Source organism: Mesorhizobium sp. LNJC405B00 (assembly GCF_000502615.1).
In the GTDB taxonomy this organism is placed as follows: Bacteria; Pseudomonadota; Alphaproteobacteria; order Rhizobiales; family Rhizobiaceae; genus Mesorhizobium.
Genome location: NZ_AYWC01000001.1, coordinates 1 through 223,198, shown reverse-complemented (window position 1 = coordinate 223,198; position 223,198 = coordinate 1). Strand labels below are relative to the sequence as shown.

The 223,198-nt window shown below is 62.8% G+C and carries 225 protein-coding genes, 1 tRNA gene and 4 pseudogenes (1 of these 230 cut by a window edge); 104 read left to right on the top strand and 126 right to left on the bottom strand.

Annotation, left to right across the window (positions count from 1 at the left end; genetic code table 11):
* The 13 genes from X756_RS163960 to X756_RS164020 form a co-directional block, all read left to right on the top strand.
* A protein-coding gene (locus X756_RS163960; RefSeq protein WP_023728320.1) for a portal protein crosses the window boundary here: on the top strand, window positions 1-810 show its 3' end. Its footprint begins 828 nt before the window's first position; only the last 810 of its 1,638 coding nucleotides appear in the window; the start codon falls outside the window, past its left edge; its stop codon occupies window positions 808-810.
* A 41-nt stretch (window positions 811-851) separates the two neighbouring features.
* Complete coding sequence (locus tag X756_RS163965; protein ID WP_023728319.1) at window positions 852-1,118, top strand: hypothetical protein; 267 nt, start codon at window positions 852-854, stop codon at window positions 1,116-1,118.
* Window positions 1,108-2,094, top strand: coding sequence for a phosphate starvation-inducible protein PsiF (locus X756_RS163970; RefSeq protein WP_023728318.1), 987 nt, complete (start codon window positions 1,108-1,110; stop codon window positions 2,092-2,094). The genes X756_RS163965 and X756_RS163970 overlap by 11 nt, the downstream gene beginning before the upstream one ends.
* Window positions 2,095-2,279: 185 nt before the next feature.
* On the top strand, window positions 2,280-3,122 hold the full coding sequence (locus X756_RS163975) for a phage capsid protein (RefSeq protein ID WP_023728317.1): 843 nt from the start codon (window positions 2,280-2,282) through the stop codon (window positions 3,120-3,122).
* Window positions 3,123-3,136: 14 nt separating this feature from the next.
* On the top strand, window positions 3,137-3,412 hold the full coding sequence (locus X756_RS163980; protein WP_050589202.1) for a hypothetical protein: 276 nt from the start codon (window positions 3,137-3,139) through the stop codon (window positions 3,410-3,412).
* A 61-nt stretch (window positions 3,413-3,473) separates the two neighbouring features.
* A complete protein-coding gene (locus tag X756_RS163985; protein WP_023728315.1) occupies window positions 3,474-4,250 on the top strand; it encodes a hypothetical protein in 777 nt (258 codons plus the stop codon).
* A 19-nt stretch (window positions 4,251-4,269) separates the two neighbouring features.
* Complete coding sequence (locus X756_RS163990; protein WP_023728314.1) at window positions 4,270-4,698, top strand: hypothetical protein; 429 nt, start codon at window positions 4,270-4,272, stop codon at window positions 4,696-4,698.
* Window positions 4,699-4,701: 3 nt separating this feature from the next.
* Window positions 4,702-5,328 carry a hypothetical protein gene (locus X756_RS163995; protein WP_023728313.1) on the top strand — a complete coding sequence of 209 codons (627 nt, stop codon included), beginning with the start codon at window positions 4,702-4,704 and terminating at the stop codon, window positions 5,326-5,328.
* Window positions 5,328-8,048, top strand: coding sequence for a hypothetical protein (locus X756_RS164000; protein ID WP_023728312.1), 2,721 nt, complete (start codon window positions 5,328-5,330; stop codon window positions 8,046-8,048). The genes X756_RS163995 and X756_RS164000 overlap by 1 nt, the downstream gene beginning before the upstream one ends.
* On the top strand, window positions 8,048-8,407 hold the full coding sequence (locus X756_RS164005) for a hypothetical protein (protein WP_023728311.1): 360 nt from the start codon (window positions 8,048-8,050) through the stop codon (window positions 8,405-8,407). The genes X756_RS164000 and X756_RS164005 overlap by 1 nt, the downstream gene beginning before the upstream one ends.
* Window positions 8,383-8,889: a hypothetical protein gene (locus tag X756_RS164010; protein WP_156941315.1), complete on the top strand. Its 507-nt coding sequence runs from the start codon at window positions 8,383-8,385 to the stop codon at window positions 8,887-8,889. The genes X756_RS164005 and X756_RS164010 overlap by 25 nt, the downstream gene beginning before the upstream one ends.
* Window positions 8,889-12,299: a transglycosylase SLT domain-containing protein gene (locus X756_RS164015; RefSeq protein WP_023728309.1), complete on the top strand. Its 3,411-nt coding sequence runs from the start codon at window positions 8,889-8,891 to the stop codon at window positions 12,297-12,299. The genes X756_RS164010 and X756_RS164015 overlap by 1 nt, the downstream gene beginning before the upstream one ends.
* The gene (locus X756_RS164020) at window positions 12,299-16,510 is read left to right on the top strand and encodes a hypothetical protein (RefSeq protein ID WP_023728308.1); all 4,212 of its coding nucleotides are present in this window, start codon (window positions 12,299-12,301) and stop codon (window positions 16,508-16,510) included. The genes X756_RS164015 and X756_RS164020 overlap by 1 nt, the downstream gene beginning before the upstream one ends.
* Here X756_RS164020 and X756_RS164025 read toward each other — a convergent pair.
* The gene (locus X756_RS164025) at window positions 16,507-16,707 is read right to left on the bottom strand and encodes a hypothetical protein (RefSeq protein ID WP_023728307.1); all 201 of its coding nucleotides are present in this window, start codon (window positions 16,705-16,707) and stop codon (window positions 16,507-16,509) included. The genes X756_RS164020 and X756_RS164025 overlap by 4 nt on opposite strands.
* Window positions 16,708-16,711: 4 nt before the next feature.
* Between X756_RS164025 and X756_RS1000000166500 the strand changes: the two genes are divergently transcribed.
* Entirely contained in the window at window positions 16,712-18,961 is a 2,250-nt protein-coding gene (locus tag X756_RS1000000166500) for a glycosyl hydrolase family 28-related protein (protein ID WP_023728306.1), read from the top strand.
* Window positions 18,962-19,089: 128 nt separating this feature from the next.
* Here the strand turns inward: X756_RS1000000166500 and X756_RS27965 are convergent, their stop codons facing one another.
* On the bottom strand, window positions 19,090-19,314 hold the full coding sequence (locus X756_RS27965; RefSeq protein WP_032999231.1) for a hypothetical protein: 225 nt from the start codon (window positions 19,312-19,314) through the stop codon (window positions 19,090-19,092).
* 322 nt (window positions 19,315-19,636) lie between these two features.
* Here X756_RS27965 and X756_RS164030 point away from each other — a divergent pair, with 322 nt between their 5' ends.
* A complete protein-coding gene (locus tag X756_RS164030) occupies window positions 19,637-20,230 on the top strand; it encodes a hypothetical protein (protein WP_023728304.1) in 594 nt (197 codons plus the stop codon).
* 1 nt (window position 20,231) lies between these two features.
* Here X756_RS164030 and X756_RS164035 read toward each other — a convergent pair whose 3' ends face one another.
* Window positions 20,232-20,606, bottom strand: a complete 375-nt coding sequence (locus X756_RS164035; RefSeq protein WP_023728303.1) for a hypothetical protein — start codon at window positions 20,604-20,606, stop codon at window positions 20,232-20,234.
* Window positions 20,603-20,833 carry a helix-turn-helix transcriptional regulator gene (locus X756_RS164040; protein WP_032999214.1) on the bottom strand — a complete coding sequence of 77 codons (231 nt, stop codon included), beginning with the start codon at window positions 20,831-20,833 and terminating at the stop codon, window positions 20,603-20,605. Before X756_RS164040 ends, X756_RS164035 begins: the two co-directional genes overlap by 4 nt.
* Window positions 20,834-21,057: 224 nt before the next feature.
* Between X756_RS164040 and X756_RS164045 the strand changes: the two genes are divergently transcribed.
* The gene (locus tag X756_RS164045; protein WP_156941314.1) at window positions 21,058-21,444 is read left to right on the top strand and encodes a hypothetical protein; all 387 of its coding nucleotides are present in this window, start codon (window positions 21,058-21,060) and stop codon (window positions 21,442-21,444) included.
* 196 nt (window positions 21,445-21,640) lie between these two features.
* Here the strand turns inward: X756_RS164045 and X756_RS0133345 are convergent, their stop codons facing one another.
* Window positions 21,641-21,868 (bottom strand): hypothetical protein, encoded by a 228-nt coding sequence (locus X756_RS0133345; RefSeq protein WP_156941313.1) that lies wholly within the window; start codon window positions 21,866-21,868, stop codon window positions 21,641-21,643.
* 148 nt (window positions 21,869-22,016) lie between these two features.
* Window positions 22,017-22,093 (bottom strand) — tRNA-Met (locus tag X756_RS164050).
* A 235-nt stretch (window positions 22,094-22,328) separates the two neighbouring features.
* Between X756_RS164050 and X756_RS164055 the strand changes: the two genes are divergently transcribed.
* On the top strand, window positions 22,329-23,288 hold the full coding sequence (locus X756_RS164055) for a Gfo/Idh/MocA family oxidoreductase (protein ID WP_023699712.1): 960 nt from the start codon (window positions 22,329-22,331) through the stop codon (window positions 23,286-23,288).
* Window positions 23,289-23,353: 65 nt separating this feature from the next.
* Here X756_RS164055 and mnmA read toward each other — a convergent pair whose 3' ends face one another.
* Window positions 23,354-24,544, bottom strand: a complete 1,191-nt coding sequence (gene mnmA, locus X756_RS164060) for a tRNA 2-thiouridine(34) synthase MnmA (RefSeq protein WP_023728299.1) — start codon at window positions 24,542-24,544, stop codon at window positions 23,354-23,356.
* A 255-nt stretch (window positions 24,545-24,799) separates the two neighbouring features.
* Here mnmA and X756_RS164065 point away from each other — a divergent pair, with 255 nt between their 5' ends.
* Window positions 24,800-25,075 carry a DUF1153 domain-containing protein gene (locus X756_RS164065; protein WP_013529904.1) on the top strand — a complete coding sequence of 92 codons (276 nt, stop codon included), beginning with the start codon at window positions 24,800-24,802 and terminating at the stop codon, window positions 25,073-25,075.
* 64 nt (window positions 25,076-25,139) lie between these two features.
* Here the strand turns inward: X756_RS164065 and X756_RS164070 are convergent, their stop codons facing one another.
* Entirely contained in the window at window positions 25,140-26,069 is a 930-nt protein-coding gene (locus X756_RS164070; RefSeq protein ID WP_023728298.1) for an NADP-dependent oxidoreductase, read from the bottom strand.
* A gap of 91 nt (window positions 26,070-26,160) precedes the next feature.
* Between X756_RS164070 and X756_RS164075 the strand changes: the two genes are divergently transcribed.
* Window positions 26,161-26,562, top strand: coding sequence for a helix-turn-helix domain-containing protein (locus X756_RS164075; RefSeq protein WP_023728297.1), 402 nt, complete (start codon window positions 26,161-26,163; stop codon window positions 26,560-26,562).
* 109 nt (window positions 26,563-26,671) lie between these two features.
* On the opposite strand, the gene X756_RS164080 is transcribed toward X756_RS164075, so the two are convergent.
* Window positions 26,672-27,049, bottom strand: a complete 378-nt coding sequence (locus X756_RS164080) for a flagellar export protein FliJ (protein ID WP_023669945.1) — start codon at window positions 27,047-27,049, stop codon at window positions 26,672-26,674.
* Window positions 27,050-27,498: 449 nt separating this feature from the next.
* Here X756_RS164080 and ctrA point away from each other — a divergent pair, with 449 nt between their 5' ends.
* A complete protein-coding gene (ctrA, locus tag X756_RS164085; protein WP_006203583.1) occupies window positions 27,499-28,194 on the top strand; it encodes a cell cycle two-component system response regulator CtrA in 696 nt (231 codons plus the stop codon).
* An 85-nt stretch (window positions 28,195-28,279) separates the two neighbouring features.
* Here the strand turns inward: ctrA and X756_RS164090 are convergent, their stop codons facing one another.
* The gene (locus X756_RS164090) at window positions 28,280-28,648 is read right to left on the bottom strand and encodes a response regulator (RefSeq protein ID WP_023728296.1); all 369 of its coding nucleotides are present in this window, start codon (window positions 28,646-28,648) and stop codon (window positions 28,280-28,282) included.
* 244 nt (window positions 28,649-28,892) lie between these two features.
* Window positions 28,893-29,522, bottom strand: coding sequence for a histidine phosphotransferase family protein (locus X756_RS164095; RefSeq protein ID WP_023669947.1), 630 nt, complete (start codon window positions 29,520-29,522; stop codon window positions 28,893-28,895).
* A gap of 390 nt (window positions 29,523-29,912) precedes the next feature.
* Here X756_RS164095 and X756_RS164100 point away from each other — a divergent pair, with 390 nt between their 5' ends.
* Together X756_RS164100 and X756_RS164105 are read left to right on the top strand one after the other, a co-directional pair.
* Window positions 29,913-30,449 (top strand): EipA family protein, encoded by a 537-nt coding sequence (locus X756_RS164100; protein ID WP_245259859.1) that lies wholly within the window; start codon window positions 29,913-29,915, stop codon window positions 30,447-30,449.
* A 155-nt stretch (window positions 30,450-30,604) separates the two neighbouring features.
* Window positions 30,605-31,765, top strand: coding sequence for a hypothetical protein (locus X756_RS164105; RefSeq protein ID WP_023728295.1), 1,161 nt, complete (start codon window positions 30,605-30,607; stop codon window positions 31,763-31,765).
* A gap of 38 nt (window positions 31,766-31,803) precedes the next feature.
* Here X756_RS164105 and X756_RS164110 read toward each other — a convergent pair whose 3' ends face one another.
* The 6 genes from X756_RS164110 to X756_RS164135 form a co-directional block, all read right to left on the bottom strand.
* Entirely contained in the window at window positions 31,804-32,598 is a 795-nt protein-coding gene (locus X756_RS164110) for an RNA methyltransferase (protein WP_023728294.1), read from the bottom strand.
* Window positions 32,599-32,669: 71 nt separating this feature from the next.
* Window positions 32,670-33,008, bottom strand: coding sequence for a metalloregulator ArsR/SmtB family transcription factor (locus tag X756_RS164115; protein WP_023669951.1), 339 nt, complete (start codon window positions 33,006-33,008; stop codon window positions 32,670-32,672).
* A 153-nt stretch (window positions 33,009-33,161) separates the two neighbouring features.
* Entirely contained in the window at window positions 33,162-33,932 is a 771-nt protein-coding gene (locus tag X756_RS164120) for a HugZ family protein (RefSeq protein WP_023728293.1), read from the bottom strand.
* A gap of 35 nt (window positions 33,933-33,967) precedes the next feature.
* Complete coding sequence (locus X756_RS164125; protein ID WP_023711102.1) at window positions 33,968-35,134, bottom strand: CaiB/BaiF CoA-transferase family protein; 1,167 nt, start codon at window positions 35,132-35,134, stop codon at window positions 33,968-33,970.
* Window positions 35,135-35,140: 6 nt separating this feature from the next.
* Entirely contained in the window at window positions 35,141-35,902 is a 762-nt protein-coding gene (locus X756_RS164130; protein ID WP_023683632.1) for a 3-hydroxyacyl-CoA dehydrogenase, read from the bottom strand.
* A gap of 106 nt (window positions 35,903-36,008) precedes the next feature.
* Window positions 36,009-36,545, bottom strand: a complete 537-nt coding sequence (locus X756_RS164135) for an N-acetyltransferase (RefSeq protein WP_023686191.1) — start codon at window positions 36,543-36,545, stop codon at window positions 36,009-36,011.
* Between the two features lie 271 nt (window positions 36,546-36,816).
* On the opposite strand from X756_RS164135, the pseudogene X756_RS01000000165075 reads away from it, so the two are divergent.
* A pseudogene (locus X756_RS01000000165075) lies at window positions 36,817-37,804 on the top strand (glutathione S-transferase family protein).
* A 16-nt stretch (window positions 37,805-37,820) separates the two neighbouring features.
* Here X756_RS01000000165075 and X756_RS164140 read toward each other — a convergent pair.
* On the bottom strand, window positions 37,821-38,321 hold the full coding sequence (locus tag X756_RS164140; RefSeq protein WP_031237675.1) for an NUDIX domain-containing protein: 501 nt from the start codon (window positions 38,319-38,321) through the stop codon (window positions 37,821-37,823).
* Between the two features lie 71 nt (window positions 38,322-38,392).
* Here X756_RS164140 and X756_RS164145 point away from each other — a divergent pair, with 71 nt between their 5' ends.
* Window positions 38,393-39,319, top strand: a complete 927-nt coding sequence (locus tag X756_RS164145) for a metallophosphoesterase (protein ID WP_023683636.1) — start codon at window positions 38,393-38,395, stop codon at window positions 39,317-39,319.
* On the opposite strand, the gene X756_RS164150 is transcribed toward X756_RS164145, so the two are convergent.
* From X756_RS164150 to leuA, 4 genes are all read right to left on the bottom strand, one after another.
* Entirely contained in the window at window positions 39,320-39,937 is a 618-nt protein-coding gene (locus tag X756_RS164150) for a hypothetical protein (protein ID WP_023691635.1), read from the bottom strand.
* 84 nt (window positions 39,938-40,021) lie between these two features.
* Entirely contained in the window at window positions 40,022-40,825 is an 804-nt protein-coding gene (locus tag X756_RS164155) for an alpha/beta fold hydrolase (RefSeq protein ID WP_023711105.1), read from the bottom strand.
* A 103-nt stretch (window positions 40,826-40,928) separates the two neighbouring features.
* Complete coding sequence (locus tag X756_RS164160) at window positions 40,929-42,698, bottom strand: hypothetical protein (RefSeq protein ID WP_023728291.1); 1,770 nt, start codon at window positions 42,696-42,698, stop codon at window positions 40,929-40,931.
* A gap of 193 nt (window positions 42,699-42,891) precedes the next feature.
* Window positions 42,892-44,568 carry a 2-isopropylmalate synthase gene (leuA, locus tag X756_RS164165; RefSeq protein WP_023683640.1) on the bottom strand — a complete coding sequence of 559 codons (1,677 nt, stop codon included), beginning with the start codon at window positions 44,566-44,568 and terminating at the stop codon, window positions 42,892-42,894.
* A gap of 482 nt (window positions 44,569-45,050) precedes the next feature.
* Between leuA and X756_RS164170 the strand changes: the two genes are divergently transcribed.
* From X756_RS164170 to X756_RS164180, 3 genes are read left to right on the top strand one after another with little or no spacing between them, the layout of a single operon-like run.
* Entirely contained in the window at window positions 45,051-46,217 is a 1,167-nt protein-coding gene (locus X756_RS164170) for an ATP-grasp domain-containing protein (protein WP_023691631.1), read from the top strand.
* Between the two features lie 5 nt (window positions 46,218-46,222).
* Complete coding sequence (locus X756_RS164175) at window positions 46,223-46,999, top strand: alpha/beta hydrolase-fold protein (protein ID WP_023691630.1); 777 nt, start codon at window positions 46,223-46,225, stop codon at window positions 46,997-46,999.
* Complete coding sequence (locus X756_RS164180) at window positions 46,999-47,313, top strand: nuclear transport factor 2 family protein (protein WP_031192978.1); 315 nt, start codon at window positions 46,999-47,001, stop codon at window positions 47,311-47,313. Before X756_RS164175 ends, X756_RS164180 begins: the two co-directional genes overlap by 1 nt.
* A gap of 10 nt (window positions 47,314-47,323) precedes the next feature.
* Here the strand turns inward: X756_RS164180 and X756_RS164185 are convergent, their stop codons facing one another.
* A complete protein-coding gene (locus tag X756_RS164185) occupies window positions 47,324-48,859 on the bottom strand; it encodes an MFS transporter (protein ID WP_023691628.1) in 1,536 nt (511 codons plus the stop codon).
* A gap of 146 nt (window positions 48,860-49,005) precedes the next feature.
* Here X756_RS164185 and X756_RS164190 point away from each other — a divergent pair, with 146 nt between their 5' ends.
* Window positions 49,006-49,902, top strand: a complete 897-nt coding sequence (locus tag X756_RS164190) for a LysR family transcriptional regulator (protein ID WP_023669967.1) — start codon at window positions 49,006-49,008, stop codon at window positions 49,900-49,902.
* Between the two features lie 53 nt (window positions 49,903-49,955).
* Here X756_RS164190 and X756_RS164195 read toward each other — a convergent pair whose 3' ends face one another.
* The 5 genes from X756_RS164195 to X756_RS164215 form a co-directional block, all read right to left on the bottom strand.
* Window positions 49,956-50,708, bottom strand: coding sequence for an SDR family NAD(P)-dependent oxidoreductase (locus X756_RS164195; RefSeq protein ID WP_023728290.1), 753 nt, complete (start codon window positions 50,706-50,708; stop codon window positions 49,956-49,958).
* Window positions 50,709-50,753: 45 nt separating this feature from the next.
* Window positions 50,754-51,842, bottom strand: a complete 1,089-nt coding sequence (locus X756_RS164200; protein ID WP_023711109.1) for an AbrB family transcriptional regulator — start codon at window positions 51,840-51,842, stop codon at window positions 50,754-50,756.
* An 80-nt stretch (window positions 51,843-51,922) separates the two neighbouring features.
* Window positions 51,923-52,231 carry a putative quinol monooxygenase gene (locus X756_RS164205; protein ID WP_023728289.1) on the bottom strand — a complete coding sequence of 103 codons (309 nt, stop codon included), beginning with the start codon at window positions 52,229-52,231 and terminating at the stop codon, window positions 51,923-51,925.
* Window positions 52,232-52,310: 79 nt separating this feature from the next.
* Window positions 52,311-53,090: an SDR family oxidoreductase gene (locus tag X756_RS164210; RefSeq protein ID WP_023728288.1), complete on the bottom strand. Its 780-nt coding sequence runs from the start codon at window positions 53,088-53,090 to the stop codon at window positions 52,311-52,313.
* Window positions 53,091-53,163: 73 nt separating this feature from the next.
* Window positions 53,164-53,592: a DsrE family protein gene (locus X756_RS164215; protein ID WP_023669972.1), complete on the bottom strand. Its 429-nt coding sequence runs from the start codon at window positions 53,590-53,592 to the stop codon at window positions 53,164-53,166.
* A 98-nt stretch (window positions 53,593-53,690) separates the two neighbouring features.
* On the opposite strand from X756_RS164215, the gene X756_RS164220 reads away from it, so the two are divergent.
* Both X756_RS164220 and X756_RS164225 read left to right on the top strand, forming a co-directional pair.
* Complete coding sequence (locus X756_RS164220; protein WP_023728287.1) at window positions 53,691-54,785, top strand: hypothetical protein; 1,095 nt, start codon at window positions 53,691-53,693, stop codon at window positions 54,783-54,785.
* Between the two features lie 28 nt (window positions 54,786-54,813).
* Window positions 54,814-55,518, top strand: coding sequence for a DUF4272 domain-containing protein (locus X756_RS164225; RefSeq protein WP_023728286.1), 705 nt, complete (start codon window positions 54,814-54,816; stop codon window positions 55,516-55,518).
* Window positions 55,519-55,775: 257 nt separating this feature from the next.
* Here X756_RS164225 and X756_RS164230 read toward each other — a convergent pair whose 3' ends face one another.
* A complete protein-coding gene (locus X756_RS164230) occupies window positions 55,776-56,723 on the bottom strand; it encodes a cation diffusion facilitator family transporter (protein ID WP_023683651.1) in 948 nt (315 codons plus the stop codon).
* 5 nt (window positions 56,724-56,728) lie between these two features.
* On the bottom strand, window positions 56,729-58,918 hold the full coding sequence (locus tag X756_RS164235; protein WP_023728285.1) for an anthranilate synthase: 2,190 nt from the start codon (window positions 58,916-58,918) through the stop codon (window positions 56,729-56,731).
* A 321-nt stretch (window positions 58,919-59,239) separates the two neighbouring features.
* Between X756_RS164235 and X756_RS164240 the strand changes: the two genes are divergently transcribed.
* The gene (locus X756_RS164240) at window positions 59,240-60,010 is read left to right on the top strand and encodes an isocitrate lyase/phosphoenolpyruvate mutase family protein (protein ID WP_023728284.1); all 771 of its coding nucleotides are present in this window, start codon (window positions 59,240-59,242) and stop codon (window positions 60,008-60,010) included.
* Between the two features lies 1 nt (window position 60,011).
* Here X756_RS164240 and X756_RS164245 read toward each other — a convergent pair whose 3' ends face one another.
* From X756_RS164245 to X756_RS164260, 4 genes are all read right to left on the bottom strand, one after another.
* Window positions 60,012-61,067 (bottom strand): succinylglutamate desuccinylase/aspartoacylase family protein, encoded by a 1,056-nt coding sequence (locus X756_RS164245; RefSeq protein ID WP_023728283.1) that lies wholly within the window; start codon window positions 61,065-61,067, stop codon window positions 60,012-60,014.
* Between the two features lie 91 nt (window positions 61,068-61,158).
* On the bottom strand, window positions 61,159-62,337 hold the full coding sequence (locus X756_RS164250; RefSeq protein WP_023728282.1) for an MFS transporter: 1,179 nt from the start codon (window positions 62,335-62,337) through the stop codon (window positions 61,159-61,161).
* Between the two features lie 115 nt (window positions 62,338-62,452).
* Window positions 62,453-63,844, bottom strand: a complete 1,392-nt coding sequence (locus X756_RS164255) for an FAD-containing oxidoreductase (protein ID WP_023728281.1) — start codon at window positions 63,842-63,844, stop codon at window positions 62,453-62,455.
* Window positions 63,841-64,302 carry a membrane protein gene (locus tag X756_RS164260; RefSeq protein WP_023728280.1) on the bottom strand — a complete coding sequence of 154 codons (462 nt, stop codon included), beginning with the start codon at window positions 64,300-64,302 and terminating at the stop codon, window positions 63,841-63,843. Before X756_RS164260 ends, X756_RS164255 begins: the two co-directional genes overlap by 4 nt.
* A 154-nt stretch (window positions 64,303-64,456) precedes the next feature.
* Between X756_RS164260 and X756_RS164265 the strand changes: the two genes are divergently transcribed.
* Window positions 64,457-65,014, top strand: a complete 558-nt coding sequence (locus X756_RS164265) for a sugar O-acetyltransferase (protein ID WP_023728279.1) — start codon at window positions 64,457-64,459, stop codon at window positions 65,012-65,014.
* 15 nt (window positions 65,015-65,029) lie between these two features.
* Here X756_RS164265 and X756_RS164270 read toward each other — a convergent pair whose 3' ends face one another.
* The gene (locus tag X756_RS164270) at window positions 65,030-66,025 is read right to left on the bottom strand and encodes a helix-turn-helix domain-containing protein (RefSeq protein WP_023728278.1); all 996 of its coding nucleotides are present in this window, start codon (window positions 66,023-66,025) and stop codon (window positions 65,030-65,032) included.
* 128 nt (window positions 66,026-66,153) lie between these two features.
* On the opposite strand from X756_RS164270, the gene X756_RS164275 reads away from it, so the two are divergent.
* Entirely contained in the window at window positions 66,154-66,789 is a 636-nt protein-coding gene (locus tag X756_RS164275) for an isochorismatase family protein (protein WP_023728277.1), read from the top strand.
* Between the two features lie 74 nt (window positions 66,790-66,863).
* On the opposite strand, the gene X756_RS164280 is transcribed toward X756_RS164275, so the two are convergent.
* The 9 genes from X756_RS164280 to X756_RS164320 all read right to left on the bottom strand — a co-directional run bounded on the left by X756_RS164280 (window position 66,864) and on the right by X756_RS164320 (window position 78,427).
* On the bottom strand, window positions 66,864-68,543 hold the full coding sequence (locus tag X756_RS164280; RefSeq protein WP_023669985.1) for a formate--tetrahydrofolate ligase: 1,680 nt from the start codon (window positions 68,541-68,543) through the stop codon (window positions 66,864-66,866).
* 312 nt (window positions 68,544-68,855) lie between these two features.
* Window positions 68,856-69,980: a DUF2333 family protein gene (locus X756_RS164285; protein ID WP_023686165.1), complete on the bottom strand. Its 1,125-nt coding sequence runs from the start codon at window positions 69,978-69,980 to the stop codon at window positions 68,856-68,858.
* Window positions 69,981-69,996: 16 nt separating this feature from the next.
* Entirely contained in the window at window positions 69,997-71,301 is a 1,305-nt protein-coding gene (locus X756_RS164290; RefSeq protein ID WP_023728276.1) for a DUF6638 family protein, read from the bottom strand.
* Between the two features lie 332 nt (window positions 71,302-71,633).
* Window positions 71,634-73,544, bottom strand: a complete 1,911-nt coding sequence (locus X756_RS164295; RefSeq protein WP_023728275.1) for an ATP-binding protein — start codon at window positions 73,542-73,544, stop codon at window positions 71,634-71,636.
* 24 nt (window positions 73,545-73,568) lie between these two features.
* The gene (locus X756_RS164300) at window positions 73,569-74,714 is read right to left on the bottom strand and encodes a hypothetical protein (RefSeq protein ID WP_023683666.1); all 1,146 of its coding nucleotides are present in this window, start codon (window positions 74,712-74,714) and stop codon (window positions 73,569-73,571) included.
* 27 nt (window positions 74,715-74,741) lie between these two features.
* Window positions 74,742-75,830: a hypothetical protein gene (locus X756_RS164305; RefSeq protein WP_023669990.1), complete on the bottom strand. Its 1,089-nt coding sequence runs from the start codon at window positions 75,828-75,830 to the stop codon at window positions 74,742-74,744.
* A 321-nt stretch (window positions 75,831-76,151) separates the two neighbouring features.
* Window positions 76,152-76,535 (bottom strand): cytochrome c family protein, encoded by a 384-nt coding sequence (locus X756_RS164310; protein WP_023669991.1) that lies wholly within the window; start codon window positions 76,533-76,535, stop codon window positions 76,152-76,154.
* A gap of 84 nt (window positions 76,536-76,619) precedes the next feature.
* Complete coding sequence (locus tag X756_RS164315) at window positions 76,620-77,801, bottom strand: glycosyltransferase (RefSeq protein WP_023728274.1); 1,182 nt, start codon at window positions 77,799-77,801, stop codon at window positions 76,620-76,622.
* A gap of 14 nt (window positions 77,802-77,815) precedes the next feature.
* Window positions 77,816-78,427 carry a thymidine kinase gene (locus tag X756_RS164320; protein ID WP_023728273.1) on the bottom strand — a complete coding sequence of 204 codons (612 nt, stop codon included), beginning with the start codon at window positions 78,425-78,427 and terminating at the stop codon, window positions 77,816-77,818.
* A 237-nt stretch (window positions 78,428-78,664) separates the two neighbouring features.
* Between X756_RS164320 and X756_RS164325 the strand changes: the two genes are divergently transcribed.
* The 3 genes from X756_RS164325 to choV all read left to right on the top strand — a co-directional run bounded on the left by X756_RS164325 (window position 78,665) and on the right by choV (window position 81,769).
* A complete protein-coding gene (locus tag X756_RS164325) occupies window positions 78,665-79,600 on the top strand; it encodes a choline ABC transporter substrate-binding protein (RefSeq protein ID WP_023686157.1) in 936 nt (311 codons plus the stop codon).
* A gap of 136 nt (window positions 79,601-79,736) precedes the next feature.
* Entirely contained in the window at window positions 79,737-80,591 is an 855-nt protein-coding gene (gene choW / locus X756_RS164330; protein ID WP_023669995.1) for a choline ABC transporter permease subunit, read from the top strand.
* Window positions 80,588-81,769, top strand: coding sequence for a choline ABC transporter ATP-binding protein (gene choV / locus X756_RS164335; protein ID WP_023669996.1), 1,182 nt, complete (start codon window positions 80,588-80,590; stop codon window positions 81,767-81,769). The genes choW and choV overlap by 4 nt, the downstream gene beginning before the upstream one ends.
* A 25-nt stretch (window positions 81,770-81,794) precedes the next feature.
* On the opposite strand, the gene X756_RS164340 is transcribed toward choV, so the two are convergent.
* Window positions 81,795-83,822, bottom strand: a complete 2,028-nt coding sequence (locus X756_RS164340) for a transcriptional regulator (RefSeq protein WP_023728272.1) — start codon at window positions 83,820-83,822, stop codon at window positions 81,795-81,797.
* A 203-nt stretch (window positions 83,823-84,025) separates the two neighbouring features.
* Between X756_RS164340 and X756_RS164345 the strand changes: the two genes are divergently transcribed.
* The gene (locus X756_RS164345; RefSeq protein WP_023728271.1) at window positions 84,026-85,111 is read left to right on the top strand and encodes a pyridoxal-phosphate dependent enzyme; all 1,086 of its coding nucleotides are present in this window, start codon (window positions 84,026-84,028) and stop codon (window positions 85,109-85,111) included.
* 19 nt (window positions 85,112-85,130) lie between these two features.
* The gene (locus X756_RS164350) at window positions 85,131-86,606 is read left to right on the top strand and encodes an aspartate aminotransferase family protein (protein WP_023728270.1); all 1,476 of its coding nucleotides are present in this window, start codon (window positions 85,131-85,133) and stop codon (window positions 86,604-86,606) included.
* An 18-nt stretch (window positions 86,607-86,624) separates the two neighbouring features.
* Here X756_RS164350 and X756_RS164355 read toward each other — a convergent pair whose 3' ends face one another.
* From X756_RS164355 to X756_RS164365, 3 genes are all read right to left on the bottom strand, one after another.
* Window positions 86,625-87,029, bottom strand: a complete 405-nt coding sequence (locus X756_RS164355; RefSeq protein ID WP_023728269.1) for a YciI family protein — start codon at window positions 87,027-87,029, stop codon at window positions 86,625-86,627.
* Between the two features lie 93 nt (window positions 87,030-87,122).
* Complete coding sequence (locus X756_RS164360) at window positions 87,123-88,532, bottom strand: ATP-binding protein (protein ID WP_023670001.1); 1,410 nt, start codon at window positions 88,530-88,532, stop codon at window positions 87,123-87,125.
* Window positions 88,529-89,245: a response regulator transcription factor gene (locus X756_RS164365; RefSeq protein WP_023670002.1), complete on the bottom strand. Its 717-nt coding sequence runs from the start codon at window positions 89,243-89,245 to the stop codon at window positions 88,529-88,531. The genes X756_RS164360 and X756_RS164365 overlap by 4 nt, the downstream gene beginning before the upstream one ends.
* Before the next feature lie 258 nt (window positions 89,246-89,503).
* Between X756_RS164365 and X756_RS164370 the strand changes: the two genes are divergently transcribed.
* The 4 genes from X756_RS164370 to clpS all read left to right on the top strand — a co-directional run bounded on the left by X756_RS164370 (window position 89,504) and on the right by clpS (window position 91,017).
* The gene (locus X756_RS164370) at window positions 89,504-89,806 is read left to right on the top strand and encodes a hypothetical protein (protein WP_023683677.1); all 303 of its coding nucleotides are present in this window, start codon (window positions 89,504-89,506) and stop codon (window positions 89,804-89,806) included.
* 39 nt (window positions 89,807-89,845) lie between these two features.
* A complete protein-coding gene (locus X756_RS164375; RefSeq protein ID WP_023670004.1) occupies window positions 89,846-90,076 on the top strand; it encodes a hypothetical protein in 231 nt (76 codons plus the stop codon).
* A 154-nt stretch (window positions 90,077-90,230) separates the two neighbouring features.
* A complete protein-coding gene (locus X756_RS164380) occupies window positions 90,231-90,578 on the top strand; it encodes a hypothetical protein (RefSeq protein WP_023728268.1) in 348 nt (115 codons plus the stop codon).
* A 133-nt stretch (window positions 90,579-90,711) separates the two neighbouring features.
* Entirely contained in the window at window positions 90,712-91,017 is a 306-nt protein-coding gene (clpS, locus tag X756_RS164385) for an ATP-dependent Clp protease adapter ClpS (protein ID WP_023728267.1), read from the top strand.
* Between the two features lie 145 nt (window positions 91,018-91,162).
* Here the strand turns inward: clpS and X756_RS164390 are convergent, their stop codons facing one another.
* The 4 genes from X756_RS164390 to X756_RS164405 form a co-directional block, all read right to left on the bottom strand.
* Window positions 91,163-93,247 carry a membrane protein gene (locus X756_RS164390; RefSeq protein WP_023728265.1) on the bottom strand — a complete coding sequence of 695 codons (2,085 nt, stop codon included), beginning with the start codon at window positions 93,245-93,247 and terminating at the stop codon, window positions 91,163-91,165.
* Between the two features lie 207 nt (window positions 93,248-93,454).
* Window positions 93,455-96,280 (bottom strand): DUF4159 domain-containing protein, encoded by a 2,826-nt coding sequence (locus tag X756_RS164395; protein WP_023728264.1) that lies wholly within the window; start codon window positions 96,278-96,280, stop codon window positions 93,455-93,457.
* Window positions 96,277-97,191 carry a DUF58 domain-containing protein gene (locus tag X756_RS164400; RefSeq protein ID WP_023728263.1) on the bottom strand — a complete coding sequence of 305 codons (915 nt, stop codon included), beginning with the start codon at window positions 97,189-97,191 and terminating at the stop codon, window positions 96,277-96,279. The genes X756_RS164395 and X756_RS164400 overlap by 4 nt, the downstream gene beginning before the upstream one ends.
* Window positions 97,191-98,195, bottom strand: a complete 1,005-nt coding sequence (locus tag X756_RS164405; protein ID WP_023711133.1) for a MoxR family ATPase — start codon at window positions 98,193-98,195, stop codon at window positions 97,191-97,193. Before X756_RS164405 ends, X756_RS164400 begins: the two co-directional genes overlap by 1 nt.
* Window positions 98,196-98,339: 144 nt before the next feature.
* Between X756_RS164405 and X756_RS164410 the strand changes: the two genes are divergently transcribed.
* Genes X756_RS164410 through X756_RS164420 form a run of 3 tightly spaced genes read left to right on the top strand, consistent with a single transcriptional unit; the run spans window position 98,340 to window position 100,869 of the window.
* On the top strand, window positions 98,340-98,969 hold the full coding sequence (locus X756_RS164410; protein WP_023686147.1) for a DUF1285 domain-containing protein: 630 nt from the start codon (window positions 98,340-98,342) through the stop codon (window positions 98,967-98,969).
* Window positions 98,969-99,601, top strand: coding sequence for a CoA pyrophosphatase (locus tag X756_RS164415; RefSeq protein WP_023683684.1), 633 nt, complete (start codon window positions 98,969-98,971; stop codon window positions 99,599-99,601). The genes X756_RS164410 and X756_RS164415 overlap by 1 nt, the downstream gene beginning before the upstream one ends.
* Window positions 99,598-100,869, top strand: a complete 1,272-nt coding sequence (locus X756_RS164420) for a CCA tRNA nucleotidyltransferase (protein WP_031237663.1) — start codon at window positions 99,598-99,600, stop codon at window positions 100,867-100,869. Before X756_RS164415 ends, X756_RS164420 begins: the two co-directional genes overlap by 4 nt.
* A 6-nt stretch (window positions 100,870-100,875) precedes the next feature.
* Here X756_RS164420 and X756_RS164425 read toward each other — a convergent pair whose 3' ends face one another.
* From X756_RS164425 to hemF, 3 genes are all read right to left on the bottom strand, one after another.
* Complete coding sequence (locus X756_RS164425; RefSeq protein WP_023670013.1) at window positions 100,876-101,061, bottom strand: DUF1059 domain-containing protein; 186 nt, start codon at window positions 101,059-101,061, stop codon at window positions 100,876-100,878.
* A 230-nt stretch (window positions 101,062-101,291) separates the two neighbouring features.
* Complete coding sequence (locus X756_RS164430) at window positions 101,292-101,552, bottom strand: DUF1344 domain-containing protein (protein ID WP_023670014.1); 261 nt, start codon at window positions 101,550-101,552, stop codon at window positions 101,292-101,294.
* Between the two features lie 238 nt (window positions 101,553-101,790).
* The gene (hemF, locus tag X756_RS164435) at window positions 101,791-102,705 is read right to left on the bottom strand and encodes an oxygen-dependent coproporphyrinogen oxidase (RefSeq protein WP_023695814.1); all 915 of its coding nucleotides are present in this window, start codon (window positions 102,703-102,705) and stop codon (window positions 101,791-101,793) included.
* A 275-nt stretch (window positions 102,706-102,980) separates the two neighbouring features.
* Here hemF and X756_RS164440 point away from each other — a divergent pair, with 275 nt between their 5' ends.
* Window positions 102,981-103,238, top strand: coding sequence for a hypothetical protein (locus X756_RS164440; protein ID WP_023683688.1), 258 nt, complete (start codon window positions 102,981-102,983; stop codon window positions 103,236-103,238).
* Here X756_RS164440 and soxR read toward each other — a convergent pair.
* Window positions 103,235-103,681: a redox-sensitive transcriptional activator SoxR gene (gene soxR, locus X756_RS164445; RefSeq protein ID WP_023728261.1), complete on the bottom strand. Its 447-nt coding sequence runs from the start codon at window positions 103,679-103,681 to the stop codon at window positions 103,235-103,237. The two genes, X756_RS164440 and soxR, sit on opposite strands and share 4 nt — an antisense overlap.
* Before the next feature lie 146 nt (window positions 103,682-103,827).
* A complete protein-coding gene (locus X756_RS164450) occupies window positions 103,828-104,286 on the bottom strand; it encodes a tRNA (cytidine(34)-2'-O)-methyltransferase (protein WP_023670018.1) in 459 nt (152 codons plus the stop codon).
* 445 nt (window positions 104,287-104,731) lie between these two features.
* Between X756_RS164450 and X756_RS0133330 the strand changes: the two genes are divergently transcribed.
* From X756_RS0133330 to X756_RS164470, 5 genes are read left to right on the top strand one after another with little or no spacing between them, the layout of a single operon-like run.
* Entirely contained in the window at window positions 104,732-105,139 is a 408-nt protein-coding gene (locus tag X756_RS0133330) for a hypothetical protein (RefSeq protein ID WP_023728260.1), read from the top strand.
* Window positions 105,140-105,166: 27 nt separating this feature from the next.
* Window positions 105,167-107,062, top strand: a complete 1,896-nt coding sequence (locus X756_RS164455) for an ABC transporter ATP-binding protein (protein WP_023728259.1) — start codon at window positions 105,167-105,169, stop codon at window positions 107,060-107,062.
* Window positions 107,063-107,072: 10 nt separating this feature from the next.
* Window positions 107,073-108,956, top strand: coding sequence for an ABC transporter ATP-binding protein (locus tag X756_RS164460; protein ID WP_023728258.1), 1,884 nt, complete (start codon window positions 107,073-107,075; stop codon window positions 108,954-108,956).
* A 3-nt stretch (window positions 108,957-108,959) separates the two neighbouring features.
* Window positions 108,960-109,436: a GNAT family N-acetyltransferase gene (locus X756_RS164465; protein ID WP_023686138.1), complete on the top strand. Its 477-nt coding sequence runs from the start codon at window positions 108,960-108,962 to the stop codon at window positions 109,434-109,436.
* 1 nt (window position 109,437) lies between these two features.
* A complete protein-coding gene (locus tag X756_RS164470; RefSeq protein WP_023728257.1) occupies window positions 109,438-109,746 on the top strand; it encodes a DUF6665 family protein in 309 nt (102 codons plus the stop codon).
* A gap of 20 nt (window positions 109,747-109,766) precedes the next feature.
* Here the strand turns inward: X756_RS164470 and X756_RS164475 are convergent, their stop codons facing one another.
* Window positions 109,767-110,111 (bottom strand): cupin domain-containing protein, encoded by a 345-nt coding sequence (locus X756_RS164475; protein ID WP_023683696.1) that lies wholly within the window; start codon window positions 110,109-110,111, stop codon window positions 109,767-109,769.
* 314 nt (window positions 110,112-110,425) lie between these two features.
* Here X756_RS164475 and petA point away from each other — a divergent pair, with 314 nt between their 5' ends.
* The 5 genes from petA to X756_RS164500 all read left to right on the top strand — a co-directional run bounded on the left by petA (window position 110,426) and on the right by X756_RS164500 (window position 115,128).
* Window positions 110,426-110,986 (top strand): ubiquinol-cytochrome c reductase iron-sulfur subunit, encoded by a 561-nt coding sequence (gene petA, locus X756_RS164480; protein ID WP_023670027.1) that lies wholly within the window; start codon window positions 110,426-110,428, stop codon window positions 110,984-110,986.
* Between the two features lie 16 nt (window positions 110,987-111,002).
* Window positions 111,003-112,346: a cytochrome b N-terminal domain-containing protein gene (locus tag X756_RS164485; RefSeq protein WP_023728256.1), complete on the top strand. Its 1,344-nt coding sequence runs from the start codon at window positions 111,003-111,005 to the stop codon at window positions 112,344-112,346.
* Window positions 112,347-112,369: 23 nt separating this feature from the next.
* Complete coding sequence (locus tag X756_RS164490; protein WP_023728255.1) at window positions 112,370-113,242, top strand: cytochrome c1; 873 nt, start codon at window positions 112,370-112,372, stop codon at window positions 113,240-113,242.
* Between the two features lie 185 nt (window positions 113,243-113,427).
* Window positions 113,428-114,573: an alpha-hydroxy acid oxidase gene (locus tag X756_RS164495; protein WP_023728254.1), complete on the top strand. Its 1,146-nt coding sequence runs from the start codon at window positions 113,428-113,430 to the stop codon at window positions 114,571-114,573.
* 9 nt (window positions 114,574-114,582) lie between these two features.
* Complete coding sequence (locus X756_RS164500) at window positions 114,583-115,128, top strand: adenine phosphoribosyltransferase (RefSeq protein WP_013529989.1); 546 nt, start codon at window positions 114,583-114,585, stop codon at window positions 115,126-115,128.
* 123 nt (window positions 115,129-115,251) lie between these two features.
* Here the strand turns inward: X756_RS164500 and X756_RS164505 are convergent, their stop codons facing one another.
* The 7 genes from X756_RS164505 to X756_RS164535 form a co-directional block, all read right to left on the bottom strand.
* Complete coding sequence (locus X756_RS164505; RefSeq protein ID WP_023670032.1) at window positions 115,252-115,716, bottom strand: MaoC family dehydratase; 465 nt, start codon at window positions 115,714-115,716, stop codon at window positions 115,252-115,254.
* Window positions 115,713-116,174 carry a MaoC family dehydratase gene (locus X756_RS164510; protein WP_023728253.1) on the bottom strand — a complete coding sequence of 154 codons (462 nt, stop codon included), beginning with the start codon at window positions 116,172-116,174 and terminating at the stop codon, window positions 115,713-115,715. Before X756_RS164510 ends, X756_RS164505 begins: the two co-directional genes overlap by 4 nt.
* A gap of 181 nt (window positions 116,175-116,355) precedes the next feature.
* Window positions 116,356-117,330, bottom strand: coding sequence for a magnesium/cobalt transporter CorA (gene corA / locus X756_RS164515; RefSeq protein ID WP_023728252.1), 975 nt, complete (start codon window positions 117,328-117,330; stop codon window positions 116,356-116,358).
* 211 nt (window positions 117,331-117,541) lie between these two features.
* On the bottom strand, window positions 117,542-118,645 hold the full coding sequence (ychF, locus tag X756_RS164520; protein ID WP_023728251.1) for a redox-regulated ATPase YchF: 1,104 nt from the start codon (window positions 118,643-118,645) through the stop codon (window positions 117,542-117,544).
* A gap of 95 nt (window positions 118,646-118,740) precedes the next feature.
* Window positions 118,741-119,481 carry an aminoacyl-tRNA hydrolase gene (gene pth, locus X756_RS164525; protein ID WP_023728250.1) on the bottom strand — a complete coding sequence of 247 codons (741 nt, stop codon included), beginning with the start codon at window positions 119,479-119,481 and terminating at the stop codon, window positions 118,741-118,743.
* A gap of 21 nt (window positions 119,482-119,502) precedes the next feature.
* On the bottom strand, window positions 119,503-120,147 hold the full coding sequence (locus X756_RS164530) for a 50S ribosomal protein L25/general stress protein Ctc (RefSeq protein WP_023728249.1): 645 nt from the start codon (window positions 120,145-120,147) through the stop codon (window positions 119,503-119,505).
* A 265-nt stretch (window positions 120,148-120,412) separates the two neighbouring features.
* The gene (locus X756_RS164535) at window positions 120,413-121,645 is read right to left on the bottom strand and encodes an ROK family transcriptional regulator (RefSeq protein ID WP_245264430.1); all 1,233 of its coding nucleotides are present in this window, start codon (window positions 121,643-121,645) and stop codon (window positions 120,413-120,415) included.
* Between the two features lie 242 nt (window positions 121,646-121,887).
* Here X756_RS164535 and X756_RS1000000166965 point away from each other — a divergent pair, with 242 nt between their 5' ends.
* The 4 genes from X756_RS1000000166965 to X756_RS164550 all read left to right on the top strand — a co-directional run bounded on the left by X756_RS1000000166965 (window position 121,888) and on the right by X756_RS164550 (window position 127,315).
* Entirely contained in the window at window positions 121,888-124,440 is a 2,553-nt protein-coding gene (locus X756_RS1000000166965) for an ATP-binding cassette domain-containing protein (protein WP_023728247.1), read from the top strand.
* Complete coding sequence (locus X756_RS164540) at window positions 124,437-125,426, top strand: ABC transporter permease (protein ID WP_023728246.1); 990 nt, start codon at window positions 124,437-124,439, stop codon at window positions 125,424-125,426. The genes X756_RS1000000166965 and X756_RS164540 overlap by 4 nt, the downstream gene beginning before the upstream one ends.
* A gap of 46 nt (window positions 125,427-125,472) precedes the next feature.
* Complete coding sequence (locus X756_RS164545; protein ID WP_023701576.1) at window positions 125,473-126,474, top strand: rhamnose ABC transporter substrate-binding protein; 1,002 nt, start codon at window positions 125,473-125,475, stop codon at window positions 126,472-126,474.
* A gap of 79 nt (window positions 126,475-126,553) precedes the next feature.
* Window positions 126,554-127,315, top strand: coding sequence for a glutamine amidotransferase (locus tag X756_RS164550; RefSeq protein WP_023728245.1), 762 nt, complete (start codon window positions 126,554-126,556; stop codon window positions 127,313-127,315).
* A 22-nt stretch (window positions 127,316-127,337) separates the two neighbouring features.
* On the opposite strand, the gene X756_RS164555 is transcribed toward X756_RS164550, so the two are convergent.
* Complete coding sequence (locus X756_RS164555) at window positions 127,338-127,769, bottom strand: MarR family transcriptional regulator (RefSeq protein ID WP_023670043.1); 432 nt, start codon at window positions 127,767-127,769, stop codon at window positions 127,338-127,340.
* A gap of 150 nt (window positions 127,770-127,919) precedes the next feature.
* Here X756_RS164555 and X756_RS164560 point away from each other — a divergent pair, with 150 nt between their 5' ends.
* Window positions 127,920-128,762, top strand: a complete 843-nt coding sequence (locus tag X756_RS164560) for an alpha/beta hydrolase (protein ID WP_155921599.1) — start codon at window positions 127,920-127,922, stop codon at window positions 128,760-128,762.
* 79 nt (window positions 128,763-128,841) lie between these two features.
* On the opposite strand, the gene X756_RS164565 is transcribed toward X756_RS164560, so the two are convergent.
* Together X756_RS164565 and X756_RS164570 are read right to left on the bottom strand one after the other, a co-directional pair.
* Window positions 128,842-129,756: an alpha/beta hydrolase gene (locus tag X756_RS164565; protein WP_023728244.1), complete on the bottom strand. Its 915-nt coding sequence runs from the start codon at window positions 129,754-129,756 to the stop codon at window positions 128,842-128,844.
* A gap of 141 nt (window positions 129,757-129,897) precedes the next feature.
* A complete protein-coding gene (locus tag X756_RS164570) occupies window positions 129,898-131,142 on the bottom strand; it encodes an MFS transporter (protein WP_023670046.1) in 1,245 nt (414 codons plus the stop codon).
* A 203-nt stretch (window positions 131,143-131,345) separates the two neighbouring features.
* Here X756_RS164570 and X756_RS164575 point away from each other — a divergent pair, with 203 nt between their 5' ends.
* The gene (locus X756_RS164575) at window positions 131,346-132,218 is read left to right on the top strand and encodes a helix-turn-helix transcriptional regulator (RefSeq protein ID WP_023711149.1); all 873 of its coding nucleotides are present in this window, start codon (window positions 131,346-131,348) and stop codon (window positions 132,216-132,218) included.
* Between the two features lie 35 nt (window positions 132,219-132,253).
* On the opposite strand, the gene X756_RS164580 is transcribed toward X756_RS164575, so the two are convergent.
* The 10 genes from X756_RS164580 to X756_RS1000000169660 all read right to left on the bottom strand — a co-directional run bounded on the left by X756_RS164580 (window position 132,254) and on the right by X756_RS1000000169660 (window position 140,413).
* The gene (locus tag X756_RS164580; RefSeq protein ID WP_023728243.1) at window positions 132,254-133,225 is read right to left on the bottom strand and encodes a tripartite tricarboxylate transporter substrate binding protein; all 972 of its coding nucleotides are present in this window, start codon (window positions 133,223-133,225) and stop codon (window positions 132,254-132,256) included.
* Window positions 133,226-133,371: 146 nt separating this feature from the next.
* Window positions 133,372-133,887 carry a hypothetical protein gene (locus X756_RS164585; protein ID WP_023686120.1) on the bottom strand — a complete coding sequence of 172 codons (516 nt, stop codon included), beginning with the start codon at window positions 133,885-133,887 and terminating at the stop codon, window positions 133,372-133,374.
* Window positions 133,888-133,979: 92 nt separating this feature from the next.
* Window positions 133,980-134,915, bottom strand: a complete 936-nt coding sequence (locus X756_RS164590; protein ID WP_023686119.1) for a ribose-phosphate pyrophosphokinase — start codon at window positions 134,913-134,915, stop codon at window positions 133,980-133,982.
* 141 nt (window positions 134,916-135,056) lie between these two features.
* A complete protein-coding gene (locus X756_RS164595; protein ID WP_023728242.1) occupies window positions 135,057-135,653 on the bottom strand; it encodes a hypothetical protein in 597 nt (198 codons plus the stop codon).
* Window positions 135,654-135,708: 55 nt separating this feature from the next.
* Complete coding sequence (locus tag X756_RS164600) at window positions 135,709-136,860, bottom strand: Xaa-Pro peptidase family protein (protein WP_023728241.1); 1,152 nt, start codon at window positions 136,858-136,860, stop codon at window positions 135,709-135,711.
* Window positions 136,860-137,654, bottom strand: a complete 795-nt coding sequence (gene pgeF, locus X756_RS164605) for a peptidoglycan editing factor PgeF (RefSeq protein ID WP_023728240.1) — start codon at window positions 137,652-137,654, stop codon at window positions 136,860-136,862. The genes X756_RS164600 and pgeF overlap by 1 nt, the downstream gene beginning before the upstream one ends.
* A 151-nt stretch (window positions 137,655-137,805) precedes the next feature.
* Complete coding sequence (locus X756_RS0133320; protein WP_031237653.1) at window positions 137,806-138,870, bottom strand: class I SAM-dependent methyltransferase; 1,065 nt, start codon at window positions 138,868-138,870, stop codon at window positions 137,806-137,808.
* Entirely contained in the window at window positions 138,867-139,751 is an 885-nt protein-coding gene (lgt, locus tag X756_RS164610; RefSeq protein WP_023728239.1) for a prolipoprotein diacylglyceryl transferase, read from the bottom strand. The genes X756_RS0133320 and lgt overlap by 4 nt, the downstream gene beginning before the upstream one ends.
* A gap of 103 nt (window positions 139,752-139,854) precedes the next feature.
* The gene (locus X756_RS164615; RefSeq protein WP_023683720.1) at window positions 139,855-140,094 is read right to left on the bottom strand and encodes a BrnA antitoxin family protein; all 240 of its coding nucleotides are present in this window, start codon (window positions 140,092-140,094) and stop codon (window positions 139,855-139,857) included.
* Window positions 140,095-140,176: 82 nt separating this feature from the next.
* The gene (locus X756_RS1000000169660; protein WP_023672030.1) at window positions 140,177-140,413 is read right to left on the bottom strand and encodes a hypothetical protein; all 237 of its coding nucleotides are present in this window, start codon (window positions 140,411-140,413) and stop codon (window positions 140,177-140,179) included.
* Between the two features lie 77 nt (window positions 140,414-140,490).
* On the opposite strand from X756_RS1000000169660, the gene X756_RS164620 reads away from it, so the two are divergent.
* The 3 genes from X756_RS164620 to X756_RS164630 all read left to right on the top strand — a co-directional run bounded on the left by X756_RS164620 (window position 140,491) and on the right by X756_RS164630 (window position 141,975).
* Window positions 140,491-140,793 (top strand): accessory factor UbiK family protein, encoded by a 303-nt coding sequence (locus X756_RS164620; RefSeq protein ID WP_023711152.1) that lies wholly within the window; start codon window positions 140,491-140,493, stop codon window positions 140,791-140,793.
* Window positions 140,794-141,108: 315 nt separating this feature from the next.
* Window positions 141,109-141,609, top strand: coding sequence for a YbjN domain-containing protein (locus tag X756_RS164625; RefSeq protein WP_006202532.1), 501 nt, complete (start codon window positions 141,109-141,111; stop codon window positions 141,607-141,609).
* A gap of 6 nt (window positions 141,610-141,615) precedes the next feature.
* On the top strand, window positions 141,616-141,975 hold the full coding sequence (locus X756_RS164630) for a tRNA-binding protein (RefSeq protein WP_023672028.1): 360 nt from the start codon (window positions 141,616-141,618) through the stop codon (window positions 141,973-141,975).
* Between the two features lie 10 nt (window positions 141,976-141,985).
* Here X756_RS164630 and X756_RS164635 read toward each other — a convergent pair whose 3' ends face one another.
* The 4 genes from X756_RS164635 to X756_RS164650 all read right to left on the bottom strand — a co-directional run bounded on the left by X756_RS164635 (window position 141,986) and on the right by X756_RS164650 (window position 145,974).
* Window positions 141,986-143,008, bottom strand: a complete 1,023-nt coding sequence (locus X756_RS164635; protein ID WP_023728238.1) for a glycosyltransferase family 1 protein — start codon at window positions 143,006-143,008, stop codon at window positions 141,986-141,988.
* Between the two features lie 222 nt (window positions 143,009-143,230).
* Window positions 143,231-144,646, bottom strand: coding sequence for an ATP-binding protein (locus X756_RS164640; RefSeq protein WP_023672026.1), 1,416 nt, complete (start codon window positions 144,644-144,646; stop codon window positions 143,231-143,233).
* Window positions 144,647-144,734: 88 nt separating this feature from the next.
* A complete protein-coding gene (locus X756_RS164645; RefSeq protein ID WP_023672025.1) occupies window positions 144,735-145,454 on the bottom strand; it encodes a response regulator transcription factor in 720 nt (239 codons plus the stop codon).
* Window positions 145,441-145,974, bottom strand: a complete 534-nt coding sequence (locus X756_RS164650; protein WP_023683723.1) for a MarR family transcriptional regulator — start codon at window positions 145,972-145,974, stop codon at window positions 145,441-145,443. Before X756_RS164650 ends, X756_RS164645 begins: the two co-directional genes overlap by 14 nt.
* Window positions 145,975-146,218: 244 nt before the next feature.
* Here X756_RS164650 and X756_RS164655 point away from each other — a divergent pair, with 244 nt between their 5' ends.
* The 3 genes from X756_RS164655 to X756_RS164665 all read left to right on the top strand — a co-directional run bounded on the left by X756_RS164655 (window position 146,219) and on the right by X756_RS164665 (window position 148,442).
* Window positions 146,219-147,112 (top strand): branched-chain amino acid aminotransferase, encoded by an 894-nt coding sequence (locus X756_RS164655; protein WP_023728237.1) that lies wholly within the window; start codon window positions 146,219-146,221, stop codon window positions 147,110-147,112.
* A gap of 145 nt (window positions 147,113-147,257) precedes the next feature.
* Window positions 147,258-147,572, top strand: coding sequence for a hypothetical protein (locus X756_RS164660; protein ID WP_023686110.1), 315 nt, complete (start codon window positions 147,258-147,260; stop codon window positions 147,570-147,572).
* A gap of 231 nt (window positions 147,573-147,803) precedes the next feature.
* On the top strand, window positions 147,804-148,442 hold the full coding sequence (locus tag X756_RS164665; RefSeq protein ID WP_023728236.1) for an MBL fold metallo-hydrolase: 639 nt from the start codon (window positions 147,804-147,806) through the stop codon (window positions 148,440-148,442).
* 68 nt (window positions 148,443-148,510) lie between these two features.
* Here the strand turns inward: X756_RS164665 and X756_RS164670 are convergent, their stop codons facing one another.
* From X756_RS164670 to X756_RS164680, 3 genes are all read right to left on the bottom strand, one after another.
* Window positions 148,511-148,936 carry a BA14K family protein gene (locus tag X756_RS164670; protein WP_023728235.1) on the bottom strand — a complete coding sequence of 142 codons (426 nt, stop codon included), beginning with the start codon at window positions 148,934-148,936 and terminating at the stop codon, window positions 148,511-148,513.
* 193 nt (window positions 148,937-149,129) lie between these two features.
* Window positions 149,130-149,342 carry a cold-shock protein gene (locus X756_RS164675; protein WP_023672019.1) on the bottom strand — a complete coding sequence of 71 codons (213 nt, stop codon included), beginning with the start codon at window positions 149,340-149,342 and terminating at the stop codon, window positions 149,130-149,132.
* 352 nt (window positions 149,343-149,694) lie between these two features.
* Entirely contained in the window at window positions 149,695-149,907 is a 213-nt protein-coding gene (locus tag X756_RS164680; protein WP_006202520.1) for a cold-shock protein, read from the bottom strand.
* Between the two features lie 486 nt (window positions 149,908-150,393).
* On the opposite strand from X756_RS164680, the gene X756_RS164685 reads away from it, so the two are divergent.
* The 3 genes from X756_RS164685 (at window position 150,394) to X756_RS164695 (ending at window position 153,019) form a co-directional block, all read left to right on the top strand.
* Window positions 150,394-150,795: a Kazal-type serine protease inhibitor domain-containing protein gene (locus tag X756_RS164685; RefSeq protein WP_023728234.1), complete on the top strand. Its 402-nt coding sequence runs from the start codon at window positions 150,394-150,396 to the stop codon at window positions 150,793-150,795.
* Between the two features lie 284 nt (window positions 150,796-151,079).
* Window positions 151,080-152,432, top strand: coding sequence for an HD domain-containing protein (locus X756_RS164690; RefSeq protein WP_084569817.1), 1,353 nt, complete (start codon window positions 151,080-151,082; stop codon window positions 152,430-152,432).
* 53 nt (window positions 152,433-152,485) lie between these two features.
* On the top strand, window positions 152,486-153,019 hold the full coding sequence (locus tag X756_RS164695; protein ID WP_023728232.1) for a hypothetical protein: 534 nt from the start codon (window positions 152,486-152,488) through the stop codon (window positions 153,017-153,019).
* 125 nt (window positions 153,020-153,144) lie between these two features.
* Here X756_RS164695 and X756_RS164700 read toward each other — a convergent pair whose 3' ends face one another.
* The 4 genes from X756_RS164700 to X756_RS164710 all read right to left on the bottom strand — a co-directional run bounded on the left by X756_RS164700 (window position 153,145) and on the right by X756_RS164710 (window position 154,155).
* Complete coding sequence (locus X756_RS164700) at window positions 153,145-153,357, bottom strand: hypothetical protein (RefSeq protein WP_023728231.1); 213 nt, start codon at window positions 153,355-153,357, stop codon at window positions 153,145-153,147.
* A gap of 90 nt (window positions 153,358-153,447) precedes the next feature.
* Window positions 153,448-153,585 (bottom strand): hypothetical protein, encoded by a 138-nt coding sequence (locus tag X756_RS1000000169220; protein WP_023683725.1) that lies wholly within the window; start codon window positions 153,583-153,585, stop codon window positions 153,448-153,450.
* A gap of 37 nt (window positions 153,586-153,622) precedes the next feature.
* Window positions 153,623-153,889 (bottom strand): hypothetical protein, encoded by a 267-nt coding sequence (locus X756_RS164705; protein WP_023728230.1) that lies wholly within the window; start codon window positions 153,887-153,889, stop codon window positions 153,623-153,625.
* Window positions 153,886-154,155: a hypothetical protein gene (locus X756_RS164710; RefSeq protein WP_023728229.1), complete on the bottom strand. Its 270-nt coding sequence runs from the start codon at window positions 154,153-154,155 to the stop codon at window positions 153,886-153,888. The genes X756_RS164705 and X756_RS164710 overlap by 4 nt, the downstream gene beginning before the upstream one ends.
* A gap of 323 nt (window positions 154,156-154,478) precedes the next feature.
* Between X756_RS164710 and X756_RS164715 the strand changes: the two genes are divergently transcribed.
* Together X756_RS164715 and X756_RS164720 are read left to right on the top strand one after the other, a co-directional pair.
* Window positions 154,479-154,661 (top strand): hypothetical protein, encoded by a 183-nt coding sequence (locus tag X756_RS164715; protein WP_023728228.1) that lies wholly within the window; start codon window positions 154,479-154,481, stop codon window positions 154,659-154,661.
* A gap of 203 nt (window positions 154,662-154,864) precedes the next feature.
* Window positions 154,865-156,499, top strand: a complete 1,635-nt coding sequence (locus X756_RS164720) for a sulfotransferase (protein WP_023724948.1) — start codon at window positions 154,865-154,867, stop codon at window positions 156,497-156,499.
* Window positions 156,500-156,506: 7 nt separating this feature from the next.
* On the opposite strand, the gene X756_RS164725 is transcribed toward X756_RS164720, so the two are convergent.
* Window positions 156,507-156,860 carry a DUF1428 domain-containing protein gene (locus X756_RS164725; RefSeq protein WP_023683729.1) on the bottom strand — a complete coding sequence of 118 codons (354 nt, stop codon included), beginning with the start codon at window positions 156,858-156,860 and terminating at the stop codon, window positions 156,507-156,509.
* 71 nt (window positions 156,861-156,931) lie between these two features.
* Window positions 156,932-157,360 carry a glyoxalase/bleomycin resistance/extradiol dioxygenase family protein gene (locus tag X756_RS164730; RefSeq protein WP_023672011.1) on the bottom strand — a complete coding sequence of 143 codons (429 nt, stop codon included), beginning with the start codon at window positions 157,358-157,360 and terminating at the stop codon, window positions 156,932-156,934.
* A gap of 220 nt (window positions 157,361-157,580) precedes the next feature.
* On the opposite strand from X756_RS164730, the gene X756_RS164735 reads away from it, so the two are divergent.
* Complete coding sequence (locus X756_RS164735) at window positions 157,581-158,195, top strand: glutathione S-transferase family protein (protein ID WP_023728227.1); 615 nt, start codon at window positions 157,581-157,583, stop codon at window positions 158,193-158,195.
* Window positions 158,196-158,243: 48 nt separating this feature from the next.
* Here X756_RS164735 and X756_RS1000000169215 read toward each other — a convergent pair whose 3' ends face one another.
* The 5 genes and pseudogenes from X756_RS1000000169215 to X756_RS164755 form a co-directional block, all read right to left on the bottom strand.
* Window positions 158,244-158,417, bottom strand: coding sequence for a hypothetical protein (locus X756_RS1000000169215; protein ID WP_023672009.1), 174 nt, complete (start codon window positions 158,415-158,417; stop codon window positions 158,244-158,246).
* A 148-nt stretch (window positions 158,418-158,565) separates the two neighbouring features.
* Window positions 158,566-159,543, bottom strand: a pseudogene (locus X756_RS164740) (ATP-binding cassette domain-containing protein); the annotation flags it as partial.
* 41 nt (window positions 159,544-159,584) lie between these two features.
* Window positions 159,585-159,920, bottom strand: coding sequence for a hypothetical protein (locus tag X756_RS164745; protein WP_023728225.1), 336 nt, complete (start codon window positions 159,918-159,920; stop codon window positions 159,585-159,587).
* A 215-nt stretch (window positions 159,921-160,135) separates the two neighbouring features.
* Window positions 160,136-163,312, bottom strand: coding sequence for an excinuclease ABC subunit UvrB (uvrB, locus tag X756_RS164750; protein WP_023728224.1), 3,177 nt, complete (start codon window positions 163,310-163,312; stop codon window positions 160,136-160,138).
* Between the two features lie 122 nt (window positions 163,313-163,434).
* Window positions 163,435-164,700: a hypothetical protein gene (locus X756_RS164755; protein WP_023728223.1), complete on the bottom strand. Its 1,266-nt coding sequence runs from the start codon at window positions 164,698-164,700 to the stop codon at window positions 163,435-163,437.
* Between the two features lie 146 nt (window positions 164,701-164,846).
* On the opposite strand from X756_RS164755, the gene X756_RS164760 reads away from it, so the two are divergent.
* Both X756_RS164760 and X756_RS164765 read left to right on the top strand, forming a co-directional pair.
* The gene (locus tag X756_RS164760; protein WP_023728222.1) at window positions 164,847-165,893 is read left to right on the top strand and encodes a CapA family protein; all 1,047 of its coding nucleotides are present in this window, start codon (window positions 164,847-164,849) and stop codon (window positions 165,891-165,893) included.
* 46 nt (window positions 165,894-165,939) lie between these two features.
* Window positions 165,940-166,908, top strand: a complete 969-nt coding sequence (locus X756_RS164765) for a DUF3137 domain-containing protein (RefSeq protein WP_023728221.1) — start codon at window positions 165,940-165,942, stop codon at window positions 166,906-166,908.
* Between the two features lie 116 nt (window positions 166,909-167,024).
* Here the strand turns inward: X756_RS164765 and X756_RS164770 are convergent, their stop codons facing one another.
* Both X756_RS164770 and X756_RS164775 read right to left on the bottom strand, forming a co-directional pair.
* Window positions 167,025-167,519, bottom strand: coding sequence for a DUF2314 domain-containing protein (locus tag X756_RS164770; protein WP_023724939.1), 495 nt, complete (start codon window positions 167,517-167,519; stop codon window positions 167,025-167,027).
* A 101-nt stretch (window positions 167,520-167,620) separates the two neighbouring features.
* Window positions 167,621-168,136 (bottom strand): hypothetical protein, encoded by a 516-nt coding sequence (locus X756_RS164775; RefSeq protein ID WP_023728220.1) that lies wholly within the window; start codon window positions 168,134-168,136, stop codon window positions 167,621-167,623.
* Between the two features lie 284 nt (window positions 168,137-168,420).
* Here X756_RS164775 and X756_RS164780 point away from each other — a divergent pair, with 284 nt between their 5' ends.
* On the top strand, window positions 168,421-169,053 hold the full coding sequence (locus X756_RS164780) for a hypothetical protein (RefSeq protein ID WP_156941312.1): 633 nt from the start codon (window positions 168,421-168,423) through the stop codon (window positions 169,051-169,053).
* A 118-nt stretch (window positions 169,054-169,171) separates the two neighbouring features.
* Here X756_RS164780 and X756_RS164785 read toward each other — a convergent pair whose 3' ends face one another.
* Window positions 169,172-169,456, bottom strand: coding sequence for a hypothetical protein (locus tag X756_RS164785; RefSeq protein WP_023728218.1), 285 nt, complete (start codon window positions 169,454-169,456; stop codon window positions 169,172-169,174).
* 614 nt (window positions 169,457-170,070) lie between these two features.
* Here X756_RS164785 and X756_RS164790 point away from each other — a divergent pair.
* Complete coding sequence (locus X756_RS164790) at window positions 170,071-171,009, top strand: diacylglycerol kinase family protein (RefSeq protein WP_023728217.1); 939 nt, start codon at window positions 170,071-170,073, stop codon at window positions 171,007-171,009.
* Window positions 171,010-171,101: 92 nt separating this feature from the next.
* On the opposite strand, the gene X756_RS164795 is transcribed toward X756_RS164790, so the two are convergent.
* The 3 genes and pseudogenes from X756_RS164795 to X756_RS01000000165065 all read right to left on the bottom strand — a co-directional run bounded on the left by X756_RS164795 (window position 171,102) and on the right by X756_RS01000000165065 (window position 174,853).
* Window positions 171,102-172,019 (bottom strand): NAD(P)-dependent oxidoreductase, encoded by a 918-nt coding sequence (locus tag X756_RS164795; protein WP_023728216.1) that lies wholly within the window; start codon window positions 172,017-172,019, stop codon window positions 171,102-171,104.
* On the bottom strand, window positions 172,016-173,230 hold the full coding sequence (locus X756_RS164800) for a mandelate racemase/muconate lactonizing enzyme family protein (protein ID WP_023711165.1): 1,215 nt from the start codon (window positions 173,228-173,230) through the stop codon (window positions 172,016-172,018). The genes X756_RS164795 and X756_RS164800 overlap by 4 nt, the downstream gene beginning before the upstream one ends.
* A pseudogene (locus X756_RS01000000165065) lies at window positions 173,227-174,853 on the bottom strand (GMC family oxidoreductase N-terminal domain-containing protein). The gene X756_RS164800 and the pseudogene X756_RS01000000165065 overlap by 4 nt, the downstream one beginning before the upstream one ends.
* A gap of 223 nt (window positions 174,854-175,076) precedes the next feature.
* On the opposite strand from X756_RS01000000165065, the gene X756_RS164805 reads away from it, so the two are divergent.
* The gene (locus X756_RS164805; protein ID WP_023671995.1) at window positions 175,077-175,472 is read left to right on the top strand and encodes an acyl-CoA thioesterase; all 396 of its coding nucleotides are present in this window, start codon (window positions 175,077-175,079) and stop codon (window positions 175,470-175,472) included.
* Between the two features lie 498 nt (window positions 175,473-175,970).
* On the opposite strand, the gene X756_RS164815 is transcribed toward X756_RS164805, so the two are convergent.
* Window positions 175,971-176,339 (bottom strand): helix-turn-helix domain-containing protein, encoded by a 369-nt coding sequence (locus X756_RS164815; RefSeq protein ID WP_023683744.1) that lies wholly within the window; start codon window positions 176,337-176,339, stop codon window positions 175,971-175,973.
* A gap of 89 nt (window positions 176,340-176,428) precedes the next feature.
* Here X756_RS164815 and X756_RS164820 point away from each other — a divergent pair, with 89 nt between their 5' ends.
* A complete protein-coding gene (locus tag X756_RS164820) occupies window positions 176,429-177,034 on the top strand; it encodes an NADPH-dependent FMN reductase (protein ID WP_023671992.1) in 606 nt (201 codons plus the stop codon).
* Between the two features lie 165 nt (window positions 177,035-177,199).
* On the opposite strand, the gene X756_RS164825 is transcribed toward X756_RS164820, so the two are convergent.
* Window positions 177,200-178,495, bottom strand: a complete 1,296-nt coding sequence (locus X756_RS164825; RefSeq protein WP_023728215.1) for a glucoamylase family protein — start codon at window positions 178,493-178,495, stop codon at window positions 177,200-177,202.
* A gap of 258 nt (window positions 178,496-178,753) precedes the next feature.
* Here X756_RS164825 and X756_RS164830 point away from each other — a divergent pair, with 258 nt between their 5' ends.
* Entirely contained in the window at window positions 178,754-179,632 is an 879-nt protein-coding gene (locus X756_RS164830) for a DMT family transporter (protein ID WP_050588054.1), read from the top strand.
* 28 nt (window positions 179,633-179,660) lie between these two features.
* Here the strand turns inward: X756_RS164830 and X756_RS164835 are convergent, their stop codons facing one another.
* Together X756_RS164835 and X756_RS164840 are read right to left on the bottom strand one after the other, a co-directional pair.
* Window positions 179,661-180,971 (bottom strand): hemolysin family protein, encoded by a 1,311-nt coding sequence (locus X756_RS164835; RefSeq protein WP_023728213.1) that lies wholly within the window; start codon window positions 180,969-180,971, stop codon window positions 179,661-179,663.
* Window positions 180,972-181,041: 70 nt separating this feature from the next.
* Window positions 181,042-181,749 carry an LssY C-terminal domain-containing protein gene (locus X756_RS164840; RefSeq protein ID WP_023728212.1) on the bottom strand — a complete coding sequence of 236 codons (708 nt, stop codon included), beginning with the start codon at window positions 181,747-181,749 and terminating at the stop codon, window positions 181,042-181,044.
* 142 nt (window positions 181,750-181,891) lie between these two features.
* On the opposite strand from X756_RS164840, the gene X756_RS164845 reads away from it, so the two are divergent.
* Window positions 181,892-182,587, top strand: a complete 696-nt coding sequence (locus tag X756_RS164845; RefSeq protein WP_245264429.1) for a gamma-glutamylcyclotransferase — start codon at window positions 181,892-181,894, stop codon at window positions 182,585-182,587.
* A gap of 13 nt (window positions 182,588-182,600) precedes the next feature.
* Here the strand turns inward: X756_RS164845 and X756_RS164850 are convergent, their stop codons facing one another.
* From X756_RS164850 to X756_RS164860, 3 genes are all read right to left on the bottom strand, one after another.
* The gene (locus X756_RS164850) at window positions 182,601-183,392 is read right to left on the bottom strand and encodes an extensin family protein (RefSeq protein ID WP_023728210.1); all 792 of its coding nucleotides are present in this window, start codon (window positions 183,390-183,392) and stop codon (window positions 182,601-182,603) included.
* A 132-nt stretch (window positions 183,393-183,524) separates the two neighbouring features.
* Window positions 183,525-184,601, bottom strand: coding sequence for an extensin family protein (locus X756_RS164855; RefSeq protein ID WP_023728209.1), 1,077 nt, complete (start codon window positions 184,599-184,601; stop codon window positions 183,525-183,527).
* Between the two features lie 198 nt (window positions 184,602-184,799).
* Window positions 184,800-185,225, bottom strand: a complete 426-nt coding sequence (locus tag X756_RS164860; RefSeq protein ID WP_023683751.1) for a DUF3775 domain-containing protein — start codon at window positions 185,223-185,225, stop codon at window positions 184,800-184,802.
* A gap of 229 nt (window positions 185,226-185,454) precedes the next feature.
* Between X756_RS164860 and X756_RS164865 the strand changes: the two genes are divergently transcribed.
* Together X756_RS164865 and greA are read left to right on the top strand one after the other, a co-directional pair.
* Window positions 185,455-185,991, top strand: a complete 537-nt coding sequence (locus tag X756_RS164865; protein WP_023683752.1) for a tetratricopeptide repeat protein — start codon at window positions 185,455-185,457, stop codon at window positions 185,989-185,991.
* A 288-nt stretch (window positions 185,992-186,279) separates the two neighbouring features.
* Entirely contained in the window at window positions 186,280-186,753 is a 474-nt protein-coding gene (gene greA, locus X756_RS164870; protein WP_023671981.1) for a transcription elongation factor GreA, read from the top strand.
* 24 nt (window positions 186,754-186,777) lie between these two features.
* Here the strand turns inward: greA and waaC are convergent, their stop codons facing one another.
* The 3 genes from waaC to rfaD are packed head-to-tail and all read right to left on the bottom strand — an operon-like array spanning window position 186,778 to window position 189,679.
* Window positions 186,778-187,752 carry a lipopolysaccharide heptosyltransferase I gene (waaC, locus tag X756_RS164875; protein WP_023728208.1) on the bottom strand — a complete coding sequence of 325 codons (975 nt, stop codon included), beginning with the start codon at window positions 187,750-187,752 and terminating at the stop codon, window positions 186,778-186,780.
* Complete coding sequence (gene waaF, locus X756_RS164880) at window positions 187,749-188,756, bottom strand: lipopolysaccharide heptosyltransferase II (RefSeq protein ID WP_023728207.1); 1,008 nt, start codon at window positions 188,754-188,756, stop codon at window positions 187,749-187,751. Before waaF ends, waaC begins: the two co-directional genes overlap by 4 nt.
* Entirely contained in the window at window positions 188,729-189,679 is a 951-nt protein-coding gene (rfaD, locus tag X756_RS164885; RefSeq protein ID WP_023728206.1) for an ADP-glyceromanno-heptose 6-epimerase, read from the bottom strand. The genes waaF and rfaD overlap by 28 nt, the downstream gene beginning before the upstream one ends.
* A 134-nt stretch (window positions 189,680-189,813) precedes the next feature.
* On the opposite strand from rfaD, the gene X756_RS164890 reads away from it, so the two are divergent.
* The 5 genes from X756_RS164890 (at window position 189,814) to X756_RS164910 (ending at window position 194,476) form a co-directional block, all read left to right on the top strand.
* Window positions 189,814-190,446 (top strand): LysE family translocator, encoded by a 633-nt coding sequence (locus X756_RS164890; RefSeq protein WP_023728205.1) that lies wholly within the window; start codon window positions 189,814-189,816, stop codon window positions 190,444-190,446.
* A gap of 124 nt (window positions 190,447-190,570) precedes the next feature.
* Window positions 190,571-192,064 carry a D-glycero-beta-D-manno-heptose-7-phosphate kinase gene (gene rfaE1, locus X756_RS164895; protein ID WP_023728204.1) on the top strand — a complete coding sequence of 498 codons (1,494 nt, stop codon included), beginning with the start codon at window positions 190,571-190,573 and terminating at the stop codon, window positions 192,062-192,064.
* 8 nt (window positions 192,065-192,072) lie between these two features.
* The gene (locus X756_RS164900; protein WP_023728203.1) at window positions 192,073-192,645 is read left to right on the top strand and encodes an SIS domain-containing protein; all 573 of its coding nucleotides are present in this window, start codon (window positions 192,073-192,075) and stop codon (window positions 192,643-192,645) included.
* A complete protein-coding gene (locus X756_RS164905) occupies window positions 192,638-193,291 on the top strand; it encodes an HAD family hydrolase (protein ID WP_023728202.1) in 654 nt (217 codons plus the stop codon). The genes X756_RS164900 and X756_RS164905 overlap by 8 nt, the downstream gene beginning before the upstream one ends.
* A 204-nt stretch (window positions 193,292-193,495) precedes the next feature.
* Window positions 193,496-194,476 (top strand): phosphodiester glycosidase family protein, encoded by a 981-nt coding sequence (locus X756_RS164910; protein WP_245264428.1) that lies wholly within the window; start codon window positions 193,496-193,498, stop codon window positions 194,474-194,476.
* 423 nt (window positions 194,477-194,899) lie between these two features.
* Here the strand turns inward: X756_RS164910 and X756_RS164920 are convergent, their stop codons facing one another.
* Complete coding sequence (locus X756_RS164920) at window positions 194,900-195,376, bottom strand: Lrp/AsnC family transcriptional regulator (RefSeq protein WP_023689719.1); 477 nt, start codon at window positions 195,374-195,376, stop codon at window positions 194,900-194,902.
* A 256-nt stretch (window positions 195,377-195,632) separates the two neighbouring features.
* Here X756_RS164920 and trxB point away from each other — a divergent pair, with 256 nt between their 5' ends.
* Complete coding sequence (gene trxB, locus X756_RS164925; protein WP_023711176.1) at window positions 195,633-196,607, top strand: thioredoxin-disulfide reductase; 975 nt, start codon at window positions 195,633-195,635, stop codon at window positions 196,605-196,607.
* An 80-nt stretch (window positions 196,608-196,687) separates the two neighbouring features.
* Window positions 196,688-197,584: a LysR family transcriptional regulator gene (locus X756_RS164930; RefSeq protein ID WP_023671970.1), complete on the top strand. Its 897-nt coding sequence runs from the start codon at window positions 196,688-196,690 to the stop codon at window positions 197,582-197,584.
* Between the two features lie 21 nt (window positions 197,585-197,605).
* Here the strand turns inward: X756_RS164930 and X756_RS164935 are convergent, their stop codons facing one another.
* The 3 genes and pseudogenes from X756_RS164935 to X756_RS164940 all read right to left on the bottom strand — a co-directional run bounded on the left by X756_RS164935 (window position 197,606) and on the right by X756_RS164940 (window position 201,911).
* Window positions 197,606-198,103: an isoprenylcysteine carboxylmethyltransferase family protein gene (locus X756_RS164935; RefSeq protein WP_023689721.1), complete on the bottom strand. Its 498-nt coding sequence runs from the start codon at window positions 198,101-198,103 to the stop codon at window positions 197,606-197,608.
* A 725-nt stretch (window positions 198,104-198,828) separates the two neighbouring features.
* Window positions 198,829-200,810 (bottom strand): annotated as a pseudogene (locus X756_RS1000000170495) (elongation factor G).
* Window positions 200,811-201,053: 243 nt separating this feature from the next.
* On the bottom strand, window positions 201,054-201,911 hold the full coding sequence (locus X756_RS164940; protein ID WP_023728199.1) for an alpha/beta hydrolase: 858 nt from the start codon (window positions 201,909-201,911) through the stop codon (window positions 201,054-201,056).
* A 147-nt stretch (window positions 201,912-202,058) separates the two neighbouring features.
* Between X756_RS164940 and X756_RS164945 the strand changes: the two genes are divergently transcribed.
* A complete protein-coding gene (locus tag X756_RS164945; RefSeq protein ID WP_023728198.1) occupies window positions 202,059-202,610 on the top strand; it encodes an isoprenylcysteine carboxylmethyltransferase family protein in 552 nt (183 codons plus the stop codon).
* A 48-nt stretch (window positions 202,611-202,658) separates the two neighbouring features.
* On the top strand, window positions 202,659-203,054 hold the full coding sequence (locus X756_RS164950; RefSeq protein WP_023728197.1) for a cupin domain-containing protein: 396 nt from the start codon (window positions 202,659-202,661) through the stop codon (window positions 203,052-203,054).
* A gap of 63 nt (window positions 203,055-203,117) precedes the next feature.
* On the opposite strand, the gene X756_RS164955 is transcribed toward X756_RS164950, so the two are convergent.
* Window positions 203,118-204,320 (bottom strand): pyridoxal phosphate-dependent aminotransferase, encoded by a 1,203-nt coding sequence (locus X756_RS164955; RefSeq protein ID WP_023728196.1) that lies wholly within the window; start codon window positions 204,318-204,320, stop codon window positions 203,118-203,120.
* 276 nt (window positions 204,321-204,596) lie between these two features.
* Here X756_RS164955 and X756_RS164960 point away from each other — a divergent pair, with 276 nt between their 5' ends.
* Together X756_RS164960 and X756_RS164965 are read left to right on the top strand one after the other, a co-directional pair.
* Entirely contained in the window at window positions 204,597-205,496 is a 900-nt protein-coding gene (locus tag X756_RS164960) for an EAL domain-containing protein (protein ID WP_023728195.1), read from the top strand.
* The gene (locus tag X756_RS164965; protein WP_023728194.1) at window positions 205,493-206,353 is read left to right on the top strand and encodes an EAL domain-containing protein; all 861 of its coding nucleotides are present in this window, start codon (window positions 205,493-205,495) and stop codon (window positions 206,351-206,353) included. The genes X756_RS164960 and X756_RS164965 overlap by 4 nt, the downstream gene beginning before the upstream one ends.
* A 100-nt stretch (window positions 206,354-206,453) precedes the next feature.
* Here X756_RS164965 and X756_RS164970 read toward each other — a convergent pair whose 3' ends face one another.
* Window positions 206,454-206,654, bottom strand: a complete 201-nt coding sequence (locus X756_RS164970) for a hypothetical protein (protein ID WP_023671961.1) — start codon at window positions 206,652-206,654, stop codon at window positions 206,454-206,456.
* A gap of 234 nt (window positions 206,655-206,888) precedes the next feature.
* Window positions 206,889-207,101 carry a cold-shock protein gene (locus X756_RS164975; protein WP_015316174.1) on the bottom strand — a complete coding sequence of 71 codons (213 nt, stop codon included), beginning with the start codon at window positions 207,099-207,101 and terminating at the stop codon, window positions 206,889-206,891.
* Window positions 207,102-207,399: 298 nt separating this feature from the next.
* Between X756_RS164975 and X756_RS164980 the strand changes: the two genes are divergently transcribed.
* Window positions 207,400-207,726: a hypothetical protein gene (locus tag X756_RS164980; protein WP_023695754.1), complete on the top strand. Its 327-nt coding sequence runs from the start codon at window positions 207,400-207,402 to the stop codon at window positions 207,724-207,726.
* A gap of 162 nt (window positions 207,727-207,888) precedes the next feature.
* Here X756_RS164980 and X756_RS164985 read toward each other — a convergent pair whose 3' ends face one another.
* Entirely contained in the window at window positions 207,889-208,470 is a 582-nt protein-coding gene (locus X756_RS164985) for a methylated-DNA--[protein]-cysteine S-methyltransferase (protein ID WP_023695753.1), read from the bottom strand.
* A 258-nt stretch (window positions 208,471-208,728) separates the two neighbouring features.
* Between X756_RS164985 and X756_RS164990 the strand changes: the two genes are divergently transcribed.
* Entirely contained in the window at window positions 208,729-209,577 is an 849-nt protein-coding gene (locus X756_RS164990) for a lytic transglycosylase domain-containing protein (protein WP_245264425.1), read from the top strand.
* Between the two features lie 5 nt (window positions 209,578-209,582).
* Window positions 209,583-210,071, top strand: coding sequence for a GNAT family N-acetyltransferase (locus tag X756_RS164995; protein ID WP_023728192.1), 489 nt, complete (start codon window positions 209,583-209,585; stop codon window positions 210,069-210,071).
* A gap of 288 nt (window positions 210,072-210,359) precedes the next feature.
* On the opposite strand, the gene X756_RS165000 is transcribed toward X756_RS164995, so the two are convergent.
* Window positions 210,360-210,698, bottom strand: coding sequence for a hypothetical protein (locus tag X756_RS165000; RefSeq protein ID WP_023711188.1), 339 nt, complete (start codon window positions 210,696-210,698; stop codon window positions 210,360-210,362).
* Window positions 210,699-211,029: 331 nt separating this feature from the next.
* On the opposite strand from X756_RS165000, the gene X756_RS165005 reads away from it, so the two are divergent.
* From X756_RS165005 to X756_RS165015, 3 genes are all read left to right on the top strand, one after another.
* On the top strand, window positions 211,030-211,581 hold the full coding sequence (locus X756_RS165005; RefSeq protein ID WP_023672417.1) for a DUF4142 domain-containing protein: 552 nt from the start codon (window positions 211,030-211,032) through the stop codon (window positions 211,579-211,581).
* Between the two features lie 299 nt (window positions 211,582-211,880).
* Window positions 211,881-212,345, top strand: coding sequence for a cupin domain-containing protein (locus X756_RS165010; RefSeq protein WP_023728191.1), 465 nt, complete (start codon window positions 211,881-211,883; stop codon window positions 212,343-212,345).
* Between the two features lie 237 nt (window positions 212,346-212,582).
* Entirely contained in the window at window positions 212,583-212,975 is a 393-nt protein-coding gene (locus tag X756_RS165015; protein WP_023728190.1) for a RidA family protein, read from the top strand.
* A 333-nt stretch (window positions 212,976-213,308) separates the two neighbouring features.
* Here X756_RS165015 and carB read toward each other — a convergent pair whose 3' ends face one another.
* From carB to X756_RS165025, 3 genes are all read right to left on the bottom strand, one after another.
* On the bottom strand, window positions 213,309-216,812 hold the full coding sequence (carB, locus tag X756_RS165020) for a carbamoyl-phosphate synthase large subunit (RefSeq protein ID WP_023724915.1): 3,504 nt from the start codon (window positions 216,810-216,812) through the stop codon (window positions 213,309-213,311).
* 235 nt (window positions 216,813-217,047) lie between these two features.
* A complete protein-coding gene (locus X756_RS1000000170490; protein ID WP_348529813.1) occupies window positions 217,048-217,518 on the bottom strand; it encodes a hypothetical protein in 471 nt (156 codons plus the stop codon).
* A gap of 842 nt (window positions 217,519-218,360) precedes the next feature.
* Complete coding sequence (locus X756_RS165025) at window positions 218,361-219,137, bottom strand: metallophosphoesterase family protein (protein ID WP_023728187.1); 777 nt, start codon at window positions 219,135-219,137, stop codon at window positions 218,361-218,363.
* A gap of 179 nt (window positions 219,138-219,316) precedes the next feature.
* Between X756_RS165025 and X756_RS165030 the strand changes: the two genes are divergently transcribed.
* Complete coding sequence (locus X756_RS165030) at window positions 219,317-219,787, top strand: nucleoside deaminase (RefSeq protein ID WP_023672423.1); 471 nt, start codon at window positions 219,317-219,319, stop codon at window positions 219,785-219,787.
* A 23-nt stretch (window positions 219,788-219,810) separates the two neighbouring features.
* Here the strand turns inward: X756_RS165030 and X756_RS165035 are convergent, their stop codons facing one another.
* Entirely contained in the window at window positions 219,811-220,167 is a 357-nt protein-coding gene (locus X756_RS165035; RefSeq protein ID WP_023683780.1) for a helix-turn-helix transcriptional regulator, read from the bottom strand.
* Window positions 220,168-220,366: 199 nt separating this feature from the next.
* Between X756_RS165035 and X756_RS165040 the strand changes: the two genes are divergently transcribed.
* Window positions 220,367-221,545 carry an MFS transporter gene (locus tag X756_RS165040; protein WP_023728186.1) on the top strand — a complete coding sequence of 393 codons (1,179 nt, stop codon included), beginning with the start codon at window positions 220,367-220,369 and terminating at the stop codon, window positions 221,543-221,545.
* Between the two features lie 29 nt (window positions 221,546-221,574).
* Here X756_RS165040 and X756_RS165045 read toward each other — a convergent pair whose 3' ends face one another.
* Entirely contained in the window at window positions 221,575-222,039 is a 465-nt protein-coding gene (locus X756_RS165045) for a MarR family winged helix-turn-helix transcriptional regulator (protein ID WP_023728185.1), read from the bottom strand.
* 181 nt (window positions 222,040-222,220) lie between these two features.
* Between X756_RS165045 and X756_RS165050 the strand changes: the two genes are divergently transcribed.
* Window positions 222,221-223,015, top strand: coding sequence for an SDR family oxidoreductase (locus X756_RS165050; protein ID WP_023728184.1), 795 nt, complete (start codon window positions 222,221-222,223; stop codon window positions 223,013-223,015).
* Window positions 223,016-223,198 lie beyond the last annotated feature (183 nt).

Here is a 223,198-nt window from a genome sequence, read left to right as displayed (position 1 = left end):
ATCATCCTGCCCGATAGCCGAACACAACAGGCAATCGAACGCATCCTGCTCGAAGCCGGTGAAAAGGCGATCGACCCGCCGATGATTGCGGCCATGGATGTCATCCGCTCGGATATTGGCCTCGGTGCCGGCGGCATCACCTGGCTGGACAAAGAGTATGATGAGCGGCTGGGCGAAGCGCTGCGGCCTTTGCCTCTCGACTTCTCGGGCCTGCCTGCCGGGCGGAATATGTCTGATCGGCTCGACCAGACCATCCGCATGGGCTTCATGACCGACAAGGTGCAGATCCCCGACACCTCGGGCATGACTGCCTACCAAATCCGCAAGGTGGTCGAACAACAGATGCGGGCTCACATCCCGATGTTTGAGCCGGTGGAAATCGAATATTCCGAACCGCTCTGCTCGGAAACCTTCAAGGTGATGCGCTCGCTCGGCGCTTTCCCTGCCAATGAGATACCGGATTCGCTCAAGGGCTCTGGCGTCGAGTTCTCCTTCAAGAGCCCGATCAAGGATCTGGAAGACGAAGGCATGCAGCAAAAGCTGATTGAGGGCCTGGGCGTGGTCAAGGAAGCCGCTGCGCTCGACCCGATGGTTGCCAAGCTGCCGAACGCCATGGCGATTGCGAAAGACCTCTTGCGCCGCACGGGCTGGCCAGAAGAATGGCTCAACGACGACAAGATGATGAAGGCGGCGGCCGACCAGATGGCGGCTGCTGCTCAAGCGGCGAACGCGGAAGCGACTGTTGGCGGGGCTGCTGAAGCCGCTGGCAAGGCCGCTCCGATGGTCCGGGCTCTGCAGCAAGCCGCATGACGCAACATTCGCCCCGAAGCGGGTCGCCGCGGTTAAATCCGATGGCGCCGGCCGCATACGATGACCTCGATGTCGAAGCCATCAAGGCGGTCGCTGCCGGCAACGCCTCTGAAGGACAGCAGAAGCGGGCAATCGCCTGGATCGTCCACAAGGCGGCGATGACATACGACGAAGTTTTCGTCCCTGGGCAACCTGATGTTGGTCACCACCTGACCGGCCGGCGCAATGTCGGAAACCAGATCCTGAAGCTGGTCAACACGCCAATCCATTTGCTGACGAAACCGAAAGGAACACCTGATGTCCGATGACACTCTAGCAACGGGCGCGGCTTCGGCCGAAAACCCCGTTCCGGGTGCTGCTGAAGCGGCAACGACTACCGCCGCTGCTGTAACTGTCGAACCGGCGAAAGCCACTCCTGCTGCCGCTCCTGCGCCTGCTGCTGCCACGCCGGCCGCTGCGGCTCCTGACGCTGGCAAAGATACACCGGACGAGGAAGGCACGTTCGGCAAAGACTGGCGCGACAAGCTGGCGAAGGGCGATGAAAAGAAACTCGCCATGCTCAAGCGGTTCACGTCGCCTGAAGCTCTGTTGCAGGCGCAGGAAGAGGCGCAGCGCAAGATTTCCGAAGGGCTGAAGCCGAAGGGCAAGCCCGGCGACAAGGCGACCGATGACGACTGGAAGGCCTACCGCAAGGAACACAGCATTCCTGATGCCGTCGATGACTTCGTCAAGGCCATTGTCCTGCCTGACAAGCGGGTGATCGGCGACGATGACAAGCCGATGGTTGCGGCCTTCGCTGAACGCGCCATCAAGAAAGGCATTGCGCCGTCCGACATGGCCGAAATGGTCGATGAGTACTATGCGATTCAGGAAGAGGGGCAGTTTCAGCAAGCGACCGCTGACGCCACCTTCAAGAAGACGGCCGAAGCGGACCTGAAAAAGGAATGGGGCGGCGACTATGCCGGCAACTTCGCGGCGATGCGTCCCTATTTCGAGGGCGTCAATCCCGATCTGTTTGACAAGCTGATGGGCGGCCGGCTGGCTGACGGAACGAAGATAGGCAATCACCCTGACGTGTTGCGGTTCTTCGCTGCAAAGGCGGTTGCCGAAAACCCTATGGCTACGATTATCCCGGTCGGCGGTTCGTCCTCCGAAGGCCTGCTCGCTGAAATCGCCGGCATGGAAAAGCGGATGCGGGATGACCGCAACGCCTGGCACAAAGACGCGAAGGCGCAAGAGCGCTATCGCCAACTGATCACGGCCCGCGACAAGCTCAAGGCCTGATAATCCCGCTCGAAGACGGCCAACCCGCCACGCGGCTCCGTCGATAGCGGCTCTACCCAAACCCAGCACGAAGTCAGCGCCGAAGGGCGGTCTAGCGGCTCCGGTTAAACCCGGACAACCCGCGACCCTGGCCTGCGGACAACCTGCCTACGGCTCCCGATCCCTCAATAGAAGGAATCTGGACCATGGCCGACACGGCATTCCAGAAACAATATCGTCAAGAGTACATCGCCGGCTTTGAAGCCGGTGAAAGCCCGCTGCGCATGGCTGTCACGACCGAGTTCGTGCGCAAGGGCAATGAAGCCATCTTCCTCGTAGCCGACAGTGGCGGCGCGGAAGCTCGTACGCGCGGCGTCAACGGCCTGATCACGGCTCGCGGCGACAACCTGACCCAGAACACCGCAACGCTGGTGGAATGGCACGACCTGGTGCGCAAGACGGACTTCAACATCTTCGCCTCACAGGGCGACCAGAAGAAAATCATGCAGCAGACTTCGCTGAACGTGATGAACCGCAAGGTTGACGCGGACATCATCACTGAGCTGGCGAACGGCACCGTTGACACCGGCGCCGCTGTGACTGGTTCGCTTACCCTGGTCACCAAGGCAATCGGCATCCTGGGCCTGGCAGCAGTGCCAATTCAGGAGATCGAAAACATGTGGGGGCTGATCACTCCCGCGATGCTCACGTACTTCATGCGCGATGCGACCTTTACGTCTCGCGATTATGTCGACGTGCAGCCGCTTGCCGGTGGTCCGATCAAGCGCGTCATGCGCTGGGCCGGCGTCAACTGGCTGACGCATCCGACCCTTCCGGGCGTCGGCACGAGCGCTGAAAAGGCGTTCCTCTTCCACCGCTCGGCCATCGGCCACGCGGCGGATACCGAAAACCTCGAATCCCTTGTCGGCTACGACGAAGAGCAGGGTTATTCCTGGGCTCGCGCCTCCGCCTTCATGGGCTCCAAGCTGCTGCAGAACAGCGGCGTTGTCGTCATGAACCATGATGGCTCTGCCATCGTCGGCGTCTAAGGAGGGCTGAAACCATGGCTTACGCAACTACCAACCCTCCGGTCCTGATTTCTCAGGGCATCGCTGGCTTCCGTCTCTGGAAGTATGAATCGGTCGATGCGGCCTCGCTGGTCCGCGTCTCCGGCTACTTCACGAACGGCTGGCAGCTCGGCATGCGCGTCAATGACATCGTCTTCGTCACCGACACGGACAGCTCGAACGCCACGACCATTCACACGGTCAATCTGGCGTCCGCAACTGCCGTCGATCTGACTGACGGTCTCGCGGTCGGCACTACCGACACCGACTAAGGCGTCACAGGGCAGGGGCTTCGGCTCCTGCCTTTTCTCATTCATCGAAAGGAACCCGGCGATGGCCGAAGCTCTTCCCCTTGTGGTCGGCGATCCGAGTTCGACCAAAGTCAAGCCCGTCCTCCTTGTTGACGCTCTTGGCAACCCGATCGACGCGACGCATCCGCTGTTCATGACTGGTGGCGGCACAGCCGCCGCACCGTCCGCTGTGGTCGGCAATGTGGCGTCCGGTGTTGCTGACGCTGGCGCGCCGGTCAAAGTCGGCGGCATCTACAACACGACGCAGCCGACTATCGTTGCGGGCCAGCGAGCCGACGCACAGTCGGACGTCAACGGCAACCTGCGCACGTTCAACACCGCGCCAATCGTTGCCGGTGCCGATGCCGTGGTCAACGCCAACCTGACGTCCATGGGAAACCCTGGCGCCAGTGCTGTGTTGCTGCGACCCCTTGCAACGGCTGGGTATGCCTTCAACGGCACGACATGGGATCGGCAGCGCAAGCCAAATGCCGCCTCTCGCATCGTGTCGTCGGCCGCCACAACCAACGCCACGGTCGCGAAAGCTTCGGCGGGGGATTTGCTGAAGGTCGTCGGGCTGAAGGCCACGGCGGCGAACTGCTTCCTGAAAATCTACAACAAGGCCACGGCGCCGACCGTGGGCACTGACACGCCCGTCCTCACCATCCCGCTCTTTGCCTCTCAAGCTTTTAACTTCGACCTTGGCGGCATGTTCTTCGCCACTGGCATCTCCTACGCCATCACGGCTCTTGCGGCCGATGCGGACACAACCGCCATCGCTGCCGGCGACGTGCTCGGGTTGAATGTCATCTACGCGTAATCAACCGAAAGGAGCTACCATGCCTCTGAACGTCAACGGCCTCATGCTGGCCGAAAGCAAGCGCACGGTCTACCGCGTGTCGCTCTATGCGAACACCAAGCCGGAAGACCTTCTCGACCCGGCCTTCTGGGTCCATGTCGGTCCTCAACTGCGCGCCGACGACATCATTGAAGTTGTCGGCTTCGACAAGGCCTGGTTCGGCGAAGTGATGGTCCTCGAAGTGGGCAAGGGCGCTGCCGGCGGCGCGCGCGTGGCCTATACAAGTGGGCCGGTGCAGCTCACCAATGAGACCACCCTTGCCAAGCCTTCGGAACATGAAGTGCGCTGGGGCGGCCCGAATGGCGGCTGGCGCGTCATCCGCACGAAGGACAAGACGGTCCTGGCCGACATGCTAGAAACGAAAGAAGCCGGCGTCGCCTGGATCGCGGAAAACCTGAAGGCGGCCTAGTCGATGACTGACCAGCTTTCCCTGTACAACGGCGCGCTGATCAAGCTCGGTCAGCCGCGTCTTGGCGCCCTCACGGACGAGGGGAAGGCGCGCCGCGCGCTCGATGCCGAATATGCAAAGACCGTGAAGGGTTGTCTCGAAGCCGCGTTCTGGAATTTCGCCATGCGATTTGTCCAGCTCGAGGCCACGCCTTCGGTCGGCAGCAACTTCGGCTACCAGTATGTGTTCGACAAGCCGGATGACTGGCTGCGCACCGCTGGTGTGACCTCCGACGACTTCGGCCGGGTGCCGTTGCTGGACTATGACGACCGCACAAGCCGGATCCTGGCAAATATCTCGATAATCTACCTTCGCTATGTGTCGAACGATGAGGACTATGGCCTGGATCTCGGCCTTTGGCCTCAAAGCTTTGTCGACTACGTCGAGACGTGCCTTGCCTCGGCAACATGCGAGGAAGTGACCGGCTCGTCGGACCGGAAAGACAAGCTCGAAAAGGCGCGCGACAAGGCGAAATACAAGGCTTCGAACACCGATGCCATGAATGAGGCGGTAACCCGTTACCCACCTCCTGGCCGGCTGGTGCAAAGCCGTGGCTCTTCCTCTCGCGGTAGGCCTTTCGGGCTCCGCTGATGGCGAAAACAAATGCGCCTCTGCTGGCCTTCAACCGGGGGCTGGTTTCCACCTCTGCACTGACGCGGGTTGATGTCGATCGCATCCGCTTGTCTGCGGAAATCATGGAAAACTGGTTGCCGAAGACGGCTGGCTCGATGTTCCTTCGGCCTGGCTCCGGCTACCTCGGCGCCAGCCGCAACAACGCGTTCGCAATCGACATTCCCTTCGTCGCCGCGACCGATGACACTGCGCTGATCGAGATGGCAGACGGCAAGATGCGGGTTCGCATCAACGATGTGCTGATTTCCCGCGTGTCGGTCGCCACCACGATATCGAACAGCGCCTTCGCTACCTCGGCAAGTTGGTCGGACGGCTCGACCAGCGGCGGCACTCTTGCCTTTGGCGGCACCGGCCTGGTCCTGAATGCGGTCAACGTCGGCGGGCTGGCTCTCTGCCGACGCCAAATCACCGTGGCGGGTGGCGATGTGAATAAGGAACACGCCCTCAGCATCGCGGTCACGCGCGGACCTGTGACCTTCCGCTGCGGCTCGACATCGGGTGGTGACGAATATGTCGCCGAAACGACGATGCGGACTGGCGCACATAGCCTGGCCTTCACGCCTACCGGCGATTTTTGGATCCAGTTTCAGAGCGACCTCGACATCGACAAGATTGTTGCGTCCTGCCAAGTCGCGTCGACCGGCACGATGGAACTGGATATCCCTTACGCTGCGGCCGACCTGCCATTTGTTCGCTGGGATCAGTCGGCGGATGTGCTGTTCCTCGCCTGCGAAGGGTTCCAGCAGCGCCGCATCGAGCGCCGAGGCGCCGGGCGGAGCTGGTCGATCGTTCTTTACCGGCCGGAAAATGGTCCGTTCTTTGCTGCGCGATCCGCAAAGGTGAAGCTGAAGGTCGGGGCGACAAGCGGCAACACCACGCTGACTGCTGATCTTCCGTTCTTCAAGCCCGAACATGTCGGCGCGCTGTTCCGGAATTTCAACGAAGGCTTCACCGAGACGTTCAAGCTGGGCGCCGAGCTGGCCTATTCCGACCCGATGCGAGTCACAGGCCTCACAACCACCGTGACCGACAGGAACTGGTCATATTCTGTTTCTGGCACATGGGTTGGTACCCTTCGCTGGAAACGATCCTTCGACGGCGAAGACACCGGCTACAAAGATTTTCGCAAGGCGACAGGCTCAAGCGCAACCGATATCACAGCCCCTGTCGGCGTCACCGGCAATAATGACGACGACGACAACGCCATCATCTACTACAAACTCGGCTTCAACCCCGGCGACTATACGTCAGGGACGGCTGTCGTATCCATTGTCTACGACGGCGGTGGTGGCTACGGCGTTTGTCGCGTGATCGGCTACACCTCGGCAACACAAGTCGATATCGAGGTGTTGGACCATTTCAACAGCACCGGCTACACCGACAACTGGCAGGAAGGCATCTGGTCCGACAGGCAGGGATGGCCTAGCGCCGTGGCTTTCGACAAGGGCCGGCTGGGCTGGGCGGGCAAGTCCCGGTTCATTTTCTCGGTAGCCGACGATTACGAGAATTTCGACCCTGACTTTGAGGGCGATAGCGGGCCGATCAACCGCACATTGGGCTCTGGGCCTGTCGATACCATCAATTTCATGCTTTCGCTTAGCCGGCCGATTATCGGAACGCCTGGCGCTGAGTTCTCGATCAAGTCGACTTCATTCGATGAACCGCTGACGCCTCAAAATGCGCAAGCGGGAACGCCTTCAACGCAAGGGTCTCGGGCTGGCGTCGCCGCTGTGAAAATAGACAGTCGCGGCATATTTGCGCAGCGATCCGGCAAGCGCCTTTTCGAATTGATCCCGGACGGAACCACCTATGACTATCTTCCGCGCGACTTGACGCTGCTTTGCCCGGACCTGACCGGCAACGCCAATGTCGTCGGCATGGCAATTCAGCGCCAGCCTGACACGCGGGCGCACGTCTGGCTCGATGACGGTACTGTCGTGCTGCTCACCTATGAGCCGTCTGAAGACGTGACTTGCTGGTCAAGGTGGACGGCGGGCGGCTCTGGCTTCATCGAAGGCGTTTCGGTTTTGCCGGGCGAAGATGAGGATCAAGTCTTCTATCGGGTGCGCCGGACAGTCAGCGCCTCAACCGTCCGCTATCTCGACAAGGTTGCGCTGGAATCGGAATGCCTGGGCGGCACGATGAACAAGATGGCTGACAGCTTCGTGGTCATCGCTGCGGTGACCGGAACCTCTGTGACCGGCCTTTCGCATTTGGACGGCCTGAGCGTGGTCGCCTGGGCTGCTGGGAAGTATCTAGGCGCCTACACGGTGTCGGCTGGCGCAATCACGCTAAGCGCTCCGGTGACGGCTGCTGATGTCATGGTGGGCCTGCCCTATACCGCGCTCTACAAGTCGACCAAGCTGGCCTATGCCGCGTCGGCGGGTACGGCGCTCAGCCAGATCAAGCGCGTCAACTATGTCGGCCTGATCATGGGCCGGGTGCACAATGACGGCATCGAAGTCGGCCGCGATTTCACCAACATGGACAAGCTGCCGCGCCTGTACCAGGGCAGGCCGGTCACGGCCGATGAAATCTTCACCGAATACGAAGAGCCGGCAACGGCTTTCGGCGGCGAATGGAAGCCGGACAGCCGCCTTTGCATCCGTGCCACGGCGCCGAAGCCCTGCGTTCTCAATGCGGCGGTCGTCACTGTCGAGACCAACGATAAAGTCTGATGGCTCACGAAGTCGTGCCGCTCACGCGGGAACACCTCACCGGATGGTATGGCGACAAGGGCAGCGGTCCAACGGTGCGCGGTATCGCCGGCATTGTTGACGGCAAGCTGGCGGCGGTCGCCGGGTTCTGGTTCTCGCGGGGCAACGTGATTGCGTTCTGCTCGCTGAAGCCTGAGGCGCGGCCATACCGACACGCAATTCATCGGACGGCGTTGGGCCTCATGCAGGAAGCCAAGACGCGGCACAAGCGCATCATTGCGCTCTGCGACCGTGACGAAAAGACCTCGGCGAAATGGCTCTCGCGGCTTGGTTTCAAGCCTGACGAAGGGGACGTGTGGACATGGCAGACTTCGGAATAACTGAGGTTCTAGCGCTCGTCGGTGCCGGCGTGTCGGCGGCTGGCACGTTGGCGGCCGGCGCTGCGAAGAAGAGCGCGGCCGATTACCAGGCGGCGCAGCTCGATCAACAGGCGAAGGAAGAGACGGCAGCGGCCCAACGTGAGGCGGAACGCGCCAAGAAGGAGAAGAACTTCGTTCTGTCGCGTCAACAGGCTGTAGCCAGCGCCTCCGGCCTCGGTGCGCTCGATGAGACGGTGGTGGATCTGGCCGGCGACATTGCCACGCAAGGCGCGGTCAACGAAGGCATGATCCGCTATGGCGGTGAAGAACGCGCCAAGGGCAGGCGGGCTCAAGCTGTCGCCTCGCGCATGGAAGGCAAGGCCGCGCAAACCGGCTCCTACTTCGGCGCTGTCGGGACGCTGATGGACGGCGTGGGCTCATTCGCGAAGGACTGGAATCCGACGCCATATTCTGGCGCGCCCTCTTCGGGGATTTATTACTGATGCCGCTGAAACTGCCTGGCGCTGAAGACCTGAGCGCGCCTGTCAGCGGGCGTTCTGGTCGACCTATTGCGACCTATGACACCTCGGCCATCGGGCAGGGCGTGGCGCAACTCGGCGCCGGCCTGCAGTCGATGTCGAATAGCCTGAAGGTCAAAGAGACCAAAGCAAAAGAGACAGTCGACAAAACCCAGCTCTTCGACACTGAAAGCCGTTACCAGCAATTCAGGTCGGCACAGGCGCAAGCGCTGACCGCTGCCGGCGACAAGGCGGAACCGGGCGCGTTCGGCTTCAAAGAGCAATACCAGGGCGCCTATAAGGAAGCCGCCAAGCAATTCATGACCAGCGTGCCGGCAGAGCTTAAGCCGGTCTACGATGCGAAGCTTTTCAGCACGGAAGAAAGCCTCATCAACGGTGAGGGCGGCGCGGGCGATTTCGAACGAAAGCAGCGCAAAGCCTATTACAAAACGAATGTCGATGAAGGCCTGACGGCCATTGAAAGCCGGCTCTATAGCGACCCATCGAAATTTGATGATGCGGTCTTCGAAGGCAACAACTTCATCGATGCCATTCCCGACGAAGACGTCAACCCGATTGAGAAGGATGCGCTGCGCCGTGGCTGGAAGGCTAAGGCACAGATGGCGGCGCTCAACGGCATGAAGCCGGCCGATCGGCTCCGGGCTCTCGGGGAGGCTCCGGGCCAGGACGATATCATCAACGCCATGAAGGGCGTCGAAAGCGGTCATGATCCGAACGCCGTTTCTGGCGCAGGTGCCATCGGCGAAATGCAAGTCATGCCGGAAACCGGCGCGGAGATTGCGCAGGAAATCGAAGATCCGAATTACCCGAAAGACCCGGACGCGCAAGTCGAATATCTGAAAGACCCCACTGTCTCTGAGAAGTACGGGACATACTATTTCAACAAGATGCTGGCTCGCTACGATGGCGACACGGAAGCCGCGCTTATCGCCTACAATGGCGGCGCGGATCGGGCCGACAAGTGGCTTGCCAGCGGTCGCAACGATGCCGTCATCCCGCAGGAATCGGCCGACTATTACAAGAAGGTTCTCGCCAAGACCAAGGGCGGCGCCGTCGCCTCCGCACAGACTGCGCCTCGTGGGCTGAAAGAGCCCGGCAACATCGACCTGAACGCGCGGCCGGTGGTGAAGAATGCTGACGGCACGATTTCAACCGTGCGCTCGATCTCGTTCGAAGAGGACGGCAAGGAAGTTCTCATCCCGACCGTTTCGGACGATGGCAAAATCCTGAGCAACCAGGACGCCATCAAGCTTTATCGCCAGACCGGCAAGCACCTGGGCAAGTTCGACAATGCCGACGATGCCACCGCATACGCTCAAGACCTCCACAACGCGCAAGCGAAACAGTATGGCGGCGAAGACCAGCCGGTAATCATCGGCAACCAGGCGGGCCGCGTGGGGAGCCCTGACGTTGCCGGCGTCAACAGCGTGGTCTTGTCGCGCTTCAAGCAAGTGCAGAACGCCTTTGGGGCGTCCGTGCCTATCGTCTCGGGCTTCCGCGATCCTGAACGCAATGCGAGGGCTGGCGGGGCTCGCAAGTCCGAACACATGCACGGCAACGCGCTGGACCTCGATGTCAGCAAGCTTTCGCCCGATGAGCGCGTCCGGCTGATCCAGACCGCTTCCTCGATGGGCTTTACCGGCATCGGCGTCTACGCCAATTCCCTGCATCTCGATATCGGTTCGCGCCGCGCCTGGGGCGCCTCGCACCATTCGGACAGCGTACCGACCTGGGCGCGCGATGCCATCGCCGCGCATATGGCGGGCAAGTCCGTTCCACTCGGGCAGCGCGGCGGCGCAGGCTTCAAGGTCGATTCCCGCTTTGCCGATATGGATTACGTCTCGCGCGATACCATCGCCAAGGGCGCGCAGAAGGACATTCAGACCGAAGCGACCGCGACCCGCATTCAGCAGCAGGCGCAATACAAGGCCTATGACGATGCGATGGGGCTCAACATCGAAACGGGCAAGATTGTCAGTGAAGACCAGATCCTCAGCGACCCGATGCTGGACGATGGCGATATCACCAAGCAGTTGAAGGCGTTCCGCTCGAAGCAGAAGGAAGACGGCGGCGTCGGCGCGCTGGTGTCGGCTATCCTGGCCGGAAGCCCGGCGGCCTCGATCAACAGCTTTGATGGCGACCAGAAGTCGCTTGGCAACAAAGCCTATGATGCGATGATCAAGGTGACGCCAGAAGAGCAACAGCCGGTTGTCACGCAAGGCTTCGTCAAAGCGACCGGCTACATTCCCGACACGCTACAGGCTCAAGTGAGGCAGGGCGCCGCGTCGAAAGACCCGGCTGTCTTTGCCGCTGCCATGTCGCAAGCCGATGCCCTGCAGACCGTTGCGCCTGTCTCGTTCGGTGCTGTCGAGGGCGCGGCCGACATTCGCGACAAGCTCGCGGCCTTCCGCCATTTCGTCAATGATCGGGGCATGTCCGGCGAAGAGGCATCGCAGCGCATTCTTGCGATGGATGACCCGGCAAAGAAGGTGAACCGAGAGATTCTGAAGCCCGGTCTCGACAAGTTCACAAAGACCCTGACCGTGGCCGATGTCACCAGCGAATTTGATCCCGGCATCCTGTCACCGGAGCCTGGCGCCGGCATCATGCCTTTGCAGACAAGCGCGCTGATGGCCGAATACAAGGAAATAGCCGAAGAGAAATTCTACGATACCGGCGGCGACGAAGGCGCGGCGAAGGCGCAAGCCCTAGCCGAACTGAAAACACGCTGGAATGTCAGCAACATATCGGGCGCGCCTAACCTGATGCGCCTGCCGCCTGAGCTGCACTATCCGCCGATCGACGGCAAATATGACTACTTGCGCACCGACGCCATGAAGACGGCCGAAACCTACGTGGCCGGCCTGCATGATGGGCGCAAGGTCGAAAATGTCGCCATCATCCCTGACGCGACGACGCGGGCCGATATCGAGCGAAAACGCCCACCGCGCTACCGGCTTTTCTACCAGTACACCGAAGGCGGGCAGACCAAGTTTGATGAGGTGTTTGCGGGGCAGTGGGGCATCGATCCGAACACCTTGAAAGTGGGCGTAGCGAAGAGCGCGGAAGACGCAGACAAGCGCTACCATGCACTCCACAAGGTCAAGGACCAGGCCAACGATATCGACCGGGCAGCGGTCGCCAAGGCCAAAGCCATCAACGCCGACCCGAACACGCAAGACTTCATCCGGGCTCTCAATTCGGAAGCGACCATCGGCGCCGGCCGGGTTCAATCCGATCTGGTGCGCCGCAAGGGTGCCGAAGACGAAACACCGGCCGCGCCGGCCGAACCCGCGCCGCCACAAAATCCGCGTGGTGGCGGTGACCCCAATGCCGGCAAGGCGTTCCGTAGCGGATCGGGGGGCAATCTCTAATGCCGATTCTCGACTATCCCGAAGACCGGCCGGCGCTCGGCGCCTTTGGCTCCGTCGATTACAAGCCGGCGGAAACCGAAGTGGCGCCCGATACGGCAACGCTTCTCGGGGCTGCTTTCCGGCAAGGCAACACGATTGGCTCGATGGCCTCGAACAAGCTGGCCGGCGTCGACCTTGCCACGCGTGAAGACGGTTTCACTGGCGATGTCATATGGGACAAAATCGAGGGGACGCCATACGAAAGGCATTGGGAACGGTTCACCGATGTCTTCAACGCCGCCGGCTACGAAGCCATGAAGGCGCAAATCGACATGGAAACCGAAGACCGGCGCACCATCGACGCGGCCGGCTGGTGGGGGACCGGCGCTTCTGCCTTGGCCGGCGTGGTCGATCTGCCTACGCTCATTCCTGGCGGGGCTGTCGTCCGCGAAGCGACCATCGGCGCCACAGTTTTGAAAACTGCGCTGCGCACGGCCGGCGCTGGCGCCCTTGGGGCTGGGGTTTCTGAAATGGCCCTGCAGTCGACGCAACAGACGCGCCCGATTGCTGAAAGCGCGATGGCTGTCGGTGCGGGTGCTATCCTGGGCGGCCTGCTCGGCTCCGGTGTCGGTGCCCTGTTCTCCCATGCTGAGCGAAAGGCCGCGTTCGCTTCGGTCGAAAGGGCTCTGCAGGATCACGTTCCGACGCCTGAAGAAGTGGCTGCGCACGCTGAAGGCGTTGGCATGGGCGCTCAAGCGGTCGACAAGCCCGTCCTCGGGGACTACGGCATCGCCTCGGGCGCCAAGTCGGTCGGCGCTCTGCAGTCCGGGTTCAACCCGCTGCTGCGCGCTGCTCATAGCCCCTCGGCGCCGTCTCGCGAGATAATGGCGAACATGGCCGAAACCGGCTTCTATCTCGAAAAGAACGTGCGCGGCGAAGGCAACCTCGCTGTCGAAAGCGCGGTCAAGTATTGGGATCGGGGCGCGCTGACCAAAGCTCTGGAAGACATGCGCGGAACCTATGCCAAGGCGCGAAAAGAGCCTGGCTTCGACATGACAAAGGAAGAGTTTCGCACGGCTGTCAGCAAGGCGATGCGCCGTGGCGATGTCGGCGAAAACGATGCGGTTTCGGCGGCGGCTCAATCTTGGCGCAAGACCCTCTTCGACCCGCTGAAGGACGAAGCCATTGCCGCCGGCCTGCTGCCGGCCGATGTGAACGTCAAGACGGCAACGTCCTACCTGACCCGCCTCTGGAATTCGAACCGGCTGAATGCCGGGGAAGGGCGTTTCAAGGCCATCGTCAAGCCGTGGATCGATGACCAGCTTTCCCAGCTCGAATTCAAGGCCGATGAAATCAAGGTCGGCAACCGGATTGTCGACGCTGAAAAGCAGCGCGAAACCTTCGGCAAGGTCTCCGAACGTCTCGACAATATCGAAAGCCGCCTGACGGAACGCCAAGGCATCCGGGAACGGAAAGTGGCTTCGCTCGGTCAGTTGCAACAGACCAGGCAGGACGTGCTGAAGGAACGCGCGCCGGCCGATGTGGTGCGGATGCTGCGCGGTGCGGATGAAAATTCCGTCATGGTCGACACGGTGAAGCAGGCGAGGGCGGCCGAACGCTCGGCGAATCGAAAGCAGACCTTCGCCGAACGCTCGCCGATCCTGGCGCTGATCAAGGCGAAGGGCGGCATTCGTGTCGGCTCGAAACTGGACAATGAGCTGCGGGCAATGGGCGTCACGCCTAAGACGCATCCGGGCATGTTCATCAAGAAGGGCGGAATCGGCGATGTCGACAACTTCGTCCACGCCGAAGACGAAATGTTTGCGAACCTACCGCAAGACGGCAACGGCTATGTCGACCCGGTGGCGGTTATGGAATCGATCCGCTCGGAGCTGAGCGGCAATCCCCTGCGCACGCCAGAGGAAGAGGCTACAGCGGCGGCGATGGACAATCTGGACAAAGTGGCGGCCGAATGGCTGGACCGCGTTGGGCTGGCTCCTAACGCCTCGGTGAAGGACGTTCGCGACTTCATCGGCCGCGTGACCGGTGCCGAAAAGAACACTGCCGGCATCGATTCGCGCATCTCGCGTTTTGAGCAGGAGATTGAAGCCTTCGACCGGGCAAGCGACGCCATCGTCAATGAGAGCAAAATCACTGCCGCCGAAGCAAAGACAGTCGGCGAAGAGCTGGAAAAGCTGGAAACCGAACTCGATGCGGTGAAGGATCTCGCCAACTCGTCGCCGCGCGTGGCGCTGGTGGTCGATTACGGCACAACCCGCCGCGACCTTTTCAAATCGAAGCTGAAGGAACGCAACCTTTCCAAGCGCGTCGAAGCCCTGAAGCGGCTCGATGCCGAAGGCGGCGCGAATGATGAAATCCTGGCTGAGCTTGCCGCCAAATCGATCGAACTGGACCGGCTGCGCGCCAGCATCGAAGGGCTGAAGGCGAAGGCTGACAAGCTCGAACCGATGATGCCCAAGGTGAAACAGGAAATTCCCGAATTTGTCTCGCCGGCTGATCGTGCCGATTATGTCGGGGGCATCGTTGACGATATCTTTTCTCAGCTCACCGGCCGCGCAAACCAGGGCATGCCGTCCTACGATATGACGATGTCTTCGCGCGGGCCTCTGAAGGAACGCACGTTCAACATTCCCGATCACCTCATTGAAGATTTCCTTGAACACGACATTGAACTGATCGGGCGCCGCTATGCCCGCGTGATGGCGGCCGATGTCGAACTGACGAATATGGACAAGCGCCTGGGCGGCGCCGGCAAGCCGACGCTGGCAAGCCAGCTCGATCGGGTGAAAAACGAATACCTAAACCTACGCAACGCCATCGAAGACAATCCGGCCTTCACTGATCTCAAGGCGAAAGCCAGCGCATTGAAGGCGCTCGCCAAGAGCGAGAAGAGCGACGTTGAAGACATAGCCGGCGTCCGGGATCTGCTGCGCGGTCAATACAAGGTCGACACGCAACACACGAATTACGCTCGGGTGCTGCGCATGGCCGGCGTGTTCAACTTCATGCGCTCGCTCGGGGGTGTGGTCGTCTCGTCGCTGTCTGACGCTGCCCGGCCGCCGATGGTCCACGGCATGGGCCGCTACATGAGCGAGGGGATAGCGCCGCTCCTGACCAATCTCGATGCGGTCAAGCTGGCGGTTGAAGACGCGAAGCTCCTGGGCGCCGTGACGGAACGGTCTCTGCAGGGAAGGCTTGCGACCATGGCCGAACTTGCCGACCCTTATGCCAGCAACTCGCCCTTTGAACGATTCATCGACAACGCCGCGAACGTCTTTTCCAAGATGACGCTGCTGCCGTGGTGGAACGACATACACAAGTCCATTGCCTCGGTGCTGGTGCAAAACCGCCTGCTGAAAAACGCCGCGGTTGATTATGAAAGCCTGGCGCCGGCCGAACTGAAATACATGGGCTTCCTCGGCATCGATGCTCACATGGCCGAACGGATATCGAAGCAATTTGCAGAGTTCGGCGATGTCGACGGCAACGTCCACATTCCGGGAATTGCGGGCTGGACGGATGAGGGCGCTCGGCGCGCCTTCGCCGCTGCGGTCAATAAGGACGTTGACAGCATCATCGTCACCAAGTCCGTGGCTGATGTGCCGCTGTTCGCCCACACGCCGACCGGCCGCGCCCTGCTGCAATTCAAAAGCTTCGCCCTGGCGTCCAATCAAAGGGTGCTGATGCGCGGGCTGCAGGAAGGGCCGGGCTCGTTCATCACCGGCATGGTCGGCATGTCCACGCTCGGAATGCTGGCCTTCTATCTGAAGCAAGTCGAATCCAACCGGCCGCTGAACGACAACCCGGGCCGGTGGATGGCGGAAGGCCTGGACAAGTCCGGCATTTTCCAGCTCGCTTTTGAGGTGAACAACACCTGGGAGAAGTTGGGCGGCTCGGGCATCTACGCTCTGTCTGGTGCCGCTTTCCCTGACAAGACGCAACGGGCGCCGGCCTCGCGATATGCGAACCGTGACGCCTTCGGCGCCATCCTCGGCCCGACATTCCAGCTCGGCACCGACGCGGCGCAACTGCTCGGCATCGGCGCTCGGGCAACGCATGGCGACATCGACATCAAGGACGCCGACGTTAACCGCGCAATCGGCGTGACGCCCTTCGCTACGCTGCCCTACTGGCGGTGGATCATTGAAGGCGGGTTCGGTCTTGGCGATGCCGGCCTAAAGCCGCAATTGAAGCAAGCGCTCGCAAACTAGCAATCGGTGTCGTCGGATCGACCACCGTAATTCCAGCACTTATCGGAACTGCTGCCGCCGACAATGAAGCTCGTCACCGCGAAGGCGACGCCTGCCAAAAGCAACATGCCGACCAGAACGCCAAACCCGCTGAAACGCGGGTCGCGCCAGAACCCAGGCTGAGCCGGGACAATCTTCTTCTTAACTGCGGAGTCCATCAAAATGGCAACCACTTCGGTTGATCAAGTCACTGGCTATGGCGAAACCGTAGCATACAAGGCTCCGTGTCGACTAGCGACCACGGCGAACATCGCCCTGAGTGGTTTACAGACGATCGACGGTAGCGTCACGGCTGCCAATGACCGTGTGCTGGTGAAGGACCAGACGGACCCTCGGGAAAACGGCATCTATATCGCGTCGACGGGCCTCTGGGCTCGTGCTCGCGACATGGACAGCAACCGCGACCTGACCAAGGGGACGCGCGTTTCGGTCACCGACGGAACTGCCGGGGCATCTACAACATGGGTTGTCACCACGACCAACCCAATCTCGATCGGTACAAGCAGCATCGCGTTTGTGACGGTGACTTTCGGGCCGTTCGTCGTTCTCGATGAGGATGACATGGTGTCGAACAGTGCCAGTGCTGTTCCTACGCAGCAGAGCGTCAAGGCTTATGCTGACACCAAGATAGCCGCGAGCGTACTCACCACGCGCGGCGACATCATGTTCCGCAATGCGACGCTGCCGGCGCGCTTAGCGGCGTCCACGGCCGGCTATCTGTTGCAAACCGCCGGAGCCGGCGCCGACCCGGCATGGGCCGGGTTCCTGCAGTCCGGCACCAGCGCCGTAACGCGCACATGGCAGGATAAGGCCCGCGAGCGAGTGTCGGTAAAGGACTTCGGCGCGGTCGGTGATGGCGTCACAGTTGACACGACAGCCATCCAGGCGGCGGAAACGTATCGCGCGTCGGTCGGCGGTGAATTGGTGTTCCCGCCGGGCGATTATCTCATTGCTGGCGTCACGGTTGGCCGAGCAAATGGCGGTGGCTGGCGCGGATTGGGCAATGTACGTCTTCTCCCGACTGCCAACTCCGTTATCCTTATCGACGTTACTGGCGCAGTGATATCGAGCACTCTGTCCAAGGTGTTCTACGTCGACGGCATCGAATTCAACTTCAACAGCAAGACCAGCGTCACCGGCTATCGCGAATCTGCGCCGTATCTGACACGCATCTCAAGGTGCAAGTTCAACCGGCTCCAGTTCTCCACGCTCTTCACAAGCCCGAACTCGGCGACCCAGACCGGCTGGATTACGATTAGTGATGTCGACCAAATCGGCGACGGCTCGTGGCTCTTCCGTGGCTTCGATGACACCCGCTATATCTTCAACATCAACATCAACAACTTCAATCAGCAGGGCACCGGAGCCGCGCCTTGGACCGGCGTAAATGCGCTGTTCCACTTCCAGCGTGCCGTCTCGGTCTACCTGAACAACGTCAATGCCGCATCGCTCGATGGCGGCGCCAAAGGCGTTTATATGCAGGGCGATTGCCAGGGGGTGTTCCTCAACAACGTCATCATCGGCTGGCCGACCTACGGCGTCCATGCCGTCGCGTGGACCGACACGCTGATCCCATCCTACGTCTACATCAACAACTGCGGCATGGATCAACCGACCGTAAAGGGCTTCGACATCGCCGGTCGGACATGGCGGATCGCCAACACCAACTCGACCAATGGCTATTTGCGCGGCAGCACTGGTCCCGCGCTGGAACTGCAAGCCACTGCTACCGACATCACCGTGCGCAGCTTCCTTGCCGCCTACATGAATCACGATGGTATCAAGGTCAATGTCGGCGCGGCAAAGGTCGTCATCGCCAATGTCACATCGGAAAACAATAACCAGAATGCAGGCGGCAATTTCGACCTGAACCTGACGAGCTGTAGCTTTGTCGATGTCGTTATGGAAGGCCGCAGCTATATCGGCACGGCGGGCGTCAACGCCACCGGCCAGCGTGTCGTCAATGGCACCACATCGAAAGAGGTCAGCCGCAACACCGGGTCTGTGGCGACAACCGCCATAATCACCCAAGAAGACCTGATGACGTACACGATCCCGGCGAGCGTTCTCAAGGTCGGTCAAAAGGTGAGACTGACCGCGTGGGGAACGACAGCCGCCAACGCCAATGGCAAGACAATCCGCTTGTGGTTCGGCGGCAACTCGATCATCGATCACAACGGCGCATGGAATGCCACGCCGTGGCGGATGACTTCCGAATTGGTCATCACAGGCGCGAGCGCACAGGAGTATTTCGGTGTCGCTATCCCGACTGCCGTTGTCCCGACTGCACGGCAGGGCACCCTGACCGTGACGGACACCGCAACCATCATCGTGAAGGCGACAGGGCAGAACGCCGTTGCCACCGCCGCTGACATCACCTGTCAGGGGTTCACAGTTGAGATAATCGACTAGCGAGGTCAGCCTTCAGCGTCTCGCCGCCATAGCACGCTGCGTGGGCCGGCCTCAACCTTTGCCACACTCCAACAACCCAAGAGGCTGAAACATGGCCGTTTCACGCGAGAAGGAATCGCTTGCCCAACCTAACCTTTGATGCTCGGCTCGGGCGGCTTCTCCGCTGGTTCAAACGACAGGCGCTGCACCGTCGCGACAATCGCCGCCGACAGGGCTTCAGCCTCGCTGAGCAGCGAAGGGCCATACAGCCCATTTGCGGCTTCCTCGCTGGGTAATACGCCAGGAGGGCAATGGTTTTCGATCGTTTCTCTGATCAACCGCAATGCGGCGCGGCATTCGGGATCGTTCCTCATGATCGATTCGAACACAGCACGGCGGCAAAAGTAGCTCTACGTGAGGTCCATGGACCCCTATTGAAATCGATCGAGACAATCACCGGCAAGAGGGCGCCATTCATTGCATGGAACCTGACAGGTCCAGCGCAGTCGTCACCAAAATCCAGTTGATGGTGTGTGACCTGCTCCGCCTGCTCCCTCAACGTTATTGCCCGCTGGCTCCGGCCGGCGGGCTGCCGCCAAAAAGTTTTGCACAGCAATACGATTGCATAGCGGGATTAGCGGTGATTGTTCGGCAGCCGGTATAGCACTCCGCGGCTGAAGACCCGATCCTCGTAGAATGAGCCTTCGAATTGCCGCGCGATTTGCCCGCCTGGGGCAGGCGACACGCCAGTATATGCAGAAGACCGGTTTCACGATGCGTGGATTCGCGCTTTGGTGCAACAAGGACGACGACGCATGCCGCTCGCTATATCCGGATTACAAAGCGCTGTCGGCTGCATTGCCCCACAGGACGCGGAAGGCCCTGGAAAAGCGATGCTATCAGCTTGGAATCACGAGACGCATCAGGATTTTGACTGAAGAAGAAGAGAGGCGATTTCGCAAACTCTATCGCTCTGCCACGAAGAATGAATTGTACGAAGCTTTCCCCGATTTGACGGCCGCCCAGCTTCATAATTTCGGACGTCGGCGAGGCCTGAAGCGCCCTCGCATCCACCTCCGTTCAGGTGACAAGCTGCTCGATGGGCTCAGAGACGAGTGCTGGCGGCTTGGAATAACGATGGCCGACCTCGATTACTTCACGCGATTATCAAATCGCTATTTCGCGATGACCAGATGGCGCCGGTCGCCGATTAGATACGATTTCGTGCGCAAGGCGATCCGCGAAATGGGCGGAAAGGTAACATCTGGCGGGGTCAAATGGCCTGACTGAATCATGCGCTTCGATTGGTGTAGCGCTGCGCCTTCCAATCGAACGAAACGCCGGCCGGGACCTGAAACCCTCGCGCCGGCTTTTTTGTGCCTTCGTGCCGGGCCTGCTGGCGCTTTGCCTTCCTGATCCTCGGCAGGTCCTGCGTGTAGGTCTTGACTTCGCCACAACGGAAATGGGCCGGGCCGCAATTGGTGTTCACGTCTGGGCCTAGCAGGGCGAGGGCGCGCTTGTGTTCGATAATCCAGCGGTCTTCGTGCCGGTGGATCGCCTCGCCGCAGACGCAGCACGGCGCGACGTTGTGGCTGGTGCAGTTCTCCGAAAAGATATGCTGCCTCCGCCGCGGTGACATGCCGGCTCGCGGCGTGTTGGCTGTCATGGGTTCCGCATCCTCACTCCCACGCCACCGCCGTTCTGCGGGATGAACTCGACGCCGGCGACCTCGAGGGCGGTTTGTATTGCGGCCAAGTTGTTTTCTATCGGCACAGATCGACCGGCTTCAAAGTTGCGGACGGTCGAGAGACCAACCCTGGCATGATCGGCAAGCTGGGCTTGCGTCCAGTCGACCAAAGCACGAGCAGCACGGGATTGAGCGGGAGAAAGCAAAGGGTCACTCCATAATCATTTTGCGCCAGCATAACGATTTTCGTTTGACATGCAAGCCGGCAACACATATCGTTATGGGTAACGTTAATCGTTGCCACATTTCGAACCGGGAGAACACAATGCCGAACACTGGTGTTCGGGCAGCCGCCGAAGGCACGCCCACAATCAACACTGGCACGGTCATCGCTTTCCGGCCGAGGCCGGCAACAGTGGTCAGGGACCAGTTGGCCGAAATCACTACCTGGCTAAAGCCGGCGTCCAACTGGCGCATCGGCCGGATGCAGATCGAGTTGGCGCATCATCTTTACATGGTGGCCGACTATCGCCGGATACTCGTAGCGGACAACTGCGGCAGAGAAAGCCCCGAGCACATGGATGCGAGTAAGCTTTCCGACAAGGCGGAGCACGCATGGCGGATCGAGTGCTTGAAACAGATATTCGTTCCGGCCGAACACGTTCGGCACCTTCGGTGGAAGCAGGACTGGCTAAAGCAGCACGGCGGCGGCACGCCAGAGACGGCGCTTGCCATCGCGCGCGATGAAACTGCGCTAGCCGATCGCCTCTCAATCGTCGCTCGACAGCAGGCAGGACGCAGGAAGGCAAACCGGTGAGCGGTGCACACGGCGTGCTAGCGTCGCCGCTTGGTGGCGAAGTATCGATCCATCGCGGTATCCGGCGCGCAAGGCGCGCACACAGTCACGCCCGATGGCAGCTGTTTGCAATCATAGCGGTGCGGCCCGAACTGAAACCATTGTTGGCACGACGGGCAACGCCGGAAGACCTTGCCGTCTCTCATTTCCATGTCGGTCATGTTGTTGAAACCCACGACGCGGCATCGCGATCGTATTGCCAAGTTGACATCGGGCCGCCCCGACCTTCGGGATAGCCTTCAATGGAGACTATGGCATGGGCTTGCTTGGCCGCGGTTTGCTCCGCATGGTGCTTAGCGTCGGACAGATCGGAGAAGTAGCCGGATCCTGGATCCGGGCGGCTATCGATCAGTATCAGGTAGCGCAACTCCCCGCCCTTTTTCATGTCGCGACTCATGTCGCGTGGACTAGCCGAGTGTCGCAGGAAACCCTTGGAAATCAACGGTAGCCGCTCGCAACACGGCGTGACATGCAATCGGCCAGCCTTTGCGGGCTGTCCATTTATAACCGCTTGATATTGTTTAACAAAGTGATGGTAGCGGGAGAGGGACTTGAACCCCCGACCCCAGGATTATGATTCCCGTGCTCTAACCAACTGAGCTACCCCGCCAGGGCGGCGAAAGGCCCGAAATCCGCCTTAAATCGAAAGGCATTTCGAGGCGTTCGCCAAGGTCGCGCGGATATAAGGTTGGGAGGGCGAGCCTGTCAAGCATCGATGCGCGAGGGCGCCGGCATATTGTCGCCGGTAAAAGCTTTGCCGGGCTGGCATCTCCGGTAAGCCACCGGGGTTGAGTTCGACGGGGCACGCCGCTATGTCTCGGCCAAGAAATTAGAGTTTGAAGCTGATGAAGCCGCGCATTGCAGTCCTCGGTTGCGGATACTGGGGCAGCAACCACATCCGCACCCTCAAGGCGCTCGGCGCGCTACATGCGGTTTCCGATGCCAATCGGGCGCGGGCCGAAGGCTTTGCCAGCGAGCAGGACTGCCTGGCGATCGAGCCCGACCAGCTGTTCGTGCGTGATGATATCGACGCCATCGTCATGGCGCTGCCGCCGCAATTCCATGCCGATCTTGCCGTGCGCGCCGCTGAGGCCGGCAAGGACGTGCTGGTGGAAAAGCCGATTGCGTTGACCGTGCCCGACGCCGAGCGCGCCGTGCAGGCGGCCAGGGACAACGGCCGCGTGTTCATGGTCGGCCATGTCTTGCGATTCCATCCCGCCTTCGAGACGCTGAAGGCGCTGATCGACAATGGCGAGCTCGGCGAGGTTCGCTACATCCACTCGCACCGGCTCGGCCTCGGCAAATTCCACACCGAGAACGACGCACTGTGGGATCTGGCGCCGCACGATCTGTCGATGATCCTGGCCATCACCGGCACCGAGCCGATCGACGTCAGGGGCGAGGGGGCCGCACTCCTCGACAATCTCAGCGATTTCGCGCATCTGCACATGCGTTTTCCCAATGGCTTGCGCAGCCATCTCTTCACCTCGCGGCTCAATCCCTATCGCGAGCGGCGGCTGACCGTGGTCGGCACCAAGGCAATGGCGGTGTTCGACGATGTCGAGCCATGGGAGCGCAAGCTGGCCGTCTACCGCCACGCGGTGTGGCAGGACAGCGGCCAGTGGGCCTTCACCACCAACGAGCCGTCCTATGTCGCGGTCGGCCAGGGCATGCCGCTGACGCGCGAGCTCGAGCACTTCATCCAGTGTATCGAGACGCGGGCCGAGCCGCGCACCAGCGGCGAGGAAGCCATCAGGGTGCTCCGCATCCTGACGGCGGGTACAGTCACGCACACAAAGTCCTGAGACCGTTTCGAAACTCTGCCCTTAAGGCAGATCGAAACTAAAACTGTCTCCGAGAGGGGTAGTGTTTACTCTGCGGGAATCTGCGCCGGCCTGGCTGCGAGCCGGCTGAGCATGGCTTCGGCCTCGGCGCCGCGCTCGGAGCGCTCGATGAAGCCGCCGCCGAAGACGCGGGCTTCGTTGCCGTCGTCGGAATAGAGCACGCAGGCCTGTCCCGGTGCGATGCCGGACTCGCCGTCCACCAGTTCGACAAAGGTGCTGCCGGCGCGGTGATGCAGCACGGCCGGGCGCGGCGGCCGCGTCGAGCGCACCTTGGCGAACAGCTCCATGCCTGCGCCCGGAATGTCGGACAGCGCGCGATCGCCCAGCCAATTCATGTTGCGCAGATAGATCTTGTGCGTCTCCAGCGCCTCGCGCGGACCGACGATGACGCGGGCCCTGTCGGCGTCGAGATGGACGACGTAAAGCGGCTCGCCCGAAGCAATGCCGATGCCGCGGCGCTGGCCGATGGTATAACGCAGGATGCCGTCATGGCGACCGAGCACGCGACCGTCGATATGGACGATGTCGCCCGGGTTGGCGGCAGCCGGCTTTAGCTTGGCGATGATGTCGGAATACTTGCCCTGCGGCACGAAGCAAATGTCCTGACTGTCCTGCTTGGCGGCGACGGTCAGCCCCATTTCCTCGGCGATGGCACGCACGGCAGGCTTGGACAGCCCACCCAGCGGAAAACGCAGATAGTCGATCTGCGCCTGCGTGGTGGCGAACAGGAAATAGCTCTGGTCGCGGTCGGCATCGACGGGCCGGAACAGCGCGCGGTGGGCGCCATTGGCGCCGGAGCGGATATAGTGGCCGGTGGCGAGCGCATCGGCGCCAAGGTCCTTGGCGGTGGCCAAAAGGTCGGCGAACTTCACCGTCTGATTGCAAGAGACGCACGGAATGGGCGTTTCGCCGGCGACATAGCTCTCGGCGAACGGGTCGATGACCGCCTTGCGGAAGCGCTCCTCATAGTCGAGCACGTAATGCGGAATGCCCAGTGTCTCGGAAACGCGGCGGGCATCGTCAATGTCCTGGCCGGCGCAGCACGACCCGGCCCGGTGCGTTGCCGCGCCATGGTCGTAGAGCTGCAGCGTGACGCCGACGACATCATAGCCTTCGCGCTTCAAAAGGCCGGCAACGACAGACGAATCCACACCGCCCGACATGGCGACGATGACGCGGGTGTTTTGCGGGCTGGCGGGAAGGTCGAGGCTGTTCATGGTTCTTTCGTTCTGCGGCGCTTCAATGGCAGTGGCGCGAATATAGGTCAACCACACCAGCGGCGCCAGCTTTGCGGTGGTGCCGATTTTGCGGGAAAATCGCGCGCCTGCCCGCCGTTGCCTCAAATGCCGACGAAAAGACTAACGCGGCGTTCATGATCCTTACCTACTCATTAGGGTTCGCTTAGGCAATTTTTAAAGCTGTGGCGGTAATGTGGTGGGGATTGGGTCTTTGAGTTTTTAGTAGAGAGTACGATGACCGATCTTGTTAGACCGCGAGTCAAATATGTTATTGGGCCTGACGGCAGCCCTCTTACGATTGCCGATCTTCCGCCGACGAATACACGTCGCTGGGTTATCCGGCGCAAGGCGGAAGTGGTTGCTGCGGTGCGCGGCGGGCTTTTGAGCCTCGACGAGGCATGCCAGCGCTACAAGCTGACCACCGAGGAATTCCTGTCCTGGCAAGCGTCGATCGACGAATACGGCCTTGCCGGGCTGCGCACGACGCGCATCCAGCAATACCGGCACTAGAGCCAGGACCACAATAGAAAAGGGCGCGGTAACCGCGCCCTTTTGCCTGTCGGTAATGCCTGCTTCAGACCGTCAGCACCACCTTGCCGATCGGCCGGGTGGCGAGAAAAGCGTGCGCGGCGCCCGCCTGTTCGAGCGGAAAGCTCTTTGCCACATGGACCGCAAGCTTTCCCGCATCGACCAGTTTGCCAAGTTCGACGAGGCCTTCACGGTCGGGCACGACGGACATGCGCTCGACGCGGATCCCACGCGCAGCAGCCTTGGCTCGGGTGGTGTCGTGGACATTGAGCAGCGACACCAGGGCGCCACCGTCCTTCAGGACTGTCAGCGATTGGTCGGCATGGTCGCCGCCCATCGGCTCCAGCACCAGGTCGATGTCGCTGACCTCGGCGGCGAAATCTCCCTTGGTGTAGTCGATCACTTCATCGGCGCCGAGCGAGCGGACGAAATCGAGTTTCTTCGGGCTGGCGGTGGCGATGACATAAGCGCCGCGCGCCTTGGCGATCTGCACGGCCAGATGCCCGACGCCGCCGGCGGCGGCATGGATCAGCACGCGCTGGCCGCGCTTCAGGCCGCCATGGTGGACAAGGCCTTGCCAGGCAGTCAGGCCGGCCAGCGGCAGCGCGCCTGCATGAAAGTGATTGATGCCTTGCGGCTTCGGTGCGATTTCATCGGCCGGGGCGACAGCGAGTTCCGCATAGGCTGCGGCCTGCTTGGGAAAATGCGGCATGCCGAACACGGCGTCACCGACCTTGAGGCCGCCATCGACGCCTGGGCCCACCGCCTCGACCGTGCCTGAAATATCCCAGCCCAAAGTGAAGGGCGGTTCGCCCAGCAAAGGATAGTAACCGGCGCGCACCGAGCCATCGACCGGATTGATGCCGGCGGCATGCACGCGCACGAGCACTTCGCCTGACTTGGGCGAGGGCGCGGGGCGATCGGCGATGACGAGGACGTCGGGTCCGCCGACTGAATTCTGGACAACGGCACGCATGGGAGGCTCCTGCTGGGGTTTCTGTGCCACTATCATTTGGATAGTAACATTCCCTTGTCCAGTATGTACCTTTTCCATATATAGGCACCTCATGGATAGTGATAATGATTGCGGCTCCGGCTATGACGCCTTCCAGCGGACGTGTCCTTCGCACGCCGTGCTCGAGATGCTGGCCAGCAAATGGGTCTATCTGACGGTTTGTGCGCTGCGCCGTGGCCGGATGCGCAACGGCGAACTGGCGCGTAAGCTCGAAGGCATCACGCCTAAAATGCTGACGCAGACGCTGCGCGTCCTCGAGCGCGACGGGCTTGTGCGGCGCGAAATCTTTCCGGTGATCCCGCCGCGGGTCGAATATGAATTGACCGAACTTGGCCAGAACCTGGCGGGGCTGCTCACCCAGATACGCTCCTGGTCGGAAGAGCATGTGCCTGACATCAAGCAAGCGCGGGCGAGGGCGGCGGCGAACCTGGACAGGGATTTCGCACGGGCCTGAAGCTGCGGCCGCCTTACGGGCCGGATCAGCAGCGCCGGAGCCTTTTGGCGCGCTACACGCAAAGCAAAGCGCGGCGTCAGGCGGCGCCGGTCGGGTTAAAACTCTGCCGTCAGCCGATCATGGCGCTGCGACCGCCGAGTTCCGCGTCGCGGATCTTGGTGTCGCGCGATTCCAGCATCTCGGCCTTGGAAAGCTCCGCTTCAGCTTCGCCGAGTAATGATTCGGCAGCGCTTCGCTGCTGGGCGAGGTCGCTTTGAGAGTTTCTGAGGTTATCACGGCGCAGACGCGCCGCCTTGGCGAAGGTCGGATAGGCAAAATGATTGATGTCGGTGATGCCGGCCTTCTTCTCCTCGGCGGTGATCTGAAGCTCCAGTTCAACGGCCATGCGCTCGAACTCGGCGATCATCATGTCGAGCTGCAGCAGCTGCCGCCGCTTCTCATTCACCTGAAATTGCTTCAGCCGAACGAGGTTTTCACGTGACTTCATGATTCGGTACTCCCGGAAACGCACACCTGCACATATCGTCCAATCCGCCCGCCAGGGCCTGGCGCCGCCCGTATCCACCGGCATTCCCCGAACTATGGGAAACAAATCCCTAAAGTTTTTTGCCGGCGGTAACCATTCGTTTACGCGCATTGTTAATCATAAGGGCGAGGACTTAAGGCCGGGTAAAAATTCCGGCTCCCGATACGGAAGCCGGCCAGCGAGTCCCTTGAGTCACTTAGTCCGACTTATTAATGTGTTGCATTAGCGATTTGGTTCTGTGATTCATCATTAGATTCAAGAGGGTGTAGAAAGGGGTTAAAAAATCTGGTACCGTCCTTGGTGCGGAATTAGGTTTTGTTAACCATTCGATGGCAGCCTCTGTTCAGGCAATCACTGCTCCGGTCCCGGATGGGTCGTGACATGGTCCGGCGGCAGAAAAGGGGAATGAAATGCGCGTTCTGCTGATAGAAGACGACAGTGCAACCGCTCAGAGCATCGAGCTGATGCTCAAATCTGAAAGTTTTAATGTTTACACGACCGACCTCGGCGAAGAAGGTGTCGATCTCGGTAAACTTTATGATTACGATATCATTCTTCTCGACCTCAACCTTCCCGATATGTCCGGCTACGAAGTCTTGCGGACACTTCGCCTGTCCAAGGTGAAGACGCCGATCCTGATCCTGTCCGGCATGGCCGGCATAGAGGACAAGGTGCGCGGCCTGGGCTTCGGCGCCGACGACTATATGACCAAGCCGTTCCACAAGGACGAGCTGGTCGCCCGCATTCATGCCATCGTGCGCCGTTCCAAGGGCCATGCCCAGTCGGTCATCACCACCGGCGACCTGGTGGTCAATCTCGACGCCAAGACCGTCGAAGTCGGCGGCCAGCGCGTGCATCTGACCGGCAAGGAATACCAGATGCTGGAGTTGCTCTCGCTGCGCAAGGGCACCACGCTGACCAAGGAAATGTTCCTCAACCACCTTTATGGCGGCATGGACGAACCGGAACTGAAGATCATCGACGTCTTCATTTGCAAGCTGCGCAAGAAGCTCGACGCAGCATCCGGTGGCCAGAACTACATCGAGACGGTCTGGGGCCGCGGCTATGTGCTGCGCGAGCCGGAAGACATCCGCGTCAGCGCCTGAGCGAACACCATCCGATTGAACCAATGCAAAAAACCCGGCTCAGGCCGGGTTTTTTGCTGTCCTTCTTGGCCGAGGACGTGCCGAGTCAGGCGGCAACCTTCAAGGTACGAAAGCGTTCGAGCAGTTGCGGCCGGTTGAACGGCTTCAACAGATAACCCTGGGCGCCGGCGCGCTTTGCCTTCATGATCGAGGCAACATCGACCTCGACCAGCGAGATCAGAATCTGCGGTTTGATCGTGCTCTCCATGGCGCGAACTTGGCGAATGACGTCGACCGCTCGCATGTCCGGCAGGGCGCCGTCGACGACAATCACATCAGGCATCTCGGCAGCGCACATCTCGACAGCATCAAGTCCAGTTGCCGCTTCGATCACCACCATGTCGGAGCCGCCAAGAATCCGTTTTGCAACCTTTCTGATGACGCTCGAATCGTCGACAAACATGCAGCGCTTCATTTCCGGGTCCTCTTTGCCATGGGGCGAACCGGCGGCATCCGGGTATCGGGATGCACACTAGGCCGATCTGGTAAAGAAGCAGAAAAGCCGTTAGGTAAAGTTTTTACAAACATGTCGTCTGCAGCCCCATTCGGCAGGGGCATTGCCGGCAATGAAACTTTCCTGTTCTGAATTGCCGCAAATATCAGCGGGAAAAGATACTTGATTGTTCTTGATGCTCGGACGTCCTGCCGAACGGCTTCGCTCAAGCCGCGGACAGCACGATCTCTTCGGCGGTCGCATGAATCGAGATCGTCATGTTGGCCTCACGCGCCAGCAGCAGCGTGTAGTAGGGCTGGACGGTATGGGCGTCGATAGGCTCCTCGGGCTTGTTGCCGGAATGGAGTTCGAGGAATTTCGGCGGCACGCGCAGCATCGGGCCGCTTGCGGCAAGCGCAAAGCGCGGCTCGGTGTCGAGGTTTTCCAGCGTGACCACCAATCTGCCGCCGCGCGGGATGGCAGCATTGGCGACGAGCAGCAAATTGAGCAGCAACTTGACCTTGTTCTTGGGCAGCAGGGCGCGAACCCCGTTCCAGATCAATTCCGGCTTCTCGTTCTTCAGGAAGGCAATGGCGACGGACTCGGCATCGCCGGTGTCGATCATCATGCCCGCCGAACCGGCGGCACCGAAGGCGATGCGGGCGAATTGCAGGCGGGCCGAAGCGTTTCTGGCGCTCTGCCGGATCAGTTTCATGGCGTCTTCGTCGGCGCCGCCCTCGTCCAGGAGTTCAAGGCCGTTGTTGATGGCGCCGACCGGCGAAATGATGTCGTGGCAGACTCGGCTGCACAACAAGGCTGCGAGATCGGGTGCGGAGAGAGAGAAAAGCTCAGCCATCGGCGAAAAATCCCTGCTAAAATTCACATCCTGGTGGCCGCGCGACCGACTGCCACGCTCACCACCCGAATCACGCTCTCTCCCCAGGCATTCTGAATACACAGCGCCCGAGCGTGCAGCAACAATCCACAATTCTCGTGAGAAAAAACGGCATCTTTGCACAGGATGGGAGCCCGCGCAGACAGTCAGAAACAGCCTTCGAACCGCCATGTTCATGTGGGAGGTTAATGGTTGAAAAAGGATTACGGCATAGTTTGCCCGTAACAGTCATCCTTAACGGCCGCCTAAAGAGCCGGACGGGGTGCGAGGCGTCGGCGAAAGTGCTCCCTGACGGAGATTGGAAGCATGGTTTCCCGATTCTACGACCGGACGTTTGTCCGCGTCTTCTTCATGGCGATTGCCCTCATGGGCGCTCTCGCTTTCTCAACCTCTGCGTCGCGGGCACAGGAATACACCGCTCAGGAGATCGTCGATTCCGGTCACAAGTTCTTCGGCGCGACGTCGGGCGGTCTCGCCACCGTCGTCGAGAAGATTTTTGCCTCCTACGGCCTGCCCAATGGCTATCTGCTCGGCGAAGAGGGCTCCGGCGCGCTGATCGGCGGCCTGACCTATGGCGAAGGCACGCTCTACACCAAGAATGCCGGCGACCATAAGGTGTTCTGGCAAGGGCCTTCGCTCGGCTGGGATTTCGGCGGCGAGGGATCGCGGGTGATGATGCTCGTCTATAACCTCGACGACGTCAGCAATCTCTACAATCGGTTCGGCGGCGTTGCCGGTTCGGCCTATGTCGTGGCCGGCGTCGGCTTCAACGTGCTGCAGAACAACAGGGTGCTGCTGGTGCCGATCCGCACCGGCGTCGGCGCGCGACTTGGCGTCAATCTCGGCTATCTGAAGCTGACGCAGAGGCCGACCTGGAATCCTTTCTGAGCGATTCCGACCGCACTTCGACCCGATCAACAGATTCTGACCCGATGCAGCTGCGGCAAACCCTTGCCGCAGCGCTGGATTTGCGTCATGCGAACATGGCAAAGTCCAGACTTGGCGGTTGCCGGATAGCGGCCCGCCCGTAACGGGTAGTCACCTTGGTTCAGTCGATCCTGTTCTTCGCCCTCGGCTTTCTGTGCGCAGGCTTTCTGGCGCTGCTGGTCGCGCCGGCCATCTGGCGGCGGGCGGTCGCGCTGACACGCAAGCGTGTCGAGGCGTCGGTGCCGCGAACGCTGGCCGAGATCCAGGCCGACAAGGACAGCTTGCGGGCCGAGTTCGCCATGACGACGCGCCGGCTCGAAATCAGCATCAAGACGCTGCGTGAGCAGGCGAATGAGCAACTCGTCGAAATCAATCGCGGCCGCGAGGCGCTGAAGGGCCTGGCGGTCGAGCGCAAGGACAAGAAGCAGGCGCTTTCGGAGCTCGGGGAAAAAAACGAATTGCTCCTGCATCGTGAGCAGCAGATACGACAGCTGTCGGACAGGCTTGCACAAACAGAGCGCATGATGGAGAAGCGCGCGCTCGAGCTGGAAAAGCTCGAGCATATGTACGACGACGCGTCCTTCTCCTCCAGCAATCGTCAGATCGAACTGGTGGCTCGCGAATCCGAGCTGGAAAAACTTGCCAACGACATTTCAGTGCTGCGCGGCCAGCGCAAGGAGGCCGACAGGCGCCATCAGGAAGTCGTCACCGAGGCCAAGGCCACGCGCGATGCCTTGAAGGCCGAAAAGAAAAGAACCGCCGACCTCGACAGAAAGCTCGAGCGTCTGCTCGCCACGCTTGCCGATCGCGAGGACAAGCTCGATCGCCGCGAAAAGGAACTGGCCCGGCTTCGCGAACGGGTGAAGGGCGAGGCTGCGGGAGACGCCGCGGCTGCTGGCCTGGGTGGTGCGCAAGACAGTGCCCGCGCCAGGAACGAGGACATCGACAAGACGCTCGCCAAGCTCGAAGGCGACCGAGAGCGGCTCGAAGCCAGGCTGACGACGCTGGCCCGCGAAAACAAGCGGATGAAGGCGGAGCTTGGCGGTTCTGGATCCGCGAAGCCCGGGAATGGCCCCGGCAATGGCAATGATGCCGGTTCTGCCTTGCGCGAACAGATGAACAATCTGGCGGCTGAGGTCGTCCATTTGACGGCCAAGCTCGAAGGACCTGATTCACCGATCGCCAAGGCGCTGGCGGCGCCGCAGGAAACGCGGTCAGGAACCACCAGCCTGGCCGATCGCGTGCGGGCGTTGCAGAAGGCAGATTTGCCGAGCTGAGTTTCGAGCCCCGGCTTGGAATTGCCTGACTACGCCTATCAGGGCGAAAAATGGTGCAGCGCAATGGCTGACGCGGCAGCAACATTCAGGCTGTCGAACCCTCCCGACATCGCGATCCGCACCGTCCGCAGGCGGGCAAGCAGCCTCTCCGGGAGGCCCTCGCCTTCGGTGCCGAGATAGAGCGCCAGTCGTTTCGGTCGCGTGGCATCGCGAATGTCAGCCTCACCACGCGGCGACAAAGCGACCTGGCCGAAGCCCAACTCGCCTAGCTTCGCGATGAAAGCTTCAGTGTCGCCGAAGGACGCAAAGGGCACCTTCAACGCGGCGCCGACGGAGACGCGGATCGCCTTGCGATACAGTGGGTCGCAACAGGTGGCGTCGACGAAGACGGCATCGGCGCCGAAGGCGGCGGCATTGCGGAAGATCGATCCGATATTGTCATGGTTGGCGATGCCGATGAGAACGACGATCAACGCTTCGGCAGGCAAGGTGTCGAGCAAGGCCTCGGCGGGCTGTGGCGTGCCCTTGCTGCCGATCGCCAATATACCGCGATGCATGTGGAAGCCGGCGATCCTGTCCATGACGGCGCTTGCCGCAACGTAGACCGGCAGGTCGGCAGGGGCCTTGCGCAGGATGTCGTCGAGCCCGGCCAGCCGGTTTTCGAGGACCAGGACCGACTCCGCAGCAAAGCGTCCGGCTGACAGCAGGACGTCCAGCACCACCTTGCCTTCGGCAACGAACCGGCCATGGCGGCCGGTGAGATCGCGCTCGCGGATGTCGAGATAGGCGGCGACCCGCGGATCGCGCGCGTCGTCGATCTGGATCGGATCCATCAATACCTCGGCCGGCGAAAAATCGTCAGCGACGTAAGGAGCGATCGGAGCCGCCAGTCAAGCCCTGCAGGTCAAGTCCCGGCGCGGCGCAGACGCGTTGCCATTTGGGACAAGTCGCCTATCCCGAAAATGCCGTCCAGCATGCGCAACAGTTCGCGCACGGCTTCGGACTTGCAGGAATAGTAGATCATCTGCCGGTCGCGGCGGGTCTCGACAAGATCGAGCGCCCTGAGCTTGGCCAGATGTTGCGACAAAGCGGACTGGCTGAGCATCACCTTTTCGGCGATGGCGCCGACCGACATTTCACCGTCGGCCAGATAGCTCATGATCAAGAGCCGCTTTTCGTTGCCCATAAGGGTCAGAAATGTCGCCGCCGATTCGGCATTGGCGATTAGTTTGGTCGAGACCATCGATGCCCCATGTTTTCCTGCTCATCCAAACGCTATGGGGGCAAATAGCGTTGGCTGCTATAATTCAGCTATGGATCACGCTGCTGATTCAGCGTCGTCTGAATCGTAGATCATTTCGCCCAAATCTCAAGACGTGCTTTTGATTCATGACGATTATCCTTGCGTAGCTGGCGCACGACCGGCTTTGGCCATGTCGACCAGAACCGGCCGCAGGTCGCGCGCGGTCTTCAATGGCTGCGGAAAATAGACCCTGCAAACGGTGTCGCCCGATGCCAGGTCCATGCCCTCGGCATCGAAGCCGGTCATGGTCCAACCATCACCTTCAACCCTGGCGAAATGATGGGCATAGACGGCGATGGCGTCGAGATGGTCGGCATTCATGTGGTCGAGAGCGGATTGTTCGCTGGCGGCCAGCTCGTCGACGATCAACCCCTCGGTGATGAGATCGGCACGGTCGAGCAGGTAGGCCTTGCCGAAGCCGCCATTCAGGCTGGCGCGCTCCGGCTCGAGGCGAAAGATCGAGAAATCGCCGAGCCCGGCATAGAGCTTTGCCTTGGGATTGCGGTTGAGATAGCGCCGCTCGGCGCGGGCATGCGCGCTCGACCCGCGTTCCAGCGGCTGCGCCCGGCAGACCAGCGTTATCCTGGGATGCGCCAGCGGATCGCCCTTGCCGGGTTCGCCGACAAGCAGCGAGCAGCGCGGCTCGGCAAGGATGGCGCCGGTATGGGCTGACAGCGCCGAGACAAGGATCAGAGGCGTGCCATCGATGTCGGTGGCGACTCCGACCCTGGAGGCCAGCGGTGCGCCGGTCGACGGCTCGATCACCGCGAGGGCGCCGAAACGGGCGCTGCGGATCAGCGTTGCGGCCAGCCTGATCGCCTCGGCGTCCGTCGCGCGAATGACGTCCTTCTTCGGCTGGTCCAAAATGCCCACCAGGTAAGTTGATTTTCTAAATCCAGTTATTGGCCAATCATGCCGGCTTTGACAAGCGCTTTGATCTCGGCTGTCGAAAAGCCGAAGCGCGCCAGCACAGTCTGGGGCAGCTGATCGTCATCTTCAGACATGCCGGCAAGCGCCGGCTGCGAGGCCGAGAAGCGTGGCGCGGGCGCGGGGCGCTCGAGCGCACCGGCCTTCACAAATGCGTGACGCGCCCGGTTGTGCGGATGATCCCTGGCTTCGGCCAGCGACAGAACCGGCGCCACGCAGGCATCGCTTGCGGCAAACAGCGCGTCCCAGTCGTCGCGTGTCTTCTGCCGGAACCGGTCGGCAATGGCCGCGCGCATGTCCGGCCACAACGCCTTGTCGTATTGGCCGCGGACAAAATCCTCGCCGAGCGGCAGCAGCCTTGCGAATGCGGCGAAGAAGCACGGCTCAAGGCAGCCGACCGCAACGTGGCGTGCGTCCGCCGTCTCATAGGTGTCGTAGAAGGGCGCACCGGAATCGAGCAGGTTGGCGCCGCGCCGGTCGCTCCACAGACCTGCCGACATGAAGGCGTGTATGGGGGCCGCCAGCATCGAAGCGCCCTCGACCATCGCCGCGTCGATCACCTGGCCTTTGCCGGAGCGCGAGCGCTCGAACAGCGCTGCAAGCACCCCGGCGATCAGCATCATGGCGCCGCCGCCATTGTCGGCGATCAGATTCAGCGGCGGCACCGGCCGACCTTCCTCCCGGCCGATGGCATGCAACACACCCGAATAGGCGAGGTAGGTGATGTCGTGGCCGGCACGACCTGCGAGCGGCCCGTCCTGGCCGAAGCCGGTCATGCGGCCGTAAATCAGCGCCGGATTGCGCGCCAATGCAGCATCCGGGCCGAGACCAAGCCGCTCCATCACACCGGGGCGAAAGCCTTCGACAAACAGATCGGCCTTTTCGGCAAGGCGCAGCAGCAGTTCCGTTCCTTTGGCCTGCTTGAGGTCGACGCGCAGGATGGAGCGGCCGTGACGGTCGAGATTGTACGCATCGGAGAGCGGCAGCAGGGGTTGGTCCGAACCGGTGCGCTCGATGCGCAGCACCTCGGCGCCCATCTCCGACAGCATCAGCCCGGCCAGAGGCACCGGGCCGAGCCCAGCCATCTCGATGACTTTCAGGCCGGCCAGCGGACCGGTCTTCACTGCGCCGGCCGCCATGGCCGTCTATTTCGGCGCCATGCGGATTGCCCCATCGAGGCGGATGGTTTCGCCGTTCAGCATCTGGTTTTCGACGATATGCAGGGCGAGCGCGGCATATTCGGACGGCTCGCCGAGGCGGGACGGGAAGGGCACGGCCGCGCCGAGCGAATCCTGCACCTCCTGCGGCATGCCGGCCATCATTGGCGTCTTGAAGATGCCGGGCGCGATGGTGCAGACGCGAATGCCGGAGCGCGCCAGGTCGCGGGCAACCGGCAGCGTCATGCCGACGACGCCGCCCTTGGATGCGGCATAGGCGGCCTGGCCGATCTGGCCATCATAGGCGGCCACCGACGCGGTGTTGACGATGACGCCGCGCTCGCCGCCCTGCAGCGGTTCGAGTTTGGCGGCACGGTCGGCGACGAGGCGGATCATGTTGAAGGTGCCGATCAAATTGATCTCGATCACCTTGCGGTACTGGTCGAGCGGATGTGGACCATCCTTGCCGATCGTCTTCACGCCGATGGCAATGCCCGCGCAATTGACCAGGATGCGCGCTGGCCCAAGTCTCTTTTCCACCTCGGCGACCGCGGCCGCACCGCTGTCGGCGCTGCTCACATCGCACTGGATGGCGGCGCCGCCAATGTCGCCCGCCACCTTCGATGCCCGGTCGATGCCGATATCGAAAATGGCGACGCGCGCGCCCTTGTCGGCCAGCGCGCGGGCGGTTGCCTCGCCGAGGCCGGAGCCGCCGCCGGTTACGATCGCAATCTGGCCGTTCGGGTTCATGCTGCATGCTCCGTGCTGTTCCAGGTCATGCTACGGAGGTCGCCGCCATGGTGCAACCTGACCAATGGGGATCCATCGCGACCGGTGCCGCGACCGATCCTGGAGCTCAGGCCATCACTGGTGCCTGCTCCGCGATCCTGGCAAGGCTGGCATGGCCGACCTCGCCGGAGAGCCGCGCCACGGCACCGGGCACGATCTCGTGGGACAGCAGCCGGTCGAGGTCGACCGGGCGCGGCATGGAGATCTGGCCGCGGGGGATCTTTCTGAAGCCGAGCGGGCCGTAATAAGGCTCGTCGCCGACAAGGATCACCGCCGGCGCGCCGGCCTTGGCGGCCGCCTCCAGCGCGATCGCCACGAGCCGGCGGCCGATACCGAGATTCTTGAAGGCGGGCCGCACGGCGAGCGGCCCGAGCATCAGCGCGCGTCCGGCGCCGGCGGCGATGCGGGTCATGCGCACCGAAGCAACGACGATGTCGCCATCCATGGCGACAAAGGATAGCGAGCGCTCGTGGCCGCCGGTCTCGCGAATCTTGTAGGCGGCCAGCACGAAACGGCCGGGGCCAAAGGCTTCGTCGTTGATGGCTTCGATTTCGGGATCATGCGCCGGAGTTTCCGGCAGGTATTTCACGTCGGCAAGGCTCATGGTCTTCGCGGTCCGATAAAGAGGAAAGGTTGCTGCAAGCGGCAGCGTTCGCCAGTCAGCGCTTTCTAAGCGCGGGCGCCCTTTCGTCGTCGGTCAAACCGGATCAAGCCAAGATCGAACATGCGGAGTGTCCGCTAGCATCAATTTCCGGCGGCTGCAATCGGCTGTTTTCATCCGGCGTTTCATACGAGTGACGCTCTGTTCAGCAGATGACGGCTTCGGCATTGCCGCCTTGCGACTACATTGGCCAAGGCACGCAAGGAGATTTCGTATGGGATTGCTGGTCGAAGGCAAATGGCAGGACCGTCCGGCCAATGTCGATAGCAGCGGCACGTTCATCCGCGCCGAGACGCAGTGGCGTGACTGGATCACGCGCGACGGCGCGCCGGCGCAAGGTCGTACGCGCGGCTTCAAGGCCGAGCCCGGACGCTACCATCTTTATGTCTCGCTCGCCTGTCCGTGGGCGCACCGCACGCTGATCTTTCGCGCGCTGAAGAAGCTAGAAGACATCATCCCGGTTTCAGTCGTGCATCATTTCCTCGGTGCTGAGGGCTGGACGTTTTTGGCCGAGGATGGCGCCACCGGCGACACGCTCAACGGCCTCGAGTTCCTGCACCAAATCTACACCAAGGCCGATCCAGCCTATTCGGGCCGGGTTTCGGTGCCGGTGCTGTGGGACAAGAAGGAAGAGACCATCGTCTCCAACGGAATCCGCCGAAATCATCCGCATGCTCAATTCGGCCTTCGACGAGTGGGGCGATGCCGCTCTCGATTTCTATCCGCCAGGCCTGCGCGGCGAGATCGACAAGGTCAATGCGCTGGTCTTTCCCGCCGTCAACAACGGCGTCTACCGCGCTGGCTTTGCCACCACGCAAGCGGCCTATGAAGAGGCGTTCGGCGAGCTGTTCGCGGCGCTCGACACGCTGGAGGGCCGACTGTCAAAACAGCGCTATCTCACTGGCGAGCGTGTCACCGAGGCCGATTGGCGGCTGTTCACCACGCTGGTGCGTTTCGACCCGGTCTATGTCGGCCATTTCAAATGCAATCTGCGCCGCATCGCCGACTATCCGAACCTTTCGAACTATCTGCGCGACCTCTACCAGGTGCCCGGTATCGCCGGCACGGTGAACCTGCACCACATCAAAATGCACTATTACGGCAGCCACGAGAGCATCAACCCGACGCGCATCGTGCCGGTCGGGCCTGGGCTCGACTATGGCGCGCCGCACGACCGGGCGCGGTTCAGGCAGGCGGCGTGAGCATCGGATTGACAGCCTACCAGAACGGCGATACCGGCTCGCCTTCAAAAACCTCGGCAAGCCGCCGCAGCGTCGCCGGCGTCGTGCCATGCGGCAAGCGGTCGAGCGGAAAGAAGCCTGCTTCGGCGATCTCGTGGTCCGGCAGTTTCGGCGCGGTCTGGTTGAAGGTTTCGATGAGATAGAGGCCGACATGGTCGCGGCGGCTGGAGCGGCGGTTGAAATGCATCGATTTCAGCACCGGCTGGGCTGTCAGCGCGATGTTGCCTTCCTCGGCCAGTTCGCGCACCAGCGCCTCACCGAGCGTCTCGCCGACTTCGACGCCCCCGCCCGGCAATTGCCAGCCGGGAACATAGGTGTGGCGGATGAGGAAGACAGTGTTCGAGGCGCGATCGTGGATCAGGCCGCGCACGCCCAGCGTCATCGGCCGCCGCAGCAGGAAATAGAGATGGAACAGCCTTGCCCTGAGGCCTGCCCAGCCGGTCTGGCGAAACGCCTGCTCCGGGTCCGATATAGCCATGACTAGCGAAACCGTGGATGGGCAGGAAACAGTGAGTGGAAAGCGGGGAGCGCGTCGCCTATGAAGGAAGGATGTTCAGGCTCGCGCATATTTCCGATGTCCATCTGGGGCCGCTTCCCGGTGTAACCTACCGCGAACTCGCGTCCAAGCGCGTCGTCGGCTACGTCAACTGGCAGCGCAACCGCCGCCGCCATATGCACGATGCCGTCATCGACACCATCGTCGCCGACATGAAGGCGAGCACACCCGACCACCTCACCGTTACCGGCGATCTGGTCAATCTGGCGCTCGACGGCGAGATCGAGATGGCCAAGCACTGGCTTGAGACGCTGGGTTCGCCGGAGGATGTCTCGGTGGTGCCGGGCAACCACGACGCCTATGTGCCGGGCGCCTTCGACAAGGTCTGCCGCTCCTGGGCGGCGTGGATGAGCGGCGACGGCGTGACTGCGCCGATCGACCGCAACGCTTTTCCCTATCTGCGCGTACGCGGCAATGTCGCGCTGATCGGCGTTTCGACGGCGCGCGCCACGGCGCCGTTCATGGCCAACGGCTTCTTCCTCGAAGGTCAGGCGCAAAGGCTGGCGACAGTGCTCGACGCAACGAACAAACGCGGCCTGTTGCGGGTGATCATGATCCATCATCCGCCGGTGCGCGGCGCCGTCGCCCAGCAAAAGCGCCTGTTCGGCATCTCCCGCTTCCACAAGACCGTTCATAGGCATGGCGCCGAACTCGTGCTGCACGGCCATTCGCATCTGCCGTCGCTGTTCTTCATCGGCGGGCGCGGCGCCAGGATTCCGGTCGTCGGCGTCGCCGCCGCCGGGCAGTCGCCAGGCAGCAAGAACCCGGCGGCACAGTACAATCTGCTCGATATTGACGGGGAGAAGGGCAATTGGCTGATTCGCCTGACGCGGCGCGGCCTGACCGGGCCGGCCTTGCCGCCATCGGACCTGCAGGTCATTGAACTCGGCGCGCAGACACCGAGGCCTCCAGATCGTTGATCAGAAGCTGATCTTCATCGCCATCAGGCGATCCCAAAACAGCGCGGCCGCCACCGCCAGGCCAACAAGCGCGCCGGCGGCGACCAAGCCGAGACCGGAAAGGAACGTCGACCAGCTCTTGCCTGGCGCGGCTGCTTGCAAGGGCGGCTCCGCTTCCGGCACGGCGGCGCGTTTCAGGTCGGCGACGGCCGGCTCGACACCGCCCTCCATCATGCGCTGGCGCTCGACGATACGCTCCGCCACATAGCGCGTGACCTGATCGGCGACCGGTTTCATATCGGTCGATTCGGCGAGCACGACGCGGCCGATGCGGGTATCCCTGAGAAAGCGGTAGGTGCGGCGGTCGCGCCCCATGGCGACATGGCTGACGGCGTCGATCCACAGGCGGGGCTGCAGGCCGGAGGAGACGACGAAGTCGAAATTGTCCATGTCGGCGGGCACGTCGGCAAAGACCGGGGCGAGCTCGGCGGCGAGCAGATCAAGCCGCATCCGGTGCGCCTCGCGCATGTCGACCACGACATCGTCGCGATCGGCGAAGGCATTTTTCACATCGCGAACGGCGTCGGACAGTTTGCGGGAGGTGTCGATGGGGGTGATGTTTTCGCCAGTGTCCTTCATCGGCGTCGCCTCGCTGATATGGTTAATTGCGAGTTAACACAGGCGGCGGCAAAATGCACTGGCGAGATGCGGGGCGCAAGTAAGTTAGCTCGCCGCGGCCTCGAATGTCGGGCGCAGGCGCCTGCCGCGGCGTGCCATGTTTCGGCGCACGGCCTGGGCGACCACATCAGGCACTTCCTCGACCAGCATATGGCCGGCATCGAGCACGTGATGAATATGAAAATGCGCCGGCAGACAATCAGCCTGGGTAAAGGGCAGCACCGGATCGTCCGTTCCCCAAACCACCATCACCGGCATGTCGAGGGTGTCCAGCTGTTCGCGGGGTATGACCCCCTGCCGCTCGTTCCTGGTCATGACGGCCGATATCTCAATCAGCTTGCGCAACTGGCCGGGGCGACGGCGTAGGTCCGCCAGGACGCCAACGATGCGTTCGGGCGGCGGGCTTCGCGGTCCCGACATGGCGGCAAGGCAGGCGCGGATTTCCCGTCTGTCGGCGGCCGCGGCGTAGCGGCGCAACAGCGGTCCGTTGATCTCTGACCCAGCACCGCCCGGCGCCAGAAGCGTCAGCGAGCCTATCCTGTCAGGCTCGGCAAGCGCCATCAGGGAGGCGACCGCACCGCCCATCGAATGACCGGCGACATGCACCCTTGCTATCCCGCGTGCGGCGATATCCGCGAGAACCGCTCGCGCCGCTGTTTTGGCCGGGCCGCTGCCAGGGAATTCGAGAGACAGTCCGTGTCCCGGAAGATCGTAGGCCAAAGTCCTGATATCGGGCCCTAGCGACGCGGTCACCTCGCGCCAGATATCATGGCAACCACCGAAGCCATGCAGCAGGACGACCGTCTTCGGCCCGGCGCCCCGCTCGGCAACATAGAGGGATGAGACCATGAAAATGTGCGATTATTGCAAGACTGGAGAGGAAATTCGAATCGAGGCTGGATTGCTCCCAGTCCAGACCGATGGCCAGTAAAGTTTTCGCGATCCGGAAAGACTAGCTGGCGTTGCCTAGGCCCGCGGCGCGCAGCGCCTCAACCAGCCGGTCGGTCAGATCGGCGGGATATTTGCGCTCGGCGAAGGCCGCGCGCGGATCGGCGGCGAATTTCGGGAATTTGGTGGTCAGCTCATCCAGAAGCTTGGCTGCCAGCTGTTCGCGGCCGGCAGCCTTGGCGCCGATCAGCCGCGCCGCCAGATAATGCGATTTCATCGCCGTCGTGCGCAGCGACTCGCTGGCTATCGCGGCCTTGTTCATGTCGCCCAGCATGAACTGTCCGGCGAAAAGCCCAAAATCCCACCATGTCGGATGGCCGCTGAACGTCTCGACGGCATGGGTCAGGATCGGTGTTCCCTCGGCATATTTGCCGGCAAAGATCAGGCCATAGCCGTAAGCGGCAGCCATGCCGAGGTCGTAGGGGTTGAGCTCATAGGCCTTGCGCATCCAGCGGATCGATTCCTCGGTGTTGCCGAGGCGCGAGTTGAGGTAGCCATAGGCGCGGTGCGCATAAGGGCTGGTCGGTCCCATCTGGATGGCGCGATGGGCGAAAGACATTGCCTGATCGACCGTCGCGCCAGGCGGATAGGCGTAATGATCGGTGGCGGCCTCAAGGGTCAGGGAGGCCAGTTCCGAATAGACCAAGGACGATTTCGCACCCTGGCCGGCGAGGTTGTCCAGGCAGCGATAGGCAGCCTCGTGCGTCCTGGTGCTCTGGTCGAGATAGTATCTGTCGTTGAGGATCAGGCAGCTCGTCAGCCCGGTCTGAATGCCGTTCTGTTCGATGTAGCTGTAGAGGGGGCCGGAGGCGGGAATGGTCGAGCTGAGGATGGCGGCGATACGATCCTCGACGGTGCCAGGTGCGCTGTCGGCGACCGTCAGACTGCGGGACAAAAGCACGCGGCCGGTCGCCACGCTCTGCAGTTCGAGCGTCACGTCACCTGCCATTGGTCCCGGCAGGACATCGAAAACGAAGCTGGTCGGGTCGGTGCTCGGATCGCGCTTGCTGTCGGCGTCGCGGCCGATGAAGTCGATCGTGTCGAAACCGGCAAGGCCGGCGCGCAGCGAAGCGGCGACGCGGCCCGCCTCGGGTCCGGTGGCCTTCACCGCGATGAAGACGAGGGGCAGGGCCTCCATCGACGGCGATGCGATGCTGCTCGTTACGCCCGCGGTCTCGACCACCGCGGTAGGATCGCTGCTGGCAAGCAATGCGCCGCTGCCCTGGCGCAGGATGAGCACGCCCAGCATGAGAATGACCAGCGTCATGGCGACCCAGAAGAACTGGAGATGGCGCGCCAGCGAAGGCCCAGGTTCTGTAACCCCCGAAGCTGTCGCGGCAGCGGGAACGGCGTCAAGAGCCGCCTGGTCGGGCGATCCGGGCAAGGCGGCTACCGCCGCCGCAAGCGGCTCCTGCCCAACCGGCAGGCGTATGGCGTTGAGCTCATAGGACGGCACGTAGCCGCCGCGCGGAATGGCAATGCGAACCGGTTCGGCTATGCCTTCATTGGCGAAATAATGCTGGAGAAGTTCGCGCAGCCGGCCTGCCTGCACCCGGACAACGGCGTCGGTCGACGAATCGAAATCGCCGTCCTTGCCGAAGACGTCCATGGCGATGGAGAAACCCTTGAGCCTGTCGGCTTCGCCGGCCTGCTCGCGCTCAACAAGATAGCGCAGCAACTTGCGCGCGCGCTCGGAACGTCCGAACGTTTCGCTGGCGAGCAGTCGCTCCAGTGTCTCGCGCACTGCGGGGGCGGCAGGCGTGGCATGCTGCAAGTGTCGATCCTCTCGAAGTCGGCACAGGTTGAGGCGCAATCATATAGAGCCTGCACTTCCATACAAGCATGCTTATGTTATGCGATCGCGTAACACACCGGATAGTTGCCGGTGGTTGACACAAAAGACCGGAATTTCCCTCGGCAAATGGGGGATTTCCGGGCGCCGCGGACATTCGGCGCCCGGGAAAATATCAGCCGGCCTTGCGGCCGATTATCCGGTTGGCGGCCGAAACAACGGCTTCCAGCGAGGCGGCGACGATGTTGGTGTTGATGCCGGCGCCGAACAGCTTGCCGCCGGGATATTCCATCTCGACATAGGAAATCGCCGAGGCGTTCGAGCCGCGCTGGAGCGAATGTTCGGAATAATCAAGCACCGACATGTCGACGCCAACATGACGCGACAGCGCATCGACGAAGCCGTCGATCGGGCCGGTGCCGGAGCCGGCGATTGTCGTCTCCTTGCCGTTGTCGAGGATCACCGCCTCGACCACGCGCCGGCCCTTTTTCTCGGTATCGGGATAGGTGTGATGGTCGAGGAACTTCAGTCGTGCGCCGGGCTGGTCGACATAGGTTTCGATAAAGCGGTCATGGATGCGTTTTGCCGGCACTTCCTTGCCTTCGGCGTCGGTGATCGCCTGGATCTCCTGGCTGAACTCGATCTGCAGGTTGCGCGGCAGATTGAGGCCGTAATCGGCCTGCAGCACATAGGCGATGCCGCCTTTGCCCGACTGCGAGTTGATGCGGATGATCGCCTCGTAGCTGCGTCCGACATCGGCCGGATCGATCGGCAGATACGGCACTTCCCAGACCGGCGTGTTGGCCTTCTTCAAGGCCTTCATGCCCTTGTTGATGGCGTCCTGGTGCGAGCCGGAAAAGGCGGTGTAGACGAGTTCGCCGACATAGGGATGGCGCTCGGAGATCTTCAGCTGGTTGGAATATTCGTAGACGTCCTTCATCCGGTTGATGTCGGAGCAATCCAGATGGGGATCGACCCCTTGCGTGTACATGTTGAGCGCCAGCGTCACGATGTCGACATTGCCGGTGCGCTCGCCATTGCCGAACAGCGTGCCTTCGACGCGGTCCGCACCCGCCATCAGGCCGAGCTCGGTGGTGGCGATGCCGGTGCCGCGATCGTTGTGGGGGTGCAGCGAGATCAGCAGGTTCTCGCGGTCGTCCAGGTTGCGGCACATCCATTCGATCCGGTCGGCATAGATGTTGGGCGTCGACATCTCGACCGTCGACGGCAGGTTGATGATCAGTCTGTTGTCGGCTGTCGGCTTCACGATCTCGGTGACGGCGTTGCATATCTCCAGCGCGACTTCGAGCTCGGTGCCGGTAAAGCTTTCGGGCGAATATTCGAAGCGATAACCGCCGCCGGCTTTGGCCGCCATGTCGGTGATCATCTTGGCCGCGTCGGTGGCGATGCGCTTGATACCGCCGACATCCTTCTCGAAGACGACGCGACGCTGCAACTCGCTGGTCGAATTGTAGAAATGCACGATCGGGTTGGTGGCGCCCTTCAGAGATTCGAAGGTGCGGGTGATGAGTTCGGGACGGCACTGCACCAGCACCTGTAGCGAAACATCAGCCGGCACATTGCCTTCCTCGATGCACCAGCGGGCGAAATCGAAATCGGTCTGCGAGGCCGAGGGGAAACCGATCTCGATCTCCTTGAAACCCATGTCGAGCAGCAGGGCGAACATGCGCGCCTTGCGCTCATGACCCATCGGATCGATCAGCGCCTGGTTGCCGTCGCGCAAATCGACCGAGCACCAGACCGGTGCCTTGTCGATGACCTTGTTGGGCCAGGTGCGGTCGGTGAGACCGACCGTCGGGTAGGGCTGGTATTTTCGGGCCGCGCCCGGCATGTGGCCGGCCGCGCGTTTTACGCTTTCGGCTTCGCCGGCGCGGATGTCTTCTCGTGCGTTCATCGTCTTGTTCTCCCGGCGGCTCGCGGATCGGTCTTCGGACGGATTCCAGGGCGAGCAGCGCCTTATCAGATTTTCGTTCGCTTGATGTGAATTGCCAATTTCTGAACTGGCCAAGGAGCGTGCGCGTAAGCGGCGGTTCGACCGCCGGGCGCTCCTTCAGCGAACCCGGCGATCGCCGATAAGGCCGAGAAGAAGCAGGGTCGATGCCAGCGCGCGCACGGTCTCGCCGGCAAAGCCGGTCGGACGGGAAGCGACGGAGGAGACGCGCGTGTTCATGGCGGGGTTCATACAGGAGCCGCCATGGACAGGCAAGTGGGCTGCCATTCCACCACTCGCGAGCACTCTTCCCCATGCGCGGCAAATGCGCCAGACTTGCGTGTAGCCGAGCCCGCAATGCTTCGCCGTCGGAGGGATCATCCGTGAATTTTGTTTTCTTCTCGCCGCATTTTCCCGCCAACGGCGCCGATTTCTGCGACCGGCTGAAAAAGGCCGGCGCTACGGTGCTGGGCATTGGCGATGCGCCTTATGAGGCGCTGGACGGCAAGCTGAAGGTGGCCCTGTCGGAATATTACCGCATCGCCGACATGGAGGACTACGATCCGGTGTTCCGGGCCATGGGTCATTTCATCCACAAATGGGGCCGGATCGAGCGCTTCGAGTCACTCAACGAGCATTGGCTGGAGCTGGAGGCCAACATCCGCACCGACTTCAACATCTACGGAACCAAGCTCGATTTCGTGAAGAATTTGAAGCGCAAGAGCCGCATGCGTGCATTCTTTCGCAAGAGCGGCGTCGACACCATCGCCCAGCGCAAATGCTCCGACCGGGCCGGTGCCATGACCTTCATCCGCCGCGTCGGCTATCCCGTGGTGGTGAAGCCCGATTCCGGTTCCGGCGCCTCGAACACCTTCAAGATTTCCAACGCCAGGGAGCTTGACCAGTTCTTCAGAGACAAGCCCGAGGACGTGACCTTCGTCATGGAGCAGTTCATCGAGGGGCTGGTGGTGACCTTCGATGGGCTGGTCAACCGTGACGGCGAGGTGGTGCTGGCGGCCAGCCACCGCTACGACCAGAGCATCATGGAAGTGGTCAACAAGGACCGCCACATGAGCTACACCTGCTTTCCCAAGGTCCGACCGGCGATCGAAGAAGCCGGCCGCAAGATCCTCAAAGCGTTCGACGTGCGCGAGCGCTTCTTCCACATCGAGCTGTTCGAAACCAAGGACGACCGCGTCATCGCGCTTGAGGTCAACATGCGGCCGCCCGGCGCCTGGATGACCGATGCGATCAACTACACGTTCGACATCGACGTCTACGCGGCCTGGGCGGACATGGTGGTGAAGGATGCCGCCGGCGGGCCTTACGAGGGCAAATATTTCACCGCCTATGCCAGCCGCAAGCGGCGCCTCGACTATTTGCACAGCCATGAGGACGTAATAGCCGCGCATCGCGACAAGATCGTCCATCATCAGCCAATTGAAGAGGTTTTCAGCCGCGCCATGGGAAATTACGCCTACCAGATGCGCTCGAAAGAAGAAGCAGCACTGCGCGCGGCCGTCGCCTACATCCACGCGGAAAAGGCTTGAACGCGATGGACATCTCCTATCACAAGGGTTTCTCCGGCAATCTCGGCCGCGACATGGAATACAAGCGCTACGGCCATGCCGGCCGGCCGGTGGTGGTGTTCCCGACGTCGCAGGGGCGGTTCTACCAGTTCGAGGATTCCGGGGGAGTTGGAGCGCTGGCCGAATTCATCGATACCGGCCGCATCCAGCTGTTCGCGGTCGACGGCATCGATTCGGAATCGTTCTTCAACAAGCATGCCGGCGCCGCGCACCGCATCGGTCGCCATGAGGCTTATTTCCGATATGTGCGCGAGGAGGCGCTGACGGAGTTTCTGGCGACCGCTGAGCAAGCCAATGGCGGGCGCAAATTAAAGCCGCTGTTCACCGGCTGTTCGATGGGCGGTTATCATTCCACGAATTTCGTCTTTCGCTTTCCCGAACTCGCCAGCGGCGTCATCGCGCTGTCGGGCGTCTATTCGGCGGGCGACTTCTTCGGCAAGGCGCTGGAAGGCGATATCTTCTACAATTCGCCGCTCGACTATCTGCCCGGCATCGTAGACCCAAAACTGCTTGCCCGGCTGAAGGCGCTGAGGATGATCTTCTGCTGCGGGCAGGGCGCCTGGGAAGAGCGGATGCTGGTCGAGACCCGCAGGCTGGAACAGATCCTGCGCGACAAATCCATTCCCGCCTGGGTCGACTATTGGGGCGGCGATGTCAGTCATGACTGGCCATGGTGGCACAAACAGCTGGTCTATTTCTTCGGCCGCTGGCTGGATGATGATCTGATGCACCGGCTCGATTGATGACCACACCCGAACCTATCCGCCGCTTTATCGAGGCCACCAATGCGGGTGATAGCGAAGCCGTTCTCCACACGTTCACAGCCGACGCGTCCCTGACCGACTGGGGGCGGTCCTTCCAAGGCCGCCAGCAGATCGCGCGCTGGAACCAGTCGGATAATATCGGCGTGAAGTCCAATCTTCGCATTGTCCGCATCGCCGAGGTCGAGGGCAGCTACCGCGTCCGCATTGCCGTGAAAGGCAATGGCTTCAACGGTGAGGGTGACATGACCTTCGTGCTCGACGGCCACCGCATAGCGAGCCTCGTCATCTCCTGACGCGGCTCAGCTACCCTTCCTGGCAAACCGGCAGAGCAATGGTCTCGTGTTCCACCGCCGATCCACGGCGCAAGCCGAGAAAGACGACAAGGGCGGTGACGATGGTGATTGCCGCCAGCACGATCAGCAGCCTGTCGAACGCGATCTCATAGGCCTGGACCAGGACCGTGGCTCCGGCACCCGGCAAGCGGGCTGCCGCTTCGCCGATGTTGCCGGTCACCAGCAGCTGCGCGGCGGCGGTTGCATCCAGGGAAGACGCCGTTCCCTGAGCCGCCAGTTGGGCTGCCGTGAAACCCGACAGGACTGCCATGACGATCGCCAGCGCCACGCCTTCGCAAGCGACGCGGGTGGTGTTGAAGATGCCGACCGCCATGCCGGCACGCTCTTTCGGCACGACGCCGACGGCAAGTCCGTCCATCAGCCCCCAGGGCAAGGCGATGCCGACGCCGATGAGGATCAGCGGCGCCACCAGCGCTGCGACGACAGGCGGTGTCAGGCTCAGCCAGACAAGGCCGCCGGCGGCCACAAGCAGGCCGACACCGCAGATCGTTGCCGGAGCGATCCAGCGCGCTACCTGGCCGGCGAGCAGTGGCAGGATCAACAGCGGTCCCGACAGGCAGATCATCAACTGCCCCGCCTTGATCTCGCTCATCCCCTCGATGCCGATGAAGCGGATAGGCAACAGCACCAGCAGGACGACGAAGCCATAGGCGGGAGCGGCCGCCAGGAACTGGACGCCGACGAAGCGGGGAAAGCGGAACAGCGAGAGATCGAGCATCGGCCGGCGCACGCGCCGCTCGACGACGACGAAAGCGGCAAAGCAAAGGGCGGCCGCCACGAGAAGCGCGATCACCAGGGGATCGGTCCAGCCGCTCTGCGGCGCTTGCAGCATGCCGTAGGTCAGCGATGCCAGCGCGATCGTAAAGGTGCCGGCTCCCGCCCAGTCGAGGCCGGTCGCATCCGGATCGCGCGATTCCCTGATGGTGCGCAGGCCGAGCAAAGCGGCTGCAATCGCGAGCACTGCCACCAAGACGAAGATCGATCGCCAGCCGAAAGCATCTATGAGCAGGCCCGACGCTATCGGCCCAAAAGCGAGGCCGATGCCGAAACTGGTGCCGAGGAAGGAGAAGGCGCGCAGCCGCAATGGCCCATCGAATTCCTGGGCAAGAGCGGAGGCGCCGCCGGCAAAGGCGGCGGCACTGCCGAGCCCTTGCGCAGCCCTGAGCACATCGAACCAGACGATATCAGGGGCAAACATCGATCCCAGCGATGCCAGCACATAGGTGGCGAGGCCAACAAGGAAGAGCCGCTTGCGGCCATGATTGTCGGCCAGCGCGCCTGATGCCATCAAGGTGGCGGCGAAGGTCAGCATGAAGGCGTTGGTCACCCAGTTGAGCGCGATCGGGCTGCCGCCGAGGTCGGCCGCAATGCGGGAAAGCGCGACGGCCGGGCCGGTGAAGGTCAAGGGCATTGTCATGGCGGCAAGGCATACCGACAACAGGACAAGCCATGGCGCGACCGCGCCGTTTGTGGTCTTCGAGGTCATGGATTTCCTATCTGAACCAGGATCCGCCGGCCTGCCGCAAACTTGCTGCGCCGGTCGTAATGCGAAGATAGGCCCGCGACACTTCGAGAAAAATAGTGTTAAATCTCCAGATATATCGGACTGAAACGCTCGAATGGAGAGATCCGATGGAACGCCTCAATGGGCTCCTGGCCTTTGCCCGCACGGCTGAGTTCGGCAGCTTCATCGCTGCGGGCCGCACGCTCGGCATCTCGGCATCGGCCGTCGGCAAGAGCGTCGCCAGGCTCGAGCAGGATCTCGGCGTAAGGTTGCTTCAGCGCAGCACGCGCCGCATCGGCCTGACCGAAGAGGGCAAGCTGTTCAACGAGCGGGTGCGGCGCATCCTCGACGACATCGACGATGCCGAGGCGATGCTGTCGCGGAGCCGCGAAACACCGCATGGGCGGCTGCGCGTTTCGACGCCGATCGTGACCTATCATTTGCTGTTCCCGGTGCTGTCCGAGTTCATGGCGCGCTATCCCGAAATCGAACTCGACATCGACTTTAACGACCGCATCGTCGACCTCATCGACGAAGGCGTCGACATCGCGATCCGCAGCGGCGACCTGCCGGATTCGCGCCTGGTGGCGCGGCCGCTTGCACCCTTCCGGCTGCTGTTGTGTGCGGCACCCTCCTATATCGAGCAGCACGGCAACCCGAGCCGCCCGGACGATCTCGTGAACCATTACGGCATCCGCTTCCGCTTTCCCAACAGCGGCAAGCTGCAAGGCTGGCCGTTCATCGGCGGCAGCGCCGAGCCGCAGGTCCGCTCGATGCTGACCTGCAACAACACGGAGGCGCTGAAGGGCGCCACGATGGCCGGGCTCGGCATCAGCTCGATGCCCGATTTCCTGGTCCGCGAGGCGCTGCGTGACGGCCTGCTGCGCACGGTGCTGGACGACCATGTCGACGGCCGCGGCCAGTTCCGGTTGCTTTGGCCGTCCAATCGCCATTTGTCGCCAAAGGTTCGCGCCTTCGTCGACTTTCTTCCCGACCGGCTTGCCGCGACGCTGAGCGGCTCTTGAATTAGTCCTTCGCGGCCGACAGCGACGGCGACAGCAAGGAACAGCGGCGCTTCTCAGTAGGTGGCGCGGCCGCCGGAGAGATCGAACGTTGCGCCGGTGGTGAAGGAATTTTCGTCCGATAGCATGAAGGCGATCATCGCAGCCGCCTCTTCGACTTCGACGAACCGGCCTCGCGGCACCTTGCCCAGCATGTAGGCGACCTGGGCCTCAGTGAGCTGTTCGAGGATGCGGGTGCGGGCGGGCGATGGGGTCAGCGCATTGACGGCGATGTCGTGGCCAGCCAACTCCTTACCGAGCGATTTTGTCAGCGCGAGCACGCCGGCCTTGGCGGCGGAATAGGCGGCGGCATTCGGATTGCCTTCCTTGCCTGCGACCGAGGCGATGTTGACGATGCGGCCGTAGCTGCGCGCGATCATGCCGGGCACCAGGCGCTTGCAGCAGTAGAAGACGCCGTTGAGGTCGATGTCGATTATCTGGCGCCAGGCGGCAGGATCATAATCCGCCACCGTCGCTGCCGGTCCGGCGATGCCGGCATTGTTTACCAGCAGATCGACCGGACCAAGCGAGCGCTCGGTTTCGGTCGCGGCGCTGTCGACGGCCTCCATCAGCGATTGATCGCACAGCAAACCCTCGACCCGGCCGAGCGGGGTGAGTTCGGAAACGGCCTTCGCCATGGCGGTCTCGTCCACATCCCAGATGGCGACGCTGGCGCCCGATGACAGCAGTCGCCGGGCGACAGCAAGGCCGATGCCTTGCGCGCCGCCGGTCACCACGGCGACCCGGCCTGAGAGATCGACGGCATTCACACGACGTTTCATGGGCACTTTTCCTCTTCCCTGGATATTTGAATCTCAGTCCCTGACGGCTCTCGCCACCAGCCGCGCTATGCTCGGCCCGGCGATGAGCACGACCAGGAAGCGGGTCGACTGCAAGGCCATGACGAAGGATATGTCGACGTTCTGCGCGGCGGCGGCAATGATGGCGACGCTGTCCATGCCGCCGGGGCTGGTCGCGAGATAGGCGGTCAGCGGATCGATACCAAGGACGTGGCTGATCAGCCAGGCTAGCCCGCCGCAAAAGGCGATCAGCACGACGATAGAGCCGACGATCTGCGGCAGCGCCCGTGTCGCATGACGCAGGATCGCCCGGGTAAAATTCAGCCCTATCGACCAGCCGACCATCGCATAGGAGAGCGCCAGCAGCCATGGCGGCAATTGCATCGCCACGCCGAAGCCGAGATGGACGATGGTGCCGATGATGAAGGTGCCGAGGAAGAAGGGTGACGGCAGCCGGCACAACCGGCCGAGCAGGCCGCCGACCAGCGCCACGCCGAGCGTGGCGGCAAAGGCTGCCGGTTCGATCGGCGGGAACCAGACGATGGCTGGTACCTCGATGCCCGAAGTGTCGACCCACATCTTGGCGACGAGTGCTGCCGTCATCGAGACGAAGATGACGCGCAGATACTGCATGAAGGCGACGAGGCGCTGATCGGCGCCGAAGGCACCGGCCATCAGCACCATGGCAGTGGCAGCACCCGGCGACGAGCCCCAGACCGCGGTGGTGCCGGGCAGGATGCGCCAGCGGCTGATCAACCAGCCAAGCAGGCTGGACGCCGCAAGGGTCGCCAGCACCACGACAAGGACCAGCGGCCATTCCTTGTAGAACACCGAAAAAATGTCGGTGGAGATCGACGCCGCGACCAGACAGCCGACCAAGGCCTGGGCGGCGGCGAACAGCGGCCGCGGCACGCGCACCGTGGCGCCATTGGTGCCGGCAAGGATCGCCGCCAGCATCGGGCCGATCAGCAGCGCCGCCGGCAGTGCGGCGTATTCCAGCGCGCCGGCGAACAGCAGCGAGACGATCAGCAGCACCAGCCACTGCCGAACCGGACGCATGCGCGCCATGCGTTCGACGGCCGGTTGGTCTGGCGAAGAGTCCATGTTTGGGTCTTAGACCTGGAAGAGAAAAATGCGAACGCTGTCTCGGACGAAATTCACGACCCCGACCCCGCGTTGGGATGTCACTCGTTCTTGATGGCGGGCAGGCCGAAACCGCCGGCCGGATGGGTCTCGACCTGGAATTCGAAGCCGGCGATGATCGGCCGGGCCTTGGCGATCGCTGCCTGGGCCTCCGGCAGCTGCAGCGAAGCCTTGTGGCTTGCGGCGTCGGTCCACACTTCGGTCACCCAGATCGCGTCGGCATCGGCCGGGTCGCGGGCGATGACATAACTCAGGCAACCCGGCATGGCGCCGGTCGAGGCTAGCAGCACATCCATGATCGCGTCGCGCTGGCCGCGCGCCGCCCGCATCTTTCCGATCAATCCGTACATTGCCTCTCCCCTTTCTTCCAACCTCAGCAAACGTGCGCACGACATGCATGGTTGCGAGACGCAGTATGCAATTGCCGGCTCACGGCATCAACTGGCCACCGTTCACCTCGATCACCTGGCCGGTGATGTAACCACTCAGGAGATCGGAGGACAGGAAGAGATAGGCGCCGACGCAGTCTTCGGCCGTGCCGGCACGCCCTTGAGGAATGGTGGCGACCATGCCCTTCATCTGCTCGTCGGTGGAATAGCGCTCATGGAAGGGTGTCGCGATGGTGCCCGGCGCCACCGCGTTGACGCGGATGCCGAAGCCGATCAGTTCCTTGGCCATGCCGCGCGTCACATTGGAGACAAAGGCCTTGGCCGAACCGTACAGCCCGGCGCCGCCGCCAGCGCCATTGCGCGCCGCGATCGACGAGGTGTTGACGATGAAGCCGCCCTGCTTCTTCAGCCATGGCATCGCCTTGCGCGAGGCCGTCAGCACCGAGCGGGCATTGAGGTCCATCACCGCGTCGTAGTGCGCCTCGGTCTGCTCCGCATAGGGCACGCGGCCGAGCATGCCGCCGGCATTGTTGATCAGCCCGTCGAGCCGCCCGAATGTTTCGGCGCTCTCCTCGACGACACGCTCGACATCGGCTGCCTGTGAGAAGTCGCCCTGTGTCAGGAACACCTCACCGCCGCTGTCGCGGATGTTTTTGGCCAGCGTTTCTGCGGCCTCCCGGCTCGAATTGTAGTGCAGGGCGACCCGGCATTTCTGGCCGGCGTAGGCCAGTGCAAGGGCGGCACCGATGCCGGTCGAAGCGCCGGTGACCAGCACCGCCTTGCCGGCAAGATCGGGGATGACGAGGGTGGTCGCGGTCATGAGCACTTTCCTTCGGGATGTTTGGCCGCCCTTCGTAGGCTCTCATGGCCTTCACGTTCAAGCCCGCGGCGGCTCAGGGCCGGAGATAGGCGTAGCCCTGGCGCTGCAGTTCGGCGAGCTTGACGACACCGCCCTTGTCGGCGGCGTGGAAGCCCTCGAGCAGGTCGGCAAGCGTGATCTCCATGCCTTGCATGGTGTTGCCGCAGGCATGCGGCTCAAGGCCCTGCTGGACGAGGCCGGCAAAGCGTCCCGAGATCGCCGCCGATATGCCTTTCGACTTGAAGCCGGCAAGGGCCGGACCATGCACGACCAGCACGATGTCGACATTGCCGCCGGTGCCTTCATAGTGGTTGTTGATGTTGCCGAGCACGAAGTTGACCTTATCGAGGTCGCTGAGGTGATAGGCGACCTTCGGTCTGTCTTCAGCGGCGGCCGCCCGGCTCAGCCCGAACAGGCCGGCGGCGCCGGCAAGGCTGGCCCGGAACATGTCGCGTCGACGCATGGCATCCTCTCGGCTTGCGCTCACCGCAAATTGCATGGCTGCGGCCATGATACTAGCATAAATTGACGTTACGTCCTGTCGATGCGAGGAGGGGTCACATGGCGTTCAGGAAGTGGAAGGTTGTTGCCAGCGCTGGATTTGGCTGCGTGCTGCTCGGCGCGCTTGCAAGTTCGGCCCTTGCCGGCGATGCGCTTAAATTACCCGAACTCAGCCCGAATGGCGCCGATGCGTGTTTCGGCCGCGTCTATGATGCGGCGCACCTCAAGGCGCATCCAAAGCAGAAGGTGGCGCGGATCTTCTTCCTCTATGGCCATGATCCGGTGAGCCATCCGAACGAAGAGCCGATGGCAAACGCCGACACCTCCTACAACGGTTTTCTCACCACCACGGTGCGCGGCGCCAAGGCGCCGCAATGGGCCGGCGGCTGGTGCAATCACGAGTCCGAGGACGGCAAGTCAGGTCCGGTCCGCTGCGGCATGGACTGCGACCGCACCATGGCGTCGCTGAAGCTCGATGACAAAGGCCGCCTGATCCTTACCGATGTCTCGTCCGATCTCTATCTCGACGCCGGATCGGAAGACGAACTGGGCGAAGCCGAATATGACCGGCAGGCTCTGGGCTCGGAGGACAACAATTTCCGCCTCGACCCGATGCCGGCCGCAACCTGCCAGGCTGAATTCGCCAAGATCGACCCGATCGATCCGGCGCTTGGGGCTCCCTTGCGCGAGCGACTGAAGCCGGACCAGCCTTTCTGTTTCGGGCGAGACTACGATGCCGCGCATCTCTCCTCGCATCCCGACCAGGTGACGCAATCGATCCGGGTCTTCCGCGGGCCGGTCGAACTCGCCTCCTTTGCCTCAGGCGATGTCGCCAACTGGCCCGACGGCTCCGATGTCGCCGTTTCGGTGACCACCAGGAAGAACGGGACGAAGGTCACGCAGACCTATTCCTGCCAGGGTGAAGCGGATCAATGGCGCTGCGCGGCCAGTTCGAAGATGAGCAATTTTTCCTGCGATATCGCGCAAAAGGAAATCTTCCTCAAGCGCGGCGCCAACGGCACCATGATGCTCGCCAATCCCAACAGCAGCCTGGCGATCGTCGATTTGTGCTCGAAGACGGCGGATGGCAAGACGAAGTCGGACGACAAGGTTTACCGGTTGGAGGCCATGCCGCAGTCGGCGTGTGCGCCTTAGTCACTTTAGCAGCCATTTGGAAATGAATATGATGCGTCGCAGCTTTCTTGGTTTTCTGACTTCCTTGGCTTTCATCGGTTCCGCCAACGCTGAAGGCGAGGCTGAGGCTCGCAAGGCGGCCTCAACAGCACAGTTGAAGAAGGAGGGCGTGCCGTTCATCGACCATTTGCCGACGATCGAAACCGAAGCCGAAAGTCGGCGACGAACGAAGGACGAGGTGGTTAAACGCGCCATCGCACTGGTGATCGTGGCCGTCACAGCGGAGACCAATGATCGAAATCTTTTAAGCAACTTGATCAGCCAGTTTGGAGCCGAAGGGTTTTTTACGCCCAAAGAGCAAGCGTTTGTCGGTAACCCCGTTGCAACCGAGCAAGATCGCGCAAATTTTAGCTGGCGCTATGAAGGGGCTTTCGTGATGTTGTGGGCGTTGCAAGTCTTCAAAAACCTTGGGCGTCCAGACAAGCCTTGCGATGTGTCGCGTATGGTTTCGGTGTTGCGTGACCTCGACACGGAAGGGCTGCTCAAGCGGGCCAATTTGCGCCCGCAAAGCGAGCTTCTCGATGCTGCCGATCTGATCTATCGGTACAATTGGGCTGTGATGGATGCGCGGGTGAATGGGAAAGCCGTGCCGGCAGGATTGGAACGAGACGTGGTTGTCGAACGTCATTACGCGCTCAATTGGCTGATTGGGTATATGGGGCAGGAATGGGATGACATCTCGACCGACACATGATGAGCCGATCGCAAGCGGGTGCTACCTTGGATCGGACTTCGCTTGCCGAGTTGGATTGACGAACTTAGACGGTTCGCCTGACTACGCTTTTGCCGAGGCCGAGCTGGCGCGCCCTTGAGCAGCAGGCGCTGCCCGATTTGGAGGCAATCAACGCCTGGATGTAGCCATTGGCGGGCTACCCCACATGGCGGTAATGGCGCAATCGATCCGGCGAGGTCGGCAGATCCTCGCCCGAGGATGATGCCCTGAGTTTTTCCTCACGCGAACGGCACCGCCGTCGTGCCTTTCGGCAGCTTCGCCTCGTCGTCCGGCTCGACATGGATGGTGACGCGCACGGAGGGGATTTCAGCCTTCAGCGCGTCCTCGATGCGGTCGCAAATGACGTGGCTGGCGCCGACCGTCATGTCGGCGTCGACGACCAGGTGGAACTCGATGAAGGTGGCGCGGCCGGCGATTCGGGTCTTGAGGTCATGAACCTCCAGCGCGCCCTTGCAATTGGCCGAGATGATGTCGCGAATGTGCATGTGTTCGGTCGTGTCCACTGCGCGGTCCATCAGCCCGTTCATCGACGAGCCGATGACGTGCCAGCCCTGCCACAGGATGTTGAGCGCGACGATGACGGCAAGCGCCGGATCAAGGATCTGCCAACCGGTCAGGATAGCGCCGACGAGGCCGCCGAAGACGCCGACCGAGGTCACGACATCGGTCATGATGTGCCGGCCGTCGGCGACCAGCGCCGGTGATTTTGCGCTGCGCCCGGCGCGGATCAGCGTCCAGGCCCAGAAGGCGTTGATGACGGTGGCGACGCCGTTGATCGCCAAGCCCTCCCAGGGTTGTTCGAGCGGGGTCGGCGTCTGCCAGGAGCGCCAGACCTCGTTGAGGATCAAAAGCGCGGCGAGCACGATCAGCACGCCTTCCAGCACCGCCGAAAAATACTCGGCCTTGTGGTGGCCGAACGGATGGTCCTGGTCGGCCGGCTTGTAGCTGACCAGGACCGCCCAATAGGCGGCGGCCGAGGCTATGACGTTGACGATCGACTCCAGCGCATCCGAATAGAGCGCAACGGAGCCAGTGACGTACCAGGCGGCAAGCTTGAGCGCGAGCACCACGCAGGCGATGACAATCGACCAGAAGGCAAGGCTGGCGATCCTTTGCCTGGCCGCTGCCTTCGCTGCGATCGCCGCCATGTTGTCCGTTGCCGCCATCGTTTCTAAGCGGCCTTTTCCTTGGCCTTGCGCGGCAGATGCGCAACGATGTTTTCGATGATGCGCATGCCGGCATTGTGGCCGAGCGTCATGATCGATTCCGGATGGAACTGGACGGCGGCGATCGGCTCCTTGCGGTGTTCGAAGGCCATGATGATGCCATCCTCGGTCTCGGCGGTGACGATGAAATCGTCGGGCAGCCGCACCGGATCGGCAAAGATCGAGTGGTAGCGGCCGACGGTCACTTCCTTGGGCAGGCCGGAGAAGATGATTCCGGGCTTGGAGACGCGGATGCGCGACGGCTTGCCGTGCATCGGCACGTGCAACTGCCTGAGTTCGCCGCCATAGGCCTCGGCCAGCGCCTGCAGGCCAAGGCAGACACCGAAGATCGGCAGGTCGCGGGCGCGGGCGTTCTTGATGGTCGCGGCGCAGTCGAAATCCTTCGGCGTGCCCGGTCCGGGCGACAGCACGACGAGATCGGGCTTCAGCCGTTCGAAGACTTCTTCCGGCACCGGCGAACGCACGGTCGAGACATTGGCACCGGTCTGGCGGAAATAGTTGGCCAGTGTGTGGACAAAGGAGTCTTCGTGGTCGACGAGCAGGATGTTGACGCCGTCGCCGACGCGCGCGGTGGTGCGTTCGGCGCCTGCGGCATTGCCCAATTTGGCGTCGCGAATGGCGGAGAGCATGGCGGATGCCTTCAGTTCGGTTTCGGCTTCTTCTTCCTCGGGGATGCTGTCGAAGAGCAACGTGGCGCCTGCTCGCACCTCGGCAATGCCGTCCTTGATGCGGATGGTGCGGAGCGTCAGGCCGGTGTTCATGTCGCCGTTGAAATTGACCATGCCGATGGCGCCGCCATACCAGGCTCGCGGGCTCTTTTCGTTCTGCTCGATGAAGCGCATGGCCCACAGTTTCGGCGCGCCGGTGACGGTGACCGCCCAGGCATGCGACAGGAAGGCGTCGAAGGCATCCATGCCTTCGCGCAGGCGCCCTTCGATGTGATCGACGGTGTGGATCAGGCGTGAATACATCTCGATCTGGCGGCGGCCGATGACGCGCACCGAGCCCGGATCGCAGACCCTGGACTTGTCGTTGCGGTCGACGTCCGAGCACATGGTCAGCTCGGATTCATCCTTCTTGGAATTGAGCAGCTTCAGGATCTGCTCGCTGTCGGAAATGGCGTCGTCGCCGCGCTTGATGGTGCCGGAGATCGGGCAGGTCTCTACGCGGCGGCCGTTGACGCGCACGAACATTTCGGGCGAGGCGCCGATCAGATACTCGTTTTCGCCGAGATTGATGAAGAAGGAATAGGGCGACGGGTTGATCGACTTCAGCTTGCGCGAGATTTCGGAAGGCTGCGTCTCGCAGCGTTCGTAGAACATCTGCCCGGGCACGACCTCGAACAGGTCGCCGCGCTTGAAACTATCCATCGCCTTGCGCACCAGATTGGCGTATTCGCCAGGCTCATGGTCGCCGCGCGGCGGGATGCGGTCGGCGGTCTTGAACGGCTCGGCGATCTCGTCACGCGGCAGGCCTTCTGTCGAAAAACCGTCGCCGGAATAGTCGTAACGGTCGGTCCAGGCCTTGGTCGAATAGTGGTCGACGACCAGGATCTCGTCGGGCAGGAACAGGACCAGGTCGCGCTGGCTCTGTTTGCGCTCGAGCTTGTAATCGACCGGATCGAACTGGAAGGCGAGGTCATAGCCGAAAGCGCCGTAGAGGCCGAGATTGGCGTCTTCCTCGGTCTTGAACAGAGCGGTGATGGCGCGCAGCACAGTAAACACAGAGGGGACGCGGCTGCGCTCTTCCTCTGTGAAGACGCGGCCGGGCTTGGCGACATCGAGGCGGATCAGCTTTTTCGAGGTTTCAGCAATCGTCACCTCGGCAACGCCGGCCAGCGTCTTGCCGATCACCGGCAGCAGCACTTCGCCACGGCCATTCAGCGCCTCGATGCGCATGGCGCGGCCACGCGCGGAAATCACCAGCGGCGGATCGATGATGGCCGTATCCCAGCGTGTGTAGCGGCCCGGATATTCGTAATTCGAGGAAAACACCGCACCACGGCGCGAGTTCAAGCCATCGACATAGGCATCGATCGCACCGGCGTAAGGCTTGTCGTGGCGTTCGCGGGTGATGGTGACACCACCTGCGGTCACGAAGCTTTCCGCGCCGGTTTCCAGAGCCTTCATCGTCATTGCCGTCTCCATATGGCTTGTTGGGGCAACGGACCCGGGAATGGCTTTGAAAAAACAAATGGCCGCCCGGACATTCCGTTGCGGCCACCCTCTATTTTCACGCGCACGCGTTCGAACAGGCCGCTGTCAGCGAGCCCACCACCAAACGGTCTTGATCGAGCGCATGTTCATGGGCGAAATCCATAGCGGCGAAAAGCCGGATGCGCAACAGGTTTGAAAGGCCTGTTTGTGGCCGCCGCTTCCGCAGCCCATGGCACATCGCCAAGGCTTGGGGTCCTGCCTAGACTGTTCGTCCAACATCGGAAAGACGGGAAGACAGCAATGACCGAGCAGATCGAGCGCGCACGCAGGTTCCATGCGCTCCACGTCAGGGGCAACCCGATCGTTCTCTACAATGCCTGGGATCCGGGCTCGGCCAAGATCGTCGAGAAGGCGGACGCCAAGGCGATCGCCACCGGAAGCTGGCCGGTCGCGGCTGCTTTTGGTTATGCCGATGGCGAGAAAATTCCGCTGGAGCTGGCGCTGGACAACATCAAGCGCATCGTGGCGGCAGTCGACCTGCCGGTGACCATGGACCTCGAAGGCGGCTACGGCGTCGAGCCGGTGACTGTCGCCCAGACGGTGACACGTGCCCTGCAGGCCGGCGCCATCGGTTTCAATTTCGAGGACCAGATCGTCGGCGGCGCCGGTCTGCACGACATCGCCATACAGGTGAAGCGCATCGAGGCGGCAGCGGCGGCGGTGAAGGCTTCCGGCATTCCCGCCTTTATCAACGCCCGTACCGACATTTTCCTCAAGGCCAAGCCGGATGTGCATGACAGCGTGCTGCTCGACCAGGCCATCGAGCGGGCGCACGCTTATGAAAAGGCAGGAGCGAGCGGCTTCTTTGCGCCGGGGCTCGGCGACGAGGGTCTGATCGAGGCGCTGTGCAAGGCCACCGTGCTGCCGGTCAACGTCATCGCGCTGGCGCATGTGCCGCCGCGCCAGCGCCTGGCCGAGCTTGGTGTCGCCCGTGTCAGCCACGGCCCGGTGCCGTACCGGCAGATGGCCGAATGGCTCGAGGCCAAGGCGCGGCTGGCGATTTCGGGTTAGCTCAGTCCTCCAGCGTGCCTGACCTCGCGTCGGCGCTCTTCTTGTCGCCGACCAGCTTCAAGAGATCCTCGCCGGCGCGGATGATGCGGCGCGAGCGGCGGGTCAGGATGACGCCGTCCTGCGGCGCCAGCACTTCGGTGCGGCCGCCGGCCTCGCCCGGTGTGTGGACGATGGTGGCGAGGCGCGCGCCCTTGGCGACTCGGTCACCGGGCTTGACGTCGTAGAGGATGGCGCCGGCCCGGGGCGCCGGCATCATGTCGATGTTCTCCAGCGGCGCGACGAGGCCCTTGAACGCGCCGGGTGCGGGAAGGGCGGTATCGGCGATGACGCCGCGCGCCGCCAGCAGCCGGTAAAGGCCTTCGGCATCGGAACTTGCCAGCGCGCCGTCAACATCCAGCATGCCACGGTATTCTACCGTGGTGGCAACGCGGCGGTCGAGCTTCGCCACGTTGGCGGGGACGTTCTGGTAGGGCATGATCGTGGCGCCCTCGAAGGTGCCGTCCGTGTCCTCGCTCCACAACACCACGGCGTCGATACCCATGGCGGCGGCGCAATCGGCCATTGCCGGCCACAGGCTGGCGTGGACGTAGAGATAGGCAAGGCCCTCGTCGTCGCAATGCAGGTCGAGCACGATGTCGTGGCCGAGCGACAGCTGCACCAGACGGGTCTTCAATCGCTGGTCGGGGGTGCCAAGCGTGGTGTCGGGCAATAGCTTGGCGTCGGGCGCGGCGAGCAGTGGAAAGCCGCGGTTGAAATTGTTGCGGGTGCCGAGATGGAAGCGGCCCTGGTGCTCGCCGAAATGATATTGCGCGCGGCCGATCGGATTGGCCCAGGGCACGACCGTGATGTTGCCCTTGATGCGGCCTTCGGCTTCGGCTTTGTTCAGCGCCGGCATCAAGGCGTCGATGGCGACGACACCAGGCAATTCACCGGCGTGGAGTGCTGCCTGCAGATAGGCCGAAGGTGCTGCCGCGTCGGCGCCGGCGAAGCGGAACACCGGGAATTCGTAGGAAACGCCTTCGGTGTCGCCGGCGATGCGTTCGATCGATTTCTGCATGGGATGCCTCCAGGATAAGAGGCAGAACACATGCACGTTTGCCGAAGGGCTGTCGATTGGTACAGTTCGAGCCGCCATGGGCGCAATGGAATTATTCGGCGGCGGCCGGAACCGTCGCTATCGGCGCCGATCCTTCGAGCGCCTGCGAGACAACGGCTACGCTGACCGCCAGCAGGGCCAGCACCGCGCCGACCAGCGGCAAATGAGCATAGGAAACGCCGGCCGACAGAGCCACGCCGCCGATCCAGGCGCCGCTGGCATTGCCGATATTGAATGCGCCCTGGTTGAGCGTGGCGGCGAGGTTCGGCCCTTCCGAAGCCGCTTCGACGACGCGGATCTGCAGCGGCGGCACGACGACGAAGATCAGCAGTCCCCACAAGAAGACGACGCCGATGGCGACGCTGGCGATAGCGCCGAACTGCATGAAGCCGACAAACAGAACTGCCATCAAAAGCAGCGTGCCGATGACCGTCGGCATCAATTTCCAGTCGGCCAGCCGGCCGCCGATGATGTTGCCTATGGTCATGCCGGCGCCGAACAGCAGCAGGACCCAGGTGACCGCGGAGGTCGACAGGCCGGGAACATCGGTAAGGTAGGGCTTGATGTAGGTGAAGACGGCAAACAGGCTGGCCGAGGCCAGCGAGGCGATCAGCATGGCGAGCCAGACCTGCAGCTTGCCCAGCACGCGCAGTTCGCTGCGCAGGCCGCCGCCGCTCGGTTCGACGACATTGGATGGCACCAGCCAGGCGATGGCGGCAACAGAGATCAGGCCGATGCCGACGACGGCAAAGAAGGTGGAGCGCCAGCCGAAGGCTTCGCCAAGCGCGGTGCCGGCAGGAACGCCGAGAATGTTGGAGAGCGTCAATCCCGCGAACATCATCGCCATGGCGCTGGCGCGCTTGTTGCGCGGCACCAGGCTGGCGGCAACGACGGAACCAATGCCGAAAAAGGCGCCATGACCAAACGCGGTGAAGACGCGCGCGGCCATCAGAAGCCAGTAATTGGGCGCAATGGCGCAGAGCAGATTGCCGACGACGAACATCGCCGTCAGCGTGACCAGCACTGGCTTGCGAGGCAGATGCGCGGTGGCCATGGCGACGATGGGTGCGCCGAAGACGACGCCCAGCGCATAGCCGGTGACCAGCAGGCCGGCCGAGGGGATCGACACGCCGAGATCGGCCGCAACCTCCGGCAACAGGCCCATGATGACGAATTCGGTGGTGCCGATGCAGAAGGACGCAATGGCAAGCGCAAGGATCGGCAAAGGCATGGAAAATCCAGACTGAATCGGTTCAATTCAGACTGAACGAGAAGCCTTGCCGCGCGCAATGCACATTGCTGCAACGCACCAATGCAGAAAGCGCTGAGCTTGACGCGGAGTCATATCAGGCGAGCGGCTTCAGCTCCTGGGCGATGGTTGGCAACAGCTCCGAGACGTTGGGGTGGATATGCACGGCGCGCGCCAGCGTATCGACCGGCGCCTTGGCGTACATCAGGTCGAGCACGCAGTGCACCGCCTCGTCGCCGCCGGGGCCGAGCACGGAGCAGCCGAGGATTTGCCTGGTGTCGGCATCGACCAGGATCTTCATGAAACCTTGCGTCTCGCCCTTTTCGATGGCGCGGCCGACGCGGGTCATTGGCCGCTGGCCGACCAGCGCCTTGCGGCCGGATTTCTTCACCGCAGCCTCGGTCATGCCGCAGCGGCCGAGCGGCGGATCGATGTAGAGCGCATAGGCCTCGATGCGGTCGCTGACCTTGCGCGGATCGTCGTCGAGCAGATTGGCGGCGACGATCTCGTGATCGTTGTAGGAGGTGTGGGTGAAGGCGCCCTTGCCGTTGCAGTCGCCCATCGCCCAGACGCCGGGCACGCTGGTGCGCAACTGGTCGTCGACGGTGACGAAGCCGCGCAGGTCGACCGCGACACCGGCCTTGTCGAGACCGAGATCGTCGGTGTTGGGGGTGCGGCCGAGCGCCAGGAGCACGTGCGAGCCGACAGCCGGCGGCTTGCCGTACGAGAAGGTCACGGCGATGTCCTCGCCCTGTTGGGCAAAGCCGATGTTGTCGGCGCCGACATGGACCGCTACGCCTTCATTCTCGAGGACCGACAGGATGGCCGCTGAGACGTCGTCGTCCTCGCGGCCGGTCAGGCGCGGGCTCTTCTCGATGACGGTGACTTCCGAACCGAAGCGGCGGAACATCTGCGCGAATTCGAGCGAGATATAGCTGCCGCCGACGATGACGAGGTGGCGCGGCAGAATTTCGAGGTCCATCATTGAGGAGTTGGTGAGGTAGTCGACGTCGTTGACGCCGGGCAGGTCGGGCACCGAGGCGCGGCCGCCGGTGTTGAGGAAGATCTTTTCGGCAGTCAGAAGCTCGTCGCCGACGCGCACCGTGTTGGCGGATTCGAAGCGGGCATGGCCGCGATAGAGCGTGCAGCCCTTCATGCCGGCGATCCAGGTCTCCAGATTGGTGCGGGAGTCATTGGTGACCTTGTCCTTGCGCGCCTTGATCCTCTTGTAGTCCACGCCGACAGGGCCTGAGAACGTCACGCCATAGTCCGCGGCACGCCGCGCCAGATGCGCGGCATAGGCGCTGGCGACCATGGTCTTGGTCGGCATGCAGCCGGTGTTGACGCAGGTGCCGCCGACCAGCTTGCGCTCGATCAGCGCCACGCTCATGCCGGCTGACGTCAGCCGGCCGGCGAGAGGAGGGCCGGCCTGTCCGGCGCCGATGATGATGGCGTCGTATGTCTTGGCGTCTGAGGCTTGGGCAGTCATACCACCGCCGCCACGATCAGCAGGCCGCCGATGATCGCCACCGCGTCCTCGATGAGGGCGGCAGGCAAATCCTTGCCGAATGCGGCGGCCAACCGGCCGCGCGCTTCGGCGCCGCCATAGGTGCCGATGACGGCGCTGATGGCGCCGGCAATCAGGCCGGCAATGGTGGAACCGGCGGTGGCGCCGATCACCGCGCCGCTGAAGGCGCCAAGCAGGATGCGGGCGCCGAATTGCTGCGGCACCTTGCGGCTCGGCGTCGAGGGCAGCTGGTCGGTGACCAGTTCGACGATGGCGAGGATGGTGAAGATACCGACGGCGGCCCAATGGCCCATGAAACTTGCCCAGGTGCCGGCCACCGGCAGCCAGCCGAGATACGCGCCCCAGGCGATCGCGGCCGGCGCGGTCATGGCGCGAAGACCGGCAATGACGCCGATCAGAAGTGCAAGCAAATAGAGCATTTAGATCCCCTCGAAAGCAGGCCCGGGACTGGCCCCCGAGGGCAAGCTAGCATAGGTCCTGCGTTTGACGAGAGTAGGCGATGGTGCTTCTTCCATCAGTGAGCATTGTACTTTGGTAAACAGTCGAACACGACGAAGGGACGGAGTCGCTGTGATGGCCGGAAGCGAACGCACAAGGATGATTGCAGGCGAATGGTACACCTGCATCGACGACGAACTGGAGGCGCTCCGCGTGATCGCGCGCGATGCGGTGTTCGAGCACAACGCGCTGCCGCCCCAGCAACGCGGCAATATCGGCCCGACGCTATTGGCGCTGCTCGGCAGCGCGGGCGCAGGCTCCCGGATCGAGGCGCCTTTCCACTGCGCCTACGGTTTCAACATCCATCTCGGCGACGGCGCCTTCCTCAATGCCGGCTGCACCATCCTCGACCCCGCGCCGGTGCGTATCGGCAGGCGGACGCTTCTCGGCCCCAATGTGCAGATCTACTGCGCCGAGCACCACAAGGAGGCCGCGGGCCGTCAGTCGGGACTGGAGATTGCCCGGCCGGTCACCATCGGCAATGACGCCTGGATCGGCGGCAGCGCCATCATCCTCGGCGGCATCAGCATCGGCGATGGCGCCATAGTCGGCGCCGGCGCGGTGGTGACGCGCGACGTCCCTGACAACACCACGGTGGTCGGCAATCCGGCGCGGGCGGTCAAGCGGGGCTGAACTCGTCGTGGGCGGTCAGTATGAAGCCGTGCGTGCCATACGCTCGTCCGGACCGGCTCGCCGCGAGAATTCACGCCGGTATTGGGCCGGTGACGTCTTGAGCCGTGCGGCGAAATGCTGGCGCAGCGAGGTGGCGCTGCCGAAGCCGGCTTCGAAGGCCACCATGTCCATCGATTTTTCCGTCGCCTCCAGCAGCCGTTGCGCCAGTTCGATGCGTTGGCCGGCCAACCATTCGCCAAAGCTGGTGCCGATCGATTTCTGGAAACGGCGGGTGAAAGTGCGCCGGGTCAGGCCCGCGGCCTCCGCGACGCGGTCGAGGTTGTGCGTTTGTCCGAGCGTTGCCCGCACCGTGTCGAGCGCCAGGGTGAAGCGGTCGGTGGCCGGGGTTTTCGCCAGCGGGCGCTCGATGAACTGCGCTTGCCCACCCTGCCGGTGCGGCGACAGCACGATGTGCCTGGCCAGCCGCAGCGCTACCTCTGCGCCATAGCGGGCGCGCACAATGTGCAGGCAGCAATCGAGCCCGGCGGCGACGCCGGCCGAGGTGACGATGTCGCCGTCGTCGACATAGAGCACGTCGGCGTCGACTTCGATGTCCGGGTATAATGTTTGCAGCCGGTCGGTGGAGGCCCAATGTGTCGTCGCACGCCGGCCCGCAAGCAGCCCGGCGGCGGCAATGGCGAAGGTGCCGAGACAGAGGCCGACGATCAGCGCACCGCGCCGGTGCGCGTGGGTGAGCGCTGCCAGGAGCGGCGGCGGAAGTGGGGCCTCGAGATCCTTCCAGCTCGGAACGATGACGATGTCGGCATCGTCGAATGCGGAAAGGCCATACGGCACCGCGATGGTCAGCCCGGCATCGGTGTGGATCGCTCCATCGTCGAGCGCGCAGACGCGAAAGTCGAAACGCGGCAAGCCAAGCTTGGTGCGGTCGGTGCCGAACACCACGCACGGCACGGAGAGGTGGAACGGGCTGATGCCGTCAAAGGCGAGAACGGCAATGATCGGGTCGGCCATGCGTGTTTCCAGCAAGCGAAAAGCGAATTGTCCCAATTCTTTCGAATGATGTCAATCGGGCCACTTTTGGCAGTCGGGCGATCCGTCTATTTTCGACCTGGCCCATTCAAGCCTGAGAGGAAAACACCATGTCCGCCAACACCCCGCGCCGCGCGCTCATCGTCATCGATGTCCAGAACGACTATGACGGCGGCAACCTCGCCATCCAGTATCCGCCGTTCCGCGACAGCGTCGTCAATGTCGCGCGCGCCATGGATGCCGCCGCTGTGGCCGGCGTGAAGGTGGTGGTCGTCAAGCAGATGGCGCCCGAGACCTCGCCAGTCTTCGCCAAGGGCAGCCATGGCGGCGACCTGCATCCCGAGATCGCCCGGCGAAGCCGCGACCACTATGTCGAGAAGTCACTGCCTAGCGCCTTTGCCGGCACCGACCTCGAGGCGTGGCTGCGCGCCAATACCATCGATACGATAACGGTGATCGGCTACATGACGCATAATTGCGACCTGTCGACCATCATCCACGCCGCGCATGTCGGCTTTGCGGTCGAGTTCCTGTCCGACGCCACCGGTTCGCTGCCTTACGCCAACGGCGCCGGCTACGCCTCGGCCGAGGAGATCCACCGCGTGGTGTCCATCATCCTGCAGTCGCGCTTTGCGGCCGTGCTCAAGACCGCCGAATGGATCGATTGCCTGAAGACCGGTGCTTTGCCCGAACGCGACACGCCCTATGCGTCCAACCAGCGCGCGCTGGCGCGCAACGCTGCATAGGCAAATCTGTCCCCGAAAAGCAAAAGGACGGCCAGTGGCCGCCCTTCTTGGATCTCGCAACGATCTCGAAATTTTCAAAACAGGCCTTCGATCTGGCCGATCTCGTTGAGGAAGATTTTTTCCGAGGACGGCGCCTTGGGCAGGCCGGGCATGGTCATGACCTCACCGCAGATGACGACGACGAAGCCGGCGCCCGCCGAAAGCCTGACCTCGCGTACCGGCACGGTGTGCCCGGTCGGCGCGCCGCGCAGGTTCGGGTCGGTCGAGAAGGAATATTGGGTCTTGGCCATGCAGACCGGCAGGTGCCCGTAGCCGGCCTGCTCCCAGGCATGCAGCTGGTCGCGCACCGACTTGTCGGCGATCGCCTCGTCGCCGCGATAGATGCGCTGGACGATGGTGTTGATCTTCTCGAACAGCGGCATTGCGTCGGGATAGAGCGGCGCGAACTGCGAGGCGCCGGATTCGGCGATCTCGACGACCTTGCGCGCCAACTCCTCAATGCCGGCAGAGCCATTGGCCCAATGCTTGCACAGGATCGCCTCGGCGCCGAGCGAGGCGACGAAATCCTTCATCGCCTGGATTTCCACCTCGGTATCGGTGGTGAAATGATTGATCGCCACGATCGCAGGCACGCCGAACTGTTTCACATTCTCGATGTGGCGGCCCAGATTGAGGCAGCCCTTCTTGACTGCCTCGATGTTTTCCTTGCCGAGGTCTTCCTTCTTGACGCCGCCATTCATCTTCATGGCGCGCACGGTGGCGACGATGACGGCAGCCGCCGGCTTCAAACCCGCCTTGCGGCACTTGATGTCGAAGAATTTTTCGGCTCCGAGGTCGGCGCCGAAGCCGGCTTCGGTGACGACGTAGTCGGCGAGCTTCAGCGCCGTGGTGGTGGCGACCACCGAGTTGCAGCCATGCGCGATGTTGGCGAACGGGCCGCCATGCACGAAGGCAGGGTTGTTCTCCAGCGTCTGCACCAGGTTTGGCTGCATGGCGTCCTTCAGCAGCACCGCCATGGCGCCGTCGGCCTTCAAGTCGCGGGCATAGACCGGGCTCTTGTCGCGGCGGTAGGCGACGATGATGTCGCCGAGGCGCTTTTCCAGATCCTTGAGGTCGGTGGAAAGGCACAAGATCGCCATCACTTCAGAGGCGACGGTGATGTCAAAGCCTGCCTCGCGCGGATAACCGTTGGCGACGCCGCCGAGCGAGCAGATGATTTCGCGCAGCGCCCGGTCGTTCATGTCCATGACGCGGCGCCAGGCGACGCGGCGGGTGTCGATGCCGAGCTCATTGCCCCAGTAGATGTGGTTGTCGATCAGCGCCGACAAAAGATTGTGCGCCGTGGTGATGGCGTGGAAGTCGCCGGTGAAGTGGAGGTTCATGTCCTCCATCGGCACGACCTGCGCGTATCCGCCGCCGGCGGCACCGCCCTTGACGCCGAAATTCGGGCCGAGCGAAGCCTCGCGGATGCAGACGATCGCCTTCTTGCCGATGCGGTTCAGACCGTCACCAAGGCCGACGGTGGTGGTCGTCTTGCCTTCGCCGGCCGGCGTCGGGTTGATGGCGGTGACGAGGATCAGCTTGCCGTCCTTGTTGCCCTTCACCGATTTGATGAATTCGGCCGAAATCTTCGCCTTGTCGTGGCCGTAGGGCAAAAGGTGCTCGGTCGGGATGCCGATCTTGGCGCCGATCTCCTGGATTTGCTTTTTCTTGGCGCCGCGCGCGATCTCGATGTCGGACTTCACTTCGGCCATGACGGCTTTCCTTCGGATTGGACGGTGGAGGGGACGGGTTTGATCTCACTCGCAGGCATGTTGAACCCGGGCGCGGGCATGTTCTAACCCTGTCGCTCCCGCGGCGTCAACTTGCATGCAACTATGTTTCCTATGAAGAAAGTGTCTCCGCGGCCGGCCGACCTGTCGCCGGTTCTTCCTGGCTCCGTTGCCGCGCCGTATAGAAGCCAGAGGACGCGACGTTCCGCCGTCTCAAAACAGCCGCCCAATGCACGGAATGCGACAGAGGCGACGGCGCAAATTCGCCATCGCTCGCCGGGAAAGCAGTGAACGCTACTGAGTCAGGACGTTGCTGATCTCGACCATGTTGGAGCGCACGCGAAGCACGTAGAAACCCATCGTCGTCAGGTGCGTCGGCATGATCCAGCCATCCTCGCGGCCATTGGCGATGATGAAGGGCTGGATGCGCAGGGCCGAGACGAATTGCGCATCCATCGTGTCCCACAGATTGCCGAGATGCTTTTCCTTGATGACGTCCTCGAAGTCGGCCTGGGCGCCCTTCATCAGGCCGTAATAGGCATAGAGCTGGCCATAGGCGAACCAGAAGCGGTCGTCGGCGCGGAAGTCGAACCAGCCATTGTTATGGTTTTCGGCGCGCTCCTTGAGGATCGCCGATGTCGAACCGATGTCGGAAGAGATGCGGTCGATATACTGCTTCAGATTGTCGGCGCGGGCATCGAACGTCGCCTGGCAGCTGCCGAGGCGGGCGTTGAAGGAGCGCAGCTTGGTGACGGCATCGCGATAATAGCTCGGCGTCGGCGTCTTGGGGCCGAACGGGTTGAGGCCGAAATACCAGGTCTCCTCGTCGAACTGCAGATTGCCGCGCGCATCCTGCAGGTCGCCGTCGATCTGCGATGTGGTGCGGACACGGCCGAGATTGTCGGCAAGCTCGGTGGCGGTGCGCCGCACCGCCTGGTTGATGCCGCGCTGGAACGAGGCCTTGTTGTCCATGAACGGCGTGTTGTCCCAGTCGATGCCGAACAGGCCGAGTTTGTAGAGGATCATCGACGAGATCCAGGCATTCTGGTTGACGTTGAAGTCCGTCAGGTCGGCCGCCACCTGGGCGATGCCCGAATTGCCGCAGGTCTTGGCGGTGTCGGTGCCGGCGCCGGCCGCGACCTGTTCGCCGGCGGAAATGTTGCGGTTCTCGAAGGTGTATTTGTCGACGTAGTTGGGATCGAACTTGTTCCACCACTGGGTGGCGTAGAAGAAATTGGCGTAGAGGCCGATCAACACCAGAAGCGCGAGGCCGACCACAGCCTTCAGGATCCAGCCGCGCTGCGTATACCAGCGCCCAGCCCAGAGGAACGGCCACAGGATCGCGCCGATGACGAGGCCGATGCCGCGGCCTATCCATTGGAAGATGCGGGTGAAGAAATTCACGATCGGATCAAGCATGGCTCTCGTTCACCCCTCAGTCAGTCAGGCCGTAAAGGCGCGTGCGAAACGCCACTTTGTCTTTCAAATATGTGGTTTTCAGAACGTCCACAACATGCGACCGCCAGGCGTCGCTGTAGCCGTCATAGTCCTTGTAGAAGCCCGGCTTGTTGAAGACGTAACGCGAGACAAAGTCCTGCGGCACGAAATCCGAGATCAGCTGGTTGGTCAGCCAGGCGTCGGGATGGTCGGGCTTGCCACGCACGACCAGGAAGCGCTGTTGCGGAAACACATCCTCGATCTTGAGATGGCCGAGCTGGGCGATCTCACGCTTGGCGGCGTTGAGAAAGGGGAAATTGCCGTCCTTGGTGATCAGATCGGCATGGCCATGGATCCAGGTCTGCAGCCAGACCTTGTCGACCTCGGTCAAATTGCGGTTCGGCTCTGTGTCGCGGATGAGAGCGCGCACCACCATCTCGGCGCGATGCTCGAGATAGCCCGAGCTTTCGACCCATGACGCGCGCGGCAGTTCGATGCGGCCGGTGCTGGCCAGGAACTTGAACACCTTGTCGGCATCGTTGATCGAGAGATAGCTGACCTGCCAGGGCCGCGAACGGCGAAAGCCGGGGGCGGCCGGGTCGCCGATGACGGTGGTCATATCAGGATCGACGAAGACGTAGACGCCGCCGAAATGGCTGGTCCAGTAGGCGTTGTGGCGGAAGATCACCTGGTCGGGCACCAGCGCATTCTCACGGATATCGCCGCAGACCTTCGCCAGCTCCACCATACGGCTCAGCATGGTGTTGTCGCGCCAGGCATCGGGCTCCTGCTTCAGCCGGTCGACCAGCTTGCCGAGTTCGGCGGCCTTGCCCAGCACGTCCTCGGCCGAAAGCACCCTGAACTCGACCTGGCTGATCGACAGCAGATCCTCGATGTCGTTGACCAGGGGAACGGAATCCTCGATCTCCCCGTAGATGACATCCTTGATCGTCAGCGCATCGATGGCGCGCTGGTTCTTGGACATGAACTCGAACATCAGCTGCGAGGTGTTGGAAAAGGCGGTGTGCACCACCGGCAGATCGATCTGCGACGGCGTCAGGATGATGAAGCGGCGGTTGACCTCGTTGGGGTCGAGATAATCGTAATCGCCGCATTCCTCGGCCACTTCGGGCGAGAAGCCGGTGCGGTCGATCTGGAAGCTCGTCAGCTTGGTCGGTTTGAGGCCGAAGGCGACAAGCGCCTTGTTGTAACGCTGGATGAGGTGCGGCTCGTCGACGGTGAGCAAGCGGCCGTAGATCAGCTCATTGTCGCGGAGAAGGTCGGGCTTTTTGGCGTGGCTCATGCAGAACGTTCCGAGCGGCGTTGCCTGTTGTGGCGAAGCGCCAACGCTGACGCCTCCCTCTCCCCGTTCTTCACGGGGAGAGGGTAAGGGTGAGGGGCAGCGCTAGCATTCAAGGACATGTCTCCCCATGGCCATTGGCGGCAATAAATCGAAGATCATGGGTCCGGATGTGCCGATCGAGGCGCTGTTCGATAGCGCCAGTATGGTCGTAGCGATCTCTGGTCCACGCATGCGCCGCCCCTCACCCTTGCCCTCGCCCCGTGAAGGACGGGGAGAGGGGGGCGTCAGCGTTAGCGCCAAGCCTTTCAGCACCCGCGGGCAGCGAAGGAAGCTCACGCATTCCACAGCCCCTTCTTCTTCATCTCCTCCATCTCGCGCCCCGCCCGTTCGCGCAGGCGTGCGTCGCGCAGCAGCTTCTCCACCGCGGCGTCGTCGGATTTGTCGGAATAGCGGAACTCCGAGTCGGCGTAGCGGTTGATCTCCTGCATGACCATGTCCATCGAGAACGGCCCACGCAGTTCCTCGATCATGGCTTTCTTCTCGTCGTAGCCCTTGTGCATGAAGGCTTCCGGCTTCTCGAACCAGTCGTCGGGCAGCTCGATGTCCATGGCGCGCATCTTGATGGCGTCGGTGACGTTCTTGATGGCTCGGCCGGTGAAGCGCGGCTCGGCATCCTTGATCAGGTGCAGATAGGTGCCGATGTCGGCCATCGATTTCGGCGCGCCATTCTCCTTCATGTAGCGCTCATAGACCTTCATCAGCCCGTCTTCCTGAGGCTTCTCGTGCTCCGCATAGGCTTCGGTCACCGCGCGCTGGATCTCCTGCGCGGCGTAGAGCTTGTGGTCGCCGAGTGGGATCTTGTGGTTCTTGCCGGCAAGCAGGACGAAGATGTCGATATAGTCGTCGCGGCTCTGTGGGCCGTCGACCAGCCAGCGGGCCCCGGCGCGCTGGCGCAGCGCATCGTCGACATTTTCGGGATAGTTGGAAAACATGCCGAACGAGCAATTGCCGCGCACCACCGTGCCGGCGCCGGCAAAGGCGTCCATCAAGACGCCGGTGATTTCCTGTTGGCCGGCCGAGGCGCGGTCGTCGGAGCGGCGGGCCGCCACCTGGTCGATGTCGTCGACGGTGCCGAAACCGATGACACGTGGGTTCAAGACATTGTTGATGAACTGGCGGCAATTCTGGCCGGATTTGCCTTGGTAGGACGAGATCTGGTCGACGCCGAAATTCTCATAGGCGAAGGGATAGCCGGCAACCTGGCAATAATTGTTGACGAGGCCGGCGATCATCTGGATCAGCGTCGTCTTGCCGGTGCCCGGCGCGCCATCGCCGATGAAGGTGAAGAGGAAGCCGCCGAGCTCGACGAACGGGTTCAGCTCGCGCTCGAAATCATAGGCCATCAGCATCTTGGCGAGCTTGACCGACTGGTATTTGGCGATGTGGTTGCCGACGACCTCTTCGGGCTTCTTGAAGGTCATCACCAGCGGTTTCGAACGCTTGCCGGGCGCGACGTCGAAGCCGTCGAGGGTGAAATCGTCGGCGTCGATGCGGATATGGGCGTTCTCGAACGGACCGATGCCGTCGAAGCGGCCTTTGCGGGCCAGCAGCCCATCAATGGCGACCCGTGCAAAAGCTCGCGCGCGCGTCGTCAGGTCGCCATCGTCCTTGGAGCCTGCAATCGCCTTGTCCAACCCGGCGACGATCGACTTCACCGCGTCCTGCGGCGTGTCGAACAGGAAGTCCGGTTCGGGGATATCGTTGGGAGCCTCGCCGTCGCTGTCGATCAGCTGGAACAGGTAAGAGGCGAGGCTGAAGGCTGAAACGTAAGCCGAGGCTGACAGAAGCTTCTTGAAGGTCGCCGCCTCATCGCCCTCAAGAGGCGCGCGGGTGTTCTTGGCCTGGAGGCTTTCGAGGTCGGAGCCCTCGGCGAAGACGTCGGAGATGGCGAGCGCAATCGCCAGGCCGCGGCGGGCGCGGAACAGCAGCGTGTGCTGCGGGATGCTCATCAACTGGTCGTCGGGATGGATCGCGGCGACGGTCTTGGTAAGCTCGACCTCGCGGGTACGGCGCACCGAGCCGACCGAGACGGTGGAGACGAAGCGGCGGTTGGTGCCGGCAAGCGCGGTGCCGGATTCGCGTGAAGGATCCTCCAGCACGACGACGCGAGTGATGAAGCTTTGCGCGGTTGCGCGGTGCTTTTCGATAGCCGCTTCCGGAATGGTGGTCAGGCCGGTGTCCATGAAGGATGCTCCGCGATGTGACGGTCAGACATCTGAAATCACCTGCCCATTTGACAGGATGTGAACCTTGTAGCCGGAAAAGATCTTTTGAGCTTCGCCGGCGGCGTAGAGTGCTTGATAGGCTTCGTGCGGGATCAGGGCGTGGTTCTCGTAGCTCGACACACCCTGGCGCGCGGCTTCGAGATCGTCGGTGTTGATAAAGAATTCCTGCGTGGTCTTCTCGCTCGAAAACAGGCCCTTGCGGCCGGGTTTCTCGCCCTTGGAGTAGACCTCCTGGATGGTCCAGGTGAGCAGCCAGGCATTTTCCGGTTTGCGCACCTTGGCCAGCACCTCGGTCACGGTCGAATTGTTGTCCGTAATGCCTGCGGAATAAAAGGGGCCGAGCACGACGCGGCGCAGCTGCTTAGGGTGCAGCGGCTCGAAATCCTTGTCGAGATTGACCGCAATCGTTGCGGGCGAAAGCGTGTAGGCGGAATTCTTCTCGGTGAAATCGTCGAAGCGATGGGCGAGTTCGGGGTTGAGCAGGCCGTCCACCGGCAGCGGGATGTCGACCCGTTCATTGAGCTTGCCGTTGCTGTCAACGAGCTGCCGGATCATGCTTTCGGAAGAATCCTCCACCGTCACCATGTAGACGAGCGGCAGGTTGGCGCTGCCGTCGAAGCTCGCCCAGTGCACGAGGTAATAGGGACGCCCGGTCTTTGGATTGACCGAGACCTTGGCCGTCTGCGCCAGCGAGAACGGGCCAAAAGTCTGTTCGCTCTTGACGTCCTCGAGATAGAGCCGCTCGGCCATCGACTTCTGCAGCGCTTCGGGGAATTCCTTGTGGCGCAGGATGAAGTCGGCCATTTCCTCGCGCAATTCGCCGGCCAGCGGAATGTTGGCCAGCCGCGCCTCGGCCTGGCGGCGGTCATTTTCCAGTTCGAGCAGGTTCTGGAAGACGGGATAGCCGCTGTCGGCGCGCGAAATGCGGAACGTGTCCATGAAGCCGAGCCGGTTGCGCCAGCAGGAAAACGATTTGTCCAGCCGGGCAATGTATTCGGCGACGATCTTGGCAACGATGCCGTGCCGGTAAAGCGGCGAGCGGTCGTCGCGCATGAACACTTCAAGGCCGCTGAGTGCCGCCGTGATGGCGGAAAAATAGCGCGCCGCCGCTTCGTTTTCGGGAGTCATGCCGGTGTGCCCGCGTGCAGCCGCTCCTTACGACTGCACGTAGTTGGCCGAATTGTGCTTCTTCATCACGTCGTCGAAACGGCGGGCGAAGGCGTCGTCGGCGAGCTTCTTGCGGCGCTGGATGTCGGAGCTGGCGACCATGTTCTTCTCGTGCATTTCGAGAAGATCGCCGATGTGCTTTTGCGAGGCGGCGCCAATGCCGGCCATGGTCTCTTCGGCGGTGTTGTCGACCTGGCTGCCCAGCGTGTTGATCTTGTGGGCGACATCCTGCTGGGCGGCGGTCTTCAAGGAATCTTCCAGTGCCTTGTAGAGCACGATGCGCTGCTCGGTATCGATGGTCAGCTTGTTGATAAGCGTCGACTGCGCTGCGATCTGATTGTTGAGCGAATCGACGAAGGTCTGGAACATCGAGGTGTAGCGTTCCAGCGTCTGGCTTTCGGCCAGAAGCTCCTGCTCCTTGGCCTGCTTTTCATTGTATTCGGTCGCCAGTTTCGAGCGCTCGCCCTCAAGCTGCGTGCGCTCCTTCTGACTGGTAGAAGCGGCGATCTTGTTTTCGATGTCGAGCAGCAGCGGATTGACCTCCTCGATGCGCTTCTGCACTGCCTCGAGGTTGGTCATGGTGACCTTGCGGCGCTCGATCACCTGCGACAGGCTGTTTTCCGAGGTCTTGTAGCGCTGGTCGAGGACCTCTTTCTGCGCTTTCAGGATGCCGACGATGGTGTCGGACTTGACCAGAAGCTCCTGCAGATTGCCGGCCAGCGACATGTTGCGGACGCGGTCGGTGCGCATGCGCTGCTTGCGTTGCGCCGAGAAGACGCCGACGAAGCTTTCCCAGCCGGTGTAGTTCTTCATGCTCTCGAATTCGGTGCCGAAGACGTTGGTGGCGTCTTCCAGCCCGATGATCAGGTCGGCAATGTTGCCTTCCATCACCTTCTGCTGCTTCAGCACGTCCTCAATGCGGGCATTCTCGATGTCGAAATTGGCGTCGCCGATCTTCTTGTCGGCGGTGGCCAGCGTATCAAGCACCGTGCCCGACTGCTCGATCTTGGAGCGCATGTCCTGCACGACCTGCCTGGTCTTGGCAATTTCGGCATCGAAATTCTGCAATGTCGCCATAGGGGCCTCCCGCTTCGGCTTCCGGTCGCTGGCTGCGAACAGCGGCGAATATATGTGGGGTATCAGGGGATTGAAAGACGCAAGACAAGACCCGCCCCGAAAACAAAAAAATGCCTGGTCGTCTTGAAAGGCAATGAAGGCGGGGTCATGGCGTGATTAACCAGCCGGCCAAGTATTGTTCAGTTGTCATTGAACTTTGACGGCTGCGAAGAAGTCGATCTCGGACAGTGTGGGTGTGCTGAATTCGACAGAGGGCTCAATGAGTTGCAAGTGCGAGACAGCTGGCGGAAGCCGTCGCCATCACGCTACGCATCGCGCTGTTCAAGGCTTCGGATCGGCCTTCAGATAGGCGATGACGTTGGCGATGTCCTCGTCGCTGCTCAGGCCGGAGAAGCCCATCCTGTTGCCGGGTACTTTCAGCTTGGGAGCGCCGAGATAGGCTTTGAGGTTGGCTTCGTCCCAAACGAGGCCGGCCGCGCCGGCGTCCTTCATGGCCTGCGAATAGTTGAAGTTCTGGGCGGTGCCGGCGGTGCGGCCGACGATACCGAGGAGATGCGGGCCGACCTTGTCGCGGTCGCTTGCCGCCTCGTGACAGGCCATGCAGCGGTAGAACACTTTCTTGCCAAGTGCTGCATCGCCGTCGGCCAGCGCGGCGAGGATACCGGCCAAGTAAATGACAAGGCCTGATGAAATGGCTCGAAGCATGGCGGTTCCCGGCTGGCTCTGGCTGAGGGCAAAATAGGCTGCAGGCCTTAACAAACGCCGTATGCCGGTGGATAGCAGCCGGGCTCAATCCGTGCGCGGGATCGCCGCGACCGCCTGCTTGACCTGCTTTTCAATCGCCGCCGACGAATGATTGTCGCGCACGAAAGCGCGGCCGATCTCCGCCATCTCGGCGGCCGCTTGCGGGCGTGTCGCGAGATCGATGATTTTCAATGCCAACTTGCCGGCATCGTCGCTGGACAGGAAATGCCTGCCCGCCTGCAGGCCAAGCCCTTCGACGGCCTTTTCGGTGGCGGCGACGACAAGGCCCGCCGCCATCGCCTCCAGCACCTTGATGCGGGTTCCGCCGCCGAAGCGCAGCGGGATCGGCGCATAGCCGGCACGCCCAAGCAATTCCGGCAGATGCGGTGGGTTCTCGATCAACCGCAGACCATGCCTGGTGCATAGACCGCGCACGACATCGCGCGGGTTTCTGCCGGCGACGGTGATCGACCAGGGCCGGCCGGAGGCGGCGAGGCGCGGCGCCATCGCGCGGCCGATCTGCTTGACGGCGTCGATGTTTGGGAAGTAGCCGAGATGCCCGATGAAGCACAGGCTGAGCTCACTGAAGCGCTCGGCAGCAATCGGCAGGGAAAGCACGCTCTCGTCTGGAATGGGGTTGGCGACGAACCTGACGTCGTTGACGGGGCCGAGAGCGGACAGAAGCGCTTCGTCGGCCCGCGAACAAACCCAGACCTGGTCGGCCAGGGCAGCCGCACACCTGTCGGCTTCGCGCGCCTCTGCCTTCCTTCGCCTGTTTTGGCGCCAGTCTCGAATTTGCTGCCACAGCGTCAGGCCGGCGATCCGGTCGGACACCGTCCGGGAATCAATGTTGTGCTGGTCAAGGACGGTGCGCGCGCGATGCTTCGGCGCCAGCGTCAGCAGCTGCGAAAGCACGATCTCCTCGATCACCACGAGATCGGGCGCGAATTCCCTCCAGATGGCGTCGGCTTCGGCCAGCTCGTCGTCCGGCATCATATGCACGGTCGGGTGCGGGCTGCGCCTGCCCCAAGGCGCCCTGCCGCGCGCTGCCTCGATGATCCGGTGACGGATGTTCGGCGGTGTGGAGGGTGCCGGGGCGCCGCCAGTCAGGCTTACCGTCAGGACCTCGCCCATCGATGCCAGGGCGCGTGCATTGGCGGCGTTCCGGATCTCTCCGCCGGAGACCGGCGGAAACGGGCAATCGACTGTGAACTGCAGAATTTTCATGTTGTCCCGGCCGTTCAGCCTCTGGTGAAGCCAATGAAATCGTCGGGCGCGGCGCGGCCCATTTCCTCTTCCCAGTGGCGGCGGCAGAGCGAGATATAGACGTCCTTGCCGATCGCCACCTGTTCGCCTTGTCTGGCCACCTTGCCGTCAGCGCCGAGACGCACGACCATCGTCGCCTTGCGGCCGCAGCGGCAGATGGTGCGCACTTCGCGCAGATCGTCTGCGATGGCCAGAAGCGCTCGCGAACCGGAAAACAGATTGCCCCGGAAATCGGTGCGCAGGCCGTAGCACATCACCGGGATGTTCAGCCGGTCGGAGATACGGGCGAGCTGCCAGACCTGCTCTTCCTCGAGAAATTGCGCCTCGTCGACAAAGATGCAATGCACCGTCGTATGTTCGTGATGCTCGGCGACGCGAGCGTAGAGATCGTCGCCGTCGCGGAACATCTCGGCCTCCGTCTCCAGGCCGATGCGCGACGAGATCAGCCCGGTGTCGCCCTTTCTGTAGTGGCCGGCGACGAACAGCATCGTCGTCATACCGCGTTCGCGATAATTGTAGGACGCCTGCAGCAGCATTGTCGTTTTGCCGGCATTCATCGTCGCATAGTGGAAGTAGAGCTTGGCCATGCCGTCCTTTTAAGCCGAGTTGGCGCGGCGCGGGGAGAGGGCACCGCTGCATTTCATGGGAAAAGCCGTCTGCAATCGAAAAAGCGGCGGGCGTGTCGCTGTTTGGCCAGTCCGCGCCGTTGATCGTGATTGTCTTAGCGCTTGAAACCACACCAGAATGGTGTTTGGCTGACGAAACAAGGCGGGCAGAGAAACCGTAACTACGCTTCGCCAAAGAATCACAATGGGAGACTGCCAATGTCGCGTATGAACACCTTCGTCGCCGGCCTCGGCCTGGCGACTTTTCTGTCCACGAGCGCTGCACTTGCCGGCGATCCGGAGAGCTGCAAGGCGGTGCGCCTTTCCGATGTCGGCTGGACCGACATCCAGGCAACCACCGGCGTCGCTTCGGTGCTGCTCACCGCGCTCGGCTACGAGCCGCAGACGATCCAGCTATCGGTACCGGTGACCATGGCGTCGCTGAAAAACAAGGATCTCGACGTCTTCCTCGGCAACTGGATGCCGTCGATGACCAACGACATCAAGGACTACACCGCCGATGGTTCGGTCGAGACGATCGGCACCAACCTGACCGGCGCCGGCTACGGCATCGTCGTACCGACCTATGTCGCGGAGGCCGGCGTCAAGTCGCTGACCGACATCGGCAAGTTCAAGGACAAGTTCAACGGCAAGATTTACGGCATCGAGGCGGGCAATGACGGCAACCGCATCATCCTCGACATGATCAAGAACCCGAAGGACAATCTCGAAGGCTTCGAGCTGGTCGAGTCCTCGGAAGCCGGCATGCTGACGCAGGCCGAGCAGTCGATCAAGAACAATGAGTGGATCGCCTTCCTCGGCTGGACGCCGCATCCGGTGATGGGCGCCATGAAGCTCACCTATCTCGACGGCATGGGCGACAGCGGCTTCGGCGCCGCCACCGTCTACACCAATGTGCGCAAGGGCTACACCACCGAATGCCCGAATGCCGGCAAGTTCATCGCCAACCTGAAGTTCAACCTGGACATGGAAGGCGAGATGATGGACGCGATCCTGAAGGGCGGCGACGCCAACACGGTCGCAGCCGACTGGCTGAAGAAGCACCCTGACGCGGTTGCGCCGTGGATTGCCGGCGTCACCACCTTCGATGGCGGCGATGCGGCAGCGGCGGTCAAGACCGCGCTCGGAAGCTGAGCCGACTAATTCGGCAAAGCCGAACCAGGAAGGGCAGCCAATCTAGAAAAGGCTGCCCTTTTTCATATCCTGTGAGAAGATGACCTAATGAGAGCGGAGGCCGGAAGCAGGCGGTCTCTCGCATGAGAGGGGCGATATGGATCCGATTTCGAAATTCATGGTCGATCACAAGATACCGATCGGCGCCTGGGGAAAGGCGTTCTTCGGTTTCCTCACCGACAATTTCGACACCGTGTTCAGAGCCTTCTCGAATGGCCTCAATTTCCTGCTCGACGGGCTGGTTGGCATCCTTTTGATGGTGCCGCCGGTGCTGCTGGCGCTGATCATCGCCATCATCGCCTGGCTGCTGCAGCGCTCGCGCCCGCTGGCCATAGGCGTCTTTCTCGGCCTGATCTTCATCATCAACCAGAACCTCTGGAAGCAGACGGTGCAGACGCTGGTGCTGGTCGTGGCCGCCGCCGCCATGGCGATGGCCATCGGCGTGCCGCTCGGCATCTGGGCCGCGCACAAGCCGAAGGTCTACCGCATCATGCTGCCGGTGCTCGACCTGATGCAGACGCTGCCGACCTTCGTCTACCTGATCCCGGTCCTGACCCTGTTCGGTCTCGGCAACGCGCCCGGCCTCATCGTCACCATCATCTTTGTCATCCCGACCGCGGTCCGGCTCACCCATCTCGGCGTCGTCTCGGTGCCGAAGTCGATCATCGAGGCCGGCGAGGCGTTTGGCGCCACCAAGCAGCAGCTGCTGTGGAAGGTCGAATTGCCCTCAGCGCTGCCGACCATCATGGCCGGGCTGACGCAATCGATCATGCTGTCGCTGTCGATGGTGGTGTTTGCAGCACTCATCGGCGCCGGCGGCCTCGGCACTGAAATCAACCGCGCGCTCGGCTCGCGCCGCATCGATCTCGGGCTCGAGGCGGGCCTGGCGATTGTCGTACTCGCCATCGTGCTCGACCGGATGACGCGTATCGGCGTTGGAGGCAAGAAATGACCGTCGCCGTCGATTTCAAAAATGTCGATATCGTCTTCGGGTCCGACCAGGCCGGTTCGCTAGCGCTGATCGATGGCGGCGCCACGCGCGCCGAAATCCTTGAAAAGACCGGCAATGTGCTGGGTTGCGCCGGCGCCAGCCTGACCGTGCATGAGGGCGAAATCTCGGTGCTGATGGGCCTGTCCGGCTCGGGCAAGTCGACGCTGCTGCGGGCGGTCAACCGGCTCAACGTGGTGTCGCGCGGCCAGGTGCTGGTCAAGGACGGCGACAATATCGTCGATGTCGTGACCTGCGATCAGGCGACGCTGCGGCGGCTGCGCCAGAAGCAGGTGGCGATGGTGTTCCAGCAGTTCGGCCTGCTGCCTTGGCGTACGGTGGAGGAGAATGTCGGCCTCGGCCTCGAACTCGCCGGCGTGCCGGAGCAAGAGCGCAAGGAGCGCGTGCAACGCCAGCTGAAACTGGTCAATCTCGACCAGTGGTCGAAGAAATACGCGCATGAGCTGTCCGGCGGCATGCAGCAGCGCGTCGGCCTGGCCCGTGCCTTCGCCACCGAGGCGCCGATCCTGCTGATGGACGAGCCGTTCTCTGCGCTCGATCCGCTGATCCGCACCAAGCTGCAGGACGAATTGCTGCAGCTGCAGGCGGAGCTGAAGAAGACCATCATCTTCGTCAGCCATGATCTGGAAGAGGCGCTGAAGATCGGCACCCACATCACCATCATGGAGGGCGGTCGCATCGTGCAGACCGGGGCGCCGGAAGACATCGTGCTCAAGCCCGCCAATGACTATGTCCGCGACTTCATCGCCAATGTGAATCCGTTGTCGGTGCTGACCGCCTGGAACGTCATGCGCGACAGCCGCGACCTCGAGCACGGCGATAATGGCTGGGTGTGGCTCGACCGGCGCAAGACGACGCGCTTTAAGATCGACGAGCACGGGCTGGTGGCGGCGGCGGAACGCGACGGCAAACCGGCGGTATGGGTTTCATGCGCCGATGTCGAGGCGCAGCCGGAGGAGACGGCGCAAGTGTTCTGGGCCAACCCCGGCACGTCGCTGAAGACGGTGATGCTGGCCATGCACCGCTCGCAGACGGCACCGGTGGCGCTGTTCGACGACCAGTCCCGCTTTGTCGGCGCCATCGGCATACGCGATGTGCTGAGCGCAGTGTTGCGGCGCTAGGGTTCCTACCAGGCATCGGGCTGAATTAGCTCAGCCCGATGCGCTTGGCGCCGAGCTTGAACAGGGCTGTGGCATCCGGATCGAAGCGGAAGGCGTCGATGAAGTCGTCGGTGCGGTAGCCCGGAAGCGTCTTGCGGATGGCTGCAGCGAAGTTTTTCCCCTCGTCAAGCCGTCCGGCCAGCGCCAGGCAGTGGGCGGCGATCGACAAGATGATGACATGGGCGTTGGGGCGGGCGGCCGCCTTCAGTGCCCAATCGGCTGCCTCGTCGAACTGGCCGAGGCGGACATGGGCCATGGCGCGCGCGCCCAACATGCCGAACAGCATCGGATCGAACGGTGACAAATGGCGCGAATGATCCGACGATCCGATCGCCGCTTGCGGATCGCCCGACTGCGACTGCACGAAAGACAGCGCATAGTGGCCGAGGGCGAAGTTGGGGCTGAGGTCGACGGCTCTCTCCAGTTCGAGCAGGGATTGGTCGCCTTCGCCGCGCAGCCACAGCGCCCGGCCCATCGCCCAGTGCGCGGCCGGATTGTGGTCGTCGACCAGCAGGCTTTGGCCGGCCGCCTCAAAGGCGAGCGCGCTGTCCTGGTCGCGGTCGCCCCAGCGCTGGAAAGCACTTTGCCAATGGGTGAAGGACAGGCCGGCATAGGCGCGGGTGAAGGTCGGATCCTGCCTGACAGCAATGTCGAAGAAATGCCGTGCGAGGTCGTTCTCGCTGCGGGTGAAGCGATACATGTGCCAGAGGCCGCGATGGTAAGCCTCCCAGGCGTTGAGCGAATTGGGCGCCTTCAGCATGGCGCGGTTGCGCTCGACCATCTCTATCTCGGATGAGATAGAGGCCACGATGCTGTTGCCGATGTCGTCGAGGACAATGAAGATGTCCTCGGGCTTGCGCTCGAAGGTCTCGGCCCAGACGATCCTGGCCGTGCGAACCTCGACAAGCTCGACGGTGACGGTCAGCCGGCCCGCCAGACTGCGCACCGAGCCGGTGGCGACATAGTCGACATTCAGCCGGCGGCCGGCATCCTCCGGCGCGATGTTCTTTTCCGCCAGGGCAAAGACCGAGCCGCGGGCAATGACGAAAAAATCCCTGAGCTTGGCGAGGCGGGTAATGATGTCATGGGTCAAGCCGTCGGCCAGCCCACCACGAACGCCGCCGGCATCTTCGGCGAACGGCATGACGGCAAGCGAAGCCTTGTGCGGTGTCGCGGCTTCGGTGGGGGCACGCGCGATCGGGCTGTGGCCCGCCACCGGCGCCACCGCAGGCTGTGCCGGCAAAGTCGCGCAGTGACGTTCCGCGCGAATGGCAAGCCACGCCTGGCGCACAGGGCCGAAATCCAGCTCTTCCGATTGGAAGAGCGATGCTGCTGCGGCAAGATGGTCCTCGCAAGCACCGAACTGGCCGCGCCGCGCCAGCCTCGCCAGAAGGGCGATGTGGGCGCAGCTGTCGAACGGGGTCAGCTCCAGCCATTTTTCGAGATGGGCGGAGACGGCTTCGGAATCGGCCGGGAGCGTCTTGACCAGACATTCCAGTATAGCCGCGTGGCAGGAACCGAAACGGCGGCGCTGCGCGGTCAGCCAGCTGTTGAAGAGAGGGCAGCGGTCGATCTCCAGCCCTTCGAGGAAGTCGCCGACGAACAGGCCGGAGAGCAACTGCAGTCGCGTCGGCTCGAGCGTTTCGATGCCTGCGGCAGTTGCCGCGCCAACATCCAGCACGTCGACCGAGATACCGTCGAGATCAAGCACGATCGTATCATGCACGGTTACGATCCGGCCGCGGCCCGGTTCGTCGAGCGCGGCCCGCAGCTTGCTCAGGCACCAGCGAAGCTCACCCCTGGGATCATTTGGAACGTCCCACAGCAACTCGCAGAGCTTGCCACGTCCGACCGGATGGGGCGCCAGCGCCAGATAGGCCAGCAGCGCGCGCAGCTTGCGCGATGCCGGCAAGGCCACCGGAGCGGCGTCGCGCACAATCGCCAGCGGGCCGAAAAGCCGCAGAGACAGGCCTTTCCGGCTGCTTGCCTGGCTCGATTCCACGCCGGTTTCCACGCCTTTTCCCACGCTTGCCCACCGGACCTTGTTTTATCACCGAACGCGACAAAGTGCACACCCGGCTCGCAGATTGTGTGCCGAATGTGGTGCTTTCCACATTGTGGCACTTCAAAGACCTGTAGTGCGGCAAGGTGTCGAAACCTCGTCGCCCAAACCGCCGGTGTGTAACCGGCCCGTGAGCAAGAACCAGGAGTTTACCCATGTTGCATCAGCAGAAAATCAGAACCACGGCAGGCCGCGGCCGCCTTTTCGACAGCATTCTCGATACGGTCGGCGACACGCCGGTCATCCGCGTCAACAATCTCGGCCCGGCGCATGCGACCATCTACGTCAAGGCCGAGTTCTTCAATCCGGCTGCGTCGGTGAAGGACCGGCTGGCGCTCAACATCATCGAGGAAGGTGAACGCACCGGCGCGCTCAAGCCGGGACAGACCATCGTCGAGGCGACCAGCGGCAACACGGGCATCGGTCTTGCCATGGTCTGTGCGCAGAAGGGCTACAAGCTGGTGGTGACGATGGCCGACAGTTTCTCGGTCGAGCGCCGCAAGCTGATGCGGATGCTGGGCGCCAAGGTGGTGCTGACGCCGCGCGCCGAGAAAGGCTTCGGCATGTACAAGAAGGCGGTGGAACTGGCCGAAGCCAATGGCTGGTTCCTGGCCCGCCAGTTCGAGACCAAGGCCAACGCCGACATCCATGAAGCAACCACGGGACGCGAGATCGTCAACGATTTCGCCGGCTCGCGGCTCGACTATTTCGTCACCGGCTACGGCACCGGCGGCACCGTCGCCGGCGTGGCGCGGGTGCTGCGCCGCGAGCGGCCTGAGACTCGGATCGTGCTCACCGAACCGGTTAATGCGCAGCTTGTCGGCAGCGGCAAGCCGCAGATGCGTGGCGCCGGCGGAGCGCCGGCCGCCAGCCATCCGGCTTTCGAACCGCACCCGATCCAGGGTTGGACGCCGGATTTCATTCCCAGCGTCCTGCAGGAGGCCATCGATGGCAACTTCTATGACGAGGTGATGCCGATCGCCGGGCCGGAGGGCATGAAATGGGCCAAGGCGCTGGCGCAGCAGGAAGGCATCTTCACCGGCATCTCCGGCGGTTCGGCCTTTGCCGTTGCACGCCAGATCGCCGGCACGGCGCCGGCCGGATCGGTGGTCCTGTGCATGCTTCCCGATACCGGTGAACGCTACATGACCACGCCTTTGTTCGACGGCATCGAGGCCGAGATGAATGCGGAAGAGCTCGCTCTGTCGCGCTCCACGCCCTGCTGCCAGTTCCCGGCATGATGACGCGGGAGCAATCTGCATGGACGCGATGCCTGGACACTCGGCTACCAGTACCGAGGAAACGCTTGACCCCTCGGACTGGGCCGATGTGCAAAGCCTGTCGCATCGGATCGTTGACGATGCCGTCGCTTACCTGCGCGATGTCAGGCAACGGCCGGTGTGGCAGGAGATGCCTGGAGATGTGAGGCATTTCTTCACCGCCTCGCTGCCGCAATCGCCGACCCCGCTTGCCGACATCTATGGCGATGTCGTGGACAAGGTGATGCTCTATCCGATGGGCAACATCCATCCGCGCTTCTGGTCCTGGTATATGGGGTCGAGCAACTTCACCGGCGCGCTCGGCGATTTCCTGGCGGCAATCCAGGGCTCCAATCTCGGCGGCGGCAATCATGCCGCCGCCCTGATGGATGGCCAGGTGGTTGACTGGTGCAAGCAGATGACCGGCATGCCGGCTTCGGCCAGCGGCACGCTGGTTAGCGGGGGTTCGATGGCCAACATCATCGGGCTGACCGTGGCGCGCAACACCAAGGCCGGCATCGACGTGCGCGAGCACGGCGTTGGAGCAATCGAAAAGCCTTTGCGTTTCTATGGCTCGGACCAGGTCCATTCCTGTCACCGCAAGGGGATGGAAGCGCTCGGCGTCGGCAAAAAGGCGCTGCGCCGCATTGCCAGCGACGCCGGACTTCGCATCGACATCGAAGCTTTGCGGGCGGCGATATCGGAAGATCGCGCGGCCGGGTTCAAGCCGGCCTGCATCATCGGCAATGCCGGCACGGTCAACACCGGCGCCATCGACGATCTGCAGGCGCTGGCCAAGCTGGCGCATGAGGAGGACCTCTGGTTCCATGTCGACGGCTGCATCGGCGCGCTGATCGCGATCGCGCCTGAGAATGCCCATCGCGTCGCCGGCATCGAATGGGCCGATTCCGTCGCGCTCGATCCGCACAAATGGCTGCATGCGCCTTTCGAGGCAGGCTGCGCGCTGGTGCGGGATGCCTCGGCGCATCGCAAGACCTTCGCGGTGACGCCGGAATATCTGGAATCGACACCGCGCGGCCTCGCCTCCGGCCAATGGCTGCACGATTACGGCCTGCAGACGTCACGCGGCTTCAAGGCACTCAAAGTGTGGATGGCGTTGCGAGAACACGGCGTCGAAAAATTCGGCCGCCTAATCGACCAGAACATTGCGCAGGGGCAGTATCTCTCGGGCCTGATCGCGGCCGAGCCAGCGCTCGAACTGACGGCGCCGACCAGCATCAATATCGTCTGCTTCCGCTATCGAGCGGATGGTCTCGATAGCGAGCGCGCGAAGGCGCTCAACACCGAGATCATGCTGAGGCTGCAGGAAGAGGGCATCGCCGCCATTTCCGATACCACCGTGCACGGCCGGCATTGCCTCAGGGTGGCGATCAACAACCACCGGACCCGGCGCGAGGATCTCGACCTTCTGGTCGCCGAAACGGTTCGCCTGGGTAACGAGATCGCGGCTACCTGACCGGCCATGGGGTAGTTCTCAGCCGCTGGCGGCCTCCTTTAAATCGGCCTCCGTAGCGGGAAACGTCACGCCGGGAAGGTAAAATGTGATCGGCCGGATTTCGTAGACTGCCGAGGGATTCACACGGCGCAAGTCGCGCGCAGCCGCAATCGCCGCCTCCTGCGTGGCGCAGTCGAGGACATAAAGACCCAGCAATTGTTCCTTGGTCTCGGCAAACGGCCCGTCGATGACGACGCCGTCTCCCGGACCACGCAGCGTGACGGCGTCGGCGGTCGCGCCCAGTCTTGCCGCCGGCCCGAGCTTGCCTTCGCCGGTCAATCTGGCATTGACCTCGAGCAGGTCGTGCATCAGCGCCGCATCCTGCTGCGGCGTCAGGGACTGGATGGTCTGTTCGACGTGGTAGGCCAGGATGGCGTAAAACATGCGGCGATCTCCTCCTGTTCGAGCGGCCGCACTATTGCAAGGTTGGGTTGGTTGATCCACCCCCGGTGCCCATCGAGACGCTAGTCTGCTGCCTTATGCCGCCAGCGGCAGGCTGAGCTCCGTCAGCAGGCCGCCGCGAGGATGGTTGGACAGGTTGACATCGCCGCCGGCGGCACGCGCAATGTTGCGGGCAATGGTCAGGCCTAGCCCGAGCCCGCCGGTCTGGCGGTTGCGCGATTGCTCCAGCCGCACGAAGGAACCGAACACCTGGTCGAGCTGCGCCTGCGGTATGCCCGGCCCCTCGTCGCGGATAACCAGCGTGACCGTGCCGTCCGACTGCCGCAGGCTGACATGGGCTTTCTTGCCGTAGGTCACGGCATTCTGGACCAGATTGTTGACGCAGCGCTTGAGCGCCACCGGCCGCGCCATGCAGATCATGCCACGCGGCCTGGCGCCGTCATGGTCGAACGTGACGTCCTCGAAACTGTCGGCGATCGATTCCACAAGCGACCAGAAATCGATCCGCTCGCTCTTCTCCTCGGTGACTTCGAAGGTGGCGAAGTCGATGACGGAGCTGGCGATGCTCTCGATGTCGGCGAGGTCGTGGGCGAGCGCCTCGCGGGCCGTCGATCTGCGCAACAGTTCGAGGCGCAGCCGCATGCGGGTCAGCGGCGTGCGCAGATCGTGGGCGAGCGCGGCGGCCAGATGTTCGCGGTCCTCGACATAGTCGCGCAGCCGGACCTGCATGGCGTTCACGGCTTTGGCCGCGGCGCGGATTTCGCGGCTGCCGGTCTCGGCGATCGGCGGGCTCTTCAGGTCCGTGCCGATCCGGTTGACCGCCGTTTCCATCATCCGATAGGGCGCCGTCAGCCGGCGCAGCGACCAGATCGACATGATCACCACCAGGGCCGCGATCAGCGAATAGAGCGGCAGGCTGTCGAAGCTCAATATCGGTCCGACCGGCGTGTTGGGCTCGGTGAAATTCAGCCATTGGCCGTCGGCGAAGCGGACAGATGCCGTCAGCTTGTCGCTCTGGGCGAAGCTGGCCGCCAGCGATAACAGGTCACGCTCCACCGCGCCCACATCCTTGGTCACGGCCACACCGCCAGGCGCGTTGGCTGCCTGGGTTGCCGGATCGCGCCGGACGCGGGCGTCGGTGATGCCGAATTTCGACAGCCGCCCGACCAGGATGTCCTCAAGTTCGGCCAGTTCGTCGTCGCCGGCGATCGACGAGGTGACCGCGGGCGTGTCCGAAACGGTGAGCGCATAGGTGGCGTTGAACAGACCGGAGGCCGTCAGCTTGCGCTGCTCCGGCGTGTCGTCATGCATCAGCTGCACCAGCGAATAGGCGCGGTCGTTAAGCCGGTAGAGATCGACCTCGTCATTGGCGACGGCGCGATCGCGCGAGACGATATAGAGCGTGGCGACCTGGCTGATCAGCAGGCCGGCAATGACGATGAGCAAAACCCAGACCGGCAGGGTTTGCGGCAGGAACCGTCTCATTCGGAGGTGGTCTCGGGCAGGAACTGGTAGCCGCCGCTGCGCACGGTCAGGATCAGTTTCGGCGTCTTGGGGTCGTCTTCCATCTTGCGCCTGAGACGGCTGACCAGGATGTCGATACTGCGATCGAAGGAATAGTCGCTGTCGCCGCCGGAAAGCTCGATGAGCTGGTCGCGGGTGAGCACGCGCTGCGCGCTTTTGACGAAGGTCTGCAACAGGTTGAACTCCGCCATCGTCAGCTCGACCCTGACATCGCCCGGCGCCATCAGCCGCCGGCGCGAGCAGTCCATCGTCCAGCCGGCGAAATGATAGATCTGCTTGGTGGTGGCGCGCTTCGGCTCGGCAGCACCATTGCGCCTCAAAACGGCGCGGATGCGGGCCAGCAGCTCGCGCGGATCGAAGGGTTTGGGCACATAATCGTCGGCGCCCATTTCCAGGCCGACGACGCGGTCGGTGGTCTCGGTGACCGCCGTCAGCATGATGATCGGCGTCGAGTAGCTGGCGCGCAGGTCGCGGCAGAGCTCCAGCCCGCTCTTTCCTGGCAGCATCACATCAAGCACGATCAGGTCTACCTGCGTGCGGCGCAGTATGTCTTCCATCTCGACGCCGTCGGCGGCAACCGTGGTGCGCAGGCCGCGCTTCTGGAAGAATTCCTGAAGCAGGTCGCGAATGCCCTTGTCGTCGTCGACGATCAGTATGTGCGCATCGGATTTCACGGCGATCCTGTCATTGCTGGCGGCCGGTCGGCGGCTGCCTTCTGAGTCTGCTTCTGTGGCGTCACCCACACGATAGAATTCTGGCCACATGTTGGCCAGCGGCGATGATCGCCCGCAAAGCCGATTTGCCAGAAACAATTCAGAAACAAAATTCTATAGTCCGGAAAAACTCCCGAAAAGAATCAAGGGCATAAAGGGTGCCGTGGCGGTCAGGACATCGGCTGCGACGCGAAGTCTCCGGAGTAACGGACATCACCAATGCACAGGTTCACGATCAGCTTGATGGGTGCGCTGCTCAGCATTCCGCTCGTCACAGCCGCGGTCGGAGCCACAACCGCAAAGGTGACGCCGATCACAAGGAGCGAGCGCTGCATCGATCTCAATCGCCAGGTAGACGAAGCCCTCGAAACCCATGCCGCGGCAACGCAGGTCACCGCGGCGAAAGCACTGCAAAGAAAGGGAAACCGGTTCTGCGCCAACAAGAAACAGGCACAGGGTATCCGGATGCTCGCGAACGCTTTGAAGCTGCTTGGAGTGACACCGATCGACCCGGTTCAGTGACACTCGAAACTCGACCCGCACAAAGAAGGAAATGAAGCCATGAAAAAGTCCATCCTCTCCGCCACCGGTCTCGCCGTCGCTCTCGCTTTCGCAATGCCGGCTCTGGGCAATGCCGCTGCCACCACGACCGCTGCTCCGGCTGCTTCCACGACCACCGCTCCGGCGACCACGACCGCCAAGCCCCCGGTGAAGAAGGTCGTCGCCAAGAAGCCCGTCAAGAAGCACAAGAAGGCGAAGAAGGTCGTCAAGACGGACGCCCCGAAGGCCTGATCCAGACAGCCAACAGGCTTGTCTGTAACAAGGCCGCTCCAGCACCCCCCGGCTGGAGCGGCCTTGTCGTGTGAGAGCATGATTACCCGTTGATGGGTGCCGGCCACCCAGATCTTTAACCCGTTTGCAATGCCGGTCCGGTAGGACAGCCCGCATGAAGAAGCGGCTTTCATCCATTCTGCGCTCGATGGCCATCGGCGGCCTTGTCGCCTCGGCAATGGTCAGGGTGCTGGTCCAGTTTACCGCCAGCCCGGTGCCCGATCCGGTGAGCGGGCGCACGGAGCCGTCGCTGTTTGCACCGGCAATCTCCAGCAGCTGGCAATACATCACACCATGGCAAAGCCTGCTGCTTACCGTGATCACCGGCGCGGCGCTGGCCTGCTTCTTCGGCTGGCTCGCGGTCGCCTGGGTCGAATACAAGGCGGCCGGATCAAGGCCGGATGCGGCATCCAGCGCACGGCAATTCCAGGCTCGTCGCGTCGCCAATCGACAGGGCCGTTGAACCGCAGCATACACTTCCTAAATTTGTGAACGGCAGCACTTCCGGGAAGTCGGTTTGGCGCGCCGATCAAAATGGACGACGGCTTTCCCCCATGACAAAGTGAGAGCGACCCCTCGCGCGATACCGGTTCCCGATGCCTGAAATCAGTTCCAAACCCCGCACCAAGACCAAGCCGCGGACCGAGCGGCCGAAGCTCTACAAGGTCATCCTCATCAATGACGATTTTACGCCGCGCGAATTCGTGGTGACGGTGCTGAAGGGCGAGTTCAAGCTCAGCGAAGACCAGGCTAACCGGGTGATGATCACCGCGCACCGGCTCGGCGTTTGCGTCGTTGCCGTCTTCACCAGGGATGTCGCCGAGACCAAGGCGACACGGGCCATCGACGCGGCCAAGGCCAAGGGGTACCCGCTGCTGTTTACGACGGAGCCGGAGGAGTAGGTTGAGACAATGAGGGGCAGCGCCGAGGTCGATGACAGTTCGCTTGCGCGGGCCGAGGAGATTGCCAACAGCCTCAGGCTCGCGCTGCCCCTCATCCGCCCTTCGGGCACCTTCTCCCCGTGAACCGGGAGAAGGATAAGCGGTGCTACCGTCCCTCTCTGTACCACATCGCGCCCATGGCCAGCAGCAGCAGGCAAAGGCCGAGGAAGCCGCCGAACAGGGGTACGCGCGAGACGGCTTTGAGCACGCTGTCGTCGGTGCTGCGCAGGCCGATCCAGTCTGCGCCCGAGGCCGCACCGGAGGCGCGGACCGGGACGATGGAGGGCAGGGCGACGCTGCCGGTGAGCTGGCCAAGGGTGGAGGAGGCCGCCAGCCGGCGCACGCTGCCGCCGGTGGCCTCAGTCGGAGCCTTCAAGCGGTCCTCGGTAGAGACGACGTCGGAGAATTCCGGCGCGTTGACCGGGCCGACATGGGCGAGTGCGGTCAGGTCACCATTGCCGATCTGGTAGAGGCCGATCTCCTTGGTCTCGATGCTGCCCAGGAAAACGCCGGGTTCGGACTTCTCCAGCTTGACGATCAGCGCCTTGCCCGAAGGGGTGATCACCTGCGCCGGGCCGGGATCGTCGCTCATCGTCTGGCGGCGGATTTCCAGCATCATGCCGCGGCCGCCGGCGGTCAGCCGCTCTTCCTCAAGTTCAGGTTCCTTCATCAGCCAGTGGGCGATGCGGCGGTAAAGCTGGACATGCGGCCCGCCACCCTCGAAGCCGCGCGCCCATAGCCAGCCCTGATCGGACAGAAGCATGCCGACGCGGCCTTCGCCCTTATGATCGAGCAGAAGCAGCGGGCGGTTGTCGGCGCCCTTCATCACCACTTCGCCTTCGGGGTTCTGCACGCCGATGGTGCGGAACCAGCGGCTCCAGCGCGGCGGCTCGGTCGCCGAGCCGTCGAGGCCGCGCGTTACCGGATGGCGCTGGCCGAGATCGGTGAGGCGCGGATAGAAGGCCTTGTCGATGACTTCGCCGGTCGGCATTGCCGGCAGCGACGACATTAGCGGGGTGCGGGCAATCGAGGAGTCGCCGGCATATTCTGGCCCGGCGGCGATCAGCAGCGCGCCGCCCTTTTCGACGTATTCGGAGATGTAGTCGTAATAGAGGATCGGCAGCACGTCGCGGTGCTGGTAGCGGTCGAATATGATGAGATCGAAATCCTTGATCTTCTCGACGAACAACTCGCGGGTCGGGAAGGCGATCAGCGACAGTTCGTTGATCGGCGTGCCGTCCTGCTTTTCCGGCGGCCGCAGAATGGTGAAATGGACGAGATCGACCGAGGCGTCGGATTTCAGCAGATTGCGCCAGGTGCGCTCGCCGGCATGCGGTTCGCCGGAAACCAAAAGCACGCGCAAGTTCTCGCGGATGCCGTCGATCAGCGCGATGGCGCGGTTGTTGGCGTCGGTCAGTTCGCCCGGCTCGCGGTCAATGGAGAGTTCGACGATGTTGCGGCCGGCGCCGGGGATGGTCACCTGCAGCGGCATCGCCTGGCCGATGGTCGCCTCTTCGACCGCGACCTGCTCGCCATTGACCGAGACGCGGACATCGACCGGGCCGGTTTCGCCGTCGGTGGCGATGACGCGGTAGGTCATGTCGAGCGGCTTGCCGACGAGGCCGAAGCGCGGCGCGTTCTCGAAGCGGATGCGGCGGTCCTTCTCGTGCTCGTTGCCGGTGATCAGCGCGTGCAGCGGCGCATTGAAGTCGGGGGCGGCCGGCGCGTCATGCACCTCGCCATCGGTGATCATGATGGCGCCACCGATGCGCGAGGGCGGCACGTCGCGGAACGCGCCTTCAAGCGCTGCAAAAAGCTTGGTCTCGGTGCGCTCGTCGGCGGCTTCCGACTTGCCGGCCTCGACGACGCGGACGTCGAACTGCTTGAAGCGGCCAAGGCGCTGCTGCAAACCGGCAAGCGCTTCGTCGGTCTGTTTGGTCCGGTCGCCGATATCCTGGCTCTGGCTGCGGTCGACGATGACGGCAACGACGCTCTTCAGCGCCTCGCGCTCCTCATCGAGGAAGACCGGATTGAGGAGTGCTGCGCCCAGCGCAATCAGCGCCGCGAAGCGGAAGATCGCGCCGCGCTGGCGAAACCACAAGCCGACAGCCGCCAGCACCAGCAGCGGTGCGAGCACCAAAGCCAGCAAGGGCCAGGACAGCAGCGGTTCGAAGGAAATCGACCAGTTCATCGTTTACCCTCCCCCTTGTGGGGAGGGTCGATCCGCGTAGCGGAGCGGGGTGGGGGTAGGCGACAGAGCGCTGGCGCTGCACCCCCACCCCGGCTCACTGTCTTCGCTTCGCTGCGACAGCGAGCCGACCCTCCCCAAAAGGGGGAGGGTGAGGCTGCGCCGCCGGCTCGAGACAGGATCGAGACGAAATTAGCCAATACCGCCATTCTACTGCCCCAGCCGTTCGAGCAGGATCGGCACGTGCACCTGGTCGGATTTGTAGTTGCCGGTCAGCATGTACATCATGATGTTGACGCCGGCGCGCAGCGCATAGATGCGCTGCATCGGATCCGATGGCACGGTCGGCAAAAGCGGGTCACCATTCCCGTCGACGGCCCAGGCGCCGGCAAAATCATTGGCGGTGATCAGGATCGGCGAGACGCCGTCGCCGACGCGTACCGGCCGATTCTCGGCATTGCTGGCCTCGAGCGAGGCTTCCACCCAGAGCGGGCTGCCGGAGAAGCGGCCGGGAAATTCGGGCAGGATGAAGAAGGATTTGGTCAGCACATGGTCGGCGGGCACCGGCTCCAGCGGCGGCACGTTGAGATTGCCGAGAATGTCGCGCAACCGTTCCGTCGCCGGGCTCGCCGAATCCGCACCGATGCCGTTGGCGAACTGGTCGCGCGTGTCGAACAGCACCGTGCCGCCCTGCTGCATATAGGCGTCGATGCGGGCGATCGCGGCTTGGCTCGGCATCGGCGCGGAAGGATCGATCGGCCAGTAGATCAGCGGATAGAAGGAAAGCTCGTCCTTCGAGATATCGACGCCCGCCGGCGCGCCCGGCTCGAGCGCGGTCTTCTCGATCAGGAAGCGGGTCAGGCCTTCGAGCCCGGCGCGGCTGATCGAATCGTCACCGGGCACACCGGTCAGCACATAGGCGATGCGGGTCTTGGCAATATCCTCGATTGCCGCGGCATCGCCGGGCTTGGCGTCGTCGGCGCGGGCGAGGTCGGCATGGCCAAACAGCATGCCGAGGCCAAGCAGCAGCGCAGCCGTCGTTGCTGCGGCCGATCGGCCGCGGCGCGGTCGGCGCGACATCAGCCCGCCCATCCAGAACACCGCCAGCGTGTCGAGCAGCATAAGCACAAGTGCCGCTGTGACCAGCGATCCCTTGAGGTCGCGCGATTCATCGAAAGCGTACTGGATATTGGTCACCGGCACTGTGAATTGCGGGCGCACCAGCGGCGCGAAGGCGGTGGCCGGGTCGAGCAGATTGTGGGCGAAAACGCCGGTTTCCGAGCCGTAGAGGCCGGGCGGGTTCTCGAACGTCACCGGCAGCGTGCCGGCGCCGGGGACCAGCGGTCGCGCGTCCGGCGTCGGCGGCACCAAAGTGCCGTCGGCGGCTATCATGCGATAAGGCGCCAGCGACGTAGCAGCGGCTTCGGCGTTGGCAACCGCCGCACCCTGGTTGCGCGACAGCTGCACGATGCGCCGCAGCATCTCGACGAAGCTGCCGGAGATCGGCAGCGTCGACCATGTCGCTTCCGGGGTGATGTGGAACAGAACCAGCGTGCCCTTGCCCTTCTTCAACCCGGTCACCAGCGGGGTGCCATCGGCAAGGGTTGCCCAGGTGCGTTCGACGATGTCCGGCGTCGGTTCGGCCAACACCTGCCGGCTCACCGTGACCTCGGCCGGCGGTGCGAGGTCGGCGAACGGGCCGTTCTTCGGGAATTCGGTCACCGCTTGCGGCGTCGTCCATGACAGCGCGCCGCCAAGCGAGCGCTCGCCGGTGCGCAGCCTGACCGGCAACAGATCATCGTCATTGCCGGCGGCGGCCAGCCGCGAACCGGCAAAGCGCACCAGCGTGCCGCCATTGTCGACCCAGTCGACCAGCCGCTGATGGACCTGCGGCGGAATGGTACCGATATCGGCCATGACGATCATCGCCGGCTTCTGGTCGAGAAGCTGCGGGATGGCGTCGGCGAGATCGACGCTCGACGGTTCGACCAGATCGGCGAAAGGCTGCAGCGCGCGCCTGATGTAATAGAGCGGCGACAGAAGCGGCTGCGCCTGGTCGGCCTCGGCCTGCGATAAAAGTCCGACGCGGCGGCGCTTGGAGCTTTCGTCGAGCACGCGCACCGCACCTGCCTGGCGTTCGCCGTCGAGCGCGATCGAGGCGAAGTCGTTGCGCATTTCGAACGGCACCGCCATCGTGCCGGTGGCGGTAGTCTCACCCGGCGCGAAGGTCAGCGTCGCGTCGGCGATGCGGCGGCCCTTATCGTCGAAGGCGCCGGCGGTGACTTGTGCCGGCGCCGGATCGCCGGGCGCGCGGATGGCGGTCAGGGCGAAGCCGTCGACCTGATTTTCGGCGCCAGTGAGCCCAGTCAGCGCCAGCCGGTCGGAATTGGCCCAGACGACACGGGCGGCGTTTTTCGACAGCAGTGTGTTGAAGGCGGCCTCGTCGCCCTTTGCCGCAAGGCCGTCGGTGAGAACGGCAACGCTGGCGCCGGGCAAGGTTCCCAGCACGCCGGCGACGCGGGCATAGACAGCGGGTCGGTCGGTCGGGATCGGCCTCGGCTTGGCGGCGCGCAGCCGGTCGAGGGCAGCCGCCGCATCGAAGGGGCCGATCTCGGCGTTCGGCTTTTCGGCGGTGAAGGCGATGACGACCGGTACGCCGTTCGAACCGGCATCGGCGATCAGCCGCTGGGCGGTGGCGACGCGCTTGCCCCAGTCGGCGGCACTCGCCCAGTCATTGTCGATGACGAGCGCCAGGGCGGCGCCCTCGGCCGGCAATTTTTCGCGCGGATTGAAAACGGGTTCGGCTAATGCCGCGACGACAAGGGCTGCCATCAACAGCCGCAGCAGCGTCAGCCACCACGGGCTCTGCTGCGGCGTTTCCTCGCGCTTCAGCACGCGAGCGAGGATCTTCAGCGGCGGAAACATTTCGGACTGCGGCTTGGGCGGTGTGAGCCTGAGCAGCCACCAGATCACCGGCAGCGCCAGCAGGCCCCACAACACCATGGGAGCGCCAAAGGAGAGCGGCAGCCAGCTCATGCGCCGGCCCTTCCCACGAATGCGCCATCGGCGGTCATCGCCATGTGGATGCGCACCAGCGCCTCGGAAGCGAGGCGATCGGTGTGGTTGACGGTGTAGCTCCAGCCGAGGCGCTTGCACCAGCTGGCCATCTCCTGGCGGCGGGCGGTGTAGAGCAGGCGGTATTCGTCGCCGAGCATTTCGGCGCGGCCGGCGGTCAACTTGTCGCCGGTCTCGGGATCGGTGAATTCGGTGCGGCCGGCATAAGGAAAGGTCTCCTCCGCCGGATCGGCAACCTCGATCAGATGCGCACGCACGCCATGCCGCGCCAGCACATCGAGCCATTCCATGGTCTCCTCGACCGGGTCGAGGAAATCGCTCACGACGACGATGTCGCAGAAGCGGCGGATGGCGGACAGGTCAGGCTTTGCCGGCGGGTCGGCGGCGTGCATCAATTGCGCCGCGATGCGCTCGGCGCCGTTGCGGGCGGTGAACGGATCTGTCAGGCCGGGCCATGCGATGCGCTCGCCGCTGCGCGACAAAAGTTCGGCCATGGCCAGCGCCAGCACCAGCGCGCGCGATTCCTTGGAAACGCTGGCGCCAGTCGATTTGTAGAGCATGGAGGGCGAGGGGTCGGCCCAAAGCCACACCGTGTGGGCTGCTTCCCATTCGCGGTCGCGCACATAGGTGTGGTCGTCCCGGGCCGAACGGCGCCAGTCGATGCGCGAGGAATCGCCTTCGACATAGGGGCGGAACTGCCAGAAATTCTCGCCGATGCCGCGCTTGCGGCGGCCATGCCAGCCGGCAATTACCGTATTGACGATACGGCGCGCCTCGACCAGCAGGTCCGGCACCAGCGAAGCCCGCAACCGGCCCCTGGCGAGCGCGTCGCGCGTCGCTGCCGGTGCCTGGACTTCGCCGATACGCGCCATCAGATTCCTTTGGCCAGTTTCGCCACCACGTCGCGCACGGTCGTGCCCTCGGCGCGCGCGGCAAAGGTCAGCGCCATGCGGTGCTGCAGCACTGGTTCGGCCAGCGCGCGGATATCGTCGACCGACGGCGCCAGCCGCCCGTCATAAAGCGCGCGCGCACGGGCGCACAGCGTCAGCGCCTGGCTGGCGCGCGGGCCGGGACCCCAGGCGACATGCTTGTCGGTCTCGGCATTGCCCTGGCCGGGACGCGCCGAACGCACCAGTTTGAGGATGGCGTCGACGACGCTTTCGGGCACCGGCATACGGCGGATCAGCGTCTGGATTTCCCTCAGCCGCGCCGGCTGCAGCACGTTTTGCGCCTTGGCGTCCTCGATGCCGGTGGTCTCCAGCAGAATGCGCCGCTCGGCCTCGATTTCGGGATAAAGGATGTCGACCTGCATCAGGAAGCGGTCGAGCTGCGCTTCGGGCAGGGGATAGGTGCCTTCCTGCTCCAGCGGGTTTTGCGTCGCCAGCACATGGAAGGGCGCGGGCAGGTCGTGGCGAATGCCGGCGATGGTGACGTGATATTCCTGCATCGCCTGCAGCAGCGCCGACTGGGTGCGCGGCGAGGCGCGGTTGATCTCGTCGGCCATCAGCAATTGCGCGAAGATCGGGCCGGAGATGAAGCGGAAGGAGCGCTTTCCCGCCTCGTCCTGCTCCATCACTTCGGAGCCGAGAATGTCGGACGGCATCAGGTCGGGCGTGAACTGGATGCGGCGCGAATCGAGGCCGAGCACGACACCGAGCGTTTCGACCAGCTTGGTCTTGGCAAGGCCGGGCACGCCGACCAGCAGCGCATGGCCGCCGGCAAGCAGCGCCACCAGCGTGCGCTCGACCACCACTTCCTGGCCGAAAATGACGCGGCCGACGCCGTCGCGCACCCTGGAAATATCGGCCAGCGCCGTCTCGGCCTGGGCGATCATGTCCTTTTCGTTGATTGGGCTTTCCTTGACCATTACGCTCATGCCGCATCGATCCTTGTGCTGGAAGTACCGGCTTGCACTGTAGTGCCTTAGAATGCCGCGATTCGGCTTCGCCTGGCGCCTACGAATGAATTTAAATCACAGACTTAGGCTGACAAGCGGAACAACAGTGACTATTTCGTGACCATGACGGAACGCTCCGAACATCGCGAGCACAGCCTTACTGCCGCAACCGAGGCGCGCGGTCTCGAAGCGTTGATCTCGCGTGCGGCTCGCGCCGGCAAGGGCGCGGCGCCGGTGGAGCGCTGGAATCCCGACTTTTGCGGCGATCTAGACATGGAGATCAAACAAGACGGAACGTGGTTCTATCTCGGCACGCCGATCGGCCGCATGCCGCTGGTGCAGCTGTTTTCCAGCGTGCTGCGCAAGGACGAGGATGGCAGGACCTATCTGGTGACGCCGGTCGAACGGGTCGGCATCCGCGTCGTGGACGCGCCTTTCATCGCGGTTGAAATGGATGTTTCCGGCGCCGGCGCCGAGCAGACCATCACTTTCCGCACCAATGTCGGCGATGTCGTCGAGGCCGGACCTGGCCATCCGCTGCGCTTCGTCGACGAGAACGAGACCGGCGGGCTAAAACCCTATGTGCTGGTGCGCGGGCGGCTGGAAGCGCTGGTGGCGCGGCCGGTGATGTACGAACTGGTCGAGCATGGCGAGGAGATCGATATCGGCGGCAAGACGATGTTTGCCGTGCGCTCGAAAGGCGAAATCTATCCGATCATGCCGGCGGAAAAACTGAAGCGGCTGAGCGCATGATGGATCAGGTGAGGCCGCCGCCGTTTTCCACAGCGGATTTTCGCGCGCGGGTCGCGGCGCAAGCTGAAGCCCATGCCGGCGACGATTATGGCGATCATCGCTTCAACCCCGGCCATCCACGGTTGACGCAGCTCAAAGCGCTGCGCGACGCCGCGGTGCTGATCCCGGTCGTCGATCATGGACGCGATGCGACCGTGCTTTTGACCAAGCGGGCGGAAAAACTGCGCAGCCATTCCGGGCAGGTGGCTTTTCCTGGCGGCACCATTGATCCCACCGATGCGACCCCGGAAGCAGCGGCCTTGCGCGAGACCTTCGAGGAGATCGGCCTCGGCCATGACCGCATCGAGATCATCGGCCGCATGCCCGATTATGTCGCCGGCAGCGGCTATCGCATCGCGCCGGTGCTGGCGATCGTCGAGCCCGGTTTTACGCTGTCGCTCAATTCCGACGAGGTCGACGCCGCCTTCGAAGTACCGCTTTCGTTCCTGATGGATCCGGCCAACCACACCAGGGACAGCCGCATGTGGAACGACCTGGAATGGTTCTTCTACGATATGCCCTATGGCGGCCAGCGCATCTGGGGCGTCACCGCCGGCATCATCCGCACGCTCTATGAAAGGCTCTATGCTTGAGTGATCCGATATCGCTGGCGGGCAGAGCCGACTGGCTGGGTGAAAAGCATCTGCAGCGGCTGCTTGCCGTGCTGGCGCAAGGCGGCGAGGAAGCCCGCATCGCGGGCGGCGCGGTGCGCAATGCACTGATTGGGCAGCCGGTCGCCGATATCGACGTTGCTACCACTTGCCTGCCCGAGGAAACCGTTCGCCGCGCCGAGGCGGCGGGCTTCAAGGCGGTGCCGACCGGCATCGAGCACGGCACGATCACGGTGATTGCCGGCGGCGCGCCCTATGAGGTCACCACGCTGCGCGCCGACATCGAGACCGATGGCCGCCGCGCCAAAGTGTCGTTCGGCCGCGACTGGAAGGCCGACGCCGAACGGCGCGATTTCACCATCAACGCGCTCTATGCGGAGGCTGACGGGACGGTCGTCGACCTGGTCGGCGGCGTCGGCGATATCGAGGCACGAAGGCTGCGCTTCATTGGCGATGCCGAGCAGCGGATCCGCGAAGACTATCTGCGCATCCTGCGTTTCTTCCGCTTTTTCGCCTGGTACGGCGAGGGTCGGCCCGATGCCGAGGGATTGAAGGCCTGCGCCCGGCTCAAGGACGGTCTCGCCCATCTCTCGGCCGAACGCATCTGGTCCGAGCTGAAGAAGTTGTTATCGGCCCCAGATCCGTCGCGCGCCTTGCTGTGGATGCGCCAGGCCGGCGGGCTCACCAGCGCCCTGCCGGAAAGCGAGAAATGGGGCATCGATGCCATTCATGGGCTGATCAAGACAGAAAAGGATCTGGGCTGGGCGCCGGACCCGCTGCTCAGGCTGGAGGCGATCGTGCCGCCCGATGCGGAGAGGATGAAGACACTGGCCGAGCGGCTGAAACTTTCGACCACTGAGGCGGAGCGCCTGCGCCACTGGGCGCTGACGGCTGCCGTCGAGCCCAAGACAAGCGAAGCGGAACTGGCCAAGAAACTCTATTCCGGCGAGCGCCAGGGTTTTCTCGATCGCCTGCGGCTGTCGCTTGCGTCGGCGCGAGCGCGGGCTCTTGAGGACAATGACGCGCTGGTTCAGGCCGGCGGGTTTTCGCGCCTGCTCGCTTTTGCGCTGAAATGGGAAAAACCGGTGTTCCCAGTCAAGGGCGGCGATCTGACGGCGCTTGGCGCGTCGCCGGGGCCAATACTCGGTGCGATCCTGAAAAACCTGGAAAAGGAATGGATCGGGTCCGGCTTTGCGCTCGATCGCGACGCGCTGCTGGAGCGCGCCGCGGAAGCCTTGAAGGCCAGATAGGACTGCTCAGGCCGCGTCGCGAACTTTCTCGATGCGCGAGCGGATCGCCTCGATCATCGTCTCGCGAATGACCGTTTCGCCATGTGTCTCGCGCATATGGTCGACGGCGCGGCGCATGACCTCGGCTTCCTCACCGGCACGCGTGTGCCACTCACAGCCGGGAACGAGCGAGCCGCAATGGAATTCCTTCATGGGATTTTCTCCTTTCCTCCTTGGAGCCTGTGCCTCTCATGGGCACACGAAGCTCCGCCATCTCTGTTCCGCGCCCTGTCACAGCAGTCGGTTTCGGGGGCACGCACGGGGGAGCTAGCATAACACGGTTCGACCATTTTGGTTGCCGTGGTGCGAAAAAGGCGGAGCAGCGCTGCTCCGCCCCTCTTGTCAGGCTAAGCCAAAGGCGAGACCGTTCGGTCTTGTCCCGGTCACTTCACGATCTTGACGGACTCGGCAACCTTGTTCTTGCCGCTCATGTCCCAGGAAACGCGGACCTTTTCGCCGGCCTTCAGGCCAGGATCCTTGAAGGTCTTGGGCAGCGTAAAGGTCGATCCATCGTCCAGAACGAGGCTCATGGCCGTGCCATCATAGGTCTTGACCGTGCCCGTGGTGTGCTTGACCGCGGCAAAGGCAATCGAGCCGGAAGCGAGAAGGGCAGCGGCGGCTGCCGAAACAATGAGCTTTCGCATGTAATACTCCTGGAAATGCGGGCATCCGTTTGGAAAATGCTCCGCCTTGTTCAGGGCCGTCCGGTAGCGTCGTGTCGCGGTTCGGGACTGAACCGCCGGCGCTTCCCGGCCCGAAACGACAAATAGTCGTTTTATTTCAATCGCCTATTAGACGAAAAAGATAATGGCGATGCCACATTGGCTGCCCAGATTCGGCGAATGGGACGTCAATGCGGCTCACGTTTCGCTCACCGATTTTTTACGGCCACCTGACCTCCGGCGGCAGGCTGGACAGGATCGAAGCGACATTGCCGCCGGTCTTCAGGCCGAAGATGGTGCCGCGATCGTGAAGCAAGTTGAATTCGACGTAACGGCCGCGGCGAATGAGCTGCTCGTCGCGGTCGTCGTCGGTCCAGTTCTCGTTGAAATGGGCGCGAACCAGGTGTCCGTAGACGACAAGGAAAGAACGCCCGACATCCTGGACGAAGTTCAAATCGGCATTCCAGCCGCCTTTCTCCTCCCCCGAATGCAGCCAGTCGAAAAAGATGCCGCCGACGCCGCGCGGCTCGTGGCGGTGCGGCAGATAGAAATACTCGTCGCACCAGGCCTTGAATTTGGGGTGGTCGGCGATCGCAGCGTTCTTCTCGCAGGCGAACTGCATGGCTCGATGGAAGGCGACCGTGTCGGGGTGATCTTCCGTGCGGTTGCGGTCGAGCACCGGTGTCAGATCAGCGCCGCCGCCGAACCAGTGGCGCGACGTCACGACCATGCGGGTGTTCATGTGCACGGCCGGCACGTTGGGGTTCCAGGGATGCGCGATCAACGAAATGCCTGATGCCCAGAAGCTCGGGTCTTCCTCGGCGCCGGGCATCTGCTTCCTGAATTCGGGCGAGAATTCGCCATAGACGGTCGAAGTATGGACGCCGACCTTCTCGAAGACGCGGCCGCGCATCATCGCCATGGCGCCGCCGCCGCCCTTTCCATTGTCGCGTTCCCACGGCGTCTTCTCGAAGCTGCCGGGCGACCATTCGGCCAGTGGTCCCTGCAGTTCCTGTTCGATCTGCTCGAAGGTTGTGCAAATGCGCTCGCGCAGCGTCTCGAACCAGAGCCTAGCCTTCATTTTCTTCTGTTCGATGTCGGGTGGCAGGCCTGCCGGTATTTCTGGTCGTTCCAAAATGCTGTCTCCGGTCGCGGCCGACAAAGGACCTAGTGGAGTGAATTTGACATTTGCACACAGCGTGGCGCAGGGCACGATGCAAATGTCAAATTCGAAAACTCCACCAGAAACATAAACTTGCTAGCGGTCCTTGTGATTCCAACATTCGCAACGGCGCCTGGGGATTAGGGAGGCGAATGTTGGAATCGGACCCCTAGCCTTTTCCGGGCGCGATCCCTAATCTCTTAGGGGCAAGGGTCAAGTGTCATCTGGTTCGGCCCAGGAGTTCTTTCATGCGCACGCCGGCAAGACCGCCGCTGCATGGCCTGAAGAAAAGGCTCGATCGTTCACGCGCCGAGCGCGAGCGCATGCCGCGTGACGGGTTTTTGCGGGAGACCTTTGTCTTGCCGCGCCCCGATGCGCGGCTCAAAGCCAAGGAATGGTTCGAACGCTTTCCCAAGCAGGCCTACTGGACCGAGATCGAAAGCTGGTTCGAACGGCCGGGCGACGTCATAGAATTCACGATACGGCGGCTGCCGGCGGCGGATTAGGACCCCACCAGCAGTCGCCTTGCGCCCGGCCCTTGCGCACTCAAGCGATCTTCCCTGTTTCGCAGCGGGCATTTGTCGATCGACATGCAGCCGCAGCCGATGCAGTCGGTCAGGCCGTCGCGCAGCTTCTTTAGCTGAGTGATCTTGCGATCGAGGTCGTCGCGCCAGCCGGTCGACAACAGGTTCCAGTCCTCGCGCGTCGGGGTACGGCCTTCTGGGAGCGATTCAAGTGCGGCGCCGATCTCGGCCAGCGAGATGCCGACCTCCTGGGCGATCCGGATGATCGCCACCCGCCGCAGCACGTCGCGGCCATAGCGCCGCTGGTTGCCCGACGTGCGGTGGCTGCGGATCAGCCCGCGCGCCTCGTAGAAATGCAGCGCCGACACCGCCACGCCGCTGCGCATGGCCAACTGGCCGACCGTCAATTCCTTTACCGGAGCCATCTCGATTTTCCGCTTGACCTCAACTTAAGTTGAGCTTGTAGCCAGGAAATGTCGATAGGGCAATTGAGGAGAAGGCGATGTGCGCCTGGGTGAGAATGATGCAAGACGCAAGGGCCGTTGGCGATGACGACAACGCGTTGAAGGTTCTAGCCGAGTTGCCGGATGGCTTCACCGGCGACCATGGCGACGGACAGCGCGACGTTGATGCTGCGCGTGCCCGGCTGCATCGGGATCGTCAGCCGCGCATCCGCCGCCTGATGGACAGGATCCGGCACGCCGGCGGATTCGCGGCCGAACAGCAGGATGTCGCCTTGGGCGAAGCTGAAGCCCGTATAGGGGGTCGCAGCTTTGGTGGTGAGCAGCACCAGCCGGCAGGCTTGGCCCTTGCGCCAATCCTCGAAGGCGTTCCAGTCGACATGCCGGGTCAGGGCAGCCATTTCGAGGTAGTCCATCCCGGCGCGCTTGAGCGCTTTGTCGGAGAGCGGAAAGCCGGCTGGTTCGATGATGTCGACGCCAAGGCCGAGGCAGGCGGCGAAGCGCAGGATTGTTCCGGTGTTGCCGGCGATGTCAGGCTGGTAGAGGGCGATGCGGAGACGGTGGTTCATTTCCGCGTCTTTCTAATAAGTGGCAGATCGGCCACAGCGGGTGGCTGGTTTTGGAAATTGCTGGACCTGCGGGTGGCCATTTTCTGCGAAGTCGATTATACCGCACGCATTGTCAACCCGAACCGATGGAGGGGTATTTCATGATGACCATGCACATCCAGCGCCCCTCCCGTGGGCTTACCTGCCCGCCGGCGGTTTCGGTACGACGATTTACCTGATTTCTTAGATCTGATCGCACCGATTCCCGCCGAACCCAATTTTCGGCTCTCGAAGGAATCCTGCGATGTTTTTCAAACCGTTAAAGGGGCCAAGCGCCCCAGCTGAGCATGTCGCGACCGAGGCCTATCGTCGTGTCCCGACGGATGCAATCCGTGCCTCCGGCCGAAGGCCGGCGCACGACATTGCTTCGCCTTTTTATGTCTATTTTCACACGGAGGACGGACCGATGTTCGATCCCTATAAGATACCGGGTTCAAGAAGCCTGCACGAACGCAAGACGGCGACCTGGGCGTTGCTGGTCGGCGAGACGTATTCGTCGGCGGTTCACGCCCAGATGCGCCGGCGTCCGCATCGCGGCATGTTGCCGGATGTCGATTTCTCGCGTGCGGTTCCCGACCACAGCCGGCCGTCGCTGGTGCGCCGGATCATCCGGCTGATCCGGCCGGGCGCGAAAAACCGGACTGGCGGCGGCGTGCCGTCAGCTCAGTCGAAGGCTTCTGTCGGTGAAAAGCCCGCAAGTCCCTATATTGCGCGAAGCAGGACCGATGGCCCGGGTGATTCCGGGCCGTCGGTCCCCGCCGACGTACGGTCTGGGGACGCGGAGCGCCCCGGGGATTTTTCCCGCGCCGCATGAGCGGACAAAAGTTTTGTGAGCATCACTATGTTTAGCTGGTTTGAAAGAAGGCTCGATCCGTTCCCCGCAGCGGAACCGGTCGAGCCGCCGAAGACGCTGGTTGCCTTCTGCGTGCATTATACGCGCGGCGCCTGGCCATACATCATCCTGGACGCGGTGCTGGTGACGGCGATTGCCATCGCGGAAGTGTGGATGTTCGGCTTCATGGGCCACATCGTCGACTGGCTGTCCGGGCAGAACCGCGAAACCTTCCTGCAGACCGAGAGCTGGAAGCTCGCCGGCATGGCCTTCGTCGTGCTGTTCGCGCTGCCAGGTACAGTATGGCTGCATTCTTTGTTCAACCAGCAGACGCTGATGGGCAACTACCCCATGCGCATCCGATGGCAGGTGCATCGTTATCTCTTGAAGCAGTCGATGAGCTTCTACCAGGACGAATTCGCCGGCCGCATCGCCACCAAGCTGATGCAGACGGCACTCGCCGTGCGCGAATGCGTCATCAAGGTGATCGAGGTGCTCAATTACGTAATCGTCTATTTCCTCGGCATGCTGTTCATCGTCGGCTCGGCCGACTTGCGGCTGGCGGCACCTCTCGGCGTCTGGCTGCTCGGCTATATCGGGTTGTTGCGCTATATCATCCCGAAGCTGGGCAAGGTCGGGGAGGCGCAGGCCAATGCGCGCTCGACTATGACCGGCCGCGTCGTTGACAGCTACACCAACATCCAGACGGTCAAGTTGTTTTCCCATGCACGGCGCGAAGCAACGTTCGCGAGAGAAGGCATGGCAGGCTTCCTCGACACGGTCTACCGGTCGATGCGGCTGGTGACGGTGCTTTACGGCCTGCTCTATATCCTCAACGCGCTGCTCCTGTTTTCGGTGACGGCGACGGCGCTGTGGCTGTGGCTCGGCCAGGCGGTGACGATCGGCGCCGTCGCCGTGGTCATCGGCCTCGTGCTCCGTATGTGGGGCATGTCGCAGTGGATCATGTGGGAAATGTCGAGCCTGTTCGAGAACATCGGCACGGTGCAAGACGGTATCGCCTCGATCTCGCTGCCGCGCCTGGTCGAAGACCGGCCGGGGGCGAAGGACATTGCCGTCACCAAGGGCGAGATCCGCTTCGACGACATTCGTTTCCACTATGGCAAGCAGAAGGGCGTCATCGAGAACCTGTCGCTGACGGTGAAGCCCGGCGAGAAAGTCGGCATTGTCGGGCGCTCGGGCGCGGGCAAGTCGACGCTGGTCAATCTCCTGTTGCGGTTCTACGACCTCGAGAACGGCCGGATCCTGATCGACGGCCAGGAGATCGCTTCGGTGACGCAGGATTCGCTGCGCGCGCAGATCGGCATGGTGACGCAGGACACTTCGCTGCTGCATCGTTCTGTGCGCGACAATATCCTTTACGGGCGGCCCGATGCGACGGAGGAAATGGTTATCGAGGCAGCCGGGCGGGCCGAGGCGCTGGAGTTTATCGGCAGGCTTTCGGATCACACCGGACGTAAAGGGCTCGACGCTCATGTCGGCGACCGCGGCGTCAAATTGTCCGGCGGCCAGCGGCAACGCATCGCCATTGCTCGCGTTATGTTGAAGGACGCACCGATACTTATCCTTGACGAAGCGACGTCGGCGCTGGATTCCGAAGCCGAGGCCGCCATCCAGGAGAATCTCTACAAGCTCATGCAAGGCAAGACCGTCATCGCCATTGCGCACCGGCTGTCGACCATCGCGGCGATCGACAGGCTCGTCGTCCTCGACAAGGGCCGTGTCATCGAGGAGGGGTCGCACGAGGAACTCGTCGCCAGCGGCGGGCTCTACGCGCAGCTCTGGCAGCGCCAGTCGGGCGGGTTCCTGCTCGACGACGGTCCGGTCGATGCCGCCAATGACGCTGTTGCCAACGACATCGGCGTGAAGGGTGAAGCCGCAGAGTGATGACGTCAGCATGATGACAGCCGTCTATCGCTGGTTCGAGAACTGGGTCTATCCGTTCAGGGAGCCGGCGGACCTTCGGCCGCAGTCAAGCGTCGGCGGCTTCCTCTGGCACTATGTCGGCCAGGCGAAGTTCGCCTTCTTCGCCATGCTTGTCATCGGCGGCATCGCGCCGCTGATCGAGGCCGGGCTTTTCTACTTCGTCGGGCGGCTGGTCGATATTCTCGACCAGCTTCCTGGCGAGCGCAGCTGGCACGCGCTGTGGACCGCCGCCGGTCCTGAACTGGTGTTCATGATCGTCGTGGTGGCGGTCATCCGCACCGTCGTCGTCGGCCTGTCGGCGCTGGTCAACGAACAGACGATCACGCCGGGCTTCTACAATCTGGTGCGCTGGCAGGCGCACCGGCACGTATCGCGCCAGTCCTACACCTTCTTCCAGAACGATTTCGCCGGCCGTATCGCGACAAAAGTCTGGCAGGCGGGGCAGGCGACCGGCGACCTGATGGAGAGCTTCATCGAGGTCATCTGGTTCATGCTCATCTATACGGTGACGACCTTGGCGCTGGTCGCCGGGCTGGATCTGCGCCTGGCCGTGCTGGTGGTGATCTGGATCCTCGCGTTCGCCTGGCTGGCCAAGCTCTATCTGCCCTCGATCCGCAGGCATGCCGAGGCCACGGCTGAAGCTGGCTCGATGATCAATGGGCGCATCATCGATTCCTATTCCAACGTGCAGACGCTGAAGCTATTCTCGGCCGACGGCGACGACCGCTACATCAAGAACGGCTTCGACATCTATCTCGATGCACTACGGCCCTTCACCCGCCGGCTGACCGGCGTGCGCATGGCGCTGACGACGCTGTCGGGCATCATGATCACCGCGATTGGCTGCTTTGCCGTCTATCTCTGGGTCGAAGGGTCGATCACCGTCGGCGCCGTCGCGTTCACGCTGTCGCTGGTCTTGCGGCTCAACATGCTGCTCGGGCGCGTGATGATGCAGCTCAACGGCATATTGCGAAATCTCGGCGTCCTGGAAAACTCCAAGGCGCTGATCTCGCAGCCGCTTGGCCTTGTCGATGCGCCGGATGCGAAAGAGCTTGTCGTCGCCGGCGGCCGCATCGAGGTGAAGAATGTCGAGTTCCACTACGGCAAGGGTTTTGGCGTGCTGAATGGCATCGACCTTGTGGTCAAGCCTGGCGAGAAGGTCGGGCTGGTCGGGCCGTCGGGCGCGGGCAAGACGACGCTCGCCAACCTCATCCTGCGCCTCTACGACCTCGAGAGCGGCAAAATCCTGATCGACGGGCAAGACGTCGCCGAGGTGACGCAGAACTCACTGCGCGCCAATATCGGTGTGGTCAGCCAGGACACGGCGCTGTTCCACCGCTCGCTGCGCGACAACATCAAGCTCGGCATGCCGGACGCGACCGAGGCCGAGGTGATCGCGGCGGCGAAGAAGGCCGAGGCGCACGAGTTCATATTGGGCCTGCGCGACAACCGGGACCGTACCGGCTACGAGGCTTTTGTCGGCGAGCGCGGCGTGAAACTGTCGGGCGGCCAGCGCCAGCGCGTCGCGATCGCCCGCGTCTTCCTCAAGGATGCGCCGATCCTGATCCTCGACGAGGCGACCTCGGCGCTCGATTCCGACATCGAGGCGGCGATCCAGGAGAATCTGGCCAGGCTGATGGAGAACAAGACGGTCATCGCCATAGCGCACCGGCTGTCGACCATCGCCGCGCTCGACCGTCTTGTGGTGCTGGACGGAGGCCGCATCGTCGAACAGGGCACGCATGACGAGCTGGTGGCGCTCGACGGGCTCTATGCGCGGCTGTGGAAGCGGCAGTCCGGCGGCTTCCTCTACCACGAGGAAAGCGTGCTGGAAGAGACACGGCCGGCGGAGTAGGGCATGGCAGCGTCGCCTGATATCGGCTACGTCCTCAAGCGGCTGCGGCCAACCGCGCCGGCCTTCGATGCGCTGAAGGAGGAGAGCCGGCTGGAAGGCTACTGGATGCTGGTGCGGCTGGCGGATGGCTGGGCGGGCGGCCGCAACAAGTTCCTGAAACGAGGCGAGGCGCTGTTTGGTGCATGGCATGGCCGAGAACTCGCTGGTGTGTGCGGGTTGAACATCGATCCTTATTTCGAAGGCAGGGACCACGGCCGGGTCAGGCACCTGTTCGTCAGCGCGCGTCATCGCCGCAGCGGCATTGGCCGCATGCTGGTCGAGACCGTCATTGACAGGGCACGTCAGCATTTTGCCGTGCTGAACACCCGCGCGCCACAAGAAGCCTTTGGGTTCTATGAACGGCTTGGTTTCCAGCCGGTGGTGAGCGAAGAATTCGTCACGCACCGCATGATGCTCTCTCAAGACAGAAAAGGAGGCTGAGATGTCACTGCGTCCGCCATCCCTAGGCGCCTCGGCTGCCGAAGCCGCGTTCGACGCCCTCGGCCATGAGATACTGGCTGAAAAGGCCGCAGCGCTCGGCCGTGCCGGCCAACGGGTCGAGGATACGCTGGCCAAGCTCCGTCAGAACAACGGCGACGAGGAGCAGCGACCGCGGCTGCTCAAGGAGGCTGCCGCGGCGGTGCACGCCTATTTCATCCAGCGTGAACTCTGCGGCCTGCGCCGGCATGAGTCGGCCATCCGCGAATACGACATCCCAAGGGCCGTGCTGGTCAGGCTCGGTGCAAGCTAGAGGTCACCAGCCGGCAACAATCATTCCAGCCATTCGGTGATGAAGCTGCCGTTTTCGTGGATGTCGGTCGTTTCGAGCGGGCCTGGGCCAAGATTGGTGAATTTGTGCGGCGTATCGGGCGGCACGATCAGGATCTGGCCGGCCGTGGCCTCTATCTGCTGGTCGCCGATCGTGAACAGGCCGGTGCCTTGCCGGATGATGAAGATTTCACAATAGGGATGCGTGTGCAGGCGCGGGCCGCCGCCAATCTCTTCCTGATAGTTGAAAATCAGGCAGGAGTTGGAGTCGTAGGCGCCGCATTGCAGTTCGCCCTGCCAGCGGCCGGGCGTCCTGGTCCAGGTCTCGCGGTCGATAATATGTGCCATGCCGGCGAGACTAGATCACGGCAACCTGTCCTGTCGAGACAGGCGGGGAGCCTCGGATTTGCTGATATTTCCCTGTTGTTTAGCCGCCTTTGCCGACCTTTGGGCATCTGGCCAACTGACGCGCTGTTCTGTCCCCGCGACAATCTGCCCTTGTGGCTTCAGCCCGCTGGACAAAAACGGGCTTCACGCATAAACCGAAATCCAAATGCCGGAGGAATTCGCTAGCTTGTTCGCCATGCGCTGTCGGGCCGGCGCGATGGAGCGGGGACAAAGCTCGGCCGCCGGCTCGGAAGAGGCGAAAGGATCAGGCACCCGTGAGCGCAACCGACACCCAGGATCCCAACCGTCGTGATTTTCTCTACGTCGCCACCGGCATGGCCGCAGTGGTTGGCGCAGGCGCCGTCGCCTGGCCGTTCATCGACCAGATGCGCCCCGATGCCTCGACGCTGGCGCTGGCCTCGGTCGAGGTTGATGTCGCCTCGCTGACGCCTGGCATGTCGCTGATTGTCAAATGGCGCGGCAAGCCGGTCGTGGTGCGCAACCGCACCGAGCAGGAGATGAAGGACGGCGAAGCCGTGAACCTTGCCGACCTCAAGGATCCTATCGCCCGCAACGCCAATCTGCCAGCCGATGCGCCGGCGACCGACGCCAACCGCACCACGCCCGGCAAGGAAGCCTGGATGGTGATGGTGCAGGTTTGCACGCATCTGGGCTGCATTCCGCTTGGCCAGGAAGGCGATTTCGGCGGCTGGTTCTGCCCGTGCCACGGTTCGGTGTACGATACCGCCGGCCGCATCCGCAAAGGCCCGGCGCCGGAAAATATGGCCGTGCCGGTATTCAAGTTCATTTCCGATACCAAAATCCTTATCGGTTGAGGCAGGGGATAATTCGATGAGCGAGGGACACTCGACCTATACGCCCAAGACCGGTATCGAACGCTGGTTCGACGCCCGCATGCCGCTGCCGCGCATGGTCTATGACAGCTTCATCGCCTATCCGGTGCCGCGCAACGTTAACTATGCGTGGACCTTCGGCGGCATTCTCACGATCATGCTGGTGGCGCAGATCCTGACCGGTATCGTGCTGGCCATGCACTATACCGCCGACACCAACCTCGCCTTCAATTCGGTCGAGAAGATCATGCGCGACGTCAATTCGGGCTGGCTGTTGCGCTACATGCATTCCAACGGCGCCTCGTTCTTCTTCGTCGCCGTCTACATCCACATCTTCCGCGGGCTTTATTACGGCTCCTACAAGGCGCCGCGCGAGCTGCTGTGGATCCTCGGCTGCATCATCTATCTGCTGATGATGGCGACCGGCTTCATGGGCTATGTGCTGCCTTGGGGTCAGATGAGCTTCTGGGGCGCCACCGTCATCACCGGCTTCTTCAGCGCCATTCCGCTGGTCGGCAACTGGATCCAGGAACTGCTGCTCGGCGGTTTCGCCGTCGACAACCCGACGCTCAACCGCTTCTTTGCGCTGCACTATTTGCTGCCGTTCATGATCGCCGGCGTCGTCGTGCTGCACGTCTGGGCGCTGCATGTGGTCGGCCAGTCGAACCCGACCGGCATCGAGGTGAAATCGAAGACCGACACCGTTGCCTTTACGCCCTATGCGACCATCAAGGATGCATTCGGCATGATCGTGTTCCTGTTCTTCTTCGCCTATTTCGTCTTCTACCTGCCGAACTTTCTCGGTCATCCGGACAATTACACGATCGCCAACCCGCTGAAGACGCCGGCCCACATCGTGCCGGAATGGTACTTCCTGCCGTTCTACGCGATCCTGCGCGCCATCACCTTCAACATCGGGCCGATCAACTCCAAGCTCGGCGGCGTGCTGTGCATGTTCGGCGCCATCGTCATGCTGTTCCTGGTGCCTTGGCTCGACACCTCCAAGGTGCGCTCGGCGGTCTACCGCCCCTGGTACAAGCTGTTCTTCTGGCTGTTCGTCGCCGACGCTGTCCTGCTTGGCTGGCTTGGCTCGCAGCCGGCGGAAGGCGGCGGTCTGTTGACCCTCCTGATAGGTGAGGTCTCGGGCAACTACGTTGGCTACGCTCAAGCGGCGACACTGTTCTACTTCGCCTTCTTCCTCGTCATCCTGCCGGTGCTTGGCCTGATCGAGACGCCACGCAGACTGCCGAATTCGATCACCGAGGCGGTGCTGGAGAAGAACAAGGGTGCCGGAGGGGGACATCCGGCCGGTGCGACCGCGGCGCCGGAAACCAAAGGCTGAGTGAGAATCTAAGGGGATTTGGCATGAAAAAGATTCTCACCTCGCTCGCCCTGCTAGGCGTGTTTGCCGCTGGCATCGGAGCCGTCGGCAGTGTGGCGATCGCCGCTGAAGAGGCGCACAGCGCGGCGGCACCGACGCATTTCCCGATCCACGAGCCGAAGGAGATGGACTGGACTTTTGCCGGTCCGTTCGGCACCTACGACAAGGCGCAGCTGCAGCGTGGCTTGAAGGTCTACAAGGAAGTCTGCTCGGCCTGCCACTCGATGAATCTGGTGGCGTTCCGCACGCTGGAGGACCTCGGCTATTCGGAAGCGCAGATCAAGTCGCTGTCGGCCGAGTACACCATCCATGATGGACCCAACGATGCCGGCGACATGTTCGACCGGCCGGGCAAGCCGTCAGACCATTTCCCGGCGCCGTTCGCCAATGAGGAGGCGGCTGCCGCTTCCAACGGCGGCGCTGCCCCACCGGATATGTCGCTGCTGGCCAAGGCGCGCGGCGTCGAGCGCGGCTTCCCGCGGTTCGTCTTCGACATCTTCACGCAATATGCGCAGGGCGGCCCGGACTACATCCATTCGCTGCTGACAGGCTACGACGAGACGCCACCTGCCGGCATGGTGATCCCCGAAGGCACCCACTACAATCCATACTTCATGTCCGGCGTGTCGCTGAAGATGCCCAAGCCGCTGTCCGACGGCCAGGTCACCTACGATGACGGTTCGCCGCAGACGATCGACCAGTATTCGCGCGACGTCTCGGCGTTCCTGATGTGGGCGGCCGAGCCGCATATGGAAGACCGCAAGAAGACCGGCTTCCGCGTTCTGGTGTTTCTGCTTCTGTTCGGCGCGCTGATGTATCTGACCAAGCGCAAGGTGTGGGAAGGCGTGGCGCACTAAGCCGCATCTTATTCCTCGGAAATGGAAAGGGCGTCTTCGGACGCCCTTTTTGCTTGCCAAACCGGGCATGGTTCGCATCTTGGCGCAGCAGCCGTCCAGTAAGAAGTCCGTTGGCACGGCGCCATGCGATTGGTATTGCACGCGCGCCCGGCGGATCGCCGGCTAGAGGGGCATTTGGATCGATGATGCGGCTACGCGACTGTCACAACTTTTCCGATTTCCGGCGCATGGCCCAGCAGCGGTTGCCGGGGCCAATCTTCAACTACATCGATGGCGCGGCCGACGACGAGGTCACCTATCGCCGCAACACCGAGAGCTTCGAGCGCTGCGACCTCGTTCCCAACGTGCTGCGCGGGGTAAGCGAGATCGACATGTCGGTGACGGTGATGGGCCAGAAGCTGGCCATGCCCGTCTATTGCTCGCCGACCGCCTTGCAGCGGCTGTTCCATCATCAAGGCGAGCGCGCGGTGGCCAAGGCTTCGGCCAAATTCGGCACTATGTTTGGCGTGTCCTCGCTCGGCACCGTCAGTCTTGAGGAAGCGCGCAAGATCAGCAGCAGCCCGCAGGTCTACCAGTTCTATTTCCACCGGGATCGCGGCCTCAACCGGGCGATGATGCAGCGGGCGAAAGCGGTTGGAGTCGAAGTGATGATGCTGACCGTCGACAGCATCACCGGAGGCAACCGCGAGCGCGACAAGCGCACCGGCTTTGCCATCCCCTTCAAGCTCAACCTTGCCGGCATGCTGCAGTTCGCGCTGAAGCCGGGCTGGGCGATCAACTATTTCACCCATGAGGGGTTCAAGCTGCCGCAGCTCGACGAGCATGTCGACATGGGCGGCGGCACGATGTCGATCAGCCGCTACTTCACCGAGATGCTCGATCCGTCGATGACCTGGGGCGATGTTGCCGAGATGGTCAGACTGTGGGGAGGTCCGTTCTGCCTCAAGGGCGTCATGTCGGTGGAGGATGCCAAGCGCGCCGTCGAGATCGGCTGCAGCGGCATTGTGCTGTCCAACCATGGCGGCCGGCAGCTGGACGGCTCGCGGGCGGCGTTCGACCAGCTGGCCGAGATCGTCGATGCCGTCGGCGACAGAATAGACATCATCATGGATGGCGGCGTGCAGCGCGGCACCCATGTGCTGAAGGCGCTGTCGCTCGGCGCCAAGGCTGTTGGCGTCGGCCGCTATTATCTGTTCCCCCTGGCGGCGGCCGGACAGCCGGGCGTCGAGCGTGCGCTGGAGCAGATGCGGATCGAGATCGAGCGCGGCATGAAGCTGATGGGCTGCAGTTCGATCGAACAATTGTCGCGCAACAACCTCCGTTTCAGGTAATCTCGACCAATGAAATCCTCGCTCGAAGACACGCTGCTCGCCGCGATCCGCACCATTCCGGACTACCCCAAGCCCGGCATCCTGTTTCGCGACATCACCACTTTGCTCGGCAATGCGCGCGCCTTCCGCCGGGCCATCGACGAGCTGGTGCATCCCTATGCCGGGCAGAAGATCGACAAGATCGCCGGCATCGAGGCACGCGGCTTCATCCTCGGCGGTGCGGTCGCGCACCAGCTTTCGGCCGGTTTCGTGCCGATCCGCAAGAAGGGCAAGCTGCCTTACGAGACGGTACGCGTCGCCTACAGCCTGGAATACGGGCTGGACGAGATGGAGATGCACAAGGACGGCGTTGCGCCGGGCGAGAAGGTGATCCTGGTTGACGACCTGATCGCGACCGGCGGCACGGCGGAGGCGGCGGTCAAGCTGCTGAGGCAGATCGGCGCCGATATTCTTGCCGCGTGCTTCGTCATCGACCTGCCGGATCTCGGCGGACGGGCGAAGCTCGAAGCGCTGGGCGTGCCGGTGCGGACGTTGATCGGGTTTGAGGGGCATTAGGGAGTAGGGAGTAGGGAGTAGGGAGTAGGGAGTAGGGAGTAGGGAGTAGGGAGGGAAGCTCCGCATTCCGTGCAAGGAGCAGCACCCACTGCTGCCTAATCCCTACTGCCTAAAACCTACCCCCTACCCAGCCTTCACCAGCACTGCGCTGTCGAACTCCAGCACCTTGTCGCCCGTAGAATCGAATCCTTCCGAGCGCAGCGCGAGCAGCCGCCAGCCGGGGCGGGTGGCAAGCGGGCGGTGGGACAGGGCCGTGCGCATGAAGGTGACGGTTTCTCCGGCATAGACCGGCTTTGGCCATTTCAGGTTCCTGAAGCCGGGGGAGGGGCCGAATTCTGGTACCGGGCCGGGTCCGGTCCATTGAGAAGCGTCCATAGGATTTTTGAGATTGAGCTTCATCCAGGTGGCCGCGGTGTGCCAGCCTGAGGCGCAGAGGCGGCCGAACACGCTTTTCTTCGCCGCCTCCTCGTCGACATGAAAGACCTGTGGATCGTATTTGCAGGCGAACGCCTTGATCGCCTCGGTTTCGAATGTGTGCGAACCGAGGTTGATGGTTTCGCCGATGCGGAAGAACGCGTCGAGGCTCATGCGCCGGCCTCGTGGGTCAAGAACATGACAGTGTTCTCAAGTTCGAAGACGCTTTCACCGCGCTGGTTGAACAGTTCGCTGCGCAAGGTGACGAGGCCGAGCTGAGGCCTGGATTTCGACAGGCGCCTGGCAAGCACGCTGGTGCTGCCGGCCAGTGTGTCGCCGGCCAGCACCGGCTTCTTCCATTTGACCTGGTCGATGCCGGGCGCGCCTTGCGCGGTCGAGTCGAGCAGGAAGGCGTCGCACAGCATGCGCATGAAGATCGCGCAGGTGTGCCAGCCGGAGGCGGCCAAGCCGCCAAGGATGCTGGCCTTGCCGGCGGCTTCGTCGAGATGCATCGGCTGCGGGTCGAATTCGGTGGCGAATTCGATGATTTCGGCCGCACTCACCTGCTTGGCGCCGAGGTCGATCGATGCGCCCTCGGTGAAATCCTCGTAGGCCCAGCTTTTCGCGGTCATGATCCCAATCCGGTTGTACGATCACCGGGCATCCGGATGCCGTCCGGGCGGCGTTTGGTCAAGCGAATTCTATTGGGCCTAAAGCGCCTCGCGTTTGAACGGATTCAGGCGACGCGCTTTAGGTTTTTGTTTTTATGCATGTCGTTCTCTCAAAACCGGGGCCACTTTTGAGTGACATGCATTAGAGCCAGCCGCGGCGGCGGAAATACCAGAAGGGCAGGATTGCCGACAGGATCATCAGGCCGATGGCGAAGGGATAGCCGAGCTCCCATTTCAGCTCCGGGATGACGTCGAAATTCATGCCGTAGATCGAAGCCACCAGCGTCGGCGGCAGGAAGATGACGGCGGCGACCGAGAAGATCTTGATTATGGCGTTCTGCTCGATCGAGATCATGCCGAGCGTCGCGTCGAGCAGGAACGAGATCTTCTGCGACAGGAAGGTGGCGTGGTCGGCGAGCGACAGCACGTCGCGCGATACTGTCTTGATGCGGGCGCGGACGTCCTTGCTCATCTTGATCTGGGTCGCGACATGGGCAAGGAAGCCGGTGAGGCGCTGCAGCGAGATCAGGCTGTCGCGGATCGAGGAGGCAATGTCCTCCTTGCGGCCGATGGCCTTGAGCAGTTCCTGGAAGTCGCGATTGCGCTTGTTCACCTTGGTCGACCGCGCTTCGAAGATATCGCGCGAGATCGTCTCGATGTCACGGCCGGCGCGTTCGAGAATATCGGCTAGGCGATCGACGATCGCCTCCAGCAGGCCGATCAGGATGGTGTTGCCGGTGGTGCAGCCTGTCGCCACCTTCTCGGCGCGCAGGGGAAAGGTCTTGAACGCCTTCGGCTCATGATAGCGGATGGTGACCAGTCTCGGGCCGGCAAGCACAAAGGTAACCGGTGACATCAAGGGATCATCGATTTCGGTCTGCGCCGGCAAGGTGGCGGTCATGAAGTAGGCGCCGTCCTCGATGTAGAGGCGGCTCGAAATCTCGATCTCCTCCATCTCCTCGCGCGTCGGGATGGCAACGCCGAGCCAGGTCTCGATCGCTGTTTCTTCTTCCTTGGTCGGGTTGAGAAGGTCGGCCCAGACGACGTGATCGCCATTGGCCACGAGATCGTCGGCGGGGCGCAGGCGGTCATTGCCGACGACGAAGGCCTTGATCATCGCCGCTCTCCATTGGTTGAGCCCAAGAGGTTCCGTTCGATAGCGATGGGTCTTGCACGCGCGGCAGTTCCCACGGCCACGGCCAGTCGGATGCAGAGGGCCTTAGACCCGGTGCCAAGGGCAGTCAAGCGAAGCGGCAGGCTGGCTCGTCCACTTGACGCAGCTGTGATCGGCCGCGGTCAGCGCGCGAGCCGCGAGATGCCTCGGCGTCTCAGGTGTTGAACTTGAACAGCAGGACGTCGCCGTCCTGGACGACATATTCCTTGCCTTCGTCGCGCGCCTTGCCGGCTTCCTTGGCCGCTACTTCGCCGCCCAGTGTGATGTAGTCGTTGTAGGCGATGGTCTGGGCGCGGATGAAGCCGCGCTCGAAATCGGTGTGGATGACGCCGGCCGCCTGCGGGGCCTTGTCGCCCTTGTGGATCGTCCAGGCGCGCGTCTCCTTCGGCCCGGCGGTGAAATAGGTGATCAGATGCAACAGATCGTAGCCGGCGCGGATGACCTTGTTGAGGCCAGGCTCGTCGAGGCCGAGCGAGGACAGGAACTCCATCTCTTCCTCGTCGGAGAGCTGGGCGACTTCGGCCTCGATCGCGGCTGAGATCACCACGGTGCCGGCGCCCTGCGCGGCCGCCATCTTTTCCACGGCCCTGGTGTGCTCGTTGCCGGTGGCGGCGTCGGCTTCGGCGACGTTGCAGACATAGAGAACGGGGTGCGAGGTCAAGAGGTTCAACCCCTGCAGGATGCGCAGGTCCTCTGCTGAAATGCCCTTGAGCAGGATGCGGGTCGGTTTGCCGGCCTGCAGCAGCTCGAGTGCCGCCTCCATCATCGGCAAGACTGTGGTGGCTTCCTTGTCCTTGGTAGAGGCGCGCTTGCGGATCTGCACGATGCGGCGCTCGAGGCTGTCGAGGTCGGCAAGCATCAGCTCGGTCTCGACCGTCTCGGCGTCGGCGACGGGATCGATGCGGCCTTCGACATGGGTGATGTCATCATCTTCGAAACAGCGCAGCACATGCACGATGGCGTCGACCTCGCGGATGTTGGCGAGGAACTGGTTGCCCAGCCCTTCGCCCTTGGAGGCGCCACGCACCAGGCCGGCAATGTCGACGAAGGAGATGCGGGTCGGGATGATCTCTTTTGACTTGGCAACCGCGGCGATCTTCTGCAGCCGCGGATCGGGCACCGCCACCTCGCCGGTGTTCGGTTCGATGGTGCAGAAAGGATAGTTGGCGGCCTGCGCCGCCGCCGTTCTGGTCAACGCGTTGAAAAGCGTCGACTTGCCGACGTTGGGCAAGCCAACGATGCCGCATTTGAAACCCATGTGTCCGGTCCTATCGGGAAACTAGAAATTTGATGAGGGCTATGGGCGATAGGGGTGAGCAACGTCAAGCCCCGCAGTCCCGATCCTATCGACGCTCAGTCCTTCTTGCCGAACAGTTTCTTCAGCATGGCGGCCATAGGGCCGCTTTCCGGCAGCTTGGCCGGCGCCTGCTGTGGCCGTGCCTGGCGGATGTGGCTTTGAGCCTTTGGACCTTCAGCCTTCGGCGCCTTGGGCGGCGGCCGGTCGTCGTCGCTGGTCGGCACCAGCTTGTCACGCAGGGCCAGAGTAATGCGGTTCATGAAGGAACTGTCGTCGCCGTTGGCCAGCAGCCCGGCATCGTCGGCGATGGTGTCGAGCAGCACATCCAGCCACTCGCGATCGGCCTTGGCGAAGTCGCCGAGCACATGGCCATGCACCATTTCCCGGACGCCGGGATGGCCGACGCCGATGCGCACGCGGCGAAAGTTCTTGCCGACATGTTGGTCGAGCGAGCGGATGCCGTTGTGGCCGCCGGCGCCGCCGCCGACCTTGACCCGCAATTTGCCGGCCGGCAGGTCGATCTCGTCGTAGAAGACGGTCAGCGCCTCGGGGCCGAGCTTGTAGAAGCGCAAGGCTTCGCCGACCGGCTGTCCCGACAGGTTCATGAAGGTCTGCGGTTTGATCAGGAGAATCTTCTCGCCGGCAATCGTGCCTTCGGCGATCAGGCCCTGGAACTTCTTCGACCAGGGCGAAAAGGAATGGCGGCGGGCAATTGCGTCCGCCGCCATGAAGCCGACATTGTGCCGGTTATCAGCGTATTTCGCGCCCGGATTGCCGAGGCCTGCAAAGACAAGCATCGTGCGCTCCGGGCTCGAAAATTACTTCTCTTCGGCAGCAGGAGCCGCCGCTTCGGGGGCTGCCGCTTCCGCCGTCTCTTCCGTCTCCGGCTTCATCGCCGAGGAGCCGGCAATGGTCGCGATGGTGAAGTCGCGATCGGAGATCACCGGCTTGACGCCGGCCGGCAATGTAACCGCCGAGATGTGGATCGAATCGCCAATGTCGGCGCCGGTGAGATCGACGGTGATGAATTCCGGGATCGCATTGGCCGGGCAGTGGAACTCGACTTCGTGACGCACGATGTTGAGCACGCCGCCGCGTTTGATGCCGGGCGACTTGTCTTCATTGAGGAAGTGGACGGGCACGTCGACGTTGACCTCGGTGTCCTTGCCGATGCGCAGGAAGTCGACATGGACCGGGAAATCCTTGACCGGGTCGAGCTGGAAATCCTTGGGCAGAACCTGGATTTTCTTGCCCTCGACATCGATCGTGGCGATCGTGGTCAAAAACCCGCCGCCATGGATTTTGTAGAAGACGTCCTTGTAGTTCAGCGCAATCGCCAAGGGAGGCTGTCTGTCGCCGTAGATAACTGCAGGCACTTTACCGTTGCGGCGAACTGCACGGGCGGACCCCTTACCGACCTGTTCGCGCGCTTCGGCCTTGAGCTCGTAAGTATCGTGGCTCATGGCATTTCCTTTCGCGTTTTATGGAGCGTTTGCGGTGGCAGTGTGCCTGGACCGTAAACGTCGAAAGCCGCCAGGCCTGGATGTCCGAATGCCAGAAACCGCATACGCGGAGCTTTGTTCGGGATCACAAGGGAAGGCAGCCTTCCGCCGCGTTGCCTCCAAGGGTGTCTACGCGGGTGGCGGCTCTATAGCGGAAGGCGGGCAGGCGTGCAAGCCATGGCGGGCAAGGGCGGCCGATGCCTGCGTTGGGCGCGCCGCATTGCGCTCAGGCCGGCAGGTCGGTGGGCGGATTTGATCCGTTTCCCTTGGCGCCACCGAGCGTGGACAGAGCGCTCAGCAGTTTCGTCCGGTCCTTGCCGATCATGAGCACGCCGCTGTCGGGCGCCAGCAGCGCCGAGAACGGAAGCATGGCAGCGCCGATCGAGGAGGCCTCAGGGCCGAATTGCCCCGACACGATCTCCGGCGCCACGATGCCGATTGCGCTGGCCTGGTTGAACTGGGCCTGCACCCTTGCCAGCAGTTCGAGATGGATCGGCCTGGGCAGGATCGAGTCGAGAACGATGGCCTCGATGTCGATGATGGAGGTGATGGCGATGATCGCCTCGACCAGCGCGCTCGCACAATCGTCGATCCATTCGAACAGCGGCGCGCGCGCTTCGGCTGGCAACGGATCGAGTTCCCGCACACGATTGATCACCACGCCGCGCGACCTCAGGTGATTGACCAGCACATAGATCGAGGCGCGATGCAGCAGGCTCTGGTAGCGCGCAGGCTTCGCCGCCACCGAATCGAGGCTTGAGGGCGAGACCGGCAAGGGTCCGAGGGCAGCGCTGTTGCCATGCGGCCCGGTATGGACCCTGCCGCCTTGCACCAGGCCGCCGCCGACAAAAGTGTCGATCGAGATGTGCATGAAATCGCGAAAGCGGGCGCCGGCGCCCTGGACAAGTTCGGCCAGCGCCGCCGACGTGGCGTCGTTTTCCACGAACACCGGCGTCTTCGCCGGCGTGGCAAAGCATGTCGTCAGGTCGATCGCCTCCCAGCGGCTGCCGAGATCGTCGGGAAAGCCGAGTTCCTCGCTCCAGCCGCCGAGGAAATAGGGTGAGGCAATGCCGACGCCGACGATGCTGGCATCGCCAAGCCCATCCACCAGCTTTTCGAAGGTGGCCAGCGCCATGTTGCCGGCCTTCAGCACCAAATCAGGATCGGGGAAGCGGTATTCGTGCGACTCTCTTGCGCGGATTTCACCGGCGAAGTCGACCAGAACGGCTTCAAGCGCACGCCGGCCGATCCTGATGCCGACGCTGTAGATGCGCTCCGGCGTCAGCCGGTACAGCGTGGAGGGCGAACCGCGCTGCCCGAACCTTTTTCCCACTTGCTTTACGAATCCGGAAGATTCCAGGCCGTCGACGATGGCAGCGACGGCCGCCGGCGTCAGGCTTGCCGCGCGCGCCAGATCGGACTTGGAGGCTTCCTTGAGGCGACGGATGGCGTCGAGCACGAAACGCTCATTATAGTGCCGAACTTTGACAGAATTGCTGCCTTTCCCTGACAAAACCCGCACACTCCCCAAATGTCCCGTTCCCGGCGCGAAGCCCGCAAATCACCTGCGGCCGAGCGCACCCTGCGGTGCCTATGTTGGCGGCGACAGTGCGCGTCGGAACCATGGAAGTCAATTTTGCCATTGCGCCTTTGCGCTATTTAATATAGCAAATTGAAAAAATAACTAGTCAGGGAGGAGACGTGCTGCACTCGGGCACACAAAGCGAAGCCGACGCTGCGGTGGTGCGGGCTGTTCCTGTTGCCCTGGTTCAGGCGACGAAGGCTTTCGGCGGCACGATTGCGCTCAAGGACGCCTCCTTCGAATTGCGCTCCGGCGAGGTGCTGGCGCTGCTTGGCGAAAACGGCGCCGGCAAGAGCACCTGCGTGAAGCTTCTGGCCGGTGTGCATTCTCCCACCAGCGGTCATGTCGAGGTTGACGGCAAATCAGCCGTCTTCCATTCGCCGCATGACGCGCAGGCGGCCGGCATTGCGGTCATGCACCAGCATCCTGGCCTGTTTCCCGATCTGTCGGTGGCGGAGAACATCTATCTCGGCCACATGCCGCGCGACCGCTTTGGCGGCATCGACAATGCCGCCATGCTGGCCGGCGCCCGCAAGGTGCTGGCGACCGTCGGCCTCGACGTGCCGGCGGCAACGCGGCTGGGAACACTGCGCACCTCAGAACAGCAACTGGTCGAGATCGCCCGCGCGCTGTCGCTGGATGCCCGCGTGCTGGTCATGGACGAACCGACGGCGGCGCTGTCGCAACGCGAGGTCGAGCGGCTGTTTTCCGTCGTTGCCGATCTCAGGCTGCACGGCGTGGCGATGATGTTCGTCGGCCACCGCATGGATGAAATCTTCCGCATCGCCGACCGCATCGCGGTGCTGCGTGACGGGCGCCTGATCGGCGTCAAGCCGAAAGCCGAGCTTGGCCGCGCTGCCGCCATCAGCATGATGGTCGGCCGCGAAGTCACCGACCTCTATCCCGAACGGCGCCATGCCTCAGGCGCGCTGGTGCTGGAGGCGAAGGGACTTTCGCGCGCCGGCGGCTTTACCGGCATCGACCTCAAGCTTCACGCAGGTGAGGTGCTCGGCCTTGGCGGTCTGGTCGGCAGCGGACGCACCGAGATTGCGCGCGTGCTGTTCGGTATCGACCGGCCCGACGCCGGCGAAATCCTGATCGACGGCAAGCCCGTGCAGTTCGCCTCGGCGCGCGACGCCATGGATGCGCGCATCGCCTATGTGTCGGAAGATCGCATGGGCCAGAGCCTGGTGATGGATTTCTCCATCCTCGACAATGCGGTGCTACCTGTTCTCGACAAGGCCGCACAACGCGGTCTCTACGGCACCGACCGCGCCATCGGTCTGGTGGCGGACTGGCTGAAGCGCATGAAGCTGCGCTTTTCCGGCTACGGGCAGCCGGTGAAAGAGTTATCCGGCGGCAACCAGCAGAAGGTGGTGCTGGCCAAGTGGCTGCGCACCGAGCCGCGCGTGCTCATCCTCGACGAGCCGACGCAAGGCATCGATGTCGGCACCAAGGCGGAAGTGCATGCAATGATCGCGGACCTTGCCGCGCAAGGCATGGCGATCCTTTTGATCTCGTCAGAGATGCCCGAGCTGATCGGCATGTGCGACCGCATTGTCGTGCTGCGCGAAGGCCGCCAGACTGCCGAGTTTTCGCGCGGGCAAGCCACGCAGGAAAAAGTACTGGAAGCGGCGACCAGGACCGATGAACGCGCCGGCCAGGCAGCGCAGATAGAACGCGCCGCCCGGGAGGAAAAGGCAAAAGGACCGTTCGATTTTCTGAAGCGGCGGGAGTTCGGGCTGCTCGCCGCGATGCTCGCCGTCGCCATCCCGGTTACCATCATCAACCCGCGCATGGTGAGCGCGGCGAACCTCACCGCTGTGTCGATGGACGCGGCCTTGCTGATTGTCGCCGCACTGGCGCAGATGCTGGTGCTGATCACCCGCAACATCGACCTGTCGATCGCAGCTGTGATCGGCCTCTCCGCCTATATGGCGGCCAGCATGGTTCAGGCCTATCCCGGATTGGACATCGGCATCGGCCTGATCACCGCCTGCGCGGTCGGCGGCTTTGCCGGACTGCTCAACGGCCTTGTCGTTACCAGGGGAAAGATCCCGGCCATCGTCGTTACGCTGGCTTCGATGTCGATCTTCCGCGGTTTCAACTCGATCTGGGCGGCGGGCGACCAGGTCAGCGCCGACGAAGTCACGCAAGCCTGGCTCGACATGACCGGGCTGAAGATCGCAGGCGTGCCGCTGATCGTCATCATCGCTATTGTCATCCTGTGCGCCGGCTATGTGCTGCTCTATCGCACCGCAACCGGGCGCGAGCTGTTTGCCACCGGTTCCAACCCGGACGGCGCAAGGCTGATCGGCATTCCGGTCGACCGGCGCATCCTGCTGGCCTTCGGCATGGCCGGCCTGCTAGGCGGCCTGTGCGGCGCCCTGTGGGCTTCGCGCTACGCCACCATCGATGCCCGCGTCGCGCTCGGCTTCGAACTCACGGTGATCGCCTCCGCCGTGGTCGGCGGCGTCGCCATCCGCGGCGGCTCGGGCACGCTGCTCGGCATCATCCTTGGCGCGCTCACGCTCTTGGTCATCAAGAACGGGCTGACGCTGGTGCGCGTCGATCCGCTCTGGCTGCAGGGCGTCTATGGCCTGGTGATCCTGGTTGCCATCGGCATCGACACCTTCATCGTGCGGCGCGCCGAACAGGCGAGGGCGAGATGAGAAAGTTTGTCCGCTCGATCGACTTCTGGGATCTGCTGCTGGCGACCGCCTGCCTCGCCGTCTTCATCTATGCGGCGGTGTTCGTGCCGAATTTCGTCTCCGGCTTCAACCTCTCGCAATTGGCCGCAAGCGCCTCGGAAAAGGCGTTGCTGATCCTGCCGATGACGCTGCTCATCATCACCCGCGAGATCGACCTGTCGATCGCCTCGGTGCTGGCGCTGACATCCGTGGTGTTTGGCCTGCTCGTCCAGGGCGGCGTGCCGACGCTGGCGGCCATTCCGCTGACGCTGGTCTTCGGCGGCCTGCTCGGCGCCTTCAATGGCTATCTGGTTTCAGGGCTGGGGCTGCAGTCGCTGGTGGTGACGCTCGGCACCATGGCGCTCTATCGGGGCATTGGCTACATCCTGCTCGGCACCGGTTCGGTCAACATATTGCCGCCGGCGGTCGTCGATTTCGGCATCAGCAATCTGCCGGGCACACAAATCCCGTGGACCATCGTGCCGTTCCTGCTGCTGGCGCCGATCTTCGCGGTGGTGCTGCAGAAGACGCCGACCGGCAAGCGCATCTATGCGCTCGGCGGCAGCCCCGAAGTGGCGCGTTATTCCGGCATCGATACGCGCAAAATGGTGCTGAAGCTGTTCGTCGTTTCGGGCATGGTCGCAGCCATCGCCGGCATCGTCTATACCGCGCGCCTCTCCAACGCCCGCGCCAACAATGCGCTCGGCATGGAGCTCGATGTCATCACCATCGTGCTGCTCGGCGGCGTCAGCGTCTTCGGTGGTAAGGGGCGGCTCACGGGGGTCATGCTGGCGCTGCTGTTGATCGCCATCATCCGAAATGTGCTGGCGCTCAACCAGATCGGCGGCGACGCTCAAGGCATGATCATCGGCCTGCTTCTGATCGGCTCGCTGCTGGTCGGCAATTACTGGCGCTCCCTGGAGGAGCGGCTGTCAAGATCGCGCGTCCTGCGCGAAACCAAGGGGTGATCTCGGGCCCCTTTCTTCAAGCCCGAATTCTGACGGAGGAGACACAATGAAAGCGTTTAGAATAGCCCTGCTCGCATCCGCGGTTCTGCTTGCGCCGGCCTCGCTGGCATACAGCCAGGAATGCGCCAAGGAACCTGTAACGGTCGGCTTCCTGCCCAAGCTCGACACCGATCCCTACTTCAAGGTGGCTTTCGGCGGCGCCGAGGAGGCTGCGAAGGAAATTGGCGGCACCGCCACCCAGGTTGCCCCATCGCAGGCGACGGCCGAGGCACAGATCGAATTCATCAACAGCCTGGTGTCGCAGAAGGTCGGGGTCATCGCTATCGCCGGCAACGACGCCAATGCGGTTGCGCCTGCGCTGAAGCGCGCCGTTCAGCAAGGCGTCCGGGTGATCTCGTACGATTCCGACGTCGCGGCCGATGCGCGCGCGGTGTTCGTGAACCAGGTGAAGGGCGACAGTCTGGCCGAAATGATGCTGGAAAGCGCATTCAACCTCAGCGGCGGCGAAGGCGAGTTCGCCATCCTGTCGTCGACGCCGACGGCGACCAACCAGAACGCCTGGATCGACTTCATGAAGGCGAAGATGGCGGCAGAGCCGAAATACGCCAAGATGAAACTGGTGCAGGTCGCCTATGGCGAGGAGAGCGAGCAGGTCAACCAGCAGCAGGCCTTGGCGCTGGTGCAGGCGTTTCCGGATCTCAAGGTGATCATCGTGCCGGCAGGCATTGGCCTTCCGGCGGCCGCGCGCGCACTCGAGGAAGCCGGCATGATCGGCAAGGTCAAGCTGACCGGCCTTGCGCCGGCCACTTTGATTTCGAAATACATCAAGGATGGCGCTGCCCAGGATATCTGGTGGAATGTCACCGATCTCGGCTACCTGACCTATCAGGCGGCCCAGGCGCTGGCGCAGTGCAAGATCACCGGCAAGGAAGGTGAGAAGTTCACGGCAGGGAGGCTCGGCGAGTACACTATCGGGGCCAGCGGCGAACTGATCCTTGGCCCGGCCAAGATCGTGACGCCGGAAAACCTGGCCGAGTTTAAGTTCTAAGCCTCCCAAGGCCCGGCGGGCGCCGGTTCAAGCCGGCGCCCGCTCGTTCAATTGTCAGTCGAAAAGCGTGAGGGCGACGATGAAACTCTTGCTGGCAGGCGAGACCTTCGCGGCGACGACGTCGGTCGCTGCCGGCGGCGACGTTCTGACAAGTGCGACGTGGGTAAACGGCGCGACGGCCTTCAATGCCGCACTTGCCGCAGAGGGCATAGCGGTGACTCAGATCGGTGGCGATCGCTGCGCGGTCGAATTTCCCTATGACCTCGACGCGCTGGCCGAATACCAGGCGGTGGTGATCTCCGATGTCGGCGCGCTGACCTTGCTGGTCACGCCGGAGGCCCGCGCCGGGCGCATCGGCGTCAACCGCCTCGACGTCCTCAAGGCCTATGTCGAAGGCGGCGGCGGGCTGATGCTGGCCGGCGGCTATATGGGGTTCCAGGGCATGTTCGGCACGGCGCGTTTCCACGACACCCCGGTCGAGGACGTGCTGCCCGTGCGCTGCCTGCCATTCTCGGACGGGCTGGAAGTGCCGCAAGGCCTGCAGCCGTCGATCCTTCAGGCGTCGCATCCAATCCTTGCCGGTGTCGCGGGCCCGTTGCCGCCGATCCTCGGCATGAACAAACTCGATTTCAGGCGCGATGGCTCGTCCCAGCTTCTGGCGACCTGCCATTATCGTGGCACCGACTGGCCGCTGCTGGCGGTTCGTGAGCATGGCCGTGGCCGCACCGTCGCGTGGGCGACAGACATCGGCCCGCACTGGCTGTCGCAGGATTTTTTGGGATGGCCGCTCTACGGCATATTGATGGCCAACATCATGCGCTGGCTGGCCGGCAAGGATTAAGCCTGGCGTGTTTGTAGGGCAGCTAGTCCGGCTTGCTGCTCAACGCTTCGCGCAGCGCCTGGATCCGCCGATTCAAGGCATCGAGATCAGCCATCGTCATGCCCGAGCGTTCGATCAGGGTTTCGTTGAGGCAGTTGCACTGGACGAGCAGCGCGCGGCCGGCAGGCGTCAGGTCGACCTGCACTTGGCGCTCGTCCGTCTGGCTGCGCTGGCGGGTGACGAGACCGGCCTGTTCCATGCGCTTCACCAGCGGCGTGATGGTGCTCGATTCCAAAGCGAGCCTGTGCGCAATCGAGCCGACCGACATCCCGCCGGCTTCGGCAAGTGCGTTCAGCACGAGATATTGCGGATAGGTGATGCCCATCTCGTCCAGCATGGGCTTGTAGGTGCGATTGATTGCCATGCTGGTGGCGTAAAGCGTGAAGCAGAGCTGGTTGTCCAACGGGAGAGGCACGAGGCATTCCTTTGCCGACTGAGCACATCAATATGTACCACGAAAAATGATATCGCGATACATATTTTCTGTAGACAAGGATTTGGACCTGCGCTAGTCGTATGGTTATCGCGATATTGATTATCGCGGAAGCAATCAATGGAGAGCGAGATGACCAAGCCCGGCAGCAGCACGATCACCACCAAGGACGGCACCGAAATTTTCTACAAGGATTGGGGAACGGGACAACCCATCGTCTTCCATCACGGCTGGCCGCTGAGCAGCGACGACTGGGACGCCCAGATGCTGTTCTTCCTTTCCAAGGGCTACCGCGTCATTGCCCATGACCGGCGCGGCCATGGCCGCTCGACCCAGACCGATACCGGCAACGAGATGGATACGTATGCCGCCGATGTCGCGGAGCTTGCGGCGCATCTCGACCTCAAGGACGCGATCCATGTCGGCCATTCCACCGGTGGCGGCGAAGTGGCCCGCTATGTCGCGAAGTACGGTTCCGGTGGCCGTGTCGCCAAGGCCGCACTGCTCGGCGCGGTGCCGCCGATCATGCTGAAGACGGCGGCCAATCCGGGTGGCCTGCCGATCGAGGTGTTCGATGGTTTCCGCTCCGCCCAGGCAGCCAACCGCGCCCAGTTTTTCCACGATATTGCGGCCGGCCCGTTCTACGGCTTCAACCGCCCCGGCGCCCAGGTATCGCAGGCTGTCGTCGAGAATTGGTGGCGCCAGGGCATGATGGGCGGCACCAAGGCGCATTATGATTGCATCAAGGCGTTCTCGGAAACCGACTTCACCGACGATCTGAAGGCCATCGACGTGCCGGTGCTGGTCATGCATGGCGACGACGACCAGATCGTTCCCATCGCCGACTCTGCCCTGCTCTCGGTCAAGCTGCTCAAGAAGGGCGAGCTCAAGATCTACAAGGGCTTCCCGCATGGCATGGCGACCACCCATGCCGATGTCATCAACGCCGACCTGCTGGCCTTCTTCAAGGCCTAGAATCGTCCACCTGGATAGGCAAAGCACCCGCCGTCAGGCGGGTGCTTTTGGTTTCGTCGAAATGTCAGCGGGACAGTGCCTACTTATCGAGAAAACCAGTGATCAGCTTGACGGTGTCGTCGGGGTTTTCCTCCATGATCCAGTGTCCGGAAGCGGGCACGATGCCGCCCGTGACATCGGTCGCAACAAGCCGCAGGAGATCGGCCTGCGTAGTGCCAGCGGATTTTTCACCGCCGACAGCCAGTACCGGCATGGTCAGTTTGCCGCCGGCGGCGAGCATCGCCTGGTTGTCGATCGCATCCTGGTCGAAGGCTTTGAACTGCTCGAAAGCATCATGCATCGCATGCGGACGGGCATAGAGTTTGGCGTAGTGCTTGCGCGTGGCCTCGTCGATCTTCTTGGGGTCAGCCGACAGTTCGTTGTAGAAGCGATCGAGATAGATGCGCTCGCGCCCTGCGACCAGCCGCTCCATATCCGGGCCGCGGAAGTTGAAGTGCCAAAGCAGCGGGCTTTGCTTGATCTTTTCCCAATCGCCGATGCCGGGCAGCGGAGCATCGATGATGACCCATTTGGTGATGCGCTTGGGATATTGCGCGGCAAGCGCATAGCCGACCATGTTGCCGATGTCGTGGGTGACGAGATCTGCCTTGTCGATCTTCAGGGCATCCAACACGCCGGCGATGTCCACGGCCTGGTTCTTCTTGGCGTAGCCCGCTTCCGGGTGGGCCGACAGACCCATGCCGCGCAGGTCCGGCACGATGACGGTGTGGTCCTTTGCGAGGGCGATGGCCGCGGCGCCCCACATGTCTCCGGTATCGGCAAAGCCGTGCAGCAGCACGACGGCGGGACCCTTGCCGCCAACGCGCACATAGAGTTTGGTGCCGTTGGTTTCGACGGACTGCGTCTTGAAACTCGGCGGAAAGGGAACGATGCGTGCCGTCGCCGGCAAGGTAACAAGAAGCACACCCAATACGGCCAATACGATCTTGCGCATGTCATCCCCCAGAGACGTCGAAGGCCCCAAGCCTTCGTTGATGACTATCTCTAGCAGGCTTTTCAACCAGCGCATGGTGAAAGAATCACAGAGGGCGCAGCAATGCCGCGCCCTGCGTCAAATCCGCAAAATCGACCGGTTTTATCTGGCCGCCGCTTGCGCCTTCCTGGCTTCCTTCATGTTGGGCAGGAACACCGTCAGCAGGCCGAGCAGCGGCAGATACGAGCAGATCTGGAAGACGAAATCGATGCCCTTCATGTCGGCGACGACGCCGAGCACGGCGGCTGCAATGCCGCCCATGCCGAAGGCGAAGCCGAAGAAGATCCCGGCGATGGTGCCGACACGTCCCGGCACCAACTCCTGCGCAAACACGACGATGTTGGAGAAGGCCGAGGACAGGATCAGGCCGATCAGCACCGTCAGCACCATCGTCCATTCGAAATTGGCGTAGGGCAGCGCCAGCGTGAACGGCAGCACGCCGACGATCGAGAACCAGATCATCGCCTTCTGGCCGTAGCGGTCGCCGAACGGTCCGCCGAGCAGGATGCCCAGCGCCGAGGCGCCGAGGAACAGGAACAGCATGACCTGGCTCATCTGCACCGACACGCCGAACTTATGGATGGAATAAAAGGTGTAGTAGCTGGAGAGCGAGGCGATGTAGGCGTTCTTGGTCAGCACCAGCAGCGTCAGCACCGCCAGCGCTCCCATCACCTTCTTGCGCGGGAAGGGGGAGACGAAGCTTGCCGCCTTGCGATTGCCCTGCGCGGCGCGCATCCGGCTGTACCAGCCGCCGACCCGCGACAAAACGATGATGCCGATCAGAGACCCGACGGCGAACCATGAAATGCTGGTCTGGCCGAAGGGCACAACGATGAAGGCAGCGAGCAGCGGCCCCATCGACTGGCCGAAATTGCCGCCGACCTGGAACAAAGATTGCGCCAGGCCAAAGCGGCCGCCGGAGGCAAAGCGGGCAATGCGCGAGGATTCCGGATGGAAGATCGCCGAGCCGATTCCGATCAGCGAGGCGCCGACCAGAAGCAGCGCATAGTGGCCGGCATAGGCCAGAACGATCAGGCCAATCAGCGAGGACGCCATGCCGTAGGGCAGCGAATAGGGCATTGGCCGCTTGTCGGTGATCATGCCGATGACCGGCTGCAGCAGCGACGCCGTGACCTGGAAGGTGAAGGTCAGAAGACCGATCTGCCAGAAATCGAGACCGTAATTCTCTTTCAGCAGCGGATAGATCGCCGGCAGCAGCGATTGCATGATGTCGTTGATGCCGTGGCAAAAGCTCACCGCCAGAATGACGGTGAAGGCGGTCGCCTGGGCTGAAGGGAGGCTGGCGCTTGGCTGCGGTGCAATGCTGGTGGCTGTCGTATCGGTCAAGGCAGGCTCCGAGGTCTTTTTGGCGGGTGTTTGCCCGCGGGCAGGCTTGGCGGCCGCTCCCGCGGACCGCCTTAAGGACGCTCGTCTGAAGCGCTTGGGCGACGCCCCTGCGGAGCGCCTTGGGGATGGCTGCCTTATAAGCCGCTTGCGAGGCGACTTCTTTCGTGGTTTGGTCCAATAGTTTCGCAAGTGGGCCATAGCCGATGCCACATGGCAGGGACATCTTCCGCGCCGGCAATGCCGATCTCGGCCGATTGCACGAAAGCCGCTGGCAGTGGCTGGAGGAGGTTTCCGGGCCGGCGGTGGCTTTGCCGACCGAATATCCGGACGGTTACCTCGTGCCGCAACACCGCCACAGCCGCAGCCAACTGCTGCATGCGCTGGTCGGTGTCGTGCTGGTGACGACCAGGTACGGGCGCTGGATGGTGCCGCCCGACCACGCAATGTGGATACCGGCCGGCACCGAGCATTCTGTCGAAATGCTGGGCGACGTCTCGATGCGCTCGGTCTATGTCATGCCGGGCGCTATCCCCGGCCTGCCGGAAGGCTTGCGTGTCGTCGGCGTCACCGAGCTGATGCACAGCCTGATCGTAGAATCGGAAAAGCTGCCGCAAGGTGGCGAACTGGAAGGCCGCGGCGGGTTGATCATGAACCTCTTGCTGCACGAGATCCCGACCTTGCCGGAACGGCCGCTCGGCCTGCCGTTCCCGTCTGATCCCAGGCTGGCGGCGCTCTGCCGACGCTTCGTGGCGGCACCGTCGCCGCATGCCACGATCGACGAGTGGGCCGATGCCGCGGGGATGAGCCGGCGCTCCTTCACCCGCGCCTTCCAGCGCCAGACCGGACTGTCCTTGTCGACTTGGCGCCAGCAGGCCTGCCTGTTTGCGGCACTTCCCAGGCTCGCCGATGGCGAGCCGATCACCAGGGTGGCGCTCGACCTCGGTTATGACAGCGTGCCGGCATTCATAACCATGTTCAAGCGCATGCTCGGCGCCTCGCCGCGCGGCTATATGCGCGGCGCCCGCGACGAAGGCATGCGGCGGGCTCAGCCTCGACTTGAGGCCCCGGCGCCGTAGCGCCAGGAAAAGCCCGCAGTACTTTGCCGTAGGCCCTAGTCCAGCTGAACGCCGCTGGCCTTGACGATCGGTCCCCATTTGGCGAGTTCGGCCTTCACATGCACTCCAAGCTCTTCCGGGGTGGAGGCCACGATCGAGGCGCTGAACTGGGCCATGCGGGCGATCACATCAGGGTCTTTCAGGGCTTCAACTGCCGCCTTCTGAAGAACGGCGACGACCTCCGGCGGCGTGCCTGCGGGCGCGAACAGAGCGTTCCAGCTGTAGGTTTCATAGCCGGGAATGGTTTCGGCAATGGCCGGTATGTCGGGGAAGGAGGGAACGCGCTCCTTGGTGGTGACGCCAAGCGCTCTCAGCGTCCCGCTCTTGATATGGCCCGATGAAGAGGGGAGGTTGTCGAACATCATCGGCACCTGATTGCCGATAACGTCGTTCAAGGCCGGTCCGGCGCCCTTGTAGGGAATGTGCTGCATACTGACGCCGGCCATCGTCTTGAAAAGCTCGCCGGAGAGATGCAGCGGGGTGCCATTGCCTGATGAGGCGTAGGCATATTTGTCCGGGTCCTTCTTCAGCATCTCGATCAGTTCCTTGACGTCCTTGGCGGGCAATTCAGGGTTTACGACCAGGACGTTTGGCACCAGCACGAGCAACGATATCGGCGCAAAATCCTTCTCCGCGTCGTAGGGCTTTGTCTTCAGGATCAGCGGGTTGAGCGCGTGGGTTGCGACCGTGCCCATCAGGATCGTGTAGCCGTCCGGTTCGGCTCGGGCGACCTGGGCAGCGCCGATGCTGCCCCCGGCGCCGCCGACATTTTCGACGACAATCTGCTGGCCCAGCTTTTCGGACATCTTGTTGGCGACCAGGCGCGCGACCAGATCCGTCGAGCCACCGGCGGAAAAGGGGACAACCATGGTGATGGTCCGGTCCGGAAAATCGGCGGCCCAGGCCGCCGGTGCTGAAAGGGTGGCTGCGATGGAAACCGCGAGCCCGAGCAAAGTCCTACGCCGCATCTGCTACTCCTCCGTTGATTGGAGGGGCAGTATGGCCATGGTGAACTCCTCGCACAATGCAACCATGGACTGACTGCCCGCCTCAGGAGATCGGGCTTGACACCGATGCTTCGGTTGGCGTGCGCGAGAACGCCTCACCCCTCAGTTCAATCAGCCTTGGTCCAGCTGAAAACAAGCCATTTGTATCGTGACGTCTCTTCAGGCTCGGCCGTGTAGGTCATCTGCATGTCGCCGCCCTCGGCGTAGATGTCGAGCCTGGGCGCCGTGTCCAGTTCGAGCCACAGGGAATCGTTCTTGAACGACCATGTCCCGCACCAGACGCAAGGCCCCGATGCCGGGTCACCCGGTTGGTGAAAATTGTAGCGGCCGTCCGCCGTGATCTCCAGATAGTCGAAGGCGCCATAAAAGGCGGTCACAGTCTGCTGAAATTCGGTCGCAGACGCTTCCTGGTCGGGCTTCGCCGGCTCTTTCAGATCACGCGGTGGCCGGATTGCGGACCCTGCGATGCTCCATTTGCCGATGAAATCCTTTTCGGTGGGAAGATATTCCGTTTGCGCCTGCGCGGTCGAAACCGGAGCGATTGTCGGCGCATAGGCCGCGCTGGCGATGCCGATCGCGAGAAGCATTCCTGCGATGCCTGCAGCCTTGATTCGATTGCGCATCAGCTGGCTCCTTTCACGACGGTTTGGGGCAGATTCCAAAAAGGAGATTACCCCCGAGCCAGGCCCGTGGGCACGCTTTTGGGCAACATGGATTAATCGAACAGGCTCGACACGGACTCTTCGGTCGCTGTGCGCGAAATCGCCTCGCCCATCAGGTCGGCGATGGAGATGACGCGGATATTCGGGGCGTCGAGCACGCCTTGCGTCGGCTGGATGGAATCGGTGATCACCAGTTCCTGCAGCTTCGAGCCGCTGATCCGGGCGACCGCACCGCCCGACAGCACGCCGTGGGTGATATAGGCGGTGACGCTGGTAGCGCCGTTGGCGAGCAGCGCATCGGCGGCATTGCACAGCGTGCCGCCGGAATCGACGATGTCGTCGATCAGCAGGCAATCCTTGCCGGCGACCGCGCCGATGATGTTCATCACTTCGGATTCACCGGGACGTTCGCGGCGCTTGTCGACGATGGCCAGTTGTGCGTCGAAGCGTTTGGCGAGCGCGCGGGCGCGCACCACGCCGCCGATGTCGGGCGAGACGACGACGACATTGGCAAGCTGTTTGTATTTTGCCTTCACGTCGCGGGCCATCACCGGCACCGAGAACAGATTGTCGGTCGGAATGTCGAAAAAACCCTGGATCTGGCCGGCATGGAGGTCGAGCGTCAAGACGCGGTCCACGCCGGCGCGGGTGATCATGTTGGCGACCAGCTTCGCCGAGATCGGTGTGCGGCCCGAGGCCCGGCGATCCTGCCTGGCGTAACCGAAATAGGGGATGACCGCGGTGATGCGCTTGGCCGAGGAGCGCATGAAGGCATCGATCATGATGAGCAGTTCCATCAGATGATCGTTGGTCGGGAACGAGGTCGACTGCAGGATGAAGACATCCTCGCCGCGCACGTTTTCCTGGATTTCGACGAAGATTTCCTGATCGGCGAAGCGTCTGACGCTGGCCTTGCCCAGCGGGACATTGAGATAGCGGGCGACCGCTTCGGCCAGCACCCGGTTGGAATTGCCCGCGAAAAGCTTCATGCACCGTTCCTGGCGAAGGATGGGGAGGTCCTCTTAATCGGGCTTGTAGCGAGCCGTGCCGGTATTGCAAGCCTCGTTGACGGGAATCCGCCGGCTAATCTCAAAAACGTCAACAGTGAACGGAAGCCGGTAACAGGCGGATCAGCCGGCGCTGCCGCCGAGCCAGGCCGCGAACTGGTCGATCGTCTGGTCGGCGATCGCCTGCATGGTAGCGGGTGCAACCGCGGGCCAGCCTTCGGCGGCATTGACCGAGGGCGCCTTCTGCTGGCCATTGATGCGGTGTAGCCGGCTGCCAGCGGGGTCATAGACGTCCCAGACATAGATAACGGTGGTATCCTTGCCTTCCGTCATGGTCGAGAAGTAGCCCTTCAGCACATGGGTGGCGGCCTGGTCGGCGCTGCCGGCAAGGGTGATGCCGCGCTGCTTGGCGCGTGTCTGCAGTTCGGCCGTCAGCGGCGTTGCCGCTTCCACGGAGGCGCCGACGATCGGCGCGATCTGCAGCCGGGTCTTCGACAAAGCGGCGGCGCTCTGCGCGGGGTTGGCGGGTGTCGTGGCGCCGACGGCCGGCGCTGGTGTGGCGGCGGGCGCAATGCCCGGGGCAGCCAAGGGCTGAGCCGGTTGGGCCGAGGCTGCCGGCGGCGTGATGGCGGACGGCTCAAGGACGTCCTTGGCGTTGGTGCAAGCGGCCAGCACAAGCGCTGCGAGCAATGACACGGTCGTCACGTGCGATCGTCTCATCTGCCCGAAAACTCCTTAGTCGTGAACGCCCCCGCGTGGACCAACCATTATGGATTCACTGTACGATCAAGTCGAGATCATGGCGTGAAAGCGGCTTCGGCTGGGATTCGGTGGTCAGGTAGGTGCGGCCAAGCGTCATCGCCGTCCCAGTTTCGGAGTCCATGATGATCATGTGCGCGAACAATGTCATGTTGGGCGCGATCGGCTCGGGATTGCCCTGGTAGAACATCGGCATGTCCATCCAGGACGGGGTGAAGCGGGCGCCGACGGAATAGCCGCAGGCATTCAACCGATGCTTGGTCAGGCTGTGCGCCTCCAGCGTGCGGGCATGCGCGTCGAAGACGTCGCCGAAGGTGTTGCCGGGCGTCATCGCCTTCTCGACCGCCAGAAGAGCCGCGCGGGCGGCGTCGAACAGCTCCTGATGGCGCTTCGACGCCTTGCCGGTCAGCACGGTGCGCATCATCGGCGCGTGATAGTGATGGAACACGCCGGCCCATTCGAGCGTCAGCTGATCGTTCTTGGTCAGCTTGCGGCGCCCGGCCTTGTAGCGGCAGAGCAGCGCGTCGATGCCCGAGCCGATGATGAATTCATTGGCCGGATAGTCGCCGCCGCCGGCAAACACCGCGCCCTGCATGGCGGCAAGGATCAGCGCTTCGTCGCCGCCCTGCTTGATCAGCGGCAGGGCCGCTTCGAGCGCGTCATCGGAAAGGTTGGCGGCCTTTTCGGCCTTGGCGATTTCAGCCGGGCTCTTGAACAGGCGCAGACGGCCGACAATACCGGAGGCGTCGGCGATCTGGCCGAAGGTCTGCAGCTGCTCGTCGACGCGGCGGCCATTGAAGGCGGTCAGGCCATGGGTGTCGTATTCGACGCCGATGCGGGCGCCGAGGAGATTGAGGTCGTTGAGCAGGTTGCGCAGGTCGACCGCCGGGTTGGCGCCGTCGCGGTCGGTCCACAGCACGATGTTGTCGACGATCGATGTGTGGCGCGCCTGGCGCAAATCGGCCGAGCGGGTGAGCAGCACCATCGAGCCGTCAGCCTTCACAACCAGGCACTGGAAGAAACAGAAGCCGAACGTGTCGTAGCCGGTTAGCCAGTACATGCTCTCCTGGGCGAAAAGCAGTACAGCATCGAGCTTCTTTTCCGTCATCTCGATCATCAACCGGTCACGCCGGGCGTCAAATTCCGACCGTTCGAAATGCAGCGCCATTATCCGTTCTCCAAAACAATTGCCGAAACCTGCCGACCGTAGTCCGGTTCCTTGCGATGCGTCGCGCGCCGGTAGGAAAAGAAGAGATCCTCCTCGGCATAGGTGCAGCGGCCAAGCCCCTCGGCGGTCACGCCAGCCTTCTTCAGCCGGTCGACCGTATAGAGGTTGAGATCGAACATTGCATGCGCCGGATTGGCCGAAGGCGCGAAATAGCCGATGTTTTCGGCATCGGCTTCGACGAAACGGGCGACGAATTCCGGCCCGACCTCGTAATTGTCGGGGCCGATCGAAGGACCGAGAACCGCAATGATGCGCTCACGGCGGGCGCCGAGGCTTTCCATCGCGGCAATGGTGTTTTCAAGCACACCGGTGAAAGCACCCTTCCAGCCGGCGTGTGCAGCGCCAATGATGCGCGCTTGCGCATCGGCGAACAGCACCGGGCCGCAATCGGCCGTCGAGGCGCCGATGGCGATGCCCGGCCGGTCGGTGACGATGGCGTCGGCCTTGGGCCGCGGGCCGGGAAAGGGTTCCCTGGCAATAACGACATCGGGCGAGTGGACCTGATGCGCGGTCAGGAGATGGCTGGCCGGCACACCCATCCAGGCAGCGACGCGGCGGCGGTTCTCGGCGACCAGCATCTGATCGTCATCCAACCCGGTGCCGATGTTAAGTCCCTGATAGATGCCGCCGGAGACGCCGCCGATACGGGTGAAATAGCCATGGCGGATACCTCGTGGCTTGGCCGCTTCCAGCAGCGGCGAGCGAACAGGATCCGGTTTGGTCTGATTCAGCATGGATGGGTTTGTTGTCCGCGCCGGCGTTTTCGTCAAGGCGAAGTTCGGCCGAGTGATTGCGACAGTGCTGCCGCGTCGACTTTGCATTGGCCAAAAGCAGGCATGCGACCACAAGCGACATGGCGGGACGGCTTGTAACGATCTCTGAGGGTCAGACTGGCTGATGCGGCAGGATTTTCAGGATTTTGAACAGCGTGCCCATGCCGTCGGGTCCGGCCAGGCGCTCGACGGCATCGGCAATGGTTTGTCGTGCCTCTTGGCTTGCCTGGCTGCCCAACTGGCCAGCTCGCTCAAGCAATCCCATGCCAAGCAGAAAGTCGCCCTGCGTCGCCAATTCCACATCGAGGCCATGCGCCCGCACGACGGCGGCCAGTGCCGCGAAGTCGACATGGGCGGTGAGATCGGCTTCGCCGGGATTGGCCAGCACATCTTCGGGGGCGTGCCTGCGCACGGCCTGCAATGTGTCGCCGAAACCGGGCTGGAGATGGCCGTAATCGGGGAACAGCCCGGCGCCGCCGTGGTCGGCTATGCGTTCGGCAATGGTCGCCATCAGTGCCGCGCGGGCCGGTGCTATTTCGAAAATAGAGCCTTGTGGCGCCTCGGTGGCGTCTTCCGGCAGCAGCGTCGCCTCGACCGAGCCAGCGCCGGCGAAGAAGCTCAACTCGTCTGAGACATCGAGGCCGATCACCCGTTCGCGCCAGCCGGCGCCGGCGCGGATGAACTGGCGGATCGGCACGGCATCGAACAATTCGTTGCCGACGATCAGCAATGGCGCCTGCGGTAGCGTGGCGATGGTTTCGTGCCAGCCGAGCTCAACCGAACTTTCGGCAAGCGTCTGCTTCTGGATTTCGGTTAGCCGCGGGCTGGTCTCGACCAGAGCGAAGGACGCTCCGGCGGCGATAGCCGGATCGAGCCGCGTCAGGGTGCGAAGCATGTCCTTCATCAGCGTGCCGCGGCCAGGCCCGATCTCCGCGATGGTGACCGGCAGCGGTCGGCCGATCGCCAGCCAGGCCTGATAGAGCCAGACGGCGACGAGTTCGCCGAACATCTGGCTGATCTCGGGTGCGGTGACGAAGTCGCCGGCGGCGCCGAACGGCTCGCGCGTGGTGTAGTAGCCGTCGCTGGGATCGAAAAGGCAGAGCGCCATGTACTCGTTGACGGGGAGGGGCCCGAGCGCGCCGATCAGGTCGACGATGCGGGTCTTCAGCCGTGTCATGCCGGCTGTGGTTGCGGCGCCGGTTTGGCGGTGGCCATCGCCCAGATGCCGGCCAGCACCATCGGCAGCGACAGCACCATGCCCATGGTGAGCCAGCCGCCGAGGAGGTAGCCGAGCTGCTGGTCGGGCTCGCGGAAGAACTCGACGAAGATGCGTGACAGGCCGTAGCCGCAAATGAAGGCGCCGCCGACAAAGCGCGACGTCTTCAGCTTCAGCCGCGAATGGGTGAGGAAGCGCAGGACCAGGAACAGCACCGCGCCCTCGAGCAGCGCTTCGTAGAGCTGGCTCGGATGGCGAGGCTCCAGGCCCGCGACACAACCCGCCACGGTCTGCTGGAGACGCTCGTTGCAGAAGACGACGCCCCACGACACGTCGGTCACGCGACCCCAGAGTTCGGCATTGACGAAGTTCGCGATGCGGACGAGGCCGAGCCCGACCGGCACGCCGGCTGCCACCACGTCGAACAGCGTCCAGGTGCGGATGCCGCGCTTGAGGGAAAACAGCGTCATGGCGAGGATGACGCCAAGCAGGCCGCCATGGAACGACATGCCGCCCTGCCAGACGGCGAAGATGTCGAGCGGGTGGTCGATATAGCGCTTTAAATCGTAGAAAAGCACATAGCCGGTGCGTCCGCCGAGCACGACGCCGACGGCGGCCCAGACGATGAAATCGTCGAGGTCGATCGGCTTCATCGGCAAGACGCCATCAGGCCACAGCCTTGTGTTGGTGACGAGCCGCTTGGCGTACCACCAGGCGAACAGGATGCCGACGATATAGCCGATGCCGTACCAGTGCACAGCCAGCGGGCCGATCTGAACCAGGATCGGGTCGATGTTGGGTAAGGACAGCGACGCCATCGGCAGCGGGAAATAGTCGTTCAACAGGATCTCCTGGGAGGGCTCGCGTTAGGGCGCGGACCATGCGGCAGGGTTTTGGCTGGGTCAAGGCAAGGTGACGACAGCCTGATCGTCAGAGATAATGGGCTCAACCCTGCGGCTTGCCGGCGACCAATTGCCTGAGCGCATCGTTGATCCTGTCTTGCCAGCCGGGGCCATCTTCCTGGAAATGGTCGAGCACGGCGCGATCGATCCTGATCGAGACAAGCTCGCGAACGTTTGGTGCGGCGGAGGGTTCGCGAATGGGAGGCGCGGGTTTCTTGACCGGCTTGAAGGCCGCTTCAGCGGCTTCCATCGGATTGGTCGGTCGGCGCGGGGGCGTTGCCATTGGTTGATCCTGAATGAGAGTGACTCTTGCCTGAGCAAGTCGTGAGGAAAACTAGGCCGCTGGTCTGCGAAGACCAGTAACTTCACTTGGTTCTCTCTGCCATTGCCCTGTATTTGGCTTCAAGCCTGTCCAGCACCTCGTCGCCAGGCTTGACCCGGCCCGCATCGGCATCCGAAATGCCCTTTGCGAGTGCTGCATCGAGTGCTGCAAAGCGCTTCTCCAAGTCCGCACTGTCCGTCACGGCAACCGTCGTTCCAAGAATCCATTTGCGATAATAGCAATCTGTCGGCCGGACCGTGAGCCAAATCGCGTCCGACATGAAGCCGCACCAGCTTCAACGTTCTTGCATTCCGCAGGCAGTGCCACTACGTCAATTCGAGCAAGCGAGGATTTGCCATGTCAACCGGACCGAACCGCATTCTCGATGAATTCGCCAAGCTGATGACCGATGCTGCGGGTGCCGCACAAGGCGTGCGCCGCGAGGTGGAGACTGCCTTCAAGGGGCAGGCCGAGCGCATCCTCAACACCATGGATGTGGTGCAGCGCGAGGAGTTCGAGGCTGCCCGCGACATGGCTGCCAAGGCCCGCGAAGAAAACACCAGGCTGGCCGCCCGCATCGACGCGCTCGAGGCCAGGCTTGCCGAATTGACCGGACAGGCCGCACCTGCGGCTGCGGCAAAGCCCAAAGCAAAAAAATAAAATTTAAACTTTTCCACAAAGCACAATCCGAAAAAGTGCTTTGCCGTGAATCGTTTACCGGCAATGCATGAATCTTTGTGACAGCGCCTTTCCACATGCTGATGACGCAGTGCGAAAAATTAGGCTGTTCACGCGACTCCCGATCAATAGACTGAATTTGTTGCATGATTCGGAGCAGGGTCATGCGGCCGGGCGGTGGGGTCCGGTCCGGGGTCTTTGTGTCGTGAAGTCCTGGCCGTCCGAGTTCAAGACAAATTGTTCGTCGTGTGTGCCCCGCGGAGCGTGTGGCGCTCCCCTGAACACAGGAAGCATTCCATGGAACTTCTCGAACTCGAATTCTCCCGCGAAATCCATCCGGTGGATGTCATCGAGCAGGTCGCCCATAACAATGACTGGTCCTTCGAACGGGCCGGCGATGACGAAATCTCGATCTCGGTTGCCGGCAGCTGGACCGACTATCACGTCTCCTTCTCATGGATGGAGGATTTCGAGGCGCTGCATCTGGCCTGTGCTTTCGACATCAAGGTGCCGGAAGCCCGCGCGCTGGAAGTGATGCGGCTGTTGTCGCTGATCAACGAGCAGATGCTGTTTGGCCATTTCGATCTCTGGGAGCAGGAGGGCGCGATCATGTTTCGCCAGTCGCTGCTGCTTGCCGGCGGGGTCGAACCGTCGAGCCAGCAGGTCGAGGTGCTTTTGTCGTCGGCGCTTGAAGCCTGCGAATGCTATTTCCAGGCCTTCCAGTTCGTTGTCTGGTCGGGAACCTCGGCCAAGGATGCGCTGGCCGGTGTCCTGTTCGAGACCTATGGCAACGCTTGAGCTTCCATGAGTTCGAGCAGCGCGCGCAAGCCCGAGATCAGCTTTGCCGATTTTGATCGTGTCGACATCCGTGCCGGCACGATCGTCGAGGCCGAGCCTTTCCCCGAGGCGCGCAAACCCGCCTTCAAGCTGAAGATCGATTTCGGCCCTGAGATCGGCGTGAAGAAATCCTCGGCACAGATCACGAAATACTATGCGCCGGAAACGCTGGTGGGACGGCAGGTGTTTGCGGTGGTGAATTTCCCGCCGCGCCAGATCGGTCCGTTCATGTCCGAAGTGCTCACGCTCGGCTTCCCTGATGAGGAAGGCGCCGTGGTCCTTGGCGCCATCGAGCGCAAGGTGCCGGACGGCGGCAGGTTGTTTTAGGAAGATTGCGTCAGGCGGCCAGCTTGCGCCTTGTGCTCAGCGCCTCTTCGACCGTGTCCATGAACATTTCGGCGCAGGCTTTCCAACTGTAGCGCATGGCGCGTTCGCGCGCCTCGGCGCGGTCGACATTGAGCGCGGCGAGCGAGGCCTCGCGCAGATCGGTCGACACCGCGCCGCCGATGCCGTCGCCGACAATGTCGATCGGTCCGGTGACCGGATAGGCGGCCACCGGCGTGCCGCTGGCCAGCGCCTCGATGATGACGTTGCCGAACGTGTCGGTGCGGCTGGGGAAGACGAAAACATCAGCCGAGGCGTAGATCTCGGCCAGCTCATCGTTCGGGCGATGGCCGAGGAAATGCGCCTGCGGGTACTTCGCCCTGAGCCTGGCCAGTTCCGGTCCTTCGCCGACGATCACCTTGCTGCCGGGCAAGTCGAGATCGAGGAAGGCGCTCAGGTTCTTCTCGATGGCGACGCGGCCGACGCACAGGAATACCGGGCCAGGGAAGCCGAGGTCCTTCTTCTTGTCGGGGCGGAAGTAATCGGTGTCGACGCCCCGCGTCCACGGCCTGAGCTTGGTGAAGCCTCGCGACGCAAGGTCCTCCGCCAGCGACTGGGTGGCGACCAGCGTGCCTTGTCCGGAATTGTGGAAATCACGCAGCCAGCGATAGGCCCAGCTCTCCGGCACCGGCAGGCGGGCGCTGAGATATTCGGGAAAGCGGGTGTGATAGCTGGTGGTGAAGGGACGGCCGGCATTGCGGCAATAGCGCCGCGCCATGATGCCGAGCGGGCCTTCGGTGACGATATGGATATGGTCGGCCTTGCGAGCCTCGATCAGCCGCGCGACATGGCCGGGCGTGGTCAGCGCCAGCCTGATGTCGGGGTAGGTCGGCAACGGCAAGGTGCGAAAGATGTTCGGGGTCAGGAAGTCGACCGCAACGTCGAAGGTTTTCAGCGTTTCGGTGAGCCGCTCCAGCGTGTGGACGACGCCGTTGACTTGCGGCCGCCAGGCGTCGGTGACCATCAGGATGCGCATGGCGGTCCTTTGCTCGGGTCGACGGTTGCCTTGATGCGATAGCGGTACGGCCCGGCTGCCCTCGCTTCGCTCCACCGCACCCGGGCAGGCACGAGGTCGAAGTAAGGCGGCTGAGCCGAATCAACTGAGGTCGCGCGCTTCATGCGCGCTCTTGACCATGGTTTCATGACGCGCGGATGAAGGTGGTTTTTGGCCGAGCCCGACTTCCAGATCATGCTTTGGTCAGGCGGGCACTTTGATCACCGCCCGCAGGCCGCCGAGCGGGCTGTCTTCCAGCATGATGTCGCCGCCATGGCTGCGGGCAATATCGCGGGCGATAGAGAGACCAAGGCCGGTGCCGCTGGCGTCGAGGTTGCGCGCCTCGTCGAGCCGCACGAACGGTTTGAACACGTCCTCGCGCTTTTCCGGCGGGATGCCCGGACCGTCATCGTCGATGGTGACGACGAGTGAGCCGCGGCCGTGATCGGCGCTGATCTCCACCGTCTTGGCATAGCGCAAGGCATTGCCGGCGACATTGGACAACAGCCGGGCGAAAGCGTGCGGGCGCACATGCACGTCCGGATCACCGGCAAGCACGGTCGATAGCTTGCGCTTGTGCAGCGACGCCTCCTCGCCGAGCTTTTGGAAATAGGCCTCGAGATCGAAATGGCCGGCATCTTCCGACGCTTCGCCGCGGGCAAAAGCGATATAGCCTTCCAGCATCGACTGCATGTCGTCGATGTCCTGGTTGAGCGCGGCCTTGGTCTCGGGCTTGCCGCCGGCCAGCGCCAGCTGCAGCTTGAAGCGGGTGAGGATGGTTCTGAGATCGTGGCTGACGCCGGTCAGCATGGCGGTGCGCTGTTCCAGCTGGCGTTCGATGCGCTCGCGCATCTGGATGAAGGCAAAGCCGGCCCGGCGAACCTCCTCGGCGCCGCGTGGGCGGAAATCGCGCGGCATCGGCCGGCCCTTGCCGAAGCTTTCGGCGGCCTCGGCCAGAGACAGGATCGGCCGGATCTGGTTGCGAAGGAAGGGGATGGCAATCGTCAGCAGCACCAGTGACGTCCCGACCATCCAGATCAGGAAGATGTGGGTGTTGGAGGCATAGGCCTGGCTGCGGCGCACGAAGACGCGCAGCACCTTGCCCTCGAGCTGGATGCGGACCTCGACGATGTTGGAATTGCCGACCGTGTCGATCCAGAACGGGCGGTTGATCTGGCGGGTGATCTCGGTGGAAAGGACGTCGTCAAGGATCGAGAAGAAGGGCTTGGGTCCAGGCGCCGGCAACGGGTCGGGCGGCAAGAGGTCGACCTTCAACTGCATGCGGTCCTGGGCGATGCGGATGATGTTCGCGTAGTCGCCATCGTGCGGATAGGTCTCGATCATGTCGATGATCGCGGCGATGTCGCGCACGGTGGCCTGCGACAGGCGCTGCGTCACGGTTGCCCAGTGGCGTTCCATGAAGTCGAAGGCGACGACCGACTGCAGAAGGATCATCGGCGCGATGACGATGATCAGCGAGCGGGCATAAAGCCGCTTGGGCATATAGAACGCAACCAGCCGCCAGAACCGCTTCCAGGCACGCGGCATTGCTTTCAGCGCGCGTGATACGCGCGCGCCAAAGCCGCCCTGTTCCGGCCGTTCCAGTTGCGTGGTCGCCATTTGTCCTTTCGCTGGGTCAATGGCCGCTGGTCGATGCCGCTGGTCGATGGCCACACATCTATGGCCAAGGGCGGCCGTCAGCGGCATTCTATTCCACGCTGAGCCGATACCCAATACCGCGCACCGTCTGCAGCCAGACCGGATTGGACGGATCGCGCTCGATCTTGCGGCGCAGGCGGTTGATCTGGACGTCGATGGTGCGCTCGCCGACTTCCGAATCGTCGCCGACAAGCTCGTGACGCGGGATCGTTTCGCCGGCCCGCGCGGCAAAGATCGCCAGGATCTCCTGCTCGCGGTCGGTCAGCTTCAGCGCCTCGCCGCCCCGCTTCAGCTCGCGCCTGGCGATCTGGAAGGTGTAGGGGCCGAAGACCAGCTGCTCGACCTTGGGCGTCGTCGCCGGGCCGCCGCGGCGCAGAATGTTATTGATGCGCAGGATCAGTTCGCGCGGGTCGAAGGGCTTGGGCAGATAGTCGTCGGCGCCGGCCTCGAGCCCGGTGATGCGGCTGTCGGTTTCCGATAGCGCGGTGAGCATCAGGATCGGTACGTTCTTCTCCGCCCGCAGCGCCTTGGTGAGGTCGACGCCGGTCTCTCCGGGCATCATGACGTCGAGGACAAGGAGGTCGAAGTCGAGTCCGGCGAGCTTTCGCCTGGCCTCGCCGGCATTTCCGGCGACTGTGACGCGAAAACCGTTTTCGGTCAGATACTGCTTGAGCAAATTGCGAATGCGGGTGTCGTCGTCGACCACAAGCAGATGCGGCGCGTCATCGTCCGGCGCCGTCGGCTGGTCCACCCTCTCAATGGTCTCCATGGCTTTTCCCTGACATGTTTGCAGGCACAATGTCGATCTGCGCCCTTAGTTCCGGATTGACCATGGCTTCCAGGAATCGTTCGATCAAGGGACGCTCGCTGGCTCCGGAATCTTCCAATGCAGCACGGATGCGGCGTGACTGTGGCCGCGCCAGGGCCAGCGCCAGGGCGCGCCCCTTGGCTGTCGGATAGAGCTCCCGCTGGCGGCGGTCGCGCGGACCCTGCAATTGCACGATATGGTCGGTGTCGATCAACTGCTTGAGCACCCGCGCCAGGCTCTGCTTGGTGATCTTGAGCACGTCGAGCAGTTCAGCGACCGTCAGTCCCGGCCGGCGGTTGACGAAATGCAGCACCCGGTGATGGGCGCGGCCAAAGCCGTAATCGGCCAGGATCTGGTCGGGATCGGAAGTGAAATCGCGATAGGCAAAGAAGAACAGTTCGATGATGGCGAAGTCGATGCCGTCTTCGTCGGTGATAGGCGTCTTGATCGGTTTTCCGGCAGCTGGGCTTCGATCCGTCATCATTTCTCCGTCCATAGAGGGAAATTATGTCAGTACTATTGACGTAATTTCCCTGCAATGGTAATTTTTGGCAAGCTTTTGGGCGGATTGCGAACGAAAAGGCAAGGGAGTGCAGTTTTTCCGGAACTTCCTGAGTTTGCCAGAGTTCGATTCTCCGCTTACGCTTCAAGGGCCGCCCGACGCGGCTGTCGCGCACCAAAAACAACACCAATGATATGCGGGTCGCCGCCCGCGGGAGGTTTCCATGGCATCCGTTCCCTTCGACCAACTGGACGGCTTCATCTGGATCAACGGCGAGTTCGTCAAATGGGCCGACGCCAAGATCCACGTGCTGACCCACGGCCTCCACTATGCCAGCGCCGTCTTCGAGGGCGAGCGCGCCTATGGCGGTGCCATCTTCAAGCTCAATGAGCACAACGAGCGTCTGCATGAATCAGCGCGCCTGCTCGGCTTCAATATTCCCTATTCCGTGGCCGAGCTCAATGACGCCTCGACCACGCTTCTGAAGAAGCAGGGTTTCCAGGACGCCTATGTCAGGCCGATCGCCTGGCGCGGCAGCGAACAGATGGGGGTGTCGGCGCAGAACAGCCGCATCAACTGCGCCATCGCCATCTGGCAATGGCCGAGCTATTTCGACCCGGCGCAGAAGCTCAAGGGCATCCGTCTCGATCTGGCGGAATGGCGCCGGCCCGATCCGCGCACCGCGCCGTCGAAGTCGAAAGCCGCCGGCCTCTACATGATCTGCACCATGTCCAAGCATGCCGCCGAGGCCAAGGGCTATGCCGATGCCATGATGCTCGACTGGCGCGGCCAGGTCGCCGAAGCAACGGGCGCCAACATCTTCTTCGTCAAGGATGGCAAGATCCACACGCCGAAGCCCGATTGCTTCCTCGACGGCATCACCCGCCGCACCGTCATCGGCCTCGCCAAGGACCGCGGCCTTGAAGTCGTCGAGCGCGCCATCATGCCTGAGGAACTCGAAGGCTTCGAACAGTGCTTCCTCACCGGAACGGCAGCGGAAGTGACGCCGGTCTCCGAGATCGGTCCGTACCGATTCGAGGTCGGCGAGATCGCCAAGACTTTGATGAACGACTATTCTGCTGCGGTGCAACCTAAGCATGCGATAGCCGCAGAATAACGAAAGTCACAGCTTTTTTCGCAAGCAGGGGCGGTTTTGAGGCCCGCCCCTTTATTTCAGCATCTGTGCATTTGACTTTCGTATAATTCAGCGTCTCATGATGGTGTCGGCCCGGGAGGCTGGCAGCTATGGAGGGACTAGGTTCATGGATACGAATACGCTCATTGCGCTCGTTGTACAGGTAATTGCAGGTGTTGTCGGTGGTCAGGCGGTCGGCGTTGCGCTGAAGAATGCGGCGATGGGCCAGCTGACCAAAATCATCGGTGGCGCCGTTGGCGGCGTCGGCGGCGCGGCGATCCTCGGCAGCCTGCTCGGCGGCACGGCCGACCCGGCAGCGGCTGCCACGGCAGCGGGCGGATTGGGCGATACGCTGAACCTCAAAAACCTGCTCGGCGGCGCCGGCGGCGGCGCCATCCTGACCGGCATCATCGGTGCGGTCATGGGCGCGATGAAGAAGTAAGCCAACTAGATCATTCACCGTTTCACGGCGAATGATCTAGTTTGTTGTTTTACGCAATTCCGGACGGAAAACCGCTTTACACTTTTCCTGGAATTGCTTGAGACTGAGGCTTCGTCAAATGGGCGGCCGTTGGGCCGCCCATTTCTGTTTTAGGACGGACTGTTTGCCTTTCAGCAGTGGACGGCCTTCGCCCACGCCTCTACATCACGCTGGAACAGCGAAAGGACAATCATGGGTCAGCTCAATGCCGGCATCGTGCCGGTCACGCCTTTCCAGCAGAACTGCACCATCCTGTTCGACATGGATGACAAGCATGGCGTCGTCGTCGATCCGGGCGGCGACATCGACAAGGTGCTGGCGGTGCTGAAGGACAATGCGATCACCGCCGCTGCGATCTGGATCACCCATGGCCACATCGATCACGCCGGTGGCGCCGTGGAGCTGAAGGAAGCACTCGGCATCGAGATCGTCGGCCCGCACGAAGCCGACAAGCTATTGCTCGACAATCTCGAGAACCAGGGCCAGCGCTACGGCATTACCGGGGTGCGCAACTGCGTCCCCGACCGGTTCCTCAGCGAGGGCGAGACGGTTTCGTTCGGCTCACATATATTCGAGGTGCTGCATTGCCCCGGCCATGCGCCTGGCCATGTCGTATACTACAACCGCGCGGCGAAGTTCGCCCATGTCGGCGATGTGCTGTTTCGCGGCTCGGTCGGGCGCACCGACCTGCCGGGCGGCGACCATGCTGCGCTGATCGCCTCGATCAAGAACAAGCTTTTGCCGCTCGGTGACGAGATCGGTTTCATCTGCGGCCACGGCCCGGGTGGCCGCTTTGGCGAGGAAAGGCGGACCAATCCCTTCCTGACTTAGCGATGTCTTTCTGCCAACAAAAAAAGCGCTGGCCTTGCGGTCAGCGCTTTTTTTGGGGCAGGGAAGCGTCAATTCGCGACGCAGAAATGCTGCTCACCGTCATTGCCGGTGAACGTGCCGCTGCGGGCATTGAAGCTCCGGTAGCGGTCCGAGCAGTATTCGTACCAGTCGCGGGTCCACGGCTCGGCATAGCGGTCGGCATAGACGACCCGCGGTTCGGCATAGTAACGGCGCACCGGCGCCGGCCGCACTTCGCGATAGTCATAGTCGTCCTCATAGCTGCTGTAGCGCGGCTGCGGGTTGCTCAGCGCACCGGCGATCAGAGCGCCGGCCGCAAGGCCGACGACACCGGCCGCAAGCGCGTCGCCATTATGATGACGACCATGGCCATGATGCCAGCGGTTCCAGTCCTTGGCATTGGCGGCAGGCAAGGTGGCGAGGGTGGTCGCGGCGAGAGCGGCGCCCAGGATGGCGGTCTTGAAAATGCGATTCATTTTGGTCTCCTTCGTGCCGGCCCGGATAGTTTTCGGGGGATGCGGTCCAGCCTGGGGGACGATTAATAGAAGACCGTGGCTGAACGGGGGCTGAACGGAATTGGCTGATACGATCCAGTTCTTGCGGCAAAACCAAGCGCGTACGCAAGGCGCTCCGCCTCGTCAATCTCCGTCCGGACTGTCTTGAGCCGGCTTAGCCGACCGACAGGTTGACGGCCTTCGGACCCTTGCCGCGCTTGTCCGGCTCGGTGTCGAATGTCACTTTCTGTCCATCCTCCAGACCGGAAAGACCCGAAGCCTGCACGGCCGAAATATGAACGAAGACATCCTTCTGCCCGTCGTCGGGCGTAATGAAGCCGAAGCCTTTGGCATGATTGAAGAATTTGACAGTGCCGGTCTGCGGCATGGGAAGCTCCCTTTGATCCCATAAAGTCCAGTTTCGGGCCGGCAAATGCCCGAAGGGAAATTTGTCCTTTATTTTAGCGCTATCGGCAAGAGAAAGTTTTGGCCAGGGCGGCAACGCTGAAGGCTGGTCAAATAGATTGTTGCACCGAAGGCAATTCGCGCCAGACGATTGCTCCGGCGATCAGCCACGCCATGGACCGGTAGAGCGTCCTTTGCCTGCGGCGACGGCGGACATGAAAAAGGCGCGACCAGAAACGTCGCGCCTTCGAAACTCTGGACGGCTGACAAAGCCGGTTCAAACACGCTTGAGGTGCTTTTTCGAGCGCCCTGACGGGCGCGTGGGCACCGCCGGTTCAGGCCGCGCGGAGGTTGACCGCCTTCGGACCCTTGCCCATGCGGTCGGGTTCAACGTCGAAGGTGACCTTCTGGCCGTCGACGAGGGTACGCAGGCCCGAGGCCTCGATCGCGGAAATGTGGACGAACACATCCTTGGCGCCGCCGTCGGGCGTGATGAAGCCGAAGCCTTTGGTCGCGTTGAAGAATTTAACGGTGCCGGTCTGGGCCATTGGGGAAACTCCTTCACCCGTGTCAGTCTTGTGGTTTGCCCGCCGCCTGGCATCGTGGGCAAGTCCCGGTGGTTGCTTCGGCAGTCCTGCATTTGCGCATGGTAAAACCCCCCGCCGAAAACGGGGCCGTCAGAGATTCACAGTATCGGGGAAAGGTCGTCCAAAACGTTCCGCTCTCCGGGTCGCAAATGCCCGAACACAAAATTTATCGCACGGAAACGTGATCGTTGCAAGATAGCGCCGCGGGCCGCGTCCATCGACGCGTCCCGACGCAGGCGCTTCGATAAACCCGGCCTCTTGAGAGTTCACCAGCCAGAGCCCGGCCACGCATGGTCCAGCGGTCTGGTCCAGGGCCAGACCAATGCGGGGGCGAGGCATCGCATGGCTCCGCAGCGCCGCAAACGGGGGTTGCATTTGGCAAGGGAATGGCGAGGATCGACAGGCGCGTTTTGCGCCGGGACGGGGGGTCTCGAGGGAGGCATATTCATGAGATTTCTTGCGACGATCTTCTCGCGCCAGGGTTTTACCATTCTCTTCCTGTCGGGTCTTCTTGCGGCCTGCACCGTCGTCGTCGATGACGGGCCGGGACCCCGTCCGCCACGGCCTGAACCGCAATTCTGCAGCAAGCAATATGAGCCGGTCTGCGCGCGGCGCGGTGGCGACCGCCAGACCTTCGCCAATGCCTGCCTCGCGGAGCGCTCGGGCTACCGCATCGTGCGCGACGGCCCTTGCCGTGACGGCGGCGGCGGCGGCAGCGAAGAGCCGACGTTCTGCACCCGCGAATACGCGCCCGTCTGCGCCCGCCGGCATGGCGAACTGCGCACCTTCCCCAATGCTTGCGAGGCTCGTGCCGCCGACTATCGCGTCGTCGACAACGGTCCGTGCTAGGGGGCCTCTCGGACCCAACACGAGAAGGTCCGCTGGCAGGTGAGCAGGCACTTTCCTTACTTCCTCGGGAGAGGTGCAGAGTCTAGGCGGTCGGGGCATTTGAGGGAGCACACGTCGGGCCTCTCGTTTGCCAGAACGAGAGAGGGAAACGCAAACGCCTCGACGAGCGAGTGTCCGCTACTGAGGCATTGAGACTGGATTCAGTGCACTGATCGATTCGCAATATTTTGAAGGATTGCGAATCTTCGATTAGTATAGCTAACTAGTGTCGGGGGGCACTACCGATGTCGCGGCCAAAATTCTTCCGAGACCCTGTACACCTGCAAATTCGGTTCGACTCTGTAAATTTGGCTGCGCCTGCAAAGGGCTTGTCAAAAGCGGAGCAGATAAGTTGGGCATTGCAAAAGCTCATTGATACCGAGTGCTTTCAGCGCCTTCGACTTATTAGGCAGAACGGCTTAGCCAACTTCGTGTTTCACGGCGCTGAACACTCTCGCTTTTCTCATAGCATAGGTGTCCAGCACGTTGCCCGGTTGATGTTCGAGCGCATTTGCCGAAACCGTACAATGGAGGAAAACCTAGACGACAAAATGGAGGTTTTACTGGCCTCCTTGCTTCACGATGTGGGCCACGGAGCCTTTTCTCATACGTTAGAAGAAATATTAGAAGGAAATGGCATTGAGTTTCATCATGAAACTATGGCGAGGTCATTTATAAACTCTGATGGACCCATAAGAACTATTCTTGATCAAATTGACGACAAATTACGAGATAGAGTTTCTGCCTTTTTTGATTTCAAGCTGAGATCGGCGGATCACTGGAAATTCAAGATCGTGTCAAGCCAGATGGATGCCGACAGACTTGACTACACGCAGCGAGATGCCTTGTCTTGCGGAATAAAGGGGCATGGTTTTGATTTTGAACGGCTTATAGACCTACTCGATATTCATGACGGAAAAAGCATCGCAGTGGATAGAGGCGCGATTGAGGCAGTTGAGGCTTATTTGGTTACAATAGATCAACTGTATAGGGCTATCTATTATCACCAAGCGGTTCGAGCCGCAACGCAGATGCTTCTGTCGCTTTTCCGGCGGGCGTATGAGCTTTTTCAGAAGGGCGACAAATCTATATTCCCTGCCGTCGACGGGATCGCTCACCCACTTGTGGCCATTTTGGAGCAAGGTTCAAAAGTTAGTATCGTGGCCTATGGACGGGTCTCTGACGCGACTATTTGGACGCTAATCGAGCATTGGAGGCATTCAAAAGATTTCGTAAGGTCCGATCTAAGTTCAAGGATTATGACCCGGAGTCTACTTAAGTCTATTTCTATAGAGGACATAGGTTACGCAAAAATAACCGCAAAACGGGAAAAAGCGCTGGAGATAACGGCTGGAATTGTGGGTGAGGAGGCTGCCGGATTTTATGTCGCAGTCGATGATCCCTCTCGGACTAGTTACAAAGGCTATAATTTTACCCCGGAATCCTTCGATGAATCAATTTGGCTGACAGGAGCCGGAAAGAAGGACCAGCCGATTGAGGAGGATGCGGACAGTGCGATAGTCAAAGCTTTGAAAAATAAGCACTATTTTCCTCGTTTGATCGTGCTCGACCAAGTTCGGGATGTTTTGTTGAAGTAGTATGTTCATTGTTTGTTCCGCGTGCTATCATAGGGAGAAATGGGAGAGTGACGATGGGACGACCTAAGACCGTGCTGGGCATCCTCCGAATTGTGCACGCATCCGGCGATGCTCTTGATACCCGAATACGGCTGCAGAAAGAGACCTTCCTGCTTGCGGCCTTAGGGTTGGAAGATTTTGATATAACTGATTTTGAATATCACCACTATGGACCTTACAGCCGAACGGTGTCCGATGCCCTTCAATTTGCTGTTTCTTTTGGCCTCCTTGAAGAGTATGTGGAATATTTTGATGATAGCTCGAACGGAAACTCCAGATATTCGTATAAATTAACCGGTGATGGTGTTGAATTTATTCAGGAGAATGAAACTAGTCGACCTTTTGATAAGGCTGATCAGGTTCATCTAATGAATAAGAAGCACTGGCGCTGCTTGGAGCTAGCTGCTACGGCGAAATATCTCGAATTGAGGGAAGGCTTTGTTAGCGCAGACGAAGCATTTGTTGAAGCAGTTAGATTAAAGCCCGCTACGAAGGCTTACTACGATGAGGCAAAAGCTCTGCTTGAGAAGCTTGAACATGGTACATGATTTGTTCTTTGGTCGCTAAGACTTGGAATGTGACCGGCACTTCCCACAACGGATGGGATTGTTAGCATGAGTCGTGCTTCGAGGCTGCGAAAACAAGCTGCTATAGCGTTTGGTTGCCACTAGGCTCATCTCAAACCTACGCCGGGGCCGGCGTAGAGCTCGCTGCCGTCCTCGTCGCAGATGCGCACGCGGTCGGGGATCTGCGGCATGGCCAGCGTATGGAACAGCGCGGTGGCACCTTGCAGGGCGGCGCGCAGGTTGGGCGCTTCCAGCGACACTTTGTCGAGCGTGGCTTCGTCGGCGTCGCGCGAACGGTAGAACTCGATGAAGAAGTTCAAGCACGCCTCCGTTGCAGAGTTTTGCGCGAGATCGTCAGTCCGAGATCGTCAGTCCATTGCCGGCAGGTGCGCCAGGCGCGCCCTGCCTGGTCAGCCCTTCGACTTCGGCTTCAGGCTGCTCTCTGCCTGCTTGACCGAGGAACCGAACGGGGAGGCGGCCTTGGCCACCACCTTGTCTTTCTTGGGCTTGCGCGTTTCGCGATTGCTGCGCTGCTGACCCTTGGCCATCTGTCTGCTCCTTCGTACGTGCTGGGTGGGTGCGGTGTCAGACTGCCTGGCTGTCGGGGACAGCCGGGGCGTCCGCTACTTCGAGGTTGTCTTCCGTGGTGACCCGCTCATAGGTCTCCTCCTCGCTGCGGATGCGATATTGCGGCGAGCCATCCTTGACCGGCAATCTGCTCTTGATCTGAAACAGCTCGGCGGTCTGCTGGGCGAGCCCGCTGCGGCTCTTCATGCGCACGGTCTGGCCGATGGCGAAGAGGTGCGAGGGCGTATCGGTGCGCGGACGCGCATTCTGCTGGAAGCGGATCATGCTGCGTTCTCCTGGTCGCGCCTCAGCGCTGTTTCGAGTTCGAGGTAGTCGATGGCGACAAGCTGGCTGGTGGCCGGGTTCTTCACCGCCCTTGCCGGCAAATGGATGAAGGTGGCGACGCGACGCCAGGCAAGCCGCGACATGCCCTCGATCAGCTCTTCGTCGTGATCGATGTCATAGTCGCCGGCCGGCAGTTGCCCTTCCAGCACGCCAAGCACGAAGGGTGCCGCGAAATGGGCGATGGAACGGGTGGTGCGATCCGGCATTGGCTTGGCTCTGGTTCGTCGATGCTTTCCGGCATCAACCGGGAACTCAACCATCGGCGATTGGAATGAGTTTGGCGGGTCGAGTATCTCCGACGCCGCTATATGCCAAGCTTGACCCAAAAAACGATCTCAGATCAATAATCCGAAATTGTTGGTTATTCAAGCTGATTTCCGCCACGGCTCGACCGGTATAAAAAATTTCTCGTATAAACCCCTAATAAATCTGCTATCGTGGAACAATATCAGCCAATTTCTTATTTAGAGAGCATCGGAATAATTATTCCGGTGCCCCTAAGATTATTTTTCACGAAAGGCAAAAATATATGAGATTCATGAAAACGCCGGATCGTCCGACCGCAACAATCGAGCCAATCGTCCTCTTCCCCAAGGCAATATCAGTGCGCCTGACGATAAGAAGCGACGAAGCGGCACGGCGCAAGATTGCCGACACCGACGGCACGCTACGGCGGGAGCGCCGGCTCGCCGAGAGCCACCGGCTGATTTGAACGCTACATTTTCCTGGAATTCCTCTAGAGTTTCGAAGAGGTCCGCGCCCTTGGCGAGCCCACTCTTCCCTTGAACCTGCAGCGCCGATGGCCTAGATCGCGGCAAGCGGACAAAACACGGCAGGTTTCCCATCAACAGAGATCAGAGAAGAGCGGCGGGTGCTGGAGCTGGCGGACAGGCGCCGCTGGGCCTCGACCAATATGTGCAGCAGGCGCTGCAGCTGCATCAGGCCGGGCGCCGGCAGGAGGCCGAGACGCTGTACCGGCAGGTGCTGGCGCGCAAGGCCAATCACCCGGCAGCGGCGCATTTCCTGGGCCTGTTGCTGCACCAGACCGGGCGCAGCCCCGAAGGGCTGGAGCTGATCGAGCAGTCTGTGCGTCTGCAGCCGAAGAATCCCGATTTCCTCAACAATCTCGGCACGGTGATGCGCGATCTCGGCCGCGTTGCCGCGTCCGCCGATTTCTTCCGCGGCGCGGTCGATCTCAAGCCCGACCAGCTCGCGGCACGCGACAATCTGGGTTCGGCGTTGAAACAGCTCGGCCAGTTCGAGGCTGCGGAGGACATCTATCGCGGCACAATCGGGCGCAATCCCTTCCATGTCCGCGCCCGCATCGGGCTTGCCGAAACGTTGCAGGAAGCCGGTCGTCTGGATGAGGCGCTGGCGACCTTTCGCGAGGCGCTGACGATCCGGCCCAAGGATGCCGACCTGTTGCATGGGCTCGGCGTCGGGCTGATGGAAAAAGGCAAGCTCGATGAAGCGGCAGACCTGTTTCGGCAGGCGTTGGCGATCACGCCAGGCATGGCAAAGGCCTGGCTGATGCTGACGCAGGTCAAGCGCCAGAAGGAGCGCGACGCCGAACTCGCCGGCATGGAGGCCCAGCATGCCAAGGCGCCGGCCGACAGCCTGGCACGCATGCAGCTGTCCTTCGGTCTCGGCAAGGCCAATGACGATTTGAAGGACTATAACAGGGCCTTCGACTATTTCGCTGAAGGCAATGCGATCCGCCGCAAGGGCATCGATTATGATCCGGTCAGGACGCGGGCCGAATTCGAGGCGATGAAGACGGTGTTCAACGCCGGCTTTTTCGAAAAGCACAAGCCAAGTGCAATCTCCGACGACACGCCGATTTTCGTCGTCGGCATGCCGCGCTCCGGCACCACGCTGGTCGAACAGATCATCGCCAGCCATCCACAAGTCTATGGCGCGGGCGAGCTCAGCATGTTGAAAACCGCGGTCGGCAAGCAATTTCCGCTGACCATGCCGGGAGGTTTCCCCTGGGGACTGGTCGATGTATCCGACGCGGAGTTTGCGGAGGCGGGCCAAGCCTATCTCGACATGCTGCATGAGCGCTATCCCAACTTCAGGCATGTCACCGACAAGATGCCCGGCAACTTCCTGCTCATCGGCTTCATCCATATGATGCTGCCGAAAGCCAAGATCATCCATTGCGCGCGCGATGCGGCGGCGACCTGCCTTTCGATCTACAAAGTGCATTTCCGCGGCGACAACCACCGCTACGGCTATGATCTGGGCGAGCTCGCCGATTTCCACAACATCTACACCGACATCATGGCGCATTGGCACGATGTTCTGCCGGGCGTCGTCCATGACGTGCGTTACGAGGATTTCGTGGCCGACCAGGAGGGACAGACGCGGGCGCTGATCGGGCATCTCGGCCTGTCCTGGGACGACAAGGCGCTGTCGTTCCACGAGACCGACCGCCCGGTGCGCACGGCCTCGGCCGCGCAGGTGCGCCAGCCGATGTATCAGGGCTCGGTCGATCTCTGGAAGCGCTATGGCGACAGGTTGAAGCCGCTGCTGGACAAGCTGGACTGAGCAGCGGCTAAAGCTCGATGAAGGGCTGGAAGCCGCCGAAGATCATGCGCTTCATATCGAAGGGCATGGGCCCCAAATCGGGTGTCAAACGGGGATCGGCCATCACCTTGGCCATTACCGCGTCGCGGCTTTGCCTGGACGAATAGACGGCCCAAGCAAAGACGACGATCTCGTCGTCTTTTGCCTGAACGGCACGCGGAAACGAGGTCAACTCACCATAGGGCACGTCGTCGGCGATACATTCGACATAGGCGAGCGCTCCGTGTTCCTTCCATATCGGGCCTGCGAGGTTGGCCAGCTTCTTGTAGTCATCGATATTTGCCTTCGGCACGGCGAGCACGAAACCATCGACATAGGACATCAGGTTCTCCTTGGAGTATCTCACAAAGCTCCTTACCGGCGTCAGCCGGTGAGGAGCTTTGTCAGCGGTGGTCAGTCTTTCTTCGCCGGCGCGTTCATCGCCCATTCGACCCCGAAGGGATCGCGCATGTTGCCCCACTGGTCGCCCCAGAACATCAGCTGCAGCGGCACTGCGACTTCGCAGCCGGCATCGACCGCGCGCTTCCACCAGTCATCGATCTCGTCGGCGCCGAGATGGAGCTGCATGGTATAGCCCTGCGGCTTGACGGCAGGCATGCCGTTTTCGGGGTAGAAATCGGAAATCATCAGCGTCGAGCCGTTGATGTGGAGATGGATGTGCATGGTGCGGCCCTGCTCATCGGGCGGATAGAAGAACACCTGCTCGGCGCCGAAGGCCTTCTTGTAGAATTCGGCGGCCTTGAAGGCGCCGTCCAGCTGCAGATAGGGGGTCAATCCACCGAGAACTTTCGCGGCCGGCTGAATGGGGGTCTGGTCGGTCATGTCTTGTTCCTCTTTGGGTTTGGTCTGGGCGCTTGGTCTGGCCTTTGCGAACCTCAGGACGAACGAGGCGGCGGCAATCCTACATGTCTGATGCGATTTTTTGCGCCGATGCGATTTTTGGGGTGAAATGAACTTGCGTCGGCGGCGCCCAATCAGAGCGCAATCCTCGGTATGAGCAGGCTAGAAAAGGGGACTGCTTCTCCAACCCGCTGAGACGACAATGATCCTCTATTACCAGACCCATTCGCCCTTTGCGCGCAAGGCGCTCGTCTTCGCCCATGAGGTCGGGCTTGCCGACCGGCTCGAGGTCATTCATCACGAGACCAGCCCGACCTTGCGCAATGCCCGTGTCTACGCCGAAAACCCGCTCGGCAAGGTGCCGGTGCTGCTGCGGCCGGATGCGTCGCCGCTCTTCGATTCCGATGTCATCTGCGCCTATCTCGATACGCTGCATGATGGCCGCAAATTGCTGCCGCAGGACGGCGAAGCGCGCTGGCAGGCGTTGCGGCTGCAGGCGGTCGCCCAAGGCCTAGCGCAGACGGGCATAGGCCTGCGCTGGGAGACGGAAAGGCGGCCCGAACAGTTGCGCTATGCAGCGCTTGCCGAAGGCTACCGGGAAAAAATCGAGGCCAGCTATGACTGGATCGAAAGCGCGCTGGACGACGAGACATCGCTCCATGTCGGCCACATAGCGCTTGCCACCACGCTGTCCTGGATGACGTTCCGCCAGCTGCCGTCCTTTCGCGCGCGGGCGCGGCTGACGCGCTGGTTCGAGGCGTTCGAAAAGCGTCGATCGATGCAGGCGACGCCGCTGTCGGGCGATACGCATGACTGAGCAACGGTCGCCCCGCGGCGGCCTGCATCGATTTTCCCGACCGCATGGTCAGGGCGCCCTGCAGATCCGCGGGCCGTTTTGCGCGTCGATGAGGATTTCCGGCCAGCCGATATCCTTGCGCAGTTCGATCGGCAGGGCCAGAAGCTCGCGCTCGCTGCGATAGCGGGCGCGGTTCTGTGCGTAACGGGCGGCGACGCGGCCTATGGATGACAGGATGGACATGATGCGTTCTCCTCAGATGAAGCCGGCATCATCGTGTCGGCATCCCAAGGACGCAGCAGGTTCAGGCGATCCGACAGAGCGCTGAAAATATTTGCGGGAGATGCGAAAGCATGGGCCGCAACACGGTACGGCCCATGGTGGTAGTTCCTCAGCCCGCCGTTTCAGCCACCGAGCGGAAGAAATCCTCGGGGTCTTCGACTTCGGTCAGCTTCCGCTTGTCGATCAGCCAGAAGCGGTTGCCGATGGCGCGGATGAAGGAACGGTCATGCGAGGCGAGCAGGCAGCTCGCCTGATGTTCCAGCAGTTCCGCTTCCAGCGCTTCCTGGCCGTCTATGTCGAGATGGTTGGTCGGCTCGTCGAGCAGGTAGAAGTTAGGGTTGGCGAGCCTGAGCGCCAGCATCATCAGCCGCGCCTTCTGGCCACCGGACAGCACGCCGATCTTTTTCTCCTGCATCTCGATGACCACGCCGGCGCCGGCAAGCAGCGAGCGGGCGCGTTGCTCGCCGACATCGTAGCGGTGCGAGACCAGGGCCAGCGGCGTGTCGTCGCCACTGATGCCGGCCAGCGCCTGGTCGCTGTAGCCAAGCACCGTCGACGGCGTCACCTTGACGTTCGGCACCGTGTCCGGCTCGGCGATGGCGTTGCGGATCAGATCGACGAAACGCGACTTGCCGACGCCGTTGCGGCCGAGCAGCACGATGCGATCGCCCTGGCAGATGTGGCGCTTGCCGGTCTTGAACAGCAGCATGCCGTCCGGCGTTTCCACCGTGGCGTCGTCCAGCGTAATCAGCACCTTGGCATGGGTGCCGCGGTTGGCCAGCCGGATCGCGCCGGCTGATTTCTCGCGATGCGCCGATACCGCGGCGTCTTCCAGCTTCTCCGCCCGTTCCCTGAGTTGCTTGGTCTTCACCGTCAAAAGGTCGCTGCCGGAATTGATGCCGATGTTGTTGAGCTTGGCGGCCTGCTTGCGCAGCTGCTGCGCCACCTTCATGTCGCGCTCGAACCGGCGCGCCGTCGAAGCGTCCAGGTCGTCGAGCGCTTGCCTCGCCCTGGAATAGGGCAGTGCAAACACCGGCGAGTCCTCCGGGCGCAAGAACAGCGTGCGGTTGGTGACAGCGTCGAGAAAGGTGGCAAGTGGGCGGGTCGGTTGGCAATCGGCCGCTACTGTCACACGGGCCTCAGATGGCCTCCGCTCACTCCGTATTCCCTGTTTGGATCCAGCAGGAAATGTCCGAACACTGCGCTCCTGTGAAGATCAACAACGATCACAAGCAGGGCGTTGAACCTGCCGGTGCCAATCAGAACTTGATCGAACCGGTTTTGGGCATCCCGGTAGACATAGTGGACGTCGTTCAAATAGGGCAGGCCGATCTCATCGAGATCCAGCGCCTCGACATACGGCCATATGTCCACGGCAGCCTCTGCCTTGGCGGTGACGTTCGTCATGGGCTCGGCGAAGCAAGCCTTGAACTCGTCTTCCTGAAGTCTGCGCGTGACGATCATCACGCATTCTAGTGGCCGGCGTCGAAAATTCGCAACGGTGCAGCGGGTCGGTTCTTACCTTCTCCCCTTGTGGGAGAAGGTGGCCGAGCGAAGCTCGGTCGGACGAGGGGTGTTCCAGAAAACACCAACGTCTCACTCCGCTGGAACACCCCTCAACCGTCTCGGCGCTGCTCGCCGATCCACCTTCTCCCACAAGGGGAGAAGGGGAAGGGCGCTTACTTTCCTGGCCGTCCCGTCTTCCCCGGCCGCCGCTTATCACGACGCGCATCGCCTGGGTCCTCGTAGGAGCCGATGCCAGCACGCTGGCGAATGATTGGCTTGGGGGAATCGTCGCGATCCTTCGCGCCCCCCTCTGTCCTGCCGGACATCTCCCCCACTTGGGGGGAGATTGGGTTTGGCTTGGCCGGCACTTTTCCTTCGACCGGCTTTTCGGTCCGCCGCACGGTCATCTCGTCCAGCGAGTTTTTCTTGAACAGCGGCTTGGTGGCATCGCCCGGAATGCCGAAGTCGGAGCCGTGCGCTTCCTGCGCCGACTGTTTCTTGAACAGCGAGCGCGACACCGCGCCTGACGGTGTCGGCATGTCGGTACCAGGCCCCATATCGTCGATCGACGGCTTGGCAAACAGCGGTTTCTTCACCGGCACGGCGCCGTCGGCACCCATTTCGTCGAGCGCCGGCTTGCGGAAGAGGTTGGACCGGGCAGCCCTGGCCGCCTCTTCAGCCGCGCGTGCGTCGTCGAACTTGCGAAAACGCTCCTGTTCCTCAGCCGTACGGTGCTTGGCCACGCCCTTGTTGTGCTTGCCCTTCTCGCGGCCGGAGACCGGGCTTTCCATGTCGGCGTATTTGGCCAGAGGGTCTTCCGAGATGGACAGTTCCATCTCGCGCAGCCGCTTGATCTCGTCGCGGATGCGGGCGGCCTTCTCGAAGTCGAGATTGGCGGCGGCGTCGCGCATCTGCTTTTCCATGGCGTCGAGATGAGCCTTGAGATTGTTGCCCATCATCGCACCGGCGCCGTCGGTGAACTGCGAGATATCGGCGCGGACATGGTCCTTCTCGTAGACCGAGTCCAGAATGTCGGAGATGCGCGACTTCACCGATTCCGGGGTGATGCCGTTGGCCGCGTTCCATTCCATCTGCTTTTCGCGGCGGCGGTTGGTCTCGGCCATCGCCCGCTCCATCGAGCCGGTGACCTGGTCGGCATAGAGGATGACCTTGCCGTCGACGTTGCGGGCGGCGCGACCGATGGTCTGGATCAGCGACGTCTCGGAGCGCAGGAAGCCCTCCTTGTCGGCGTCGAGGATGGCGACGAAACCGCATTCGGGAATGTCGAGGCCTTCGCGCAGCAGGTTGATGCCGACCAGCACGTCGAAAGCGCCGAGGCGGAGATCGCGCAGAATCTCGATGCGCTCCAGCGTGTCGATGTCGGAGTGCATGTAGCGAACGCGCACGCCTTGCTCATGCAAATATTCGGTCAAGTCTTCGGCCATGCGCTTGGTCAAAACGGTGACCAGCGTGCGGTAGCCGGCGGCCGTGGTGTCGCGGATTTCGCCGACGACATCGTCGACCTGGCTTTTCGCCGGGCGGACTTCGACCGGTGGATCGATCAGGCCGGTCGGGCGGATGACCTGCTCGGCGAACACGCCGCCGGCCTGTTCCATCTCCCAGGCGCCGGGTGTCGCAGAAACCGCGACGGAGAGCGGTCGCATGGCGTCCCATTCCTCGAAGCGCAGCGGACGGTTGTCCATGCAGGAGGGCAGGCGAAAACCATACTCCGCCAGCGTCGCCTTGCGCCGAAAGTCGCCACGATACATGCCGCCGATCTGCGGCACGGTGACGTGGCTTTCGTCGATGAAGACCAGCGCATTGTCCGGGATATATTCGAACAATGTCGGCGGCGGATCGCCCGGCTGGCGTCCCGTGAGATAGCGCGAATAGTTCTCGATGCCGGCGCAGGAGCCGGTGGCTTCCAGCATCTCAAGATCGAAGCGGCAGCGCTGTTCGAGCCGCTGTGCCTCCAGCAGGCGGCCGGCGCGCTCGAGCTCGACCAGCCGGTGCTTGAGCTCCTCCTTGATCGACTTGATCGCCTGGTTGAGCGTTGGACGCGGCGTCACATAGTGCGAGTTGGCGTAGATCTTGACGCTCTTCAGCTCGCCGGTCTTCTGGCCGGTGAGCGGATCGAATTCGGTGATCGCCTCGATCTCGTCGCCGAACATCGAGATGCGCCAGGCGCGGTCCTCAAGGTGGGCCGGGAAGATTTCGATCGTGTCGCCGCGCACGCGGAACGAGCCGCGCACGAAATTGATGTCCTGGCGCTTGTACTGCTGGGCGACGAGATCCGCGAGCAGAGCCCGCTGGTCGAGCCGGTCGCCGATCTGCATCTGGAAGGTCATCGCCGTGTAGGTCTCGACCGAGCCGATACCGTAGATGCAGGACACCGAGGCGACGATGATGACGTCGTCGCGCTCGAGCAGCGAACGCGTGGCCGAATGGCGCATCCGGTCGATCTGCTCGTTGATCGAGGATTCCTTCTCGATGAAGGTGTCGGTGCGCGGAACGTAGGCTTCCGGCTGGTAGTAGTCGTAGTAGGAGACGAAATACTCGACCGCATTGTCGGGGAAGAATTTCTTGAACTCGGAATAGAGCTGCGCGGCCAGCGTTTTGTTGGGCGCCAGGATCAAAGCAGGGCGCTGCGTCTGCTCGATCACCTTGGCCATGGTGAAGGTTTTGCCGGAGCCGGTAACGCCGAGCAGCACCTGCGTGCGGTCATTGTTATCGACGCCCTCGACAAGATCCTTGATGGCGGTCGGCTGGTCGCCGGCCGGCTCGAAATCCGACACCATCTTGATGGCGATGCCGCCTTCGGATTTTTCCGGGCGGGCAGGGCGGTGCGGCGTCCACAGCACGCCGTCCTTGTGCAAGGGGTTGCCGGATTCGATCAGCGCCGACAGCGCCGCGACCGTGGCGGTGACGCTGCCCGAGGCCATGGTCTCGGCGTCTTCCAGCGAGATGTCGAGGCCGGCGACCGGATTGAGGCCGGCTGCGGTGCGTTCGCGGGCCGTGGCCGCGCCGCCCATCGAGGTGCCGCGCGAACTGCGGCCGGGCGCAGCGGACCGCTCCGGGATCTTCTTCGCGGACTTTGGCGATCCACCATCGCTCTTACCGGTGAGACGGCCTTCCTTCTCGGCCTCCTGCTCGATCTGCTCGGCCCAGTCGGCAATCGAGCCGCTCAGCGGCGCGCCGGTGAAGTCGGCCTGCGGCGCCTCGGCGAAGCCGCCTCTGTGCAGAGGCTCCGAGGCATCGAGGAAATCGGTCAGCGGGCTGCGCCGCTTCGGCGGCGAAGCGCCGTTGTCACCCGCCGGAGACGGTGTCTTTTTGTCAGGGAGTTTGGCCATGCCCCAAATATGGGCAGAGTCCGCCAAAATGGAAAGAGTGCAGTGGCGAAGGGCGCTAAGCGGGTCGAAGCTCCTGACACAAGGGTGTCAGGAGCTGTGTTACGCGAAGCCAGGCCGCCTGCTCAATTGAACCACAGCGCGAAGGTCAAAAACCCACCGCCACCGAACTGGCGCTGGATCTGGTCGAACTCGCCGCTGGTCACGATCTCACCGCTCTCGAGGTAGGGCGCGATGGCCGGGCCGGTAATCGACAGCACGAGGTCGAAAGGCTTCGGTTCTTCGAAGAAACGCTTCATGTTGATGCCCTGGCCGGTGCTGGCCGTGATGCGGAAATGCGGCAGCAGCTTGCGGCCTTCCAAAAGGTCTTCGGCCATGGTCAGAGTGGCGAGCCAGGCCTCGACCTGCTCCTCGCCGACTTCGAGCCCGGTGAGCGGGTTCTCGCCCTTCTGCTGCGGTCCCGGCAGCCATTCGCGGTCATTGTCGGTCTCGGCGCGGATCGCCTTCCAGTCCTCGCGCGACAGCCGGATGATTTCGAGCAGATGGCGGCGCGCCGCTTGACGGCGCTCGGGCTCGACCACCGGCCAGTTGACGAGGTGAACCATGGAGATGAAATCCGCGATGCGCCATTCCGATGAGAAGATGCTGCTGCCCATGTCGCCGGCGGGAGGCACGAGAATGTCCTGCAGCGGCAGTTTGGCGCGCGGAAACAGCATGTGGAACGAGCCGTCGAACATGGTCCTGAAATCATGCGCCAGCCAGAAATCGGCCTGCGCCATCAGGAATTCGGCATAGCCCTGCAGCCAGAAACCGTCGGCGCGGTCGAAGCGGAATGTGAGCGAGGAAGCGGCGCCGTCCGACGAGGTACCGCCGCGCGACAGCGAGGCCATGATGGCGGCCATGCTTTCATCCGGCGCGATGGCGCCGTCTTCGTTGAGATCGATGCCGGCATGGGTGAGGTCGACGACCATGCCGATATCGGCATCGGCGGGTACCGAGCCCAGAGTGGCCGCGGATGTCTCCAGCCGGTCGCGGAAGGCGACCAGAATGGCGCGGAACTGCTCATAGGTCAGCGGTTCGGGATCGGGATTGTCCGGAATCGGCAGCCGCATCAGCGGCAGCATGAAGGATTGCGGGCTTTCGAACCCGTGGCGGTGCAGACCGCCGGCGAGGATTTCCAGCGCGGTGAAGAATTCGCCGGCGCCGGCGGCATAGGCTGACGCCGGATCGCCTTTCGCTGCAGACTCAAGCGTTGTGAGCGCACGGTTGCGCTCGGTCACCGTTTTGGCCTCGAACAAAGCGGTTGCCGCTTCGGGCGCGGCGGCGCGGGCCGAAGATAGCGGCAGCAACAGGAGGAAGGCGGACGCCAGCAGGCCTGCAAAACGTGTCATCTCATCCCTCCACTATGCGATGCGCAGACATTACACGCATTTGGCGCCGTGTCTGCCGGCGGCAGTGTTTCAAGGACTGACGGTCGACACTTCCCGGGCAGACCGTCTACACAAGCTAACCGATTGGGCAAACGATTGGGCGTCGCGTGTCGAACTATCCGCTTTCCTACAAACTGTCATGGCTGCCGCGCTTCCTGAAGCCGTCGCTTGGCGGCGATGTCAGGGATTTTGCGCCCATCGCGGCGACGACACTCATCGATCCACCGCCAGGGCGGAAGGTGCGGCTGGCCTTTGTCGGCGATATTTCGGCGGTGGCCAACCGTAGTGCGCCGGAGTGCGATCCGGAAATCGCAAAACTCTTGGGCTCAGCCGATCTGGTGATCGGCAATTGCGAAAGTCCGGTCGTCGAGCGGCCGAGCGTGGCGTTTGGCACGCGGCTTGGCACGCACCATGCGATGAGCGAGCGGTTTCTGGCGGATGCGCTGGCGGCGCTGGGCGTTGCGCGTGAAAAGCTCGTGCTGTCGCTGGCCAACAACCATGTGCTCGACCAGGGCGTCGCCGGTTTCGACGAGACGGTTGCGGCGCTGAAGCGGCTTGGCATCCGCACCATCGGCACCGCGAAAAAAGGGCCGGTCGAGCAGGTCAAGGCCGGGCCGCTGACGATCGGCTTTGCCGCTTTCACACTGTGGCGCAATGCCGACGCCGCAGTTTTCAATGAGCGTGTGTCGATGCAAAGCTATCCGGCGGCATGGCCGAGAGGCGCGGCCGACAAGAACATCGACCTCACCTGTGCGGTGCCGCACTGGGACTGGGAGTTCCGGCATTTTCCGCAGCCGCAAACGCAAACGCTGGCGAGGTTGCTGGCCGGTCACGGCGTCGGGCTGATTGCCGGGCACCACGCCCATGTCGTGCAGCCGGTGCAATGGGTCGGCAAGACGCTCGTGGCGTACGGGCTTGGCGACTTCCTCGGCACGGCGCTGGAGCGACAGCCCTGGCCCGGCCGCATCGGCGGCATTTTCGTCGTCGATGTCAGCGCCGATCTCGGCAAGCGCGGCGCGATCGCCGGCTACCGGATGCATCCCTTCATGCGGCTGCGCTCAGGCGGGCATGAGCGGTTGGTTCCGGTCGAGGCGCTGACTGGCCGGATGAAGGGCAAGGTCGAGGCCAGGCTGAAGGCGATCTTTGGCGACTGACGACTTTCCCGCTATCATAGGCATAATATGACTTTGCGAGGGGGCGATGGAAGCAGCTGAGTTCATGCCTGATGAAGCGGTGGTCGCCGGCATCAGGAAGAATATCGAGATCTATGAGGCTGGACGGGCTTCGGCCTGCCGCCAGGTGCGCTGGCGGGTGCCGGTGTTTCTGGGGCTGCTGCTGGTTTTTGTCGTGCTGGTGGCCTGGCTGTTCAACAAGGTCGCCGACTTGAACGAGCAATGGTTCTCGACGCCGCATGTGTTCCTCTATGTCGGCGGTTTCTTCGCGGCGCTGCTGCTGTACTTCCTGGCGATCAGGCCGGCGACGCGGCTGCAGCAATCGTTCCGTGACACGCTGCTGCCGATCATCTTCGGCTTCATCAGGGATGTGCGCTATCAGCACAGCGTGACGCCGAATTCCTTCGACCGGCTGCCGCGCGCCGTGGTCGGCGCCTTCAACCGGCAGAGCTTCGACGACATCGTGTCAGGCCGCTACGAGGATTTTCCGTTCGAGCTCTACGAGGCGGAGTTGCGCCAAGGTTCGGGCAAAGGCTCGTCGACGGTCTTCAAGGGCGTCATCGTTGCGTTCGAGACGATCGCGCCGTTCCCCGGCATATTGGTTGCGACGCGCCGCAGCAACGCGGTGGTCGGTTTCTTCCGCGGCATCTTCGCCGGCAAGATGCAGGAACTGTCCAGCGGCGATCCGCTGCTCGACGGCGACTACGAATTTCGCACCGACAATGTCGCCGCCGCGCAGCCGCTGGTGAGCGGCCGGTTGGCGCAGGCGCTGAAATGGCTGCACGAGACATGGCGCGATGATCCGGCGCGGGTGGCACTTAATGGCAGCGATGGCTTCCTGCTCTTGCCGCAGCCGAAGAATTTCTTCGAACTGCCCGCCATTTCCGTGCCGCTCGATTACACCAAGCACATCGCGCCGATGATCGCCGATATGGGCGCGATCTTGGCGACGGCGGCGCTGGTGCGCAAGATCGGCGCGACGGATGGCGAGGCCTAAAGCGCCGCGCGTCGAAACGAATTCATGCGACGCGCTTCAGGTCTTGTTTTCATGCATATCGTTGCCCCAAAACGGCGGTCCTGTTTGGGCGCATGCATTAGCCAGGCTGCCGCGCGTCAGCAGGCGAAGCCGTAGTTCTGGCGATAATATTCGACGTCTTCTTGCGCCATCGTCTTGAACATCACGCAGACGGTGAAGCTGCCGACCTGGCGACCGTTTTTGGTGTAGCCCCAGTCGGAAATATCGTCCCGGTTGAATTCGAGTTCCTGGCCGGCCACGACATTGTGCACCGCTTGCGGCTCATTGGCCAATGTTCCTGCAAAGCCGGTCGCGGTCTTGTGGAAGGGGATGATCCAGAAATGCTCCGAGGCGTCTCCGTCCCTGACCTCGACTTTCAATTTGTAGCTGGTTGTCCCGGCTGGCGGCGCATCCGACAAGGACAGGAATTCATCGAGGCTGGCGCGCGCCTGCGCAATGGCCGCCGCCATGTCCGGATCGTCCCTGGCGACGCCTACAACCTTGTCGCCGCCCTGGCCGGAATCCTGCGCACCGGCCGGAATCGGCGCCAAGGCCAGCACCAGGGACAGCACGGTTCGAACTGCATGCTTCATGAAATGGCGCTCCTGCGTGTCGATGCCTGACACCATCATGCATCTATCTGGAGTTTTCAACGGCAGTGCGACAGCGTGGTATGGTCCGAACGGCAGGCCGCTCACAACCCGCTCGGCACCAGCCCTGCCAGCCAGTTCGCGGACCGCTTGGCAATGCCGACCGTTGCCGACGCGACGCGGCTGAGATCTGTCTTGACCACGGCGTAGCCGTTCCTGGTGCGGTAGAGCACGCCTGTTCCGCCATCGACCACTTGCTCGTAGGCGACGGGCCGTACCGCTGCTGCCTCCATGGCCGTCGTCGGGGAGCCGACGGGAACGCTCGGCCGATGGCTCAGTTCCGGCGGCAACGGGGTTTGGACATTCCGGCTGGCCGGCTTCAGTTCCGGGCGGGATGCGGCCGCCGCCAGTTGCGAAGAAGACGCCGACCCCTTGCTGCGGCATATGCCAGAGACCAGCGGATAGTCGAAGTTCTTCTGGTGCAGCATCTGGCTTTTCATCGCCGCTTCGCAGTCGGCGATGGTCGCCCACTTCGCTGGCGTCTCGCCGATATATTCGCAAAGCTTGGCGTCGCAGTCGCAGCCGACAATGGTCATGGCGACAAGGGCGGTCTTGATCACGGTCTTGTCCTTCGGATTGCCCCCCGGCAGCCAGTCCTTCCATCGCGCGCGAACAAGGCGGGATTTTGGCCGCGATCACGCGATGAGCCGGGGAATGCGTTTTCGGGTACGGCTCACTATAGGTGGATTTCGAGACACCCGGTAGCAGATAGGGCGGGAGCGTGATGCATTTGCAGGAAGAAGCCTGAATAAATCTTGTCGGCTATGGCCGCGACAACTGTATCTTGGCCCAGTTTTCTACTACGATACTCACGGGCGATACAACAATATAGGAGGGGTTAGTCATGGGAAGAATTGTCCGGTCCGCCGAGCCTGTGCCAAAAAGGGATTCAACGCTCGAGGGCATTCCAGGCGATGCTCCGCTCGGCGTCGACGATGACAACCAAGAAGATCAAGGATCGAAAGGCGGCGACGGCTATCTCGACCGGGTTGCGAAGTACGTGCCTGCCGAAGTCGTGGCATTTTTCATCTTCGTCAATTCCATCCTGGTCAATGCCACTGAGCAGCCGGTTGCCAAGGCGTTGACCGATGCGGTGGCGGAAGAGACCAAAGGCAATCCAGGGGACATTCCGGGTAAGGTGCAGGCAGCCATCTATAAGATTGAAATGGCCGGTATCAGCGTCTGGACCATTTCATGGATCATGTTGATCGTCGCGCTGGCGATGACGCCGGTGTATCTGAAATCGGTCAGCGATTCAGCCGACAATGCGGAGGCTCCGGGAGCCAACATCGTCATGTCGATGCTCGCCTTCCCATTCTGGGCCTATGCCGTCAACGCGCTGGCCCTCAGGCCATGGCATGACGGTGCGCTGGCCAGCATCATGCTCGCCACCTTCACGCTCATCAGCGGCGCCATACGGCCGGAATATATAAACGCTGGCCTCAATTTGATCCCGGGCATCGGCCCGAAGAAGTAGCTTGGCCCGCCGGGCAGGCCGCGGTGCAGGGCGCGGCTTCAGTTGTAGACGCGCTCCAGCCTCGCGCCTGCTTCGAACAGCGCCGGCAGCACGATGTGCAGCTTGCGCACGGCGACGATCAGCCCGGTGCGACGGGTGGCCGGATCGATCGGAACGGTTGGCTGAACAGCGCCCGGGCGCCTTCGGGCGGAGCGAAATCTGCCGCCGAAAGCACGGTGAGCATGATCGCGTCATTGCCACCGATCTCGACGAAGGACACGCCTCTGTCGATCAGGCGCGGGATCATGTCGGTGAATTGCTGATCGCGCCTGGTGATGAAGATGGTTCCGTCAGCGCCGAAATCGCGTTCCAGCGAAGTATCGGCTTCTTCACGCGTCGCTTCGCCGACCGGACCTTGGCCCAAAAGACAGTCGGCGCCGGGATTTCTCCCAGCGCCTCCCTGTCAGATCAGGACACGGTCGCGGCAGCAACTTCCGCAAAGTCGTCGCGCCATGCCGGCCTTGATTTTGACGGTCCTGCCAGTCACCGCCCGAGGGCAGTGCCCGTTCCAGACCACGCCGTTCTCCACCCTTGCGAGCTTCGTTCGGCGCGCCATCGAAGGTTTTCGCCGTCCTTCATGGCAGCATCGGTCCGCCGTTGGCGTTCGCACGCTTTCCGCGGCCCCGTAGGTCTCGGCATCCGTCCCTCGAACAAGCAAGCCTGCTCTCGCTTCGGGCCGTACGGGCCTCAGGAAATCCGCCTTTTCGCTTTGCCTTTCGGCGCGGCGATCGGTAGCCGCCTGAGATGGGTTAAACTTACGCCGGGTAACGGATTTGGGGAATGGGCGTGAGCCTGTGGATAACGGGATTATCGGGGATCGTTTTCCACGAACCTCGGAATCTTTGCGACTGCTGTTTTAGACAGCCTTCCCCGCTTTTCGACACTTGAACCGGCTGCGCCCCTTGCTCCGCCCGCTGGCTCGGGCTTCAATGCCGGCAAAGCATCGAGCCTATCAGCTCGGTGCGGGGAGGGTGCGTATTGAAAGTCGGGGTGGTGCTCAATCCGATTGCCGGCGGCGGCCGGCTGAAACGGCATTGGCCGGAGGTCGCTGCTTCGCTGAAAAAGCATTTCGGCGAATTCGAGCTGCGCGAGACGCAGGCCGAAGGCGACGCCGAACGGCTGGCGCTCGACCTCGCGGCAAGCGGCTTCGAGCTGGTGATCGCGGCCGGCGGCGACGGCACCGCCAGCGAAGTGGCCGACGGATTGCTGCAGGCATTCGATGAGAGCGGCCGGACAACCGAACTTGGCTTGCTGCCTTGCGGCACCGGCATCGATTTCGCGCGCGGGCTCGGGCTGCCGAAAGAGGTGGATGCGGCGTTGAAGCGGATCGCCGAAGCCAAGGCGCGCAAGGTCGATGCAGGGCGCATCTGCTACATCGACGACCATGGCGCGCTGGCCAGCCGGCACTTCATCAATATCGCCAGCCTCGGCCTATCCGGCGCCACGGACCGTGCGGTCAATGCCGACAAGCGCAAGGGCAGGATGTCGGCCAAGGCGCTGTTTTTCTGGCGCACCGTGGTCGAGTTCATCCGCTACCGCTTCCAGGATGTCCGGATCACCGTCGACGATGGCACCCCGGTCGAGGCGCGCATGGCGCTGGTGGCGGTTGCCAACGGAAAGTTCTTCGGCGGCGGCATGATGATCGCCCCGGACGCCGAACTCGCCGACGGCCAGTTCGACATCGTCATCCTGCGCGCGGCCGGCAAGCTGAAGCTGATCTGGGATATTCGGCTGCTCTATGGCGGCCGGCACCGCAACCATCCGGCCATCACCATATTGCGTGGCCGGAAAGTGGTGGTCGAACCTATCGGCGATGTCGAGAAGAACGGCGCGCTGGTCGACATAGATGGCGAGTCGCCGGGGCGTATACCCGCGACGTTTGAGATCCTGCCCGGAGCGCTGACGCTGAGATATTGAATCAAGGCGTTGAGGGATTGATTCAGGTGGTTTGAGCGGCGATTCCGGCGAACCGGCCAAGGGCCTGAAATCGCAGGACATATTTACCCGGCTTAGCTTTCCAGCTTGGCTGGGAAACCGGGCGCGCGCAGATCCATGTCGACGGCATCCTCGAGCAGTTTGACGATCTGGGTCGACCAGGCGCCGCCGCCATATTCCTGTTTGCCCATCAGGAAAATCTCACTCACAAGCGGCGCCAGTTGGAGTGGCAGTCTGAACTCCCTGCCCATCGCAAGCGCAAAGCCGAGGTCCTTCAGTGCCAGGTCCATGGTGAAGCCAATGTCGTAGGAGCCGTTGAGGATGAGCTGGCTTTCGGTCTCATGGACGAAGCTGTTGCCGGAGGAGGCGACGATGGCGTGGTAGGATTGCGCGAGGTCGAGGCCGCCTTGCTTGGCCAACATCAGCGCCTCGCCGGCGGCGACGAGATGGATGAAGGCCAGCATGTTGGTGATGACCTTGATCACCGCCGCCGAGCCGACCGGACCCATCAGGAACGACTTTGCGCACATCGCTTCGATGGCCGGACGATGGCGCTCGTAAAGCGCAGCATCGCCGCCGACAAGCGCGGTGATCTTTCCGACCGCGGCCAGATGCACGCCGCCGGTGACCGGGCACTCAAGCGTTTCGACGCCCTTGGCCGAGGCGAGGGCGGCGAGGCGCAGAATCTCGTCGCGGCCATTCGTCGACATCTCGATCCATGTGCCGCCCTTGGGCAATCCTTCCAGCAGTCCACCGGGACCAGCCAGCACCGCTTCACTGACCTTGGGCGAGGGCAGGCATGTGATGGCGTTGCCGGCTAGCGCTGCCGCTTCAGCCGGGCTGTTCGCTGCGATGGCGCCGAGCGCAACCAGGCGCTCGACGGCGGCGGGGTCGCGGTCGAAGACGATGACGACAAAACCGTTGCGCAACAGGCTGGCGGCGAGGTTGCCGCCGAGATGGCCAAGGCCGATGAAGGCGTAACGTTCGCTCACGGCATCAGCGGCATTTGCATCATCTGCAAATGCAGGTCCTTGCCGGTGTAGGGATGCGCCTCGCAGACCGCCTCGTTGAGCTCGACGCCGAGGCCGGGCTCCTTCGACGGAATGACATTGCCGTCCTGCCACTCGATCTTCTTCTTCAAGAGCGTGGCGTGGAAACCGTCCCACTGCTTCAGCGATTCCAGGATGAGGAAATTGGGCAGCGTCACCGCCAGCTGGATGTTGGCGGCGCCGACGATCGGCCCGCAATAGCAGTGCGGCGCGATCTGGATGTGGTATGCCTCGGCCATGGCGGCGATCTTCTTGGTTTCGAGAATGCCGCCGGAACGGCCAAGGTCCGGTTGCAGGATGGTGGCGGCGCGGTTCTCGATGATTCGGGCGAATTCGAACTTGGTCGTTAGCCGCTCGCCGGTGGCGATCGGGATCGACGTGCCTCGCGCCACCTGAGCCATCACTTCGGGCATGTCGGGCGGCACCGGCTCTTCGAACCACAAGGGATCGTAGGGCTCGATCGCGCGTGCCATCCGCAGCGCACCCGACGCGGTGAACTGGCCATGCGTGCCGAACAGAATATCGGCGCGGGTGCCGACGGCTTCGCGGATCGCCTTGACCATGCGGGTGGAGACATCGATGTCGATCAGGCGCGGCTGGTGGCCGTCGAAGGCGGTGTAAGGACCGGCCGGGTCAAGCTTGACGGCGTTGAACCCCTGCTCGACATATTCGAGCGCGCAGGCCGCCGCCAGTTCAGGGTCGTTATAGACGTTCCTGCCGTCCGGCGCGTCCTCCGAATGGACGCTGCCGGTGTGCGGGTAGAGATAGGTGTAGGAGCGCAGCGTCTCGTGCACCTGGCCGCCGAGCAGTTTGTAGACCGGCTTGTCGGCTTCCTTGCCGACAATGTCCCAGCAGGCCATTTCCAGCGCCGAGAAACAGCCCATGCCGGTAACGTCGGGGCGCTGGGTAAATCCTGAGGAATAGGCGCGGCGGAAGAAGGTCTCGATGTCATGCGGATCGTGGCCGATCAGGTAACGCTCGGCCATGTCCTCGACCAGCTTCGCTGTTATGTGAGCCGAGAAGGTGGCGTTGTAGGCCTCGCCGTAACCGACGACGCCGCCATCGGTGGTCAGCTTGACGAAGATGAAATACTTGCCGCCGATGCCGGGCGGCGGGTTGCCGACTACCCAGGTCTTGACGTCGGTGATCTTCATTTTTGGTCCTCCAGAACCAGTTCGGCGCCCTTCCATCCGGTCATGACCGAGGCGGCGTTGGTGTTGCCGGTGATGTTGGCGGGAAAGATCGAGGCGTCGATGACACGCAGACCTTCGAGCCCGTGCACTTTCAGGCGCGGGTCGACGACGGCGGCCCCGGCGTCCGGCCCCATGCGGCAGGTCGAGACCGGGTGATAGACGGTGCCTGAGCGCTTCCTGAAATCCTGGATCAGGTCGGCATCCGATTGGATCGATGGGCCTGGCAAAACCTCCTCAGTGATGATCTCGGCCATGGCGGGCATCGAGGCTATCTTGCGCACGAATTTCACCGCCGCCAGCATCTCGTCGACATCGGCGTTGGTGGAATAGGCGTTGGCGACGATCCTGGGATAGTCCAGCGGATTGCTGGAGCGGATCATGATCTCGCCGCGGCTGGACGGGCGGCAGTTGGAGAGGCCGATGGAAAAGCCCGGCCACGGATCTGGCGTCAGGATCGGCCGCTCGCCGCTCTTCGGAATGACGGTCGAGAAAGCCTGGAAATAAAGCTGCATGTTGGGGCGCGAAAACGCCGGGTCGGTTCGGAAGAAGCCGCCGCCATGGTTCATCGACAGCGACAGCGGGCCGGAGCGGGTGAGGATGTACTGCATGCCAACCAGCAGCTTGCCCCACCAGGGCCGCAAGATTTGGTTGAGCGTCGGCACGTTTCCCTTGAAGGTATAGTTGATGCCGACATGGTCCTGCAGATGCGCGCCGACATTTTCGTTGGCGTGGACGACCGGGATGCCAAGCCCCTTGAGCAGTGCGGAGGGACCGACGCCGGACAGTTGCAAGAGCTGCGGCGAGTTGATCGAGCCGGCGGACAGGATGACTTCGCGGCCGGCCCGCGCCGTCTTGGTCTCGCCATTCTGCAGATATTCGATGCCGACGGCGCGCTTGCCCTCGAACAGGATCCTGCTCGCCAGCGCATTCGTCTCGACGCGGACGTTTTTGCGCTTCATCGCCGGGCGCAGGAATGCGCGCGCGGCCGACATGCGGCGACCATTCCTGGTCGAGATCTGGNGAGATCTGGTAGGTGCCGACGCCTTCCTGGGCGGCGCCGTTGAAGTCGGGGTTGAGTGGCAGCCCTGCCTGCTGGCCGGCGGCGAGATAGCGCCTGGTCAGCGGATGGACGGCGTTCGTCGTGTCGGTGATATGCAGCGGCCCGCCGGTGCCGCGCCATTTGTCGGCGCCGGCCTCATTGTCCTCGAGCGCCTTGAAGCCCGGCAACAGATCGTCATAGCCCCAGCCGGGATTTCCGGCATCGCGCCAGTCGTCAAAGTCCTCGCGCGCGCCACGGATCCAGACCATGGCGTTGATCGAGCTGGAGCCGCCAAGCAGCTTGCCGCGCGGCCAATGGTCGACATTGCCGGCAAGGCCGGGGTCCGGCTCGGGCTTGTAGTTCCAGTTGACCGCCGGATCGAAGAAGGTCTTGCCGTAGCCGAGCGGCATCTGGACATAAAAGCGGCGGTCGCTGCCGCCGGCTTCCAGCACCAGCACGGAGAAGCGGCCCGAAATCGACAGCCTGTCGGCCAGAACCGAGCCGGCCGAGCCGGAGCCGACGATGATGAAGTCATAAGTCTGCATGATTGGTGTTGGCGGCTCCGCAAAACTGAGCGCAGCCTATCCGCGACGGCTTGGCCGCGCCCCTGCGGCTTCCGGCATGGCTTGTGAAAAAAGCGACCGTGAGACGCCTGGTCGGAAAAGCCACCATGGAACCGACATTGCGCCGGGAGCCTCGCCCGTCGCGTTGACCTCTTGGGTCCATGACGCTACGGGATCAAGGGCTATCGCTTCAGGGGAATCTCGGATGGTGCATTACGCGGACGGACGGCCGATCGGTGATCTGACCTTGCGTACGCTCGCCATGCCGGCCGATGCAAATGCGGCCGGCGACATCTTTGGCGGTTGGGTGATGGCGCAGATGGATCTTGCCTGCGGCATCCGTGCGGCCGAGCGGGCCAAGGGCCGCGTGGTGACGGCGGCTGTCAAGGAAATGTCCTTCGCCAAAGCGATGAAGATCGGCGACACGCTGTGCATCTACACCCATGTCGAGCGCGTCGGCCGCACCTCCATGACGCTCAAGGTCGAGGCGTGGGCGCAGCGCTACCTCTCCGACCTGATGGAGAAGGTCACCCACGCCGATTTCGTCATGGTGGCGCTGGATAGCGACGGCAAGCCGAAGCCGATTCCAACCGAAAGTTGACATCGTCGATTCTGCCAAGCTTGCGCTTATGTAACATCCCCCGCGCGGGCGATGCGCTGCGCGACATCCAATGGTTGCCTTCACATCCGATTCTGCGGGCGGCGGAGGGAAGACAATGCGTCAACACATGCTGAACGGCTGGCTCGTGGCGGCCCTCGTCGCGGTGATCTGCCTGCTTGGCACGACCGCTTATACCGAGATCAGGAAAGAGCTTCCAAGCGTTGCCTGCACGCAAGACCGGACCGTTGGCAACGAGCGGACTGCCCAGCGGTCTGCAAGGGTAGAGACGTGCGGCGCAGTGTGTTGCAGCAACCCTGCGTCAAAGGCCTGAGGGCCCGTCAGCGGAAGACCTCGTCAGCCTCAAAATGATGATGCGCCGGCGAACGAAACGCTGCAGCTATGTCGATGGCGTGACCAACGATGCAAGGGCGGATCCAGTTAAACCCGGGTACGGGTCGTCGACGGCAAAATCCGTAAACTATTGCTGGGCAACGGTTTTCAGGCGTGCACGCCATCGAATCTTTCACGCGCCGCCTGGACCCGCGAGGTGTTTTTCCGCGCCCATTCGCCGAGCGCGCCGACCGGCACCAGCAGCTCATGGCCGAGCTCCGTCAGCTCATAGTCGACGCGTGGCGGGATGGTCGGGAACACGGTTCGGGTGACGAAGCCGTCGCGCTCAAGACCGCGCAAGGTGGTGGTCAGCATCTTCTGCGAAATGCCGCCGACAGCGGCGCGCAACTCATTGAAACGCAGCGGTCCGCCGCCCAGCTTGCCGACGACCAGAACGGTCCATTTGTCGCCGACGCGCTGCAGGATTTCCGAGACGGCGCGGCAGTCTTCGGTGTTGTGCGGGTGCCTCAGTAACATAACGGTGCCTCCTTGCGCTGCCATTTGTCAGTATCTCATATAGCGCCGGTATCCAAACGATACCAGCTTTTGCATATATGGAGAGCCCCATGTCCAAGCCCAAAATCGCCATCGTCGTCGGTTCGACACGCGCCGCGCGTTTCGCCGATGTGCCCGCCCAGTGGATCGCCAAGATCGCGAAATCTCATGCCGACATCGACGTCGAGACCGTCGACCTGCGCGACTGGCCGCTGCCCTTTTTCGACGAGGTCGCCTCGTCCGCCTGGGCGCCGTCGCAGAACGAAGTTGCCCAGCGCTGGCAAAAGAAGGTCGCCGAATTCGACGGCTTCATCTTCACCGCCGCCGAATACAATCATGGCCCGACGGCCGTGCTGAAGAACGCCATCGATTACGCCGCCAATGAATGGAACAAGAAGCCGGCCGGTTTCGTCGGCTATGGCAGCGTCGGCGGCTCGCGCGCTGTCGAACATTTGCGTCTTGCCGCGGTCGAATTGCAGATGGCGCCGGTCAAATCCGCCGTTCACATTGCCTGGAGCGATTTCCTGGCGGTGCGCCAGGGCGAGAAGAAGCTCGAGGAGATCGAGCATCTGAACCAGGCTGCCACGGCGCTGGTCAACGATGTTGCCTGGTGGGCCCGCGTGCTCAAGGCAGCGCGTCAGGCCGACGCGATTGCCGGCGAAGCCCAGGCGGCCTGAGCCTTATCCTCCCAAGGATCGATGATTTTTCCAAAGGGCGGCGTTTGCGCCGCCCTTTTTCATTCACGTGAAGAGGCGCTCTCGGCTCCCTTGGCCGGATGGTGGAGTCGGACCGGCAAGGTCGCGCTGATGCCTTGACGATCCCGCGCGAAGGATCGCCGCCTGTCACAGCCAACCGCCGGAAAACCCGGCCCGGCGCAGTCCTGTGGTGATGGCCGGCACGCGGCGCATCAATCGCCACAGGAAGTCGGACCGGTAGTTCTCGATCATCAGGGCGATCGGCCCCTGGTTGATGCCGACATGGTCCGGCGATACCCAACCGCAGGCGCGGCCGTCGTCGGCAGCGATCGTCGGGTTGAAGCTCGCGGTGAAGCCGTAAGAGTTGCCGTCGCGCAGGTCCATCTCGTGGAAATGGCGCAGCGCCGGCAGCACGATTTCCGGCGCAAAAGGCAAGGAGGCGATTGCCGCCCATGGCGACAGCGTGCCGTCATCGGGGCCAAACGGTGCGCCGCGGGCGAGATAACCGAAGAAGCGGCGTCCATCGGCTCGCCGCGCGATCGGACCTGGGCCGTCGCTGGCGGTGACGCCCCAGCAATTCTCGCCATAGCCCGCGAACCCCCTCGGATTGCGGATTGCGTAATCGCGCTGCAGATACGTCGCCTGGCGGCTGTTTTCGAAATAGTCCAGGTCGTGATCGCGCATGAAGGCATCGCGGATGTCGCGAAAATCGATCCAGATATGCGAGAACTGGTGGATGAAAAGCGGGCCGGCATAGACCATCTCGCGGCCGTAGATGGTCTTCCATTTGTAAGTGGACAGCCAGGCCGCGTAGCTCTCGGGAGTTAGCGAGTGGGTCGGCGAACCGAGACCCAGGACGTACAGGATCAGCGCCTCGTCAAATCCTTCCCAGCGGTAGCGGAGAAAGCCTTTTCCAGGCCGCCAGCCATGGGTGACGGTGGCGCCGCCGTTCTGCGCCCAGCGCCAGTCGGCACGGCGGTAGAGCGCATCGGCAAGCTGGCGGATTTCCAGTTCGAGCTCATCGTCCTCGTCGAAATAAGCGCCGGCGGCCAGAACACCGGCAAGCAAAAGGGCGGTATCGATCGTGGACAGTTCGCAATTCCAGACGCGGCGGCCGGTCTTCATGTCGAGGAAATGATAGTAGAAACCCCTGTAGCCGGTGGCATCGGGCTCCGGCCCGTGCGGGGCGTTCCAGAAGAAGCGAAGCGTGGCGAGCGTCCGCTCGATTGCGGCATCGCGCGTCATGAAACCGCGCTCGACACCGACGGGATAGGACGACAAAGCGAGCCCGACGGCGGCTATGCTGGCAGGCGACGCCTGCGTGTTGCGGTCGGCGACCAGGCCGTTGGCAGGGTTGGCCTCGTTGAGAAAATACTCGAAGGACAGGCGCTGGATATCTTGGAGAAGCTCGTCGTTTAGCGCGTGTTCGTTCGATGCATCCATGACAATCGATATAGAGGCTTTGGCTGCTTTTGCCATTCTTCCAGCGGATCAATCATGGGTGAGGGCAGGCTGGGGCCGATAGCGAAAGGCGCTGCCGACGCACCGAATTCAAATCGAGGGGCTGCGAAGATCGGTTGGACCGCCATATGCACGGCCCTGCCATCTGGCCTGGCCGTCCTCCCCTGATATATCCGGCTGCGATCCATCACATGAGCATGCCCCGTGAAGTCACCCAGCCTGTCAGGCGTCGTTTCCCCCATGACCCCGGTGCTGGTCTGTGCACTTGCGATCTTCCTTCTGTCCGCCATGGATGCGGCGATGAAAATCCTGGTGATCGCCGTCGGTGTCTACAACACGGTGCTATGGCGAAGCATGCTTGCGAGCGTGGTCGCGGGCACGGCTTGGGCGGCGGGGCCGCGTTCCCTTCCCACGCCTTCCGTGCTGCGGCTACACGCGTTGCGCGCCGTGGTCGTGGGCATCGTTCTGCTGTCGTTCTTCTGGGGCCTTGCCAGATTGCCGCTGGCGGATGGGATCGGGCTTAGTTTCGTCGCGCCGCTGTTCGCTCTCCTGCTGGCGGCGCTGCTTTTGGGCGAACGCATACAGCGCCAGGCGATCTGGGCGTCGCTGGCGGGCATCGCCGGCGTCGTCATCATCATGGCCGGACAGTTCGGGCAAGGGAATTATACCGGGGATGCCCTGCTTGGAACGGTGGCGGTGCTCGCATCGACGGTGTTCTACGCCTACAATCTGATCCTCTCGCGGCGGCAGGCGCTGGTGGCCAAGCCAGTCGAGATCATGCTGTTCCAGAACCTGTGCGTTGCCGCCGTCCTTCTCCCCGCCGCTCCCTGGCTCGCGGTTGCCCTGCCGGGCAATCTCTGGCTTCCGCTGGCCGGGGTGACGGCGCTGTCGCTCTCCGGGCAGTTCCTGATGAGCTGGTCCTACGCGCGGGCCGAAGCGCAATATCTGATCCCGACGGAGTATTCTGCCTTCATCTGGGCGATCGTGTTTGGCTGGCTGTTCTTCGACGAGGCGGCGACCTGGACCACGCTGGCTGGAGCGGCCCTGATCGTGGCCAGTTGCCTGATCGCCTCGCGCTCCAATCCGAAGCTTGCCGAACCGATCGAAGCCGCGGTCTGAGGGCGCTATTCGCTTTGACGGCAGAGTGTCAACGCACCACTTCGCGATGGCCGCTGGGCAGCCGGGTGGCGATCAGCTTGTCGATACGGCGGCCATCGAGGTCGACGACCTCGAAACGCCAGCCTTGCGCGTCGACGCATTCGCCGGTCGCCGGCAGATGGTGCATGTGCGACAGCACATAACCGGCGACGGTCTCGTAGTCGCGGTTTTCCGGCAGGTCGATACCGAGAACGTCAGCCATCTCGTCGGCTTGCATGTATCCCGCGAGCAGCCATGAGCCGTCCTCGCGCTTGACGGCGTTTTCCTCGTCGCCGGCATCAAGGTCGGCGCGGAAGACGCCGGTGATGGCCTCGAGAATGTCGGCAGGCGTGACGATCCCTTCGAAATGGCCGTATTCGTCATGCACCAGCGCCATCGGCACGTCGGATTCCTTCAGCTTCTGCAGCACATCCAGCGCGTCGGCCTGATCGTAGACGATGGGGGCGGCGCGCACATGCTTGCTCGGATCGAGTGCGCGGCCGGCGAGCAGGGCGGCCAGCACGTCGCGCGTCTGAACAACGCCAACCATGACGTCGACGCCGCCGTCGCCGGCCGGCAGGCGCGAATGCTGGGTCTCCATCAAGAGCTTGCGGATGGCACCCTCATCGGACTGCAAATTGATCCAGTCGACCTCGGTGCGCGGCGTCATCACGGCGCGCACGGCGCGATCGCCGAGCCGCATGACGCCGGCGATCATGCGCCGCTCGTCAGATTCGATGGTGCCGTGGTGCTCGGCCTCGGCGACCAGCATCTTGATCTCTTCGTCGGTGACTTTTTCCTCGCTCTCGCCGCGCTGGCCGAGCAACCACAATATGGCGCGGCCGGAAATGTCGAGCAGGAACACCAGCGGCGCCGAGACGGTGGCGAGGATGGTCATCGCAGGCGCTGCGCGGGCCGCAACACGCTCGGGATCGCGCAGCGCGATCTGCTTGGGCACCAGTTCGCCGACGATCAGCGAGAAATAGGTGATGATCGCAACGACAATGCCGACGCCGAGCGGATCGGCAATGTTTTCGCGCATGCCGGTCGAGGCCAGGTACACCGACAGCCTGTCGCCCAGCGTGGCGCCGGAGAAGGCGCCCGACAGCACGCCGACCAGAGTGATGCCGATCTGCACTGACGACAGGAATTTGCCGGGATTGGAGCCGAGCGTCAGCGCACGCCCGGCGCCATTGACGCCGCGGTCGATCATCGCCTTGAGCCGCGCCGGGCGCGACGACACGATGGCGAGCTCGGACATCGACAGAAGGCCGTTCACACAGATGAGGACGACCACGGTGGCGATTTCGACGTATAGCATCAGGGCTCAATAGCATTGCGGCGGGCCGCAGGAAAATAGTCCGCGATGATTTTTGGAAAATGACAGTGGTTCAGGGGAATTGCCTGAGCACCCCGACAACAGCCTTGCCGTCGGTGAAATAGGGATCGCCGCCGCCGTTGCGTCCGGTCCTGGTGGCGCCGATGCCCGGGATGTCGCTCGCCGAGGTCACCATGCCGGCCGCCGACAGGTCGTGGATCACGAGATCGCGCTCGGCGTCGATGTCAGGGGCGATATGGTGGGTGATGGCGCCGGTATCGTGGCTGAGACCAACGCCGCGGTCGAAGCTGGCCGAGCCCATCCAGAGCGTTCGGCCGTCGTCGCCGGTCGCATCGCTGCGCCAGAAGCGGACATGATGGCGCCGGTCGGCGCTGCCGCCGACCGGCTTTTCGAAGGCGAGATCCTGGGCGCGGCCTTCGAACAGCAGCCGGCTGACCGGGGCGTCAGGATAGGGATGGTCGAACAGCACGCTCTCACCGATTTCGATCGCGGTCTTTAGCGTCACGCCATCGGCCGTATCCCATCCGGCCATGGCGAAGGCATGGACCATCTCTTTTTCGGTACCGACAAGGCCGATATTGATCGGGTCGCCCGGAATGCCTTGCGGCGTGTGTGTCACCATCTCGAAAGTCTGCGTGCGAAAGCCGCGGTCGCGAACCGTCCAGAATTCCGGCGCAGCGACATAGGCGAGGGCCAGCCAGACCGCCAGAAGAGCGGCGAGCCAGGTCAATGCGCGTCGTTGCAGGCTTCGTCGGCTCATGAAAGCGGCTCGATCCGTGCGGTATCTGTGCCTGACGGACCCTGGAAATCAATGGCCAGCGGCGAGCAGCCGTTCTATCGTCGGCCATCGTTTTTGCGGGGGGTGAGCAGCAATGGATAAGAAGCCGGTGGGTCGCAGCTCGATGGCATTGACCGCGGACCTTGTCGCAAGGGTCGAGCGTGTCGAACCGGATCCGGGTCCCGAGCCCGGAACAACCGAGCATACAGACGCGGAGTTCGATAGTCTTGTCGAGCAACTTCTGTCGGAGCATCGGCCTGAAGCGCTATGGGTCTTTGCCTACGGGTCGCTGATCTGGAACCCCGAATTTGCCCATGTCGAGCAGCGCCCGGCCACGGCGCCAGGATGGCACCGCTCGTTTTGCCTGACGCTGACCCGTTGGCGCGGAACCCGTGATTTGCCGGCGCTGATGCTGGCGCTCGATCGAGGCGGCAGCTGCAACGGCATCGTCTATCGGCTGCCCGCGGAAGACCATGTCGGGCAACTTGGCCAGTTGATGCGCCGCGAGATCGATGCCAATCCGCCGACTAACGTGCCATGCTGGATCAAGGTCAAGACCAAGGATGGGCCGTTGCGGGCCTTGGCTTTCGTCGCCGCGCCAGACGGCAGGGCCTATGCCGGCCGGCTGCCATTGGAGCAGGTTGCCGACACGCTGGCGCGGGCTGCCGGGCATTGGGGCTCGTCGGCTCAATACCTGTTCCGAACCGTCAGCAAGTTGGAAGAAAGCGGTATCCGCGACAGGAACCTTTGGCGCATCCAGGATCTGGTGGCCCAGCAAATCATCGCTTCCATAGGGAACGCCAATCCGACTGATTTCTGAACGGTGAAACGCCTTAGCGGCAGGCGCGGTAGCCGCTTTTGCGGTTCTTGATGTCGAAATGGAAATGGTTGCGGTGATCGTAATTGTAGCCGGGACCGAGCACGGTGGTGAAATACTGGCAGCCGTCGGCGCGCACATTGTTGAGGAAGCCGCGGGTGCGGAAGGCAAACAGGCCGGGCTTGCGCACGTCGATGTCGTCGCCGTTGTTGAGCTCGATGCTCATGACGTCGAGGGCGTTGCCCTTGCCGTGCTCGGACAGGACACCTTCGCCGGCGATGTTGCGGCAGGAATAGCTCGAGCCCTGGTGGATGGTCTTGACGCCCGAGAAATAGCGCCAGCGGGCGGAGGGAACCAGTTCGTTGCTGGTCCAGGCGGCGAAACTTGCGGCCATGTCGCAGGTCAATGTTGCGGCGGGCTTCATCTGGATGCCGCTGATGGCGGATACCTTGACCGGCCAGTCTATGCCGCACTGTCCCTCATGGATCGGCTGGACATCGGTGTAGACGACGCGAAGGCGCTTCAACTCGCCACGGCAATCGGTTTCGCTGGCCGGCATCTGCTGCGGCTCCGACTCCGACATCGGCTCGTCCATGCGCGGATAGGCGGCAGTCATATAGGGATTGGACGGGACGAGCTTCTGCATGCCTTCATATTGCGGCACGGCCGCGGTCTGCGAGCCGACATCGACGGCCGGCTGCAGCGACAGCACGCTGCCAGTGTTGCAAGCCGAAACGGCGGCCAGCGCAAGACCGGCGGCCAGTATCGCTGCGCTTTTTGCCTTCGCGGCGCGAAATATTGCGGCCATGGGCGGAATCCTGTCCTTGATCGGTGGGATTTTAACGATCAAGGGTAAAGGAAAACTCAGCGTCCCCGTTCATGCCTGCGGCCGAAATGCGGCAGCCAGACCATCACCGGCATGACGATCACTGGAGGGCCATCACTGGCAGAAAGTGCCACCATTCCGGCGCGGTTCGAGATCGAGATGGAAATGCAGGGAATGGTCCGGGTCCGCGCCCGGTCCAAGCACGGTCTTGAACGGTCCGCAGGCGGCCTTGCGCACCGCATTGAGGAATTTGCCGTCCTTCTCGGGCGGCGTTGGACCGACTTCGACCTTTCTGCCATCCGACAACGTGAAGCTGGCAATATCGAGCGCGTTGCCGAAGGCATGTTCCGACAGATGGCGCGTGCCGTTGCGCGGCCGGCAGACAAAGGCCGATGCCTGGTTGATCGATTTCAGGTCGGCTCCGAACTCGGCTTTCGCCGCCGGCTGTATGATTTCGGCGGCAAAGCGGGCTGCCGCTTCGGCCATCGGGCAGTTGAGTTCGGTCGCGGGGCCGATGGCGATGGATTTTCCGAGCGACTTCAGCACCAGGGGATAGGGGATCGAGCAGCCGATGTCGGGATTGCTTTCCGCCTTATGCTCCTCGAATTCGACACCAAGGGCCGTCAGCCGCTCGCGACAGGCGACTTCCGCCGCCGGCATTTTTGCATCGGGCACATCGGCCGAGCGCGCATCGGGCAGCATCTTCTTGTCGCCGGCATCGGGTTTTTCAGGTGGTTGCGGAGCAACGGCCAGCGGCTGAGCTTCAGGTTCCGAAGTGTCTGGCTTTTGTGTCGGAATCGGCACCGCGGCCGGCGGCTCGGGCTCGCTTTGCCTATCGGTCGACGGCTTCGGGGCTGACGGTCCGGGCCGCGCCTGCTTTTTAAAACGGGACTTTTCTTCATTGAATCGATCGTCATTGGACCGGTTGGGCGCGCCAAGGGGGTTCGGACCTTCGGCCTTTTGCTTTTCGATCGGTGCCGCGCCGGTCTTCGGCGCCTCTGAAGGACGCGCCTCGGGCAGCGGGACAACGCGCGAGGGCTGCACCGGAACATCGGCGGGCGAGGGCTCTTTATCCGGGGTCTTTTGTTCCACCTGCTTTGGCGTGATGTGCCGCTGTGGCCTGGGCTTCTGGCGGTGTTTGCTGCGCGGCTTAGGATGCGAGTCGACCCGCGGTGAAAACAGCTGCTCCAACCGCTGTGACAGCGGCGTGTAATGCTTTTTGCGCTGTTTGGCGTCAGCTTGCGTCAGCAGGGGCGCCAGCAGCAGAGCCGTGACGACCATGACCAGTGCAACCCTGCATGTTCGGGAAAGTACAACAGACCCCATCGTCCTCAACGGCGCGAACGCCTGGAGGTTGCCTGCGGCCCATCACGAACGGTAACGACGTCGTTACGCGCCAATCGCTTCCAGCCCTTCTTCCAGCCAGTCGGCCAAAAGCGGCATGCCGAGCAGGTATTTCGCCGTGCGCTTGTTGGCGCGGTCGCGCGCGGCGGCAACCGCATCGGACCATTCCGCTGCGTCATAGTCGCCGCGGCCGACCCAGGCCAGCGCGATCAACTCGGCCGCTTCGTCGACGTTGAGGTCGTTGATCAGCTCGCGCAGCTCTTCCTCGGTGAGGTCTTCCGCGCTTTCCTCCGCCAGACCGTCATGGTGGTGATTGGCATGTGATTCACCATCGAGCTCGACCTCATGCTCGGCACCGTCGGCATAGTCTTCGTTGACGGCAGCACTCAGTCCCTTTGCCTTGAGAATGAACAGGCGCACGGTGTCCGGGCCGATCGATAGCTCCCATTCCCGCTCACGGCGCTGTTGCACTCTCGGGCACCCCCGCTGATCATTTCCCGAATGATAGCGGATTTGCAGCGCGCGTCACGTCATGTTCTGATCCCTGGCTCCCGCCTTTGACCGAATTCAGGTTAGGCACGGCCGCACAAATAGTTTCGGCGGCTGCGGGTTTCCGGGATGAAAAGTCTGCATCCCGGCGTTAGCTTTTCATTATCGTCATTTTCCCTCAAGATCGTCATTATCCCTCAAGGAGGCTTCGATGCATAAAAGAGTGTTGATCCAGGCGGCTGCGGCGCTTGTGGCGCTGCAGTTCTTTGCGGTTCCGGTGTTTGCGGCCGGCGGCGGTGGCGGTGGTACCGAGACCACCACCCAGTGCAAGAAGGGGCAGGTCTGGGACAAGAAAAAGCAGAAATGCGTCGCGCCGAAGTACGGCATGCTGGACGACGACAACATCTACGATGCTGGTCACGACCTGGCCATGGCCGGGCGTTATGATGAGGCGATCGCCGTGCTCAGCCTTGCCGCCAACAAGCAGGATCCACGCATCCTCAACTACCTCGGCTATTCGCATCGCCATTCCGGCCGTGTAACCGTCGGCCTCGGCTATTACGAGGAAGCGCTCCGCATCAACCCGGACTACACGCTGGTGCGCGAATATCTCGGCGAGGCCCATCTGCAGATCGGCGATCTGGCCGGCGCTCAGGCGCAACTGGCCGAGATCGAGAAGCGGACGGGCAAGGATTCGCGCGAATACGGCATGCTGGCCGAACAGATCTACCATTTCATGAGAAGCTGACCCCACCCCAACGGCTTCTCTGGGCCGGCTGCGAGCAATCGCAGCCGGTTTTTGTTGTCGCAACTGCAACACGCTGCACATGCCGTGACGGCAATTGCGCAAGTCGGCTCATGATTTTTCAAAAAGCCTGCTTTTTGAGCGTGAAAAACGCGCGAGGATCGCTATATTGGGGAAAATTGCGGTGAAACGGTTCCGTTAGCCCGAGGCTGCCGGACCCGTTTTCTTTTTATACCCATCGACAAGGCTTTCCCCGAAATGCGGGGGTGGCGGCAGGAAAGGTCAGGCATCATGAACAAGGTCCCGATGACAGGCGAGGGGTTCGCGTCATTGAAGGAAGAGCTGCGTTGGCGCCAGCAGGAGGAGCGGCCGCGCATCATCGAGGCGATCTCCGAAGCGCGCTCGCATGGCGACCTGTCCGAAAATGCCGAATATCATGCCGCCAAAGAGGCGCAGAGCCTCAATGAGGGCCGTGTCAACGAACTGGAAGACTATATTGCTCGGGCCGAGGTGATCGACGTCACCAAGCTTAGCGGCGACAAGGTCAAGTTCGGCGCCACGGTGGTGCTGGTCGACGAGGACACCGAGGAAAAGAAGACCTACCAGATTGTCGGCGACCAGGAAGCGGATGTGAAATCGGGCCGTATTTCGATCTCCTCGCCGATCGCGCGCGCGCTGATCGGCAAGGAAGTCGGCGACGCCATCGAGGTCAACGCCCCTGGCGGCGCCAGGGGTTACGAGATCGTCCAGGTGCAGTTCATCTAGCACCTCAGATCCTTCTGAAAGGCTCTAGGCTGGTGCTCGTGATTTGAGCGCCAGCTGCTTCTCAGCTTCCGCCACCACCTTCGCCGGCGTTAGGTGCTCCCCCGATGCGGCCAGCAGCGTTGAGGCATACTGCCCGCGCGGGCCGGTCAAACCCGGCTCGGTCGCAAGGAACACCGCGACCGTCGGCAGGCCAAAGGCGCTGGCGAGGTGGGTCAGACCGGTGTCGGCGCCGATAACCAGCGTCGAGCGGCCAAGGATCGCGGCAATGTCTGCCAGCGGCGATCTCGGCACCACGATCGTTGACGGCACGGCTTTTGCGATCGCATTGGCCACCGCCTTCTCACGCTCGTTCGACCAGGTGGTGACCGGCGTCATTCCGGTACCAACCAGCAGGCGAGCGGTTTCGATCCAGTCTTCGGCGGGCCATTTCTTGTCTTCGCGGCTGGTGCCGTGCAGCAGGAAGGCCGTCTTGCCGTCGATGCCGGCCAGGCGGCCCGGAGGCGGCACAATCCCGGATGCCAGGGTCGAAAGGTCGGGCTCGTAGCCGAGCGCCAGCCCGAACAGCCGGCGCGTGCGTTCGATGGCGTGCAGGTTGCGCGGCACGGCGTATTTGCGCTGGTAAAACAACGTTGCCAAGGGCTCCCGCGCGCTCGCGCGGTCGAAACCTGCGATTGGTGCCGCTGCCTGTTTCGCCACCAGGGCCGATTTCAGCAGCCCCTGAGCATCGATGACGAGGTCGTACTCGCCTGCTTGCAGAGCGCGGCGCAAGCTTGTCGCCTCCCGCCATGTGCGGGCGTTGAACAGATGCTTGCGCCAGCGCCGGATGGCGACGGTATGGATCTTTGCTATCGCCGGATGCAGCGCGACGATGGCGGCAAAGGCTTCTTCGACGCACCAGTCGAAGGCGATATCGGGGCGCTTGCGGCGTGCATCTTCGACGGCGGGGAAGGTGTGGGTGACGTCGCCCATCGAGGAGGTCTTGACGATCAAAACCTTCATGCGGCGGCCGGGAGTTCCAGCAACCTGTCCGCCGCCGCTGCCACTTGGGCAACGTCCAGCGTCTTCAGGCAGTTGAGGTGGCCGAGCGGGCAGATCTTCCGGTGGCAGGGCGAACAGGACAGATGCAACCAGATCAGTTCGCGCTGTTCAGCCAACGGCGGCGTGTTTTCCGGCGAGGTCGAACCGTAGACGGCAACGACCGGTGTGCCGACGGCGGCCGCGACATGCATCAGCCCGCTGTCGTTGGACACCGCCAGCCTGGCCGCGGCGATCAGGTCGATGGCGTCCTCCAGCCGCGTCTTTCCTGCCAGATCGACGACACCGGGCGCGAGTGCTGCGATCTCGGCGGTGACGTCGCGATCGTTCTTCGAGCCGAACAACGCGACCTCGAATCCTTTCGCCATCATCTCTCCGGCGAGGCCGGCATAGCTTTCGCTAGGCCAGCGTTTGGCCGGACCGAATTCGGCGCCGGGCATCATGGCGACGAATTTTCCCGGCTGCAGGTCGAAGCGGGCGAGCAACTCTTTCTGATTGCCGCCATCGACGGTCAGGTGCGGCGCCCGGAAATGGCCACCCTGGGCAAGACCGAAATAGGCCTGCGCGGTGCGCCGTTTGACGGCATCGGGCAGCGGCACGATGTCGGTTAGCAGGCCGTAGCGCATTTCCCGGAGATTGCCGAAACGGCGCGGAATGCGGGCAAAGAACGGGATCAGCGCCGATTTCCAACTGCCCGGCAGGACGTAGGCCATGTCGTAGCGGCCGCGCAGCAGGCGGCCGAAGCGGCGGCGAATGATGAATTCGAGCGCGCCGGGTTGCAGCGGGAAATCGATCTGCTGGCGAATCTCGGGCATGCGCTTGACCAGCGGGGCCGCCCAGGCCGGGGCAAGCACGTCGATGGCGGCGTTGGGATGGAGCTCCTTCAACGCCGAGAACAGGCACTGAGCCATGACCATATCGCCCACCCAGCGTGGGCCGATCACGAGGATCGTTGGGCTTTCAGCCATTCGACATAGTCTCTGACGCCGGTTTCCACGTTGCGGAATTGCCCATTATAGCCGGCTGCGCGCAAGCGGGACATATCAGCCTGGGTAAAACTCTGGTAGCTGCCCTTGAGGTGATCGGGGAATTCGATGAACTCGATCTCGCCCTTGCCCAGCGTATCGATCACGGTCTCGGCAATGGCGCGGAACGGCTGGGCGCGGCCGGTGCCGCAGTTGAAGATGCCGCTCGAGCCGCGCTTCCACAGCCACAGATTGACGTCGGCGACATCGCCGACATGAATGAAGTCGCGGCTCTGTTCGCCAGGCCCGAAGCCGTCATGGGCGCCGAACAGCTTTGGGTTTTCGCCGCGCCCGACCTGGTTGAACAGATGGAAGGCGACCGAGGCCATGGCGCCCTTGTGCGCCTCGCGCGGGCCATAGACGTTGAAGTAGCGCAAGCCGGCGACCTGCGAATGATCGGTGTCGAACACAGTGCGCCTGACATAGTCGTCGAATAGTTTCTTCGAATAGGCGTAGACGTTGAGCGGCCGCTCAAGTGCGGGGTCCTCGCGAAACTCCGAACCGCCGCCGTAGACGGAAGCCGAGGAGGCATAGAGGAACGGTATGCGCAGCGAAAGACAGCCATGCAGCAAGCGCTTTGAGAAGGCGTAGTTCACGTCCATCATGAACTTGCCGTTCCATTCCGTGGTGGTCGAGCAGGCGCCCTGGTGGAAGACGGCCTCGACGCGGCCTAGGTCGCCAGCTTCCAAGGTGGCCAAGAATTCGTCCTTGTCGAGATAGTCGGCTATCTGCAAATCGGCCAGGTTGGCGATCTTGTGGCCGTCGGTGAGGTCGTCGACGACGAGGATGTCATCATGGCCTTCGGCATTGAGTGCGGCGACGATGTTGGAGCCGATCATGCCGGCCCCGCCCGTGACGATGATCATGAATGCCTCTGGTTGCTTGCGATTCCGGTCCTTATAAGGGAGGCCAAGCGTACTGTCGATGAAGCACCACGACGCCACAGTGAGACCGCGAAGCGGCCCGCTTTATTCGAGGCCCGCAAGCTAGGGGACAAAAAATGCCGTCGACCGAACTGCTCATTGCGTTTTTCGCCACCACGGCGATCTTTGCCTATATTCCAGGACCGGCGATGCTCTATGCCGCCGCGCAGACCATGGCGCGCGGGCGCTGGTCGGGGCTGACGGCGGCACTTGGCATCCATCTTGGCGGTTATTTCCATGTCTTTGCGGCTGCCGCCGGGCTGTCGGTGCTCTTCCATGCGGTGCCGCCGCTCTACCTGGCGGTCAAGCTCATCGGCGCGCTCTATCTGATCTGGCTTGGCGTGTCCTTGTTCCGCAAGCGCGGGGACGGTGACAGGGCGCTGCCGGCGATCGAGCGCAAATCGGCGCGCCGCGCATTTTTCGAGAGCATCACCGTCGAAGTGCTCAATCCGAAGACGGCGATCTTCTTCATGGCGTTCCTGCCACAGTTCATCGATGCCTCGGCGGGGTTCCCGGTGTGGCTGCAATTCGTCGTGCTGGGCACCATCGTCAATTTAATGTTCTCTTCGGCAGATATTGTCTGCGTGTTGCTGGCAGGCATGGTGATCGCCCGGCTGAAGCGCTCCAGCCGTGCGCAGCGGATCATGCAGCGGGCGGGCGGGGCGGTGCTGGTCGGACTGGGCGTCCACGTCGCGCTGCAGAAGAGCTGACGGCCGCCCTGACGTTGCGCTGCGCGGATTTGCGGTATATCGGCTTCGCCATGAACGATCCGGCCCGTAAATTGACAATTTTCAGCGTGATTGAGGTCGGCCTTTCCCTCGCATTGCCAGTGACATGATAAAGCACAATCCGCCTTCGCCCGAACCTTTGCACCGCGCCATTGCCCGCTTTGGCGACGTTGCCGTGCTGGTGGTCGGCGACTTCATCCTCGACCGTTTCGTCAACGGCGTCATCGAGCGCATCTCGCCGGAAGCGCCGATCCCGGTGCTGCACGGGCGCGGCGAGACCTCGACGATGGGCGGCGCAGGCAACGTTGTCGCCAACATCGTCTCGCTGGGTGCCAGCGCTATTCCCATATCGGTGATCGGCACCGACGTGGCCGGCGACAATCTGGTGCGCATGCTGCGCGAACTCGGCGCCGATACGGCTGATATGGCGCAGGAGCGCGGTCGCATGACGTCGTCGAAGAGCCGCTTCAGCGCGCTCAATCAGCAGGTGCTGCGCTTCGATGAGGAAGAGATCAAGCCGCTCGACGACAAGGAACGGGCGGACCTGGTCCGGCATTTTCGCGCCGCACTCACGCGCGCCGACATCGTCATTCTGTCCGACTATGGCAAGGGCATCTTGCTCGACAGCGTCGCCGCCGACCTGATCGCCATCTGCCGCGAGGCGCGAAAACCGGTGCTGGTCGATCCCAAGGGCCGCGACTATGCGCGCTATGCCGGCGCGACCGCCATCACGCCCAACCGCAAGGAACTTGGCGAAGCTGTCGGTCGCCCGGTTTTCGCCGACGACGAGATCGTCGCGGCGGCACGCCAGCTGATTTCGGCACATGGCTTCGACTTCGTCGTCGCCACCCGCAGCGAAAAGGGCATGAGCGTCGTCGGCGCGGATGAGGCGCGCCACATCGCCACCCAGGCACGCGAAGTGTTCGACGTTTCGGGCGCCGGCGATACGGTAATCGCGAGCTTCGCGCTGGCTCTGGCCGCGGGCGCCGATCGCGTCATGGCCGCCTCCATCGCCAATGCCGCCGGCGGTGTGGTGGTGGGCAAACGCGGCACCGCGCGGCTGACCGTGGAGGAACTCACCGGCGCGCTGTTCCGCTCGCACGGCCCCACCGCCCACAAGGACGCCATCCTCGATGCCGCATCGGCCGCGCGCATGGTGGCGGCGTGGAAGGACGAGGGCCTGAGCGTCGGCTTCACCAATGGCTGCTTCGATATATTGCATGCCGGCCATGTCAGTCTTCTCCACGCGGCGCGCAGCCAGTGCGACCGGCTGGTGCTCGGCCTCAACAGCGATGCCTCGGTGCGTCGGCTGAAAGGCGCCGGGCGCCCGGTCAACGATCAGCATGATCGTGCCTGCGTGCTCGCCGCCCTGGCCTCGGTCGATGCGGTCGTGGTGTTCGAAGAGGATACGCCGCTGGCGCTGATCGAGGCGCTTCTGCCCGACATTCTGGTCAAGGGCGCCGACTACACGGTCGAAACCGTTGTCGGCGCCGATGTGGTGCAGAAGGCGGGCGGGCGCGTCGTCCTGGTCGACCTTGTCGCCGGCAAGAGCACCACCGGCACGATCGGCAAATTGCGCGCCGGCGGCGGTACCAACTGAGGGATTTCATGTCCGGACTGAATGACTATCTGGTCCGCTCGGCAGCCGCGATCACCGCGACAGTCGAGCGTGACCTGACCGCCGAGATGGAACGTGCTGTGAGTGCGGTCATCGCCGCGCTTTCCTCGGGCAAGGCGCTGCTGGTCTGCGGCAATGGCGGCTCGGCCAGCGACGCCATCCACATTGCCACCGAACTGGTCGGCCGCTTCCTTAAGGAGCGCAAGGCCTACAATGTGATTGCGCTGCCGGCCAACGCGGGCATGCTGACCGCCTGGGGCAATGACTATGGCTTCGACACCGTGTTTTCGCGCCAGGTCGAGGCGCATGGCGCGCCCGGCGGCGTGCTGCTTGCCATCTCGACCAGCGGCAATTCGCCGAGCATTCTGGCTGCCGCCGAACAGGCTCGGATGATGGGCATGACGGTGGTCAGCCTCACCGGCGACAGCGGTGGCAAACTCAAGCCGCTCACCGACATACTGCTCAACGTGCCCTCGACCTCGACGCCGATCATCCAGCAGGGACATCTCTGCCTCTACCACTATCTCTGCGAGGTGGTGGAAGACCGTCTGTCGAATGGCTGACACCGGGGCCTACGGTCCATACCCGCTGGCTGAGCCCGGCCTGTGGGTTGAGCGGGTGGGTTCGCGGGTGTTTCCAGCCAACGCGCCGGCGCTGTTCCTCGACCGCGACGGCACCATCAATGTCGACACCGGCTATCCCGACGATCCAGCCAAAATGGCGCTGCGCGACAGCATCGTGCCGGTCATCGCCGCCGCCAACCGGGGCAACATCCCGGTGGTCATCGTCACCAACCAGTCAGGCGTCGCGCGCGGCTATTTCGGCTGGAAGGAATTTGCCGCGGTCAACGGCCGGGTTCTCAAGCTGCTTGCCGCCGGCGATGCCTTCGTCGACATGGTTCTGGCCTGCGCGTACCACGAGGCGGGCAGCGGTCCGCTGGCGGTCGCCGACCATCCGATGCGCAAGCCCAATCCGGGCATGCTGCTACAGTCCCGGCAGCGCCTCGGCCTCGATCTCAAACGCTCGCTGATCGTCGGCGACAATCCCGCGGATATGCAGGCCGGACAACGTGCCGGCCTGCCGCGCGGCTGGCTGGTGGATGGCGAGGGAAGTAATGAGCCGGGCTTCGAGGTTCTGCCGCTGCGCAACCCCGATGATCTGGAAGGGCTTTTGAGGGCTGTCGAGTCGCTCGGATCGAGACTGATTTAGCTTTCCGGATCTGTTGCGACGCAATCTCAATGGGTTAGCTTGAGCTTTCACCGTTTCGCAGAAACGGCGAGCCGATCCATTTCTTTGCTTTGACGTATTCCCCAGGAAAGCACCACGCTCTTTTGCGGAAAAACTGCAGAGATCAGACATCATTCAAGCAAGAAATTTGCAGATGTCATTCCATCGAAGAACGAGGGGAATTCATTGAAGAAAGCAATCTCTGTTGCCGTTGTCTTGTTGATATTGGCTGTGCTTTCAGCCGTGGGGTATGTCTGGCAAAAACACGGCGTGTATGGGCTCAATGCACTTCTTCGCCGCGGCGGAAGCTACTGGATCGCCGTTGCACCCGACTATGCGCGTCTCTCGCCTGCCATGCAGCTTGCGTTGAAATCGGAAATTCCTGATGTGACCGCTGGAGCCAGCTCATGGAATGAAACCGAGCCTGGATTTCAGGTCAGAGAAATCCCCGTCATGGCGGGCGACCGTGAAATTGACCGGCTCTATCTCAACCGTTTCGATCCAGCTAAATTCCGTTTCGTTGCCCGTAACGAGCCCAGTGGTGCCAAGGACATCGACCAGTGGGAAGCGGCACTCAATCCACAAGGCACAGGCGGCACCGTTCTGATCGTCAATGGCAGTTATTTCGGACTGAAGGGCGAAGCCGACACGCCCTTTGTCAGCATGGGTGCGAGGCTCGGGCCGGATGAATACGATGCGAAGGCCGGCGCCTGGTTCGTGAATGCCTCCGGCACGCATGTGGTCGATCTCAATTCACGTGACTGGCGCGCAGTCACGGAGAATGCCGAAAACGCTATGGTTTCCTATCCATTGCTTGTCGGTGAGGACGGCCGCAACAATGTACGCGCCAAGAGCAACTGGTTGGCCAACCGCACCTTTATCGCGGAAGATCGTCAGGGCTGGATCATCGTCGGTTCGACCAAGGACGCTTTCTTCTCGCTGGACCGGCTAGCAAACTTCCTGTTGCAGACCGACCTCGATCTCAAGACGGCGCTAAACCTCGATGGCGGGCCTGTTGCCTGCCTCAGCGTCCGCTCCGGGAACTACCGGTTGAAACACTATGCCAAGTGGGAAGCCCAGGTCGCGGATGGCGACGTCTCACTGCTTCAAGCACCGCTAGATGTGCCCTGGGGATTGCCTGTTGTTCTCACGGTGGAGCGCAGGTAGCAGATCCTGCCCTTGGCAGGGTGGGTCAAAGTACTCCCGATTCCGTAGCTGAAACCGGATGGCATATTCAACCTTGGCCGCTCATGTTCCCGCAATCTGACCCGGAATACCCTACGATTTCGGCGCCAGAATTCGCTTTTTGGCTCATATTCGTCGTCAACATAATTGTGATCGGCGCGGCGTTTCTCGCGTCAAAAAACATTTTCCGTCTCAAATGGTTGCCGCATATCATCACATTCGTCTGGCTTGCTTGCTCACCTATTTTGCTAGCCTTTTTAGCTTTGCCGGAGATGTCCCCTGGTGAGAGCCCCGGCCCTGGCGACGGCTTCATTCTTTTGCCAGTTGTCGGAGAGGTAGCAGTGTGTCTGTTGGGGTATGTCTTGGTCGGCGTCGCACATGCTTTTTCGAAGTTAATCTCGCTTATCAGGCGCTGAACGCCACCAGCCCTTCGTCCTTGACGCGGCGGATGGTCAGCGCGGTGCGCACCGTGTCGACATTGGGGGCCGAGGCCAGTTCTTCAATGACGAAGGTCTGGAATGTGCCGAGATCGCTCGCCACGCAATGCAGCAGGAAGTCGGATTCGCCCGAGACCATCCAGGCGTCGCGCACGATCGGCCAGCCGCGAGTGCGCTCGGCGAAAGCTTTGAGCTCCGCGTCGGCTTGGTGATGCAGGCCGATCAGGCAGAAGGCGACGACATCCATGCCGAGCGCCGGCGCGTTGAGCAAGGCGCGATAGCCTCTGATGATGCCGGTTTCCTCCAGCCGCCGGACACGGCGCAGGCAGGGCGGGGCGGAAATGCCGACACGGCTCGACAGTTCGACATTGGTCATGCGCCCGTCGGCCTGAAGCTCGCGCAGAATCTTCCAGTCGATGGCGTCGAGGTCGGCTTTCAGGGGCATGGCGGTCTCGGCTTAGCGCAAGAATCTTTCGCGCTCTCGTCCTTAAACGACTTTTGTGTCGATGCCAGCCCTTTGGTCGGGCGATTTCGCAACCGTAACGAAAGCGGCCATTGCGCGAATAAGGCTGTAGGCCGAAGCTTTCCGGGGACGACGGCCTGATCGTCTTGCTGGTGTGGTTGGCAACCCTTACATTGCCAGCAACATTTCACGTCGTTTTCCAAGGCACACTCGATTGTCTGCCCCGCAGAGGCTTTAGATGACCACCAAGCACGCGCCTGTCCTTATCATCGGTTCCGGCCCGGCCGGCTATACCGCCGCAGTCTACGCCGCGCGCGCCATGCTCAAGCCGATGCTCGTAGCAGGCTTGCAGCAGGGCGGGCAGCTGATGATCACCACCGATGTCGAAAACTATCCGGGCTTCGCCGATCCGATCCAGGGCCCGTGGCTGATGGAGCAGATGCTGAAGCAGGCCGAGCATGTCGGCACCGATATCATCAACGACATCATCACCGAGGTTGACCTCAATGTGCGGCCGTTCCGCGCCACGGGCGATTCCGGCACCACCTACACGGCCGACGCGCTGATCATTGCCACCGGCGCGCAGGCGAAATGGCTGGGCATCCCCACCGAACAGACCTTCATGGGCTTCGGCGTGTCGGCCTGCGCCACCTGCGATGGTTTTTTCTATCGCGGCAAGGATGTCGCTGTCATCGGCGGCGGCAATTCGGCGGTGGAGGAGGCGCTCTATCTCTCCAATCTGGCGAAGAGCGTGACCGTCATCCACCGGCGCAACGATTTCCGCGCCGAGCGCATCCTGCGTGAGCGGCTGTTGAAAAAGGACAATGTCCGAGTCATCTGGGACACGATCGTCGACGAGATCACCGGCCGGCCCGGCAAGACGCCGCTGCCGCCTTCGGTCGAAGGGCTGAAGCTCAGAAATGCGGTGACCGGCGAGGTCAGCCATCTCCAGGTGGACGGCGTGTTCGTGGCGATCGGCCATGCGCCGGCGGTGGAATTGTTTGTCGGCAAGCTGAAGCAGAAGCCGAACGGCTATCTGTGGACGGCGCCGAATTCGACCCGCACGGACGTTCCCGGCGTGTTCGCCGCCGGTGACGTGACCGACGATATCTACCGTCAGGCGGTGACCGCCGCCGGGCTCGGCTGCATGGCCGCGCTCGAGGCGGAAAAATACCTGGCCGGCATCGAGGTGCACCGCGAAGCGGCGGAATAAAATCTATCAAGACGGCGTCGCAAGCCGTTCAAAAGCCTGATTTTTCATTCAGACGCCAAAAACAGAACGAGGGGAACTCAATGGCGTTGGACTGGGACAAGCTTCGCGTGTTTCACGCAGCGGCGGAGGCTGGGTCGTTTACCCATGCCGCCGAGACTTTGCACCTGTCGCAATCGGCGATTTCACGCCAGGTCAGCGCGCTCGAACATGATGTCGGGGTGCCGCTGTTCAATCGCCATGCCCGCGGCCTGGTGCTGACCGAGCAGGGCGAAATGCTGTTCCGCACGGCGCATGACGTGCTGATGAAGCTCGAGACCATCAAGTCGAAGCTGACCGAGGCCAAGGACCGTCCCTCAGGCGTGCTGAGGGTAACGACCACGGTCGGGCTCGGCGCCGGCTGGCTGACCGAGCGGGTGCAGGAATTCATCGAGCTCTATCCGGAAATCAGCCTGCAGCTGATCCTGGCCAATGAGGAACTCGACCTCACCATGCGCCAGGCCGACTGCGCGATACGGCTGCGCCAGCCGCAGCAGCCCGACCTTATCCAGCGCCGCCTGTTCACCGTGCATTTCCACCTCTATGCCTCGCCGTCCTATGTCGGCAAGCACGGCAAGCCGACCTCGGTCGCCGATCTGAAGAACCATCGCATCGTCACTTTCGGTGTGCCGGTGCCGTCGCATCTGTCGGAGCTGAACTGGCTGGAAACGATCGGCGATTTCGACGGTGGGCAAAGGGTGCCGACGCTGCAGATCAACGACATCTTGTCGATCAAGCGCGCCGTGCAGGGCGGCGCCGGCATCGCCATGCTGCCCGACTACGTGATCTCCAAGGAATCGGATTTGGTGCAGCTTTTGCCGGAGACCGAGGTGCCGTCCTTCGACACCTATTTCGCCTATCCCGATGCAATGAAGAACCAGGCCAAGCTGCACGTCTTCCGCGACTTCATCATCGCCAAAGCGCGCAGCTGGTCATTTTAACATGGCCTTGGGAGGTGCTGGTCACCCCCGCCACGGCGTCAGCCGTGGCAGCCAGCCGGGAACATTGCGGCGGTAGGTCTCGTATTCGCCACCGTAGCGGCGGGCGAGAGTCGGCTCCTCATAGAACCTGACGAAAGAGCCCATGACGATCGCGCCGATGGCGGCATAGGCAGCGACGCTCCAGCTTGAAAACAGCAACGCCTGGCCCAGGATGATCGACAGTACTGCGACATACATCGGGTTGCGGACATGGCGGTACACGCCGCCGATCACCAGTCTCTCGGTGGGCGCGACAGGCGCCGGCGTGCCGAGGCCTTCGAGCGCGAAGCGGGCAAAGGAATGGACGAGCAGGGCGATGGCCGCGACAATCAGGATGGAGCCGGCCGGCACGAAGCCGGGCACCGTCGACAGCGGCAGACGGTAGCGGTCCGTGAGCAGCCAGGGCACCAGCCCGGCGACGACACAAGGTGCGGCGATGAAGAAGACCGCGCTGCCGGCGATCGCCTGGGGTGTCCGCATGTCAGGTCTCCCTTCTTCCGGCCGACCCTTCCCATCCCGCTGCCGCAAAAATAAACGCCTGCTGCCCGATTCAACGTCATTCGGCTTTTTGCCCGCGAGCGCGAGAATCAGCCCGACTTGCGGTTCTGCGAAGGCAACAGCACGGTCGCGCCATTCATTTGGCAACTTTTCGTGGTCCTATGGCCCCTAGACATGGGTTAGACCACAGCCTATACCTTTTTGCATGCGTGTGTTGCAAAATAGATGCTTGTTTCTTGGGCATGAACAGCACATATATAGATCATCTCCTGGGTGCGTTCTCCTCCCATTAGCGCCCTCGAGTGTTCCCCTCTGGAGGTTAGCCTTAACAGGCACTTCCAATCAAACTCAGCCGGATCTTCATTGATCCGGCTTTTTTGTTTCCGGGCCTGCCGTAGCCAGCGAAAAATCGAGCAAAATCGCCGCGTAACAGTGACATGTAACCTCAGGTAACATGCCGCAGGCGCGATTCATCGTTTAAGCAGATCATAGGACGCGGTGTGGTTCGACCGGGAGATGGGGGCATCACTCGGAAGATCCGGGCTCAGGCGGCTACCGCGTCCGAACCTATTCGTCTGCCAGTGCCGTATGGCGCGGCGGATACGTGCGGCGGACCTGCCGTTTTCCTCCCAAGAAGACGGTCCGCAATAAGAGCGGCGTCCGGGTCATCCGGGCGCCGTTTTTTGTGCGGATCATCCTTCGGCCTGTCAGGCAGCCTTGCCGTTGGCGTTCATCGCCTCGTCGGCCAACCGACCGGTCAGCTCGGCCATGTGATCGAAGGCGCAACGATAGCTGGCGACGCCGGAGGTCGCCGAGCGCAGTTCGATGATCAGGTCGCCGATCTCGGCCTGCGGCATGGTCGCCTCCACGACATCCCATCCCGGCCAGTCAGGCCGCGCGTCGTAGCCAAGGATCTGGCCGCGCCGTTGCGGGATCAGCGCGATGATCTTCGAAGTGGCTTCGGACGGCGTGACGATCTCGACCTTCATGACCGGCTCGAGCAGCACCGGCGAGCAGGCCGCCATGCCTTCCTTCATGGCCAGCTTGGCCGCCATCTGGAAAGCCATGTCGGAGGAATCGACGGCGTGGTAGGAGCCGTCGGAGAGGTTGACGGCGACATCGACGACAGGGAAGCCGAGCGGGCCGGATTTCAGATAATCGCGCACGCCGGTTTCGACCGACTGGATGTAGGTCTTGGGCACGACGCCACCGGTGATGGTGTCCGAGAACTGAAAGCCGGAGCCGCGCGGCAGCGGCTTGATCTCGATCACCACATCGCCGAACTGGCCATGGCCGCCGGACTGCTTCTTGTGGCGGCCGCGCTGCTGCACCGTCTTTCGGATCGTCTCGCGATAGGGGACGGCAGGCGCATGGCCTTCGACCGGAATCTGATTCTTGCCTTCCAGCCGCTCGCGCACGACCCGCAGATGCATCTCGCCATGGCCGGACAGCACGGTCTCGGCCGAGTCCTGATTGTGGCGCAAAGTGAGCGAGGGATCTTCCTCGGCCAGGCGCTGGATGGCCGCCGACATTTTGACCTCGTCCTTGCGCTCCTTCGGCCGTAGCGCAAAGGCAAAGACCGGCTGCGGCGGCGTAAGCGTGACCAGCGGCTGGATACCGCCCTTCGTGGAACTCAACGTCTGGCCGGTCTTGACCTCGTCCAGCTTGCCCAACGCCACCGTGTCGCCGGCCTTGGCAGCGGTGAGCTTGGACTGGTCCTTGCCGAGCATCTTGTAGATGCCGGAGNCAGACGTGTGCTCTTCCGATCTGCGGTGTGGATGGTCTTCATCACCTGGACCACGGTGTGATTGCCGTCGGGGACGCCGAGCCGTTTGCGCGTCGCCTCGACATCAGGTGCATCATGGCGGATCGCCTTCAAAAGGCGCAGCACGCCGTTGCCTTTTTCGGCGGTGCCGATCAGCACCGGCGTCATGGCGCCGGCGCGCAGGTCGGCGGACAGATCGTCGAAGACCGCGTCTTTCGACGGCTCGATCTCCTCCAGCAACTGCTCCATCAACTGGTCGTCATGGTCGGCAAGCGTCTCCAGCATGGAGAAGCGAGCCTCCAGTTCGCGCGCCTTGTCGTCAGTTGGAATTTCGGCAACCTGGCTTTCGGCATATTCGCGGTAGATGTAGGCGCGCTCCAGCGCCAGGTCGATCGAACCGATCACCACATTGTCCTTGCGCAGCGGAATCTGGCGAAGCAACAGCGGCGCCGCGCTCGTCGGCTGCAGCATCTTCAGCGTATCGCGTACGCCGGCGATTGCCTTGTCGACCTTGTTGAGGAACAGGATGCGCGGCACGCCGAGATCGTCGAGCTTGCGCATGATGAGCTGCAAGGCTGGGATCTTCTTCTCGTCGGCCTCGGCGACGACCACCGCGAGATCGCAGGCTGCCAGCACCGGCTCGGCCTCGAAGGAGAATTCGATCGATCCGGGACAGTCGACGAAGGTGATCTGCTCGCCCATGAATTCGGTGGTGGCAAAGGTCGCCTCGACGCTCATGGCGTGCGCCCGCGCCTCGGGCGAATGATCGGAAACGGTGCTTCCCGATGAAACGGGATTTTGGCGGGGGATTGCGCCCGTACGGGCGAGGATGGCTTCGAGAAGTGTCGTCTTACCGCTTGCAAAGGGACCGACTATGGCAATGCATTTCGGTCCCGTGCGTCGTCCTCCGGCGCGAGTACCCATGGCTGACCTCCACTCAGGCTTGGCCCTTGGAGTGCGATCAGCAAAAGTGGAAACGGTTTTGCGCCGATCGCACCCTGTCGTGAGCGGCGGCCGGCCTGTTCGACCGTCGCGGGCGGGTTGTTTTCATTTAGCCACCTGCCCAACCCATCGTCCCACGGGTTAGCCGGCAGGGCAAGGAAAATAGAAATCGCGCCGCCGCCAGACGGACGGAGCGAGAGCCGGGGTCAGAACCGCCGGTAGATTTCAGCGGGCCTGGGTGCGGCGCGCCGGCCTGGCTGCGCTTTGCTTCACCACCGTCTCGGCGTAGCGCGACAGCAACGGGTTGAACAGGTCCGGACGTTCCCAGAAGGGCGCATGGCCGGCGCCTGGTATGACATGGCACTGTTCCCACAGCGAGCTGTAGGCGACGGTCTCGAAATAGCTCAGCCGCACCAGCGGATCATGCTCGCCATTGATCACCGCGACGGGGAACGGAGCGTGCTCGACCACCTGTTTCTGGTCGGCGCCCTTGCCCGCAAACATGGAGCGCGCCACGCCGGCGCGAAGCCGGCCGTCGGTGCGCCTGATGGCTTCGCGGAAAGACGGACTGGCGGTGTCGCCGTAGCACAGAGCCTCAAAACGCTCGATGTCGCGTTCGGAGTAGACCTTCTTGGAGGCGAGCAGCATGTCCCAGTTGGCGTGAAAGCCGCGCAGCATGCCAAGCGGCCCCCGCGACACCGGCGGCGCTCCGGCCAGCACCAGGCCGCTGACCGCATGGTGAAAGCTGGCCAGTTCGACCGCCACATGGCCGCCGAGCGACCAGCCGAAGATGATGGCGTGGCCGATGCCCAAAGCGTCGAGAAGCCGGGCTGTGGTCTGGGCAAGGCCGGTAATCGTATAGGCGGTCGCCGGGTCGCGGGCATCGGAGGACTCGCCGTGGCCGGGAAGGTCGAAGGCGATCAGCCGATGGGCGTCGGCAAGCGGGCTGTCGAACTGACGGGCAAACACGGCGCGCGAACTGCCCGAGCCATGGATCATGACGATGGGCATGCCGGACCCAGACGACTGGCTGAGGCGCAAGTCGGCCTGCGGCGTGCGGATGGTGCGGTGAGTGATGCTCATGCTGGATTAGACCTTGAGATTTGCCTGACCGCCAACATCGCATCGCTGGCTCTATATGTTCTTTAAACATGTGGTTAAGAAAGGATTTCTAAAGAGATAGCCGGCACGATCGCTGGCTCCATGGCAATCACGCGCGGAATCCCGACAATGGAACCAGTCCTTGATCTTCTTGTCTCGATCTGCAGCATCGCGACGGTTGGCCAATATGTCTGGTCGATGCGGGCGCATTTCCAATCGCAGGCGATGTCTGCAGGCGCCATGGTGATTTCGGCGGCGGTCATCGCCACGGCGCTGTTCTTTCTCGCCATCCTTTGGATCCAATCGCAGCCGGGTTCGGCAAAGCTCACCGGACTTGCCGTCGAACTGGCGAGCTCTGCCCTGTTCTGGTGGGCGATCGTCACGTCGCGCAAGGTGCGGCTGCGCTTCGTCTTCGCACCCGACGATCCGCACAGCCTGCTGACCCACGGCCCCTACGGCCATGTCCGCCACCCCTTCTATACGTCCTACATCGTCTTCTGGATCGGCTGGGGGATCGCGACCTGGTCGGTCTGGGCGTTGGTGCCGGTCGCCGGGATCGCTATCCTCTATGTGTTTGCGGCGCTGGACGAAGAGAAGAAATTTTCGCGCACGCCGCTGGCCGGAGCCTACGCGGACTATCGCGTACGTGCCGGCCTGTTCTGGCCCCGGCTGGGGTGGTAGCCGGCACCGGGGCAGGGTAGGTTCTGCCAAACTTAGGGATCACCAGAGATGAAGATCATTGCCTGCGGCAGCGTGCCGACCATCATCGCGCCGGAGAAGTATTTCACCGGCCGCGTGCTGCAGACGCCCATCATCGAGAAGGAAGCGCCGGCCCGGCTCAGAGCCACGCTGGTCACCTTCGAGCCCGGTGCGCGTACCCACTGGCACACGCATCCGCTCGGCCAAACGCTCTATGTCACCTCGGGCGCCGGCCTTGCGCAGACATGGGGCGGGCCGATCCAGGAGATCAAGGCGGGCGACGTGATCTCGTTCGAGCCGGGCGAGAAGCACTGGCACGGCGCGGGTCCAAAGACGACAATGACCCACGTCGCCATGCAGGAAGCATTGGACGGCGTCCATGCCGATTGGATGGAAGCGGTAACCTCGGACCAATATGGCGGCTGAGCGCATGGCGCCAACAATAACCCGGCGGTGGCGCCGGGTTATTGTTTTTCAGGACGGACGCGATCAGGTCAGCGATGCGGTGAAGCGCTGGATGCGGGTGCAGGCTTCCTCCAGCAGCGTCTCCGAGGTGGCATAGGAGATGCGGAAGTTGGGGCCGAGGCCGAAGGCCGAGCCGAACACCACTGCGACACCCTCGCCTTCGAGCAATTCGGAGCAGAAAGTCTCGTCGGTGTCGATTATCTTGCCGGCTTTGGTCTTCTTGCCAATCAGCTGGGCGCAGGACGGATAGACATAGAAGGCGCCTTCCGGCGACGGGCAGGTTATGCCGCGCGCCTGGTTGAGCATCGACACGACGAGGTCGCGACGGCCCTGAAAGATCGCCTTGTTCCTGGCGACGAAATCCTGCGGGCCGTTGAGCGCCTCGACCGAGGCCCATTGCGCGATGGTGCAGGCGCCCGAGGTCTGCTGGCCCTGGATCATGTCCATCGCCTTGATCAGCTGCACCGGACCCGCTGCATAGCCGATGCGCCAGCCGGTCATGGCATAGGCTTTCGAGACGCCGTTCATGGTCAGCGTGCGCTCGTAGAGTTTCGGCTCGACCTCGGCGATCGTCCTGAAGACGAAGTCGCCATAGGTCAGGTGCTCGTACATGTCGTCGGTCAGTGTCCAGACATGCGGATGCTTCAAGAGCACGTCGGCCAGCGCGCGCAGCTCGGCTTCCGTGTATGCGGCGCCGGACGGGTTCGACGGCGAGTTCATCAACAGCCATTTGGTCTTCGGCGTGATCGCCTCTTCCAGCACGGCGGGAGTGAGCTTGAAACCATTGTCGATCGAAGTATCGGCGAACACCGAGGTGCCGCCGCAGATCGCCACCATTTCGGGATAGCTGACCCAATAGGGGCGGGGGATGATGACCTCGTCGCCTGGGTTCAGCGTCGCCATGAAGGCGTTGAACAGGATCTGCTTGCCGCCGGTGCCGACAATGGTCTGCTCGGGCTTGTAGTCGAGATTGTTCTCGCGCTTGAATTTTTTCGCGATCGCCTCGCGCAGCGGCGCGATGCCCGAAACCGGCGGGTATTTGGTCTCGCCGCGGCGGATCGCCTCGATCGCCGCATTCTTGATGTTGTCGGGCGTGTCGAAATCCGGTTCGCCGGCGCCGAGGCCGATAATGTCGCGGCCGGCATTTTTCAGCTCGCGGGCTTTCTGCGTCACCGCGATGGTGGCGGAAGGCTTTACGCGGGCAAGGGCGTCGGCAAGAAAGGCCATGGCCAGATATCTCCAGAGGGGTCGGCGCAACCGCAAACAGCTGCGGCGCCTCTCATGTCGCATCGACCCGGCAAGTGCAAGCATTGTCGGATGAGCCAGGGTCAAGGACCCGTGGAGATCGGCTTTTTGGAGCGCGTGCATGACGGTTTCACTCTGCGTTGCGGGCTCTGCAATCGATAGGCTTATCCCCGGCAAGAATAAATTCATCAACGGCCGCTAAAACCTTTGACGGCAGGATCGCCAGCCATTTCGCCTGTCTCGCGGAGCGAGGGACCCTTGTCGCGCAGCACCGGGCTTGCCCACATCATCCGTCACGATGACGGCACCGCTTCAGGTGTCTGGGGTCCCTACACGCTGCAGAGCGCCTTTCAGCCGATCTTCGCCTTCAAGGACGGCAAGCTCTCGATCGCAGCGTTCGAGGGGCTGATCCGGCCGTTTCGTGACGGCGAGCCGCAATCGCCGATGAACTTCTTCCGCACCTGTCCGGCCGGCGACCGCCTGCATATCGAGGCGCTGACGCGCACGCTGCATTTGCTCAATGCCGGCGCCTGCCTGCCGCAAGAGGCTTCGATCTTCGTCAATTTCGATCCGTCGGTGTTTACCGAGCGCTCCATCGCCGACAACGCGTTGCGCGACATGCGGCTGGTGCTGCACGAAGCCGGGATCGATCCGCGCCGCATCGTGTGCGAGGTGACCGAGCAGAAGTCGGCGTCGCAGGAAACGCTCTACAGCTTTGTCGAGGCGCTGCGGGCCAATGGCTTTCGCATTGCCGTCGACGATTACGGCGCCGATGAATCCGACATCAACCGCATCAAGGAGCTCAAGCCCGACATCGTCAAATTCGATGCGCACTGGATCACGCAGCTCATGGAATCCGGCGCCGGCTTTGCCCTCTTGACTGCCATGGTGACGAACTTCGAACTACAGGGCATCCGCACGGTGTTTGAAGGCATCGAGGAAGGCTGGCAGCTTGAATTGGCCGAGAAATCCGGCGCATCGATGGTGCAGGGCTTCGTGCTGGCGAAGCCGGAACTGGCGCCGACCAGCTTTCGCGCTTTCGGCAAGGATGGGCAGCCATCTGTCGCGGCGGCCGAGCCTGGCAAGACGCCTGCCGGCCCGACTGCAGCGCCTCCGGCGCGGCCGGGCAGGGTGTTCGGGCGCAGGACCGGGCCATGACCGGGCAGCGCGAGAGGCGTCGCGATATCGGCGAAGCGATCTTTGCCGACGAGGTCGGCATCGAATACGGCGTCTACGGCGCGTTCCGGCTGAAGAGCGCCTACCAGCCGATCTTTGCGCCACGCGGCGGCGCGTTGGCCGCGGTTGCCGTCGAGGCGCTGATCGAACTGCAGCGCGCTTCCATGCCGGTTGCACCGGCCATGTTCTTCGACAGTGTTGCGCCGGGCGACCGCCTGTTTGTCGAGACGATGTGCCGGATGCTGCATCTGAAAAACTTCCGCAACATCGGCGTCGACGGGCTCGACCTGTTCTTCAATTACAACCCGATGATCAACGATCATCTCGGGCGGGCGCTGGCCGAGATCCGGCTGATGACGCGGCATCTCGGCGATCTCGACCTGCATGCCGCCATGCTGGTCTGCGAGATCACCGAACAGGCGGCCGACGATAATGTGCTGGCCCCGCTGGTGCGCGAGATGCGGCGCCACGGCATCCGCATCGCCATCGACGATTTCGGCACCGGCCACTCGACCGCGGAGCGGATGAGCCTGCTTCAACCGGATATTGTGAAGATCGACGGCGGCTGGTTCGCCGAATTCTGCCGCCACGCTGCCGCCGAGCGCTTCTTCCGGCCGCTCGTCTCGTCGCTGCACGATCGCGGCGCCAAGGTGCTGGTGGAAGGCATCGAGCAATCCGTGCATCTGCGCGTCGCGCTGGATGGCGGCGTCGACCTGCTACAGGGGTTCCATCTCGGCCGCCCGGCGCTGGCCGGCACGATCTTCAACCGGGAGCCGCTGTCGATCGAGGCGCTGCTTGGCGCCGACAACAAGGTGGTGCCGCTGCATCTGCGGCGCTGATTTGTGCTCGCGCTTGCCGCCGCTTCGCGGCTCGTTCCGGACCGGACGCCAACGGGCGCGATGCCCGGTTGGGCTTGCGGCCTTCGGCCGTAGCGCGCATTCAAAGAGGGCGAACTCGGCCCGCGTGAAGTTCAGCCAAAGCCTGCTCGGCAAACTTATCCAGCCGGCCAGCCTTGGCGTCCGCCTCGATCTGCATATCCCACACCTCTGCCTGATACGCTGCGAACCATTTGGTAAAGGCCTTTAGTTCTTTGGTGTTCAGGGCTGCGATGGATCTTTCAATCTGTTCGAGCTTGGTCATGGGGCGAAACTAGCATGGCCATCGTCCAATTCCAGACAAACAAACAAAAAGGCGGGATAAATCCCGCCTTCCCATTTTCGGTAGCCTGATCGGAGCTTTAAGTCCGGGCCGGCAGCTATCTGCTGATCCAGCTTGTCGGGTCTTTCTGCTCCAGCGCGCTTCTCGCGCGACCGTCAGTACATCCGTGACTTGCCGCGCGCCCCGAACTCTCGTCCGGCGCGCGCTATCGCAAAATCAGGCTGCCTTGCTCAGAGAACCAGCGGACGACTTGCCTGTGCGGCGGTCCTGCTCGATCTCGAAGTTGATTTTCTGGCCTTCGACCAGGGTCGACAGTCCAGCGCGCTCGACAGCGGAGATGTGAACGAAAACGTCCGCACCGCCCGAATCAGGCTGAATGAAGCCGAAGCCCTTGGTGGCATTGAACCACTTGACCGTACCAGTTGCCATATGAATAGTCCTCGCATTTGCTTTGGTTTGACCGAACCGAGGTTCAGCCGGTTTGTATCGAGATTTTGGAGATAGACGTCAGCAAACGCGAAGATCGCGAGGCCCGGATCGATCGGCCGAAATATCAATGGAGCTGATATAGGCGGGTTTCGCACCAAAAACAAGATGGCTCGAAAAATGGCGTTGCGGTGGCGCCGCCCAAAGGCCGCCCCAATCGCATGAAAGCGTCGAGCAATCGGGAAGATCGGGACGCCCGACGGCGTTAGTCCGGTTTTGGGAGACTGTCATGAAAACGGTTGTGAAAACCATTCTGCTTGCCGCCTGCCTGACGCTGGCGGCCGCCGAGGCGCAGGCGATCTCGCGCTACGACCCCACTCGTATGAGCTGCGACAGGGTGCAAGGCACGATCGCCCGCCAGGGCGCGGTCATCCTGCGCTATCAGTCCAGGCGCGTGCCGGGGCTGCCGCTCTTCGACCGCTATGTGCAGAGCCAGCAATTCTGCAATGTCGGCGAGGTCAGAAAGCGCGCCTATGTGCCGAGCGCCGATACCGAATCCTGCCCGGTCTATCTCTGCAAGCGGGTCGAGAACGACCATTTTCACCGCCGCTTCCTGCGCCGTCATTAGGCATATTGATATTCAGGTGAGGCCGGCCTGCGAACGATGGTCTTCTGCGCGTCCGGTGCCCACGTACATTAAGTACGCTCCGCTCCGGTTCTCGAAGACCATAGTTCTCGGTGCGGCCTGACCTGAATCTCAACATACCCAGCCGGCATACCATTCAAGCTCTTAGAACCCGAACGAGACCTGCGCCGCCGGCGGCGGGCCGACGCGCACGCCTTCCATGGCCAGCATCTTTTCCTTGGTGGCCGAGCCGCCGGGCGCCGAGAAGCCGCCGATCTTGCCGCCCGCGGCTAGAATCCGATGGCAGGGGATGACCAGCGGCACCGGGTTGGCGCCCAGCGCTGCCCCGGTTTCGCGCGGCAGGCCGGCTTGGCCGGCGCGCTTGGCCAGTTCGCCATAGGTGGTGGTTTCGCCGTAATGCAGTTTCCGCGCCGCGTCGTAGATGGCGAGACGGAAGTCGTCGACGCCGTCGAGATCGACCGGCACGCCGGAGAAATCGACGTCCTCGCCTGTGGCATACGCCTTGATCGAGGCGATCAGCTCGACCACCCATTGCGGCTGCCCAGTGTTCGCAGTCGTATTGGCGGCAGCACCGGCATGCCGCATCAGCCGGCGTTCCACCGCTTCGCGGCTCCTTTCGGGCAGGCAGAGCCGGATCAGGCCCTTTTCGCTCCAGGCGATGCCCATGAAGCCGATCACTGTTTCTAACACTGCGTGGCCGGCTGTGATCGAAGATGCCGTTTCCATGATGCGCTCCTTTCCGCAAAGTGGCGAAAACCGGGATACCGACCAATACATATGCAGAACAATATGGCATCTGAGCCCGGCTCTCGCCACCCGAAAACCACCAGATGGTCCCGATTGCCCACCAGGAATCGCTGGTGTAAGGACTTCTTAACAACCGACAAATCGGACCCGCGCGGCTTGCCAGCAAAATTCAACCTTTTCGCGATCTCTGTGATCGTCGGCGCAGCTGCCCTCAGCGGCTGCCAATCGACCTCGCAGATGAAGGCTACGCCTGCGCTGACCGAAACCGCGACCGCCGCCGGCAGCGATGCCGGCTTCACCTTGCCGCTGCCCGATACGGTTTCGGTGCTACCGCAATCCTCGGGCATAACACCCGTTCAGTCGGCCGAAGCGACGCCGGCCACGCCAGCGCTCGATGCCGCTGCGCAGCCGGTTGCCGCGACGGCGGCCTTTGCCGGCGCGACGCCCACGGCCCCGGCCGTGCCTGCGGTGATGGCCGCCAATGCTTGGCAGGCGCCTGCGCCCGCCAACGCCGGACAGCCGGTCGCAGCGCAATATACGACCGCCGGCCTTGTCATGCCGGCGACCGCCAAGGGCGGCCAGAACGCCATGCCCGGCGTGCAGCAGGTAGCCTATGTCGTGCCGCAGAACCCGGCTTCCCTGGGCCAGTTCCCCGCCGCGCCGCTCGGTCTCCCGGAAGAAGAGCATGCGACCGGCATGCGCGGCGACGTCGACCGGCTGATCCAGAAATACGCTGCTCTCTACGAGGTGCCGGTCGATCTGGTGCGCCACGTCGTCAACCGCGAAAGCACCTACAATCCCAAGGCTTACAATAACGGCCATTGGGGGCTGATGCAGATCAAGCACGCGACGGCGCGCGGCATGGGCTATGACGGGCCGGCCAAGGGCCTGTTCGACGCCGAGACCAATCTGAAATACGCGGTCAAATATCTGCGTGGCGCCTGGCTGGTGGCGGGTGGCAACGCCAAGAAGGCCGATTGGCTCTACCAGACCGGCTATTATTTCGACGCCAAGCGCAAAGGCCTGCTCGAGGCCACCGGCCTCGGTGTCGACCGCAAGCGCCGCCGGCTGCAGCCCGACGCGTGAGCGCGATGCCTGAACCGCGCCCGCCGGCTCCAAACGACATCCGGCTGCGCAAAATCCTCGACGAGACGCTCGTTGCACCGCACTGGCCGGCCGGCTTTACCATGCGCTGCTTCGAACATGGTGACGCGCAGCCCTTGCATGCGCTTTTGACCGAGGTGTTCGACGACGGCGCTGACGGCCCGTTCGACGAATGGTGGCCGCGCATATCCAGCGATGCCGAATTCGACCCGGCGCTGTGTTTCCTGGTCATCGACGCCAAGGGACGGCTGGCGGCGGCAGCGCTGTGCTGGACCAGGGCCTTCGTCAAGGACCTCGCGGTCCATCCCGAAGCGCGCGGCAAAGGCATTGGCGAAGCGCTGATGTGGCAGGCTTTCAACGCCTTTCGGGATCGGGGCGCGGCCCATGTCGACCTCAAGACCAACACGGTCGAGAACGCCGCCGCGCTCCGGCTCTACGAGCGGCTGGGAATGATGCCTGTCGCCTGGGAAGGGTAAGGGCTTTTTTCTTGCCGCAATTCCCTGGGGAAAACGCTACGCGCTTTTTCCCGGGAAAAGCGGTTCCCACTTTTCCTGGAATTGCTCGAGCGCTGTTGAAATCCTCCGGATTGTGAACTGCTTCACATAGGCCGCCGCAACCGGATGCTACCTCACCATCCATGCCTTTCGACCGATGGCGGATCGACGACTGGCAGATGTGGAGGGGCTGCACCGGCATGTGTTCAGCCACTCCTTGGCGGGTCCCAGGCGGGGGTTTGGGGCCCGCCAGTCGTTTTACGGCAGCCCTCAGATATCGGGCGCATTGCCGATCTTCTTTTTGAGCTCAATCGCCCAGGCGCGGCCCTCGTCGCCGCCCCACAGCAGCCAGGCGATATGGCCGGCCGATGGATTGTTTTCATTGCCGTAATTCTTGCCGCGCTTGTCGACCTCGTGGCGGGCGAAATAGCTGACCATGCGGCGGATGGTCGAGGGCGCCAGCTTTTCTCGATTCTTGAGTTCCGTCGCCCGCGCGACGCCGATCTCGGTGCCGCCACGGCCGAACTGCTTGCGCAGCCTCAACCCCTTGGCGGCATTGTCGGCCACCACTTGCGGGCAGCGCAGATCGATCTCTTCATCCTCTTGCATGTGTCTCCCCAGCTTCGGAAACCTAACCTGCAGACGCAATACAGGGAAGTGCAACCGGCTCCCAATGCAGCGCCGTCCATCGGGACCAGGATCCGCGCGCCATCGGCATCTGCGAGATCCTGTGGAACCTTATGGATTTCACGCCTGAGGGTCGGCCGAACTGGAACGAACAGCTGCAATATGGCGAGGCTTGCTGTCCTGAGGTTTGTCCGCCAGGGGCTCGGGACGGCTCTTCGGCAGATGGTCGCTGACGAATAGTTCTCCGGACGCAACCCTGCCGCCAATGCCGCGTTTGATTAGCCGAGGGAAATTTTCAAATCGGAGAACTCAGATGAAAACGCTTCTCACCATTGCCGCCGTCGCCTTGTTCGCCGGTGCCCCTGCCGCCTTTGCGGCCAACTCGACCGCGGTCGCGCCTGCCATGGCCGCCAGCAAGGTCGATACCCCAACCTTCGTCAAGACCGTGCCTAGCTCCAACGAATTCGAAATCCAGTCGAGCAAGCTCGCGGAGGAGAAATCCAAGGCGGCTGACGTCAGGAAATTCGCCAAGCAGATGGTCAAGGACCACACCAAAGCCGGAAAGGAGTTCAAGGCGGCGCTGAGCCAGGGTCAGACCACCGGTTCGACCAAAGCCGCGGGGCCGGCCCTGCAGCCGAAGGAGCAGGCAATGCTCGACGAGTTGAAGAGCGCAAGCGGCAAGGATTTTGACGCCAAGTACATCCAGATGCAGACGGACGCGCACAAGGAGGCCGTAGCCCTTTTCAGCAGCTATGCCAACTCGGGCGACGACCCGGCGATGAAGGAATTCGCCAAGAAGACGCTGCCGACGCTGCAGATGCACGAGAAGCACGTGAAGGAACTCGCGGCCGCGCATCAGGGTTGAGGACTGGTGACTGGCCAGCAATAGCATTCTACGGCGCCCCCCTCTGTCCTGCCGGACATCTCCCCCACGAGTGGGGAGATCAGCAGCGTCGGCGCCGTGCTTTTCTAGCGACGGTGAAAATTGGCGAAGGCTGAGGCGAGCCAATCTCCCTCCTTGCGGGGGAGATGTCCGGCAGGACAGAGGGGGCGCCGTAGAGTGCGACGGCCGATGCCTGCCGTTGGCAAGGCATTGCGGCAAAGTGGCTCTGTGGCTGCGCCGGCAGTGACATACATTGCCGCCACCAATTCAATGGAGCTTCCATGCCCAAGATCGACCTGTCCACCGTGCCTGTCCGCAAGGGCTCCGGCTACCCCGCACCCTTCGACGCCCCTTGCGCCGAGCGCACACGCCACCGCCTCGGCGATGCCGGCGGCCTCACCGATTTCGGCGTCAACCTGATGACATTGCCATCAGGCGGCTGGTCCAGCCAGCGCCACTGGCACAGCCATGAGGACGAGCTCGTCTATGTGCTGGAAGGCGAACTGGTGCTGGTCGAGGATGGCGGCGAGACGGTGCTCAGGGCAGGCGACTGCGCGACCTTTGCCAAGAACAGCGGCAACGGCCATCACATGATCAACCGCTCGTCGGCCACCGCGCGCTATCTCGAAGTCGGCTCGCGCAATCCGGATGATCTCATCACTTGCTCCGACATCGACATGATGAGCCCGAGTTCGGATGGCAGGTTTCTGCACAAGGACGGGACGCTGTATCCGGGGCAGGGGTGAGGGCTGGACCATGCTTCGGCGCTGGTGTTCGCTGGGTGGGGGGATAAGTTCCTCACGATTAAAGGTGGCGCCGGCCCCCTCATCCGACCGCTTCGCGGCCACCTTCTCCCCGCTGGGGAGAAGAGGGAAGCGCTGGCGCTGACCGGCTCCTCTCCCCTCGGGGAGAGGTCAGCCGAGCGAAGCGGAGGCTGGTGAGGGGGCCTTGGCGCCAGCTTGGCAAACAAAGGGAGCATCACCATGAAAAAAGAAGTCATCGAAGTGCCCGTCATGTCGGCCAAGGTGCGGGCGCTCGGGCTGCCCTGCTCGACGGCGGTGAGGGCCAACGGCTTCGTGTTCATCTCGGCGACACCGCCGGTGGACATGGTGACCGGCGAGATGGTGTGCGGCGACATCGAGGTGCAGACCGAGGCGTCGCTGAAGGCGTTGAAGCACTGCCTGGAAGCGGCCGGCACCTCGCTGGAAAACGTGGTGATGGTGCGCATCTACGCCGTCAATTCCGGTTTCTACAACGCCATTAACCGGGTCTATTCCAGCTATTTCAGCGTGAACCCTCCGGCGCGGAGTTTCGTGCCGGTGGCGTCATGGCCGATGGAGTTCGACATCGAGATCGAGTGTGTGGCAGTGGGGTGAGTTTTCCTCCTCCCTTGTGAGGGAAGCTGGATCGGCGCATCGTCAGCCTTTGCCTTCCGCCGCCCTCATCAAGCCAACTGGGGTCGCTGTACAGAAATCGGTCCCAAATTTTGTAGGTGTTATTGAATCACTTAAGCAAATTCACCAGCCTACATTTTTGGAGTTTTCTAAGCAGGTTGAAATTGTAGGTTGATCTGGAGAATCAGGTGTTGCCAGGCGCCGATGGACGCGTGGGCTGGGCGCAAGGTTTCCACAGAGGCGCGATGTTTGCTGGACCTGTGCCGTCCTTCGGCCTACCTTTTGTCTCCTCACAGTGAGAGATAGGCATATCGCCTACGCAAAATACTCTTGCAGCGGCCTGACCTCCAGGCTCCCCGCCTTCAGCGCCGCAATCGCTTCCGCCACAGCCGCAGCGCCCGACAGCGTCGTGTAATACGGCACCTTCTGCATCAGCGTTGCCCTGCGCAGCGATTTCGAATCCGACACCGCCTTCTGCCCGTCCGTCGTGTTGAAGACGATCTGGACCTGGCGGTTGCGGATGGCGTCTTCGATGTGGGGGCGTCCCTCAAGTACCTTGTTGATCTTCTGGGCGTCGACGCCGTTTTCGGCGAGGAAGCGGGCCGTGCCGGATGTCGCGAGCACCTTGAAGCCCTGGCCGGCGAGGCGCTTGACCGCCGGCAGGATGCCGGCCTTGTCCTCGTCGCGCACCGAGACGAACAGCGTGCCGGAGCGGGGGAGATCAACGCCGGCGCCGAGCTGGCTCTTGGCGAAGGCGAGCGCAAAGTCGCGGTCGAGGCCCATGACCTCGCCGGTCGAGCGCATTTCCGGGCCAAGCAGGATGTCGACGCCGGGGAAGCGGGCGAAGGGGAAGACGGCTTCCTTGACGGCGATGTGGCCGGGGTTCCTGGGGTCGGGCATGGCGCCGTAATGGGCGAAGGCGTCTTCCAGCTTTTCGCCGGCCATGATGCGGGCGGCAATTTTCGCAATCGGACGCCCGATGGTCTTGGCGACGAAGGGCACGGTGCGCGATGCGCGCGGGTTGACCTCCAGCACATAGACCGTGCCGTCCTTGATCGCATACTGCACGTTCATCAGGCCGCCGACGTTGAGCGCGCGGGCAAGCGCCGCCGTCTGGCGCTCCAGCTCGTCGACCAGATCGGAAGGCAGCGAATGCACCGGCAGCGAACAAGCGCTGTCGCCGGAGTGGATGCCGGCCTCCTCGATGTGCTCCAGAATGCCTGAGACGAAGGTCGACGTGCCGTCGCAGAGGCAGTCGACATCGACTTCGATGGCGCCCGAGAGATAGGTGTCGAACAGAAGCGGGTTCTTGCCCAGCAGCGTGTTGATCTGGCCGGTCTTGTCGTTGGGGTATTTCTGCTTGATGTCCTCCGGCACCAGGCCGGGCACGGTGTCGAGCAGGTAGCTCTGCAGCATGCCCTCGTCATGGATGATCTGCATGGCGCGGCCGCCGAGCACATAGGAGGGGCGCACCACCAGCGGGAAGCCGAGTTCGCCGGCGACAAGGCGGGCCTGCTCGACAGAATAGGCGATGCCGTTCTTCGGCTGGCTGAGGTTGAGCTTGTGAAGCAGCTTCTGGAAGCGGTCGCGGTCTTCGGCGAGATCGATCATGTCGGGCGACGTGCCGAGGATCGGGATGCCGGCCTTCTCCAGCGCGTCGGCCAGCTTCAGCGGCGTCTGGCCGCCGAACTGGACGATGACGCCGACCAGTTCGCCCGAGGCCTGTTCGGCGCGCAGGATCTCCAGCACGTCTTCGGCCGTCAGCGGCTCGAAGTACAGCCGGTCCGAGGTGTCGTAGTCGGTCGAGACCGTCTCGGGGTTGCAGTTGATCATGATCGCTTCATAGCCGGCGTCGCGCAGCGCGAAGGCGGCGTGGCAGCAGCAATAGTCGAACTCGATGCCCTGGCCGATGCGGTTGGGACCGCCGCCGAGGATGACGACTTTTTTCCGCGATGACACTTGCGCCTCATTGGCCAGCGCGCCGGCGAAAGGCACTTCGTAGGTCGAGTACATGTAGGCGGTGGGCGAGGCGAACTCGGCCGCGCAAGTGTCGATGCGCTTATAAACCGGATGAACGTCGAGCTTTTCACGAATCTTCGCAATCACTTCGGCGTCGGTCTTCGTCAGCGAGGCGAGGCGGGCATCGGAGAAGCCCATCGCCTTCAGCATGCGCAGATTGACGGCGTCTTGCGGAATGCCGTGCTCGCGGATGCGGGCTTCCATGGAAACGATGCCGGCGATCTGTTCGAGAAACCACGGGTCGATCTTGCACATGGCGTGCACGTCTTCCAGCGAGGTGCCCATGCGGATCGCCTGCGCCACCATGCGCAGCCGGTCGGGCGTCGGCGTGCCGAGCGCGGCGCGAATGGCGTTGCGGTCGTCGGCGTGGTTGGCAGCCACGGCGCCGTGGCCGAGGCCGGGGATCTCGATCTCGTCGAGGCCGGTCAGGCCGGTCTCCAGGCCACGCAAAGCCTTCTGCAGGGACTCCTGGAAGGTGCGGCCGATGGCCATGACTTCGCCGACAGACTTCATGGCGGTGGTCAGCACCGGCTCAGCGCCGGGGAATTTCTCGAAGGCAAAGCGCGGGATTTTTGTGACGACGTAATCGATGCTTGGCTCGAAGGAGGCGGGCGTGGCGCCGCCGGTGATGTCGTTCTCCAGCTCGTCCAGCGTGTAGCCGACAGCGAGCTTGGCCGCGATCTTGGCGATGGGGAAGCCGGTCGCCTTCGAAGCCAAAGCGGAGCTGCGCGAGACGCGCGGGTTCATCTCGATGACGACGAGGCGGCCATCGGCCGGGTTGACGGCGAACTGCACGTTGGAGCCGCCGGTCTCGACGCCGATCTCGCGCAGCACCGCGAGCGAGGCGTTGCGCATCATCTGGTATTCCTTGTCGGTCAGCGTCAGGGCAGGGGCGACGGTGATCGAGTCACCGGTGTGTACGCCCATCGGGTCGATGTTCTCGATCGAGCAGACGATGATGCAATTGTCCGCCTTGTCGCGGACGACCTCCATCTCATACTCCTTCCAGCCGAGCACGCTTTCCTCGATCAGCACTTCGGTGGTCGGCGAAGCGTCGAGGCCGGACTGGACGATGTCGTAGAATTCGGCGCGGTTGTAGGCGATGCCGCCGCCGGTGCCGCCCATGGTGAAGGACGGGCGGATGATGGCGGGCAGGCCGACATGGTCGAGCGCCTGGGCGGCGATCGCCATGCCATGGCTGATGTAGCGCTGCTTGCGGTCGCCTTCGCCGAGATTCCAGCGGGTTTCCAGCGCGTCGAGCGCGGCATCGAGGTCGGCAGGCGCCTCGGCCTTCACGGCGGCGCGCTCGGCCTCGTGCGTCTTGCGGTCGGCATTCTTGACATCGGTGGCATTGGCCAGCATCGACTTCGGCGTTTCGAGGCCGATCTTCTTCATCGCCTCGCGAAACAGCGCGCGATCCTCGGCCTTGTCGATGGCCGTGGCGTCGGCGCCGATCATCTCGACATTGTAGCGCTCGAGCACGCCCATGCGGCGCAGCGACAGAGCGGTGTTGAGCGCGGTCTGGCCGCCCATGGTCGGCAGCAGCGCGTCGGGCCGCTCCTTGGCGATGATCTTGGCGACGACTTCAGGCGTGATCGGCTCGATATAGGTGGCGTCGGCCAGTTCCGGGTCGGTCATGATGGTGGCCGGGTTGGAATTGACCAGGATGACGCGAAAGCCCTCTTCCTTCAGCGCCTTGCAGGCCTGTGTGCCGGAATAGTCGAACTCGCAGGCCTGGCCGATGACGATGGGGCCGGCCCCGATGATCAGGATCGACTTGATGTCGGTGCGTCTTGGCATCGTTGTGAGTTCCGTTCGGCGAGCGGCTTGCACGAAAAACCGGGACGGGAAGACCCGGCCGGTTGTGCTTGCGATTCTGGTATCAGGCTAGGAGGGCCTTATAGGGAAGAGTTTTGGGAGATGTAACCCCGAAAATGAGGCTAGGCAGTAGGGATTAGGCAGTAGGGATCAGGCAGCAGGGATTAGGCAGGAGCGAGGTTAAGGCGCCTGTTGCCCATTCCCTACTGCCTGACACCTAATCCCCCAGCGCGAGCTGATCCGTAATCTCAAACCGCTCGGATACCCCGACGCGGATCATGTTGAGGCTGCCTTCCCTTGTGAAGCGGAACTCGCTGGGCGAATCCGAGTTGGCCGGCATGCCGGCAGAGAAGGAGATGACGCGCGTGCCGCCATCGGGCCAGGTCACGGTGATGTCTGCCTTGTCGGCGCCATTGTGGACGATGTTGACGGCGCAGCGGGTCATCGGCTGGCCGACATAACGAGCGCAGGGGATGTCGGCGGTGGCGCCGAGGGCGGGCGGGGGTTCCAGCCGTGCAACGGTTTGCGTAGCGGTCGCAGCTTTGGCCTGGTCTGGCCGTGGCGTCGGGGATGGTACCCCCGGCGCGGACGCTGTATCCGGCGCTGCTCCCGCAGACGCGGCGGCGGCGAGTTCCGGCGTCCCTGTGGCCTCCGTTGCCGGAGCCTCTGTGGCGGGGATTTCGTCCATCGGCGGGCTTTCATTCGCTGCGAAGGCAAGGCCGTAAGCATCCTGCATNAGCATCCTGCATGGCGGTCCTGCCGATCTCGGCGGCGGATTTCGGTGCGCCTGGATCCGTGCCGCCAAGGCGCTCCGTCAGGTCGAGTGGAGCCGGCGCGGGTGCAGCCGGGGTGGGTGGAGCCTGAGTGGGTGCAGCCGGAGCGGCAGAGGCGGCGGGTGCAGTCGTCCGGGGCGCTGCGGCCACGTCGGCCGGCTGCGTCGACATGTCGGGCGCGAGCGCGGGGCCGCCGGCTTCAGCGCTGGCGGTCACCTGGGGCGGCGCGGCGTCTACTTCGACCACGGTCGGATTGTCGGGGATAAGATAGCGCGCGGGCGCCCAGCCTTTGACCAGTGGATTGTCAATCTCCTCGACCTTGCACCAGCGGTGGCCGTCCACTTCGTTGCAGCCGAAATTCCTGACGCTCGAGCCGATCGGCAGACGCGCCTGGGTTCTGCCGACCGGCGACGGCGTGGCGCGGATGTTGAGGAGATCGCCTGGGCCGAGCTCGGTCACTATGGAAACGATGTCGGCAGGCGCGTCCTCGGCATTGGCCGGCAAGCTCACCAACAACGGGCCCACCACCAACGGACCCGCCAACAACCGGGCTGCCCGCAGGAGCGGAGCGCCAGTCAGTCGATGCAAAATGGTTCGGATTGTGCGCCTCATCATTTGGCCGTGCGCCGATTACCCTTGCGGCAGCAATCCGCCGTATGCCAAGGCGGTTTTATAAGGGACGATACGCGGCCATGTAAGTCTGAAAATGCGTCCGATGTTTGGTGCCGCGAGGCCGAGGCAGGGCGCAGCCATGCGGTCAAGCGGAGCCTTGCCAAGAGGGTTTGGGCATGAAGCCGGTCCTCAGCGCATGCGCCCATTCCGGTCGGCCCGCCTGTGCGGCCTGTCTCGCCGCCGCTTCGTGGTCGTAGTCGACGGCGATGGTCTCGAAACGGTCTGGACCATCGCCATCCAAGGTGAGGATGCCGTAGCGCGCATGCGGGCTGCCTTGCTCCGAAACATGCGCCGGGGGCGTGTCATCTTCATAGGCGGGGGCGCCGACGCTGCCGGGATTGAAGAGGAAGGGGCCACCGGGGATACGGACCAGTTCCGCGCGGTGGCTGTGGCCGCACAGCACGACGCGGCAGGCCGGGTCCAGCGCCTTCAACCGCCGCTGAATAGCGGCAAGCGGCGCGCGCACCAGTTGGCCATCGACGATCGCGTCGAGCAGGTATTTCTCGTCATGGTCGGGCCGCGCATGGAAAGCGACCACGCCGGGAACAATCTCCAGCGTGAAGGGCAGGGCGAGCAGGGCTTCGCGCTGCGCTGATGTCAGCCGTTCCTGCGCATAGCGGTCTGAAGCCCACATCATATCGTCGGCCGGATCGACCGCGACGCGGCGGTCATGGTTGCCGCGCACCGTCGGCAGGTCGAGCGCTTCGAGCCGCTCGAACGTCTCGCGCGGCCAGAGCGGGCCGGAGACACAGTCGCCAAGGTTGACGGTGAGATCGGCGCCGCCGCGCCGCGCCAGATCGGCGAGCACGGCATCCAGCGCCAGCACATTGCCATGGATGTCGGCGAGAACGGCAATGCGCATGCGGCGGGCTCCTTGGTGCAGCCCGTTGAGGCTTGCGGCCCGTCTTCGTTATCAAGCCCCTGCCTTCATTATCAAGCCCTTGAGATCGTTCGAGACAGCCGGGAGCCCCGCCTATCGCGGAAGCACTCCATCTGCTAGCGTCCACGCCGCTCCAGAGTTCATCCGGGGGAGGACAGGCAATGACCCGCGACCAGATGGTTGCCCACCTTCGCGCCGCCAATGACGTCGCGCGCGAGACTGCCGCGCACGGGCACCATCCTTTCGGCTGCGTGCTCGTCGGCCCCGACGATCGCATCCTGATGCGGCAAGGCAACATCAACACCGTGCGCCACGCCGAAACCGAGCTCTCCCGGCGTGCCGCCGACACCTATCCGCCGGATTTCCTCTGGTCCTGCACGCTGGTCACAACCGGCGAGCCCTGTGCGATGTGCACGGGAACGCTGTACTGGGCGAATATCGGCCGGCTGGTCTACGGCTTCGAGGAAACCAAGCTTCTCGCGCTGACCGGCAATCACGCAGAGAACCCGACGATGAACCTCTCGTCGCGCACAGTCCTCGGCTCCGGGCAGAAGCCGGTCGAGGTCCACGGCCCTTTCCCCGAGATGGACGAGGAACTCCTCGCCCCGCATATCGGTTTTTGGCAGCGCTAGGAGCGGCCTGACTTCGGCACCAGCTACGCCGGCATTTCGATGTCGTGGCCGCCGACGATGGGTAGAGCCGGGTCATCTCCGGCCGCCGCAATCACGCTGTCGAGCAGGCCGGGGAAGCGGGCGTCGAGGTCGGCGCGGCGCAGCGTGATCATCCGGTTGGTGCCGGCCACTTCGGCGCGGGTGACGCCGGCCTCGCGCAGTTTGGCCAGGTGATAGCTGAGATTGGTCTTGGAGCCGAGGTCGAGGAACCGGCTGCAGTTCAGCGGCACGCCTTCCTTGCTGGCGAGATAGCGCACAATGGCGAGCCGGGTCGGGTCGCCAAGCACACCGAGCACAACCGGCAGGCTGATCTGGTCTGTATTGGGGTGCGGCAAAGTCATGGCCCGAAACTAAGCACAGTCGGTGGCGATTTCAACGCGTCCATGTTTCGCGGGCATGCACAGTCCGTTTCGCGATTGGCCCAATGGCTGTCCTGACACAGGGCTGTCAGCAGGCTTCAGCTATTTTCACCTGGCTTCATTGACATCATGTCCTGTTATGTCCAATTGTTCAATAAGTTTTGAACTAAGGACACGCCCTATGGACAAGCGCCTCTTCTGGCTTGCGCTCGGATCGTTCACGATCTCGACCGAAGGCTTCGTCATCTCCAGCCTGCTGCCTGATATCGCCACCGACGCCCTCATTTCCATTCCGCTCGCCGGCACGCTGATCACCGCCTTCGCGCTGGCTTACGCCATCGGCACGCCGATCCTGGCAACGCTGACCGGCGAATGGGACCGGCGCCGCGTCATCTTGTGGACGCTGGCGTTCTTCGTCATCGGCAATGTGGTGGCGGCGCTGAGCTCGTCCTTCGAGCTGCTGCTCATTGCCCGCATCATCATGGCGCTGTCGTCAGGTCTGTTTGCCGCTACCGCTCAAGGCACGGCGGTGGCGCTGGTCGATGACCACCACCGGGCGCGGGCCATTGCGGTCGTCGTCGGCGGAACCACGGTGGCGGTTGCGCTCGGTGCACCGCTCGGCGCGCTGGTTGCCACGATAGCCGGCTGGCGCGGAACCTTCTTTGCCATTGCCGGGCTCGGCGCGCTGGTCGGCGCCATCCTGTGGTACCGGCTGCCGCGCGGCATTGTCGGTACCAAGCTGCCGCTCAGGCGGCGGCTGGCTGCGGCGCTGCGCCCCGGGGTCATGCCGATCCTGTTGACCACCGCTCTTGCCCTGATCGGCGCCTTCTCGGTGTTTTCCTATATCGCACCGCTGACCATCCAGAGCGGCGGCCTCAGCCCGATTGCGCTGCCCGGCATGCTGCTCGCCTTCGGTGTCGGCGCCGTCATCGGCAACATAGCCGGCGGCCAGGCGGCCGACCGTTTTGGTGCGACGCGCACCGTCGGCTGGTCGCTGGCGCTTAGCGCCGTCATGCTGGTGATGCTCTCGGCCATCCCGACCTTCCTGCCGCAGCATCTCGCCGGGCCGGCATTGATGGCCATGATGGTGCCGTGGGGCATGGTTGGCTGGGCATTTCCGCCGGCGCAGGCCAGCCGCATCATCAAGCTGGCGCCCGACGCCGCCCCGATCGTGCTGTCGCTCAACGCTTCGGCGCTCTATCTCGGCGTGGCGCTGGGTGCTGTGGTCGGCGGCGCCGTGCTGCGCTACGGCGTGCCGGCCGATCTCGGCCTGGTCGCCGCCATCTTCCCGCTGATCGGGCTTGGCGTGGTGCTGGCCGGCCGCTGGGCGGCCCGGCCGGTCGCCATGCCGGCGGAATAGACCTTTGCAAATCACTGGCGGCCGCTCTTTCAGCTTGAAGGGGCTGCCGCGGGCACGTCGTAGTCCAGCGCCGCGACTTCATCCAGCATAGCGCGCAGATCTGCCGCTCGTTGCGGGCCGACCAGCGCCTCGAAGCGCTGCTGGGCAATGGTCCACAATTTCGTCGTCTCCTCGAGCTTGGCCTGGCCTTGCGGCGTCAGCCGCACCCGCTTGACGCGGCGGTCGTCCTTGTCGGCGAAGGTGTCGACATAGCCGTCGCGGATCAGCGGCTTCAGCGTATGGCCGAGCGCCGACAGGTCCATGACCATCGCTTCGGCTATCGTGCCCATCGCCGGCTCGTTGCTGACATGGATCTGGTAGAGCAGGCCGTACTGTGTGCCCTTCAGACCCGAAGGCGAGATTACATCGTCATAGAAGCGGCCGAGCTTGCGCGCGGCGCGCCGCAGCGTGGCGTTGTTGCAAAGGCTGAATCCCGGCAGCGCGGTCTTGCTCATCACGACTCCTTGCCGGCAAAACCGCTGCCGGCCTGCCGCAGAAATAGTTTCTGCCGCCTCCGTTGACAAGATGGTGGTATATGCCTACTTCGCGGAAAGTGGTATATGCCACTAATTGGAGATCAGGGCGGGACGAGGGTTCATCGACCTGTCTCGCCGGGCAGAAAAAAGGAACAGGACAATGAGTGGACAGGACAACAAGGGTACCGCAGTCGTCACCGGCGCATCGGCCGGCATAGGTGCTGTCTATGCCGACCGGCTGGCCGGGCAAGGCTACGATCTGGTGCTGGTGGCGCGGCGCGCCGACCGGCTGCAGGAACTGGCTGAAAAGCTGCGATATGCTTACAAGCGCAAGGTCAGCGTGATATCAGCCGATCTTGCCGACGACAATGATGTGCGCCGCGTCGAGCAGGCGATCGCAGCCGACGACAGCGTCACGCTGCTGGTCAACAATGCTGGCATTGGTGGCCAGGCCGTGGTGGCAACGGCCGACGCCGACGAGGCCGAGCGCATGATCAAGGTCAACGTCATCGCCTTGACCCGCCTGACCCGCGCCGTTCTGCCGGGGCTTCTTGCGCGCAACCGCGGCGCCATCGTCAACATCGCCTCTGTGCTCGCCTATGATACCTCGTTCGGCGGCATCTACAGCGGCACCAAGGCCTATGTCGTCAACTTCACCGAGGCCCTGCACCGCGAAGTCGCCGGCACCAATGTGAAGGTGCAGGCGGTGCTGCCGGGCGCGACCCGCACCGATTTCTGGGAGCTCGCCGGTGGCGATATCGACAATCTGCCGAAGGAGATCATCATGTCCGCCGACGATATGGTCGATGCCGCGCTTGTGGGCCTATCCAGGGGCGAAGCCGTCACCGTGCCGGCACTTGCCGATGCGACCAAGCTCGACACCTTCCTCGGCGCAAGGCAAGTCTTCTACGGCAGCCTGCACGCCGACAAGCCTGCTGCCCGCTATGCTGCTTGAGAGTAGCTGGTTCGCTTCGCGAACCAGGACCCCCACCCCGCTCACTTCGTTCGCGGCCCTCCCCACAAGGGGGAGGGTAAAGTGCGCGCTCCCCTACCTCCCCTTTGTGGGCATAGGCGCTAAGATAGCTTTGGCATGGACTGAAACTTGCGCTTTCGTGGTGGTTCGCGCCAGCGATATCGC

Bases quoted from the DNA above. Each gene is read 5' to 3' on its own strand.
- X756_RS163975 (WP_023728317.1), top strand. From the start codon at position 2,280: ATGGCCGACACGGCATTCCAGAAACAATATCGTCAAGAGTACATCGCC.
- X756_RS164430 (WP_023670014.1), bottom strand. From the start codon at position 101,552: ATGCGAAAGCTCATTGTTTCGGCAGCCGCCGCTGCCCTTCTCGCTTCC.
- X756_RS164735 (WP_023728227.1), top strand. From the start codon at position 157,581: ATGATCCTCTATTACCAGACCCATTCGCCCTTTGCGCGCAAGGCGCTC.
- X756_RS163990 (WP_023728314.1), top strand. From the start codon at position 4,270: ATGCCTCTGAACGTCAACGGCCTCATGCTGGCCGAAAGCAAGCGCACG.
- X756_RS164200 (WP_023711109.1), bottom strand. From the start codon at position 51,842: ATGGACTCTTCGCCAGACCAACCGGCCGTCGAACGCATGGCGCGCATG.
- X756_RS164620 (WP_023711152.1), top strand. From the start codon at position 140,491: ATGTCAACCGGACCGAACCGCATTCTCGATGAATTCGCCAAGCTGATG.
- waaC (WP_023728208.1), bottom strand. From the start codon at position 187,752: ATGAAGGTTTTGATCGTCAAGACCTCCTCGATGGGCGACGTCACCCAC.
- X756_RS164560 (WP_155921599.1), top strand. From the start codon at position 127,920: ATGACCAAGCCCGGCAGCAGCACGATCACCACCAAGGACGGCACCGAA.
- X756_RS1000000169215 (WP_023672009.1), bottom strand. From the start codon at position 158,417: ATGTCCATCCTGTCATCCATAGGCCGCGTCGCCGCCCGTTACGCACAG.
- X756_RS164690 (WP_084569817.1), top strand. From the start codon at position 151,080: ATGTCGCGGCCAAAATTCTTCCGAGACCCTGTACACCTGCAAATTCGG.
- X756_RS164235 (WP_023728285.1), bottom strand. From the start codon at position 58,918: ATGACGATGAAGGCTCTGGAAACCGGCGCGGAAAGCTTCGTGACCGCA.
- X756_RS164630 (WP_023672028.1), top strand. From the start codon at position 141,616: ATGAGTTCGAGCAGCGCGCGCAAGCCCGAGATCAGCTTTGCCGATTTT.
- X756_RS165035 (WP_023683780.1), bottom strand. From the start codon at position 220,167: ATGACTTTGCCGCACCCCAATACAGACCAGATCAGCCTGCCGGTTGTG.
- X756_RS163970 (WP_023728318.1), top strand. From the start codon at position 1,108: ATGTCCGATGACACTCTAGCAACGGGCGCGGCTTCGGCCGAAAACCCC.
- X756_RS164305 (WP_023669990.1), bottom strand. From the start codon at position 75,830: ATGGCGACATTGCAGAATTTCGATGCCGAAATTGCCAAGACCAGGCAG.
- X756_RS164275 (WP_023728277.1), top strand. From the start codon at position 66,154: ATGTCCGCCAACACCCCGCGCCGCGCGCTCATCGTCATCGATGTCCAG.
- ychF (WP_023728251.1), bottom strand. From the start codon at position 118,645: ATGGGTTTCAAATGCGGCATCGTTGGCTTGCCCAACGTCGGCAAGTCG.
- X756_RS1000000169220 (WP_023683725.1), bottom strand. From the start codon at position 153,585: ATGGCCAAGGGTCAGCAGCGCAGCAATCGCGAAACGCGCAAGCCCAAG.
- X756_RS164280 (WP_023669985.1), bottom strand. From the start codon at position 68,543: ATGGCCGAAGTGAAGTCCGACATCGAGATCGCGCGCGGCGCCAAGAAA.
- X756_RS164130 (WP_023683632.1), bottom strand. From the start codon at position 35,902: ATGAACCCGAACGGCCAGATTGCGATCGTAACCGGCGGCGGCTCCGGC.
- X756_RS164805 (WP_023671995.1), top strand. From the start codon at position 175,077: ATGGTGCATTACGCGGACGGACGGCCGATCGGTGATCTGACCTTGCGT.
- X756_RS164080 (WP_023669945.1), bottom strand. From the start codon at position 27,049: ATGAAGTCACGTGAAAACCTCGTTCGGCTGAAGCAATTTCAGGTGAAT.
- X756_RS164730 (WP_023672011.1), bottom strand. From the start codon at position 157,360: ATGACCGACCAGACCCCCATTCAGCCGGCCGCGAAAGTTCTCGGTGGA.
- X756_RS164995 (WP_023728192.1), top strand. From the start codon at position 209,583: ATGCCTGAACCGCGCCCGCCGGCTCCAAACGACATCCGGCTGCGCAAA.
- corA (WP_023728252.1), bottom strand. From the start codon at position 117,330: ATGATCAAGGCCTTCGTCGTCGGCAATGACCGCCTGCGCCCCGCCGAC.
- X756_RS164840 (WP_023728212.1), bottom strand. From the start codon at position 181,749: ATGAGCCGACGAAGCCTGCAACGACGCGCATTGACCTGGCTCGCCGCT.
- X756_RS164230 (WP_023683651.1), bottom strand. From the start codon at position 56,723: ATGGCGGCAACGGACAACATGGCGGCGATCGCAGCGAAGGCAGCGGCC.
- X756_RS164465 (WP_023686138.1), top strand. From the start codon at position 108,960: ATGGCAGCGTCGCCTGATATCGGCTACGTCCTCAAGCGGCTGCGGCCA.
- X756_RS164210 (WP_023728288.1), bottom strand. From the start codon at position 53,090: ATGACCGCGACCACCCTCGTCATCCCCGATCTTGCCGGCAAGGCGGTG.
- X756_RS0133345 (WP_156941313.1), bottom strand. From the start codon at position 21,868: ATGAAAAAGGGCGGGGAGTTGCGCTACCTGATACTGATCGATAGCCGC.
- X756_RS164150 (WP_023691635.1), bottom strand. From the start codon at position 39,937: ATGAAGGACACTGGCGAAAACATCACCCCCATCGACACCTCCCGCAAA.
- X756_RS164030 (WP_023728304.1), top strand. From the start codon at position 19,637: ATGAGCCTTCGAATTGCCGCGCGATTTGCCCGCCTGGGGCAGGCGACA.
- X756_RS164595 (WP_023728242.1), bottom strand. From the start codon at position 135,653: ATGAGACGATCGCACGTGACGACCGTGTCATTGCTCGCAGCGCTTGTG.
- X756_RS164705 (WP_023728230.1), bottom strand. From the start codon at position 153,889: ATGATCCGCTTCCAGCAGAATGCGCGTCCGCGCACCGATACGCCCTCG.
- X756_RS165015 (WP_023728190.1), top strand. From the start codon at position 212,583: ATGAAAAAAGAAGTCATCGAAGTGCCCGTCATGTCGGCCAAGGTGCGG.
- pgeF (WP_023728240.1), bottom strand. From the start codon at position 137,654: ATGCTGAATCAGACCAAACCGGATCCTGTTCGCTCGCCGCTGCTGGAA.
- X756_RS164540 (WP_023728246.1), top strand. From the start codon at position 124,437: ATGAGAAAGTTTGTCCGCTCGATCGACTTCTGGGATCTGCTGCTGGCG.
- waaF (WP_023728207.1), bottom strand. From the start codon at position 188,756: ATGGCTGAAAGCCCAACGATCCTCGTGATCGGCCCACGCTGGGTGGGC.
- X756_RS164450 (WP_023670018.1), bottom strand. From the start codon at position 104,286: ATGAACCACCGTCTCCGCATCGCCCTCTACCAGCCTGACATCGCCGGC.
- X756_RS164360 (WP_023670001.1), bottom strand. From the start codon at position 88,532: ATGAGACGGTTCCTGCCGCAAACCCTGCCGGTCTGGGTTTTGCTCATC.
- leuA (WP_023683640.1), bottom strand. From the start codon at position 44,568: ATGCCGGGCGCGGCCCGAAAATACCAGCCCTACCCGACGGTCGGTCTC.
- X756_RS164485 (WP_023728256.1), top strand. From the start codon at position 111,003: ATGAGCGAGGGACACTCGACCTATACGCCCAAGACCGGTATCGAACGC.
- X756_RS164000 (WP_023728312.1), top strand. From the start codon at position 5,328: ATGGCGAAAACAAATGCGCCTCTGCTGGCCTTCAACCGGGGGCTGGTT.
- X756_RS165010 (WP_023728191.1), top strand. From the start codon at position 211,881: ATGCCCAAGATCGACCTGTCCACCGTGCCTGTCCGCAAGGGCTCCGGC.
- X756_RS164920 (WP_023689719.1), bottom strand. From the start codon at position 195,376: ATGCCCCTGAAAGCCGACCTCGACGCCATCGACTGGAAGATTCTGCGC.
- X756_RS164355 (WP_023728269.1), bottom strand. From the start codon at position 87,029: ATGTTTTACGCCATCCTGGCCTACCACGTCGAACAGACCATCCAGTCC.
- X756_RS164625 (WP_006202532.1), top strand. From the start codon at position 141,109: ATGGAACTTCTCGAACTCGAATTCTCCCGCGAAATCCATCCGGTGGAT.
- soxR (WP_023728261.1), bottom strand. From the start codon at position 103,681: ATGGCTCCGGTAAAGGAATTGACGGTCGGCCAGTTGGCCATGCGCAGC.
- X756_RS164600 (WP_023728241.1), bottom strand. From the start codon at position 136,860: ATGGCGCTGCATTTCGAACGGTCGGAATTTGACGCCCGGCGTGACCGG.
- X756_RS164490 (WP_023728255.1), top strand. From the start codon at position 112,370: ATGAAAAAGATTCTCACCTCGCTCGCCCTGCTAGGCGTGTTTGCCGCT.
- choV (WP_023669996.1), top strand. From the start codon at position 80,588: ATGACCGTCGCCGTCGATTTCAAAAATGTCGATATCGTCTTCGGGTCC.
- ctrA (WP_006203583.1), top strand. From the start codon at position 27,499: ATGCGCGTTCTGCTGATAGAAGACGACAGTGCAACCGCTCAGAGCATC.
- X756_RS164140 (WP_031237675.1), bottom strand. From the start codon at position 38,321: ATGGCTATATCGGACCCGGAGCAGGCGTTTCGCCAGACCGGCTGGGCA.
- X756_RS0133320 (WP_031237653.1), bottom strand. From the start codon at position 138,870: ATGACACGGCTGAAGACCCGCATCGTCGACCTGATCGGCGCGCTCGGG.
- X756_RS164935 (WP_023689721.1), bottom strand. From the start codon at position 198,103: ATGCGGACACCCCAGGCGATCGCCGGCAGCGCGGTCTTCTTCATCGCC.
- X756_RS164945 (WP_023728198.1), top strand. From the start codon at position 202,059: ATGGAACCAGTCCTTGATCTTCTTGTCTCGATCTGCAGCATCGCGACG.
- X756_RS164035 (WP_023728303.1), bottom strand. From the start codon at position 20,606: ATGACAGCCAACACGCCGCGAGCCGGCATGTCACCGCGGCGGAGGCAG.
- X756_RS164265 (WP_023728279.1), top strand. From the start codon at position 64,457: ATGGCCGGAAGCGAACGCACAAGGATGATTGCAGGCGAATGGTACACC.
- X756_RS164405 (WP_023711133.1), bottom strand. From the start codon at position 98,195: ATGAGCGTAATGGTCAAGGAAAGCCCAATCAACGAAAAGGACATGATC.
- X756_RS164020 (WP_023728308.1), top strand. From the start codon at position 12,299: ATGCCGATTCTCGACTATCCCGAAGACCGGCCGGCGCTCGGCGCCTTT.
- rfaE1 (WP_023728204.1), top strand. From the start codon at position 190,571: ATGATAAAGCACAATCCGCCTTCGCCCGAACCTTTGCACCGCGCCATT.
- X756_RS164300 (WP_023683666.1), bottom strand. From the start codon at position 74,714: ATGACTCCCGAAAACGAAGCGGCGGCGCGCTATTTTTCCGCCATCACG.
- X756_RS164865 (WP_023683752.1), top strand. From the start codon at position 185,455: ATGCATAAAAGAGTGTTGATCCAGGCGGCTGCGGCGCTTGTGGCGCTG.
- X756_RS164310 (WP_023669991.1), bottom strand. From the start codon at position 76,535: ATGCTTCGAGCCATTTCATCAGGCCTTGTCATTTACTTGGCCGGTATC.
- X756_RS164545 (WP_023701576.1), top strand. From the start codon at position 125,473: ATGAAAGCGTTTAGAATAGCCCTGCTCGCATCCGCGGTTCTGCTTGCG.
- X756_RS164290 (WP_023728276.1), bottom strand. From the start codon at position 71,301: ATGAGCCACGCCAAAAAGCCCGACCTTCTCCGCGACAATGAGCTGATC.
- X756_RS164190 (WP_023669967.1), top strand. From the start codon at position 49,006: ATGGAACGCCTCAATGGGCTCCTGGCCTTTGCCCGCACGGCTGAGTTC.
- X756_RS164115 (WP_023669951.1), bottom strand. From the start codon at position 33,008: ATGGTCTCGACCAAACTAATCGCCAATGCCGAATCGGCGGCGACATTT.
- X756_RS164025 (WP_023728307.1), bottom strand. From the start codon at position 16,707: ATGGACTCCGCAGTTAAGAAGAAGATTGTCCCGGCTCAGCCTGGGTTC.
- X756_RS164110 (WP_023728294.1), bottom strand. From the start codon at position 32,598: ATGGATCCGATCCAGATCGACGACGCGCGCGATCCGCGGGTCGCCGCC.
- X756_RS164990 (WP_245264425.1), top strand. From the start codon at position 208,729: ATGAAGGCTACGCCTGCGCTGACCGAAACCGCGACCGCCGCCGGCAGC.
- X756_RS164965 (WP_023728194.1), top strand. From the start codon at position 205,493: ATGACCGGGCAGCGCGAGAGGCGTCGCGATATCGGCGAAGCGATCTTT.
- X756_RS164175 (WP_023691630.1), top strand. From the start codon at position 46,223: ATGGACATCTCCTATCACAAGGGTTTCTCCGGCAATCTCGGCCGCGAC.
- X756_RS164505 (WP_023670032.1), bottom strand. From the start codon at position 115,716: ATGAGCCTCGACGCGTTCTTCCGCATCGGCGAAACCATCAACCTCGGT.
- X756_RS164675 (WP_023672019.1), bottom strand. From the start codon at position 149,342: ATGCCGCAGACCGGCACTGTCAAATTCTTCAATCATGCCAAAGGCTTC.
- clpS (WP_023728267.1), top strand. From the start codon at position 90,712: ATGCCTGAAATCAGTTCCAAACCCCGCACCAAGACCAAGCCGCGGACC.
- X756_RS164250 (WP_023728282.1), bottom strand. From the start codon at position 62,337: ATGCCTTTGCCGATCCTTGCGCTTGCCATTGCGTCCTTCTGCATCGGC.
- X756_RS164755 (WP_023728223.1), bottom strand. From the start codon at position 164,700: ATGACACGTTTTGCAGGCCTGCTGGCGTCCGCCTTCCTCCTGTTGCTG.
- X756_RS164645 (WP_023672025.1), bottom strand. From the start codon at position 145,454: ATGGAGACCATTGAGAGGGTGGACCAGCCGACGGCGCCGGACGATGAC.
- X756_RS164455 (WP_023728259.1), top strand. From the start codon at position 105,167: ATGTTTAGCTGGTTTGAAAGAAGGCTCGATCCGTTCCCCGCAGCGGAA.
- X756_RS164770 (WP_023724939.1), bottom strand. From the start codon at position 167,519: ATGAAGCATGCAGTTCGAACCGTGCTGTCCCTGGTGCTGGCCTTGGCG.
- X756_RS27965 (WP_032999231.1), bottom strand. From the start codon at position 19,314: ATGAGGAACGATCCCGAATGCCGCGCCGCATTGCGGTTGATCAGAGAA.
- X756_RS164400 (WP_023728263.1), bottom strand. From the start codon at position 97,191: ATGGCGCGTATCGGCGAAGTCCAGGCACCGGCAGCGACGCGCGACGCG.
- X756_RS164765 (WP_023728221.1), top strand. From the start codon at position 165,940: ATGGAAGCAGCTGAGTTCATGCCTGATGAAGCGGTGGTCGCCGGCATC.
- X756_RS164695 (WP_023728232.1), top strand. From the start codon at position 152,486: ATGGGACGACCTAAGACCGTGCTGGGCATCCTCCGAATTGTGCACGCA.
- X756_RS164005 (WP_023728311.1), top strand. From the start codon at position 8,048: ATGGCTCACGAAGTCGTGCCGCTCACGCGGGAACACCTCACCGGATGG.
- X756_RS164350 (WP_023728270.1), top strand. From the start codon at position 85,131: ATGGACGCGATGCCTGGACACTCGGCTACCAGTACCGAGGAAACGCTT.
- X756_RS164125 (WP_023711102.1), bottom strand. From the start codon at position 35,134: ATGGCGGCCGGCGCAGTGAAGACCGGTCCGCTGGCCGGCCTGAAAGTC.
- X756_RS164565 (WP_023728244.1), bottom strand. From the start codon at position 129,756: ATGCGCAAGATCGTATTGGCCGTATTGGGTGTGCTTCTTGTTACCTTG.
- X756_RS164780 (WP_156941312.1), top strand. From the start codon at position 168,421: ATGGGAAGAATTGTCCGGTCCGCCGAGCCTGTGCCAAAAAGGGATTCA.
- X756_RS164270 (WP_023728278.1), bottom strand. From the start codon at position 66,025: ATGGCCGACCCGATCATTGCCGTTCTCGCCTTTGACGGCATCAGCCCG.
- X756_RS164220 (WP_023728287.1), top strand. From the start codon at position 53,691: ATGGCGTTCAGGAAGTGGAAGGTTGTTGCCAGCGCTGGATTTGGCTGC.
- X756_RS164500 (WP_013529989.1), top strand. From the start codon at position 114,583: ATGAAATCCTCGCTCGAAGACACGCTGCTCGCCGCGATCCGCACCATT.
- X756_RS164970 (WP_023671961.1), bottom strand. From the start codon at position 206,654: ATGACCAAGCTCGAACAGATTGAAAGATCCATCGCAGCCCTGAACACC.
- carB (WP_023724915.1), bottom strand. From the start codon at position 216,812: ATGCCAAGACGCACCGACATCAAGTCGATCCTGATCATCGGGGCCGGC.
- X756_RS164655 (WP_023728237.1), top strand. From the start codon at position 146,219: ATGGCATCCGTTCCCTTCGACCAACTGGACGGCTTCATCTGGATCAAC.
- X756_RS164640 (WP_023672026.1), bottom strand. From the start codon at position 144,646: ATGGCGACCACGCAACTGGAACGGCCGGAACAGGGCGGCTTTGGCGCG.
- X756_RS164205 (WP_023728289.1), bottom strand. From the start codon at position 52,231: ATGTACGGATTGATCGGAAAGATGCGGGCGGCGCGCGGCCAGCGCGAC.
- X756_RS164075 (WP_023728297.1), top strand. From the start codon at position 26,161: ATGGATAGTGATAATGATTGCGGCTCCGGCTATGACGCCTTCCAGCGG.
- X756_RS165050 (WP_023728184.1), top strand. From the start codon at position 222,221: ATGAGTGGACAGGACAACAAGGGTACCGCAGTCGTCACCGGCGCATCG.
- X756_RS164950 (WP_023728197.1), top strand. From the start codon at position 202,659: ATGAAGATCATTGCCTGCGGCAGCGTGCCGACCATCATCGCGCCGGAG.
- X756_RS164940 (WP_023728199.1), bottom strand. From the start codon at position 201,911: ATGAGCATCACTCACCGCACCATCCGCACGCCGCAGGCCGACTTGCGC.
- X756_RS1000000166500 (WP_023728306.1), top strand. From the start codon at position 16,712: ATGGCAACCACTTCGGTTGATCAAGTCACTGGCTATGGCGAAACCGTA.
- X756_RS164685 (WP_023728234.1), top strand. From the start codon at position 150,394: ATGAGATTTCTTGCGACGATCTTCTCGCGCCAGGGTTTTACCATTCTC.
- X756_RS164415 (WP_023683684.1), top strand. From the start codon at position 98,969: ATGGATCAGGTGAGGCCGCCGCCGTTTTCCACAGCGGATTTTCGCGCG.
- X756_RS164530 (WP_023728249.1), bottom strand. From the start codon at position 120,147: ATGAGCCACGATACTTACGAGCTCAAGGCCGAAGCGCGCGAACAGGTC.
- X756_RS164475 (WP_023683696.1), bottom strand. From the start codon at position 110,111: ATGGCACATATTATCGACCGCGAGACCTGGACCAGGACGCCCGGCCGC.
- X756_RS164710 (WP_023728229.1), bottom strand. From the start codon at position 154,155: ATGCCGGATCGCACCACCCGTTCCATCGCCCATTTCGCGGCACCCTTC.
- X756_RS0133330 (WP_023728260.1), top strand. From the start codon at position 104,732: ATGTTCGATCCCTATAAGATACCGGGTTCAAGAAGCCTGCACGAACGC.
- X756_RS164410 (WP_023686147.1), top strand. From the start codon at position 98,340: ATGACGGAACGCTCCGAACATCGCGAGCACAGCCTTACTGCCGCAACC.
- X756_RS1000000170490 (WP_348529813.1), bottom strand. From the start codon at position 217,518: ATGGACGAAATCCCCGCCACAGAGGCTCCGGCAACGGAGGCCACAGGG.
- X756_RS164070 (WP_023728298.1), bottom strand. From the start codon at position 26,069: ATGCGTGCCGTTGTCCAGAATTCAGTCGGCGGACCCGACGTCCTCGTC.
- X756_RS165045 (WP_023728185.1), bottom strand. From the start codon at position 222,039: ATGAGCAAGACCGCGCTGCCGGGATTCAGCCTTTGCAACAACGCCACG.
- X756_RS164745 (WP_023728225.1), bottom strand. From the start codon at position 159,920: ATGATCGTCACGCGCAGACTTCAGGAAGACGAGTTCAAGGCTTGCTTC.
- X756_RS164670 (WP_023728235.1), bottom strand. From the start codon at position 148,936: ATGAATCGCATTTTCAAGACCGCCATCCTGGGCGCCGCTCTCGCCGCG.
- X756_RS164715 (WP_023728228.1), top strand. From the start codon at position 154,479: ATGAGATTCATGAAAACGCCGGATCGTCCGACCGCAACAATCGAGCCA.
- X756_RS164905 (WP_023728202.1), top strand. From the start codon at position 192,638: ATGGCTGACACCGGGGCCTACGGTCCATACCCGCTGGCTGAGCCCGGC.
- X756_RS163980 (WP_050589202.1), top strand. From the start codon at position 3,137: ATGGCTTACGCAACTACCAACCCTCCGGTCCTGATTTCTCAGGGCATC.
- X756_RS165025 (WP_023728187.1), bottom strand. From the start codon at position 219,137: ATGCGCATTGCCGTTCTCGCCGACATCCATGGCAATGTGCTGGCGCTG.
- X756_RS164380 (WP_023728268.1), top strand. From the start codon at position 90,231: ATGAAGAAGCGGCTTTCATCCATTCTGCGCTCGATGGCCATCGGCGGC.
- X756_RS164095 (WP_023669947.1), bottom strand. From the start codon at position 29,522: ATGGCTGAGCTTTTCTCTCTCTCCGCACCCGATCTCGCAGCCTTGTTG.
- X756_RS164225 (WP_023728286.1), top strand. From the start codon at position 54,814: ATGATGCGTCGCAGCTTTCTTGGTTTTCTGACTTCCTTGGCTTTCATC.
- X756_RS164090 (WP_023728296.1), bottom strand. From the start codon at position 28,648: ATGAAGCGCTGCATGTTTGTCGACGATTCGAGCGTCATCAGAAAGGTT.
- X756_RS164890 (WP_023728205.1), top strand. From the start codon at position 189,814: ATGCCGTCGACCGAACTGCTCATTGCGTTTTTCGCCACCACGGCGATC.
- X756_RS164580 (WP_023728243.1), bottom strand. From the start codon at position 133,225: ATGCGGCGTAGGACTTTGCTCGGGCTCGCGGTTTCCATCGCAGCCACC.
- X756_RS164315 (WP_023728274.1), bottom strand. From the start codon at position 77,801: ATGAAAATTCTGCAGTTCACAGTCGATTGCCCGTTTCCGCCGGTCTCC.
- X756_RS165000 (WP_023711188.1), bottom strand. From the start codon at position 210,698: ATGCAAGAGGATGAAGAGATCGATCTGCGCTGCCCGCAAGTGGTGGCC.
- X756_RS164055 (WP_023699712.1), top strand. From the start codon at position 22,329: ATGAAGCCGCGCATTGCAGTCCTCGGTTGCGGATACTGGGGCAGCAAC.
- X756_RS164460 (WP_023728258.1), top strand. From the start codon at position 107,073: ATGATGACAGCCGTCTATCGCTGGTTCGAGAACTGGGTCTATCCGTTC.
- X756_RS164390 (WP_023728265.1), bottom strand. From the start codon at position 93,247: ATGAACTGGTCGATTTCCTTCGAACCGCTGCTGTCCTGGCCCTTGCTG.
- X756_RS164185 (WP_023691628.1), bottom strand. From the start codon at position 48,859: ATGACCTCGAAGACCACAAACGGCGCGGTCGCGCCATGGCTTGTCCTG.
- X756_RS164510 (WP_023728253.1), bottom strand. From the start codon at position 116,174: ATGACCGCGAAAAGCTGGGCCTACGAGGATTTCACCGAGGGCGCATCG.
- X756_RS164245 (WP_023728283.1), bottom strand. From the start codon at position 61,067: ATGCAGAAATCGATCGAACGCATCGCCGGCGACACCGAAGGCGTTTCC.
- X756_RS164830 (WP_050588054.1), top strand. From the start codon at position 178,754: ATGACCCCGGTGCTGGTCTGTGCACTTGCGATCTTCCTTCTGTCCGCC.
- X756_RS164145 (WP_023683636.1), top strand. From the start codon at position 38,393: ATGTTCAGGCTCGCGCATATTTCCGATGTCCATCTGGGGCCGCTTCCC.
- greA (WP_023671981.1), top strand. From the start codon at position 186,280: ATGAACAAGGTCCCGATGACAGGCGAGGGGTTCGCGTCATTGAAGGAA.
- X756_RS164215 (WP_023669972.1), bottom strand. From the start codon at position 53,592: ATGCGTCGACGCGACATGTTCCGGGCCAGCCTTGCCGGCGCCGCCGGC.
- X756_RS164680 (WP_006202520.1), bottom strand. From the start codon at position 149,907: ATGGCCCAGACCGGCACCGTTAAATTCTTCAACGCGACCAAAGGCTTC.
- X756_RS164065 (WP_013529904.1), top strand. From the start codon at position 24,800: ATGACCGATCTTGTTAGACCGCGAGTCAAATATGTTATTGGGCCTGAC.
- X756_RS164395 (WP_023728264.1), bottom strand. From the start codon at position 96,280: ATGAGCTGGCTGCCGCTCTCCTTTGGCGCTCCCATGGTGTTGTGGGGC.
- X756_RS164100 (WP_245259859.1), top strand. From the start codon at position 29,913: ATGGCGATTGCCCTCATGGGCGCTCTCGCTTTCTCAACCTCTGCGTCG.
- X756_RS165030 (WP_023672423.1), top strand. From the start codon at position 219,317: ATGACCCGCGACCAGATGGTTGCCCACCTTCGCGCCGCCAATGACGTC.
- X756_RS164800 (WP_023711165.1), bottom strand. From the start codon at position 173,230: ATGAAGATCACCGACGTCAAGACCTGGGTAGTCGGCAACCCGCCGCCC.
- X756_RS164495 (WP_023728254.1), top strand. From the start codon at position 113,428: ATGCGGCTACGCGACTGTCACAACTTTTCCGATTTCCGGCGCATGGCC.
- X756_RS165005 (WP_023672417.1), top strand. From the start codon at position 211,030: ATGAAAACGCTTCTCACCATTGCCGCCGTCGCCTTGTTCGCCGGTGCC.
- X756_RS164930 (WP_023671970.1), top strand. From the start codon at position 196,688: ATGGCGTTGGACTGGGACAAGCTTCGCGTGTTTCACGCAGCGGCGGAG.
- X756_RS164650 (WP_023683723.1), bottom strand. From the start codon at position 145,974: ATGACGGATCGAAGCCCAGCTGCCGGAAAACCGATCAAGACGCCTATC.
- X756_RS164845 (WP_245264429.1), top strand. From the start codon at position 181,892: ATGGCATTGACCGCGGACCTTGTCGCAAGGGTCGAGCGTGTCGAACCG.
- X756_RS164850 (WP_023728210.1), bottom strand. From the start codon at position 183,392: ATGGCCGCAATATTTCGCGCCGCGAAGGCAAAAAGCGCAGCGATACTG.
- X756_RS164955 (WP_023728196.1), bottom strand. From the start codon at position 204,320: ATGGCCTTTCTTGCCGACGCCCTTGCCCGCGTAAAGCCTTCCGCCACC.
- X756_RS164320 (WP_023728273.1), bottom strand. From the start codon at position 78,427: ATGGCCAAGCTCTACTTCCACTATGCGACGATGAATGCCGGCAAAACG.
- X756_RS164255 (WP_023728281.1), bottom strand. From the start codon at position 63,844: ATGACTGCCCAAGCCTCAGACGCCAAGACATACGACGCCATCATCATC.
- X756_RS164470 (WP_023728257.1), top strand. From the start codon at position 109,438: ATGTCACTGCGTCCGCCATCCCTAGGCGCCTCGGCTGCCGAAGCCGCG.
- mnmA (WP_023728299.1), bottom strand. From the start codon at position 24,544: ATGAACAGCCTCGACCTTCCCGCCAGCCCGCAAAACACCCGCGTCATC.
- X756_RS164440 (WP_023683688.1), top strand. From the start codon at position 102,981: ATGCGCACGCCGGCAAGACCGCCGCTGCATGGCCTGAAGAAAAGGCTC.
- X756_RS163985 (WP_023728315.1), top strand. From the start codon at position 3,474: ATGGCCGAAGCTCTTCCCCTTGTGGTCGGCGATCCGAGTTCGACCAAA.
- rfaD (WP_023728206.1), bottom strand. From the start codon at position 189,679: ATGATCATCGTCACGGGCGGGGCCGGCATGATCGGCTCCAACATCGTC.
- X756_RS164015 (WP_023728309.1), top strand. From the start codon at position 8,889: ATGCCGCTGAAACTGCCTGGCGCTGAAGACCTGAGCGCGCCTGTCAGC.
- X756_RS164325 (WP_023686157.1), top strand. From the start codon at position 78,665: ATGTCGCGTATGAACACCTTCGTCGCCGGCCTCGGCCTGGCGACTTTT.
- X756_RS164665 (WP_023728236.1), top strand. From the start codon at position 147,804: ATGGGTCAGCTCAATGCCGGCATCGTGCCGGTCACGCCTTTCCAGCAG.
- X756_RS164155 (WP_023711105.1), bottom strand. From the start codon at position 40,825: ATGGTCTCATCCCTCTATGTTGCCGAGCGGGGCGCCGGGCCGAAGACG.
- X756_RS164975 (WP_015316174.1), bottom strand. From the start codon at position 207,101: ATGGCAACTGGTACGGTCAAGTGGTTCAATGCCACCAAGGGCTTCGGC.
- X756_RS164985 (WP_023695753.1), bottom strand. From the start codon at position 208,470: ATGGAAACGGCATCTTCGATCACAGCCGGCCACGCAGTGTTAGAAACA.
- X756_RS164295 (WP_023728275.1), bottom strand. From the start codon at position 73,544: ATGGACACCGGCCTGACCACCATTCCGGAAGCGGCTATCGAAAAGCAC.
- X756_RS164660 (WP_023686110.1), top strand. From the start codon at position 147,258: ATGGATACGAATACGCTCATTGCGCTCGTTGTACAGGTAATTGCAGGT.
- X756_RS164585 (WP_023686120.1), bottom strand. From the start codon at position 133,887: ATGCGCAATCGAATCAAGGCTGCAGGCATCGCAGGAATGCTTCTCGCG.
- X756_RS164375 (WP_023670004.1), top strand. From the start codon at position 89,846: ATGAAAAAGTCCATCCTCTCCGCCACCGGTCTCGCCGTCGCTCTCGCT.
- uvrB (WP_023728224.1), bottom strand. From the start codon at position 163,312: ATGGCCAAACTCCCTGACAAAAAGACACCGTCTCCGGCGGGTGACAAC.
- X756_RS164345 (WP_023728271.1), top strand. From the start codon at position 84,026: ATGTTGCATCAGCAGAAAATCAGAACCACGGCAGGCCGCGGCCGCCTT.
- pth (WP_023728250.1), bottom strand. From the start codon at position 119,481: ATGCTTGTCTTTGCAGGCCTCGGCAATCCGGGCGCGAAATACGCTGAT.
- X756_RS164815 (WP_023683744.1), bottom strand. From the start codon at position 176,339: ATGTTACTGAGGCACCCGCACAACACCGAAGACTGCCGCGCCGTCTCG.
- X756_RS164135 (WP_023686191.1), bottom strand. From the start codon at position 36,545: ATGAGCCTTGCCGACGTGAAATACCTGCCGGAAACTCCGGCGCATGAT.
- X756_RS164825 (WP_023728215.1), bottom strand. From the start codon at position 178,495: ATGGATGCATCGAACGAACACGCGCTAAACGACGAGCTTCTCCAAGAT.
- X756_RS164370 (WP_023683677.1), top strand. From the start codon at position 89,504: ATGCACAGGTTCACGATCAGCTTGATGGGTGCGCTGCTCAGCATTCCG.
- X756_RS164635 (WP_023728238.1), bottom strand. From the start codon at position 143,008: ATGCGCATCCTGATGGTCACCGACGCCTGGCGGCCGCAAGTCAACGGC.
- X756_RS1000000169660 (WP_023672030.1), bottom strand. From the start codon at position 140,413: ATGTCGGACGCGATTTGGCTCACGGTCCGGCCGACAGATTGCTATTAT.
- X756_RS163965 (WP_023728319.1), top strand. From the start codon at position 852: ATGGCGCCGGCCGCATACGATGACCTCGATGTCGAAGCCATCAAGGCG.
- X756_RS164550 (WP_023728245.1), top strand. From the start codon at position 126,554: ATGAAACTCTTGCTGGCAGGCGAGACCTTCGCGGCGACGACGTCGGTC.
- X756_RS164835 (WP_023728213.1), bottom strand. From the start codon at position 180,971: ATGCTATACGTCGAAATCGCCACCGTGGTCGTCCTCATCTGTGTGAAC.
- X756_RS164285 (WP_023686165.1), bottom strand. From the start codon at position 69,980: ATGCTTGATCCGATCGTGAATTTCTTCACCCGCATCTTCCAATGGATA.
- choW (WP_023669995.1), top strand. From the start codon at position 79,737: ATGGATCCGATTTCGAAATTCATGGTCGATCACAAGATACCGATCGGC.
- trxB (WP_023711176.1), top strand. From the start codon at position 195,633: ATGACCACCAAGCACGCGCCTGTCCTTATCATCGGTTCCGGCCCGGCC.
- X756_RS164260 (WP_023728280.1), bottom strand. From the start codon at position 64,302: ATGCTCTATTTGCTTGCACTTCTGATCGGCGTCATTGCCGGTCTTCGC.
- X756_RS165040 (WP_023728186.1), top strand. From the start codon at position 220,367: ATGGACAAGCGCCTCTTCTGGCTTGCGCTCGGATCGTTCACGATCTCG.
- X756_RS164725 (WP_023683729.1), bottom strand. From the start codon at position 156,860: ATGTCCTATGTCGATGGTTTCGTGCTCGCCGTGCCGAAGGCAAATATC.
- X756_RS164590 (WP_023686119.1), bottom strand. From the start codon at position 134,915: ATGAAGCTTTTCGCGGGCAATTCCAACCGGGTGCTGGCCGAAGCGGTC.
- X756_RS164575 (WP_023711149.1), top strand. From the start codon at position 131,346: ATGCCACATGGCAGGGACATCTTCCGCGCCGGCAATGCCGATCTCGGC.
- X756_RS164180 (WP_031192978.1), top strand. From the start codon at position 46,999: ATGACCACACCCGAACCTATCCGCCGCTTTATCGAGGCCACCAATGCG.
- X756_RS164820 (WP_023671992.1), top strand. From the start codon at position 176,429: ATGTCCAAGCCCAAAATCGCCATCGTCGTCGGTTCGACACGCGCCGCG.
- X756_RS164900 (WP_023728203.1), top strand. From the start codon at position 192,073: ATGTCCGGACTGAATGACTATCTGGTCCGCTCGGCAGCCGCGATCACC.
- X756_RS164240 (WP_023728284.1), top strand. From the start codon at position 59,240: ATGACCGAGCAGATCGAGCGCGCACGCAGGTTCCATGCGCTCCACGTC.
- X756_RS163995 (WP_023728313.1), top strand. From the start codon at position 4,702: ATGACTGACCAGCTTTCCCTGTACAACGGCGCGCTGATCAAGCTCGGT.
- X756_RS164615 (WP_023683720.1), bottom strand. From the start codon at position 140,094: ATGGCAACGCCCCCGCGCCGACCGACCAATCCGATGGAAGCCGCTGAA.
- X756_RS164425 (WP_023670013.1), bottom strand. From the start codon at position 101,061: ATGAAGGAATTCCATTGCGGCTCGCTCGTTCCCGGCTGTGAGTGGCAC.